Origin of the sequence: Nonomuraea sp. ATR24, from assembly GCF_041950485.1 — a bacterium.
Taxonomy (GTDB): domain Bacteria; phylum Actinomycetota; class Actinomycetes; order Streptosporangiales; family Streptosporangiaceae; genus Nonomuraea; species Nonomuraea ceibae.
Map to the genome: position 1 here is coordinate 167,783 of NZ_JBGNUU010000003.1, position 230,686 is coordinate 398,468.

The window sequence follows — 230,686 nt, forward strand, 5'->3', positions numbered from 1 at the left end:
CATCGTCCTGATCACCCACGACCTCGGCGTGGTCGCCGGCTTCGCCGACCGCGTCCTGGTCATGTACGCGGGCCGCCCGGTCGAGGTCGGCGACGTGGACGACGTCTACTACCGCACGCGGATGCCGTACACCGCGGGCCTGCTCGGCTCGGTGCCGCGCGTCGACGGCGGCGGGAGGCGGCCGCTGGTGCCGATCGAGGGCGGCCCGCCCGAGCCCGGCAGGCTGCCGCCGGGCTGCCCGTTCGCGCCGCGCTGCCCGATGCGGGTGGAGGCGTGCGACGACCGGGAGCCGCCGCTGTTCGAGGTCGGGGCCGGGCACCGGGCGGCCTGCATCCGCTGGGCCGACGTGCACAGGGCCGACGTCCGCCGGGACGGCGCCGAGCGGCCCGCGCCGCCGCGCGAGCCGGTGACCCGCCGCCCGCGCACGGTGCTGGAGGTCGAGGGCCTGGTCAAGCGCTACCCGCTGACGCGCGGCACGCTGTTCAGGCGGCGGACCGGCACCGTGCACGCCGTGGCCGGGATCAGCTTCGACATCCGCGAGGGCGAGACGCTCGGCCTCGTCGGCGAGTCGGGGTCGGGCAAGACCACGGCGCTGACGCAGATCCTGGAGCTGGCCAGGCCCGAGGAGGGCCGCATCGTCGTCCTCGGCCGCGACACCGCCCGGCTCACGCCCGCGCAGCGCGCCGCGATCCGGCGCGACATGCAGGTGGTCTTCCAGGACCCGGCGGCCTCGCTCGACCCGCGCATGACCGTCCACGACATCCTCGCCGAGCCGCTGCGCGCCCACCGCCGGGGCGCGCCCGAGGGCCGGGTGGCCGAGCTGCTCGCCCTGGCTGGGCTCGACCCCGCCTGCGCCGCCCGCCACCCGCGCGAGCTGTCCGGAGGCCAGTGCCAGCGCGTCGCCATCGCCCGCGCGCTCGCCCTCGAACCCCGGCTGCTCGTCCTGGACGAGCCCGTCTCCGCGCTCGACACGTCGATCCGCGCGGGCGTGCTCAACCTGCTCGGCGCGCTGAAGGACCGGCTGGGCCTGTCCTACCTGTTCGTCGCGCACGACCTGGCCGTGGTCCGCCACCTGGCCGACCGGGTCGCCGTCATGCAGCTCGGCAGGATCGCCGAGATCGGGCGCGCCGAGGCCGTCTACGCCAGCCCGGCGCACCCGTACACGCAGGCGCTGCTGTCGGCGGTCCCGCTGCCCGACCCGGTGCGCGAACGCTCGCGCGAGCGCATCCTGCTCGACGGCGAGCCGCCCAGCCCGGCCGACCCGCCGTCGGGATGCCGGTTCCGTACCCGATGCCCGACCTTCCGGGGCGTGCTGACGGCCGAGGAGCGCAGCCTGTGCGTCGAGACCGAGCCCGAGGTGCGGCCGCTCGGCGAGGACCAGGCCGCCGCCTGCCACTACGCCGAGAAGCTCGCCGTCGTCTGACAGGAGTACCGTTGAAAGCAACTCATTTCGTGGCCGCCGCGACCGCGGCGCTGGCGCTGGCGGCGTGCGGCGGGGGCGGCGCCGTGGTCGTCCGGCCCACCGGAGACGCGGTGATCAAGGCGTCCGACCTCAACCCCGTGCCGCGCGAGCGGGTCAAGGACGGCGGCACGCTGCGCTGGGGCGTCAACGAGTTCCCCGCCCAGTGGAACAGGCACCACGTCGACGGCCACCTCGCCGTGGCGGCGGCCATCACCGACGCGCTGCTGCCGCGCCCGTTCGTGTCGGACGACAGGGCGCGCATCTCCGTCAACCACGCCTACCTGATCGACGCCCGGGTCACCGCCACCACGCCCAAGCAGGTCGTCACCTACGAGCTGAACCCGCGCGCCCGATGGTCCGACGGCAGGCCCATCACCTGGGCCGACTTCCGCGCCCAGTGGCAGGCGCTGGACGGCGGCGACCCGGCCTTTCACATCGCCTCCTCCACCGGCTACCAGGACATCGAGAGCGTCGAGCGGGGCCGCGGCGACCACGAGGTCGTGGTGACGTTCGCGCGGCCGTTCGGCGACTGGCGGGCGCTGTTCGGGCCGCTGCTGCCCGCCTCCGCCAACGCCACGCCCGAGGCGTTCAACACCGCCTGGCTCAACCGCATCCCCGTCACCGCCGGGCCGTTCAAGGTCCAGGGCATCGACCAGACCGCCAAGACCGTCACGCTCGTGCGCGACGACGCCTGGTGGGGCGACCGGGCCAAACTGGACAGGATCGTCTTCCGGGCGGCCGAGCAGGACTCGCTCATCGGCATGTTCGGCAACGGCGAGCTCGACCTGGCCGACATCGGCCCGTCCGCCCCCGACCACGCCCGCGCCGCCGCCACGCCAGGCGCCGAGGTCCGCCGGGCCGCCGCGCCCGACTTCCGCCACTTCACGCTCAACGGCTCGCGCGGGCCGCTCCGCGACCTGCGCGTCCGCCAGGCCGTCCAGCTCGGCCTCGACCGGGAGGCCATCGCCCGCTCCGACCTGCGCGGCCTCGACTGGCCGAGCACCCCGCTCAACAGCCACTTCTTCATGACCACCCAGCAGGGCTACCGCGACAACGCCGGCGACCTCGGCGCCCACGACCCGGCACGCGCCGCCCGGCTGCTCGACGAGGCGGGCTGGCGGCTCGACCGCCGCACCGGCCCGGTCCGGCACAAGGACGGCCGTCCGCTGGAGCTCACCTTCGTGGTGCCGTCCGGCGTGCAGATCAGCAAGTCCGAGGGCGAGCTGGCGCAGAACATGCTCGCCGCGATCGGGGTGAAGCTCGCCATCCGGGCCGTGCCCAGCGACGACTTCTTCGCCAAGTACGTGATCCCCGGCGACTTCGACATCGCGCCGTTCGCCTACATCGGCACCCCGTACCCGGTGTCGAGCAGCTACGGCGTCTACGCCCACGCCGCCGACGGCAAGACGTGGAACGCCAACTTCGGGCGCACCGGCTCGGCCGACATCGACGCCGCCATGGCCCGCGCCGCCCGCAGCCTCGACCCGGACGAGGCCCGCGCCGAGGCCAACACCGCCGACCGGCTCATCTGGCAGCAGGTCAACGTGCTGCCCCTCTACCAGCGGCCGCAGCTCGTCGCCGCCCGGCAGAACCTGGCCAACGCGGGCGCCCGGGGGTTCCAGACGCTGCGCTACCAGGACATCGGCTACACCCGCTGACGCGGACTGTCGGCCCGGCCGTGTACAACTGGCCGGGTGACGATCCACCTGAGCTGGCCGCAGATCCTCGCCTGGCGGCTGCGCCGGCAGTTCGTGAGCGGCCCCGGCGGGCCGGGCGCCGTGGAGATCGCCCGCCGGCTGTGCGGGGTGCAGGCCCAGGTGGCCTCCTCCGCCCAGCACGCGGTCGCCGTCCGCGCCGCCTCACCCGACCCCGGCGAGGTCGAGCGGGCGCTCTGGGACGAGCGCACCCTGGTCAAGACCTGGGTCATGCGCGGCACCCTGCACCTGCTGCCCGCCGACGAGCTGCCCGGCTACTGCGCGGCGCTGAGCACGCTGCGGTTCTGGGAGAAGGGCTCCTGGCAGCGCGGCCACGGCGTCACCGCCGCCGAGATCGCCGCCATCGTCGAGGCCGTCCCGCAGGCGCTCGGCGACACGCCCAAGACCAGGGAGGAGCTGGTCGACGCCGTCGTCGAGGTGACCGGTGACGCCCACCTGCGGGAGGCGCTCACCTCCGGCTGGGGGGCGCTGCTCAAGCCGCTCAGCCGCCTCGGCGAGCTGTGCTACGGCCCGCCGCGCGACGGCCGTGTCACCTTCACCGCGCCCCGCGCCTGGTTGCCCGGCTGGCCCGCCGAGCTGCCGCCGCAGGAGGAGGCGGGCGTGCGGATCGCCCGCGCCTTCCTGGCCGCCCACGGCCCCGCCACGCCGGAGATGCTCGACGGCTGGCTGTTCGGCGGCGTCGCCAGGAAGGCCGTGCTCAAGGGCTGGTTCCGCGACCTGGCCGGCGAGCTGACCGAGGTCGAGGCCGGTGGCCACACCCTGCTGGCGCTCACCGAGCACCTCGACGACCTGGCCGCCGCCCGGCCGGCGGACGAGGTCCACCTGCTGCCCGGCTTCGACCCCTACATCCTCGGCGCGCCCCGCTCCCTGGAGCCGCTCGTCCCGGCCGCCGTCAAGGCCAGAGTGAGCCGCCAGGCCGGCTGGATCTCCCCGGTCGTCCTCCACCAGGGGCACGTCGCCGGCGTCTGGGAGGCCAAGGGCGGCCGGGTCACCACCGACCTGTTCGAGCCCGTCCCCGATGATCCGCTCGCCGCCGCCGTCTCCCGCGCCGAGAAGCTGATTGCCGGGGCCGCCGCCGGGTAGCCGGGCGGGGTGCGGCTCGACGAGTGGTTCCTCACCCGCGAGGAGCGGGGCAACCCGGCCACCAGGCTCGGCGCCTGGACGACCGGCAACCTCGTGCGCCCGCTCGTCCACGGCGCCGCCTACTTCGCCGACCTGCGGGCCGCGCTCGACCGGCTCGGCAAGGGCGACCTGCTGCTGTTCGCCGACTGGCGCGGCGACCCCGACGAGCGGCTGACCGGCGACGGCCCCGGCGTGGCGAGCGCCATGGCCGCGGCGGCGCACCGGGGAGCGCTCGTCCGGGGCCTGATCTGGCGCTCCCACCTCGACCGGCTGCGCTTCAGCGCCGCGGAGAACCGCCACCTCGGCGAGGACATCGAGGCCGCCGGCGGCCAGTGCCTGCTCGACACCCGGGTCCGCCCAGGCGGCTCGCACCACCAGAAGTTCGTCGTCCTGCGCCACGACGGCGACGCCGCCGCCGACGTCGCCTACGTCGGCGGCATCGACCTGTGCCACAGCCGCCGCGACGACGCCGCCCACCGCGGCGACCCGCAGGCCGCGCCCATGCCGGACGTCTACGGCGACACCCCGCCCTGGCACGACGCCCAGGTGGCCGTGCACGGCCCCGCCGTGGCCGACGTGGAGACCGTCTTCTGCGAGCGCTGGGACGACCCCGCCCCCGAGACCCGCCAGCCGCTGCGCCGCCTGCGCGACCACGTCGAGCGGATGGACGACGTGCCCGCCCTGCCCGACCCGGGTCCGCCGCCCGCCCCGGCCGGCACCCACGCCGTGCAGCTCCTGCGCACCTACCCCTACCGGCGGTCCGCCTACCCCTTCGCGCCCCTGGGCGAGCGCAGCGTCGCCAGGGCCTACCACAAGGTGCTGGCCAGGGCCCGGTCCCTGGTCTACCTGGAGGACCAGTACCTGTGGTCCACCGAGGTGATCGAGCCGTTCGCCGCCGCGCTCGAACGGGAGCCCGGGCTCCGCATGATCATCGTGGTGCCGCGCCACCCCGACCAGGACGGCTGGCTCGCCGCCCCGGCCAGCCTCATAGGCCGCGCCGACGCGCTGGCCAGGCTCCGGCGCGCCGGCGGCGACCGGCTCGGCGTGTACGACCTGGAGAACCACGCCGGCACCCCCGTCTACGTGCACGCCAAGGTGTGCGTGGTCGACGACGTGTGGGCCTCGATCGGCTCCGACAACGTCAACCTGCGCTCGTGGACGTACGACTCGGAGCTGAGCTGCGCCGTCGTCGACGAGGAGCCCGACCCGCGCCCGCCCGCCGGGGCCCGCAAATTCGCCCGCGACCTGCGGCTGCTCCTGGCGGGCGAGCACCTCGACCGCGACCCGTCCGGCCTGTGCGACCCCCGCGACGCGTTCGAGGCGTTCGCCGCCTCGGCCCGCGCGCTCGACGCCTGGCACCGCGGCGGCCGTCGCGGGCCCAGGCCGCCCGGCCGGCTGCGCCCGCATCCCGGGCCCAGCCTCGGCCGCGTGCGCAGGATGCTGGCCCAGCCGCTCTACCGGCTCGCCGTCGACCCCGACGGGCGGCCCCCGGCGCTGCGCCGCTCCCGGCGGTTCTGACAGACTCGCGAGCATGCAGCGCCCCTTCCGCCAGGTCGACGTGTTCACCTCGACGCCCTACGGCGGCAACCCGCTCGCCGTCGTGCTCGATGCCGACGGGCTGACCGACGAGGAGATGCAGCGCTTCGCCCACTGGACGAACCTGTCGGAGACCACGTTCCTGCTGCCGCCCGCCGACCCCCGCGCCGACTACCGGGTACGGATCTTCACCACCACGTCCGAGCTGCCGTTCGCCGGGCATCCGACGCTCGGCACCTGCCACGCCTGGCTGGAGGCGGGCGGCGTCCCGCGCGACTCGCGGACCGTCGTCCAGGAATGCGGCGCCGGGCTGATCCGCGTGCGCGGCGACGACCGCGGCGACCTCGCCTTCGCCGCGCCGCCGCTGCTGCGCTCCGGCCCCGTGGACGAGACGCTGCTGACCGGCCTCGCCGCCGCGCTCGGCATCGCCAGGGACGACGTCGTCGACGCCGAATGGGCCGACAACGGCCCCGGCTGGGTCGCGCTCCTGCTCCGCGACGCCGACGCCGTCCTCGCGCTGCGGCCCGGCCGGGTGCCCGTCGACGTCGGCGTGGCGGGCCCGCACCCCGCCGGGTCGCCGTACGCGTACGAGCTGCGGGCCTTCTGCCCCCACGACGGCGGCACGACCGAGGACCCGGTGACCGGCAGCCTCAACGCCTCGGTCGCCCAGTGGCTCCTGCGCACCGGCCGCGTCACCGCCCCCTACACGGTCAGCCAGGGCACCGCGCTCGGCCGCGCCGGCCGCGTCCGCATCACGGCCGAGGGCGACGACGTCTGGGTGGGCGGCTCGGTCGTCACCCGCGTCAGCGGCCACGTCAGCCTGTGACGCGGAAGCGCACCTCGTCCCCGGGCCGCAGCTGCGCCGCCACCCCCAGATCCGCCTCACGCACCACCGCGATCACCGGGTAGCCGCCCGTCGGCGGATGGTCGGCCAGGAAGACGATCGGCTGCCCGCTCGGCGGCACCTGCACCGCGCCCGCCACCATGCCCTCGCTCGGCAGCTCCCCCTCCCGGCCGCGCGCCAGCTCCGCGCCGCGCAGCCGCACCCCCACCCGGTTGCTGTCCTGGCTCACCTCGTACGGGGCCGCGCACAGCGCCGCCAGCGCCCCTTCGGCGAACCAGTCGTCACGCGGGCCCCTCAGCACCCGCAGCACCGCCGGCCCCGGCCCCGGAAGCGGCGCCAGATCCACCCCGATCCCGCCCCGATCCGCCGCGTCGCCGATCGGCAGCCTCGTCCCCGGCGCGAGCGGAGGCGGCCCCAGGCCCGACAGCGAATCGGTCGACCGGCTGCCCAGCACCGGCTCCACCGCCACCCCGCCGCGCACCGCCAGGTACGTCCGCAGCCCCCACGCCGGCGCCCCCAGCGCCAGCTCGCCGCCCCCGGGCACCCAGAACGGAACCCCCATGCCCGCCCGCGCGGGACCCCGCACCGGGCACGGCGCGCCCGCCAGCGCCACCCACGCGCCCCGCCCGAACCGCAGCCGCAGCCCGCCGAACGTCGCCTCGATCCCCGCCAGCACCTCCGGGTTGCCGACGAGCCGGTTCGCCAGCCGCAGGCTCGCCTCGTCGGCCGCCCCCGAACGCGGCACCCCCAGATGCGCCAGCCCCCGGCGCCCCAGATCCTGCACGGTCGCGTACGGACCGGACCCGAGCACCTCGATCATGCGGCCTCGATCATGGGACCTCGATCATGCGGCCTCGAAGCGCACGCGGGTCCCCGGGCGGAACGCCGACGGCGGGCGCGCCGTCACGTCCCACACCCGCAGCCCCGTCCTGCCCAGCAGCCGCCACCCGCCCGGCGACGCCGCCGGATACACGGCCGAGTACGGCCCCGCCACGGCCACCGACCCCGCGGGCACCGACGTCCGCGGCGTCGCCAGCCGGGGCACGTGCAGCACCGGGTCCAGCCCCGTCAGATACGCGAACCCCGGCGCGAACCCCAGCCAGCCCACCACCAGCTCCCGCCCCGTGTGCCGGGCCACCACCTCGTCCACCGGCACCCCGGCCAGCTCGGCCACCGACTCCAGATCCGCCCCGTCGTAGACGACGGGCACCCGGACCACGTCCTTCTCCTCGGGCGCCTCCGTCACCCCGGCCGCCGCGCACCGCCGCAGCAGCTCGCTCAGCCGCGCCCGCAACCCGCCCTGCTCGGCCCCCGGAGCCACCACCAGGACCGTCTCAGGCCCCGGCACCACCTCCACGACCCCGGGCGGCCGTTCGGCCCTCAGCGCGGCGTCCAGCCGGTGCGACACGTCCAGCGCGCCCGTCTCCACGAGCAGCCCGTGCTCCCCGACCCGCCGAATCACCCGCCCGCCTCCCGGCGACCGCGCCCGCCCCTCCGCACCGCCGCCCCCACGAGGCCGCCCGGCCAGACCTGGCCACGGTCCTCTTGGGCAGACCCCCACTCTCTCGCCGAAGGCCAAGCGCCCTCCAGCGGGGGCGCGCTCTTGGCAGCGCGGTGCCCCACCTCCGGGAGGTGGGGCCCTTGCCGGAAGGGGGCGCCGTTCCGGTGGTCCGGCAGGGGCGTGGCCTTTGCGTGTCCACCAGAGGTGTGGGCCTGGCGGGAGGGGAGACGACGGGGTGGGAGGCGGCGGGAGGGAGTCTCGCGGGCCGGGCGGAGGGGGGAGGGCGTCTCGCGGGGAGGGAGCTCGCGCGAAGGGAGGCGGCGGGGCGGCAGGGGCCGCGTGGGGGCGGTCATGCGAAGGCCTGGAGGACGACGCCGGCGGCCAGGAGGTCGTCGCGGACGGTGCGGGCGAGGTGGACGGCGTCGGGCGTGTCGCCGTGGACGCAGAGGGAGCGGGCCTTGACCGGGACCTCGGCCCCGTCGGCGGAGATGACCGACCCGGACAGGGCCATGCGGACGGCGCGGGCCGAGACGTCGGCGGCGTCGTGCAGCACGGCGCCGGGCAGGCGGCGGGGGAGCAGGGCGCCGTCGGCGGTGTAGGCGCGGTCGGCGAACGCCTCGGCGACGGTGGGGACGCCCGCGGCGGCGGCGACGGTGTGGACCACGGAGCCGGGCAGCGTGAGCACCGGCAGCGCCGGGTCGTAGTCGGCGATGGCGTCGACGACGGCCTCGGCCTGCTCCCGGTCGCGGCAGATGCGGTTGTAGAGGGCGCCGTGCGGCTTCACGTACGAGACGCGGCCGCCCATGGCGCGGGCGATGCCGTCGACGGCGGCGAGCTGGTAGAGCACCTCGGCGCAGAGCTCCTCAGGCTCGACCTCCATCTCCCGGCGCCCGAAGTGGGCCAGGTCGCGGTAGGACACCTGCGCCCCGATGGACACCCCCCGGTCGACGGCGGCGGCGCAGGTGCGCCGGATGGTCACCGGGTCGCCGGCGTGGAAGCCGCACGCGACGTTGGCGCTGGTGACGATGTCGAGCAGCGCCAGGTCGTCGCCGAGCCGCCAGATGCCGAAGCCTTCGCCGAGGTCCGCGTTCAGGTCCATCACCATGACCCCATCATGGCGTGAGCGGCTACCTCGGCGCGACGAACAAGGTCTGAGTCGCGCTGCCGACTTCGCCGTCGAGGTCGTACAGGGTGGAGCGGGTGAGGCCGCGCCCGGACGGGCCGATGGCGGTGGCGGCGTCGAGGCAGATCCACTCGCCGGCGGGCGCGCGGAACAGGGAGATGGTCAGGTCGACGTTCACGAACAGGTGGGTGTCGAAGCCGAGGGCGAGGCTGATGCCGTTGCCGCTGTCGGCGAACAGCGCCAGCCGCTCCATCGGCGTGATCTCCTCGCCGTCGACCAGCGGCACCCGGCAGCGGCCCCACGCGGTGGCGGGGCCGGGCTCGTCGGGGCCGCCGCGGGCGAAGCGCCATTCGGTGGCGCGCCCGTAGCCGAAGCCGGTCGAGATCCACGACTCGCCCTGCGGGCCGGGCAGGGGCGGCGGGTCGGCGGCGTGGGTGGCGGGCGTGGGGGCCTCGCGGATGCGCCACGCGGTGGCCCGTACGTGCTCGCGGCCGCCGCCGCTCACCGACGCCGACAGGCACTGCACGCGCTTGCCGTCGCGCACGACGTCGGTGCGTACGTCGAGGTCGCCGACGGGGACGGGACCGAGCACGTCGACGGCCAGCCGCGCCAGGTCGAGGCCGGGACGGGGCGCGGTGAGCGCCAGCTCGTGCACGAGCAGCGCCGTCACCGGCCCGAGGTGCTGCGTGGCCGGGTCCCACGGGCCCTGGGTGTGCTCGGAGGCGCGGTAGCGGCCTGGCGCGAGCCGCGTGTACATGGCCATCAGATCTCGTCGGGGATGTCGGCGATGTCGTCGAGCGCGGCGGCCAGCTCCTCGGGGTCGCCGCCGATGCGCTCGGCGATCTCGATGAGCACGTGGAGCACGTCGTGGCGGTCGTGGCCGAGGTCGAGCAGCCGCTGGGCGGCCTCCCACAGCTGCGGCGGGTCGCCGTCCCACAGGCGGGTGGCGATCTCCTCGTGCCACGCCAGGTGCTCCTCGTCGATCGCGCCGACGTGGTCGATCTCCAGGAGGGTACGGCGGTCGGCCGCGTCGGCGGGGTTGAGCCGGTCGAGGTCGACGCCGTTGTGCACGCCCTGCAGGAACGGGAACGCGAACGCCCGCCTGGCCAGCGCCGACAGGTCGCCGTCGGGCAGCAGGCGCTCCAGCAGCGGCCGGTCGATGCCGAACGACGTCGGGTCGCGGTAGGCCTCGGGGAACTTGCCGATCGCCCCCCACACCGCGTCGAGCGTGGCCTTGAGCCCCTGCTCGGGCAGGCCGGTGCGGGCGGCGGCGAAGCGCACCCAGGCCGACAGCGCGTGCGGCATCGCCTCCTGCTCGGCCTGCGAGAGCATGACCTTGCGCGGCAGCCAGTCGAGCAGGAACGTCTCGCACTTGGTCGGGCTGACCCGCAGCGGCCGGCCGAAGTCCTGCTCGCAGCCGTAGTCGATGATGTGGTCGGCGCACCGGGAGGCGGCCGACGGGTCCGACAGGTGCTCGGCGGCGTCGGAGGCGAGGAACTCGGCGGCGAGCATCGCCCGCCGCTCGCGGCTGTAGGGGGCCTCGATGTGCAGCGGGGCTGGCCGCTTGCGGCCGGGCGGCAGCGCCTTGAGGCGGGCGCGGGCGAAGGCGTGGTAGGCGCTGTAGCTGTCGCTGACGGGCGGCGGCGTCTTGGGCTCGCCGGTGGCCTTCATCGCCGATTCGAGCAGCGCCCTGGCCTGCTGCGGCTCGATCTCCTCGAACAGCAGCATCGGGTTGCCCGCGGCCTCGGCCCTGGCCTGCTCCAGCAGCTTGTCGACGTGGGAGGACACCCAGGCGTCGCGCGCCATGCCGGACATGTTGTGGTCGACGACCATGACCAGCGCGTGCCGGTCCTGGTTGTGGCGGGGGGTGGAGTCCTCGTTCCAGCGGTAGGCGAAGGTGCAGATGACGGTGTCCTGGTCGCCGTAGGCGTCGCGGGAGACGTAGCAGCCGGTGGGCTTGACCGCGCCCACCCGGTCGGCCCAGCCGGGCCTGGCCACGCCGGACTCCATCATGGCCAGCGCCGCGCCCTCGGCCTTGGCGCCCTGGCGGGCGGTGCCGAGGTAGGCCAGGCAGATGAGCAGCGTCAGCGAGGCGGGGGTGCCGGCCTTGGCCGCGTAGTCGACCAGCCCCTCACCGAGCACCTGCTCGACGTCGCCGCCCCGCACCTTCCTGCCCCACCAGGCCCCGACCATGTCGGAGACCATCAGCTCCGCGTCGAGCGGGCTGCGCACGGCCAGCAGCTCGCGGGCCGCCTGCACCATCTCCTTGAACACGTCGTCGGGCGGGGGGCTCTCCCGGGGGTCTCGTCGGTGTCGGCGCACGCCCTCACTCTCTCGCATTCCAGGCGGAAACGGTGCGCAGAACGCGGCCCGGTGACTCCGATGTTATCGAGGGGCGCGCGGCGGCGGCGCGGAGTTGACGATCGCGAGCAGGTGCTCGCGGGCGATCCGCTCCACGATCTCGGGTGTCGCGGTGATGCCGAGGTGCTGCGCGCACACGCACACGTCCTCGACGCACCGGTCGATGGTGTCCACGGGCACGGTCAGGAACTCCTCGGCCAGCCTGAGACTGACCGGCTCCTTGAGGAAGCGTGTGGCCAGAGCGAGCATAGGTGTGAGATTCCTCTGGATGCCCCAGGGCAAACCCCCAGGAATGGACGCAGGTGACTTGCGCTCTCATTTCATCTTTTCTCGGGCTGGTGTCAAGCCTCCACGACGGCTGTCTTCGCTTCTCGGGAGCGGCTTTCGTGCGAAGCTGTTCCCATGCGCATCCAGCTCACCCAGCGCGCGGAGGCCGACGAACTGCTCGGCCGCAGTCCGCTCGCCCTGCTCGTCGGCATGCTGCTCGATCAGCAGGTGCCGATGGAGTGGGCGTTCACGGGCCCTTACACCATCTCCGAACGGCTCGGGCACGAGCTCACCGCCGAGGAGATCGCGGCCTGCGACCCCGAGGCGTTCACCGCGCTCCTGGCCGCCAAACCGGCGGTCCACCGCTACCCCAAGTCGATGGCGGCCCGCGTCCAGCAGCTCGCCGCCTACCTCGTCGAGCACTACGACGGCAAGCCCGAGCGCATCTGGACCGAGGCAGCCGACGGCAAGCAGTTGCTCAAACGACTGATGGACCTTCCGGGATACGGCAAGCAGAAGGCCCAGATATTTTTGGCATTGCTGGGCAAGCAGCTCGGGGTCCAGCCGCAAGGATGGCGCGAGGCGGCCGGCCCCTATGGCGAGCAGGGGTCCTACCGTTCGGTCGCGGACGTGGTCGACGCCGACAGCCTGGGCAGAGTGCGCGCCACCAAGCAGGCGGCCAAGCGGGCGGCGAAGGCCGAGTAGCCTGATCTTGCTGCGCAACGTGGAGCGATTTTGACAGGATGCGTTGACCGTATGGCGGCCGGGGCTTCCGTCCGCGCCCGCCCATCGCAGATGATGTACTGCAGAATCCGGTCGCCCGGAGCTGCGCTACGCCGATACACGATTATGGAGATGTGCCGCGTGGGAGACCCTGGCACGCGACGGAGGTGCCGACCATGAGCGCCGAGACCTCCGTTCCCCGTCCCCGGGAGTCGGATGTGGACGTCTCAGACTCCGCCCTCTTCGAGGGCCTGCTGTCCGAGGCAGAGTTCGCCTTTGCCTTCTTCGACACCCAGACCCGCGTCCTGCGGGTCAACGACGTGTTCGCCGAGGTCGTCGGCGTGCCCGCCGAGCGGCTGCTGGGACGCGCGCCGTCCGAGACGCTCGCGGCCGACCTCAGCCAGCTCATCACGCACGGCGTCCAGGCCGTCATCGGCAGCGACGCGCCGGTCTCCGAGCGGCCCGTGCGGGTGCGCGCGACCGGCGGCGAGGCCCGCTACTGGTCGGTCTCGTTCTCGCCGGTCCACGACGCCGACGGCGCGCTGCAGGCCGTCGCCCTGGCCGGGCTCGACGTGACCGAGAGCCGCCTGGTCGAGGAGGACCTGCGCCGCAGCGAGGAGCGCTACCGCTCGCTGGTCGAGGCGCAGTCGCAGCTCGTCTGGATCACCTCGCCGACCGGCACGGTGGTCGAGGACGCCCCGCAGTGGCGCGCCATCACCGGCCAGGGTCTGGAGGAATACCTGGCGGCCGGCTGGCTGGACGTGGTCCACCCGGAGGAGCGCCAGCAGACCGAGGAGGCCTGGAAGGAGGCGCTGCGCGGCCGCACCATGTTCGAGTGGAACTACCGCGTGCGCACCCGGGCCAGCGGCTACCGCCACTTCGAGGTCCGCGCGGTGCCGATCATCCGGCACGGCAGGGTCGTGGAGTGGGTGGGCGCCAACACCGACGTCACGCCGCAGCGCGAGGCCGAGGAGATGCGCGGCAGGCTGACCGACCAGCTCGGCGCCGCCGCGCTGCGCACCGCCCGGCTCCAGGGCGCCACCGCCATACTGGCCGAGGCGCTCACCGTCGAGCAGGTGGTGCAGGTCATCATCGACGTCGGCCGCACGGCGCTGGCCGCCGACCGGTCGGCCGTGGCGCTGCTCGACACCGACCGGGCGGCGCTCAAGCTGATCAACGGCGAGGGCGTCCCCGAGGCGTCCGGCGCCGCCGGCGAGGAGATCCCGCTGTCGAGCTCCAGCGTGATGACGATGGCGGTCAACAGCCGGCGGCCGGTGTTCGCCGAGTCTCCCGAGAGCCTGAAGGCCCAGCTGCTGGAGGCGGGCGGCGACGAGCAGGTGCTGACCAACTACCTGGCCAGCAGCGACGAGCGCGCCTGGGTCGGGCTGCCGCTGCTGGCGGCGGGCCGGGCGCTGGGCGCGCTGCGGTTCTCCTTCACCCGGCCGCAGAAGATCTCCCAGGAGGACGGCGTCTTCCTGGAGGCGCTGGCCGGGCAGTGCGCGCTGGCCGTGGAGCGCGCCACGCTGTTCGAGCGCGAGCACCGCACCGCCGAGACGCTGCAGCGCAGCCTGCTGCCCGACCGCCTGCCGGTGGTCAGGGGCCTGGAGCTGGCCCAGCGCTTCCGCTCGGGCAGCCGCCACGTGCAGGTCGGCGGCGACTGGTACGACGCGTTCGTGCTGCAGGACGGCCGCGTGGCCGCGGTCGTCGGCGACGTCATGGGCAAGGGCGTCAAGGCGGCGGCCGGGATGGGCCGCATCCGCAACGCCATGCGGGCGCTGGCGCTGACCAACCCGCCGCCCGCCGCCGTTCTCACCGGCCTGGACCGGGTCTTCGACGCGACCGAGGAGGAAGAGCAGGTCACCACCCTGGCCTACATGGTCGTCGAGCCGTCGACGGGCGAGGGCACGCTGGCGCTGGCCGGTCACCCGCCGCCCGTGCTGGTTTCTCCGCAGGGCACGGCGATCCTCTGCGACGCGGAGCCGGGCACCCCGCTAGGCTGGCCGACCAGCCGTAGGCAGTTCCGGTTCGTGGTGCCGCCCGGCCATACCGCCGTGCTCTACTCCGACGGCCTCGTCGAGAACCGGAAGCGCGGGCTGGATGCCGGTCTCGCAGAGATTTGCAGTGTTGTGACCGAAGCGCCGCCTGAGGTCGTGAGAAGTCCACACATGTTGCTGGACTTCCTGGTCGACCGGATGTTGTCGGGATATGAGCAAGATGATGACGTTACCGCCCTGGCCATTCACGTGCCGCCCGCCACGAAGAGTGACTGAATGAAACAGTCATAAGGGTTGCTTTCGGATATCAGTGGCGCGCTTACGTACGCACTACTCTCTTGGTCGGCCTAGGGTGGAGGTCAACCGCCGGGAGGTGGCCGTATGGAGTGCGTGGTCGTGCCAGAATGCTGGACAGGTCCGTCGCGATCCGCACGGCCTCACCGATCTCCGAGAGAGGCATCAGCCCCCCAGCGGGCATCTGGGTCCATTGTCGCCACGCGTTCGTTCGAGAGGTGTTCGTGTCGCCTGCAAGTTCGACTCGCTCGAAGCCACAAGAGCTGAACGAGCCCGTCATTCAGCGACTGCTCGAGCGTGGGCGCTCGCAGGGTTTCCTCGAGTCTGAGGACGTCCGTCAGGCCTTCGAGGAGGCGGACATCCCCATGTCGCACGCCGCCGCGTTCTTGCGGAACCTCAGCAAAGAGGGCGTGACCGTGGTGGTGACCGCCGCGGATTCGGCTGCGCCGAAGAAGAAGTCTCGAGGCTCAGCAAAGCGCCAGACCGCCGCGCCCGTCAAGACCAAGACGGCGGCGGCCGCCAAAGAGCAGCAACCCGAGACCGTGACCGCGGTCGTGGGCACCGCCGAAGCAGAGCCGGCGGCCAAGAAGCCGGCTCCCGCCAAGAAGGCCGCTCCGGCGGCCAAGAAGGCCGCCGCGCCCGCCAAGGCCGCGCCTGCCAAGAAGGCCAAGCCGGACAGCGCTGGGCCTGCCGACAACAAGCCGAAGGGCCCCGAGGGTCCCAAGGCCGACGCCGACGACGACGAGGACATCGAGCTCGACGGCGACGTGGAGCTGGACGACCTCGAGGACATCGACGTCGAGGAGATCGCCGACGACGCCGACTCCACCGACGAGGCCGACTCCGACGACGACGACTCCGACGACGAGCCCAAGGTCGTCGCCGAGGCCGCCGCCGTGACCGCCGAGAAGAGCGAGGACGAGGTCCTCATCCTGTCCGACGACGACGATGACGCCCCGGTCGCGCAGGTCGCCGCCGCCGGCGCCACCGCCGACCCGGTCAAGGACTACCTCAAGCAGATCGGCAAGGTCCCCCTGCTCAACGCCGAGCAGGAGGTCGAGCTGGCCAAGCGCATCGAGGCCGGCCTGTTCGCCGAGGAGCAGCTGGGCGGCGAGAGCGACGGCCTTCCGGTCGACGTGCGCGCCGAGCTGGAGTGGATCGCCGAGGACGGCCGCCGGGCCAAGAACCACCTGCTGGAGGCCAACCTCCGCCTGGTGGTCTCGCTGGCCAAGCGCTACACCGGCCGAGGCATGCTGTTCCTGGACCTGATCCAGGAGGGCAACCTGGGCCTGATCCGCGCGGTGGAGAAGTTCGACTACACCAAGGGCTACAAGTTCTCCACCTACGCCACGTGGTGGATCCGGCAGGCGATCACCAGGGCCATGGCCGACCAGGCGCGGACCATCCGCATCCCGGTCCACATGGTCGAAGTGATCAACAAGCTGGCCCGCGTCCAGCGGCAGATGCTGCAGGACCTGGGCCGCGAGCCCACGCCGGAAGAGCTCGCCCGCGAGCTGGACATGACCCCCGAGAAGGTGGTCGAGGTCCAGAAGTACGGCCGCGAGCCGATCTCCCTGCACACCCCGCTGGGTGAGGAGGGCGACAGCGAGTTCGGTGACCTCATCGAGGACTCCGAGGCCATCGTGCCGGCCGACGCCGTCAGCTTCACGCTGCTGCAGGAGCAGCTCCACTCCGTTCTCGACACGCTGTCGGAGCGCGAGGCGGGCGTCGTGTCGATGCGGTTCGGCCTCACCGACGGCCAGCCCAAGACGCTGGACGAGATCGGCAAGGTCTACGGGGTGACGCGCGAGCGCATCCGGCAGATCGAGTCCAAGACCATGTCCAAGCTGCGTCACCCGTCGCGCTCGCAGGTCCTGCGCGACTACCTGGACTAGGTCCCAGCACGGAGAAAAGGGGGGTGGGGGCCCCCCCGCCCGCCCCCCCCCCATTTGGGGGGGGCGGCCCGCGGGGCCCCCACCCCCCTTTTTTCGTCGTTCAGAGGTCGACGTCGAGCTTGCCGGGGGCGAGCCGTACGGAGTAGCCGAGGTCGTCGAGGGCCTTGGCCAGCTCGTCGGGGGTGGTGGGCGTCAGGCCGCTCTCCAGCAGCTTCCTGGCGATCTCGCCCCGGGTGGCCTTGGCCATGTGGCTGACGACCTTGCCGTCCTTGAAGACCCGTACGGACACGCCGCGGTCGCCGGGGCGCCAGGCGCCCGCGTAGGTGGCCGAGCGCAGGTCGACGACCAGGCCGGGCAGCCGGTCCAGCTCGGCGGTGATCAGCGGGCGCCAGAAGGCCGCCAGCCCGCCCAGGGGCTTCAGCGACACGCCCATCGACAGCCGGTAGGGCGGGATGCGGTCGGACAGCCGCACGACCCCCCACAGCCCCGAGAAGATCAGCACGCTCTCCTCGGCCCTGGCCCGTGCGTCGGCGTCGAGGCCGGACAGCGCCAGGTTGTCGTAGAGCACGCCCGTGTAGAGCTCGGCGGCGGGCAGCGTGGCCGCCTCCTTGAGCGCGAGGTTCTTGGCCAGCTCGGGGGCCTGACCGGGCGACAGGCCGAGCACGCTCAGAGCGTCGCGGCGGCGCGAGGCCTTGATCAGGGCGCTCATGACCCGCCCGCGCGGGCGGCCGAGCTTGGGGAACGACAGCTCTCCGACGGGCGGGCCGTCTCCCGTGGACGCCTTGCCCTCGGACGGCGGCAGCAGAATCAGCACAGCCGAACCCTATACGCCCTGGTCATCACCGGTGCCCGGTGGTGGCGACGCCCTGCACGAAGTAGCGCTGCCCGGCGAAGAAGACGACGACGAGCGGCAGCGTGGTGATCACGCTCGCGGCCAGGACGAGCTCCCACTTGGGGTCGCCGCCCTGGTAGAACTGGTCGACGACGGCCTTCAGCCCCCGGGGCAACGTGAACAGGCTCGGGTCCTGCAGATAGACCAGCGGCTTCATCAGGTCGAACCAGCTCGCCTTCAGCTCGAACACGAACGCGATGATCAGCGCCGGTTTCGCCAGCGGCACCGCGATCCGCCAGAACAGGTCCAGGTACGTGGCGCCGTCCACCCGGGCGGCCTCGAACACGTACCGGGGCACGCCGAGCAGGAACTGGCGCAGCAGGAAGATGTAGAACGCCGAGCCGAAGAGGTTGCCCGCCCACAGTGGCACCTGGGTCCCGGTCAGCCCGGCGGCGTGCCAGATCAGGTACGTCGGCACGAGCGTCACCGCGGCCGGCAGCATCATCGTGCCCAGCACGCTCGCGAAGATCACGTTGCGCCCGGGGAAGCGGAAGTAGGCGAACCCGAACGCCACGAAGGCGCTCGACAGCGTCACCGCGAGCGCCGCCGCCAGCCCCACGAGCACGGTGTTCACCAGCCACGCCAGCATCGGCACGGCCTCCCAGACCACCGCGTAGTTCTCCGGCGCGAACGGGTCGGGCCACGGGACGAACGGGTCGGCGAAGGTGTGGGAGCGCGGCTTGAGCGAGGCGACGACCAGCCACACGAACGGGTACAGGAAGATCACCGACGCCGCCGCGAGCATCATCCAGAAGAACGGCCGCCGCCTCACGCCCGCTCTCCCGCCTCGTAGTGCACCAGCCGCCCGCCGAGCTTCCACTGCACGAGCGTGATCAGCGCGATCACCAGGAAGAGCACCCAGGCCAGCGCCGAGGCGTAGCCCATGTGCAGGAACTGGAACGCCTGCTGGAACAGGTAGACGACGTAGAACAGCGCCGAGTCGCCCGACGCCTGCTGCGTCACCTGGTTGCCGAAGAACATCGCGTACACCTGGTCGAACATCTGCAGCGACGCGATCGTGTTGATGATCACGACGAAGAACAGCGCCGGGCTGATCATCGGCAGCGTGATCCGCCGGAACCGCGCCCACGCCCCGGCCCCGTCGATCATCGCGGCCTCGGCCAGCTCGGCGGGCACGTTCCGCAGCGCCGCGAACAGGATGATCGTCGTCGAGCCCAGGTTCCACAGCGACATGAGCACGATGCCCGGCAGGATCCAGTCCGGATCGGTCGTCCACTGCGGCCCCTCGACGCCGAACAGGCCGAGGAACTGGTTGACCATGCCCGCCTGCCCGTTCAGCAGGAACAGGAACAGCACCCCCACCGCCACGTACGGGGTCATCGACGGCAGGTAGAAGATCGTCCGGAAGACTCCGGCGCCCCGGCCGCCGATCCGGTTCAGCATCAGCGCCAGGCCGAGCGCCAGCGTGATGGCCAGCGGCACGTGCAGGGCGGTGTAGAGCACGGTGTTGCCGATCGCCACCGCGACCTTGGGATCCTGCGCCATCCGCGCGTAGTTGGCGGTCCCGGCGAACTCCGGGCTGGAGATCAGGTCGTACTCGGTGAACGACAGGGCGAGGCTGGCGAGCATCGGGCCGAGCTGGAACAGCACCAGCCCGATGAGCCAGGGGAGCACGAAGACGTACGCCCAGCGGGTCTCCGGTCTCACGAGGCCGCCCCGTCGATGGCCTTCTGGGCCTCGGTCTGGGCGCGCCCCAGCGCGTCGGCCGGCTCCTGGCCGCCGAGCAGCACGCGGGTGCCCGCGTCCTCCCACGCCTTCCTGAACTCGGCCGCGGCGGGCGACTGCGGCACCACGAACCCGGCCGGCTGCACCGCGCGGATCGTCCTGACCGCCGCGTCGAACGGCGCCTTCCCGCTCGGCCTGACGATCTCGCCGAAGATCGTCTCGTCGGCCCTGGCGTTGCCGGTGAAGGTGCCGATGTTGACCTTGCCCTCGCGGGTGCGCTTGTCCTGGCGGGCCCGCGCGGCGGCGATCCAGGTCTCGGCGGCGGTCATCGTCTTCATCCAGCGGCAGGCGGCCTCCGGGTTGCGCGCGCCCTTCGGCACGGCCCAGGCGTTGCCGCCCACCAGGTTGACCGGCTGACCGTCGCGGCCCCGGAACGGCAGCACGGTGATCGCGACGTCCGGCGTGGTGCCGGCCATCGAGGAGACCAGGAACTGCTCGCCCAGCATCATGCCGACCTGGTCCTCGGCGAACGGGTTGCGGGCGCCGAAGAAGTCCCACGTGTCCACGAACGCCTTGAGCCGCTTCCAGCCGCCCTGCGACTCGACCAGGCGGTTCGCGTACGTCATGGCCTCGACTACGGCGGGACCGTCGAGCCCGGCGGTGCGGCCGTCGGCGGACAGCAGGTCGGCGCCGTTGGCCTTGGCCCACAGCGGCAGGAACTCGGGCAGCTTCGGGTTGAAGCCGAACCGCTCGACCTTGCCGCCGTCCGTCCTGGTCATCTTCCTGGCCAGCTCGGCGAGGCGGTCCCAGTCGGAGGTGTCGACGCTCGCCGGGTCGATCCCGGCGTCGCGGGCCGCCCGGTCGTTGACGATGAGCACGATCGAGTTGGAGAACTCGGGGATGCCGTACCAGTGGCCGTCGTAGCGCACCTGCTGCCGCGCGGCCGGGTAGAAGTCGCCGGTCGGGATGGACTCGCGGCTGATGCAGTCGTCCAGCGGCTGGATGGCGCCGCGCGCGGCGTAGCTGCCCAGCCGCTCGCGGGCCAGGTAGACCACGTCCGGCGGGTTGCCCGAGGCGACCGCCGACAGGAACGCCTGCTCGTCGAACGCGCCCTCGTTGATCCGGACCGTCACCCCCGGGTACGCCTTCTTGAAGGCGTCCACCCGGACCGTGGCGATCTCGTCGGGCAGCCCGAAGCCCATCGTGGTCAGCGACTCGCCCGCCGGGCGGCTCGGGCCGCCCACGCCGCCGCACGCGGTCAGGAGGAGCATCGCGGCGACCGCGGCAGTTGACCTGGACATGGCGACCCCTTTCACGGCCCATGTGATGGGGGAGGCACTTACCTGGAGTGATGCCGTCAAACCCGGTCGGCTAGGCTCGCGGGCCATGAACGTCGACGCTCTCGTGCACCAGGCGTGGCCCGCCTACGAGCAGGTGCGCCACGACGGCTGGATCCTGCGCCACGCGGGCGGCGTGACCAAGCGCGCGAACTCGGTACTGCCGCTCGGCGTCCCGGCCGACCTGGGCGCGGCCATTGAGGCGGCCGAGGCGTTCTACGCGGCGCGCGGGCAGGCGTGCGCGTTCTCCATCGGGCCGGGCGCCACGCCCGGCCTCGACGCCGAGCTGGACCGGCGCGGCTACGCGCGGGCCGACCCGACCGTGGTGATGTCCGGGTCCGTCCCCGGCGAGCCCGGCCATCCCGTACGGGTCGAGGACCGGCCCTGGGACGCCTGGACGCGGACCTGGTGGCAGGTCGACGGCCGCTACGGCGACGGGCTGCGCGAGGCGGGGCGCATCCTCACGGGCGTGCCCGCGCGCTACGCGGCGGTGGAGGAGGACGGCGTGCCCGTGGCGGTCGGCAGGGGAGTGCCGCAGGGGAGCACGGAAGACGCCACGGTCGGCGTGTACTGCATGGCGACGCTGCCGTCTGCCCGCAGGCGCGGGCTGGCGCGCAGCGTGCTGCGGGCGCTGGCCGGGGGCGGGCGGGCCTACCTGGTGGTCACGGCCGGCAACGCCGCCGCCCAGGCGCTCTACCGGAGCGAGGGGCTGGAGCCGGTGGCCGCGTATCACTACCGGGTGCGCTGACCGGGCGCGCTGATCTGGCGTGTGAACGCAGAACGGCGATCCCGGGCAGGCCCGGGATCGCCGTTCTGTCATGCAATATGTGGTTATCTCAAGGCCAGCGCGGTCAGCGCTCGCCGTCGGGGGCGTGGGATCGGGTTTCGCTGAGTCGTGCCGACTCGTCCAGGATGTCGGCGCCCTTTTCGCGCAGCGCCGCGATGTGCTGACGCCCGTGGTGGGCGCAGAACAGCAGCTCCCCGCCCACGGGCAGGGTCGCGCGAATGTATGCCTGGGCACCGCAACGGTCGCAGCGGTCGAGGGCCGTCAGCGGCTTAACGGGGGCAAGAGCTCCAGTCACGTATCGCCTTTCGGGTCACCCCCGCCGAAGCGAGGATCTGGCGTCAGTCACTTGGAACAACATCTAACCGGACGTGGACGTTCCCAACCTCCCCCTCGCTACGCCCAGAGCAGAATGTGTCCGAAAGTAATGCCCAGCAGCCCGGCGGTAACGGCAAACGTGACCGCATGGCAAGCTTGTACGCGTGCGCAGGGGAAGAACGGTAGGCTACGCACACGTGTTCGATGACAAGTGACCAGAGGAGCTGGAGTGACGCTAGTGGAGGCGGGTTACACAGCTCGTCACCTGTCGGTGCTTGAGGGCCTCGAAGCCGTCCGCAAGCGACCTGGCATGTACATCGGGTCCACCGACAGCCGCGGGCTCATGCACTGTCTCTGGGAGATCGTCGACAACGGCGTCGACGAGGCGCTCGGCGGCCACTGCGACCGCATCGAGGTCGAGCTCCACGCCGACGGCTCCATCGAGGTCCGCGACAACGGCCGCGGCATCCCGGTCGACGTCGAGCCCAAGAGCGGCCTGGCCGGCGTCGAGCTCGTCTACACCAAGCTGCACGCCGGCGGGAAGTTCGGCGGCGGCTCCTACGCGGCCTCCGGCGGCCTGCACGGCGTGGGCGCCTCCGTGGTCAACGCGCTGTCGTCCCGCCTCGACGTCGAGGTCGACCGTGACGGCCGGGTCCACGAGATCAGCTTCCGGCGCGGCGTGCCGGGCGTGTTCGACGGCGACGGGCCCACCGCCAAGTTCCGCAAGAAGTCCGGCCTGCGCGACGGCGGCCCGCTGCCCAAGCGCGTCACCGGCACCCGGGTGCGGTTCTGGGCCGACAAGCAGATCTTCCTGCCCGACGCCGAGGTCTCCCTCGACGAGATTCACGTCCGGCTGCGCCAGACCGCCTTCCTGGTTCCCGGCCTCACCCTGGTCGTCATCGACAGCCGCCATGAGGAGCGCGTCGAGGAGGAGTTCCGCTTCGACGGCGGCATCTCCGAGTTCACCGAGTTCCTGGCCCGCGACGAGGCCGTCTGCGACGTGCTGCGGCTGCAGGGCGTCGGCCACTTCCACGAGACCGTCCCGGTCCTCGACGACCAGGGCCACATGACGCCCACCGAGGTGCAGCGCGAGCTGACCGTCGACGTGGCCGTGCGCTGGGGCAAGGGCTACGAGTCGACCGTGCGCTCGTTCGTCAACGTGATCGCCACCCCCAAGGGCGGCACCCACGTCACCGGCTTCGAGCGGGCGCTCGTGCGCACGATCAACGAGCAGTTGCGCGAGACCCGCCTGCTGAAGAACGGCGACGACCCGGTCAACAAGGAGGACATCTCCGAGGGCCTGACCGCCGTCGTCACCATCCGGGTGCCCGAGCCGCAGTTCGAGGGGCAGACCAAGGAGGTGCTGGGCACCTCCGCGGCCACCCGCATCGTCTCCCACGTGGTCAGCCGCGAGCTCAAGGAGCTGTTCGCCAACCCGCCGCGCGGCACGAAGCAGGCACTGCGCGCCGTGCTGGAGAAGATCGTCGCCGCCGCCAAGGCCCGCATCGCCGCCCGCGAGCACCGGGAGAACCAGCGCCGCAAGAGCGCCCTGGAGAACTCCGCGCTCCCGGCCAAGCTCGTCGACTGCCGCAACGACGACGTCGACCGCAGCGAGCTGTTCATCGTCGAGGGCGACTCGGCGCTCGGCACCGCCAAGCTGGCCCGCGACTCCGAGTTCCAGGCCCTGCTGCCGATCCGCGGCAAGATCCTCAACGTGCAGAAGGCGTCCGTGAGCGACATGCTCAAGAACGCCGAGTGCGCCGCGATCATCCAGGTGGTCGGCGCCGGCTCGGGCCGCTCGTTCGACATCGAGGCGGCCCGCTACGGCAAGATCATCCTGATGGCCGACGCCGACGTCGACGGCGCCCACATCCGCTGCCTGCTGCTCACGCTCTTCCACCGCTACATGAAGCCGATGGTCGAGGCCGGGCGGGTCTTCGCCGCGGTCCCGCCGCTGCACCGCATCGAGCTGACCAACCCGGGCCGGGGCAAGGACAAGTACATCTACTGCTACTCCGACGGCGAGCTGCAGAAGGTGCTGCGCGACCTGGAGCGGCGCGGCAAGCGCTGGAAGGACCCGGTGCAGCGCTACAAGGGTCTGGGGGAGATGGACGCCGACCAGCTCGCCGAGACCACCATGGACCCCCGCCACCGCATCCTGCGCCGGGTCCGCATCGAGGACGTCGAAGAGGCCGAGAGCATCTTCAGCCTGCTCATGGGCAGCGACGTGGCGCCCCGGCGGGAGTTCATCGTCAAGAGCGCCGCCGAGGTCGACCGCGACCACATCGACGCCTGACCACCCCCGCCCTGCGGCCCGCCACTTTGCGGGCCGCCACCCAGCGGCCCGCTATCCTGCGGCCCGCCATCCTGCGGCCCGCCATCCTGCGGGCGCCATCCTGCCGGGGCGCTAACCCCGCGAGCCGGCGCTTCGCGGGGCGCTACCCCACGGGCCGCAACACGCCCGAGCGCACGTCGTAGATCGCTCCCTGCACCGGCATGTCCGCCGGCAGGAAGGGCGAGGACGTGATGCGGGTCAGGTCGTGCAGCAGCGCGGCGTGCTGGTCAGGCACCGTGTGAAACTCCAGGCTGCGCGTGTCGACGCCGTTGCTCTGCGTCAGGTCGTGCACGTCGGCGTCCGTCACCTTCGTCATGCCGCAGTCGGTGTGCGGCATGACGAGCACCCGGCGCACGCCGAGCAGGTAGACGCCCAGCACCAGCGTGCGCAGCACGTCGTCGGTGACGCGGGCGCCCGCGTTGCGCAGGATCTTGGCGTCGCCGGGCTTGAGCCCCAGCAGTCCGAGCGGGTCGATCCGTGAGTCCATGCAGGTGACCACCGCGAGCCCGCGTGCGGCGGTGCCGGTGAGCCCAGACTCCTTGAACTTCTCAGCAAACTTCGCGTTACCGGCGAAAACGTCGTCGAAGGCATCCATGTCCTTGATGATCCCATGCTCGTCCCCCGCGAAAACGTGGGGTGGCGGACTGTCGTACTTCGCGAACGACCCCCGATCACTGCTAGCTTTGCGTGATGATGTGCTAGCCCAACGTGACGTAGAAGAGGGTCGTCTTGAGCAGGTCCGAGTCGCTCGCCGCGTATTTCCGAGCCCAGGCCAGGCGCCGCCTGGACCGTGTGGAGTCCAACGACGGCGGCCGCAACGCCAGATGCGCCCTGGCCCTGCTCGACGCCGCCGCCTACGCCGCGGCGCTGCCCGACGACGACCCGCTCATCCTCATGCTCGACCAGGCCGGCTGCTACGGGCCGCTCGGGTGCGAGGACTTCAACCCCGGCCCGGCCGGCGACCGGCTGGTGCGCGGCTGGCAGGGCGGCGAGCCGCACGAGCTGCTGCTGTCGCTGCCCGCCACGATCACCGCCGCCACCGAATGGGAGTCACACTAGGCCGGCGCGTTGCCGGGCTTCCACTTGATGCCGCAGCCGATCGCCGGCACCTGATCCGCGCTGACCGGCACGCCCTCCAGCAGCGCGTCGATCGCGGCCCGCACCGACGAGCCCGTCACCGGCACCCCGTTGCCGGGCCGCGAGCCGTCGAACTCACCCCGGTAGGCCAGCCGGAAGTCGGCGTCGTAGAGGAACAGATCGGGCGTGCACGCGGCCCGGTAGGCCTTGGCGACCTCCTGCGTGTCGTCCAGCAGATACGGGAAGCCGAACCCGGCCCGGGCCGCCTGCTCGGCCAGGTGTGTCGGATCGTCGTCCGGGTAGTTCACGCTGTCGTTGCTGCAGATGGCGACGACCGACAGGCGTGACCCGTAGTCGGCGGCCAACGCGCCCAGGCCGTGCTCGATGTGGCGGACGTACGGGCAGTGGTTGGACAGGAAGACCACGAGCGTGGCCGGCGAGCCGCGCAGATCGCCGAGCGAGACGCTGCCGCCGCTGACGGCGGTGAGGTCGAACGGGGGCGCGGGCGTGCCGAGAGGAACCATGAACGAGTTCGCAGCCATGCGGACCATCATCCCGGAGGTGAGCCATGAAGGGCATCGCGGAGTACCACTCCACGGTGATCGACTGCCCCGACCCGAAGAAGCTGGCGGACTTCTACTCCCGGCTGTTCGGCTGGCCGGTGATCTATGACGAGGACGACTGGGTCGTGCTGAAGGACACCGGCTCGTCGATGCGCCTGGCCTTCCAGCGGGTCGGCGACTTCCGGCCGCCCGTCTGGCCCGAGGGGGAGCGGCCCCAGCAGCTCCACATCGACACCGTCGTCGACGACCTGGACGCGGCCGAGGAGCAGGTGCTCAAGTTCGGCGCCACCAAGCACGAGGTCCAGCCGAGCGAGAGCGACAACTTCCGCGTCTACCTCGACCCGGCCGGCCACCCGTTCTGTCTCACGATCGCCGACTGACCCAGGTACCGGCCCACACGCCCGCCCCGCGCCCGGCCGTCCGGGCCCCCTGGCGACACGCCCGCCGTAGCCTCCAAGGCGCACGGCGGGCGCCAGACCCCAACCAGAGGGACCAGACCCGCGCCCTGCGCCTGCCCGCCCAGGCCCCGCACCGGCCCGCGTTGGCGGCCATCCGCCTGTGTCCAGCGCCCGTTCAGGGTCCGCGGCACCACGACTGTCCGCGCGCGTCCGGGCCCGCCCACGGGCCGTTCAGGGCGTCCGCCTCAAATGGCGGGCGTCCGTACGGCCCGTCCGTGAAGGGCCCCGGCGCCGGCAGCGTGCCGGGGCTCAGGCGGCGGTTACTCGGTGTCCTGGGAAGTTTCTCCCTCGGGGGCGTCGGGGGAGGAGGCGAGGGGGCCGCCGATGGCGCCGATGGTGTGGGTGAGGCGCACGCCCGAGCCGTCACGGCGGCCGATCTCGTCGGGGAGCGGTACGGGCTTGCCGACCGAGGAGACCGCCTTGGCCGGGGCGGGCCCGGCCCAGGCGAGCAGCAGGACGTCCTCGCCCTTGAGGAAGCGCTGGGCGCGTACGCCGCCCGTGGCGCGCCCCTTGGCGGGGAACTCGGCGTAGTCGGACACCTTGCCGCCACCGACCTGGGTGCCGGGCAGCGCGGTGGAGGAGCCGGCGACCGTCACGACCTGGCCGGGCCGGGCCGGGTCGACGACGCCGAACCAGATGACCCGCGCCCCGCCGTCGAGCCGGATGCCGGCCATGCCGCCCGCGGGCCGCCCCTGGGGGCGCACCTGGGCCGCCTGGTAGCGCAGGAGCTGCGCGTCGGAGCTGATGAACACCAGGTCGTGCTCTTCGGAGTCGAGCTCGACGGCGCCGACGACGGTGTCGCCGTCCTTGAGGGTGATGACCTCGAAGTCGTCACGGTTGGCCGGATAGTCGGGCACCACCCGTTTCACCACGCCCTGCGCGGTGCCGAGGGCCAGGCCGGGGCTCTCGGGATCGAGGGAGCCGAGGCCGACCACGGTCTCGTCGGGCTGGAGCGACACGTACTCGGAGACGGGATGCCCGCCCGACAGGGAGGGCGGGCCGGCGGACGGCGGCAGCGTGGGCAGGTCGACCACCTGGACGCGGATGAGCCGGCCGAGTGACGTGACCACGCCAACCTCGCCTCTGACGGTGGTGCGCACGGCGGAGACGAGCACGTCGTGGGCGGTGCGGTCACCGGTGGCGGCCAGCGGGTCGGCGTTGGAGGTGCGGGCCAGCAGGCCGGTGGACGACAGCAGCGCCAGGCAGGGGTCGTCGGCCACCTGGAGCTCGACCGTCGCGGTGCGGGAGACGCCGGACGCCTCCAGCAGCACGGTGCGGCGCGGCGTGGCGTACTTCTTGGCCACCTCGGCGAGCTCGCCGGAGACGACCTGGCGCAGCCGCGTCTCGGACGACAGGATGCCCGTCAGCTCGGCGATCTCGTCGGTCAGCGTCTCCTTCTCGCGGTCGAGCTCCAGCTTGTCGTAGCGGGTCAGGCGGCGCAGCGGGGTGTCGAGGATGTAGGCGGCCTGGATGTCGGTCAGGTCGAAGACGTCCATCAGCCGCTCGCGGGCCTGCCCGGAGTCGTCGGAGGAGCGGATGACCTGGATGACCTCGTCGATGTTGAGCAGCGCGACGATGAGGCCGTCGACCAGGTGGAGGCGGTCCTCGCGCTTGCGCCTGCGGTGCTCGGAGCGGCGGCGGACGACCTCGATGCGGTGGTCGACGTAGACCTGGAGGAGCTCGCGCAGGCCCAGCGTGCGCGGCTCGCCGTCGACCAGCGCGACGTTGTTGATGCCGAACGTCTCCTCCATCGGCGTGAGCCGGTAGAGCTCGTCGAGCACCGCCTCGGGGATGAAGCCGTTCTTGATCTCGATGACCAGGCGCAGGCCCTTGTGCCGGTCGGTGAGGTCCTTCAGGTCGGCGATGCCCTGCAGCTTCTTGCTGGTCACGAGCTCTTTGATCTTGGTGACCACGCGCTCGGGGCCGACGTTGTAGGGCAGCTCGGTGACGACGATGCCCTTGCGGCGCGGCGTGATCTGCTCGACCGCGCACTTGGCGCGCATGCGGAACGTGCCGCGGCCGGTCTCGTACGCGTCACGCACCCCCTGCAGGCCGGTGATCGTGCCGCCGGTCGGCAGGTCGGGGCCGGGGATGAACTTCATCAGCTCGTCGAGCGTGGCCGTGGGCTTCTTGATCAGGTGGCGGGCGGCGGCCACGACCTCGGCCAGGTTGTGCGGCGCCATGTTGGTCGCCATGCCGACCGCGATGCCGGTCGTGCCGTTGACCAGCAGGTTGGGGAACGCCGACGGCATGACCGTGGGCTCGGTCTCCTGGCCGTCGTAGTTGGGCTTGAAGTCGACGGTGTCCTCGTCGAGCGACTCCACCATGAGCATCGCGGCCGGGGCCAGCCGGGCCTCGGTGTAACGCATGGCGGCGGGCAGGTCGTCGGGCGAGCCGAAGTTGCCGTGCCCGTCGACCAGCGGCAGCCGCATCGAGAACGGCTGCGCCAGGCGCACCACCGCGTCGTAGATGGCGGTGTCGCCGTGGGGATGGAGCTTGCCCATCACGTCGCCGACGACGCGGGAGGACTTGACATGCCCCCGGTCGGGGCGCAGGCCCATCTCGCTCATCGAGTAGAGGATGCGCCGCTGCACCGGCTTGAGTCCGTCACGGGCGTCGGGCAGCGCACGCTGGTAGATCACCGAATACGCGTACTCGAGGAAGCTCGTGCGCATCTCCGAGGAGACGTCGATGTCGACGATCCGCTCTTCGAAGTCCTCAGTCGGGGGTGCAGGGGTACGTCGGGCCATGTCGAACATTGTGCCGAAGAAACGCGGGTGCCCGCGACACCGACGTGCTTCGCCGTGCGCCTGGACGCCCACATGATCACTTTTGTGCCGATCTTGCCCCGAAATCGCTAGGCCAGCGACCGCGCCCCGAACACGAGGACGAGGAACAACAGGACCTCGACGCCGTACACGATGTTGCGCCCGGTCGGACCGGCGACCACGAAGGCGACGGCGGCCAGGAAGCACCCGGCGGTCAGCAGCAGGTCGGCCACCCCGAGGACGAGCGCCAGGGCCAGCCGGACCAGGAACAGCACGAACCCCAGGCCGAACCACTGGTCGATGGTCGAGTCGTCGTAGGCCCACCGCGACAGCGACATCGGCGTGTAGAGGCAGCCGTCCCAGAACTCCTGCCACCGCTGGGCCAGGCCGCTGGGCCGCTCCTGCATGATCGCCTGGGCGCCCTGGAACTCGATGACCTTGAGCGTGCCGTCCGTGACGTCGATGAGCACTTCCTGGTTGGCGACCTGGATGACGGCCGTGCCGTTGACCACGGCGGTGAACCGGCCGCCCCCGCTCAGCACCTCGTACACCAGGTCGGTGCCCGCCACGGGCGAGCCGGGCAGGACCCCGTCGTGGTCGCGGAAGATGACGTAGAGGGCGTTCTGCTTCTTGGCCACGAGGCTGTGCTCGGCGCCCACGGAGAACACGCCGATCGGCGTGGCGATCGAGGCGTCGCCGGTGACCTTCACCCCGCCGGGCCCCCACTCGAGCTTGACCGGCAGGAACATCGGCCGGTAGGACGCCTTCACGTCCGTCCCCGCGCAGCCCGCCGCGCCCATCCCCACCACCAGCAGCATCACCGTGACGACCCGCGCGAAAGCTAGACGCGGAACCGCCGGCCGCCGGGCACGTCGCGCGAGTGACAACTCCGCCATGAACCCTCCTGAGGGCCGTGCTCTCCAGGGGTGACGTACGCTCAACGCTTCGCGCCGATGGCGGGTTCCGCCGCTCGCGGGCGCGAATCGTCGGGGAAACCTGGTAACAAGGGACACATGATTGACGCCCCCGACGCCGGGATGCTGCGCGAAGAGGCCGAGGAGAAGCTGCGCGCGCTGGCCGGCGAGCACGCCAGGCTCCGCGACGACCAGTGGAAGGCCATCGAGGCGCTGGTCGTCGACCGCCGGCGGGTGCTCGTCGTGCAGCGCACCGGCTGGGGCAAGTCGGCCGTCTACTTCGTGGCCACCGCCCTGCTGCGCGAGCTCGGCGAGGGGCCGACCGTCATCGTGTCGCCGCTGCTGGCCCTCATGCGCAACCAGATCGCCGCCGCCGAGCGCGCCGGCATCCGCGCCGTCACCATCAACTCGGCCAACCCCGAGGCGTGGGAGGAGGTCTACGGCCAGGTCGCCGACGGCCTCGTGGACGTGCTGCTGGTCAGCCCCGAGCGGCTCAACAACCCCGACTTCCGCGACAACGTGCTGCCCGAGCTGGCCGAGAGCGCCGGGCTGGTCGTCGTCGACGAGGCCCACTGCATCTCCGACTGGGGTCACGACTTCCGGCCCGACTACCGCAGGCTCGCCACCCTCTTCGAGGAGCTGCCGCCCGGCATCCCGGTGCTGGCCACCACCGCCACCGCCAACGCCCGCGTCACCCGCGACGTGGCCGAGCAGATGGGCGAGGACACCCTCGTGCTGCGCGGCCCGCTGGAGCGCGAGAGCCTCCACCTGAGCGTCGTACGCCTCCCGTCGGCCGAGCAGCGGCTGGCCTGGCTGGCCCAGACGCTGCACGAGCTGCCCGGCTCCGGCATCGTCTACACGCTGACCGTGGCCGCCGCCCACGAGATCGCCTCCTACCTGCGCGAGCAGGGCCACGAGGTGGCCGCCTATTCCGGCCAGACCGACCCGGCCGAGCGGCTGGCGGCCGAGGAGGCGCTGCTCAACAACAAGATCAAGGCGCTGGTCGCCACCAGCGCGCTCGGCATGGGCTTCGACAAGCCCGACCTGGGCTTCGTCGTCCACGTCGGCGCGCCGCAGTCACCCGTCGCCTACTACCAGCAGGTCGGCCGCGCGGGCCGCGGGGTCGAGCGGGCCGAGGTGATCCTGCTGCCCGGCACCGAGGACCGCGACATCTGGGCCTATTTCACCTCGCTGGCGTTCCCGCCGGAGCCGGTCGTGCGCACCGTGCTGGAGACGCTGGCCGAGCGCGGCGTCATGTCCACGCAGGCCCTGGAGACCGCCGTCGACCTCAGCCGCAGCCGGCTGGAGATGATGCTCAAGGTCCTCGACGTCGACGGCGCCGTGCGCAGGGTCAAGGGCGGCTGGGAGTCGACCGGCGAGGAATGGTCCTACGACGCCGAGCGCTACTCCCGCATCGCCGCCGAGCGCAAGGCCGAGCAGGACGCCATGCTCGGCTACCTGACCACCACCGACTGCCGTGAGGAATACCTGCGCCGCCGCCTCGACGACGAGGCAGCCCGGCCGTGCGGCCGCTGCGACAACTGCACCGGACGCCACCGCTCACCCGAGATCGCCGCCGGGGCCGTCGAGACCGCCCGCGAGCGGCTGAGCAGGCCCGGCGTCGACATCGAGGCGCGCAAGCAGTGGCCGACCGGGCTGGCCGACCTGTCCGGGCGGATCAAGCCCGAGCTGGGCGCCGAGCCGGGCCGCGCGCTCGGCAGGCTCACCGACATCGGCTGGGGCAACCGGCTGCGCGAGCTGTTCGCCGGGGCCGACGGGCCGATGGCCGACGACATGTTCGCCGCCGTGGTCAAGGTGCTGTCGGCGTGGGAGTGGCGCGAGCGGCCGGTGGCCGTGGTCAACGTGCCGTCGGCGTCGCGCCCGCTGCTCGTGCGCGGGTTCGCCGAACGGCTGGCGCAGGTGGGCCGGCTGTCCTACCTCGGCGAGCTCGGCTACCGGTCGGGGCCGCCCGGACAGCAGTTCAACAGCGCCAAGCGGGTGCAGGCCGTGCGGGCGACGCTGGCGATGCCGCGCGAGGTGGGCGCTGCCGTGGCCGCCTGCGGCGGGCCCGTGCTGCTGATCGACGACCGGGTCGACACCGGCTGGACGATGACGCTCGCCGCCGCCCTGGTGCGCCACGCGGGCGCCCCGGCCGTCCTCCCGCTCGTCCTGGCCACCACGTCCTGAGCGCCGTACGCCCCTGAGCCCCGCACGTCCTGAGTGGCGTACGTTCAGCAGCCCGGGACGTTCGGCAGCCCGGGACGTTCGGCAGCTCGTACGGTGGCTCGGAGGGAGAGGCCCCGCCGGAAGGTCAGAGGCGGGGCCGCGCGCCCAGGTGCACGATCGCCTTGGCGGCCAGGGCGCACCCGGCGCCCAGCGACTCCGCCGGAGGCTTGCCCGCCAGCCACGCCGGCAGGAACCCGGCGCAGAACGCGTCACCCGCGCCCGTGCCGTCGACGATCCGGTCGACCGGCTCGGCCGGCACCCGGACCGGCTCCGGCCGCCCGTTGCCGAACCACAGCGCGCCCTCGGCGGTCATCTTGATGACGACCTGCGGGAACCACGCCGTCAGCACCTTGGCCGCCGCCTCCGGGTCGTCCCGCCCGGTCAGAACCTTGGCCTGGTCGATGTTGGCGAACAGCAGCTTGGCGCCGTTGGTCCACTCCAGGAACGGCTCGGCGCCCGTACGCTCGAGAGGCGCCGACGAGGCGCAGTCGACGGAGATCGACATCCCCGAGCGGCGCGCCATGTCGAGCGCGGCCAGCCCCGCGTCGCGCGAGCCCTCGTTGATCAGCGTGTAGCCCGACAGGTGCAGGTGGCCGCCGCCGTTGAACAGGTCACGCGGCAGGTCCTCCGGCGACAGCGCCGCGTTGGCGCCCGGGTCGGACAGCATGGTGCGCTCGCCCTTGTGCGTGACGAGCACCACGCAGGTGCCGGTGGGACGCTCGGGGTCCATGACGAGCCGGGCGTCGACGCCGTAGCCCATCAGCTCCATGTCGCGGTTGCGCCCCGTGATGTCGGCGCCCCGGCGGCCGATGAAGGCCACCTCCGCGCCCTCGACGGCTAGCCACGAGGCGATGTTGGCCCCGGACCCGCCACCGTGCATCGTGACGATCGCCGGGGTGTCGCTCGCCCTGGCGAGCGCATAACGGGCGCGCGCCACCGCGTCGGTCATGAGATCGCCCACCACGACGACCCGCGTCATGATGCCACCACCTTGCTGCCTACAGATCGAGCCTGGCCACGGCAAAACTAACAGCTTCCAGCCGGTTCGTGTGGCGGACCCCCGACACCCGGCCTGAGTCGATGCACAAGCGTTGCCCAACTTCTTGACATGTGGGACGCGGGTTTACGCTCGTGACTGTGGAGGCACAATATCCCGCTCACTGGGAAGCCGACGTCGTCCTGGCCGACGGCGGCACCGCGCACGTGCGCCCGATCAGGCCCGCAGACGCCGATCGGCTGCGCGCCTTCTACTCGCGGCTGTCCCCTGAATCCATCTATTTCCGGTTCTTCGGGCCCCGGCCGCGCCTGTCCGACCGCGAGGTCACCCGGTTCACCACCGTCGACTACGAGAGCCGCGTCGCCCTGATCGCCACCATCGGGGCGGAGATGGTGGCCGTCATCCGCTACGACCGCACCGGGCCGGGCGAGGCCGAGGTCGCCTTCCTCGTCGAGGACGCCCACCAGGGCAGGGGAGTGGCCTCCGTGCTGCTCGAACACCTGGCCGCCACCGCCCGCGAACGCGGCATCGAGCGCTTCGTCGCCGACGTGCTGCCCGCCAACATGAAGATGATGGGCGTGCTGCGCCAGGCCGGCTACACGGCGGAGAGCAGCTTCGCCGACGGCGTCGTCCGCATGACGCTCGACCTCACCCCGACCGAGACCGCCGCCGAGGTCACCACCGCCCGCGAGCACCGCGCCGAGGCCCGTTCGATCGCCCGGCTGCTCACCCCCGGCTCCGTCGCCGTCATCGGCGCCTCCCGCGAGCCCGGCGGCGTCGGCCAGACCGTGCTGCGCAACCTGCTGGCCGCCGACTTCACCGGCCCCGTCTACCCGGTGCACCGCGAGGTTCGCGCCGTCGCGGGCGTGCGCGCCTACCCGAGCGTGACCGCCATCGACGGCGAGGTCGACCTCGCCGTCGTCGCCGTGCCCGCCGAGAGCGTGCTCGACGTGGTCAAGGAGTGCGCCGAGAAGGGCGTGCACGGCCTCGTCGTCGTGTCGTCGGGGTTCGGCGAGACGGGCAGCCGCGGCCGCGCCCGCCAGGACGAGCTCGCCCGCATCGCCCGCTCCTACGGGCTGCGCGTGGTCGGCCCGAACTGCCTGGGCATCGCCAACACCGACCCCGCCGTCAAGCTCAACGCCACCCTCGCCGCCACCGTCCCCGGCCGTGGCCGCGTGGGCTTCTTCAGCCAGTCCGGTGCCCTCGGCACCGCCCTCCTCCAGCGCGTCAAGCAGCGCGGCATGGGCATCTCGTCGTTCGTCTCCGCGGGCAACCGGGCCGACGTGTCGGGCAACGACCTGCTCCAGTACTGGGAGGAGGACGACGCCACCGAGGTGATCCTGCTCTACCTGGAGTCGCTGGGAAACCCGCGCAAGTTCACCCGCCTGGCCCGGCGCATCGCCCGCACCAAGCCCATCGTCGTCGTCAAGAGCGGCGGCACCCCGTCCGGCCACTCCGCCGAGGAGCTCGGCCTGCCCGACTCCGCCGTCAGCTCCCTGTTCGAGCAGGCCGGGCTGATCCGGGTGGCCGACCTCATCGAGCTCTTCGACGTCGGCCAGCTCCTGGCCTACCAGCCGCTGCCCGCCGGGCCGCGCGTCGCCCTGGTCACCAACTCCGACGCGCTCGGCCTGCTGGCCGCCGACGCCTGCGTCGCCGCCGGGCTCGCCCCCCGGCCCCCGGCCAACCTCGGCCCCGCCGCCGGGCCCGACGAGTTCGGCACGGCCCTCGCCGCCGAGCTGGCCTCACCCGAGGTCGACGCGGCGGTCGTCATCTACATGCCGCCCATCCCGGGTGACGCCGCGGGCATCGCCGACCGGCTCATGGAGGTGTCGCGGGGCTCGGCCAAGCCCGTCCTCGCCACCTTCCAGGGGCATCTGGGCATGCACCCCTGCCTCCAGACGGGCACCGCCCCGGCGCGCGGCTCCATCCCCTCCTACGCGGCCCCCGAGGAGGCGGTGCGCGCCCTGTCCCACGCCGTCCGCTACGCCGCCTGGCGCGCCCGCCCCGCCGTCCCCCCGGCGGACCTGGAGGACATCGACACCCCGCGCGCCCGCGCCCTCGTCCACCGCACCCTCACCCCGCCGCCCCAGGAAGCACCCGGCACCCCTGCGGACGAAGCCGCCGCCGCCCCCGCCGTGCCGGACGCCGGGGCGTTCGCCGAGGCGGGGCCGCCGGTCCTGGCCGACGCGGCCAAGCTGCTCGCCTGCTACGGGCTGAGCGTGTGGCCGGCCGAGGTGGCCGGGTCGCCGGACGAGGCGGTGGCCGCCGCCGAACGGCTCGGGTGGCCGGTGGTGCTCAAGCTCGCCGACCCCCGCGCCGCCCGCCGCGCCGGGACCGTACGCCTGGGCCTGTCCACCGCCGAGAGCGTCCGCCACGCGTACGCCGAGCTCGCCCGCCAGTTCGGCGACGCCACGGAGCTGGCCGTGCAGCGCATGGCCCCGCAGCCCGCCGTCCCCACGGTCGTGACCGTCGTCGAGGACCCGGCGTTCGGGCCGGTGGTGTCGTTCGGGCTGGGCGAGGTGACCGCGCGCCTGCTGCTCGACCAGGGGTTCCGTCTCGCGCCGCTGACCCGTGACGACGCCGCCGGCCTGGTGAGGTCCGTACGGGCCGCGCCGCTGCTGTTCGGCGAGTACGGCTACCCGCCGGTGGCCGTCGACGCCCTGGAGGACCTCCTGGTCAGGGTGGGCCGTCTGGCCCACGACCTGCCGGAGCTGGCCCGTCTCGACCTGGACCAGGTCCTGGTCGGCGAGAGCGGCGTGATCGTCCTCGGCGCCCGCGTGACCCTCCGCACCCCGCCCGGGCCCCGGCTGGACGGCGGCCCCCGCCGCCTGGGCTGACCGGCACGGGCGGCGGGTTCCGCCCCGGCGGGGAAGCTGGGGGCGAAAGGGAAAATTTCGGTGTTGAAGACGTTATAGAGCGTTATATCCGGCGGGTGAGTGCACTGCGACGCCCTGGCAAACTGGATCCATGAGGGAAACCCGAGTCTCAGCCGCGGGCCTGCGTGAAGCGATCGAGCGCAGCGGCTACTATCCCGACCTCGTCACCGATGCGGTCGAATCCGCGCTGGGCAAGGAGGCCGTGACCGCGTTCGTGGTCCATCACGAGGCCACCTTCGATCCCGCGATGGAGGTGCGCCGGCACGTCACCGTGCTGGTGCTGTCCGGCACGAGGCTGCTGGTGTGCCACACCGACGAGCACCCGGCGGTGGAGGGGGTCTCGACGGCGCACGCGTCCACGACCACGGAGGCGGTGCGGCTGAGCCGCGTCCAGTCGGTCGCGGTGACCCGGGTGGTTCCCGACCCCGCCTCCTACGTCCCGGGCGTGCCGCCCACCGAGGTGACGCTCACCATCGGCTGGGGCGCCATCTCCCACGTGGACCTCGAACCGGCCACCTGCGGCGACGAGAACTGCGAGGCCGACCACGGCTACACCGGCGCCATCACCGCCGACGACCTGTCCCTGCGCGTCAGCGAGGCCGCCGACGGGCCCGAGGCGGTCACCCACGTGCTGGCCTTCGCCAAGGCCCTGTCGGAGGCCACGGCCCGCGCCGCCGCCTGAGCGATCATCCCCCGTACGGCCTCGCCGACGCTGTAGGTGGGCGCCGCCGCGGCGTCTAAGATCGAGGGCATGGACAGCGTGCCGCTGGTGCCGGCCTACGGCGGGGCCTCGTTGCCCGACCTCGCCCGTTCCCTGCTCGCGGCCCTCGGCCTCGACGAGCCCAACCCGCTGGCGATCGCGCCCGCCACCCGCACCTGCCTGTTCCTGGTCGACGGCCTCGGCGCGGAGCTCCTGCGCGCCCACCCTGACACCGCTCCCTTCCTCACGGCCGCCGCTGCGACCACCGCCACCGGCGGGACGATCGCCCCTCCGGCCCACGCGGCGCCGCCCGCCACCCTCACCGCCGGGTTCCCCGCGACGACCGTGACGAGCCTGTGCTCGCTCGGCACCGGGCTGCCGCCGGGCGAGCACGGCATGCTCGGCATGACGCTGGCCGTGCCCGGCGCCGGCCTGCTGTTCAACTGCCTGCGCTGGACCGGGACGCCGATGGACCCGGCCGAATGGCAGCCGAGCACGACTGTTTACCAGCGGGCCGCCGCGGCCGGGATCGACGCCGTCTACGTGGCCCCGGCCGAGTTCGAGGGCACCGGCCTGACCGACGCCGTCTACCGGGGCGTCCGCTACGCCGCCGCCGAGACGCCGGACGAGCGCGTCACCAGGGCGCTGGCCGAGCTGGCCGGGCCGCGCGCCCACGTCACCGTCTACTACGGCGACCTCGACGCGGCCGGGCACATGACCGGCTGGGGCGGCGACGAGTGGCTGCGGCAGCTGGCGATCGTCGACCGCATGGCCGAGCGCCTGGCCGAGGGACTGCCCGACGGCGCCGCCCTGTACGTGACCGCCGACCACGGCATGGTCAACGCCGCCGACAAGCTCGACGCCGAGAAGACGCCCGAGCTGACGCGCGGCGTGGCGATGCTCGGCGGCGAGGCCCGCGCCCGCCACGTCTACGCCGAGCCCGGCGCGGCCGGCGACGTGCTCGACGCCTGGGCGGCGACGCTCAACGGGCGCGCCTGGGTGGTGCCGCGCGAGGAGGCCGTCGAGGCCGGCTGGTTCGGGCCGGACGTGCGCGGCGCGTGGCTGCGGCGCATCGGTGACGTGCTCGCCGTCCCCTACACTGACCTGGCGATCATCGCCCCGTCCGCGCATCGGATCGAGGCGCTCTTCACCGGCTACCACGGCTCCATGACCGCCGCCGAGCAGCTCGTACCACTTGTGGAGGTATCCCGCAGATGAGCCCGCTGATCACTCCGGACGAGCTGGCCGCGCTGGGCGACACGGCGAGCGTGCTCGACGTGCGCTGGCGGCTGGGCGGCCCGCCCGGGATCGGCCTCTACCGCGAGGGTCACGTGCCGGGCGCCGTCTTCTGCGACCTCGACGCCGACCTGGCGGCGCCGCCCGGCGACGCCGGCCGGCACCCGCTGCCCGGCGCGGACGCGTTCGAGCGGGCGATGCGGCGGCTCGGCGTGTCGGACGGCAGGCCCGTCGTGGTGTACGACGACGCGGGCTCGACGGTGGCCGCCCGCGCCTGGTGGACGCTGCGCTACTTCGGCCACCAGGACGTACGGGTGCTCGACGGCGGCCTGCCCGCCTGGATCGCGGCCGGGCTGCCGGTCACCAAGGACGAGCCCCGGCCCGACCCCGGCGACTTCACGGCCACGCCTGGCGGGATGCCGGTCCTCGACGCCGGGCAGGCCGCGGCGCTGGCCGGCTCCGGCGTGCTGCTCGACGCCAGGGCGGAGGAGCGTTACCGGGGCGAGGTGGAGCCGGTCGACCCGGTGGCCGGGCACATCCCCGGCGCGGTCAGCGCCCCGACCACCGCGAACGTGGGCGCCGACGGCCGCTTCCCGGCCCCGGACGTGCTGCGGGTCCGCTTCGCCGGGCTGGGCGTGACGGGCGGCGTGCCGGTCGGCGCCTACTGCGGGTCGGGCGTGACGGCCGCGCACGAAGTGCTCGCGCTCGCGGTCGCCGGCATCGACGCCGCCCTCTACGTGGGCTCGTGGTCCAACTGGGTGGCCGACCCGGCGAGGCCCGTCGCCACCGGCTGAACGCCCGCCCGCGCGTCCGCCGTCGCGGGCCGGACGAGCGGCCGGTGACCGGCCCCGAAGCACACGAAGCCCGGCACCCCCGTCGCGGCCGACGAGACGGCCAGCGCGGCGTCGGGCGGCCGGCCGGCGGCCAGCAGCTCGTGGAAGGCCGTCATGAGCGCCAGCGCGTCCTCGTCGCCCACCGGCACCATCCCCGCCACCACGCAGGCGGCGCCGCGTGACAGGAACGTGCCGGCCAGCCCGAGCGGCGCCCCGTCGGCGGGCGTGCGCGCCATCCCCGAGTCGCAGGACGACAGCACCACCAGCCTCGGCGCCCGCTCCACCCGCAGCAGGTCGTACGCCATGAGCGGGCCGTCCTCCAGCGTGATGCCGGACAGCAGCGGGCTGCGCGCGTGGAACACCCCGTGGGCGGCCAGGTGCAGCACGTCCGCGCCCGCCAGCGCGTCGAGCACCGCCTGCCTGCGGCCGGGGACCGGGCGGGCGCCGGGGTGGCGGGCGAGCACCCGGCCCACCTCCTCCTCGGCGTGCGCGAGGCCGGGCCCGGCGGCGGCGACCACGGACGGCGGCCCGTCCCCGGCGCCGCGTCCGCTCGCCGCCAGCCATCCGGCCGCGCTCGCCGCCACGCTCACCGGACGGCCGCGCAGGCAGGGCAGCGCGCCCCACGGCATCGTGTGCAGCGGCCCGGTCGGCACCAGGACGAGCGGCCGGTCGCCGAGCTCGTCGGCGAGCTCGTCAGCGAAGGGCTCCAGCAGCAGCCGCCCGAGCTCGGCCCCGACGGCGTCGATCGGCTGCGGAGGCGCGGCGCCCCCCTCGCGCAGCCCGGCCCGGCGCAGCGAGTAGCGCAGCCGGATCAGCGTCTCGGCCACCGCCCGCAGCCCGCCGAGCCGCCGCAGCGTCACGCGCTCGCCGGTGACGACCACGCCCAGCAGCGACTCCTCGTCGGTGACGTACTCGACCAGCGCGGCCCGCCCCAGCTCCTCGCGCAGCCGCCCGGAGCCGGTCAGCGGGCGGGCGTGCGCGGGCGCGGCCACCGCCCGCCACCGCTCCGCCCACTCGAACACCTCGCCGGCGTCTCCGTCGCGGATCGCCAGCCGCAGCCCGAACGCCGCCAGCCGCTCACCCGCGCGGGCCGCGTGGGCGCGCAACGCCGGGTCGTCGAGCGTGTCCATGCGCCCGCCCATCTCGGCCAGGCCCTCCCGCACGGCGCGGAAGGCGCCCGGGACGTCCTCCTGCAGCGCCGCCTCCAGCGCGAGCGCGTGCTGGCGCACCACCGGCGGCACCTGGGCGGCCTGGGCCAGCCGCCGCTGCTGCGTCTCGCACGACAGCGGCGTCAGCCGGGTGCCGGCCGGCATCCACCGCTCCTGCGGCCTGGCGTGCAGGGTGAGCCGGGCGAGCTGGGCCGAGGCCGTCGGATGGTCGTCGACGGCCAGCGCGGTCTCGGCCGCCACCAGCCGCAGCGCCGCCGCCCCGGCCAGGTGGGCGGCGTCGCGTTCGAGCTCGCCCGCACACGCGATCAGCTCGGCGAGCAGCGCGGGCGTCGGCGGCTCCAGCGCCAGCCTGGCCCGCAGCACGACCTCCCTGGCCAGCGGCAGCCACGAGTGCCGCTCCTGCTCCGCCAACTCGCGCCCGGCCCGCTCGGCCACCGTGATCGCCTCGCGGGCGTCGCCCGTCAGCAGCTCGACCTGGGCGAGCTTGAGCCGCGCCTCGGCCAGCGCCGCCCGGCCGCCGGACTGCTCCAGGTCGGGCACGGCCAGGCTGAGCAGGGCCCGCGCCTCGCCGGGCAGGTGGGCGGCCAGCAGGGCGCCCGCGAAGTCGGCGCGCATCGTGGCCAGCCGCTCGGTGAAGCCGAACAGCGTGTCCTGGGCGGCGCGGTAGTGGGCGAACGCCTCGCCGACGTCGCCGCGTCGTACGGCGAGAAAGGGCAGGTTGGCGGCGGCGAGCCGGGCCAGGTGGTGGAGCCCGGCGTGGCGGGAGATCTCCAGGCAGGCGCTGATGTCGCGCATGGCGTCGTCCCAGTCGCCCCGGTAGGCGTGCACCAGGCCCCGGTTGAGCAGCCCGCCCGCCAGGAACCTGCGGTCGTCGAGCGTGCCCGGCGCGGCCACGAGCGCCCGCAGCGCCCGGTCGCAGGAGGCGACGGCCTCCTGGTAGCGGCCCAGGCAGGCCAGCGCGACGGCCCGCTGCGTGTCGAGCTTGGCGCGGTCGAGCGGCGACAGGTGGGCCCACGCCAGCGCGGCGACGCGCAGCGCCTGCAGCGGGTGGCCGCGCTCGGTGCGCACCGTCACCAGCGACAGCCGCGCCTGCGCCAGCCGCTCGCCGGGCGCCCCCACGGTGCCGATCGCCTGCCTGAGGTGCTGCTCGGCCGCCTCCAGATCGCCCAGCTCACGCTCGGCCAGGCCCATCGCCCGCAACGCCACCGCCGTCGCCTCCGCGCCCCCGGGGACGGCCGCCGCCTTCGCCAGGATCGTCCGGCCCGCCCGCAACGCCTGCGGCGGGTCGACCACGGAACGCTGCACCGCCATCTCCGCCGCGCGCACGAGCATGGCGACGACCGGGGACGCGTCCCGCTGATGCTCCGGTGTCGTCAGGTTCGGCTCGGTGTTCAAGGGCGGATGCGCACCCACCGGGTCTGGACGGGGGCGTTGCCGGGGCGGTGGCAGACCACGCTGAGCCAGCCCGGCGGCAGCCCGGTCACCGCGAAGTGGCCAGTGGGCGCCAGCCGCCTGCTCAACGTCAGGTGCGGGGTGCGTACGTCGACGAGCGCCCCGTCGCCCGGAGTCGGGCACACCTGCCCCGCCACGTCGATCAGCCCGTCGCCGAAGGTCACCTCCAGGTCGAAGGTGAGCCCGGCCGCCACGAAGCGGACCATGTGCGGGCCCTCCGGCCCGCGCACGCCGCGCGTGGCGGTGCACTCGGCGGGGACGGCGGTGATCGCGCTGGGGACCCGGAGCCGGAAGACGTCGCGGGCGGCCGCGCTCACGTGTCCCGGGATGGGATCGCTCCCGGCGGCAAGTCTGAGGGCCGCCAGGAAATATTCGTCGTTGATCATTGCACCGTCTCCTGTAGTGAGATCAGGGTGCGCAGTTTTTCCAGGCAGCGCGCCCTGGTAGGGCCGACGCTGCCGATCGGGACGCCCAGGCGCTGGGCCATCTGCCGGCTGCCGAGATCCGTCGCCACCAGCCGGAGCATGGTGCGGCAGGGCTCGTGCAGGGTGGAGACCGTCTGCCAGAGCAGGCGGTTGCCGTCGGCCTCCAGCACGGCGGAGGCCGGGTCGGGCGCGGCCGGGGGCTCCGCGGCCACGCTGTGCGGAGTCTTCCGCAGCAGCTGGAGCGCTTCGCGGCGGGTCGTGGTGGCCAGCCACGCCCCCACGGCCGCGGGCTCCCTGATCGCGTGCAGCCGCTCCAGCAGGCGCAGCCACGCGCCCTGGACGACGTCCGCCGCGTCGCTCTCGCCGAGACCGCAGGAGCGGGCCACCGCCCACATCCGCGGCCCGAAGCGGGACACGAGCTGGTCCCAGGCGTCCTGGTCGCCACCGGCCGCCGCCGCGAGCAGCTCCGCTGGGTCGCGCGTGTCGTGCATACGGCCTCCTTCCCGACCCTGCCGGGAGGCTGTCCTGCCTCCACGTGATCGCCTGGGGACTGAGCGTAAACTCTACAGACTCGACGGGACGAGAACTCCCAGATCGGGAATTTGCCGGGTGGCCTGCGGATCCAGCACCGCCTTGGCCGCCTGGGCCGCCGGCAGATCGCGCGCGGCGTCCGCGATGGCCCCCGCCACCAGGGCCGCGGCGAACGACGTGCCGCTCCACGAGGCGTAGCCGGCGAACTCGCCCCGCTCCGGGAACGTGCTGGTCAGCCACTCGCCGCGGGCGCAGGCGTCCACCCACGGCCCGTACGCCGAGAACGGGGCGCGGCGCTGCTGGGTGTCGTCGACCGCGCCCACCGCCACCACCGGCCCCAGCGCGGCCGGGTAGAAGGGCACGTCCGAGGCGGAGTTGCCGGCGCACGCGACCACGACCGTGCCGGGCAACTCGGCCAGCGCGTCGGCCAGCAGCGGCGGCGGCCTGCCGTCGAAGGTGTGGCAGCCGAACGACAGGTTCAGCACGTCGGGCGGCCGCTCGCGCATCCGGTGCAGCGCCCGCACCACGGTCGCCTCGTCGCCCAGCCCCTCGCCGTCGAGCACCCGGGTCACCCGCAGCGACACGCCCGGCGCCCGCATCGTCAGCAATCCGGCCAGGAACGTTCCATGCCCGGCCTGGCGGCCCTCGGCGGCGTCGTCGTCCTCGGCCCGGCGCTCGGCGAACCAGTCGCTCCCGGCCCACCAGCGGTGCTCCGCCACGCCGGTGTCGAGCAGCCCGACCACCACCGGCGAGCGGGTGCGGCTGTGGCGGTGGGCGATGGGCGGGGCAGGGAAAGGGCGCGACGCCGGCCCGCCGAAGAACAGCGGCTGCCCGGCCAGCACGTGGTTGGGGGAGGCGCGGAAGCCGTGCTCGCGCAGGTCGGCGGTCAGCTCGCACGGGTCGACGCCGTCGGACAGGTGGATCACGCAGACGCCGTCGGCCTCCGAGACGGCCTGCGTCCAGCGCGAGGCGGCGGACAGCGCGCTGCGGTCGGTCAGCACCTGACCTGGGCGGATGAGCGCGTCGCCGACTTGTTGGATGTTCATGAGCGGGTATCTTTCCCCGCCGGCCGTCCTGTCACGTGTCACACGCGCACCAACTTGGTATGGCCCCCCTCTGGTGTCGGATTGCGACCGACGGTAGTCTCTCCCTAGTCACTTGTGATCATCCCGGGGCGAGGCCGTTGGGGAAGGCGCACCTCGTACCGAAACGGGAGGTCCGGTGTCTGCTCGTGGCGTGCTGTACGTCCACTCGGCTCAGCCCGCGCTGTGCCCTCATATCGAATGGGCAGTCGCGGGTGTCCTTGGCGTGCCCGTTGATCTTACCTGGACGCCGCAACCCGCCGCGCCCAACGTGGTGCGCGCGCAGGCCGAATGGGAAGGCCGGCCCGGCATCGCCGCCGCCATCGCCTCCTCACTCATGGGCTGGCAGCGCCTCAGGTTCGAGATCACCGAGGACGCCTCGCCGGGCGTCGACGGCTCCCGGCACGCCTACACCCCGACGCTCGGCGCGTTCAGCGCGGTCATCGGCGCCGCGGGCGACATCATGATCCCCGAGGACCGGCTGCGCGCCGTGATGCTGACCGCCGGTCAGGGCCGCTGCGTGCTGGAGGAGGAGCTCGACAAGCTGCTCGGCCGGCCCTGGGACGAGGAGCTGGAGCCGTTCCGCTACGCGGGCGACGGCGCGCCCGTCCGCTGGCTGCACGCCGCCGTCTGACGCGCGGCGCCGCCCCCGGTCCCACGCCCGCCGCCCCCCGGTTCCACGCCCGTCACCCCCCGGCACGAGAGCAGACGCGAAAGGGGCCCCGCACCGAATCGGTGCGGGGCCCCTCGACGTCGTCCGGACTACAGCGGGATGTTGCCGTGCGCGCCCCTGGCCGGGGTCGCCTGGGCCAGGACCTTGGCGATCGCGCCGCGGGTCTCCTCCGGCTTGATCACCTCGTCGATCACGCCCAGCTCCTGCGCGCGGCTGAGCCCGCCCGCGAGCTTCTCGTGCTCCTCGGCCAGCCGCTGCTCCAGCTCCGCGCGCTCGTCCTCGGAGGCGGCGGCGAGCTGGCGGCGCTTGAGGATGCGGACCGCGGCGACCGCGCCCATGACCGCGACCTCGGTCGTCGGCCACGCGAACACCTTGGTCGCGCCGAGGGCGCGGGAGTTCATCGCGATGTAGGCGCCGCCGTAAGCCTTGCGGGTGACGAGCGTGATGCGCGGCACCGACGCCTCGGCGAAGGCGTGCAGCAGCTTGGCGCCGCGGCGCACCACGCCGTCGTGCTCCTGGCCGACGCCCGGCAGGTAGCCCGGCACGTCCACCAGCACGACCAGCGGCACCCCGAAGGCGTCACACATGCGCACGAAACGCGCGGCCTTCTCGGCGGAGGTGGCGTCGAGGCAGCCGCCCAGCCGCATCGGGTTGTTGGCGATCACGCCGACGGTCCGGCCGCCGAGCCGCCCCAGCGACGTGACGATGTTGGGCGCCCACTTGGGGTGCAGCTCCACGCCGGGCTCGTCGAGCAGGCCGTTGACCAGCGGCTTGACGTCGTAGGCGCGGCGCGGCGAGTCGGGCAGCAGCGAGGAGAAGTCGACCTCGCCGATCTCCGACGAGCGGACCCGGCCCTGGTGGCCGAGCAGCACGGCGAGCTGGCGGGCCTTGAGCAGCGCGTCGGTCTCGGTCTTGGTGACGACGTGCACGACACCGCTGCGCTTGCTGTGCGGCTCGGGGCCGCCCAGGGCGGCGCTGGTGACGTCCTCGCCGGTGACGCTGCGGACCACGTCGGGGCCGGTGACGAAGATGCGGCCCGAGTCGGCCAGGATCACCAGGTCGGTCAGCGCCGGGCCGTAGGCGGCGCCGCCGGCGGCCGGGCCGACGACCACGGAGATCTGCGGCACGACGCCCGACGCCTTGGTCATGGCGGCGAACACCCGGCCGACGGCGTGCAGCGACTCGACGCCTTCGGCGAGTCGCGCACCGCCGGAGTGCCAGATCCCGAGGACCGGCACCCGTTCGCGGACGGCCACGTCATAGGCGTGGACGATGTGCTCGCAACCCTCGCTGCCCATCGCGCCGCCCTGATAACGCGCGTCGCTGCAGAACGCGACGACGGGGACTCCCTCGACGCGGCCCATGGCGGCCAGCACGCCGCTCTTGTCCTCGGGGGTGATCAGCCGCACCGACCCCTCGTCGAGGAGGGCGGCCAGGCGGACGGCGGGATCGCGGGGATCGGCAGGCTCCTGTTCGGGACCCTCGGTCGCCACGCGGTTGTCGAGCACGGTCATTTAAGCCCCCTTGAACACGACGGTCACGTTGTGGCCGCCGAAGCCGAACGAGTTGTTGACCGCGGCGATGTCACCCGCGGGCAGGGCGCGGTGGGCGCCGTGCACGAGATCGACCTCGATGCCGTCGTCGACGTTGTCGAGGTTGATGGTGGCGGGGACGATGCGCTCCTGCAGCGCCTTGACGGTGAAGACGGACTCGATGCCGCCGGCGCCGCCCAGGAGGTGGCCGGTCATGGACTTGGTCGAGGTGACCAGCGGGTGGGTGCCGATGGCCTTGGCCACCGCCTGCACCTCGATGACGTCGCCTGCCGGGGTGGAGGTGGCGTGCGCGTTGACGTGCTTGACGTCCTGGCCGGTGATGCCGGCGTCGGTGAGCGCCTGCGTCATCGCCATGATGATGCCCCGGCCCTCGGGCTCGGGCTGGGTGATGTGGTGGGAGTCGGCCGAGTAGCCGACGCCCGAGGCGTAGGCGTAGATCCGCGCGTCGCGGGCGCGGGCGTGCTCCTCCGACTCCAGGACGAGGATGCCGGCGCCCTCACCCAGGACGAAGCCGTCGCGGTCGCGGTCCCACGGCCGGGAGGCGCGCTGCGGCTCGTCGTTGCGGGTGGACATGGCGCGGGCGGCGGCGAAGGCCGCCACGTTGAGGCCGTGGATGGCGGCCTCGGTGCCGCCGGCGATCACCACGTCGGCCCGGCCCGCCCTGATCATGTCCATCGCGTAGCCGATGGCCTCCGCGCCGGAGGCGCAGGCGGACACCGTGGCGTGCACCCCGGCCTGGGCGCCCCGGTCGAGGCCGATCCAGGCGGCGGGGCCGTTGGGCATGAGCATCGGCACCGTGAAGGGCGACAGCCGGTTCCAGCCGCGCTCCTTGTAGGTGTCGTAGGCGGACAGGGTGGTGTTGATGCCGCCGATGCCGCTGGACACGACGACGCCCAGCCGCTCGGGCGCCACCTCCGGCGCTCCCGCGTCCTGCCACGCCTCACGCGCGGCGACCATCGCGAACTGCTCGCTGCGGTCGAGACGGCGGGACTCGGGCCGGGGCAGCACCTCGGTCGGGTCGACCGCGGCCGTCCCCGCGAACGTCACGGGGACGGTGTCGATCCAGTCCTCGGTGAGGGTCCTGACACCCGACTGACCGGCGAGGAGCGCCGACCAGGACGAGGCGACGTCTCCACCGACGGGCGTCGTCGCGCCGAGCCCGGTGACGACGACACGTACCCGGTTTGCACTCACGTTTCGCACTCCTTGTCGATCAGGGGTAAGGACGTTCTAGTTCTGGATGAAGGTGAGGACGTCCTTGACCGTCTTCAGGTTCTTGAGCTGGTCGTCGGGGATCTCGACGCCGAACTCGTCCTGGGCGGCCACGGCGATCTCGACCATGGACAGGGAGTCGATGTCGAGGTCGTCCACGAAGCTCTTCTCCGGAGTGACCTCGGCGGCCGGGATGCCGGTGATCTCGTTGATGATCTTGCCGAGGCCCTGGAGGATGTCCTGCTCGGTGGCCATGTCGCTGGTTCTCCTTAGTTTTCCTGGTTCTGCACGGCTTCGCCGTACAAGCTTTTCTTAGGGGATCTCGATGACCTGACCCGCGTAGGTCAGGCCGGCGCCGAAGCCGAGGATGAGCGCGAGCTCACCCGAGCGGACCTCGCCGCGCTCCAGCATGCGCGAGAGCGCGAGCGGGATGGAGGCTGCGGAGGTGTTGCCGGCGGTGACGATGTCGCGGGCGATGACCGCGCGCTCGGCGCGCAGCCGACGGGCGATCGACTCGATGATACGCAGGTTGGCCTGATGCGGGATGAACGCGGCCAGCTCCGACGGGTCGACGCCGGCGCGCTCGCACGCCTGCTTGGCGACCGGGTGGAGCGCGGTGGTGGCCCAGCGGAAGACCGTCTGGCCCTCCTGCTGCAGCGAGCTGTGGCGGTCGTCGATGCGGATGGCCTCGGACTTGTCGCCGGAGCTGCCCCACACGACCGGGCCGATGCCGGGGGTGTCGGAGGGGCCGACGACCGCGGCGCCCGCGCCGTCGGCGAAGATCACCGCGGTGGAGCGGTCGGTCCAGTCGATCCACTGCGACAGCTTCTCCGCGCCGATGACCAGCACGTTGCGGGCCGAGCCGGCGCGGATGGCGGCGTCGGCGGTGCCGAGCGCGTAGCAGAAGCCGGCGCAGGCGGCGTTGACGTCGAAGGCGCCGGGGGCGTCGATGCCGAGCCGGTGCGCGACGACCGCGGCGGCGTTGGGGATCTGCGACTCCAGTGTGCAGGTCGCGACGATGACCAGGTCGATGTCATCGGCGGCCAGACCGCTGGCGGCCAGCGCCTTGCCGCCCGCCTGGGCCGCCATGTCCTCCAGCGTCTCGCTGTCGGCGGCGACCCGGCGCTCCTTGATGCCGACGCGGGACTGGATCCACTCGTCGTTGGTCTCCATGGTCCTGGCCAGCTCGTCGTTGGTGACGACGCGGGCGGGCTGGTAGTGGCCGAGGGCCAGCAGCCTGGCGCCGGGCGCGGTGTCGGCGATCCTCACTTGATCAGCTCCCTGGCGGCGTCGAGATGTTCGGGGGTCTTGACGGCCACGGTCTTCACGCCGCGCAGCCCGCGCCTGGCGAGGCCGGTCAGCGTGCCGCCGGGCAGCAGCTCGATCATCGCGGTGACGCCCAGCTCGGCCATCGTCGCCATGCAGGAGTCCCAGCGCACGGGGTTGCTCACCTGGTTGACCAGGCGGCTCATGACCTCGTCGCCGCCGGTCACGACCTGGCCGTCGGCGTTGGACAGCAGCCGCACGGTGGGGTCGGCCGGGGTGACGGAGGCGGCGGCCTCGCGCAGCCGCGCGACCGCGGGGGCCATGTGCGCGGTGTGGAAGGCGCCGGCCACGGCCAGCGGGCGGAGCCGGGCGCCGGCCGGGGCGTCGTCGGCGAAGGCGGCGAGCTGCTCCAGCGTGCCGCCCGCGACGATCTGGCCGGAGCCGTTGATGTTGGCGGGGGTCAGGCCGTGCTTGTCGATGGCCGCCAGCACGTCGGGCTCCTCACCGCCGAGCACGGCGGTCATGCCGGTCTCGGTGACGGAGGCGGCCTCGGCCATCGCCCGGCCGCGCTCGCGGACCAGCGTCAGCGCCTGCTCGGGGGTGATCACCCCGGCCAGCGCGGCGGTCGCGAACTCGCCGACGCTGTGGCCGGCCAGCAGGTCGGGGTTCACGCCGAGCGCCTCGGCGCTGGCCAGCGCGGCCGCCACGAGCAGGGGCTGGGCGACGGCGGTGTCGCGGATCTCGTCGGCGTCCGCGGTGGTGCCGAACGCGATCAGGTCGAGCCCGGCGACCTCCGACCACGCGGCGAGCCGGTCTGCCACACCGGGCAGCTCCAGCCACGGGGTGAGGAAACCTGGGGTTTGGGCGCCTTGGCCCGGCGCGACGACTACAAGCACGAAATCCACCATGCCCTGTAGAACTTCGACACGCCGATGAAGATCTGAACGAACTTTGTCCGGGCTGTTTTGTAGGAACCCCACAGTAGGGGTTTCGGGAAGATTACGTTAGGGCCCGCCACATCGCGGCGCTGTCGGCGAGGCGCCCCAGGATGAGCCCCACCTGCAGGGTGAAGGCCGAACGGCCCTCGGTCGGCTGGTAGCCGGTCAGCTCGGTGATCTTCTTGAGCCGGTAGCGGACCGTGTTGGGGTGGACGAACAGCAGTCGCGCGGTCGCCTCCAGCGACGTGCCCTGCTCCAGGTACGTGGCCAGCGTATCGAGCAGCGGGGTGCCCGCGAGGGGCAGATAGACGTTCTCGACGAGCTGCTCCCTGGCGTCCTCGTCGCCGTCGAGCGCCCGCTCGGCCAGCAGGTCCTCGGCGTGCACCGGCCGGGGCGCGTCGGGCCAGCCGGAGGAGGCCTTCAGCCCGGCCAGCGCGGCCCGGGCCGACCGCGCGGCGGCGTGCAGGTCGGGCACCTCGGGGCCGATCACGATCGGGCCCTCGCCGAACCGGGCGACGACCTGCCGGGCCGCGTCGTTCACGCTCTCGGCGCCGCCCACGATCACGATGAGCCGGTCGGCCTGGACACCGGCGAGCAGGTCCATGCCGATGCGGCGGCCCCGCTCGCGCAGCCCGTCGATGACGGCGCGCGGGTCGCCCTCGGGGGCGTGCCCGGCGATCACGACCACCGGCGAGGACGTCCAGCCGAGCGCGGCGGCCCAGGAGTGCAGCCCGTCGTCCACCTCGCCGCGCACCAGCGCGTCGACGATCAGCGCCTCCAGCCGCGCGTCCCAGGAGCCCCGGGCCTCGGCCTCGCGGGCGTAGACGTGCGCGGCGGCGAACGCCACGTCCCGGGTGTAGCGGAGCATCGCCTGCTGGAGCTGGTCCTCGCCGCCGGGCGCGGCCAGCTCGTCGGTCTGCGCCTCGACCACCTGGACGACGACGCGGACGATGTCGACCGTCTGCTGCAGCGAGATCGACCGCTTCAGCTCACGCGGCGCGGTGCCGAAGAACTCGATGCTGGGCGTGGGCCGGTCCTCGCCCGCGTGCTGGAACCACTCGACGAACGCGGCGATGCCCGCCTGCGCCACCAGCCCCACCCAGGAGCGGTCCTCGGCGCTGAGTGCGCGGAACCACGGCAACTGGTCGTCCATCCGCGCCATCGCCGCCGTGCCGAGCGAGCCCATCGCGCGCTCGAGCCTGCGAGTGGTGTCCTCCCGGGTCCGGTCTGTCACGTCTCCTAGAGTGCCAGGTGATTTCAGATGACCGCGACGGCGGTTATCAGGCCGATCGCAATGTGGGTCACCGCGAGGAGCCGGGCGCCCGGCTGCAGCTGAGGCTCCTTGACCAGTTCGCGCACGGAGATGCCGACCACCCGGTCGAACAGCAGCATCGCCAGCGTCTGCACGGCGATGCCGACCAGGCCGAACACCGCGGTGCTCACCAGCCCCTCGGCCAGCCGCCCGCCGGAGCCCCAGATGGAGGCGGCCACGATCAGGCCGACCGCGGCCAGCGCGGAGGTGGCCAGCAGGGTCGCGTTCGGGTTGCGCTCGGTGCGGATGATCTGGCTGAGCTTGCCCGGGGTCGCCAGGTCGATCACGTAGAAGCCGACGATCATCAGGATCACGCCGACGGCGGCGTAGGAGGCGATGGAGCCCGCGCCGCGGGCGAGATGTTCCAGGAACACGGTGGTCACGGTCACTCGATTCGGTGAGGTACGAAGGAAGAGGTGTCGTCGGTGATCAGGCCGGTCGTCTCCCGGATGCCCAGGCCGGCCGCCTCGTCGGCGACCACCCAGGCGCCCAGGACCGGCCGCTGGCCGCCGAACTCCGGCAACGCCTCGAAGCCCTGGTAGACATACCCCTCCTGGCCATAGGAACCGGGCGTCTCCAGGCCGCCGGACGGCGTGACGATCCGCATCGACGCGCCCTCCCGGCCGAGCAGCGGCTTGGCGATGTACGAGCCGAGGTCGCGGGGGCCGTCGAGGTAGGCGGGCAGCAGGTTGGGATGGCCGGGGAACAGCTCCCACAGCACGGCCAGCAGCGCCTTGTTGGACAGCAGAGCCTTCCACAGCGGCTCGATCCACGTCGCGTGGCGCACCGCGTGGCGGCCGAACGGCTCGGCGAGCATCCACTCCCACGGGTAGAGCTTGAAGGCCGAGCGGATCCTGCGCTCCTCGACGTCGACGAAGCACCGGTTGAGCGAGTCCCAGCCGATGTCCTCCATGGCGACGGCCACGGTCTCCAGCCCGGCCTGCTCGGCGGTCTCCTGGAGGTAGGCCAGCGTCATGGCCTCCTCGCCCGTCTCGTCGCCGTTGGTCCAGGCGAAGTGGGTGGGGCCGGGCGGCAGCGGCATCGCGCGCCAGCGGTCGATGAGCCGCTCGTGCACGGAGTTCCACTGGTCGCCGCCGGGGTGGGTGTCCTGCAGCCAGAACCACTGGATCACCGATGACTCCAGCAGCGAGGTCGGCGTGTCGGCGTTGTACTCCAGCAGCTTGGCCGGCCCGGTGCCGTCGTAGCGCAGGTCGAAGCGGCCGTAGAGGTGGGCGTCGCGCCGCTCCCACGAGCGCGCCACGTCGTCGGCCGCCCACTCCGGGATGGCCAGGTCGGCCAGGCGGCCGGTGGAGACCACGTGCTCGGCGGCCTGGAGGCACATCCCGTGCAGCTCCTCGACCTGCTCCTCCAGCGACTCGACCTCGTCCATGGAGAACACGTAGTGGACCGACTCGTCCCAGTAGGGCCTGCTCAGCCCCTCGGGGTGGGCCGCGCGGTGGTAGGCCAGGCCCTGGCTCTCGATCGTCTTGTCCCAGCCGTCGCGGGGAGCGCCCTGCTCGCGTCGCACCGGTCAGCTCCCGCTGCTGCGGCCGCTGCCGAAGCCGCCGCGCTGGATCTCGCGCCCGGTGCGGGTGGAGATGGTGACGTCGGAGGGGCGCAGCGTGGTGCCGCCGCGCACGCGGGTGCCGTTGCGGACGCCGCCGTAGTACCAGTGGTAGGCGCCCCGCGGCCCGGCGTAGTAGTGGGAGTGGTGGTCGTCGTCGCAGTAGTCCTCGTCCACGACCGGGTAGGAGCCGTCGGGGAGCTGCTGGCTGGTGTCGACGCAGTCGGCGGTGACCTCGTCGTCGTCCTGCGTCGCCGCGCAGTAGCCGACCACCATGACGGACACGACGCCGATGACGGTCAGGGTGATCGCTTTCGACGAGCGCTGTTTCGGTGGGGGCGGCTTGGGGGGCAATCGGGCTCCTTCGTGGGTCGCACAGCCTAGCGGGGGTTCCGGCCGGCCTTCAATCGCCCGTGATCCGACGGTGACCTGGCCCGTTGCCGCTTTTGATATGGATGAACGTATGGAACCGGTCGAAGCGTTCCGGGAAATCGCCTTCCTGCTGGAGCGGGCGGGCGAGCCCGCCTACCGCGTGCGCGCCTTCCGCCGCGCCGCCTCCGTCGTCGCCGACCTGCCCCGCGAAGAGCTCGTACGGCGCGCGGAGTCGGGCGGTCTGGCCGAGCTGCCCGGCATCGGCAAGGTGACCGCGCTGGTCGTCACCGAGGCGCTGGCCGGTCAGGTCCCGACCTATCTGCGCCGGTTGCGCGCCACGGAGGGGGCCGACCTCGACGACGAGACGGCGGCGTTGCGCGCGGCGCTCAAGGGCGACCTGCACAGCCATTCCGACTGGTCCGACGGCGGATCGCCGATCGAGGAGATGGCCGAGGCGGCCGAATCGCTGGGCCACGCCTACCTGGCGCTGACCGACCACTCGCCGCGGCTGACCGTCGCCCGCGGGCTGCCGGCGGCGCGGCTGCGCGAGCAGCTCGACGTGGTGGAGGCGCTCAACGAGCGGCTGGCGCCGTTCCGCATCCTGACGGGCATCGAGGTCGACATCAACCTCGACGGCAGCCTCGACCAGGAGCCGGAGCTGCTGGAACGGCTCGACGTGGTGGTCGCCAGCGTGCACTCCAAGCTGCGCCTGCCCAGCTCCGAGATGACCCGCCGGATGGTGACGGCCGTCGCCAACCCGCTCGTGGACGTGCTCGGCCACTGCACCGGCCGGGTCGTGCAGGCCGGGGGAGCGCGCGGCTCGCGCAGGCCGGAGTCGGAGTTCGAGGCCGACCTGGTCTTCGAGGCGTGCCGGCGGTTCGGGGTCGCCGTCGAGATCAACTCGCGGCCCGACCGGCTCGACCCGCCCAAGCGGCTGCTGCGCCAGGCGTACGAGCAGGGGTGCGTGTTCGCGATCAACTCCGACGCGCACGCGCCCGGCCAGCTCGACTGGCAGCGCTTCGGCTGCGAGCGGGCGGCCAGGTGCGGGATCGAGGCCGGCCGGATCGTCAACACCTGGCCGGTGGACGAACTGCTCGACTGGGCCCGCTGACCCCCTTCCGGACACCCGAAACCCCGGTGCGCTCGGGATTGTCGGTGTCCGCGCGTAGCGTCGCGGGTGTGAACCGTACCGACCGGCTCTACGCGCTCGTCGAGGACCTGCGCGCCATCTCGCCCCGCTGCCGCTCGGCCCGCGAGCTGGCCGGCAGGTTCGAGGTGAGCGTGCGCACGATCGAGCGCGACATCACCGCCCTGCAGGAGTCCGGGGTGCCGATCTACGCCGAGACGGGGCGCAAGGGCGGCTACGCGATCGACAGGAAGATGTCCCTGCCACCGCTCAACTTCACCCCGGCCGAGGCGGTGGCCATCGCGGTGGCGCTCAGCCGGGCCGGCGACCAGCCGTTCGGCCGGCAGGCCCGCAGCGCGTTACGCAAGGTCGTCGCCGCCATGCCCGGCCGCGAGGGCGAGCTGGCCAGGGAGCTGGCGCGACGGGTGGTGCACGTCACCGAGCCCGCCGAGCCGGGCGGCGCCCGGCCGATGGGCGGCGAGGGCATCTCCCGCGCCATCGAGGAGGCGCTGCTGCGCCGCCGGGTGCTCCGGCTCGACTACGCCGACGCCAAGGGCGCGCTGACCTCGCGCGACGTCGAGCCCGGCGTGTTTCTGGGCGGCCGAGGCGGGTTCTGGTATCTGGTGGCGTGGTGCCGGCTCCGTGACGACGTGCGCGTCTTCCGGCTCGACCGCATCGCCGCCGCCTCCGTCACCGCCGAGCGCTGCCCCGACCGGCCGCTGGAGGGCTATGCCACCGACGTCCCCGACATGCTCGTGCACGGCACCGTACTCGATTGAATGCTCGAAAAGTCAAGAGGAAACACCGACATAGGGTTGTCGCCATCGCGTTAGATCGTTGTCTTGTTCGAAAGTGATGGAGGAGACGGCGATGGCTGACAACACGGTCAACTGGTTCGAGGTGGCCACCGACGACCCGGAGGGCGCCGAGCGCTTCTACGGCGAGCTGTTCGGCTGGACCTTCGCCCGGGAGGGCGACGGCTCGATGGACTACCGGTTGATCCGCTACCCGGGCGGTGAGCCCGTCGGCGGCCTGTTCGGCACCAAGGGCGAGTTCCCGGCGCACGCGGTCTTCCACGTGCAGGTGGCCGACGTGGCGGAGACCTGCCGGCGCGGCGAGGAGCTGGGCGGCAAGGTGCTGACGAAGGTGGTCGGCGACGCCCCGGGCACCGACTTCGCCTACGTGCGCGACCGGTCGGGCAGCGTCTTCGGCGTCTACCGGCCCCGCGCGTGAGCCGCCCCTGATCGTCGCGGGCCGGGTGCCGCCTTCCCCGCGTCCCGGTCCCGCGCGGGCCGCTCCCGCGAGCGGCCACCCCTGCCCTGGACACGCCGCCGACCGCCGAGTGGCGGCGCGTCCAGGGCCCGAAGCGTCAGGCCGCCGGGCAGGAGGCGCCACGCTCGGGCACCTTGCCCTTGAGCAGGTAGCCGTTCACCAGCTCGGCGACGCACTTGCTGCCCGACAGGTAGGCGCCGTGCCCCTCGCCCTCGTAGGTGACCAGCGTGGCGGTCCTGAGCTGCCTGGTCAGCTTGGGCGCCCACTCGTACGGGGTGGCGGGGTCGTTCTTGCCGCCGACCACGAGGATCGGCGCCGAGCCGGTGGCGTCGACCTTCCTGGCTTCGTCGCTGCCCTTGACCGGCCACACGTCGCACAGCGCGCCCGAGCCCGCGCCGCCGAACAGCGGCGAGATCTTCAGCGAGGCCGTCTCGGTGCGCCGCAGCGTGGCCGCGTCGGGGCGTTCGGCCGTGTCGACGCAGGTGATCGCCGGGAAGCTGGTCGTCTGCGTGGTGTAGGAGCCGTCCTCGCCGCGGCCGGTGTAGGTGTCGGCCAGGTAGAGCAGCGCCGCCCCGTTGCCCTTGAGCGCCTGGCCCAGCGCGCTCTCCAGGAACGGCCACGTCAGCTCCGAGTAGAGGGCGGCGGCGACGCCGGTGGCGGCCAGCCCCTGCGTGAGCTGGCGGTGGTAGACCTTCATCGGCTTGGCGGCCAGGTCGTTCATCAGCTTCTCGACGTTCGCGCCCGCGGTGGCGACGTCGGCGCCGACCTCGCAGGTGTCCTTCACGCAGTCCTTCAGGAAGGCCTCGTACGACTTCTGGAAGCCCTTGGTCTGGGCCAGCGTGCGCTCCTCGAAGGTGACCGTCGGGTCCAGCGGCGCGTCGAGCACCATCCGGCCCACGTTCTCCGGGAACTGCGTGGCGTACACGGCGCCGAGCTGGGTGCCGTAGGACATGCCGACGTAGTTGAGCTTCTCGTCGCCGAGGGCGGTGCGGATGCGGTCCATGTCGCGGGCGGCGTTGGCGGTGCCGACGTACGGCAGGATCTTGCCGGAGTCGCGCGCGCAGAGCTCGGCGAAGCGCCGGTTGGCCGCGTCGATCTCGGCGCGGGTCTGCGCGTTGGCGGGCAGCGTGTCGAGCGAGGTGAAGCGGTCGAGGTCGGCGGTGCCGCCGCAGCGCACGCCCGAGCTGCGCTCGACGCCGCGCGGGTCGAAGCTGATCAGGTCGTAGCGGGCGCGCAGCGCGCCGAGCGCCTTGCCCGCCTGGTCGAGCGTGTCGACGCCGGAGGCGCCGGGGCCGCCGAAGTTGAACAGCAGCGACCCGATCCGCTTCTTCTGGTCGGTCGCCGCGAGCTTGATCAGCGCCAGGTCGATCTTCTCCCCGCCGGGGTCGGAGTAGTTCAGCGGGACGCTCAGCTTGCCGCACCGGACCGTCGCGTCCTTCTCGACGGGCGGTTCGCCGTCGGGGCGGGCCACGTCCGTGCACGGGCCCCACGCGATCTTGTCAGTCTCCGGAATCACATCGGTGGCGGGCTTGGCCGTGCTCACACAACCCGTGGTTGCGGCGGCCAGGACTGCGGCGGCCAGTACGCGGCGCATGCGACATTTCCCCTCGTCAGCTCAGGGGGAAGTAGTGCCCACAATACGTGACGGCCCACCGGAACGGGCGGGACGGCACGGTCGTGCCGTCCCGCCCGTCCGGGTCGTCTCAGACGCCCATCGACTGGGTGTCGTTGCTCTCGGCGCCACCGGCCTCGGTCACGCCGTTCTTCAGGTGGTAGCGGGCGATCGCCTCGCGCAGCACCTCGCCGTCGAGCTCACCCCGCTTGACCAGGCTGGTCAGCACGGCCAGCGTGATCGAGGCGGCGTCGACGTGGAAGTGGCGGCGCAGCGCCGAGCGCGTGTCGGACAGGCCGAACCCGTCGGTGCCCAGCGAGGACCAGTCACCCGGCACCCACTGCGCGATCTGGTCCTGGACGGCCTTCATGTAGTCGCTGACGCCCACGAACGGGCCCTGCGCCTGCGACAGCACCTGCGTCACGTACGGGACGCGCTGCTCGGCGTCGGGGTTGAGCAGGTTGTGCTCCTCGCACGCGAGCGCGTCGCGGCGCAGCTCGGTCCAGGACGTCGCCGACCACACGTCGGCCGACACGCCCCACTCCTCGGCCAGCAGCCGCTGGGCCTCCATCGCCCACGGGCCCGCCACGCCGGAGGACAGGATGTTGGCCTTCGGCCCCTGCGTCTGCGGCCCCTCGGCGAACTTGTAGAGGCCCTTGAGCAGGCCTTCCACGTCGATGCCTTCGGGCTGGGCAGGCTGCAGGTAGGGCTCGTTGTAGACGGTCAGGTAGTAGAACACGTCCTCCGGCTGCTCGCCGTACATGCGCCGCAGGCCGTCCTTGACGATGTGCGCGACCTCGAACGCCCACGACGGGTCGTAGGAGATCGCCGCCGGGTTGGTCGAGGCGATGAGCGGCGTGTGGCCGTCCTCGTGCTGCAGGCCCTCGCCGTTGAGCGTGGTGCGGCCGGCGGTGGCGCCCAGCAGGAAGCCTCGCGTCATCTGGTCGGCCATCTGCCACATCTGGTCGCCGGTGCGCTGCCAGCCGAACATCGAGTAGAAGATGTAGATCGGGATCATGTGCTCGCCGTGCGTGGCGTACGAGGTGCCGACGGCGATCGCCGAGGCCATCGAGCCCGACTCGCTGATGCCCTCGTGCAGGATCTGGCCCTGCACCGACTCCTTGTACGACAGCAGCAGCTCCCTGTCGACGGCCTCGTACGTCTGGCCGTGCGGCGAGTAGATCTTCGCCGTGGGGAACATCGCGTCGAGGCCGAACGTACGGGCCTCGTCGGGGATGATCGGCACGAACCGGTGGCCGATCTCCTTGTCGCGCATGAGGTCCTTGAGCAGCCGCACGAACGCCATCGTGGTGGCGACCTGCTGCTTGCCCGAGCCCTTGGCGAACGTCTGGTAGGCGGCGTCGCCGGGCAGCTTGACCGGCTTGGCGCGCACGACGCGCTTGGGCAGCACGCCGCCGAGCGCGGCGCGGCGCTCCTTCATGTACGCGATCTCGGGGTCGTCCTCGCCCGGGTGGAAGTACGGCGGCAGGTCGCCTTCCAGCGCCGAGTCCGGGATCGGCAGGTAGAGCCGGTCGCGGAACTCCTTGAGCTCGGCCTTGGTGAGCTTCTTCATCTGGTGGGTGGCGTTGCGCGCCTCGAAGTCCTTGCCGAGCGTCCAGCCCTTGATGGTCTGGGCCAGGATGACCGTCGGCTGGCCGACGTGCTCGCGCGCGGCCTTGAACGCCGCGTAGACCTTGTGGTAGTCGTGCCCGCCGCGCGACAGCTTGCGGATGTCGTCGTCGGTCAGGTGCTCGACCATCTTGCGCAGGCGCGGGTCGCCGCCGAAGAAGTTCTCCCGGATGTAGCCGCCCGACTCGACCGAGTAGGTCTGGAACTGGCCGTCGGGGGTGGTGTTCATCTGGTTGACGAGCACGCCGTCGACGTCGGCCGCGAGCAGCGGGTCCCAGTCGCGGCCCCAGACGACCTTGATGACATTCCAGCCGGCGCCGCGGAAGTAGGACTCCAGCTCCTGGATGATCTTGCCGTTGCCGCGCACCGGGCCGTCGAGCCGCTGCAGGTTGCAGTTGATGACGAAGGTGAGGTTGTCGAGCTCCTCGCGCGCGGCCACGCCGATGGCGCCGAGCGACTCGGGCTCGTCCATCTCGCCGTCGCCCAGGAACGCCCATACGTGGCTGCGGCTGGTGTCCTTGATCTGGCGGTTGAGCAGGTAGCGGTTGAACCGCGCCTGGTAGATCGCCCCGATCGGCCCCAGACCCATCGAGACCGTGGGGAACTCCCAGAAGTCAGGCATGAGCCGCGGATGCGGGTAGGAGGGCAGGCCGTGGAAGCCGTGCGACAGCTCCTGGCGGAAGGCGTCGAGCTGGGCCTCGTTGAGGCGGCCCTCCAGGAAGGCGCGGGCGTAGATGCCCGGCGCGGCGTGACCCTGGAAGAAGACCTGGTCGCCCGACTCGCCGTGGTCCTTGCCGCGGAAGAAGTGGTTGAAGCCGACCTCGTACAGGGAGGCGGCCGAGGCGTAGGTGGCGATGTGGCCGCCCACGTTGGTGCGGGCGTTGGCGCGCGAGACCATGACCGCCGCGTTCCAGCGGATGTAGGCCCGGATGCGCCGCTCGACGTGCTCGTCGCCGGGGAACCAGGGCTCGCGCTCCGGCGGGATCGTGTTGATGTAGTCGGTGCTGCGCAGGCCCGGCACGCCGACCTGGTGCTCGCGCGCCCGCTCCAGCATGCGGAGCATCAGGTAGCGGGCTCTGGTGCGGCCCTCCGTCTTGACGACGTTGTCGAGGGACTCGAGCCACTCGTTGGTCTCACTGGGATCGACATCAGGCAGCTGGCTGGGTAGGCCGTCGCTGATGATCGAGAAACGCTGGCGTCCGGAAGCCACTGGGTCTCGCCTTCCGAGGATGACTGATGTCTGGTCTGGGTCGCTTTCCATCCTGGTCGCTCGGCGTAGAAAGTGCATCTCTACTCACCGGTAACCAGGGTGTCGCGGCTGGCAGGGGTACTACTGGTGGCCTAGACCACCGATGGTAGGACGAATCAACCGCATAGGTTACATCCGTCCCGCATTTTAACAAGACGGGAAAAGCTACAAATTTTTGCCTTGCGCCCCTGAGTATCCCCCGGCGGGGTGGCCGCGTCACTCCCGGGGAGGGGGCAAGCGCCGCGCGGAGTCTAACGGCAGGCATCCGGGACCCTCCGGCGCCTCTCTTCCGGGCGTTCTCAGCGAACTCTCAGGTAACGGTTCGGTCATGATTGCGGCCGTTGTCGCGCCGCTCCGGCCGCCGCCCTCTTTTCGTACGGCCGCGTCCGTACGAGGCTGTAGCTATGAATGCGACGGTAGGAGACCGGCTCCTCGTGCACGGGAACACCGTTGGCGAAAGGGACCGGAGCGGAGTGATCATCGAGGTCCAGGGCGCCGACGGCGGCCCTCCGTACATCGTGCGCTTCGACGACGGGCACACCGGGCTGGTGTTTCCCGGCCCTGATGCCGTCATTGTGCCTCAGTAGAATTTCCCTGTGAGATCAGAACTCATCTCCGTGGCCACGGGTTCACGCGAGACGGTGCACGACATCACCGGGGAATGCGCCGAATTCGTCCGCGCGCGGGGTGACGACGGGCTGCTGCACGTCTTCGTCCCGCACGCGACGGCCGGCGTGGCGCTGCTGGAGCTCGGCTCCGGCAGCGACGACGACCTGCTGTCCGCGCTGCGTGACCTGCTGCCGGCCGACGACCGGTGGCGCCACGCCCACGGCTCGCGCGGTCACGGCAGGTCACACGTGATGCCCGCGTTCATTCCGCCGTACGTCACGGTCCCCGTGCTGGGCGGCAGATTGGCGCTGGGCACCTGGCAGTCCATCGCGCTGGTGGACCTGAATGTCGACAACCCGCAACGCCAGGTTCGGCTGTCGTTTTTGTCTGATTGATTCTGGCCGAGTAGGGCCGTACCCGTGGCGACCGTTGACGACTGAGGGTCACAGCGTGTGGACTGTCCCGAAGCGATAAACCGCATATGCGGGGCCACTCAAGCAGGAGGGATAAACGTGAGCGCGACCGCGGGTCAGGCGCAGGGCGAGCGCGGCCTGGCCGAACGACTCGGCCTCAAGCCGGGTCAGGTGGTGCAGGAGATCGGCTGGGATGAGGACGTCGATGACGAGCTTCGCGATTCCATCGAGGACCTGACCGGCAACGAACTGCTGGACGAAGACACCGACGACGTCGTCGACGTGGTGCTGCTGTGGTGGCGCGACGGCGACGGGGACCTGTTCGACGTCCTGAGCGGCGATGCCATGCGAGCACTCGCCGACGGTGGCCAGATCTGGTTGCTGACTCCGAAGGCCGGGCGCGAGGGCCACGTGGAGCCGAGCGACATCGGGGAGGATGCCACTACGGCCGGTCTATCGCAGACCAGCAGCATCTCCGCGGCCCCCGACTGGTCGGGGACCAGGCTCGTCGCCCCGAAGGGCCGGCGGTAGGAGCCTGACGACAGGAGCGCGGACGCCAGCCGTACGGCAGGATGGAACCGTGAACGGGCATCCTGCCGGGGTCGGCGCCCCGGCTCCCGAATTCGAGCTGCGGGACCAGCACGGCACTCCGGTGAGGCTTTCTCAGTTCCGGGGCAGGAAGGTCGTGCTGGTCTTCTACCCGCTGGCGTTCAGCGGCGTGTGCCACCGCGAGCTGTCCGATCTGCGTGACTTCGCCGCGGGTGACGCGCAGATCCTCACCGTCTCGGTCGACTCGATGTTCACGCATCGTGCCTGGGCGGACCAGGAGGGTTACGTTTTTCCCCTGCTCTCCGATTTCTGGCCACATGGACAGGTGGCGCGGGCGTACGGTGTGTTCGACGAGACGAAGGGCGTCGCGCGGCGGGGCACCTTCGTCATCGACGGCGAGGGCGTGATCCGCTGGTCGGTGGTCAATCCGGCCGGTGAGGCGCGTGACGTCGCCGACTACGCCAAGGCGCTCGCCGACATCTCGTAACGGAGGAAACGATGCCCTGCTACCGCTGCGGGGCCCGGCAGACCGACCCCGTCCGCGGGGCCAGCCCCTGGAAGCGCGCGGTGCGCCGGGAACGGCAGGTGCTCATCTGCCCGGACTGTCAACGCCTGCACGACCTCGACCTGGAATCGTGCGGCTCCTGCGGGTCCACGTCGATGATCTGCCGGCTCGGCGAGGTCGAGTGCCGTTCCTGCGGCGCCGTCCGCACCGCCCGCGCCCTGGTCGACCCCGAGGCGCTGATCGGCTCCGGCGCTCCGCCCGGGCTCTCCGCCGAGGTCGAGGCGGCGCTCAACCGGGTGCTCGGACGCGCCTGATCTTGCAGGACTTTTCCAGACATTTGCTGAGCTGCGCTATCGTTCCGTTTCGTGTCCTCAACTAGTTCGTTCGTCGTCGCGCTGGACGTCGGTGGCACGTCCATGAAGGGCGGCCTGGTCAGCGAGACCGGCACCGTGCTGCTGAGCGAGCGCCGCTCCACCCCGCGCGCCGAAGGGCCCGAGGCGGTCGTCGCCGCCATCCGCGCCTTCATCAGCCACCTCGCCGCCTCCGGCGACGGCACGCCCGCGGGCGTCGGCCTGGCCGTCCCCGGCCTGGTCTCCGAGGACACGGCCCTCTACGCCGCCAACCTTGGCTGGAGCGAGGTCCCCGCCACCGACTTCACCGAACTCGACGTGCCCGTCATCCTCGGCCACGACGTCCGCACCGGCGGCCTCGCCGAAAGCGTCCTCGGCGCCGGGCGCGGCGTGCCCGACTTCCTCTTCCTCCCCATCGGCACCGGCATCGCCGGCGCCATGATCATCCACGGCGAGCCGTACGGCGGCGCGTCCGGCTGGGGCGGCGAGATCGGCCACATCCCCGTCTTCCCCGACGGCGAACAGTGCGCCTGCGGCCAGCTCGGCTGCCTGGAGACCTACGCCTCCGCCGCCTCCGTCGGCCGCCGCTACAGCCAGCGCGCCGGCGTCGAAGGCGTACGCGCCGAACAGGTCGTCGCCTCCGACGACCCCGTCGCCATCGAGGTCTGGGACGACGCCGTCGAAGCCCTCTCCCTGGCGCTGGCCACGTACACGCTCCTGCTGGACCCCTCGATGATCGTCCTCGGCGGCGGCCTGGCCGAGGCGGGACCCGCCCTGTTCGATCCGGTTCGTACGCGTCTCGTCAAGCGCCTCACGTTCCGCGACGCCCCGCCGCTGCTGCCGGCCGCCCTGGGTGTCGACGCCGGCATGCTCGGCGCCGCCCTCCTCGGCTGGCGCGCCGCCGGCCGCCCGGACCTGGGCGCCGGATGGGACGTGGAGGTGCGATCGGCTCCGTTGGTGTCGTAAGGTGTAGTGCCGATCAGGGGGCGGTTAGCTCAGCGGTAGAGCACTCGCCTTACAAGCGAGGGGTCACTGGTTCGAACCCAGTACCGCCCACCAGCAGAAGGAGCCCCGTTTCCGATCATGGAAACGGGGCTTCGTGCCATGAGCGTGCCATCAAATCGGGTTGATCTTGGCGTCATCGTGTTTCCGGTGTGCCGGAGATCGTGGAAGTGCAGCCCTGGGAAGCCGATCTTCCTGGTGCTCTTGCAGTGTTGTCGCGGTCCGTGCCCGAGCCGAGGCAGTCGGAGGCACAGGCGCCAACTCAGGAAGGGGCGGCGCGCCCGGCTGCCCCTGTCGAGGTGACGGCTGTCGCCCATAGCCTGTCCCCGAAAAGGATCATTGTCGAGGCTGGGGCGAAGGGGGAAAAGTAATGGGCGGCGCATCGCCAATGGCTTACGCCTGGTTCATCGAGGAGTGTCAAAAGGACAGCGACCTGATCGGCGTGACGTTCGTGCGGGGCCTGTCTCCTGAGGAGGCATTGCACCGGGTCGGCGCCACTCCCGGTGACATTTCCCGCGAGGTGGGCGTCGCCGCCTACGCGGGAGACGGAGGAGCGGTCCTGATTGACTACCATTGCCAGCCGCTCCCAGAGACCCTCTCCCACGGTACGGAGATAGCACGGGTCGTTACAGGCATCACCATGGACGAGCACTTCGGCTACTCCGTCGATGGAGTGATGGTCACGGCATTCGAGCCGTTCTTCCCCGGCGATCGGCACGGCAGCGATCCTGACCGCTTGCTGGCTCATATGCGAGAGCTTGGCATGCCGCTGGACGGAGAGGCCGACTCGCGGACTTCCACCGCTCTAGCCATTGCGCTGGCTGCACGGGCCACGGGAGTCACCCTGACACCGGCTCACTATGGGGCGGAGCCCGTCGTGGGGTCGATCGACTGAAGGTCCCGATCCAGCGACCTGCCGTGCAATGTATGTAATGATCACGCAGCTCATCGTGGCGAGAGATCGGTCTGTCGTATGTAGAAGGCCCTTTCTTGAGAGCAACGGCCATGCGCTGAGAAACCATCGAAGGAGGGTTACGGTGGCCGATCCGCTTGCCCCGTTCCGTTGGTTGGAAGCCCTTCCAGGGGAACATGACGATCTGCTTGGCGAGATCTTCTGCGTATCCTTCTTTCGCAGGCTCGAACCTGCTGAGGTGCTGCGCCGCTTCGGGGTCGGACGCCCAGGGCGAGAGATGACCTTCCATGAACTCGCTGGGGAGGTCTGGGAGGCCATAGGAATGACTGACGACGACTATGTCGGGGTCGTCCAGGCCGGTGAGTGGGGCGTGGCCGTCGAACTGCGGGGTTTCCAGGCGGTGCTGGCCGATCGGCTGACCGGGCTGTCTCGGGGATGTGAGGTGGTGGCGGTGGCACGGCACGATCATGCGGAGGACAGCTTCGTGTACGCGGCGGATGGCGAGGTCGTCACCACCTTCACGCCGCACTCGCCAGGCACCCGGTGGGGCGGAGACCCGGACCGGATCAACGAGCTCATGCGTGAAACCGGCTTGCCTCCGGAGAAGCTGGATGAGGAGGCATGGGAGGCGACGTGGGATGACATGTACACGAACAGGATTTCGCGCGCGTTCTTGCTGGCAGCCAAGATCACGGGCGTGGTGTTCACCCCCAGCGTCCTCGACGAGCCCCTGCTTGCCGGCGCCATCAGTCAATGATCACGAGGGGTGTGCACTGGCGCTGCGGGTGGCTACCGGGTTTGGCCCACCGTCAAGGCGGTGAGTCCGCAATGATCAGCTCGCATCGGGTTGGAAGTCCTTGAATCTGTCCATGTCACTGGCCACAAGGTCGAAGAAGCTGCGATGGCGCTCGACTCCCGGCAGCCACGCGGCCGCGAAGCATGCTTCCCATTCTCCCGCCGGGCTGATGACGTGCGGGTTGAGGAAGAAGTCGCCCTCGTCGAACTGTCCGATCAGGATGGAGTCGGGGAGATATTCGGGGCGGTAGAACACGGAATCCTGGTCGTCGCCGTAGACGAAGTAGTCCTCATCCGATGCGCTGTCGATCGGGTAGGGAGGATTGGGGTCCGCCAGTTCGGCCAGCCATGGGGCGAGGGTTCGCACCCGCCCGATTTCGTGGACAGGCCGGAAGATTCCCTCGCCCCACCCGTTCGCGATGCGGAGGAACGCGCGATAAGTCGGCGGGAGGCGTATACCAAGACGTTCCTCCCGCTCGGCGATTTCGGCCTCGCTTGCGCCTATCGCCGGGAACCCCGGTGCCTGCCCAAGGAGTTCACGCCATGCGTTGTCGGTGTCGCTCATGGCGGAGACCATAGCGATCAGATCTGACATGTCATCCGATGCCGCAGGTGATGCCTCACTGGCCGGGGTCGGCATCCATCCCTCTGGCGAGCTCGCCTACCGTGACAGGGCCAATCCGGAAGAGCCTTATCCGAAACCCGCTGGCCAAGACCTTGAGCACATTCAGGTCATCGATCTGTTGTGCCCGCCAGCTTGATTGAATGGCAGGTGATCGGCATGATCACCGTGCCATTAGCCAGGCTCTGAAGCGGTAGGGGGCGGTCAGCGGTGTGAGGGTGGCCGCAACCTGGGATCGGGGATCAAGGCCGCTTACAAGCGAGGCGCCCACGGGATGCGGCCTGGGGGTCGGTCTCGTCGCCGAAGAGCGGCGGTCGGGCGGGCATCTCGCGGACTCGGTGGATCGCCAAGTCCCTGCGTCTAGCGGAAACCGTCCGTGAGGGCCAGGTAGGCGAGGAGAAACGCGCCGACGACAAGCCCCGCGTAGGCCATCGAGCCGAGAGCGCTGCCCGGTTTCGATGCCCGGGGCTTCTTGCCGGAGTTCTGGATCAAGGCCGCGAGTACAACCCAGGCGATGGCGATGAAGACGGCGGCGAACGTGTCAGTCATGGTGAGCCGATCATGCCTGAGGCTCAGGGAGCGAACAACATCGAGTCCGACATGCTGTTGCCGACCCCAGGGGACTCCGCTCCCGCAGGATCGCGAACACGACCTAAGCGGACTGTCGTGTTCGGCGAGGACTCTGATCTTCCCGCCTCGTCCAGGATGCCGCCAGAGCCCGGAGGCCGGGCGTCATGCCAGGCAGGAAAGCGGAGCCGTACACGGGCGGCGTGGCGCGGACCCGCCCATGATGTGGCCCCGGCGCTGCGCGAGATCTGCGCGGCTCGCGCCGGGGCGACGGTGAAACTGGTGCCGGCGTGTAGAGGGCTATGGATGCGCGGAGTGGGAGCTTGAGCCTTCTGGTGCTTTCTCGAGGCCCTTCGTGGCGGTCATGAGCCCGCCAGGGACACTTTCACTCCGTCTGAGAAGATCGAATCGTGAAGCTCGATCGAGACAGGTTTCACATTTTTCGGGATGTCGAACAGCACCACGCCGTCCACCGAGTTGCCAGGGTTGATCTTTTCGTAGAGCGACTTCGAGTCATCCAGGTAAAAGGCTGCCTCTGAGGACGCTTCGAATTCGCGGCCCTTTGCGTCGAACAGCTTCTGCTCGGCGCCCATGAACGACTCCGACTCATCGCCGATGTTCGTCACCTTGACGTGGACGAGCAGGAACACGCCTTGTGCGTCCTTGCTGAGGAATTCGCCGCCGACCCGGTCCCGCTTCTCCAGCCTGGTGACGGTGAACTCGAACTTCCCGTCTCGTACCCGTGAGCCGATCCCTGCGATCTTCGGCTTGGCTTCCGGCTTCGCTTCCGCTTGTGCGGCATCGGATTCCGGTTCCGGTGCTTGGTCTTCGTCGGCGGGTTCGCGGTCGGCCACCACCGTCGTCGGGGCGCTGCTGCCCCCACCGGTAGCCGCGGCGATGAGCACCGCACAGCCGCCGAACACGAACACCAGCACCACGCCGATGATCAGCAGGATCAGCGGGGCGCTGCTCTTCTTCCTCGGAGGCGGGCCGGGTGGGTAGCCGTAACCCTGCTGTGGAGGGTACGTCGGCTGCTGCGGCCTGTATCCGTAAGGGTCTTGCCCGTATGGCTGCGACATCGCAGGGGCTCCGAATCACGAAAGAAGAGAACGGGGGGTAGGGATTGGGACGTTCCAGCCTCCTGCTTGGTTGCCGTGGCTGAGGGGATGTGCGTGTCCTGATGTGGACACGCAGCTCGGCGGCGGCAGGGCGCCCCGGTGGGCGAAAGCGGCCAGGAACGGTAGTGGGTCCGCTTCCCGCCGATGGAGAATGCCGGTATCTAGGTGCGGCCGTAGAACTCGCGGATGAAACGGTAACTTCGCGGTACCCTTCGGGCGGCCTCTTCCTTGTCTTGAGGGTCCCACTCCTCGTCCGTTGAATGAAACACTCCCTCGAACGTCTCACCGCGAGCTTCAAGAACGTCGTACAGGGCTTGGGTATCCGTGCCCGTCACCTCCTCCCAGGCGATCGGAGCCACATAGGCGAGTTCTTCCAGTTGCGGCCAGTCGTCATCGGTGCGGGGGATCCGGTCTCGCTGCATGGTGAGAAAGTGCTGGACCTCGGGCACGTCCGAAAGCGTGTCCGGGTCGGCGGTGACCTTTTCGAAGGTTTCACGGCCGAGGCCGACCAGCCACATCTGGAAATACTCGAAGCTGTCGCTACTGCCTGTCAGATATAAGATGTTGGACGCGCCTCCCAGCAGGTTGGTGTTGGCCTTGCGCCGAGCTTCGAGAATCCATGACTCAAAGTCGATGATGTCCTCGACGGGCCGTCGCATGAGCTCCTATTGCAGCCATTGCAGACGCGCTTCGTTCGGACGATGTTGTGCGGATCGCTCGATCAGGTGCCAGAACTCGTCGATGTCCATAGTGATGATCGTGGCACATGCCGATGACAGAACTGGTGGGTCCGAAAAGGGGTGCCGCCTCATCGTCCGCCGGATGACGATGCGCTGGATCGATGAGACAAGCGGGACTCTGTGGGCAGCCAGGCTTAAGGCGTGGGAGGTCGTCGCCCTGAGCGGCAGCCACGAACCTGCCACGGCGCATCCTGCCGACAGGAAGATAGGCGCTAGGAACAATACGAGTGACCATCTCCGTCACTGTATGGACAGTGGCCGGTGCGCTTTTCGTCGACGGCGTAGACCGCGATGGGATTGGCGTGGAGAAGTGGCGAATGAGAACGGGTCCTGGGGGACGGCTGATGTGGGTCTCACCTGCTCCGTCGGGTGCCGTCCATGACGTGACCGCCACCCGGATGATTGGCCTGATCGATGCCCTGAGCAGCGTCGCGTACGAGTTGGTGGGGTTGCGAGACACTGGGGTGGAGGAGGGGGCGTGAACAGCCTCTGGCTTGTGGACATCGACGGCACACTCGCGTTACGCGGCGATCGCGGACCGTACGAGTGGGATCGGGTGGGTGAGGACCAGCCGAACCCGCCCGTCGTCGCGATCGTTCAAGCGCTGCTGCGTGACGAACACCGCATCGCCTACGTGTCCGGTAGGAAGGAGAGGTGCCGGCGCCAGACGGAGAAGTGGCTGTGCGCCCATGTCGGCTACTGGGACGACACGGAAGGGCTGTGGATGCGAGGCAACGGAGACAACCGGGCTGACACGGTCGTGAAGCGGGAGATCTACGAGCGGCATTTCGCTCACCTCCGGATCGCCGGGGTGATCGACGACCGGGCGTCCGTGGTCGTGATGTGGCGGCGGCTCGGGTTGACCGTGCTGCAGGTGGCTGGGGGCCGGTTCTGATGAACCTTCTCGATCTCACCGAGCCTGCCGCCCTCGATCACGTGGCCAAATGTGCGGCCTGCAAGCACACCCTCAGGACCCCGGAGTCCCGCGCGTTGGGGTTGGGGCCGGGCTGTGCTTCCAAGCTGGGGCTGGCTCCCCGGAAGCCGTTGCGGATCACCGGAGTGCCGCGAGGATGGGCTGTCGAAGGGCAGATCGACCTGTTGGAGGAAGGGTGATCCTGGAACGGCATCCCGGAGAGTGGACGCCGCCCCAGAAGAGTGGCTGTGGCCAGGAGCCGATCGAGTCCGGAGAACTGAGCGAGGCCGTGGCGGAGGGCTGGCGGCCGTGCGGCACCTGCGGAGGGACGACGCCGTGACCGACCACCAGTGCACCTGCTCCGGTTCGGCCATTGGCGAGCGGTGGCGCTGCCCTGACTGCGGCACGCTGTGGGAGCCCCTGCCGCAACAGGCAGCAGAGCACATCGGCCATCAGGCGGACATGCGGCAGGCGGACACACCGCCGTGGGCCGAAGAGCCGATGAGCACGAAAGGCGTCGTCATCGGTGTCGCCATGGGGTGCGCCGTGGGCCTCCCGATGCTTCTCCAGTACGAGATGCCGATTCTCGCCGGCGTGCTGGCCGTCGTGGGGATCGGGGTTCTCGCCTGGTGGTTCTGGCAGGTCGTCCGCGGGTGAGACGAATACGGTCCATCCCGCTGCCCGCCCGCCGACCATGATGCTGCCGCCGTTCTTCTGCCGGGCGTGTCTGGCGATTCGGGTGTCCGGTCAGCGCAGCTCGCCCTCCAGCAGGCCCATGATGACCATGTCGTGCCACGTGCCGTTCCGGCGGAAGGCTTCTCGTTCGCGGCCCTCCACGATGAAGCCGGCCTTTTCGTAGACGCGGATGGCGGCGGTGTTCTCCGCGACCACGGTGAGCCGGATCCTGTGGAGGCGCATTTCCGCGAAGCCGTATCGGCAGATCACTCTCGCGGTGTCGGTGGCGTAGCCGCGGCCCCAATACTCTTTGTCGCCGATCCGAAGGTCGAGTTCGGCAGCGCCGGTCTCGGGTTCGGCGTCGCGGAGGCGTACTGAGCCGATCAACTGGCTTTTGTCGAGCGGTTCGACGCCGAAGAAGACACTGGCATAGGAGTTGCGGGGGAGTTCCTCGAAGCGTTTGGTGATCTGTGCGAGCGACTCCGGATAGCTGCCGAACATCCAGCGCCCGACCTCGGGGTCATGATTCCAACGCCACATCACCTCGGCGTCGGAGGGTTCAAGGGGGCGTAGCCGTACAAGGTCGCCGGTCAGCACGAGCCGCTCCATTCACCATGGATCATTTGGGGCACAGGCCCACGAGATCGAGAGAGTACATGGTTATCGAGCGGGATTCCTGGTGACCGCTTGTGTGAGCCCGCGGGTCGGGATCTCCTGGCTGTAGCCGGCCGCCGTCTGTGGCTGGGGGCGATCGCTGCTGCTCCCTGATTGGGCCGTGAATCTTGCTTGGCTGACATTTGGTGACTCGTCCGAAAATCAGGTGTGACTCATCATGCCTCCCGCTACGGTGGAGGCAGTTCATGAGGCCCGAAAGCGCAGGATCGAATGCGGCGCCTTTTCCGGGGCTCATGAGCTGGTCAGGTCTGGTGCTGGTACGGGTCGAAGCTTGTCGGTTATCCACTTCTCATGGGGTTGTCGCAGGTTCGAGTCCTGCCCGAGGCTCCGGTCTCGGTAGCTCAGTCGGCAGAGCGCCAATACCGGCGGGCACGCCCATATCCGTGCCGGTTCCAGACCTGATCGCTCGTCAGTCCCGTCGGTGGCGCGGGTCGAATCTGATCGGTTATCGCTCTTCAAAGCGGAGACCCGGGTTCGAATCCCGGCGCCGCCCCTCGGGCGGTGTGGTGCAGCGGCCTAGCACGTCTTAAGCCGGTCAGTCCCTCCACATCCGCGCCACCGACGGGGCTGACGAGCGAGGGGAGCGGGTCGAAGGTCGTCGGTTATCGGGAACAGAGGGTCGCAGGTTCGAATCCTGCCCTCCCGGCTCGTCGGGAGGTGGCGCAGCCTGGACAGCGCATCTGTCTAACCCGGCGGTCACCACCACATCCGCTCCCTTTTCTCATGTCCGCCCCCGGGCGGGTCGAATCGAAGGAGCGCACGATGGCACGTGACCCTCTCGCGAACGTCTCGACGATCGCCACTCCGCAGACCCTGCCGATGCCGGGCCGCGCCGACCAGGTGCGCAACGCCGCCGGCGGCTACGTGTTCGCCAAGGACCTGTGGACGCGCGTGGAGGACTTCCTGATCCTCGGCACCACGGGCGGCACGTACTACGTGGGCGAGGACCAGCTGACCGCCGAGAACGCGGGCGTGCTGTTCCAGGCGATCGCCGAGGACGGGCCGCGCGTCGTCGCCCTGCTCACCGAGATCTCGACGGCGCGGCCGCCGCGGGCGCCGAAGCAGGGCCCGGCGCTGTTCGCTCTCGCCGCGGCGTACGCGAAGGGGGACGCGGACACGCGCCAGGCGGCGAAGGCGGCGTTGGCGAAGGTCGCGCGCACCACGGATCATCTGGCGAAGTTCTTCGGCTACTACAAGAACCTCGGCGGCAAGCCGACCGCCCGCGGCACCGCCCCCAGGGTGGGGCGTTCGCTGCGGACGGCGCTCGGCTCCTGGTTCCTGGCCGGGTCGCCGGACGACGTGGCGTTCCGGGCGTGCAAGGCCCGGCAGCGCAGGACGCCGCAGGGCGAGAGCCTGGACCTGCGCGACGTCCTCCGGATCGCGCACCCGGTGGCCGACGACGAGCAGCGTAAGACGTTGTTCGGGTGGATCGCCGGGAACGTGTCCGACGACGAGGCGCGTGACGAGCTGCCCGCCGTCGACCGGTTCTTGACCGCGAAGGCCGTCACCACGCCGGCCGAGGCGGTCCGGGTGGTGACGGCGGCGCGGGCGCCGTGGGAGTTCCTGCCGGACGCGATGCTGCGTGAGCCCTCGGTGTGGGAGGCGCTGATCGACACGGTCGGCCTGACCGCGCTGATCCGGAACCTGGCCCGCATGACGCGGATCGGCGCGCTGGAGCCGCTCGGCGACGGCACCGCCCGCGCCGTGGCGCGGCTGACGGACCGGGAGGCGATCACGCGTGCCCGCATCCACCCGATGGACGCCTGGCTGGCATTGCGCGTCTACGCCTCCGGCCAGGCGCAGCCGAACCCGCGCGCCGTCCGGCACACGTGGAAGCCGGTCCCGGCGATCCTGGACGCGCTGGAGCAGACGTACGAGCTCGCCTTCGGCACGGTCGAGCCGTCCGGGAAGCGGCTGCTGGTCGCGGTGGACTCGTCCGGGTCGATGGCCTGGGGCGACGGCGTCCGCGTCGGAGGCTCGCCGGTCGGCTCGCCGTACGAGGTCGGCTGCGCGATGGCCGTCATGCTGTCCCGCGTCGAGAAGGGCAACGTCCACGTCATCGACGTCGACACGAGGGTGCGCGGGTCCAAGGTGACGCCGCGCACCAACCTGCGCGAGATCGCCCGCTGGCAGCCGTCCGGCGGCGGCACGGACCTGTCGCTGCCGTTCACGTGGGCGGCCCGCAAGGGGTTCCACGCCGACGGGATCGTCGTGTTCACGGACAACGAGACGTGGGCGGGGCGGTCCCACCCGGCGCAGGCGCTGGCCGCCTACCGGCGTACGGTCAACCCGGACGCGCGGGTCGTCGTCGCGGCGATGACCTCCACCGGGCACTCGATCGGCGACCCGGGCGACGACGGCGTGCTGAACGTGGCCGGGCTGGACGCGTCGCTGCCGCTGATCGTGAACGGGTTCGTCCGCACGCGGTAGCCGGGCCAGGAGTCAGGCCGGGCCTGCCCGGCCTGAAGGGGCGCGTCGGCCGGGCGGGCGGCGATATAGGGGAAGTATAGCGGCCCCGACAATTCTTCCTTCATCGAAGTTTATGGAGGAGAAGAATGACGGAGCTAAGTGCGGCCGCCGGTCTTGATTCGGAGCAGCGCAGCCTCATCAAGGAAATAGTCTGCGAGATTCTCGAGATCGACCCCGCGGAAATCACGGACGACAGCCTCTTCAAGGAGGACCACGACGCCGACTCGCTGCGCGCCATCGAAATTCTCGCCGCGATAGAGCGAGCCTGCAAGGTCACCATCGACCAGGCCGAACTGTCCAGGATGACCAGCCTGAACGGCGTCTACGCCGTCGTCGCAGAGGCCTAGGGCAGACAACCGCGGAGGCGTTGTGATGCGCAGGGTGGTCATCACCGGCATCGGAGTGGTAACCAGTATCGGGATCGGCGTCGGAGAATTCCTCTCCGGCATCAGGTCCGGGCGCAGCGGGGTCAAGCCGATCGGCGCGTTCGACACGACCGGGTTCGAATACGGCAACGCCTGCGAGGTCGCGGGTTTCGATCCGGAAGCGTATATCGAGAGGCTCGACCCGGCCGAGCTCGGGCGGGCGAGCCAGTTGTCGGTGGCGGCGGCCGGGATGGCCGTCAAGGATGCCGGGATGTCGCTCGCCGAGCTGCGGTCGCGGCGTTCCCTGGTGTCGGTGGGGACGACCAACGGCGAGGGGCGGGACTTCGACGTCCTGACCGGCCAGGGGGTCGACTCCGGGATGGAAGGGCTGGACCCGGCCCTCGCAGGCAGGATCGGCGCGGGGCGGCTGTCGTCCAGCATCGCGCGGGAGATGGGGCTGACGGACACCGAGGCCGTCACGCTGCCGACCGCGTGCGCGGCCGGCAACTACGCGATCGGCTACGGCTTCGACGCCGTACGCAGCGGTGACGTGGAGGTGGCGCTGTGCGGCGGCGCCGACGCGCTGTGCCGTAAGACGTTCGCCGGCTTCTACCGGCTCGGCACGATCGCGCCCGAGGTGTGCCAGCCGTTCGACCGGGATCGCAAGGGCATCCTGACCGGTGAGGGCGCGGGGATCCTCCTCATGGAGAGCCTCGACACGGCGCTGGCCCGGGGCGCGAAGATCTACGCCGAGGTGCTGGGGTTCGGGCTCAACTGCGACGCCCACCACCCGGTGGCCCCGGAGCGCGACAGCATCGCCTCCTGCATCCGGCTGGCGCACGAGGACGCGGGCATCAAGCCGTCGGAGGTGGACTTCATCTCCGCGCACGGCACCGGCACCAAGGCGAACGACGTCACCGAGGCGCAGGCCATCCACCAGGTGTTCGGCGGCAGCCCGCCGCCCACGGTGTCGATCAAGTCGATGCTCGGGCACTCGATGGGCGCGGCCAGCGCGCTCGCCGCGGCGGCCTGCGCGCTGGCGCTCACCGAGGGCTTCATCCCGCCGACGATCAACCACGTCGAGACGGACCCGGAGTGCGCCGTCGACTGCGTGCCGAACCAGGAGCGGGTCGCCGACCTGCGGGTGGTGCAGAACAACGCGCTGGCCTTCGGTGGCAACAACGCGGTGCTCATCCTCGGCAAGCACGAGGAGAGCTGATGTCGGGTGTGGCCATCTGCGGCGCGGGCGCCGTGGCGAGCGTCGGCTCCAGCCTGGGGGAGATCTTCCAGGCGCTGTGCGCGGGCCGCAGCGGGCTGGGCACGCCGAACGGGTTCGACCTCGGCAAGTACCGTACGCGGCTCTCGTTCGAGATCGACGACCGGCCCGAGCGCGGCCGGGACGTGCCGCTGCGCTCGACGCGCTGGCTGGAGCACGTGATCGAGGCCGCGGCGGCCGAGGCGGAGCTGCCGGACCTGCGCGGCGTGCCGATCCTGATCGGCACGACGCTGCGCGAGCTGCGCTCGGTGGAGCTGCGCTGGCGTGACGGCGTCGACTTCGACCTGGAGGAGCTGCACTTCGGGCCCGCGCTGCGCCGGCGTTTCGGCGCGGTGCAGGTCTCCACGGTCGCGAACGCCTGCGCCGCCTCCCTGTACGCGCTCGCGCTCGGGTGCGACCTCATCGAGACCGGGGCGGCGGACACGGTGATCGTGGCCGGGGTCGACAACATCTCCGAGAGCACCTACGGCCTGCTGGACCGCTGCTACCCGGAGGCCCCGGACGCGCTGCGGCCCTTCGACAAGGCGCGCCGGGGCATGCTGCAGGGCGAAGGGGCAGCGGCGATCGTGCTGCGCCGGGCGGAGAGCGCGCGGCACGGCTGGGTGCGCTCGGTCGCGGTCAACTGCGACGCGCACCACCCGTCCGCGCCGGACGCCAAGAGCATCACGATCGCGATGCGGCAGGCGCACACGCGGGCCGGGCTGACCCCGGCCGACATCGACCTGCTGATGCTGCACGGCACCGGCACGCCGCTCAACGACGAGGCCGAGGCCAGGAGCGTCGGCGAGGTGTTCGGCCAGAGCGCCCCGCCGCCGTGGATGACCGCGATCAAGTCGATGACCGGTCACACCGCCGGCGCGTCCGGGCTGCACAGCCTGCTCGTGGCGGTGGAGTCGATGCGCACCGGCACGATCCCGCCGGTGGTGGGCGTGCGGGAGGTCATGGACGAGATGGCCGGCCTGCGGCTGGTACGCGACGAGGCCGTGGGCGACGAGCTGCGGCTGGCGCAGGTCAACGCGTTCGGGTTCGGCGGGCTGAACGCCGTCGCGGTGGTGGAGCGCCCATGACGACCCCGGAAGCGGAGCGCCCATGACGACCCCGGACGAGGACATGCTGATCACAGGAGCGGGCACGGCGATCAGAGGCGTGGCGAGCCCGGCCGGCCTGCTGCGGCCCGCCGTGCCGGAGGCGTCCGCCGACCCGACGGCGAGCCTGACCGGGCGCGGCCTGCGCTACAAGGACCGGGCCACCAAGCTCGCGCTGTGCGCCGGGCGCGACGCGCTGGCCGACGCCGGGCTGCTGCTCGACCCCGGCCTCGCGGTGCCCGGCGAGAGCGTCGGCGTGGTCGTCAGCTCCAACTACGGCAACCTCGACACCGTCTGCGACACGGTGTCGGCCATCGCCGCGCACGACTACACCGCGACCAGCCCGATGGCGCTGCCGGGTACGGCCAGCAACGTCACCGCCTCCTGGGTGGCGATCACGTACGGGCTGCGCGGGGTCAACCTGACCCTGTGCAACGGGGCGACCTCGGGGCTGGACGCGGTCTCCTGGGCCCGCGTCATGGTCCGGGCGGGACGGGTGCGGCACATGCTGGTGATCGGCGTCGAGCCGGCCAACCCGGTGGTCGCCGAGCTGGTGGGGCCGACCTTCGACGGGGCGGCGGCCCTGGTGCTGGAGTCGGCGGAGACCGCGCGTGAGCGCGGCGCCACGGCGATGGCCCGGCTGGGACGCCACGCCAGGCGGGAGACGCACGCCCGGGCCGTCGGCGACGTGCTCGGCGGCCTGCTCGACGACCGGGTGGACTTGTGGTGCCGTCCGGAGACGGCCCCCGGCGACCGGGTGGAGAGCGCCGAGGAGCAGGATCTCACCGCCCTGCTCGGGCCGGCCTCGGGCGCGCTCGGCGTCGTGCAGTGCGTGACGGGCGCCGCCTGGCTGAGGGAGAGGGCGGGCGGCACCGTCCTGGCCACCACCCAGGGCGCGGACGCCGCCGCGGCGACCGTCCTCACGGGAGCGGGAGCCGCGTTATGACCAGCACCCATCCCGCGCTCGCGCCCCGGCCCGCCACCGGCGGCCGGGCGGCGGGCCAGGGGCGGGCCCTGAGGCTGCGGAGGGCGGGACCGGCGGAGCCCGGGGTGCGGACGGTGCTGCTGCACGGGCTCGGCGGCGGCCCCGCCACCTGGAACGCGTTCGCCGCGCTCGCCCCGCCCCGCCTGGAGCTGTGGGAGGCCGACCTGCCGTGGTCGGCGGTGGGGACGCGGGAGTGGACCCTCCAGCCGGACCCCGGCCGGTGGGTGGCGGACGCGGCCGAGGGGGCCGAGGTCGTCATCGCCCACTCCTTCGCCGCCAACCTGCTCCTGGAGTCGCTGGCCCGCGGGCTGAAGGTCGGCGCCGCCGTCCTGGTCGCGCCGTTCTACCGGGCCAGCCCGGCCGAGTTCGACTGGGCGACCATCGAGAGCTACCTGGCCGGTTTCCACACGATCCTCGATCACGGCCTGCGCGTCACCTCCGGCGACCGGCTGCCCCCGGACACGCGCCACGACATGGCGGTGAAGCTCCGCGAGCGGCTCGGCCCCTACAGCTGGATGCGCTTCTTCGAGGCGTACCTGCGCTCGCCCCTGGTGGACACGGCGGCGGTCACCACGCCGTGCCTGGTGGTCAGCGGGCGCGACGACCGGGCGGCGCCGCCGCGTGACGGGCGGGCGCTGGCCGGGGCGCTGCCCCGGGCGCGCTTCGAGACCCTGGCGGCCGGCCACCTGCCGATGATCGAGCAAGCACAGGCCTTCGCCGAGCTCGTCGGCGACTTCGTTTCCGCGCACACCTTGGAGATCACGTGAACACCACCCGGCTCAGGCCCCGGTACGAAGGCGCCAACGTCGGCACCTGGATCGGCTTCAAACACCTGAACTACCTGGTGGAGGAGGCCGTCCTGGAGCACCTGCGCGGCGCCGGGCTCCGGGTCACCGACCTCTATCACGACCACGGCCTGTGCGTGGACCTCGTGGACATCGACACGCGGATCCTGCGCGCGCTGCGGGTGGACGACGTGGCGGTGGCCGAGGTGGCGGCCGACGGCATGTCGTACACCGTGAAGATCACCGCCGAGGGCGACGCGCGCAAGGCGATCCACGCGCGGGCCACCGTGGCGCTGCGGCTCGACCCGTGGGGCGAGGACGTCAAGGACGCCCCCGCCGAGCTGGCGCCGTACGTGGTGAAGCGGCTGGGGGAGGGCGGGGCGGGCGAGCGGCTGCCCGAGGGCGTGACGGTGGAGGACCACCTGACCGCGGGCCGCAACGCGTTCGCCTGGAAGTGGCGCATCCCGTACTTCTACTGCCATTTCACCGAGCGGCTGCAGATGTCCGGCTACCTGCGGCTGATGGAGGAGGTCGTGGACCGCTTCCTCGCCGACCGGGGAGTGTCGGTCAAGCGGCTGCTGGACGAGCAGCGGCTCATCCCCGCCGTGCCGCACTCGCGCATCACCATCCTCGACGAGGCCCTCATGGAGGAGGAGCTGTACGTCGTCTACACCGTCGAAGAGGTGTTCAAGCGCCTGACGTACACCAGCCGGATGGACTGCTACGTGCTGCGGGACGGCGTGCTCGTCCGGACGGCGACGGGCCGGATCACCCACGGCTACGCGCGGCTGACCGGCAGGTCCGAATGGAGCCTGGTCGACCTCGACGACCGGCTCCACGACGCGCTGACCAACCGCCCGTCATGACGGACGTCCTGGTCACCGGGGTGGGCGCGGTGACGTGCCAGGGGTACGGCGCCGCCGCCCTGAGCGCCGCGATGACCGCCGCGGCGCCGCCGGTGCCGCAGCGGCTGACCGATACCCCGGCCGTCATGCGCCACCCGCTGATCCACCGGGTCCCGGGCGTGGCGTCCGGCGCGGTGGCGCTGGCGGCCTCGGCCGTGGGGGAGGCGCTCGACGACGCCGGCCTGGAGCTGCGGCCCGACCTGCGCGCCGGCGTGGTCCTCGGCTCCTGCCTGGGCGAGGCGGGCCCCGACGGGAGCCCGGACTTCCAGGTGGCCTCGGCGGTGGGAAGGCTGCTGGGCGCGTTCGGCGCCAACATCAGCGTCAGCAACGCCTGCGCGGCGGGCGGGTTCGCGCTGTGCCTGGCCGCCGACCTCATCCGCACCGGCGACGCCGACGTGGTGATCACCGGCGGCGCCGACGCCTACTCGCGGGTCGGCTGGGCCTCGTTCGACCGGCTGGGCGCGGTGGATCCCGTACGGTGCCGCCCGTTCGACCGGGACCGCCAGGGCACGATCCTCGCCGAGGGCACCGGCATCCTGGTCCTGGAGAGCGCCGAGCACGCGCACCGGCGCGGGGCGGAGGCGTACGCGAAGCTGACCGGGAGCGGGTGGAGCTGCGACGCGCACCACCTCACCGCGCCCGAGCCGAGCGGCGAGCAGATCATCCGCGGCATGCGCGAGGCGCTGGCCGGCGACGAGCCCGGCTGCGTCATCCCGCACGGCACCGGCACGGTGCTCAACGACCTGGTCGAGAGCCAGGCCCTGCGCGCCGTCCTCGGGACGGCCGCCGACCGGGTGCCTCTCTACAGCGCCAAGGCCCTGCTCGGGCACACCGGCGGCGCGTCGGCGGCGATCGGCGCGGTGATGGCCTGCCTGATCCTGCGGGACGGCGCCGTGCCGGCCAACGTCCCGCTCGACGAGCAGGACCCGCGCTGCGAGGTCTACCTGCCCGTGGACGCGCCGGTGCCGCTGCCGGTCCCCCGCGTCCTGGTCAACGCCTACGCCTTCGGCGGCGCCAACGCCTCGTTCGTCCTGGAGGCCGCATGATCGCGGTCACCGGGGCGGGCGAGGTCCACGCCCCGTCCGACGTCTCGCAGGAGCTGGGCCGGCGCGGCTACAAGTACCTGCTGCCCGCCTCCCGCTACCTGCTGGCCGCCACGCGGCGCGCGGTGGCCGGGGGCGGCCGGCTCGACCACGCGCCGGCCGAGCGCCGGGGCGTGGCGGTCGGCTCCAACACCGCCGTCCGCGAGTACTTTTCCCAGGCCATGACGGCCACCGGCCAGGAGGACCTGAGCCCGGCCATGGCGCCCTACTTCGCGATCAACGCGCTGGCCGCCCGCGTGACCGGCGAGCACGAGCTCAAGGCGTTCAGCCTGACCTGCACGTCGCCGCACGTCGCCGGGTTCGAGGCGATCGAGCTGGGCGGGCGCGCGCTGGCGGCCGGGCGGGCCGACGTGATGGTCGTGGCCGCGATGGAGGGCACGGGCGCGGTGGCGCTCGTCGTCGAGCCGGGCGCCGCCCACCTGCCCCGCGTGCTGGCGCGCACCGCGTTCGCGCCGCCGGACCTCGTCGCCTCCGACCAGGGACGCCGCAGGCTGCTCGCCGACGCCGAAGCGGTCATCGAACGGGTCCGGCCGACGCGTGTCCACGCGGTCGTCGACGGCTCGCCCGTGGCCGAGGCGGTCATCCGGGCCGTCGCCATCGCCGGCGACGGCGTGGTGCCGCTCGTCTCCGAGCCCGCGGCCGGCGGCTGCCTGGGGCCCATGACGCTGCTGTCCGACCTCCTGCGCACCGCGCGGGAGAACACCTTAGTGATCACCGCGACGGCCGAGGGCCACTACGCCTTCGGCGCCTTCCTCCCGGGGGTACCGGCATGCTGACCTCACTCGACAAGACCTGGGGCCTGGTGCTGGGCGCATCCAGCGGGATCGGCCGCGCGTGCGCCCTCGCCATGGCCCAGCAGGGCATGAACGTGGTGGGCGTCCACTTCGACACCGCGGCCGCGGCCCGATCCGTGGCGGAGCTGGCCGACGAGATCACCGCCTGCGGCGTCCAGGCCCGCTTCCACAACCTCAACGCCGCGCGCAAGTCCACCAGGGACGAGCTCGTCGGCACGCTCGGCGAGCTGACGGACGGGGCGGGGCTGAAGATCCTCCTGCACTCGCTCGCCTTCGGCACGCTGGTCAGATACCTGCCCGAGCAGGCCGGCGGCCCCGTGCTCACGCAGCGCCAGCTGGAGATGACCATGGACGTCATGGCGCACAGCCTCCTGTACTGGGTGCAGGACCTGTGCGCGGCCGACCTGCTCCGGCCCGGGGCCAAGGTCTACGCGATGACCAGCGCCGGAGCCGTGCAGCACCTGCCCAGCTACGGGGCCGTCTCGGCGGCGAAGGTGGCGCTGGAGGCGCACGTGCGGCAGCTCGCCTGCGAGTTGGCCCCGCGCGGGGTCGCGGTGAACGCGCTGCGCGCCGGCGTCACCCTCACCCCGGCGCTGCGCCGCATCCCGGAGCACGAGGAGTTCAGCCGCGACAGCGCGCGCAACAACCCGCACCACCGGCTCACCACCCCGCAGGACGTGGCCGAGGCCGTGGTCCTGCTGTCCGCGACCACCTCCTCGTGGATCACCGGCAACACGATCGGAGTCGACGGCGGCGAACTGCTGGCCGCGGGCGGCTCCTGGGCATCTCAGGAAGGGATTCGGCAGGATGGATGAGCTGGTCATCTCGGGATGCTCCGTGATATCCCCGTTCGGGCTCGGCGTCGACGCCTTCGCCGCGGGCCTCGCCTCCGGCGACCGGCGGACGACCGCCACCTCCGGCGGGCCGTACGCCGACGCCTGCCTCATCCCGGACTTCGACGTCCGCGCCGTCCTCGGCGCGAAGGGGACGCGGGCGATGGACCGGGCCACCGCGATCGCCGTGGCGGGCGTCGGCATGCTGCTCGACACCCCCGTGGCCGAGCACCCGCACCAGGTCGGCCTGGTCCTCGGGACGAGCTCGGGCAGCATCAAGAGCATCATGGACTTCACCGAGGAGTCGCTGACCGGGGACAAGCCCTACCACGTCGACCCGGCCCGCTTCCCCAACACGGTGATGAACCGGGCGGCCGGGCAGAGCGCGATCTGGCACGGGCTGAAGGGCCCCAACGCCACCGTGGCCGGGGGCGCCGCCACCGGCCTGCTGGCGCTCAACTACGCCACCCGTCTGCTGCGCCGCGACCGCTGCCGGGCCGTGCTGTGCGGCGCGGTCGAGGAGTACTCCGAGCAGCGCGGCTGGCTCGCCTGGCACGTCGGCCAGCGGGACGTCCCGCCGGGCGAAGGTTGCGCGATCTTCCTGCTGGAGTCGCGGGAGGCCGCGCTCGCCGCCTCCCGCGAGCCGCTGGCGGCCGTGCTCGGCTCCCGCTTCATGGCCTACGAGCGCGCGGTGGAGGTCCGCGCGATCCTGGCCGCGTGCGTGCGGGGGCTGCTGGACGACCTCGGCCTGCGCGCCGAGGACGTCGGCCTGGTCGTGTCCTCGGGCGCCGAGTCGGAGGACGCCGCCCTCGACGGCGTCGTCGGCCCGCAGGCCGAGCGGCGGAGCTGCCGGGACGCGCTCGGCGACACCGCCTCCGCCGCGTCCGCGTTCCAGCTCGCCGCCGCCCTCACCGGCGGGCCGTCCGGAGCCGTGACGCTGGTGACCTCGGTCGACCGCGACGGCGTCGTCGGATGCACGGCCGTGCGGCTGGAGCGCGCCGCATGACCGTGCTGGAGCAGATCAACGCGCTGCCCGAGGGCACCTGGCTGCGCTGCCAGGGCTGCGCCGTCCTCCTGCACCACGAGGCGCTGGCCAGGCACGAGCACACCTGCCCGAACTGCGGCAGGCACTTCCCGGTGCGCGCGCTCGACCGCGTCGCCATGCTGGCCGACCCGGGCAGCTTCACCGAACGCCACGCGAACCTGGCCCCGCTCGACCCGCTCGGCTTCACCGACCGGCTCGCCTACCCCGACCGGCTGGCCCGCGCCCAGGCCAGGACCGGGCTCAACGACGCCGTCGTCACCGGCCTGGCCACGCTCGGCGGGCGGCCGGTCGCGCTGGCCGTCATGGAGTTCGCCTTCTTCGGCGGCAGCATGGGCTCGGTCGTCGGCGAGAAGGTGGCCAGGATCGCCGGTGACGCCCTGCGCGGCCGGGTCCCGCTGGTCGTGGTCTCCGCCTCGGGCGGCGCCCGCATGCAGGAAGGCGTGCTGGCGCTGCTGCAGATGGCCAAGACGGCCGAGGCGGTGCGATCGCTCAGGCAGGCCGGGGTGCCGTTCGTCAGCGTGCTGGCCGACCCCGTCTACGGCGGGGTGGCCGCCTCCTTCGCCGGCCTCGGCGACGTGATCGTCGCCGAGGAGGGGGCCAGGGCGGGGTTCGCCGGCCCCCGGGTGATCGAGCAGACGATCAGGCAGGAGCTGCCGCCGGGCTTCCAGACCGCCGAGTTCCTGCTCGAACACGGCCACGTGGACCGCGTCGAACGGCGTCAGGAGCTGCGCGGCCTGCTGGACCGCGTCCTCGGCATCCTGTCGGGGGAGCGCGACGCGGCCGCGCCCGCCGAGCCGCCCGCCGAGCCGCCCGCCGAGCCGCCCGCCGAGCAGCCGCCCGGGGACCTCGACGCCTGGGAGACGGTCCGGCTGGCCCGCGACCCGGGGCGGCCGAACGCCCGCCGCCGGGTGGAGGAGCTGTTCACCGGCTTCGTCGAGCTGCACGGCGACCGCCAGGGCGGCGACGACCCGGCGATCCTCGGCGGCCTGGCGCGGCTCGACGGCCTGCCCGTCGTGGTCGTCGCCCACCACAAGGGCGCCGACACCGCCGAGAACGTCGCGCGCAACTTCGGCATGCCGCATCCGGCCGGCTACCGCAAGGCCATGCGCCTGTTCCGGCTCGCCGAGCGCCACCGGCTGCCCGTGGTGACGCTGGTCGACACCCCGGGCGCGTACCCGGGGGTGGCGGCGGAGGAGGGCAACCAGAGCGGCGCCATCGCCGAGTGCCTGCTGCTCGCCGCCGGGCTGCGCACCCCCGTCCTGTCGGTGATCACCGGCGAGGGCGGCAGCGGCGGGGCGCTCGCGCTGGCCGTCGGCGACCGCCTGCTCATCCAGGAGCACGCCGTCTTCTCGGTGATCAGCCCCGAGGGCGCGGCGTCGATCCTGTACGGGACGGCCGCCCGGGCCCCCGAGACGGCCAGGGCATTGAAGCTGCGCGGCGCGGACCTGCGGGCGCTGGGGGTCGTCGACGCCGTGGTGCCCGAGCGGAACCTCGGGCCCACCCTGGCCCGGCACCTGCGCGACCTGCTCGGCGTGCCGATCGACGACCTGCTGGCCGCGCGCCGCGGCCGATTGCGCTCCTACGGGGTGTGGAGCACGGAGGGAGAAGACCATGACTGATCTCCGCGCGACCGTCGAGGCCACGGGCCGGATCCTGGATCTGGTCCGCGGCAGCGACGTGCGCCGCCTGGTGGTCAGGGGCGAGGACGTCACGATCGAGATCGAACGCTCCGCCCCGGCCGCCGCCGCGGAAGCGCTGCCGGCGGCGGCGCGGCAGGAGGAGGAGCCCCGCGAGGAGCCCGCCGCGGCGGTGACCGCCCCGCTGATGGGCGTCTTCTACCAGCGGCCGGCCCCCGACCAGCCGCCGTTCGTCACCGTCGGCCAGCACGTCGAGGCCGGGGAGCAGGTGGCGATCGTCGAGGCGATGAAGATGATGAACCCGGTCGTGGCCGGGCGCGCCGGCGTGGTGCTGCGCGTCAACGTCGCCGACGGCGACGTCGTGGAGTTCGAGCAGCCGCTCATGGAGCTGGGGGCGGTGGGCTGAGGTGGAGCGTCTGCTGGTCGCCAACCGCGGCGAGATCGCGGTCCGCATCGTCCGCGCCTGCCGCGACCTCGGCATCGGCAGCGTCGTCGCGTACTCGTCCGCCGACCGTGACAGCCTGGCCGTGCGGATCGCCGACCGGAGCGTGCACATCGGCCCCGCGCCCGCGCGGCGCAGCTACAACGACATCCCGTCGCTGCTGTACGCGTGCGCGCTGACCGAGGCCGACGCCGTGCACCCCGGCTACGGTTTCCTGTCCGAGGAGCCGCTGTTCGCGACGGCCTGCGCCGAGGTGGGCGTCACGTTCGTCGGGCCGTCGGCCAAGCACATCGCGCTCATGGGCAACAAGCTCGACGCCAGGGCGGCGATGCGGGCATGCGGCGTGCCGGTGCTGCCCGGCTCCGACGGGCCGGTGGAGAGCGCGCACGAGGCCGCCGAGGAGGCCGCCCGGATCGGCTACCCGCTGATCCTCAAGGCGGTCGCGGGCGGCGGCGGCCGGGGCATGCGCGTCGTCCGCGACCCCGGCGAGCTCGCCAGGACGTGGGAGGAGACGCGGGCGGTCGCCCGGACGCTGTTCCGCGACGACCGCATCTACCTCGAACGGTACGTGCCGCGCGGCCGGCACATCGAGGTCCAGATCCTCGCCGACTCCTTCGGCAACGTCGTCGACCTCGGCGAGCGCGACTGCACCGTGCAGCGCAGGCACCAGAAGCTCGCCGAGGAGTCCCCCGCCCCGTCGCTGCCCGGCGACCTGCGCGAGCGGCTGCGCGACGCCGCCGTGCTGGGCGCCACGTCGGTGGAGTACGTCAGCGCGGGCACCATGGAGTTCCTGGTGTCCGACGAGGGCGAGCCGTACTTCCTGGAGATGAACACCCGCCTCCAGGTGGAGCACCCGGTCACCGAGGAGTGCACCGGGATCGACCTGGTCGAGTGGATGATCAGGATTGCCCGCGGCGAGGCGCTCCCCTTCGGGCAGCGCGGCCCCGACCTCGGCCGGCACGCCGTCGAGGTGCGGATCAACGCCGAGGACGTGGCGCGCGACTGGGCGGGCAGCACCGGGCGCGTCGAACGACTGCGGCTGCCCGGCGGCCCCGGCATCCGCGTCGACACCCACCTGTACGAGGGCTACGTGGTGCCGCCGTTCTACGACTCGCTGCTCGCCAAGATCATCGCGACCGGTCCCACCCGCGAGGTCGCGCTGCGGCGGATGGACCGGGCGCTGCGCGAGTTCAGCTGCGAGGGCGTGGTGACCAACGCCGACTTCCATCGAACCCTGCTGTCCGACGAGGGCTTCCGGGCCGGTGACTACCGGCTGGACCTGGTCGAGGACATCGTCGACAGGCTGTGCACGACCGAGAGGAGCACGACATGACCGCCTCCCTGGTGGACAAGGACGAACTGCGGAAGGTGATCGCGACGACGCTCGACATCGACGTCGACGAGGTCACCGACGACGCGCACTTCGTCCAGGACCTGGAAGTGGACTCGCTGATGGCGCTGGAGATCGCGGTGACGCTGGAGAAGCGGTTCCAGGTCAAGATCGACGAGACCGAGATGGCCGGGATCACCTCGTTGTCCAGCACGTACGAGCTGCTGTGCGGGTTGCTGGCGGAAGGGGCCGGACGGTGAGCGCGATCCTGCCGGCGGGCACGCCGCGTGACGGCGGCGTGCGCGTCGATCCGGGGCTGCCGGTGCTGGCCGGGCACTACCCGGGTTTCCCCGTCTTCCCCGGCGTGGGCGTGCTGGAGGTGGCCGACCAGGCGATCCGCGCGAAGTTCGGCGCGGACCTGGTGCTGAGCGAGATCGTCAGCGGGCGGTTCCTGCGGCCGGTCCTGCCGGGCGACACGATGACCGTGGAGGTGGCCGAGCAGGGCGAGGGGTTCGCCGCCGTGGTGAGCACCGAACGCGGCGAGACCGCCCGGCTTCAGGTGCGCTACCGGGAGACGGCATGAGCGGCCCCGAGGAGATCGGCGTCGACCGGATCAGGAAGGTCATCCCACACCGCTTCCCGATCCTCCTGCTGGACCGGGTCGTCGCCGTCACGCCGGGCGAGAGCCTGGTCGCGGTCAAGGCCGTCACCTGCACCGAGCCCTGCTACGAGGGCATCGGCGACGAGGCGGGGCCCGCCGCCTACGACTACCCGTGGCCGCTGCTGCTGGAGTCCTGGGCGCAGGCCGCGGCGCTGCTGGCGCTGTGGGAGTCGCCCAACCCCGACGTGCTGGCCGGGGACGTGGTGCTGGCCGGCGGCATGCGCAACGTGCGCTTCCACCGGCCCGTACGGCCCGGCCAGGTGATCGAGCACCGGGTGCGCATGGTCCGCAAGGTCGGCGAGAACGCCGTCATGGAAGGCGAGTCGCTGGTCGGCTCGGAGGTCGTGCAGGAGATGGGAACCATGATCGAGACGACTCGGCCGATCGGGGTGCTGGCATGACCGTCGCCCTGGTCACCGGAGGTTCGCGCGGCATCGGCCGGGCCGCCGCCGTCGCCCTGGCGGCGGACGGCCAGGACGTCGCGCTGTGCTACCAGTCCAACACCGAAGCGGCCGAGGAGGCCGCCAAGGAGATCGAGCGGCACGGCGTACGCGCCCTGATCAGGAAGGTCGACGTCACCGACCGGGCCGCGGTGCGCGCCTTCGCCGGCGACGTGGAGACCGAGCTCGGCCCGGTGCACACGGTCGTCACCTCCGCCGGGATCACCCGCGACCGGCCGCTGGCGCTGCTGCCCGACGACGACTGGGACCAGGTCCTCGACGTCAACCTGGGCGGCACCCACAACATCGTGCGCGCGGTCGTCCTCGGCATGATGAAGCGCGGCGGCGGGCGGATCATCACGATGTCGTCGGTCGCCGGGGTGGCGGGCAACGTCGGGCAGACGAACTACGCCGCGTCCAAGGCCGGGATCATCGGCTTCACCAAGGCGCTGGCCAAGGAGGTCGGCCGCTACCGCATCACCGCGAACGTGGTCGCGCCGGGCTTCATCGAGACCGACATGACCGCCGACCTGCCGGAGAAGGCCACCGCCCAGCTCCGCGACCGCATCTCGCTCGGGCGCTTCGGCGCCGCGGACGAGGTCGCCCAGCTCGTGTCGTTCCTCGCCTCCGAGCGGGCCGCCTACATCACCGGGCAGGTCATCCGCGTCGACGGGGGGATGGCGCTGTGAGGTTCTACTTCAACTTCCGCAGCCCCTACTCCTGGCTGACCCTCCACGACCTGCTCGCCGAGCGGCCCGGCCTGGCGCGGCGGCTGGACTGGATCCCGTACTGGGACCCGGAGGAGGCCACGCTGCGCGAGCTCGACGCGGCCGGCGGCCGGTTCGGCTACTCGGCCATGTCCCGCGAGAAGCACCTGTACATCCTCCAGGACGTGCGGCGGCTGGCCAGGGCGCGCGGCCTGGAGCCGAGCTGGCCGCTGGACCGCGGCCCCCGCTGGGAGGTGCCGCACCTGGCCTACCTGGTCGCGGCCGACCACGGCGTGGGGCAGGAGTTCGCGGCGGGCGTCACCGAGCTGCGCTGGCAGCGGGGGGCCGACGTGTGCGACCCGCGCGTGGTCGCCGAGCTCGGGCGCTCGCTCGGGCTCGACGAGGCCGCGCTGACCGGCGCGGCGGACGACCCCAAGCTGCGCGAACGGGGCATCGAGGCGCTGCGGACGGCCGACCGCGACGGCGTCTTCGGCGTGCCGTTCTTCGTCCACGGGCGGGAGAGGTTCTGGGGGCTGGACCGGCTGGCCGCCTTCGCCGAGTCGGCCGGCGAGCAGGAGGCGGACGCGTACCCGCCGGAGGACCACCCCGGTGGCTGTGGCTGAGAGGAGGAGGGGATGAGCTCCATGGACTTCATGAGCACGCTGAGCAGGCACGCCGCCGAGTTCGCCGGCAGGCGCGCCGTGCTCTTCCACGACCGGCGGGGTGAGAAGGCGCTCACCTACGGCGAGCTCGACCTCGCGGCCCGCCGGATCGGCGGCTGGCTGGCCGGGCGCGTCGAGCCGGGCGAGCGGGTGCTGCTGTGCTACCCCGCCGGCCTGGAGTTCGTCGAGGTCTTCCTCGGCTGCCTGGCCGCGGGCGTGGTGGCCGTCCCGGCGCCGTTCCCCGACGCCTCCTCCCTGCACCGCGAGCGGGTCCTCGCGGTGGCCGCCGACGCCGAGCCCGCCCTGGTGCTCACCTCGGCCCCGCTCACCGGGGCGCTGACGGCCGCGCTCGCGGACGGCGAGCCCGCCCTGGTGGCCGAGGCCGCCCAGTACGGCGAGCCGCTGCCCCGCCCGCACGCGACCGGGCCGGAGACGCTGGCGTTCCTGCAGTACACCTCCGGCTCGACCAGTGACGCCAAGGGCGTCATGGTCACCCACGGCAGCCTGGTCGACACCCTGCGGGTCGGCGCGGAGCTGCTGGACCTGCGGGAGGGCGCGCGGTTCTGCAGCTGGCTGCCCATGCACCACGACATGGGGCTGGTGGCCATGCTCCTGCTGCCGCTCCACCTGGGCGGGAGCACCGTGCTGATGTCGCCGACCGACTTCCTGCGCCACCCGTGGCAGTGGCTCGACCTCATCGGCCGGCACGGCGCGGAGGTCAGCGCGGCGCCGAACTTCGCCTACGACCTGTGTGTACGCCGCGTCACCGACCAGCAGTTGCGCGACCTGGACCTGTCCTCGTGGAAGCACGTGTGCAACGGCGCCGAGCCCATCGACGCGGGCACGCTCACGCGCTTCGCCGACCGGTTCGCCGCCGCCGGGCTCAAGCCGGAGTCGCTGACCGCGGGCTACGGCATGGCCGAGACCACGCTGTTCATCTCCGGCACCGCTCCCGGGCACGCCCCGGTCGTGACCACGGTCGACCCGTGGGCGCTGGAACGCGACACGCTGGACCCGGCCGCGACCGGCAGGGCGCTGGTGGGCTGCGGCCGGCCGAGGGCGCTGGAAGTCCTCATCGCCGACCCCGACACGGGCGCGGAGCTGCCGGAGGGCCGCGTCGGCGAGATCTGGGTGCGCGGCCCCGGCGTGGCCGCCGGATACTGGCGCAAGCCCGAGGAGACCCGGCGCACCTTCGGCGGCACCACCGCCACGGGCGAGGGCGGCTTCCTGCGCACCGGCGACCTGGGCGCGCTGCTGGAGGGCGAGCTCTACATCACCGGCCGGATCAAGGACCTGGTGATCGTCAACGGCCGCAACCTCTACCCGCACGACCTCGAACGCGCGCTGACCCGGGTGCACGCGGCGGTGGAGAACATGCCGTCGTGCGTCTTCTCCGTCGCCGTGCCGCGCGAGGAGATCGTCGTCGTCCAGGAGGTCAGGTCGCGGGCGCTCGCCTCGCCCGGCGAGCTGGTCGAGGAGATCAGGTCGGCGCTCAGCCGCAGGTTCGGCGTCGGGGCGGCCAACGTGTGCCTGGTGCGGCCGGGCGAGATCCGCAGGACGACCAGCGGCAAGATCCGGCGGCAGGTCACCAGGCAGCTCTTCGCCTCCGGCGGGCTGACCGCGCACCACGAGGCCCTGTCGCGCGCGGTGACCGCCCGCTACCGGAAGGGCGCCGATGGCTGAGCCGGTGCTGCCGTCGGTGCTGCCGTCGGTGCTGACCGTCGAGCGCTGCCTGGAGCTGGACGGTCGCGAGGAGTTCCCCGGCGAGATCTGCCGCGCCCTGACGGACCTCGGCGCGGAACGCCACTACCTGCCCGGCGTGCCCGCCGAACGCCTGCTCGCCCTGATCAGGAGCCTGGCCGGCCGCGACTTCACCGTGGCGCTCGCGCACTGCAAGACCTACCTGGGCTCGGTGGCCACCTGGGTCGGCGGCACCCCCGAGCAGGTGGCCGCGCTGTCGGCCCGCGTCTCGGGCGGCGCCGTGGTCTCCCTGGCGCTCACCGAACGCGACCACGGCAGCGACGTGCTGGCCGGGGAGGTCACCGCCACGCCCGTCCCCGGCGGCTACCGCCTCGACGGCGAGAAGTGGCTGATCAACAACGCCACCCGCGCCGACGTGGTGTGCGTGCTCGCCAGGACCGGCGACAGCGGCGACGCCCGGGGGTTCAGCCTCTTCCTGGTGGACAAGGACACGCTGCCCGCGCACGCCTACCGGTGCCTGCCGAAGGTGGCCACCCACGGCGTGCGCGGCGCCGACATCAGCGGCATCGCCTTCACCGGCGCCGTGGTGCCGCCGGAGGCGATGGTCGGGGAGCCGGGAACGGGCCTGGAGGTCCTGCTGAAGGGCCTGCAGCTCACCCGCACGCTGTGCGGCGGCATGTCGCTGGGCATGGGGGAGCACGCCCTGCGGATCGTGCTGGACTTCGCCGAGCGCCATCACATGTACGGGCGGCCGCTGGCCGACCTGCCCCTCACCACCCGCGCCCTGGCCGACTCGTACGTGGACCTGCTGGTCGCCGAGGCCGTCACCGTGGTCTCCACCCGGTCGATCCACTCGCTCACGGGCGAGCAGAGCCTCGTCTCGGCCGTCGTCAAGTACTACGTGCCCACGCTGATCGACCGGACCCTGCAGCGGCTGGCCAAGGTGCTGGGCGCCCGCGCGCTGCTGACGGACGGGCCCTTCCAGAAGATCTGGCGCGACCACGCCATCGTCGGCGTCTTCGACGGCAACACCTGGGTCAACCTCGGCACGCTGGTCAACCAGTTCCCGGCGCTGGTGCGCGGCTACCGGCGCGGGCGCGTGGACGCGGCCGGGCTGGCGGCGGCGACCGGGCTGAAGCAGCCGCTGCCGCCCCTCGACCCGGCCCGGCTGAGCCTGGCCGCGCGTGACGGCTGCAGCCTGGTGCAGAGCCTGGCCGGCGACCCGGACGCGCCGCTGGAGCTGCGCGAGCGGGCCGACCGGCTGCACGAGGCGATGGCCGGGTGGCGGCCACGCGGGCGGGAGGTCCCGCCCGAGCTGTTCGGCCTGGCGCGCGAGTACGCCCGGCTGTACGCGGCGGCGGCCTGCGTACGGCTGTGGGCGGACAACGCCCTGGACGACGTGTGGCTGCGCGCCTGCCTGGCCAGGGTCTTCGACCGCCCGGACGCGGCCACCGATCATCTGCTGGACCTGACGCGGCGCGGCCGCGCGTTTTCCTTCCTGCGAGGAGTCGACCATGACGCTTGACCACATCCGCAACTGGCTGCGCGCACGGGTCGCGTTCTACGTGGAGCGCGCGCCCGAGGAGATCGACCCGGACGTCAAGTTCGTCGAGGTGGGCCTGGACTCGGTGTTCGCGATGAGCCTGAGCGGCGACATCGAGGACGAGTTCGGGCTGGTCGTCGAGCCGACCGTGGCGTGGGACCACCCGACCGTCAACGCGCTGGCCGACTACCTTCACGCGGAAGCGGCCTGATGGAGCTGACGATCGGCCAGCAGGCCCTGTGGTTCCTGTACCGGCTGGCGCCGGAGAGCACGGCCTACCTGATCACCGTCGCGCTGCGCGTCCACGACGTGCTGGACCTCGACCGGCTGCGCCGGGCCACCTCGGCCGTCATGGCCAGGCACGAGGTGCTGCGCTCGGTGTTCGACGAGGTCGACGGGGCGCCGCGGCGGTCGGTGGCCGATCGGCCGCCGCCCTTCACGGTCACCGAGCTGGGGGCGGTGGGCGAGAGCGAGCTGCGGGCCGCGGCGGCGCGGGCGGCGGGGGAGCCGTTCGACCTGGGCGTGGGGGCGTTCCGGGTCACGCTGGTGCGCGGCGGCGGCGGGTCGGTGCTCCTGGTGACGGCGCACCACATCGTCAGTGACGCGATGTCGCAGTGGATGATCCTGCGCGACCTGCTGTGGGCGTACGAGCAGGACGAGCCCGGCTGGCCGGTGATCACGCGGACCTTCGGCGACTACGTCCGGCACGAGCGGGAGCTGCTGGGCTCGCCCCGGCGGGCGCGGCTGGAGCGCTACTGGCGCGGCGTCTGCGAGGGCGCCGAGCCCGGGAGGCTGCCGGCCGGCCGGGCGCGGCCGGCGGGGGCGTTCCGGGGGGCCTCGGTGACCGTCGTGTGGCCGGAGGAGACCGGGACGCGCCTGATCGAGCAGGCCAGGACGCTGGGGGTGACGCCCTTCGCGCTCGTGGTCGCCGGGGTCCAGGCGGCGCTGCACCGGCGGGGCACGGGCGGCGACTTCCTCATCGGCTGCCCGGTCAGCACCCGCTTCGCCGGGCGGGCGCGCGACGTCGTGGGCTGCTTCGCCAACACGGTGCCGCTGCGGGCGCGGCTGCGCCCGGGGACCACGCTGGGGGAGGCCGCCCTGGCCGCGCACCGCGAGCTGGTGGCGGCGACGGCGCACGGGGAGTTCCCGTCGGCGCTCATCCGGGAGCTGACGCCGGGCCGGGGCCTGCCCTACCAGCTCGTGGTGAACCTGCTGTCGATGGACGCGATGGACCCGCCGCTGCCGCTGGCGGCCGACGGCTCGATCGAGGGGCCGGTGACGACCTACCGGGGGCTGCGGTTCGCGGTTCTCGACCTCGCGCAGATGGAGGGCCAGTTCGAGCTGATGGTGGATGTGCGCAGGGCGGGCGCGCTGTTCACCGCCGTGGTCAAGTATGACGCCGCCCTGTTCGACCGGCTCACGATCGAGCGTTTCACCGGGCGGCTCCGTCAGGCGGTGGAGTCGGGTCCGGATTCGCCGATCGGCAGGCTGCCGGCGGTGGACGAGAGTGAGGTGGCGCGTTTACTGGCCTTCGGTGAAGCATGAGTCATGCTCATTGTTATTGGCTGACAAAGGCGCCCCGCAACCCCTAATAGAATATTGTTCCCCCCTTTTGGTTTCTGGGGTCTGTCCCGAATGATGGGTATAGTTGCGTTTGGCCCGATCGGGCGCAAGGTCCCATCCTTGTGAGCCTGCAAGGGGAGTTCGTATGGGGGATATTTCTGTTTTCGGGGCGATGCTTCGTCACGTCGAGGAAAGGCCGCAGGCTGACGCGGTCATATTCAAGGGGGACGGCGAAACTCGTATCGGCTACCTGGATCTCCACCTGGCCGCGAGGGAGGTGGCGTCGTGGCTGCAGACCGTGTGCAAACCGGGGGATCGGGTGCTGCTCTGCTACCCGACGGGCATCGAGTTCGTGCGGGCGCTGCTGGCCTGCCTCTACGCCGACGTCGTCCCGGTGCCGCTGCCGCTCCCCACGCACGCGGCTCACCATCTCAGCACGCAGACCGGCGTCGCGCTTGACGCGGACGCCCACCTCGTCCTCACCGACACGGCCCACGCCGACGCCATCCACGCCTGGCTGACCCACGACGACCTGGGCACCTACGCCTGCGTCGCCACCGACGGCGTCACGTACGAGGACCCGGCCGACTGGGTCGAGCCCATGCGGTCCGGCGACGACGCGGCCCTGCTCCACTACACCAGCGGCCTGGCCGGCGAGCCCGTCGGCATCCCGCTGTCGCACACCAACCTGCTGCACAACGTGGAGACCCTGGCCGAGGCCTGCGGCCTGCGCCCGGGGACGCGCACGGGCGGCTGGCTGCCGCTGCACCACGGGCTCGGGCTGTTCTCCATGCTGCTGGCGCCGCTCCTGTCGGGGGGCACGGCAGTGCTGCTGCCGCCTGAGACGTTCTGCGTCGACCCGCTCGCCTGGCTGCGCCTGCTCGACCGCCACCAGGTCGAGGTGAGCGCGGCCCCGAGCTTCGGCTACGACCAGTGCCTGCACGAGATGACCGACGAGGAGTGCTCGACGCTGGACCTGTCGCGATTACGTCACCTGCTCGTGCTGGAGATGACGGGGCTGCCCCCGATCGAGCCGGACATGCTGCACGACTTCGCCGGCCGCCTGCGCCCCGCCGGGCTGCGCGCCGACGCCCTGCGCACCGCCTACTGCCTGCCCGAGGCCACGATGATCGCCTCGATCGGCGCGGCCGGCCAGGCCCTGGCCGCGCCCGGCTTCGACACGCGGGCGCTGGACAAGGGCCTGCTGCTGCCCGGCGCCGACGGGCCCCGGCTCGCCGGTCTCGGCCGGCCCGCCGGGCACGAGCTCCTCATCGTCGACCCGTTCACCGGGGTCCCGGCGGCCGAGGGCGCCGTCGGCGAGATCTGGGTGCGCGGGCCGCACGTCGCCGCGGGCTACTGGCGCAGGGACCGGCTCAGCGCCGAGCGCTTCGAGCAGAGCACCGCGACCGGGGAGAAGGGGTTCGTGCGCAGCGGCACCCTCGGCGCCACCGTCGACGGCCGCCTCCACGTGACCGGCACCTCCCGCGACCTGGTCCTCTTCCAGGGCCGCCCGCTGCACCTGGGCCGGGTCGAACGCAGCCTCCTCGACCTCGGCACCCTCGTGGCCTGCACCGCCTTCCCCGCGCCCGACTCCGCCGAGAAGATCGTCGTGGTCGCCCAGCCGGGCGGCGGCCGGGCCGGCGACGGCCTGGTTCGCGCCGTCCGCGACCGGCTCGCCCTGCGGTTCGGGCTGCAACGGGTCGGCGTGGTCCTGGTCAGGCCCGGCCAGTTCCCGGTCACGCCTGACGGCGGCGTCAACCGCCAGCTCGTCCGGGAGCTGCTCCGGGCCAACGCCCTGGACGTGCTCGACCCCACCGTCGCGGAGAACCGCTGACGGCGTCGCCCGGCTTGACCGGCTCCATTTCTCCGCACGCGGAATATAGGCGAGATATAGCGGCGTGCCCGGATAGTGAGCTGGCTGGTTCTGGTTGCGGAACCGGCGCAATTTCATGGACGGAGCCAGCGCTGTGCCAATATCCACCACGACTGGAATTATTTCGGCTATTGGTGGGACGCCGCTTGTCGAACTCGAACGGCTGGTCCCCGGACTGTTGGTGTATGCGAAGCTGGAGCGGTTCAATCCCGGCGGAAGCCTCAAGGACCGCAGCGCGCTCAGCATGCTGAGCGCGGCCATCGACGCAGGTGATCTCGTTCCAGGGATCTCCGTCGTGGTGGAGTCCAGTTCGGGAAACCTGGCGATCGGCATGGCGCAGATCTGCCGCTACCTCGGCCTCAGATTCATCTGTGTCGTCGATGCCAGGACCACGGAGCAGAACCTCGCGATTTTGCGGGCATTCGGCGCCGAGGTCGAGGTCGTGGAGTTCCCCGACCCCGACACCGGCGAGTACCTGCCGCGCCGGATCCAGCGGGTGCGCGAGCTCCTTGACAGCGTTCCGAACTCCTTCCACCCCAACCAGTACGGGAACCGGCTGAACGCGCGGGCGCACGTCCAGACGATGCGCGAGATCGCCGAGGCGCTCAACGGGGAGATCGACCACCTGTTCGTCCCCGTGAGCTCGTGCGGCACGCTGGTCGGCTGCGCCGACTACGTCGCCGAGCACGGCCTGTCCGTCCAGATCACCGCCGTGGACGCGATCGGCAGCATGATCTTCGAGGGGCAGACGCCGGGTCCCCGCCTGCTGCCGGGCCACGGCGCGGCGATCCGCCCGGCCCTCTTCCGCGAGGGCGCCGCCGACCGCGTGGTCCACGTGTCGGACCTGGACTGCGTGGTGGGGTGCCGGAGGCTGACCGAACGCGAGGCCATCCTGGCCGGCGCGTCGTCCGGCGCGATCGTCTCCGCGCTCACCGCGACCCAGCGGGACATCGCGCCCGGGTCGACGTGCGTGCTGCTGCTCCCGGACGGCGGAGATCGTTACCTCGACACTATCTACTCCGACGAGTGGGTGCGCCGCACCTTCGGCGAGGTCTCGCACCTGTGGAAGGAAGGGATCTGACCCATGCTGGTCATCCGACACGACGAGGTGCGCGACATCCTCCACGGCGCCGAGGACGCCGTGCTGGACCTGGTACGCGACACCTACCGCGAGCACGACGCCGGTGAGACGGTCGTGCCCCACTCCACGTTCCTGCGCTTCCCCGGGGAGAGCGCCAACCGCATCATCGGCCTGCCCGCGTTCGTGGGCGGCGACCAGCCCGTCGCGGGCATCAAGTGGGTGGCGTCCTTCCCCGGCAACCTCGGCAAGGGGCTGCCCCGGGCCAGCGCCACCATCGTGCTCAACTCCATGGACACCGGCCGGCCGGTGGCCTTCATGGAGGGCGCGCAGATCTCCGCCGCGCGCACCGCCGCCTCCGCGGCGGTCGCCGCCCGCACCCTCACCGGCCCGGACCCCGTCCGGTCGATCGCCGTGATCGGCTGCGGCCTGATCAACCTCGAGGTCCTGCGGTTCCTGCCCGATGTCACGGAGCTGACCCTCTTCGACCTGTCGCGGGAGCGCGCCGAGGAGTTCGGCGAGCGCGCCCGCGCCCTGCTGCCCGGCCTCGGCGTACGCGTCGCCGCCACCGCCGCCGAGGCCGTCGCGGCGGCCGGGGTGGTGTCGCTGGCGACCACCGCCGTCGAGCCGCACCTGACCCTGGACGGGGCCCGGCCGGGAACGGTCGTGCTGCACCTGTCGCTGCGCGACCTCACGCCGGAGACCGTCCTGGCCGCGCGCAACGTCGTCGACGACGTCGACCACGTGCTGCGCGAGCGCACCTCGCCGCACCTGGCCGAGCAGGCCACGGGCGACCGCGCGTTCGTCCACGCCACGCTCGGCGGGCTGCTGCGCGGAACCGCCACGCTGCCCGGCGGCGACTCACCGATCATCTTCTCCCCGTTCGGCCTCGGCGCGCTGGACCTGGCGCTGGCCCGGTACGTGTTCCAGCAGGCCGTCGCCCGGGGCTCCGGGCTGGCCGTCGAGGCCTTTCAGCAACCCGCGTGAAGGAGCAGTCCGCCATGAGCGACAAGTACCTGGTAGTGCTCAACGACGAAGAGCAGTACTCCATCTGGTGGGCGGACCGGGACCTGCCCTCCGGCTGGCAGGCCGAGGGGACCCAGGGCACCAAGGACGAGTGCCTGCGCCACATCGAGCAGGTCTGGACCGACATGCGCCCGCGGAGCCTGCGGTGAGCGACGGTCTCCTCGGCGACCTGGTGTGGCGGCAGGCGGCGGCCACACCGGACGCGGTCGCCGTCGTGGACGGGGACCGCACCCTGACCTACGCCCAGCTGGCCCGCCGGGCCGCCCGCCTGGCCCACCTGCTGGGCGGGTGGGGCATCGGCCGGGGCGACGTCGTCTGCCTCAACCTGCCGCGCGGCGCCGACTTCATCGTCGCCGTCCTCGGGGTGTGGCGCAGCGGCGCCGCCTACCTGCCGACCGACCCCGAGCACCCGCGCGAGCGCCGCGACCGCATCCTGCGGGACGCCCGGCCCGCCATCGTGCTCACCCCGGAGCTGCTGCGCTCGCTGCCCACCCCGGAGGCCGCGCCCGTCCCGGTCTCCGGCGCGGACGCCGCGTACGTGATCTACACCTCCGGCTCGACCGGGCGGCCCAAGGGCGTCGTCGTGACGCACGGGGGCATCGCCAACCGGGTGCTGTGGACGACGCGGACGCACGAGCTGGGCCCGCGCGACAGGCTGCTGCACAAGACGTCCGTCACCTTCGACGCGGCCGGCTGGGAGATGGTCGGGCCGCTGGTGAGCGGCGGCACGGTGGTCGTCGCGCCGCCGGGCGCCGAGCGCGATCCGGCCACGCTCGTCGGGATGGCGCGCGAGCACGGCATCACCGTGCTCCAGGTCGTCCCGTCGCTGCTGCGCGAGCTGGTCCGCGAGCCCGGCTGGGCGGGCCTCGGATCGCTGCGGCTGCTGTTCAGCGCCGGCGAGCCGCTGCACGCCGGGCTGGCGCGGGCCGCCGCCCTGCCGGGGCTGGCGATGTGGAACACCTACGGGCCCACCGAGTGCGCCATCGACGTGACCGCGCACCTCGTCGACCCGGACCAGGACGGCGAGGCGGTGCCGATCGGCCGGCCGATCTCCGGCATGCGGGTGCGTGTCCTGGACGAGGAGGGCGGCCTGGCGCCCATCGGCGTGCCCGGCGAGCTGTGCGCGGGCGGGCCCGGCGTCGGCCGCGGCTACCTGGGCATGCCCGCCCTGACGGCCGAGCGTTTCGTGCCCGACCCCTTCGGCGACGGCGAACGGCTCTACCGCACCGGCGACCTCGTGCGCTGGTCCGAGGACGGCGTGCTGCACTTCATGGGCCGCCTCGACGACCAGCTCAAGGTCAACGGCGTCCGGGTCGAGCCCGGCGAGATCGAGGCCGTCCTCCAGGGCCATCCGGCCGTGGCGGCCGTGGCCGTCGTCGCTTCGGAGGGACGCCTGGTCGCGCACGTCGCCGGCGGCGTCGCCCCGGCCGAGCTGCGGCTGTTCGCCCGCGACGTGCTCCCCGACACCCACGTGCCGACCCGCTACGTCCTGCACGACAGGCTGCCCGTGCTGCCCAGCGGGAAGATCGACCGCGCGGCGCTGAAGGCTCCCGCCGAGGAGGCGGCCCACACGCCGCCGCGCACCCCCGCCGAGCGGCGGGTCGCCGCCGTCTGGTCCGAGCTGCTGGGCGTCGGGCGGATCGGCGCCGAGGACGACTTCTTTCAGCGGGGCGGCACCTCGCTGCTCCTGACCAAGCTCGCCAACCGGCTCGGCGTGCCCGTCCCCGACCTGTACGCGATCTCCACGGTGTCCGGCCAGGCCGAGCTCCTGGACCGGCAGGCCCCCGGTGTCGAGCGCGTCGGCCCGGCCCGGCGCGGGGCCGCCGCCGAGGTCTCCTACGGCCAGCGCCGCCTGTGGTTCCTCGACCGGATCCAGCCCGGCAGCCCCGAGTGGGTCGCGCCGCTGTTCGTCAGGCTGGAGCACGCCGACCCGGACACCGTCCGGGCCGCCCTGTACCGGCTGGCCGAGCGGCACGAGATCCTGCGCACCCGCTACGTCCCGGCCGACGGCGAGCCCCGGCCGGTCGTCGACGCCCCAGCGCCGGTCGAGCTGCGGGTCGCCGCCCCCGGCGAGGACCCCGCGACGCTGGTCGCCGAACAGCTCGCCCGGGGCTTCGACCTGGAACGCGGGCCCGTCTGGCGGGCGCTGCTGGCGGGCGACCTGCTGCTGATCACCGTCCACCACATCGCCAGCGACGGCTGGTCGACCGTGGTGATCGACCGGGAGCTGCGCGCGCTCTGCGCCGGCCAGGACCTGCCGCCCGCGCCCCTGCAGTACGCCGACTACGCGGCCTGGCAGCGCCGCACGCTCACCGAGGACAGCCTCGCCGGCGACCTCGCCTACTGGCGCGACCACCTGGCCGGCGTGCCCGCGCTCGACCTGCCCACCGACCGGCCCCGGCCCGCCCAGCGCGACCCGCGCGGCGCCATGGTCACCTTCGACATCCCGGCGGACCTGGCCAACACCCTGGCCGCGTGGGGGCGCGAGCGCGGCGCCACGCTGGTCGCCGTGCTGCTGACCGCCTGGGCGATGCTGATCTCCCGGCACAGCGGGCAGCGGGACTTCGCCGTCGGCACCCCGGTCGCCGGGCGCGATCGCGCCGAGTTCGCCGACGTCGTGGGGTTCTTCCTCAACGCCCTCGCCCTGCGCATGGACCTGACCGGCAACCCCTCCTTCGAGGAGGCCGTGGCCCGCGTCAACGAGGTCTGCCGCGCCGGCTTCGCCCGCCAGCGCCTGCCCTTCGACCGGCTCGTGGAGGAGCTCCAGCCGGAGCGCGACCTGACCCGGACGCCGATCTACCAGGTCACCTTCGACCTGCACGAGGTCGGCCACACGGACACGGCGCTGGAGGCGGCGGACGCCGAGGTGATGGCCGGGTCGTGGCTGATCGCCAAGACCGACCTCAGCCTGCTCGCGCAGCGGCGGCCGGACGGCTCGGTGCTCGCCTCGATCGAGTACGCCACCGCGCTGTTCGACCGGGACACCGCCACGCGGATGGCCGGGCGCCTGCTCAAGCTCCTGCGCGAGGTCGCCGCCCGGCCGCGCACCCGGCTGTCGGCCGTCGACCTGGCGGACTTCGAGCAGCCCGCGCGCCGCGCCGCCCCGCCCTCCCGCTGCGTGCACGAGGCGTTCCAGGAGCAGGCGGCGCGCACCCCCGGCGCCCCGGCCGTGGACGGCATGACGTACGCGGAGCTGAACGGCCGGGCCAACCACCTGGCCCGCCACCTGCGCGCCCGCGGGGCCGGGCCGGGCGGCCTGGTCGGCGTCTGCCTGGAACGCGGCCCCGAGCTGATCGTCACGCTGCTGGCCGTGCTGAAGTCGGGCGCCGGATACCTGCCCCTGGACCCCGGCCAGCCCGCCGAGCGGCTCACGTACATGATCGAGGACGCCGCCGCCGCGCTCGTGGTCACCACGCGGGATCTCGCGGACCGGGTCACCGGGCCGGTGGTGCTGCTCGACGCGTTCCCGGCCGGCTCCTCGCCCGACGACCCGCGGACGCCGGTCGCGCCCGACGACGTCATGTACGTGATCTACACCTCGGGCTCCACCGGGCGGCCCAAGGGCGTCGAGGTGACGCACGCCAACGTGCTGCGCCTGTTCAACGCGACCGAGGCGGCCTTCGCCTTCGGCCCCGAGGACGTGTGGACGCTCTTCCACTCCTACGCCTTCGACTTCTCGGTGTGGGAGATGTGGGGCGCGCTGCTGTACGGCGGCCGGCTCGTCGTCGTCCCCCGCGACGTGGTGCGCGACCCGGACCGGTTCCTGGACCTGCTGCGCGAGGAGCGGGTCACGGTGCTGAACCAGACGCCGTCCGCCTTCCGGCAGCTCGTCGCGTTCGCCGCCGAGGACGACCCCCGGGTGGGGGAGCTCGCGCTGCGCGCCGTGGTGTTCGGCGGCGAGAAGCTGGAGGTGGGCGAGCTGATGCCGTGGATCCGCCGGTTCGGCGCCGAACGCCCACGGCTGATCAACATGTACGGGATCACCGAGACCACCGTCCACACCACGCTCCACGAGATCCTCCCGGACGACCACGGCAGCCCGATCGGCGTCCCGCTCGCCGACCTCACCGTGCACCTGCTGGACGAGCACGGGGGCGTCGCGCCCGTCGGCGTGCCCGGCGAGATCCACGTCGAGGGCCCGGGCGTGGCGCGCGGCTACCTGAACCGGCCGGCGCTGACCGCCGAGCGGTTCCTGCCCGCCCCCGGCGGCGGACGGCTCTACCGCAGCGGCGACCTGGCCAGGCGCAACCCCGACGGCAGCCTGGAGTTCCTGGGCCGCGCCGACGACCAGGTGAAGATCCGCGGCTACCGCATCGAGCTGGGCGAGATCCAGGCGGCGCTGCTCGGCCAGCGGAGCGTCCGCGACGCGGTCGTCGTCGTGCGCGACCAGGCGCTGGTCGGCTACGTCGAACCGGCCGGCGACAGCATCGACGTGGGCGAGCTGAAGGAGGCGCTGGGCCGGAGCCTGCCCGACTACATGGTGCCCGCCGCCGTCATCGCGCTGGACCGCATCCCCCTGACCGTCAACGGCAAGCTCGACCGGGCCGCCCTGCCGCTGCCCGGACGCGAGGAGACCGGCGCGGCGAGGTTCGTCGCGCCGCGCACCACGGTGGAGACGCTGCTGGCCGAGATCTGGCAGGACGTGCTCGGCGTCGACAAGGTGGGCGCGCGCGACGACTTCTTCGCCCTGGGCGGCAACTCGCTCCAGGTGCTCAAGATGATCTCCCGGGTCCGGGAGGAGCTCGACGTGGAGCTCGGCGCCCGCGAGGTCTTCGAGCAATCCGAACTCGCCCTGCTGGCCGGCCGCGTCGAGGCCGTCCTGCTGGGCGAGGACTTCCGAGTGGAGGAAACGGCATGACGCCCCAGCACCTTATCTCGATCGACGACCTCTCGGACGAGGCCCTGCGCCACCTGGCCCGCCGCGGCCTGGACTTCCGCAACGGCGGCGTCACCACGCACCCGCTCGCCGACCAGATCGTCGGAATCTACTTCAGCAAGACCTCCACCAGGACGCGCACCGCCTTCACCTCGGGCGCGCTGCGCCTGGGCGCGCGCACGATCGCCTTCGGCCCGAACGACCTGCAGACCAACACCGGCGAGTCCGTCGAGGACACCGCCAAGGTGCTGAACCGGATGCTGGACGTCTTCGTCATGCGCACCGCGGGCGACCCGGCCGAGATGCGCATGTACGCCGCGGACAACCGCATGTCGGTGATCAACGCGATGAGCGCCACCGAGCACCCCACCCAGGCGCTGACCGACCTCACCACGCTGCTGTGGCGCTTCGGCGCGATCGAGGGCCTGCGCATCCTGTACGTGGGCGAGGGCAACAACACCGCCGCCGCCCTCGCCCTCGCCCTGAGCAGGTACGACGCGGTCGAGCTCGAACTGCGCACCCCGCCGGGCTACGGCCTGGCCGACGACGTGCTCGCCCGCGTGAACCCGAAGGTGGTCACCGAACGGCACGACATGCGGGACCTGCCGGAGGCCGTGGACGTCGTCTACACCACCCGCTGGCAGACCACGGGCACCGCCAAGCCCGATCCCGGCTGGCGTGACACGTTCGCGCCCTTCCAGGTGACCGGCGAGCTGTGGCGGGCCAGCCCCGGCGCGGCGTTCATGCACGACCTGCCCGCCCACCGGGGTGAGGAGGTCACCGCCGAGGTCATCGACGGCCCGCACAGCATCGTCTTCGACCAGGCGGAGAACAAGCTGCACAGCGCCATGGCCGTGCTCGAGTGGTGCCGATGACGACGCTGGACGAGCTTTTCGGGGACCCCTGGAACGCGGCGAACCCCACCGGGGTCCCCGCGGTCCTGGCCGCCGACGAGCGGGGCGAGCTGCTGGCCGCCGGGGAGGCCGTCCTCGACGGGGCGCGGCTGGCCGACCGGTTCGTCCCGGCCTCGCTCGGCGGCGCCTTCGTCGACGTGAACGGCCTCGTCCAGGAGATGCGGGCGGTCTTCAGGCGCGATCCCACGCTGGGCATCGGCTACGGGGTGACGAGCTTCATCGCCGCGGTCCCGGTGTGGACGGCGGGCGACGCCGCCCAGCGCGCGTGGCTGGCCGGGCGGCTGCTCGGCGGCGACCGGGCGGCGGCGGCGTTCACCGAGCTGGCCCACGGCGCCGACTTCTCGCGCATGTCGATGCGCGCCGAGGCGCACGGCGACAGCCTGGTGATGACCGGGACCAAGCAGCTCATCAACAACATCGGCCGGGCCCGCGCCGTCACCGTGTTCGCCCGCACCCGCGACGATCCCGGCAGCCGCAGCCACTCCATGCTGCTGGTCGACCTGGCCGGCACCCGCGACTACCGCATCCTGCCCCGCCACCACACGTCCGGGCTGCGCGCCACCCCGCTGGCCGGGGTGGCGTTCGACGGCAGCCGGGTGCCCGCGGACGCGCTGCTCGGCGAGCCCGGCACCGGCCTGGAGACCGCGCTGCGCGCCTTCCAGGTGACGCGGATCGCGCTGCCCGCCATCGCGCTCGGCGCCCTGGACACCCAGCTCCGGCTGGCGTTGAGCTTCGCGGGGGAGCGGGTGCTCTACGGCCGGCCGGTGGCCGACATCCCGGTCACCCGCGACTGCCTGGTGGGCGTCTTCGCCGACCTCCTGGTGTGCGACGCGTTCGGCGCGGTGGCCGGGCGCGCCCTGCACCTGCTGCCCGAGCAGACCAGCGTGCTCGCGGCGGCCTGCAAGTACGTGGTGTGCGCCCTGCTCGACTCGGCCTCCTACGACCTCTTCACGATCCTCGGCGCGCGCTCGTACCTGCGGGAGGGCCCCTACGGGATCTTCCAGAAGTATCACCGGGATCTCGCCGTGGCCGCGCTGGCCCATTCGAGCAGCGCCGCCTGCCTGGCGACGATCATCCCGCAGCTGCCCCGGCTGGCGCGGCGGAGCTGGCTGCGCGCCGACGCCGGGCCGGACGAGCTGTTCGACCTCGGCTCCGCGCTGCCCGAGCTCGACTTCGACAGGCTGGCTCCGGACGCGCGGGGCCGCGACAGCCTGACCGCCGCGCTGTCGCGGATCGAGGACGCCGAGCTGCGGGCGTTCTTCCTCGACCGGCTGGCCGAGCTGCGCACGCGCTGCGAGGAGCTGCCGCCGGGCGAGCGGACCGTGACGGCCTCGGCGGACACGTTCGCGCTGGCCGAGCAGTACGCGTTCACGCTGGCCGCCGCCGCGTGCGCGGGCGTGACGGCGGCGCGGGCCGGCGACTTCGGCGCCGCCTGGCAGCGGGTCGCCCTGCGCCGGATCGCCGCCCGCCTCGGGGCGCCCGCCCGGCCGGCGGGCGAGGCGGGCGAGGTGATGTTCGCCGAGCTGCTGGCCCGGCACGAGGACTCGCGCACCTTCGACGTGATCCCCCGGCGGCTGGCCAGGCACGGACGCCGGTGACGACCCGAGACGAGCTTCGTGATGAAAGGTGATGGGGTGCTGCACTTTCGCATACTCGGCCCGATAACGGTGAGCGGGGCGTCGGGGCCGGTCGAACTCAGCGCCACCAAGATCCGTACGCTGCTGGCGATCCTCCTGCTGTCGCGCTCGCGCATCGTGTCGGACTCCTGGATCGCGGAGATGCTGTGGGGGGAGGAGCTGCCCACCACCTCCGAGGCGCAGATCCAGATCTACGTCTCGCGGCTGCGGCAGAAGCTCGGCGTCTCCATCACCCGGCAGCGGCCGGGCTACCTCATGGAGGCCGACCCGGACGCGGTGGACCTGCTCGTCTTCGAGAAGCTCACCCGGCAGGGCAGGCACCTGCTGGAGAAGGGAGCGGCGGGCGAGGCGGCGCGCGTGCTGGGCGAGGCGCTGGCACTCTGGCGCGGCCCTGCGCTGTCCGGCGCCACCGACCTGCTCACCGCCGTGGAGCGGCCCCGCCTGGAGGAGGCCAAGCTCGCCACCCTGGAGGACCGCGTCGACGCCGACCTGCTCCTGGGCCGGCACAGCGGCCTGGTGTCGGAGCTGACCGGGCTGGTGTCCAGGCACCCGTGGCGCGAGCGCCTGCGCGGCCAGCTCATGCTGGCCCTGCACCGCTCGGGCCGGCAGGCCGACGCGATCAACGTCTACGAGGACCTGCGCGGCCTGCTCGCCGACGACCTGTCCACCGAGCCCGGCCAGGAGCTGCGCGAGCTGTACGGCAAGGTGCTCGTCGGCGACCCGGCACTCGACGCGGCCGGGGAGCGCGCTACGGTCACCACGCGCCTGCGCCCCGGCCAGCTCCCGCCCGACGTGGGCGACTTCACCGGCAGGTCCGCGGAGTCCGCCGAGCTCAGCGCCTCGCTCGGCGGCAAGGGCGGCCAGGGCGTCACGGTGGGCTCGGTCGTCGGCGGCATGGCCGGGGTGGGCAAGACCGCGCTGGCCGTCCACGTCGCCTACCAGGTCCTCGACCGCTACCCGGACGGGCAGCTCTTCGTCGACCTCGGCGGGCTGCGGGCCCGCCCGGTGTCGCCGTTCGACGCGCTCGGCGAGATGCTGCTGTCGCTCGGCGTGGACGCCTCGGCGGTGCCGGCCTCGTTCGAGGAGCGCGTCCGCCTCTACCGGAGCCGGATGATCCACCAGCGGATCATGGTGGTGCTCGACGACGCGGCCGGTGAGCAGCAGGTCCGCCCGCTGCTGCCGCCGGGCCCGAGGAGCGCCGTCCTGGTGACCGGCCGGGCGCGGCTGGTGCTCGCCGGGATGCCGGCACTGGACCTGGACGTGCCGGCCGAGCGGCACGCCGTCGACCTGCTCGGCCGGATCATCGGCGCCGGCCGCGTCCAGGCGGAGCCGGAGGAGGCCGCGCGCATCGCCGCGTTCTGCGGCCGGCTGCCGCTGGGCGTCCGCCTGGCCGGCATGCGCCTGGTGGCCAAGCCGCACTGGTCGCTGGGCCAGCTCGCCCAGCGGCTGGCCGACCCCCGGCAGCGGCTGGCGGAGCTGGGCGCCGCCGACGTCACGCTCCGGGACCGGCTGGGCCGCAGCTACCTGGCGCTGGCGCCGGACACCCAGCGGGCCCTGCGGCTGCTCGTGCTGCTCGACGTGCCCGCCTTCACGCTGTGGATGGCGGCCGTCGTCCTCGACACCAAGGTCACCCGGGCCCGCGACCTGGTCGAGCAGCTGCTGGACGCCCGGCTGCTGGAGAGCGTGCCCGGCACGCACGGGATGTCCGCGCAGTACCGCTTCCACCCGCTGGTCCGCGCGCTCGCGCTGGACTTCGCCGTGCGGGAGGACTCCTCACTGGACCGCCAGGCGGCCCTGGCCCGGATGACGGCCGCCTCCATCCAGATGGACGGCATCGGCTTCCGCGAGATCGCCCCGGCCCAGTGATCAAGAAAGACCAGTGAATCAGGAGACATCCGTATAGGGCGGATATGGCGGAGGCGTCGAGACTCCTCGCGACGACCACGCCGGCGCACCGGCGCCGCGCAGCGAGGAGTTCCCCATGACCGAGCAGCCAACCGCCGCCCCGTTCCTCGTCGTGCTCAACGACGAGGAACAGCATTCGATCTGGTGGGCCGACCGGGCTCTCCCGGCCGGCTGGAGACCCGAAGGGTTCACCGGGACCCGCGAGGAATGCCTCGCCCACATCGGGCGCGTGTGGACCGACATGCGCCCCGCGAGCCTGCGCCGCGAGACGGGCGCCCCCGTATAGGGCCCGTATAGGCGCTGATCCAAGGCTCGTTCTCTGATGGCCGACCACCTGTCTAGGGAGCAACGGGGATGAGCAACGAGCCAGTCTCGAATTCCGCTCGTGAGGAGCTGATCCGCCGGAGCCTTGAAGCCCGGCGAGCGCGCCGGGGATCACCCGCCGCGGGCATACCCCTGACCGATCGCAACGCGCGCCTTCCGCTGTCGTTCGGCCAGCAGCAGCTCTGGTTCCTCAACCGGCTGGAGACCAGCAACCCGGAGTACCTCGTCCCCGTCGCGTGGCGGCTGCGCGGGCCGCTCGACGTGGCCGCCCTGGTGGAGGCGTGGCGGGAGGTGCTCGCCCGGCACGAGATCCTGCGCACCCGCTACCGCATGGCCGGGACCGAGCCCGTCCAGGTCGTCGACGCCCCCGGCGACCTGCGGCTGACGTCGCTGGACCTGTCCGCCCGCGAGGACCGGGACGCCGCCGTCGCGGAGCTCAGCGAGCGGGAGGCGCTGGTCCCGTTCGACCTGGAGCACGAGTGGCCGGTCCGGGCCACGCTGGCCCGGCTGGCCGACGACGACCACGCGCTGATCGTCGTCCTGCACCACATCGCCTGCGACGCCTGGTCGCTGGCCGTCCTGACCGCCGAGCTCGGCGAGCTGTACGCGGCCCGCCACGAGGGACGCCCGCCGACGCTGGCCCCGCTGGCCGTCCAGTACGCCGACTACGCGGCCTGGGAACGCGCCCAGGACGCCGAGCACCAGCGGCACCTCCGCTACTGGCGGCAGCGCCTGGACGGCATGGAGCCGCTCGACCTGCCCGCCGACCGGCCCCGGCCGAGTCACCGCGACCCCGCCGGGGACGTCCTCGGCTTCGAGATCCCCGGCGACCTGGCCGCCCGGCTCCGCGACCTGGCCCGCGACCGCGGCACCACGCTGTTCACCGTCCTGCTGACCGCCTTCCACGTGCTGCTCTCGCGCTACACCGGCAAGACCGACATTCCCGTGGGCACGATGGTCTCCGGCCGCTCCCGCCCCGAGCTGCGCGAGCTGATCGGCTACGGCATCAACAGCCTCGTCCTGCGCGCCCGCTGGGACGACGACGCCGCCTTCCAGGACCTGCTCGCCGACGCCCACGGCATGGTCGCCGACGCCTTCGACCACCAGGGCATCCCGTTCGCCCTCCTGGTGGACGAGCTGCAGCCGCAGCGCGACATGTCCAGGACCCCGCTGTTCCAGGTCGCCTTCACCCTGCAGCAGGGCGAGCGGGCCGGGCTGCGGCTGCCCGGCCTCACGGTCGCGCCGATCCCCGGCTCCTCCCGCTTCTCCCGCTTCGACCTGACCCTCCTGGTGGACGAGAGCGAGCACGACAGGCTGCCGGCCAAGCTGGAGTACGCGACCGCCCTGTTCGACCGGGACACCATGACGCGCATGGCCGGCAACTACGTCCGGCTCCTCCGGGCGGTCGCCGCCGACCCCGCCGCGCGGGCGGCCACGCTCGACTTCATCGGCGCCGAGGAGCGCGCGTTGCAGATCGGCGCCGCCGAGCAGCCGGTCATCGACGGCCGCGTCCACGAGCTGTTCGAACGGCAGGCCGCCCGCACCCCCGGCGCGACCGCCGTGGTGTTCGGGCAGACCCGGCTCACCTACGCCCAGCTCAACGCCGAGGCCAACCGGCTGGCCCGCCACCTGCGCGCCCTGGGCGCCGGGCCCGGCTCGCTGGTCGGCGTGTGCCTGGACAACGACCTCGCCCTCGTCCCCGCCCTGCTCGCGGTCCTCAAGTGCGGCGCCGCCTACCTGCCGCTGGACCCCGCCCAGCCGGCCGACCGGCTCGGCTTCATGGTCACCGACGCGGCGGCCCCCGTGCTCGTCACCTCGACCGCCCGCGCCCGTACCGTCGCCGGGTTCTACGAGGGCACGATCGTGGACGTCGACCGGGACCGCGAGCTCATCGCCGGCCACTCCGGCGACGACCTCGCCGTCCCCGGCACGGCCGACGACCTGATCTACGTCATCTACACCTCCGGCTCGACCGGGCGGCCCAAGGGCGTGTGCCTGTCCCACGCCAACGTGGTCCGGCTGCTGCGGAGCGCCGAGCGGCACTACCGCTTCTCCGCGGCCGACGTGTGGCCCCTGTGCCACTCCTACGCCTTCGACGTGTCCGTGTGGGAGCTGTGGGGCTCCCTGCTGTACGGCGGCACCCTCGTCGTGCCGCCCCGCGAGGTGACCCGTTCCCCCGAGGACCTGCTCGCCCTGCTGGCCGAGCACGGGGTGACGGTGCTGAACCAGACGCCGTCGGCCTTCCGCGGCCTGGTCGGCCTCGCCCGGCAGGGCCACCCGGGCCTCGACCGGCTGAGGCTGCGCGCGGTCGTGTTCGCCGGGGAGAAGCTGGAGATCTCCGAGCTGGAGCCGTGGGTCGCCAGGTTCGGCCTGCGCTGCCCCGTCCTGGTCAACATGTACGGCATCACCGAGACGACCGTGCACACCACCTACCACGAGGTGAACGAGGCCGACCTGCGGCCGGGCGCCGGCAACGCCGTGGGCCGCCCGCTCGCCGACCTGCGCGTCCACCTGCTGGACCAGTGGGGGAACCTGGTGCCGATCGGCGTCCCCGGCGAGATCCACGTCGGCGGGCCCGGCGTCGCCCGCGCCTACCTCAACCGGCCGGCGCTCACCGCCGAAAAGTTCGTCCCCGACCCCTTCGGCGCGCACCCGGGCGCCCGCATGTACCGCAGCGGCGACCTGGCCCGCAGGCTCCCCGACGGCAGCCTCGAATTCCTCGGCCGCATCGACCACCAGGTCAAGCTGCGCGGCTACCGCATCGAGCTGGGCGAGATCGAGACCGTGCTCACCCGGCACCCCGGCATCAGCGAGGCCGTCGTCCTGCTCAGGGAGAGCGGCTCCGCCGGGGACAAGCAGCTCGTCGGCTACCTGATCAGCGACGGCGGCGACGTCCCGCCCCCGGCGGAGCTGCGCGAGTTCCTCGCCCGCGACCTGCCCGAGTACATGGTCCCCTCGGCCTTCGTCGTGCTGGACCGCTTCCCGCTGACCAACAACGGCAAGCTCGACCGCGCCGCCCTGCCCGCGCCCGGCCGCGCCGAGCTGGGCACCCGGGGCGACTACCTGGCCCCGCGCGACAGCGTGGAGGAGCGGATCGCCGCCATCTGGAGCGACGTGCTCGGCGTGGACAAGGTCGGCGTGCACGACGGGTTCTTCGACATCGGCGGCGACTCGATCCGCGCGGTGGCGCTCGCGGGCGCGCTGCGCGAGGCCGGGTTCGACGTCGGCGTCAGCGACCTGTTCGAGCACCGCAGCGTCGCCGCGCTGGCCGCCGCCGTCGGCGCGCCCCAGGACGACGCGCCCGAACAGGGGTACGTGCGGCCGTTCGAGCTGATCTCGCCGGCGGACCGGGCCAAGGTCCCCGCCGGGGTCGCCGACGCGTACCCGCTCTCCCGGGTGCAGGCCGGGATGGTCGCCGAGATGATGGCCGACCAGGAGCTGCGCGTCTACCACAACGCCACGTCGTTCCGGATCCGCGACGGGGCGCCGTTCTCCCCCGAGGCGTTCCGTGAGGCGGCCGCGATCCTCGTCGCCCGCCACGAGGCGCTGCGCACGGCCATCGACATGACCACGTACAGCGTGCCGATGCAGCTCGTCCACCGGGAGGCGGAGATGTCCGTCACCACGGCGGACCTCGGCGACCTCGACGACGCCGGCATCGAGCGGGCGATGCGCGCCTACGTCGAGGCCGAGCGCGCCCGCCCGTTCGAGGACCTGGGCCGGCCGTGCCTGATCCGGCTGGCCGCCCACACCTGCGCGGACGGCTCGTGGTGGCTGTCGGTCACCGAGCACCACGCGGTGATGGAGGGCTGGAGCCACCACTCGATGCTGATGGACCTGCTGGGCTGCTACCGGCGGCTGCGCGACGGCGCCGAGCCGGAGCCGTGGGAGGCCCCCCGGCTGCGTTACGCCGACTTCATCGCCGCCGAGCTGCGCTCGCTGGAGTCGGAGGAGAGCCGGGGCTACTGGCGCGACATCGTCCGCGGCCACCCGAAGTTCGCCGTGACGCCCGGAACGGGCGAGGCCGAGCGGAGCAGCCACACGGCCGTCGTCTCCTTCCTCGACCTGGAGCCCGGGCTGCGCGCGCTGGCCGACGCCGCCGGCGCCCCGATGAAGAGCGTGCTGCTGGCCGCGCACCTCAAGGTGCTCAGCCAGCTCACCGAGGAGGAGTCGTTCCTGGCGGGCGTGGTGTTCCACGGCAGGCCCGAGGTGACCGGCGCGGAGCACGTGTACGGCATGTACCTCAACACGCTGCCGTTCGCCCACGAGACCGGCGCCCGGACCTGGCGGGACCTCGTCGAGCGGACCTTCGCCGGCGAGCGCACGATGTGGCGGCACCGCCAGTTCCCGATGCCCGCGATCCAGGAGCTGGCCGGTGGCGGGCGGCTGCTGGACACCATGTTCGTCTACCTGGACTTCCACCAGGTCGACACCGGGCTGGTGGACTACCTGGCCAGCATCGACGACAGCCCGACGGAGTTCCCGCTCGGCGTGGCGGTGCGCGTCGGGCACATCGGGATCAGCGTCGACACCAGCGTCATCAGCAGGGCCGACGCCGACCGGCTGACCCAGATGTACCGCAAGGTGCTCGCCGCGATGGCGGCGGACCCCGGCGGCGACGCCGTCGCCACGTTCCTGCCCGACGGCGACGAGGCGCTGATGGCCGCCTTCAGCGGCGACGAGCAGATCACCGCGCCGGCCGCGCGGGTGCACGAGCTGTTCGAGCGGCAGGCCGCGCGCACCCCGGACGCCGTCGCCGTCGTGTCCGGCGGCACCGAGCTGACCTACGCCGAGCTCGACCGGCGCGCCAACCGCTGCGCCCACCGCCTCATCGAGCTGGGAGCCGGGCCGGAGACGCTGGTCGGCGTGTGCCTCGACCGGGGCGCCGACCTCGTGCCCACCCTGCTCGGCGTGCTCAAGTCCGGCGCCGCGTACCTGCCGCTGGACCCGCAGCAGCCGCACGAGCGGGTGAACTACATCCTGGCCGACTCCGGCGCGCCGATCGTGGTCACCGACGAGGGCCGCGCCGCGGACCTGCGCGGCGCGCTCGTCCTCGGCGACGTGTCGGGCTACCCCGGCACCGCCCCGGCCGCGCCGGGATCGGCCGGCGACCTGTGCTACGTCATCTACACCTCGGGCTCGACCGGACGGCCGAAGGGCACCGGCGTCACCCACGCCAACGTCACGAGCCTGTTCGAGGCCACCGCTCGGCACTTCGACTTCGGGCTCGGCGACGTGTGGACCCTGTTCCACTCCTACGCCTTCGACTTCTCCGTCTGGGAGCTGTGGGGCGCGCTCTTCCACGGCGGCACGGTCGTCGTGCCGTCCCTCGAACAGGTGCGCTCCCCGGACGACTTCGTCGACCTGCTGGTCCGCCACCGGGTGAGCGTGCTGAACCAGACGCCGTCGGCGTTCCGCTCGCTCGTCGCCCTGGCCAGGGACGGCGACCCCCGGCTGGACCGGCTGGCCCTGCGCTACGTGGTGTTCGGCGGCGAGAAGCTGGAGATCGCCGAGCTGCGGCCGTGGACGTCCCGGTTCGGGCTGTCCCGTCCGGCCCTGGTGAACATGTACGGCATCACCGAGACGACCGTGCACACCACGTTCCACCGGATCACCGAGGCCGACCTGGAGCCGGGCGCGGGCAACCCGATCGGCAGGCCGCTGGCCGACGGCCGGGTCCACCTGCTCGACCGGCACGGCGCCCCGGTCCCGGTCGGCACGCCCGGCGAGATCCACATCAGCGGCCTGGGCGTGGCGCGCGGCTACCTCGGCAACCCCGCGCTGACCGCGCAGCGGTTCGTGCCGGACCCGTTCGGCGACGGCGGCGTGCTCTACCGCAGCGGCGACCTGGGCCGGTGGCGCCCCGACGGCACCCTGGAGTTCCTCGGCCGCGCCGACGACCAGGTCAAGCTGCGCGGCTACCGGATCGAGCTGGGCGAGATCTCCTCGGCCCTGGCCGCGCACCCGGCGGTCGCGGAGGCGGCGACCGTCCTGGAGGGCGGCGCCGACCCGAGGCTCGTGTCGTACGTGGTGGCCGCCCCGGAGACGGACGTCGCCGAGCTGCGCGGGTTCGTGTCCGGGCGGCTGCCCGGCTACATGGTCCCGTCGGTGATCATGGTGATCGACCGGCTGCCCGTGACGGCCAACGGGAAGCTGGACCGCCGGGCGCTGCCCGCGCCGGAGGCGGCCGCCCCGGTCGTCAGCCGCGCGCCGCGCACGCCCCGCGAACAGGTGCTGTGCGACCTGTTCGCCGAGGTCCTGGGCGTCGAGCGGGTGGGCGTCGACGACGGCTTCTTCGACGCGGGCGGCAACTCGCTGTCGGCCGTCCGCCTGGTGTCCAGGGTGCGCGCCGTGCTCGGCGTGGAGCTGCCCATCCGGCTGGTCTTCGAGGCGCCGACGGTCGCCGCGCTGGCCGGGCACCTGGCCGAGGCGTCCGGGCGCGTCCAGCCGCCGCTGCGGCCCGTGGCCAGGCCCGACGTGCTGCCGCTGTCGTTCGCGCAGCGCAGGCTGTGGTTCCTCAACCGCATGGAGGGCCCGAACGCGACCTACAACATCCCCGCCGCGCTGCGGCTGACCGGGCCGCTGGACGCCGGCGCGCTGCGGCAGGCGTTCGCGGACGTGCTGGCCAGGCAGGAGAGCCTGCGCACGGTGTTCCCGGAGGTGGACGGGGTGCCGCGCCAGGAGATCGTGCCGGACGCCGCGATCGACCTGCCGTGCGCCGACGTCGAACCCGGGCGGCTCCGCGCGGTGCTGACCGAGGCGGCCGCCGAGGGCTTCGACCTGGCCACCGAGCTGCCCGTCCGCGCGCGGCTGTTCCGGCTGTCGGCCGAGGAGAACGTGCTGCTCATCGTCGTGCACCACATCGCGGGCGACGCCCTGTCGATGGGCCCGCTCGCCCGCGACCTGGCGGCGGCCTACTCCGCCCGCGTGCGCGGCACGGCCCCCGGATGGGAGCCGCTGCCCGTCCAGTACGCCGACTACGCCCTGTGGCAGCGGGAGGTGCTCGACTCGGCCGACGAGCTGGTCGCGTACTGGTCGAAGACGCTGGCCGGGCTGCCCGACGAGATCGCGCTGCCCGCCGACCGGCAGCGCCCCGCCGTGTCGTCGCACCGGGGCGCGTCCGCCGAGCTGCGCGTCGACGCCGACACCCACCGGGCGCTGGCCGCCGTCGCGGCCGAGCACCGGGTCACCCTCTTCATGGCGCTGCAGGCAGGGCTGGCCGCGCTGCTCACCCGCCTGGGCGCCGGCACCGACATCCCGATCGGCTCCCCGGTCGCCGGCCGCACCGACCAGGCGCTCTCCGACCTGGTGGGGTTCTTCGTGAACACGCTGGTGCTGCGCAACGACACCTCGGGCAACCCGTCGTTCCGCGAGCTGCTGGCGCGGGTCAGGGAGACCGACCTCGGCGCCTTCGCCCACCAGGACCTGCCCTTCGAGCGGCTGGTCGACCTGGTCGCGCCGGAGCGGTCGGCGGGCCGCCACCCGCTGTTCCAGGTGATGCTCAGCCTCGCGCCGGACGAGCACGCCACACTCGACCTGCCCGGCCTCGACGTCGCCGCGGTGCCGTTCGAGGAGGGCGTGGCCAAGTTCGACCTGCTCGTCCAGCTCACCGAGCACCGCACCGCCACCGGCGACCCGGCCGGCCTGAGCGGCGAGCTGAACTACGCCACCGACCTGTTCGACGCGGCCACCGCGCGGCGGCTGGCCACGCTGCTGGGCCGGCTGCTCACCGCCGTCGCCGCCGATCCCGACCGGCCGCTCGGCCACACCGCGCTGCTCACGGACGGCGAGCTGGATCAGGTCCTGGTCCGCTGGAACGACACCGCCCGGCCCGGGATCGCGCGGACGCTGCCCGAGCTGTTCGAGGCCGCCGCCGCCCGCACCCCCGGCGCGCCGGCGCTGGTCCTCGGCGACACCGAGCTGACCTACGCGCAGCTCGACGCCCGCGCCAACGGGCTGGCCAAGGCGCTGATCGAGCGCGGCGCGGGCGCCGAACGGCTGATCGCCGTGCTCGCCCCCGCCTCCGTCGAACTGGTGGTGGCGCTCCTCGCCGTCGCCAAGTCCGGATCCGCGTACGTCCCGATCGACCCGGACCACCCGGACGCGCGGATCGCCCAGGTGCTGGCCGCCGCCGAGCCCGCGTTCGTGCTGGCCGCGCCCGGCCTGGCCGCCCGCGTCCCGGACGGCCACGCCGTCGTGCCGATCGAGGACGTCCCCGCCACGGCGGACAGCCCGCGCCCGCCGATCGCGCTGGACCAGCCCGCCTACGTCATCTACACCTCGGGCTCCACCGGCACGCCCAAGGGCGTCGTGGTCACCCACCGCGGGCTGGCGTCCCTGGCCGCCGACAACATCGAGCGGTACGGGATCACCGGCACGTCGCGGGTGCTGCAGTTCGCCTCCTTCGGGTTCGACGCCTCCGTCGCCAACATGCTGATGGCGTGGGCGGCGGGCGCCGCGCTCGTCCTGCGCCCGCTGGACTGCCTGGGCGGCGACCGGCTCGCCGAGCTGATCGACGGCGCCGGCGTGACCCACGCGGTGCTGCCGCCCCAGGTCCTGGCGACCCTGCCCGAGCGCCCGTACCCGAGCTGGGAGACCGTGGTCACGGCGGGGGAGGCGTGCTCCGCCGAGGTGGTCGCCCGCTGGGCCCCCGGGCGCCGCATGTTCAACGCCTACGGCCCCACCGAGTTCACTGTGGCCGCGCTGGTCGCCGCCGCGCCGCCCGGCGCCGCCCCGCCGATCGGCACGCCGCTGCTCAACGCGCACGTGTACGTGCTGGACGAGCACTTCCAGCCGATGCCCGTGGGCGTGCCCGGCGAGCTGTACCTGGCGGGCGACGGGCTGGCGCGCGGCTACCTGCACCGGCCGGACCTGACCGCCGACCGGTTCGTGCCCTGCCCGTTCGGCGCGCCCGGCGAGCGGATGTACCGCACCGGCGACGTCGTCCGGTGGCGCGAGGACGGGCAGGTGGAGTTCCTCGGCCGCGCCGACGAGCAGGTCAAGATCCGCGGCTTCCGGATCGAGCCCGGCGAGGTCGAGGCGGTGCTGAACGAGCGCGCCGACGTCACCACCAGCGTCGTCGTGGCGCGCGAGGACCAGCCGGGCGTCAAGCGCCTGGTCGCCTACGTCGTCCCGGCGGGGGAGGCGGCGAGCCCGGACGAACTGCGCGCTCACCTGGCCGCCCTGCTGCCGGACTACCTCGTCCCGTCGGCGGTCATGCACCTCGACGCGATCCCGCTGACCCCCAACGGCAAGCTCGACCGCCGGGCGCTGCCCGAGCCGTGGTCGCGGAACCTGGCCGCGCACCGCGCCCCCCGCACCCCGCAGGAGGAGCTGCTGTGCGGCCTGGTCGCCGACGTGCTCGGCCTGGAGCGGGTCGGCCTCGACGACGGGTTCTTCGAGCTCGGCGGCGACAGCATCATGACGATCCAGCTCGCGGCGCGGGCGCACCGGGCGGGCTGGCAGCTGACGCCCCGGGACGTCTTCACCCACCGGACGATGGAGGCGCTGGCCGCAGCCATGCGCCCCGCTCCGGCCGGGGTCACCGAGGACCCCGCGGAGGCCGTCGGCGACGTGCCGCTCACGCCCATCATCGCCTGGCTGGCCGAGCGGCACGGCTCGATCGACGCCCACCACCAGTCGGCGTTCCTGCCCACGCCCCCGGGCGTCCGCCTGGACCTGGTCACCCAGGGGCTCCAGGCGCTGCTCGACCACCACGACGCCCTGCGGATGCGGCTGTCGCGGACAGACGGGCAGTGGCGGCTCACGGTGCCGGAGAAGGGCACGCTCGACGCCGCGACCTGCGTACGCCGGGTGGACGCGACCGGCCTCGACGCGACCGGCCTCGACGGCGGCGGGCTGGACGGGGGCGGGCTCGACGAGGCCGCGCTCGCCCGGCACGGGCACGCGGCCGTGGCCGGCCTGGACGTGGACGCGGGCGTGATGGTGCGCGCCGTCTGGTTCGACCACGGCCCGGACCGCGAGGGCCGGCTGCTGCTGGTGCTGCACCACCTGGTCGTCGACGGCGTCTCCTGGCGGATCCTGCTGCCCGACCTGCACGCCGCCTGGACGGCGCTGGCCGCCGGCGAGCCGGTCGAGCTGGACCCGGTGCCGTCCTCGTTCCGCCGGTGGGCGCGTCGCCTGCGCGAGCTGGCCGGCGACCCGGCCAGGGAGGCGCAGCTCCCGTTCTGGACCGACGTGCTCGCCACGCCGGACCCCCTCCTCGGCAGCCGCCCGCTCGACCCGGTGCGCGACACCTCCGACCGGACGGCCGACGTGCGCGTGACCCTGCCCGCCGAGGTGACGGAACCGCTGCTGACCAGCGTGCCCGCGGCCTTCCACGGGCGCGTCAACGACGTCCTGCTCACCGGGCTCGGGCTCGCCGTCTCGCAGTGGCGGTCCCGGCGCGCGGCGGCCCTGGCGGCACCGACCGCCGTCCTGCTGGACCTGGAAGGGCACGGCCGCGAGGACATCGCCGGCGACGTCGACCTGTCGCGCACGGTCGGCTGGTTCACCAGCCTCTTCCCCGTGGCCGTCGACCCGGGCCCGGCCGACTGGGCGGCCGTCCGCGCCGGCGAGCCGGCCGTCGGCCTGGCCATGAAGCGGGTCAAGGAGCAGCTCCGCGCCGTCCCCGAGAACGGCATCGGCTTCGGGATGCTGCGCCACCTCAACCCCGGCACCGCGCCCCGGCTGGCCGGGCTGCCCGCCCCGCAGATCGGCTTCAACTACCTCGGCCGGATCCAGCGCGCCGGCGAGGAGGCGCCGCCCGCGGCCCCCCGCCCGCGACTGGCCGTGGGGCACCCGCTGGAGATCAACGCCGTCACGTACGACCTGCCCGCCGGCCCGCGGCTGGAGGCCACGTGGACCTTCCCGGCGGACTGGATCGACAGGAAGGACGTGGAAGAACTCGCCGAGCTGTGGACCGAGGCCCTGCGGGGCCTGGTCACGCACGTGCGGCGGGGTGACGCGGGCGGCCACACCCCGTCCGACCTGCCGCTGCTCGAACTGAGCCAGGAAGAAATTGACGATCTTGCCACCGAATGGGACAACGAATGAGAGTCCGCTCATGAAGCGCCGAGGTCTGGCCGATTACCTGCCCCTGTCGCCGCTCCAGGAGGGAATGCTGTTCCATTCCCTCTACGACCACGACGCCGTCGACGTCTACATGCCGCAGACGGTCCTGGAGTTCCACGGCGAGCTCGACATCGAGGCGCTGCGCGTCGCCGTCCGCGCCCTGCTGGAACGCCACGTCAACCTGAAGGCCTGCTTCCGCACCCGCAAGAACCGGGGCGCGCCGGTGCAGTTGATCCCCGTCGACGTGGAGGTGCCGCTGCGCCGGATCGAGCTGGCCGACCTGCCCGAGGCCGACCGGGACGCCGAGCTGGAACGGCTGCTCCTGGCCGACCAGGCCGAGCGGTTCGACCTGGCGAAGCCGCCGCTGCTGCGGATCATGGTGATCCGCTGCGCCGAGGGCAGGACGCTGCTGGTGCTCACGCACCACCACATCCTGATGGACGGCTGGTCGGCGCCGCCGCTGTTCAGGGACCTGCTCACCCTCTACCGGCAGCACGGCGACCCGGCCGGGCTGCCGCCGGTGACCCCGTACAAGACCTACCTGGAGTGGCTGGCGCGGCAGGACGCCGACGCGGGGCGGCAGGCGTGGACGCGGGAGCTCCAGGGCCTGGACGAGCCGACGCTCGTCGCGCCCGAGCTCGGCGATCACATCCCGGGGCTGCCCGGCACGGTCACGGCCACGCTGAGCGCCGAGCTCACCGACGGCCTCACCCGGCAGGCGCGCCGGGCCGGGCTCACGGTCAACACCGTGGTCCAGGGCATCTGGGGGCTGGCCCTGGCCCGGCTGCTCGGCCGCGACGACGTGGTGTTCGGCGCGACCGTCTCCGGCAGGCCGCCGGAGATCGCGGGCGTCGAGGACATGGTGGGCCTGTTCATCAACACGGTGCCCGTCCGGCTGCGGATCACGCCGGGCGACTCGCTCGCCGACGTGTGCGGCCGGCTCCAGCGCACCCAGGCCGAGCTGCTGCCCCACCACCATCTCGGCCTGGTCGAGATCCAGAGGCTGGCCGGCGGCGGGACGCTGTTCGACACGCTGATGGTGTTCGAGAACTACCCGCCGGCGACCGACGCCGACCGCGACATGGGCGCGATGGTGAGCGTCGTGGGCACGGCGGGCACCGACGCCACCCACTACCCGCTGTCGCTCGCCGTGGCCCCCGGCACCGGCCTGGAGCTGCGGCTGGACTACCAGACCGACCTGTTCGAGCGGGAGTTCGCCGAGCGGGTCCTCGGCTGGCTGGTGCGGCTGGCGGAGTCGTTCGCCGACGACCCGGCCCGCCCGGTGTCCGGCGTGGACGTCCTGCACCCCGCCGAGCGCGAGCGGGTGCTGGTCACCAACAATGCCACCGCGCAGGAGGTGCCGCGCGCCACCCTGCCCGAGCTGTTCGAGGCCCAGGCCGCCCGCACTCCCGACGCGGTCGCGGTCGTGGCCGGCGGCGCCGCGCTCACGTACGCGGAGCTCGACGAGCGCGCCGGCCGTCTCGCGGCCGAGCTCGCCGCGCGGGGGGCCGGGCCGGAGCGCCTGGTCGGCGTGGCGCTGCCGCGCTCGCCGGACCTGATCGTGGCGATCCTGGCGGTCCTCAAGTCGGGCGCCGCCTACGTGCCCGTCGACCCCGACTACCCGGCCGCCCGCATCGCCTACCTCGTGCGGGACGCCGCGCCCGCCGTCGTCGTCTCGCGCTCGGACGTGCTCGGCGGCGGCGACCTGCCCGACGGGGTCGACACCCTGCTGATCGACGGCGACCGCGCCGCCGACCCGCCCGCCGTCCGGCTGCCCGCGCCGGACCCGGCGAACCCCGCGTACGTGATCTACACCTCCGGGTCCACCGGGACGCCCAAGGGCGTCGTGGTCACCCACGCGAACGTGGCGAACCTGTTCCACGACCACCTGGCCGGCCTGTACCGCCCGCTCGCGGGCGACGGGCGGTTCCGGGTGGCGCTGGCCGCGTCGATCTCCTTCGACGCCTCGGTCGCCGGGCTGCTGTGGATGCTGGCCGGGCACGAGCTGCACGTCCTGGACGACGACTGCCGCTACGACCCCGCCGCGTTCGTCGCCTACGCGCGGGCCAACCGGCTCGACCTGGTCGACGTGACGCCGTCGTTCGCCGAGCAGCTCGTCGCCGCCGGCCTGCTGGCCGAGGCGCCCCCGAAGGTGCTGGTCGTGGGCGGCGAGCCGATGAGCGAGCCGCTGCTCGACGCCCTCGCGGGCGCCACCGGGACCGCCGTCTACAACTGTTACGGGCCGACGGAGGCCACGGTCGACGCGCTCTACCACCGGATGGCCGGCGAGCGCGAGCAGGTCATCGGCAGGCCGCTGTGGAACGTGCGCGCCTACGTGCTCGACGCCCACGGCCTGCCCGTGCCGATCGGGGTCACCGGCGAGCTGCACCTCGCGGGCGCCGGGGTGGCCAGGGGCTACCTCAACCGTCCCGGGCTCACGGCCGAGCGCTTCGTGCCCTGCCCGTTCGGCGCGCCGGGGGAGCGGATGTACCGCACCGGCGACCTGGTCCGCTGGCGCGACGACGGCACCGTGGAGTACCTGGGCCGCGCCGACGAGCAGGTCAAGATCCGCGGCTTCCGCGTCGAGCTCGGCGAGGTCGAGAACGCCCTGGTCCAGCACCCCGGCGTGGCGCAGGCCGTCGCCGTCGCGCGGGCGGACCAGCTCGTCGCCTACGTCGTCCCCTCGGGCGGCGACGACGACGCGGCCGGCCGCCAGGTCGAGGAGTGGCTGAAGCTCCACGAGTCCATCGAGCACACCGACCTGGAGGAGACCCCGTTCGGCACCGACTTCGGCGGCTGGGACTCCAGCTACACGGGGGAGCCGATCCCGCTCGACCAGATGGAGAGCTGGCGCGCCGCCGTGATCGCGCGCATCGCCGAGTACCGGCCCCGGCGCGTCCTGGAGATCGGCGTCGGCACCGGCCTGCTGCTGGCCAAGCTCGTGGACGACGTGGAGACCTACTGGGGCACCGACCTGTCGCCCTCCGCGATCGCGCTGCTCGGCGAGCACGTCAAGGCCCAGGGCCTGACCAACAAGGTACGGCTGCGCTCCCAGCCCGCCGACGTGACCGACGGGCTGCCTGCCGGGTTCTTCGACACCGTGATCCTCAACTCGGTCGTCCAGTACTTCCCCAACGGCGCCTACCTGCGGCAGGTGCTCAACCAGGCGATCGACCTGCTCGCCCCGGGCGGCAGGCTGTTCGTCGGCGACGTCCGCCGCGGCGAGACCCTCCGCGCGCTGCACACCGCGATCCAGTTCGGCAGGGAGAACAAGGCCGCCGACCAGGCCATGCTCGCCGGCGTCGAGCGGGCGATGCGGCTGGAGCGGGAGCTGGTGATCGACCCCGAGTTCTTCACCACCCTGGCCGAGGAGAACGGCAGCGTCGGCGCCGTCGACATCCGGCTCAAGCGCGGCGCCGACCACAACGAGCTGACCCGGCACCGCTACGAGGTCGTGCTGCACAAGACGCCCGTCCCCGGCCGGTCCGTGGAGGCGGTGCCCGAGCTCGTCTGGGGCAGGGACGTGCACGGCCTCGGCGACCTGGACGGGCGCCTCGGCCGGCCGGTCCGCGTGACCGGCATCCCGAACGCGCGCCTGGTCAACGAGGTCGCCGCGGCGCAGGCGCTCACGCAGGGCGTGTCGCCGGAGCTGGTGCGGGCGCAGCTGACCGCCCCCATTCCGGCCGCCGACCCCGAGGCGCTGCACGCCTGGGCGGCGAGGACCGGCCACTCCGTCTACCTGACCTGGTCGCGCGGCCGGGCCGACGCCTTCGACGCGGTCTTCCTGCCGCACGCGGCGGCGCCCGCCGCGCTCGACGGCCTCTACCTGGCCCGGGCGGACAGGCGGTGGCCGGACACGGTCAACGACCCCGCAGGCGCGCGCCGCACCGGCGAGCTCGCCGTGTCGCTGCGGCGCTTCGCCGGCGAATGGCTGCCCGGCCACATGGTGCCCGCCGCGATCGTCGTGCTGGACGCCTTCCCGCTCACCGCCAACGGCAAGCTCGACCGGGCCGCGCTGCCCGCGCCCGACCTGTCCGGCCTGGTGTCGAGCGGCGAGCCGCGCAACGCCAGGGAGGAGACCCTCTGCCGGCTGTTCGCCGAGGTGCTGGGGCTGGACCGGGTCGGCGTCGACGACGGGTTCTTCGAGCTGGGCGGCAACTCGCTGCTCGCGATCCGGCTCGCCGCGCGGATCCGCTCGGTGCTGGGCCACGAGCTGCCGGTGCGCGTCGTGTTCGAGGCCCCGACCGCCGCTGCGCTCGCCCGGCGGCTGGGCTCCGACGCCAAGGACGCCGGGCTGGGGGTGCTGCTCCCGCTGCAGACCGGCGGGAGCCGGCCGCCGCTGTTCTGCGTGCACCCGGCGGGCGGCCTGGCCTGGCCCTACGCGCGGCTCATCGGGATGCTCGACGCGGACCAGCCCATCTACGGCATCCAGGCGCGCGGCATCGCCCAGCCGGACCTGAGCCCGCGCTCGATCGGCGAGATGGCCGCCGACTACGCCGAGCAGATGCGCACCGTCGCCCCCGAAGGCCCCTACCGCCTGCTGGGCTGGTCGTGGGGCGGCCGGATCGCCCACGAGGTCGCCGTGCACCTGCGCAGGTTCGGCCACCAGGTCGACCTGCTGGCGATGCTCGACGCCTACCCCGACGAGGAGCCGGGCGAGGTGCCGACCGAGGCCGAGTTCATCGGCAACATCCTGCGCGAGACCGGCGTCGACACCAGCGCCCTGGACGGCCGCCCGCTGTCGTTCGCCCTGCTGCGCGAGGTCCTCAGCGACATCGAGTCCCCGCTTCAGGCGATCAAGGACAACGGCGCGCCGCTGACGGACCTCGACGAGCCGACGCTGCGCTCGCTCTACCGCGTCTACCGCAACGAGGAGGGCATCGGATCTCAGCCGCCGGACGCCGCCTTCGACGGCGACCTGCTGTTCTTCACGGCGGCTGAGGGCAAGCCGGTGGCATCGCCGGGCGAGCTGTGGCGGCTGTACGTCGCCGGGAGCATCAAGGAGTACGAGATTTCCTGCGCACACCACCAGATGGCCGATCCGGGCCCGCTGTCCGAGATCGCCGCCCTGCTGAAGGCCCACCTCGGGCAGGTGAACCGATGAGCGCCACCCAGTCCTCCGAGCCGGTCAAGGACCCGGTCGAGAGCCCCGTCGAGAACATCGTCCCGCTGGGCCGCAACCGGGACTTCATGCTCCTGTGGACCGGCGCCGGGTTCACCTCGCTCGGCGCCATGCTCACCATGACGGTCTACCCGCTGCTGGTGCTCTGGCAGACCGGGTCCACCGTGGCCACCGGCCTCATCGCGGCGGCGACCTCGCTGCCGCACCTGCTGGTCCAGGTGCCCGCGGGCGCGTTCGTCGACCGGTTCGACCGGCGGCGCCTGATGATCCTCTCGGACCTCGGGTGCGTGGTCACGGCCGCCAGCGTGCTCGTCGCCGTCCTCGCCGACGCGATCTGGCTGCCCCACCTGATCATCGCCGCGTTCGTCCAGGGCAGCCTCAGCATCTTCTACGAGCTGGCCGAGCGCTCCGCCGTGCGCAACCTGGTGCACGAGAGCCAGGTGCCGGTGGCGCTGAGCCGCAACGAGGCCCGGATGCAGGGCGTGAACATGCTGGCCAACCCGCTGGGCAGCTTCCTGTTCAGCCTGGTGCGCTGGACGCCGTTCCTGCTCACCGTGGTCATGCACGTGATCTCGCTGGTGCAGCTGCTGTTCATCCGCAAGAGCTTCCAGGCCGAGGGCGCGCCGCCGCCGCGCGGCAGGCTGTACGCGGAGATCCGCGAGGGCGTCCAATGGGTGTGGGGGCAGCCGTTCCTGCGGGCTGCGATGACGCTCATCTCCGCCAGCAACATGATCTTCATGGGGATGACGCTGACGCTGTTCGCCGTCATCCATGACGGCGGCCACTCGCCCGCCATCGTCGGCCTCGTCGTCACCGCGGGCGGCATCGGCGGCGTGGCCGGCGCGATGACCGCCACCATGTGGCGCCAGCGGGTGACCATGCGCACGCTCGTCTGCGGCGGGCTGCTCGTCTGGGCGATCTGCATCGCGCCGCTCGCGGTGGTCACCGACCCGTGGCCGCTGGCCGCGGTGTTCGCGCTCAACGGGTACGTGTCCGGCGTGTTCAACGTCGCCGGCTCCGTCTACACCATGCAGGTGACGCCCGACCACCTGTTCGGCCGCGTGCTGAGCGTGATGATGACGCTCGGCTCCGGCGCGAACTTCCTCGGCAGCCTGATCGCGGGCGCCGCGCTGAGCTGGTGGGGCGTGACGAACTCGGTGTTCGGCATGACCGCGATGATGGGCCTGCTCGTCGTCGCCGCCGTGCTCAACCCGTCGGTCCGCGACGTCGTCAACACACCGCACGGAGGGCGGCTGCCGAGCGGCGGCGCGTGACCGCGCCCGTGCGTGAAGTCCCTGGCCGGGCCCCCGGTCAGGGACTTCGTCACGTCCGGGCGGGGGCTGTACCTAGTACCACCCGGAAACGGCAACAGGCACTCCCGACAGCCGCTCTCCCCGCTGCCACAGTGAAGAGCATGCTTAGTCGGATCGGCAGTTTCTGTTACCGCCGCCGAGGATGGGTTCTCGCGGCCTGGATCCTGATCGTCGTCGTGGGAGGGACGTCCGTCGGCCCCCTGCTCCACACCGTCAGCTCGGCCAACTACATCAGGGGCCTGGAGGCCGACGAGGGCCAGCGCGCCCTCGTGGAGGGCCGTACGCACGGCCGCGAGTTCACCACCGTGGTCGCCGGGATGGACCGGGCGGCCCCCGAGCTCGCCCGCGCGCTCGCCGACGTGCGGGCCATCCCCGGCGTGCACGCGGTCGGCGAGCCGTACGCCGGCGACCGCGGGACCGGCGCGGCCGTGCAGGTCCGGCTCGTGAAGGCCGGCGACCAGGGCGTGCCGCTGCGGCAGGCGCAGGAGCGCCTCGGCGACCTGGCCGAGGAGCGGCCCGGGGTGAGCGTCCGCTTCGGCGGGATCGACCTGATCTCCGACGACACGAACGCGATGGCGCAGCAGGACATGGCCAACGCGACCATGTACTCGCTGCCGATCACGCTGGTGGTGCTGGTCTTCGTGTTCGGCGGCCTGCTCGCCGCGAGCATCCCGGTGATCACGGCGGTGGCGACCATCGCCTCGTCGTTCGGGCTGATGCTGCTGGCGACCCGCGTCCTGCAGATCGACAACACCGTGCTCAGCGTCGTCGACCTGCTGGGGCTCGGCCTCTCGATCGACTACGGCCTGCTGCTGGTGGCCCGCTACCGGGAGGAGCTGGCGGCCGGACACGACCGGCCGGAGGCCGTCCGCCGGGCGTGGGCGACCGCCGGGCGCACGGTGCTGTTCAGCGCCCTCACCGTCGCCGCCGCACTGTCCAGCCTGCTGGTGATCCAGCAGCCCCGACTGCAGACGATGGGCGCCGCCGGCATCGCCTCGGCCCTGCTCGGCATGCTGGCCGCGGTCACCCTCGTCCCGGCGCTGCTCGGGCTGTTCGGCAAGCGGGTCAAGCCCGCACGGGTGCGGACCCGGCCGGACAACGGGGTGTTCGCCGGGATCGCCCGGGTCACCCAGCGCGTGCCGGTGCTCGTCCTGGCCGGCGTGCTGCTCGTGCTGGCCGTCGCCGGGAGCACGCTGACCGGGCTCCAGATCAGGATGGCCGGCGCGGAGAGCGTCCCGCCCGGCACGCAGTCGCTCCAGGTCGAACGCGAGGTCTCCGCCCACTACGGCTTCACCAGCAACCCGCCGCTGCGCGTCGTCGCCGAGACCGGCCCCGCCGAGCTGGCCGCCTGGAGCGCCGCCTTCCGCGACGACCCCGGCATCGCCAGGATCGAGCCGCCCCGCGCCGAGGGCCCCGGCCTGTCGTCCGTCGGCATCCTCGTCCACGGGGACCCGCAGGGACCCGCCGCCGAACAGGTGCTGGACCGGCTGCGCGCCGACCGGCCGGACGGCGTCCGCTCGTGGGTGACCGGCGAGACCGCCGGCATGTTCGACCTGCTCGACCGGACCTCCCGCGACCTGCCGCTCGCCGTCGCCGTCGCCCTGCTCGCGATGCTCGTGCTGCTGTTCCTCATGACCGGCTCGGTCGTCGCCCCGCTGGTCGCGGTCGTGCTCAACATCGTGTCGCTCGCGGCCACGTACGGCATGCTCGTCCTGCTCTTCCAGCACGGCCTGCTGTCCGGCCCGCTCGACACCCTGCCCGTCTCCGGGCTGAGCGTCTACCTGCTGGTCACCGTGTTCGCGTTCGGGTTCGCGTTCGCCATGGACTACCACGTGTTCCTGCTGGCCCGGATCAAGGAGTACGCCGACCGCGGGCACGACACCAACACGTCCGTACGCCACGGCCTGCAGCACAGCGGACGGCTGATCACCCTGGCCGCCGCCGTCATGGGCATCGTCTTCGCCTGCTTCGGCGCCTCGAAGATCGGCGACATGGAACAGCTCGGCGTGGCCCTGCTCGTCGCGGTGATCGTCGACGCCACGCTCGTGCGCTGCCTCCTGCTGCCCGCCACCATGACCCTGCTGGGCCGCTGGAACTGGTGGGCGCCGGGCCGGATGCGCCGCGCGCACGAGCGCGTCGGGCTGCGCGAGCACGAGCGCGACCCCCTGGCCAGGGTGTGATCACCGCGGGCTTGTCCCGGGGGCGGGCGCATGATTGCCTACCAACGGATTCGGCCGCAACGGGTGGAGAACGGGGAGGGCTCGTGACCGTCGGGGGACGGGTGTTACGCGCGCCGTGGCAGGCCCGCACCTGGCTGGCCACGTTCCAGATCGCCGCGGGCAGCGCCGTCGGGATGCTGGCGTTCACCGTGCTCAGCGTCGTCGGCTCCGCCGTGGTCATGCTCACCCTCGTCGGCGTCCGCTGGCTCCCCCTGTCGGCCCTGCTGTGGTGCGGGCGGACGTGCACGCGCATGCACCGCTCCCGCTTCGCCGCCCTGCGCGGCGCACCCATCCCGGCCGCCGTCCACCCGCCCCCCGAAGGCCAGGGCCTGCGCTCGGGCGTACGGGCCGAGCTCCAGCAGCCGGTGGTCCGCTCGCGCCTGGCCTACAGCCTGCTCAGCGGCCTGGTGCTCACACTGGGCGCGGCCGTCTCGGTGACGCTCTGGACGGCCGGCCTGCTCGGCGCCACGATCATCGGCTACGCGTGGGCGCTGCCGGCCCGCAACGGCTTCGGCTGGGGCCTGCACGAGCCCGCCACGCTGCTGGCGCTCACGGCGGCCGGGCTGCTGTGCCTGTTCGGCGCCCCGTGGGTGGTGCGCGGCCTGGCCGCCTGGGACGCCGCCGTCGCCACCCGCCTGCTCACCTCCACCCACGTCGACCAGCTCGCCCGCCGCGTCGAGGTGCTGTCGGAGAACCAGATCCGCCTCCTCGACGCCGCCGACGCCGAACGCCGGCGCATCGAACGCGACCTGCACGACGGCACCCAGCAACGCCTGACCTCCCTGGCCATGAACCTGGGCATCGCCAGGGAACTGCTCTCCGACCTCCCGCCGGACGCCCGCAAGCTGATCGCCGACGCGCACGAGGAGGCCAAGCAGGCCCTCACCGAGCTGCGCGGATTCGTCCGGGGGCTGCACCCTGCCGTCCTCGACGACCGCGGCCTCGACGCCGCGCTGTCCGGGATCGCGGCCAGGCTGCCGCTTCCCGTCCACCTCACCGTGGACGTGCGGCCACGACCCTCACGGACGATCGAGGCGGCGGCCTACTTCGTCGTCTCGGAGGCACTCACCAACGTCGCCAAGCACACGGAGGCCGACAACGTGCACATCGAGGTCAACCGGCGCGACGACCGGTTGCGCATCCGGATCGCCGACGACGGCGGCGGCGGCGCCAGCCTGGACAAGGGCTCCGGCCTGCGCGGGCTGCGCGACCGCGTCAGATCCGTCGGCGGCGAGCTGCGCATCGACAGCCCGGCCGGCGGGCCGACCGTGATCGACGTGGAGATGCCGTGCGTGTCGTGATCGCCGAGGACTCCGCGCTGCTGCGCGAGGGGCTGGTCCGGATGCTGGAGCTGGCCGGTATCCAGGTCGTCGCCACCGCCTCCGACTCCGACGGGCTGCTGGCCGCCGTCGAGGAACACCAGCCGGACCTGGCGCTGGTCGACGTGCGCATGCCGCCCACCCAGACCGACGAGGGCATGCGCGCCGCGCTGGTCGTCCGCGAGCGGTGGCCGCACGTCGCCGTGCTGGTGCTCTCGCAGTACGTGGAGGAGCAGTACGCCACCGAACTGCTCGTCGGGGAGTCCAGCGGCCTCGGCTACCTGCTCAAGGACCGCGTGGCGAACTTCCGCGAGTTCCTGGAAGCCGTGCGCCGGGTCGCCGCCGGCGGCACCGCGCTCGACCCCGAGGTGGTGTCGCAACTGCTCGTCCGCCGCAGGCCCGACAGCCTCTCCCGGCTGTCGGCCCGCGAGCGCGAGGTGCTGACCCTCATGGCCGAGGGCAAGTCGAACGCGGGCATCGCGATGGGCCTGGCGATCAGCGAGAGCGCCGTCGCCAAGCACATCAACGGCATCTTCACCAAGCTCGACCTGCCCACGACGGACACCGACCACCGAAGGGTGCTCGCCGTGCTGAAATACCTGAAGGCATGACCGCCTCACGCCGGGCCCGGGCGGGCTGGATCACGCTCGGCGCGGGGGCGGCGCTGCTCATCGCCGTGCTGATCGGCCTGACGCTGTGGTCCTGGCTGGCCAGGCAGAGCGAGACGCAGCGCCAGACCCACCAGCGCCCGGCCGCCCGCGTCACGGTGGACCTCAGGATCGGCGAGGTGCGCCTGCTCCCCGGCGAGGCCGGGCGGGTCGACGTCGAACGGCGGCTGACCTGGTCGGGCCCCCGGCCGGCGCTGACGGAGCGGTGGTCCGGCGACACGCTCGGCATCCAGGCGCGCTGCGACGAGGACCTGCTGATCGGGGCCTGCTGGGTCAGCTACACGATCCGGGTCCCGGCGGGGACCGCCGTGGAGGCGCGGACCGCCGAGGGCGACATCACGCTGCGCGACCTGACCGGGGAGCTGCGGCTGGCCACGGAGACCGGCGCGATCACGGGCACGGGGCTGCGGGCGGCCGACGTCGAGGTCAGCGCCCAGCTGGGCGACATCGCGCTGAGATTCGTCCGGCCGCCGGGCTCGGTGCGGGCGGATTCGCAGGCCGGGAACATCGACGTGGAGGTGCCCGAAAGTGACGGTTACGCGCTCGACATTCGCAGCGGCATCGGCGAGCCGGACGTCGGAGTACGCGCCACCGAAGGCGCGAAGAACAATATTTCGGTGCACAACAGTACGGGCGGGATACGGGTCGCGTATTTGGGGTCCTGACCAGCCGGGAGGCTCACGCCGGTCAGTCGCGGTCGCCGTCGGCCGGTCGCCCGGACGGGTCGTCAGCCGCCGGCTCCGCCCGCGCCCGGTTGGGGCACCCGGCGCATTCGCCGGGCTGCGTGCGGCGCAGCAGGACCGGGCACCATTCCCGCGAGTCCGTATCCGTCATGCACACATCGTGTCAGGTTTCCTGGCAGGTGTCGGTAAAGGGGGTGCTACTTCCCACCGGTAGCTAACTCCACCTCGGTCGTGGAGCAGGCACCCGGAGGGCCTCATTGAAATGCTGAAACGGCACCCTTTCATGAAATGCTATAGTCTCACTATATTTGGCGGGAGTATTGGAATTCTGTCCATTGACGGGCAGGATTAGCCTGCGTATCGAGCCATCCGGGGGATTTCGGCACGCGGCCCGTCCGGCCGCCGCACGGCTCGTCGACCCTGACTGTCAACACGATCGTCAGCGCGGCCGTCAAGACGGTCGCCGACGTCGTCCCCTCTGTCGCTGAAGGTGTGGAGGTTCGCCTGTGCTGAGCATCGCGATGAGCACGCTCCGGGAGCGGTGGGTGGCCTTCGTCGTGTCCCTCGTCGCCCTCGCCCTGGGCGTCGGCATCATCGCCACCATCGCGCTGGTGATGAACTCGGCCCTCACGGGCTTCCCCGGCCAGCGCGCCGCGCTGACCGGGACCGTGGTGCTGCTCAGCGTGTCGGCAGGGGTGACCGGGTTCGCCACCGTCTTCATCGTGGCCTCCACCTTCGCCCTGACGGTGATCCAGCGCACCCGTGAGCTGGCGCTGTTCCGGCTGATCGGCGCCACCCCGCAGCAGGTGCGGCGGATGATCGTGATCGAGGCGCTGCTCCTGGCCGCGATCGGCTGCGTGGCCGGGGTCGTGATCAGCCTCGTGGGCGCGCCGGTGCTGGCCTCGGTGCTGGCGTCGAGCGGCCTGGCGCCGTCCTGGTTCGAGGTGTCGATCTCGCCCGTGCCGCTCGTGCTGGTCTGCCTCGGCGGCATGGGGCTGACGGCGCTGAGCGTGTCGGTGGCCTCGCGGCGGGCGGCGACGATCCGGCCGACGCAGTCGCTGCGCGAGTCGGCCGGCGACCCGCCCGGGGCGCGGCCCGGCAGGTCCGCGCGCACCGGTTGGGGCGTCGCGCTCCTGCTGATCTCGCTCATGGGGATGGGCGTGGTCGCGGCCGTGCTGCCGGAGCTCGCCACGGTCCCCGTGGTCTACCTGTGGGTGCTGCTCACTCTGGTCGCGGCCGTGGCGCTGCTGGCCCCGGCCCTCGTCCTGCCCGTCCTGAGGCTGCTGACGCTGCCGTGGGCGCGCGGCGGCAGCGCGATCGGCACCCTGGTCCGGGAGAACACCCTCACGATGGCCCGGCGCACCGCCGCGACGACGCTACCCATCCTCATCACCGCCGGCATGTCGATCAGCCTGCTCGGCGCGCTGGAGACGATCGGCCACGCCCAGTCGGTCGAGGCGGGCGAGCGGTTACGCGCCGACTACGTGCTGGTGCCCGAGGGCGGCCCCGCCATCAGCGCCGAGGCGCTCGATCGGGCACGGAAGATCCCCGGCGTCCGGATCGCCCCGCTCGCGCCGACGACCGTCCAGGTCACCGGCGAGGCCGGGCTGGCCGACGGGTTCTGGGGCTACGCCACCGACGCCCAGCGGTTCGCCGCGATGACGTCGCTGCCGCTGATCGACGGCACGCTGGAGGACTTCGGGCCCGGCGGCATCGTGGTGTCCGACATCTGGGAGCTCGGCGCCGGGCAGCGCGTCACGGTCACGCCGGACGGCGGCAAGCCGGTCCAGCTCACCGTGGCCGCGGTCGTCGGCGACAGCGCCGGAGGCGGCGACTTCTACCTGGACGTCTCCGACACCGGCCCGCGCCCGGCCGAGGCCGCGTACGTGCAGGCCGGGGGCGAGGCCGCGGCGGCGCTGCGGGAGCGGAGCGGCGAGCTGGGGGCCTCGCTGCTGACCAAGGCCGAATGGGCGGCCACGGTGGGCAACAGCGACCAGGGCACCGGCGTGATCGGCATGCTGGTGACGCTCGGCATCGCGATCGTCTACAGCTGCATCGCCATCGTCAACACGATGGTCATGGCCGCCACCGCCAGGCGGCGCGACCTGACCCTGCTGCGGCTGCTCGGAGCCACGTCACGGCAGGCGGTGGCGGCGCTGCTCGCCGAGTCGGTCGTGATCGCGGCGGCCGCGATGGTGCTGGCCACCGCCGCGTCCGCGATCAACTTCGCCGGGCTGCTGGCCGCGCTGACCCAGGTCGTGCCCGGGGCCACGCTGGCCGTCCCGTGGGCGCCCGTCCTCGCGTTCGCCGCCACGAGCGCCCTGCTCGCCATCCTCGCCACGACGCTGACCGCCACGGCGGCCGTGCGCACGCCCGCCCCGTTGTCAGAGTGACGCGCCAGAGTGACGACAGAGTGACGACAGAGAAGGTGACTGCCATGGACTTCGCCGTCGAGCTGCGCTCGGTGCGCAAGACGTACGGGACCGGGAGCGCCGCGGTGACCGCGCTGGCCGATCTGAGCATCGGCTTCGCCACGGGCAGCTTCACCGCCGTGATGGGGCCCTCCGGGTCCGGCAAGTCCACGCTGCTCCAGTGCGCGGCCGGGCTCGACCGGCCCGACTCCGGCCAGGTGATCCTCACCGGCGTCGAGCTGGGCGGGCTGGACGAGCAGCGGCTGACCACGCTGCGCCGGGAGAGGATCAGCTTCGTCTTCCAGGCGTTCAACCTGATCACCGCGCTGACGGCCGCGCAGAACGTGGGGTTGCCGCTGCTGCTGGCGGGCCGCAAACCGGCCGCCGACCAGGTGCAGCGCGCCCTGGCCGAGGTCGGACTCGCCGAGCGGAGCTCCCACCGCCCGGCCGAGCTGTCCGGCGGGCAGCAGCAGCGGGTCGCGATCGCCCGCGCCCTCATCACGCAGCCGGCGGTGCTGTTCGCCGACGAGCCGACCGGCGCGCTCGACACCCGCAGCGCCAAGGAGGTGCTGGAGCTCATCCGCGCGATGGTCGACCGGCACCGCCGCACCGTGATCATGGTGACGCACGACCCCGTCGCCGCCTCCTACGCCGACTCGGTGGTCTTCCTCACCGACGGGCGCGTGGTCGACACCCTGCACCGCCCCACCGCCGACCGCGTCGCCGGCCACATGACGAACCTGGAACGCCGATGAGCCCCTACCACGGCGACCTGTGGGTCCGCCGCTTCCACGAGCCCCGGCCCGGCGCGCCGCGCCTGGTGTGCTTCCCGCACGCGGGCGGCTCCGCGAGCTTCTTCGTGCCCCTGTCGCAGGCGCTCAGCCCCGGCCTGGAGGTCCTGGTCATCCAGTATCCGGGCCGTCAGGACCGGGTCGCCGAGCCGTGCGTCGAGGACCTGAACGCGCTCGCCGACGAGATCTTCCTGCGGGTGCGCAAGCTCGCCGGCCCGCCCCCGGCGCTGTTCGGGCACAGCATGGGCGCCACGCTCGCCTTCGAGGTGGCGCAGCGGCTCGAAGGCGACGGGATCGCGGTGCCGCACCTGTTCGTGTCGGCCGCGCGCAGCCCCTCCTCCGAGCGGTCGGAGGAGGTCCACCTGCGTGACGACGACGGCATCATCGCCGAGATGCGCCGCCTCGACGGCACGGATGACGTGCTGCTCCTGGACCCCGAGCTGATGCGGCTCGTGCTGGGCCCGATCCGCAGCGACTACAAGGCGCTGGAGCGCTACCGCTACGCCGGTGGGGTGCTCGCCTGCCCGGTGACCGCGCTGGCCGGTGACGCCGACCCGGGCACCAGCCTGAGCGCGGCCCGCTCCTGGCGCGACCACACGGGCGGCGCGTTCACCTTCAGGCGGTTCCCCGGCGGGCACTTCTACCTGACCGACGAGCTGGCCGGGGTCGCCGAGGAGATCAGGCGGACCCTGCTGCCGCCCGATCCCGGGTCAGTCGTCTAGCGTCTCCGCGCCCAGGAACGGCTGGGCCAGCAGGCCGGCGGAGAAGGGCAGACCGGTGATGCGCTCGGCCAGGGCGAAGGCCCGCTCGATCGGACGGTCGATCTCACCGCCGGGGACCAGGCCGGTCGCGCGCATCTCCGCGGCGAACCGGTCCGCGTCGGCGCCCGAGGGGAGTTCCGGGTGGCGCGGGTCGAAGGCGACGACCGGCGTGCCGTCGACGATGTAGGCGAAGCTGTCGGAGGCGTAGTCGTGGCGGCAGATCGAGACCACCTCCGTCCCCTGGGACACGGGCCCGTACACGTCGGGGTCGACGGCGAGCTGCCAGCCGCCCGGCTCGACGACCACGGTCCAGTCGCCGGCCTTCGTGGCGCCGATGAAGCCGGCAGCGTCCTCGCGCATGGTGTCGATCGAGCGTTCGCCGAGGTCGTCGAACGCCACCTCCTCCAGGGTGTCCTCGTCCACGCCGAAGCGGCGCAGGACCTCGTCGGGGGTGAGGTTGCGTACGAAGGACACGCAGTAGACGTCGTCCAGCGTGTCGGCGCCGGGGAGAGGGACGAGGTGTCCGGGGATCTCGGTCATGGTCGCTCCTGTGTCGATGTGAGCGGAATGATCGCAGACGTGGCCGACAGATCGGTGCGCAATGGTGGGCGCACGAGCTGGCCAAAAACCTATACAAACCGGACAGAAGGCCATAATCTCTACTTGTCCCAGTCGGGGGACGACTGGGACGCCAAAACTTTACGGCTCGGCCTGCTTGCGCTGCATGACCGCCGAGATCACCAGCAGCGCGACGGGGACGAGCAGACCCAGCGCCAGGTCCTTGGGCTCGATGAGCCCGGCCAGCAGGCCGGCGGTGCCGCCCAGGCCGAAGGTGGCGAACACCACCCAGGCCCAGTGGCGGCGCGCCCAGCGCAGCGGACGCGGCCTCGGCCGGGCGGGCAGCAGCGGCTTCAGGGCCGCCGCCAGCGGCCGGTCACGGTCTCCGTGCCGGAGCACGACGACGCCCTCGGCCCAGACGACCCGGTCCGCGGCACGCGCCAGCGGCAGCGCGCGGATCCCGGCCAGCGTCTCCACGCACGGCCACACGCCCCACAGCGTGACGTTCATGTCGTGGTTGTTGGGCCACGAGCCGTCGTCGCACTGGTCGGTGACGATGCGGTGCACGGCCTCGGCCAGCCGGGCCGTCACGTCCGGCTCGGGCACGCGCGGGTGGCGCATGAGCGCCGTGGCGGCGACCGGCAGCGCGTAGTGCATGAGCGGCGGGGGCCGCCAGATCTCGCTGCCGGTGGCGCTCGGCAGCCGCACCGCCGTGCTCTCCACCCGGTTGTGCTTCTCGTCCAGCGAGCCGGTGTCGACGTGTTCGAGCAGCCAGTCGAACCGGCCCCGCAGCCGCTCGTCGGCCGGGTCGGCCCCGGCCGCCAGCAGCGTCGTCAGTGCCATCGCCGTGTGCGCCACCCTCGGCGTCGCGCCCGGCTCCGCGCCCCACGCCCGGGGGAACAGGCGCTGGTCGAGGAGCCAGGCCACGCCGGACTCGACGGCCGGATCGTACGGGGCCGCCGCCACGAGCGCGCGCAGCGCCAGGCAGGTGAGCCAGGTGCGCGGCGGGCAGTCGGCGAACGATCCCCAGCCGCCCGAGGGGTGGCGGTTGCGGCGCAGCCACTCCACCGCGCGGTCCAGGTCGGGGGAGTCGGGCCGGGAGTCGCAGCGGAGCGTCGCCAGGCACCGGATCACCCAGGCCGTCGCCTCGACGACCGGGCGCTCGCCGCTCGTGTTGGTCCACCAGCCGCCGTCGACGCGGGGATCGGCGTCGCGGAGCTGCCGGGCCCGCAGGAAGGCGAGGGCGTCGGTGAGCTGGTGCGGCTTCTCTCCGGCGGCGTGGAAGGCCAGAAGCGCCACCGCGGTGGCGGTGGCGCCCGGGGGAGGGGTTTCGAGCATGTGGTACCAGCCGCCACCGCCCGCGGGGCTTTCGGTGTAGGTCCGGCGCAACAGGCTCGTCGACCGGCGCAGCGCGCCCTCCACCTGGGTCAGGTCTATCTCGTACATCGAGCCCTTTCGTGCCGGGCCGCCTGAGATCTCGCACGCATCGTACCTATTGATGGTGTTGCCGGGGATGGTGCCGTTGAATATGTTTGGGGAGCCTTTCGTGATTGATCTGGATAAATCCTGTATTTCGGCGTCCCTTATGGAGCAGGAGCGCATGAACGAAGGCGACACGGCGGTCATCGGCGGAACACCGGAGTGGGCCGCCTCCCTCCGCGACGGGGCCGGGCTCGTCCATCTCGGACCGTCCCCGGACGGCTACGCGGTGGAGGGAGCCGTGGTCAGCAGGCCCGCGGGCGGGGCCCTGCCGTACCCTCCGGGGTTCTTCCGGCGCGTCCACTGCGACCTGACGGCCGCCGCCGGCCTCGCGGCGGAGGCGCTGACGCTCCCCGCGCCCGGCGGGACCGTGACCTTGAGCCGGGTGCCGGAGGCCGAGCGGGAATCATGGCGCGAACGGCTCACCGCCGCCGGGCTCACCGCCACGGAAAAGAACGGCGCGGTAATAGGGCGGAACAATGCAACCGCACGGGCGGAAGAAACGGACTGCGTTTTCTGTGCCCGTTATCGATTCCGGATGAACGCCGACGCCGGAGTGCCGGGAGCGGCCGGTGTGCTGTGGGGTGACGACGACCTGTGGTGCGCCCCCGACCTCGCCCCGCTGCGGCCCGGCCACCTGCTGATCGTGTCCACCGCGCACCGCCCGTGCTTCGGCGCGTGCCCGCCCGCCCTGCTGGACAAGCTCGCCGCCTGGCGCGCCCTGGTGACCGCCATGCTGGCCGGCGCGTACGGCCTGCCCGTCACCTTCTTCGAGCACGGCCCGGCGACCTCGCAGGGCGGCGGCGCCTGCATCGACCACGCGCACCTGCACTGCGTCCCCGGCCTGCCGTCCCTGCGCGAGCGCGTCGAGGCCGAGGGACTGCGGGCCGGCCCGTACGGGATGACGGGCCTCTACCGCCGCCGGACCTCCTACCTGTACGTGGAGGACGCCTCGGGCCCGGCCGTCTACCCGTGCCGCGCGGCGCTGCCCACCCAGTTCCTGCGCAAGGCCGCGACCGCCGAGGGACGGCCGTGGCGCTGGCAGGAGACCTACGGCACGTTGGCGACGCGCGAGCTCTTCCTGGCGACGTTGCGCGCGCTGCTGCCGTGGGCCGACCGGCTGCTCAGCGGCCAGGCCGACAGCAGCCAGCGCAGCTCGGCCGCCGTCACCGCGTCACCGAACCCCATGGGCTCGCGGGCCAGCTCGTAGCCGGTCTCGTAGTCGCGGTGGACGAGGCCGTGATGGTAGACCGTGGACCGGCCCATGTTGCCCGCCCCCGACCTGATCAGCCACACCGGTCCGCCCGGCAGCGCCGCGTCGAGATGCGGGAAGAGCTGCGCCGGCGTCGCGCACGGCGTGCCCAGCAGGCCGTTGAGCGTCTGCAGCTCGGCCACGACGACGTCGGCTGCGTGCAGCGCCGGCAGCCACCGGCGGGAGTCCACGCGCCGGTGGAGGTCATGGGGCACCATGTCGACGCAGACCAGGGTGCCGCCGGCGTGCGCGATGCCCGCCGCCTCCAGCACGGCGCGGGCCGAGCGCGGGTGGAGGAGCTCGTAGCCGGTCAGGAACAGCACGTCCGCCTCGGCGATCGCCCGCCCGGCCGCCCGCACGTCGGCGGGGGCGAGCAGCTGCCCCTCCGGCAGCGGCTCGGCGACCATGAGCCGCACCCCGTCACCCGGCCCGGCGTCGCGCACCACCACGACGCGGCCGGTGCAGACCCCCTCCACCACGGTCAGGCGCGGCTCGACGCCCAGGGCGGCGAGCTCGGCCAGGATCGTCTCGGTGAACGCGTCACGGCCGATCCTGGCGACCAGCTCGACCCGGTCGAACCGGCCGACCGCCTGCCGGGCCAGGCCGAGCGCCACCCCGGCGGGCGTGACGTCCACCGCGCCGTAGTGCAGGCGGTTGGCGTCCAGTTCGGCGAAACGCAGCGAGTCGAGCCGGACGCGCACGTCCACCCGGATCTCCCCGATCACGACCAGGCGGCCCGCACGCCCGCCCGGCGGCCGGGCCGCCGTCATGCCGAGAGGGAGTCGGTGAGCCCCCGCCGGAGCAGGCGGACGAAATGCTCGACGGCCTGGTCCATGCCGGGAATGAGCGGATATTCGGCAAGCTCGTCGAGCGCCACCCAGCGGACGTCGCTGATGTGGTCGCCGGGCACCTGGTGCGCGCGGGACAGGCGGCGCGACAGCGGCCGGCAGATCCGGCCCACCGCGATCGCGCGGACCCGGGAGCGGCCCTCACCGCGCATGAGCCAGTCCCACATGTGAAACGGCGGCCCCGGCTCGATGTCGATGCCCGACTCCTCGCGCACCTCGCGGACGATGTGCTCGTCCAGCCCCTCGGCGGGCTGCATGCGCCCGCCGGGCACTTCCCACAGCCCCGGATGGTAGGGGTCGGCGGCCGATTTGCGCACCAGGAGCAGCCGCCCGTCGTCGGCCAGGAACGCCTTCTGCACGAAGGTGACGTGCACGTGCTGACGGCCGGCGCGATCCGCCTCGGTCAGGCCGCCCAGGAGCTGCTTCGCCACGGATTCCACCCCTGCCGAATAGGGAACGTCCTTGCGTGAGCCGGCGCCCAACCATAGCGCCCTTTCATTCTTCGCAAGACTCGAATGCCCGGCTGCTTGCGATTCTCCCGGCTGGAAATGAGCGGATCTTGCATTCCCAGTATCGAGGTAAAGGCGCGGGAATGCCAGCACGAGTCGCCGGACGGCGGTTATTCCATTATCGAATCGGTGAATTTCGGGCGGCTTAATGCGGCGTCGCGTTGATCAACCCGTGGCCCGCGTGCTCTTGATCTTCGGGGCGTTCGCTGGGAACTTGTCGGGGTGTCCAAGTGGAGTCGCGTTCTCTGGAAAGGGCTGGCCGTCGTGCTGCCGGCCGCCGCGCTGGCCGGGCTCGGCGGCTACGCCATGTCGCTGGGCGGGTCCGGCCTGAGCGAAGCGCTGGCCTTGGCGCCGCCGGAGGCCACCTCCGTCACGGTCACCGGGCTGATCACGGCCGAGACGTACGCCCGCATCGACGGCGTCGTCCGCGAACGGACCGGGGCGGCGCTCGGCGGGGCCGGGGGCGAGCCGGCCACCCGGTTCCGCTCCGACGCCTACGCGATGCCCGGCCAGGAGAACCTGCGCCGGCCCGAGCGGCTCAGGTTCGACAGCGTGAGCGACCTGCGCGAGCACGCCAAGCTCGTCGAAGGCGCCTGGCCCGGTCACGGCGGCGCCGACGGCACCGTGCAGGCCGCCGTCTCCCAGCCCGCCGCCACGCTCGCCAGGCTCCGCGCCGGACAGGAGATCACCGTCCAGGGGCGCATCGACGGCAAGCCGGTCAAGGTCCGGATCACCGGCGTCTACCTGCTCGACGACCCGTATGGGCCGCGCTGGGCCGACGACCCGATGCTCGCCAGGGGCGTCGACGAGCGCGACTACTACACCACGTACGGCCCGCTGATGGTCGACCAGCGGACCTTCCTCGACAGATTCGCCACCAACGTCAAGGCGTCCTGGACGTTCGTCCCCGACCTGACCGGCGCCGACGCGCACGCGACGGCCGCCAGGGTCGAGCGCCTGCGCGAGAGCCTGCTGAGCGCCGGGTGCGCCGACTGCACGCCCGTCAGCGCGCTGCCCGCGACCGTGGCCCGGCTCGACGCCGTCACCGCCGCCTCCCGGGCCGCCGTGCTCGGGCTCGCCGGCGGGCTGGGCGCGGCCCTGCTCCTGCTGCTCGTACGGCGGCCGGGCGTGCGCGGGATCTCCGTCGCCCTGGCCGCCGCCCTCGTCGTCACCACCGTGTCCATCGCCGCCACCTGGCGCACCTCCCAGGCCGACCAGGCGACCCACCAGGCAGGCGCCGACCTGCGCGTGCACGGCCCCGCCGAAGGCGGCACCCCGCACGCGCTCGGCCGCGGCAGCGCCTTCGCCGCGCTGCCCGGCGTCACCGCCGCCGTGCCCGCCCACCGGGTGACGGTCGTGGTCGACCTGCACGACGCCACCCTCGTCGGCCTCGACGCCGACCGCCTCGGCCAGGCGTACCGGATCCGCCCCGACCTGTCCGACCGCACCGTCGCCGAACTGGCCGCCGGCCTCGCCGCCGGACGCCCGGCCATCGGCGGGCTGCCCGTCCCCGGCACGCCGCGCACGCTCACCGTCGAGGCCGAGACGCCCGACGGGCCGCTGCCGCTCGTCCTGGTGGTCTCCGACGCCCTCGGCGCCTGGCACGGCGTGCCCGTGCCGCCGCTGCGCACCGGCGCCACCGACGTCGACCTGTCCGCGCTGGCCGGCCCCGGCGAGGAGATCGCCTACCCGCTCACCGTCCGCGGGTTCCTCGGCCGCGTCGTCGACGGCGTCCCCCGCACCGCGACCGTGACCGCCCTGCGCGCCGGCGGCCAGACGCTCACGCTGCCCACCGGCCAGCAGTGGACCGGCGGCGAGCAGGCCGACAGCGGGCTGTTCACCGTGCGCGTCGCCGACAGCGCCGTCACCGTCCGGCCCGTGCCCACCGCCGCGCCCGTGGACGGGCCGCTGCCCGTCGTCGTCACCGCCGACCTCGCCGCCGCGCACAACCTCGAGACCGGCCGCGAATCGGTCATCCTTCTCGAACGCAAACCCGTACGCGTCAAGGTCGCCGGCATCGTCGACCGGCTGCCCGCGACCACGCCCGCGCTCCCCGGCATCCTCGCCGACTGGCCCACCCTCCAGGTCCGCGAGCTGGCCGCCGGGCGGCTCCCCGCGCCCGCCACCGACTGGTGGCTCGCCACCGGCGACCCCCAGCGCACCCGCGCCGCGCTCGCCGCCCACCCCGGCTGGGACGTCCACCTCGCCCGCTCGCGCGACCTGGCCGCACCCCTCCTCGGCGACCAGCGGGCCGCCCTCCTGCTCGGGCTGGCCGCCGCGCTCGCCGTCCTCGTCCTGGCCGCGCTGCTCGCCGGGGCCCGCGCCCTCTTCTACGCGGCCGGGGGAGTGGCGGCCGGGCTCGGGCTCGCGTACGCGCTCGCCCCCGGGCTCGTCCGCGCCGCCCAGGCCGCCCCCGTCGTCCCGGAACCGGTGCCCGACCTGGCCTGGCCCGTGGCCGTGGCCATCCTGGTGCTGCTCGCCGGGCTGTCGGGCCTCGTCCACGTCCGGCGCGGCCGGGCCCGGCCGGAGGCGGTCCCCGTGCCGGTACGCGTCTGAGACCCTTTCGCCGGACAGCCGCGGGCGGGCCCGTATAGCCTCGCCGATGGTTCCCCCGCTGTCCCCCCGCTTTCTCCCCCCGACGAGGACTGGCCTGTGGTGCGCTCATGGTCGCGATCACCGGCCGGCCGGGTGGTGTGGGCCGGGGCCGACCCCGACGCGATCGAGCTCGCCGCCGATCCGCTGCCCGAGGACGGCCCCGCGATCGTCACCTACACCGCCCGCCCGGCCCGCACCGCCGCCGACCTCGTCGCGGCGGTCCTGGACGAGCTCGACGCCGCCGCGCTCGCCCTCTTCCCCGCCTGGCTGCCGGCCGCCGCGACGCTCGACGGCCCCGGCGGCGCCGCCCCGGCCGCGGTCCGCGCCCTGGCCCTGCGCGAAGCCGCGACCAGCCCTCACTTCGGCCCCTTCCTCGCCGCCCTGGCCACCCGCGCCCTGGCCACCCGCGCCCTCGCCACCCACACCCCCGTTTCCGCGCCCGGCCTCGTCCCGGGCTCCGCGCCCGGCTTCGGCCCTCTCCCGGGTACGGGTCCCACCCCTACCTTCGACCAGGACCAGGACCAGGACCAGGGCGAGGGCCGGGGCCAGGGCGCGGCCCGGGATCAGGCCGGGGCTCGGGGCCAGGGCGGGGGCGGGAGCCGAGACCAGGGTTGGGGCCAGAACCGGGGTCGGGGCCGGGGGCGGGGGCGGTTCGGGCCGGAGGCGCGGGCGGCGGGGCTGGCGCGGGTGCTGGCCGCGAGCTTCCGGCGGGAGTGGACGGCCATCCTGGTGCGCGTCCCCGGTGAGCTGCCGCCCGCCGAGCAGGAGGTGCTCGTCGCCGGCTGCGAATGGCTCGCCCACCGGGGTGGGTTCGGCGTGTGGCTGGCCGGGGCGCCGCTGCCCGCCGTGGACCGGGTGCCCGCCGTCCCGCTCCCGCTCCGGCCGCTCCGCCTTCCCGCCGTCCACACACTCCCCGGCGAGCGCGTACGCATCCCCACCGACCAGGCGGAGAGCGTACGGCCGGCCGGTTGGACGCCGGATGACCCGCGCCCGCCGCACGGGGAGGCGGAGGGCGGAGGGCTGGGGTATCCGCCGGTGGCGGGGCGGCCGCATCCGGCGAGCCGCAGCGAGCAGGCGCTGGAGGACGCACTCGCGCCCCGGCCCTGGGCCGCCGGGCGGGCGTGGAACCGGACGTACCAGCCCCACCCGCTGGCCCCGCCCATCCGGGTGGACCTGCTGTGGCAGGCGGAGCGGTGCGTCGTCGAGATCGACGGCCCCGACCACCGGCGGCCGGCCAAGTTCGCCGACGACCGGAGGCGGGACGTGCTGCTCCAGCTCGCCGGTTACGCGGTGCTGCGCTTCACCGATTCCCATGTGTTGACCGATCCCGGATCGGTGGCCCGGCAGATCGAGCTGTTTCTGCGGAGCCGCCGCGGGACTACCGAAGGATGAGCCATGTCAGACAAGGCCCTGTCGCTGCCCGAGTTCTCGGCGCTGGTGGCGCTGGCGGTCGAGGCCCGGGAGATCTCCAACACGGAGCTCAAGGCGCGGCGCGGGCTGTCGATCGACGGGAAGAAGCGGGTCAAGCTCAATGAGCTGAAGCTGGTCGACAGCTGGAAGCAGGGGCGCGGGTTCGCGCACGTGCTCACCGACGCGGGCTGGGCGCGGCTGGGGGAGGACCTGCGCGCGGGGCGGCTGCCGGTGTTCGGCGGCTCGTCGGGGGTGATCGCGCGGGCGCTGCTCGGCTGGCTGCCGGAGTTCCTGGAGCGTACCGACCAGCGGCTCGCCGACGTCTTCCAGCCGCTGGAGCCGCAGCCGCCGGGGGAGAGCGCGGACGTGGAGGGGCGGGTCCGGGACGCCTACACCCGGCTCGCGGCCTCGCCCGGCGCGTGGGTGAGCCTGACGCGGCTGCGGGCGCTGCTCGGCGACGTGCCGAGGGAGGCGCTCGACGGGACGCTGACCCGCATGGAACGCCTCGCCGACGTCAACCTCGTCCCCGAGTCCAACCAGAAGACGCTCAGCCCGCAGGACCGCGAGGCCGCCGTCCGCATCGGCGAGCAGGACAAGCACCTGCTGTGGATCGGGCAGTGACGGCCGGGGCCGCGGCCCTGGCGGCGCTCCGCTTCAACTACGCCGAGGGCGCCGACGACGTCTGGCGGCACTCCGACCACCACGTGGACGGGCTGCACGGGCCGTCCGCCGGGATCGTGCTCACCGGCCTGACCGAGGCCGCCGAGGGGCGCGACACCAGCCCGATCGGCGTCGTCGTCCAGGGGCAGCGCGGCACCGGCAAGACCCACCTGCTCGGCTGGGTACGCGAACAGGCGCAACGCCGCGGCGGCTACTTCGTCCTCGTCGGCCTGCTCGACGCCAAGGGCTTCTGGGAGAGCACCGTCGTGTCCGTCCTGGACAGCCTGTCCCGCGACGCCGCCGAAGGGCAGAGCCAGCTCGGCCTGTTCCTGACGCGGCTGGCCTCGGCGGCCGACCTGTCCCGGATGGAACGGCGCGCCGTCAGCGGCAGGAAGGCCGTCACCCGGGAGGTGCTGGACCGGTTCGTCACGGCGCTGCGCCGGCTCGACCGGCAGGTCGGCAGCCAGGCGCAGGACACGGCGCGGGCCCTGGTGCTGTACGCGTCCGACGACCTCGCGCTGCAGGACCTCGGCGAGGCGTTCCTGTCGTCGGCCCCCGAGGGGGAACCCGGCGAGCGGGCCCGCTGGGGCATCCGGCAGGTCGACCGCACGCCGCAGGAGATCGTCAGGGACGTCTCGCGGCTGCTGGCCCTCACCGGGCCCGCCATCGTCGCCGTCGACCAGATCGACGCGCTCGTCGCCCAGTCGCCCATCGCCACCGATCCGCTCGCCCGCGAGCCGGGCGAATCGGCCATGATCGAACGGATCGCCGGCGGGCTCATGGATCTGCGCGAGGTCACCCGGCGCACGCTCACCGTCGTCACCTGCCTGCCCGCGACCTGGACGCTGATCGAGAAGGTGGCCGTCGACACCGTACGGGACCGGTTCCGGCAGGCCGTGCAGCTCAAGACCCTGCCCGACGCGCAGACGGCGGCGCGGCTCGTGGCGCGGCGGTTCGAGGTGCAGTACGCCGCCGCCGGGTTCGAGCCGCCGTACCCGACCTGGCCCGTCCGGCCGGAGGCGTTCGAGCAGGCGCCCGGGTTCACGCCCCGGCAACTGCTCATCACGATCGACGACCACGTCCAGGGCTGCGTACAGGACGGGCAGGTCCGCGAGCTGACCCGGCTCACCGGATCCGGCACCGGCACGACGCGTCAGAGTCCCGTCCCCGACGCGGGCCTGCTCGCGGCGATCGACACGCGGTTCGCCCGGCTGCGCGACGCCGCCGAGCCGCCGGAGCTCGACGCCGCGACCGAGGACGTCATCGTCCCCGCGCTCCTCGCGGCGGGGCTGGCCGCCTGGGTCGGCGAACGCGGCGAAGCGGGCAAGGCGTTCAGCGTCGACCCGCCGCCCAGCGCCAAGCCGCCGCTGCACGCCCGGCTGCGGCACACGCTCGACGAGGAGACCGAGGACGAGGCGCACTGGGCGTTCCGCGCGGTCAGCGCCGCCCACGGGAACGCGGCGCTCAACCGGGTGCGCAAGGCGTCCGTCGCCGCCGGGCTGGATCCGCGCGTGCCCAAGCGGCGGCTCTTCCTGCTGCGCAACGCGCCCTGGTCTCCCGGGGTGCGCACCAAGGAGGCGATCGCGGCCTTCGAGCACGCCGGAGGGCGCACCCTGCCCGTGACGCGCGGCGACCTCAAGGTCCTGGCGGCGCTCAAGGCGCTGCTGGCCGAGAACCCGCCGGGGCTCGCTTCCTGGCTCACCACCCGCCGTCCCACGTCCGCCATCGCCTTCCTCACCCAAGCCCTCACCGGCCCCTGGACCGTTCCCCCCGAACCGCCCCAGTCCGATGCGTCCACACCCGGGGTGGCGCCGTCCGGTCCGGGCGGTGGCACGCCGGAGGCGCCCGCCCCCGCTCCTGGAGCGGCTGCGTCCGGTTCGGGTGGGGGCGCGCTGGGGGCGCCCGCTGCGGGAGGGGCGGGGCCGCAGACGGCCGCGCCCGCTCCCGTCGTGTCGGGTGTGCCCGTTTCCGGGGACTTCGGCGGTGGGGAGTACGTGGACGTCGGGGTGCGGGTGCAGTTGGAGGGGCTCAGGAAGCATGTGGCGATCTTCGCCGGCACCGGGTCCGGCAAGACGGTGCTGATCCGGCGGCTGGTGGAGGAGTGCGCGCTGCGGGGTGTGTCGGCCATCGTGCTCGACCCGAACAACGACCTGGCGAGGCTGGGGGACCGGTGGCCGGAGCGGCCGGAGGGCTGGGCGGAGGGCGACGAGCGCAAGGCGGAGGCGTATCTGGCGGGCACCGATGTGGTGGTGTGGACGCCGAGGCGGGCGGCGGGCCGGCCGTTGAGTTTCCAGCCGCTGCCCGACCTGGCCGGGGTGGCCGCCGATCCGGACGAGTTCGGCGAGGCGGTGGAGGCCGCGATGGCGGCCGTGGCCCCGAGGCTGAAGCTGACCGCGCAGACCGTGAAGGCGCAGCGCGGCCAGGCGGTGCTGCGCAAGGCGCTCGAATGGTACGGGCGGCGGGGCGGGACGACGTTGCGCGGCCTGGCCGGGATGCTGGCGGCGCTGCCGGAGGGCGTGAGCGAGCTGGCGGACGCGGAGCGCATCGCCGCGGATCTGGCCCAGTCGCTGCGGGCGGCGATGGACAACGATCCGCTGTTCGGCGGCGAGGGGACGCCGGTGGACCCTGGCCTGCTGCTGACGCCGCCGCCGGGCAGGCGGGCCCGCGTGTCGGTGGTGAGCCTGGCGGGCCTGCCGGGGGACGAGCAGCGGCAGAGCTTCGTCAGCCAGTTGCAGCTTGCGCTGTTCGCCTGGGTCAAGAAGAACCCGGCGGGTGACCGGCCGCTGGGCGGCCTGTTCGTGATGGACGAGGCGCAGACGTTCGCCCCGGCGGCCGGTGGTGTTACCGCGTGCCTGCGCAGCACGCTGGCGCTGGCGTCGCAGGCCCGCAAGTACGGGCTCGGCCTGGTCTTCGCCACGCAGGCGCCGAAGGGGCTGCACAACCAGATCCCTGGCAACGCCGCCACCCAGTTCTTCGGCCTGCTGAACGCGCCCATCCAGATCGGCGCGGCCCGCGAGATGGCGCGGGCGAAGGGCGGCGACGTGCCCGACGTGTCGCGGTTGCGGTCCGGGGAGTTCTACGTGGCGCTGGAGGGGCGGGGCCCGGTCAGGACGCGGGTGCCGATGTGCCTGAGCCACCACCCCAGGGCGCCGCTCACGACGGAGGAGGTCATCGCGCGGGCGGCACGGCCATCTCCCCCAGCTCCGACCAGCCGTCCTGCGCGATCGTCGTGTTGACGATCCGCGGGGTCTCCGCGAGGTGCGGCGGCAGCGTCCGCTGCGCCTCGCGGAAGTGGTCCGACCGGACGTGCGCGGCGCCGGCCTCGTCGTCGCGGAACGCCTCGACGAGCACGTACTCGTTCGGGTCGTCGAGGCTGCGCGACCAGTCGAACCACAGGCAGCCGGGCTCGGCCCGGGTGGCGGCGGTGAACTCGGCGGTGATCTCCGCCCACCTGGCGGCGGACTCGGGCAGTACGCGGAACTTCGCGGTGATGAAAATCATCGGGCCTCCTCAGGTCTCGGGGACGATCGTATGGCGGGTGGCCTGACCTGCCGTGACGCGCCCGGCGGAAAACTTCTCCGGTCGCGTGTCGATCCGGCGGCCGGTCGTTCGACGCGCTGGTGAGGGGGAGGTTCCCCCGCACGAGAGGACGACGTCATGCAGAAGGTCACGACATTCCTGTGGTTCGACGACCAGGCCGAGGAGGCGGCCACGTTCTACACCTCGCTCCTGCCGGACTCGCGGATCGTGGACGTCCAGCGGGTGCCGGGGGGCGCGGCGATGACGGTGACGTTCGAGCTGGCCGGGCAGCGTCACATCGCGCTGAACGGGGGACCGGGCAAGGAGTTCAGCGAGGCGACCTCCCTGTACGTGGACTGCGCGTCGCAGGAGGAGGTCGACGAGCTGTGGGCCCGGCTGACGGAGGGCGGCGAGGAGGGCCGGTGCGGCTGGCTCAAGGACCGCTACGGCCTGTCCTGGCAGATCATCCCGCGCGCCCTGCCGGACCTGATGGGCGGCCCGGACCCGGCGGTCGCGGCCAGGGTCGCGCAGGCCATGCTCGGCATGAACAAGATCGAGGTGAAGGGTCTGCTCGAAGCCGCCGCGGGCTGAGGTAAAACCTGTTGTCCCGGCGGCCGCCGATCTGGTGTGCTGCCGGGACACCGACGAGCGGAGGAGCTTCACGATGCGAGCCACAACCATGTCCCCCCAGCTGAGCACTTCCATCCACTCAGAGGACATGGCGGTTCGTGAAATTTCTGAATTTGGGCGTCCTTGCGCATGTAGACGCCGGTAAGACCAGCCTGACCGAGCGGCTGCTGCACGCCGCCGGAGTCATCGACGAGCTCGGCAGCGTCGACGACGGCAACACCCAGACCGACTCCCTCGCCCTCGAACGCCGGCGCGGCATCACCATCAAGTCCGCCGTCGTCTCCTTCCCGCTGGGCGACGTGACGGTCAACCTCATCGACACGCCCGGCCACCCCGACTTCATCGCCGAGGTCGAACGGGTGCTCGGCGTGCTCGACGGCGCGGTGCTCGTCGTGTCCGCCGTCGAGGGCGTCCAGGCGCAGACCCGCGTGCTGATGCGGACGCTGCGGCGGCTCGGCATCCCCGTGCTGATCTTCGTCAACAAGATCGACCGGGGCGGGGCGCGCTGCGCGGGCGTGCTGCGCGACATCGCGGCCAAGCTCGCCCCGGCGAGCGTCGCGATGGGCGCCGTCACGGGCGAGGGCCGGCGCGACGCCCGGTTCGTCCCGTACGGGCCGGGCGACGCGGACGACGCCCTGGCCGAGACGCTCGCCGAGCACGACGACGCGCTGCTGGCCGCGTACGTGGAGGGCACGCCCGTCCCGTACCGGCGGCTGCGCCGGGCGCTGGCCGGGCAGACGCGGCGGGCGCTCGCGCACCCGGTGTTCCTCGGCTCGGCCATCACCGGCGCGGGCGTCCCCGAGCTGATCGGCGGCATCCGCGACCTGCTCCCGGCCGCGCGCGGCGACGCCGGCGGGCCGCTCTCCGGCACCGTGTTCAAGGTCGAGCGCGGGCCGGCCGGGGAGAAGGCCGCCTACGTGCGGCTGTTCTCCGGCACGGTCCGCGTACGGGACGTCGTGCCGTTCGGCGACGGCCGGGAGGGCAAGGTGACGTCGATCGCGCTGTTCGACCGGGGCTCGGCCGTCCGCGCCCCGGCCGTCGAGGCGGGGCGCATCGCCCGGCTGCACGGGCTCACCGAGGTGCGGATCGGCGACGCCGTCGGACGGCCCCCGCGGCTCGCCCGGCAGCACTTCGCGCCGCCCACGCTGGAGACCGTCGTCGTGCCGGGCGACCCGTCCGGCCGGGCCGCCCTGCACGCCGCGCTCTCCCAGCTCGCCGAGCAGGACCCGCTGATCAACCTGCGCCAGGACGACGTGCGCCAGGAGATCTCCGTCTCCCTGTACGGCGAGGTGCAGAAGGAGGTCATCCAGGAGACGCTGGCCGCCGAGTACGGGCTCGGCGTCACCTTCCGCGAGACCACCACGATCTGCGTCGAGCGCCCCGCGGGCACCGGCGCGGCCGTGGAGCTGATCGGCAAGGGCGGCAATCCGTTCCTCGGCACCGTCGGGCTGCGCGTCGAGCCCGCGCCGATCGGGTCAGGCGTGGACTTCAGGCTGGAGGTGGAGCTGGGCTCGATGCCGTACACGTTCATGCGGGCCGTCGAGGACACCGTCCGCGAGACCCTGGGCCAGGGGCTGTACGGCTGGCAGGTGCTCGACTGCGTGGTCACGCTCACGCACTCCGGCTACTGGGCCAGGCAGAGCAGCGCGCACGGCGGGTTCGACAAGAGCATGTCGAGCACCGCCGGAGACTTCCGCCACCTGACGCCGCTGGTGCTCATGGACGCGCTGAAGCGGGCCGGCACCCGCGTGTACGAGCCGATGCACCGCTTCGCGCTGGAGCTGCCGGCCGACGCCTCCGCCGCCGTGCTGGCCGAGCTGGCCCGCCTCGGCGGCGTGCCGGGCGCCGCCGGGCCCGCCGGGAGCGCGTACCGGGTGGACGGGGTGATCCCGGCGGCCCGGGTGCACGAGCTGGAGCAGCGGCTGCCGGGGCTCACCCGGGGGGAGGGGATGCTGGAGAGCGCGTTCGACTCCTACCAGGAGGTGCGCGGCCCCGCGCCCGCCCGGCCGCGCACCGACCACAACCCGCTCAACCGGAAGGAGTATCTGCTTCACGTGATCCGGCTCGTGTAGGTCCGGAAGTGCGATACAGTTGAGGAGTCGACGCGGGGTAGAGCAGTTCGGTAGCTCGTCGGGCTCATAACCCGAAGGTCGTAGGTTCAAATCCTTCCCCCGCTACTCTTCACGAGATCCCGTCCGGTTGGGCGGGATCTCGTCGTTTCCCGGCAGATACGCGCAGCGGGCCCCCGTCCGCACGGCGGCCCGCAGCTCCACGCCGATGACCGGGTCCGCCTCCGCGATCCGCGCCAGCGCCCGCCTGACCGCCTTGCCGACGGCGATCCTGGCCCGCTCCCCGCCGCCCGCCCGGTCCTCCTCGACCAGGTCGGCCGCCGGGACCTCCCGGCCCGGCCGCGCCACCAGGACGGCCAGGTGACGCATGCCGACGCTGTCGGCGACGAGCGTGCGCCGCCCGCCCAGCGTCACCCGCCACTGCCTGCCGTGCGGCTCGATCCGGCACGCGCCCGGCCCGGCGGGCAGCATCATGCCCAGCTCCCTGGCCTCCTCGGCGGCGGCCGACCGCTCCCGGCGGGCCGCCTCGTCGTCGAGGCCGTGGCGCAGCGCCAGCGCCTGCGCCAGCCGGTGCCGCGACAGCGCCGCGGCGGGCCGGTGGCCCAGCGCCACGTTGTCGCGCACCGCCGCGCGGAGCTCCGCCACCGCGCCGTCCACGTCGCCGGTCGTCAGCGCCGCCATCCCCAGCGAGTGCCGCACCGAGCCGAGACACGTCACGCCCGGCCCGGCCACAGCCGGCAGCCCCGCGTAGGGCGCCAGCAGCTCGCGGGCCCGCGCCGCCGTGCCCGTGTCACGCAGCAGGTACGCGGCCTCGGTCAGGAAGTAGAGCGTCGCCAGCCAGCTTCCCGAACGCGGCAGGTTCTGGCCGCGCAACCGGGCCAGCACCCCCGCCGCCGTCCGGTGATCGCCGGCCGTCGCGGCGGACACGGCCAGGCTCGCCGCCACCGCGTGGTCCACCGGGCTGAGCGTCGGCGACCCGGCCAGCTCGCGCAGCGACGGCACCAGCTCGCCCGCCCGCCCCTGGAACCAGCGGATCGCGCCGAGCTGCTCGCCGTACCAGCCGGGCGCGTCCACGTGCCCCGCCTCCGCGCCCCGCTGCGCGCACGCGCCCGCCAGCGCCTCCGCCTCCTCGAACCGGCCCGCCCGCGTCGCCAGCATCACCTCCGCCGCCCGCGCCACGAACCCGACCGCCAGATGGTCGCCCGCCGCCAGCGCCGCCCGCAGCTCCCGCAGCGACGGCTCCGCCTGCGGATCGGCCGCCTTGAACAGGTCGACCGTCCGCCACATCAGCCCCATGAGCAGGTCGCCGCGCCGCCCGGTGCGCGCCGCCACGCCCGTCAGCTCCGACGCCAGCGCCAGCCGCGTGCCCGCGTGGGCCGGGCCCAGCAGGCAGTGGTGCGCCAGGCTCAGCGCCTCCGCGAGCGCCACCGGGTCACCCGCCGCCCTCGCCTCCTCCAGCAGGCGCAGGGTCCCGGCGTGCTCGCCCGCCCGGTAGTCGTCCTCGCCGCGCATCCTGATCCGCAGCCGCAGCGCCAGCGGGGAGCGCGGGCCGACCAGCGCCAGCGCCCGCCGCTGCCGCGCCCGTACCGTCTCCTGACGCGGGCCCGGCCGGTGCTCCTGCACCCAGATCCCGCCCAGCCCGAGCGCCGCCCGCGCCAGCGCGGCACGGTCGCCGCTCGCCTCGGCCCGGCCGTGCGCCGCCTCGAAGCAGCGCCGCGCGGCCCGTAAGTCGCCCTCCTCGTACAGCGCCCGCTCGCCCGCGGTGATCGCGAACGCACCGTCGTCACAGCGGGCCAGATCCACGCCCCCCACCGAACAGCCACCTCCCGGGAACGCGCGCGCACGCCATCCCAACAGGCCCCCGCCCCCCGGCGCACACCACGCCTGCGCATCGTCGCACGGGGACGGGCGAAAAGGGTAGGCGCGCAGGTGTCATACGCTTGCGCACATGATTCGCCCCGCCACTCCCGACGACGTGCCCGTGATCAACCAGCTGGTCCGCGACCTGGCCGAGTACGAGAAATCCCTGCACGAGGTCAAGCTCACCGACGAGCGGCTGAAGGACGCGCTGTTCGGCGACTCCGCGGCGGCGTACGCCCACGTCGCCGAGAGCGACGGGCAGGTCGTCGGCTTCGCGCTGTGGTTCCTCAGCTTCTCCACCTGGACCGGGACGTACGGGATCTATCTGGAGGATCTGTACGTTCGGCCGGAGAGCCGGGGCGGCGGGCACGGCAAGGCGCTCATGACGGAGCTGGCCCGCATCGGCGTCGAGCGCGGCTACGAGCGGTTCGAATGGTCGGTGCTCGACTGGAACCAGCCGTCGATCGACTTCTACCGGTCGATCGGCGCCGAGCCGTGCGACGAGTGGATCCGCTACCGGCTCTCGGGCGACGCCCTGACGACCTTCGCCGGTCAGTCCCGGTAGCCGGTCAGTCCCGGTAGATCGTCAGCTCGTAGGAGTAGCGGTCGGCCCGATAGAGCGACAGCGCGCGCTCGACCGCCCGGCCGCGCGCGTCGTAGGCCGTCCGCTGCACCAGGAACGCCGGCGAGAACGCCGCCACCCGCAATTCCCGCGCGTCGGCCGGGTCCAGCACCGTCGCCCTGATCGTCTGCTCGGCCCGGCGCGGGGCCAGCCCGTGCCCGGCCAGCTCCTCGTACAGCGAGCCGCGCAACGCCTCGCCCAGCGCGCCCGGCACCAGCGCCGACGGCAGGTAGGAGTGCTCCAGGCAGATCGGCTCGCCGTCGGCCGTACGCACCCGCCGCACGTGCAGCACCTCGGCCGACGGGCTGATGCCCAGCGCGTAGCCGACCTCCGCCCCGGCCGGGATGCGTTCCTCCGTCACCGCCAGCGACCCCGGCCGCAGCCCCCGCGCCCGCATGTCCTCGCTGAACGAGGTCAGCTCCACCGACTTGGCGATGCGCGGCTCGCTCGCGAACGTCCCCGAGCCCTGCACCCGGTAGACGCGGCCCTCCCGCTCAAGCTGGTCGAGCACCAGCCGCACCGTCAACCGGCTCGCCCCGAACTCCTCCGCCAGACTGCGCTCGGTCGGCAGCCGGTCGTGCGGGGCCAGCTCGTCGCCCAGCAGCGAGAGCAGATGCCGGCGCAGCCGTGCCGACTTGCCCTCCGCCTCCTCGTTCACAGCGGGCAGTCTAGCCCTCCCCAGAATTGGGCTATACCATTTCGCCGAGCGAATTCCCCTTGTCGTGGGGGATCAGGTGGATTGGGCTATACAACCATGCTGGAACAGATCCGGGGCGGCCTCGTCGTCTCCTGCCAGGCGTCCGACGGGCACCCGCTGCGCGACCCCGAGACCATCGCCCGGCTCGCCCGCTGCGCCGAACTCGGCGGCGCAGCCGGGCTCCGGATCAACTCCGCCGCCGACATCCGCGCCGTCCGGCGCCACACCGCGCTCCCGGTCATCGGCCTGCACAAGATCCCGTACGCGCACCGCCACCTCATCACCCCCACCCTCGGCCTCGCCCGCGACCTGGCGGCGGCCGGGGCCGCGATGGTCGCCGTCGACCTGACCCGCGAATCGCCCGCCGACGCCGAGCTGCTCGCGGCCGTGCGCGCGTTCGTGCCCGTGATGGCCGACGTCTCCACCCTCGACGAGGGCCTCGCCGCCTGGGACGCGGGCGCCGCCGTGGTCGGCACCACCCTGTCCGGCTACACCGCCGCCCAGCTCCCCACGCCCGACGACCCCGACCTCGCCCTCGTCGCCGCCCTCGCCGGGCACGGCGTGCGGGTCGTCGCCGAGGGGCGCTACCGGACCGAGGACCAGGTACGGCGCGCGTTCGAGGCCGGGGCGTGGGCCGTCGTGGCCGGCGGCGCGATCACCGACCCGGTGTCCCTCACCGCCCGCCTCACCCACGCCACCCCGGCAGCCTCCCGATGACGGCGAACCGGCCAGGCGACCTGTCCTGGGACCGCGGTGGGGAGCCGGGCACCCGTTCCGAGGCGCCCGGCGTCGACTCCCGGGCTTCCAGCGGTGGTGGCGGGGCGCTGGCCGTGGCGGTGGACATCGGCGGCACCAAGATCGCGGCCGGGCTGGTGGGCGCCGCCGGGCGGCTGACCGGCGCGCGGCGCACGCCCACCCCGGCGGCCGACGGCGGCGAGGCCATCATGGCAGCCGTCCTGGACTGCGCCCGCCCCCTGCTGGCCCTCGGCGGTGACCGGGTGGTGGCGTGCGGCATCGCGACGGCCGGCGTGGTCGACGCTGGCGGACGCATCTCCAGCGCCACCGACCTGCTCACCGGCTGGGCCGGCACCGACGTCAGGTCCATCGCCGGGCACGCCCTCGGCCTTCCGGTGGCCGTGGTGAACGACTGCCATGCCGCCGGAACCGCCGAAGCCCGCCTCGGCGCCGCCCGGGGCGCCCGCACTGCCCTGGTCGTCGCCGTCGGCACCGGCATCGGCGGCGCCCTGGTGACCGGCGGCACCACGTACCCCGGCCCCACGGGCACCGCGGGCGCCCTCGGCCACCTCCCCGCCCCGGCCTCCGCCCTGGTCGCCGGTCGCAAGTGCTCGTGCGGCGCGACGGACCACATCGAAGCCCACGCCTCAGGCCCCGCGATCGAGCGCACGTACCACGAACTGACAGGCCGCGAGCTGACAGGCGACCGCCTCGATTTGGCCGCCATCGCCGCCCTGGCCCGATCCGGCGACCCGCGCGCCACCCAGGTGATCACCACCGCCGCGACCCTCCTGGGCCGTACGCTCGCGGGCGCCGCCAACCTCCTGGACCCCGACGTGATCGTGATCGCGGGCGGTGTCTCGCGACTCGGCCCCCTCCTGCTGGACCCGCTCCGCCTGGCCTACCGCGCCGACGCCCTGCCCGGCCCCCGCCGCGCCCCGATCCACCCGGCGGCCCTCACCGACCAGGCGGGCCTCATCGGCGCCGGCCTGACCGCCCTCCCCCCACCCTCCTGACCAGCCCGTCCTGGCCGCAGCAGGCCGAGATCCGGGCAACCACCCGCCCGTCCGGACCGCGCCCGTACGGACCGCCCCGCGCCTCGTGGGCCGCCCCCGCGCCGAGCTCGCCCGAACGGTCGTCTCCCAGGGGCGGCTCCCGTAACTGCGGACGGGCCTCGGCGGGGCGTGGTGGCGGCCCGGGGCCGGTTAGGATGCCGCGCATGCCGCGTCCCCCCGCTCTTCGGCTGGCTGCCGGGCTGCTCGCCGTGTTCTGGCTAGGTCTCGTCGGCGGCGCCGTGCTCGTGTGGGGGACCGCCGCCGCGCCGTTCGAGATCTTCGCCGGGGTGTTCTGGAGCTCGGTCTGGTGCTTCTGGCTCGCCCGGGTGTGGCTGGGCGGGCCGATGGCGATCGGGTTGATGCGCGTGGCGGTGCTCGGGATCGGCTCGGTCCTGCTCGTGGGCGCGGTGCTCGCCGCAGGGGTCTCCGGTGGCGGGGTGTATCCGTCGCAGGGGATCGGGGCCGGGGCGGCGCTGTGCGGTGTCGCGGGCGGGCTGCTGCTGGGGCGCGAGGACGTCAAGCGGTGGAGCCGTTCCACGGCCAGGGTGCGGGTGGTGCGGCAGCCGCCTGACGGGACCGCGTTCGACCTGCGGGGCGCCGCGCTCAGGCAGGGCCGGGGGATGTTCGGCTGCCTGATGGTCGTCATCTCCGTCGCCGTGCTGGTCGTCGTCGGGGTGATCGGCGCGACGCTGCCCGAGGACCGGGGGGTGGACGCGCCGGACTACCTCGCGTTCATGGCCGGCGTGGTGCTCGTCGTGATCATCGGCATCGCCGGATATATCCGGATCAATCTGCGCGCCAAGGCCCTGGGCGTCCTGACCGTCACCGAACGCGGCATCAACGAGCACCCCTGGCCCAGAATCCGTTCGGCCGCCCTCTCGTACACCGGCGAAGCGAAGACCGTCGACGGCGTCCGCCGCTACCCGGGGGCCCGGCTCGACCTGTCGTTCCACGACGAGCCCGGCGAGCGCCACCTCGCCCTGCCCGGCGACGCCCACCTGCACGGCTCGATCGCGGCGGCCCTGGCCACGCACTGCCCCGAGGGCACGTTCCTGGGCTGGGTGCCACGTACCACCCGATGACCGTCCGCGCCGGGCCGGTGACCGTGCCGCCGCGTCGCCCCCGCCCGCCACCTCGGCAGACGCGGAACCGACCGGCTCCGCCACGCCCTGACCCGCCTCCGCGAGATCACCGACCCCTACCGCTGACCTTCCTCCAGAGCCGCCTCGATGCCCGCGACGAGCGTGCGCAGGCCGTGCTCGAACGCCTCTTCACCCAGCGGGCTGTCCCCTTCGCGCAGCGCCGCCGCCAGCGTCTCGCCGGGCGGCCCGGCCGGCTGTCCGCTCTCGGGACGTTCCGCCTGCTCCTGCAGCACGAACCCGTTGACGTAGTGGGTGACGTGGGTGATCGCCCGCAACGCGAGCACCGGCCCGAACCCGCGCCTGACCAGCTCCGCCAGCTCCTCGTCGAACCTCGCGACCGTCTCCGCGCCGAGCCGCGTGGCCCCGGCGACGATGCGGGCGCTGTCGCGGTGCGCGAGCAGGCAGCGCCGGTACGCGCGGGCGCGCCGGGCCAGCCACTCCTGCCACGTCTCGTCCGCGCCCGGCGGCCCCATGCCCGCCGCCAGCACGATCGCGTCGGCCATCCCGTCCAGAAGCTCCTGCTTGGTGCGGATGTGCCAGTAGAGCGCCGGTGACCGCACGCCCAGCTCGGCGGCCAGCCTGCGCACGGTCAGCCCGTCGAGCCCGACCTCGTCCAGCAGCCGCAACGCGGTCTCGACCAGCACCTGTGGGGACAGCGCGCCCCGCCTGTTCTCGCCCATCGACGCCCTACCTTAGCAATGCTAAAGTCGCCCTTAGCGTTGCTAAGGAGGCACCGTGCTCACCATCCCCACCCCCGACGGCGCCGGCATACACGCCACCGACGAGGGCCGTGGCCCCGCCGTCCTCGTGGTGCACGCGGGCCTGGACGACGGTTCGCAATGGCACAAGGTCGCCCGCCTGCTCAGCCCCCGCCACCGGGTCGTCCGGATCCACCGCCGCCAGTACCGCCTCGACCTGCGCCCCCGCTGCACCATGGCCCAGGAGGCCGACGACGTCCGCGTGGCGGCGGCGGCGCTCGGCGGCCCGGTGCTGCTCGCCGGCCACTCCTCTGGCGGCGTCGCCGTCCTGGAGGCGCTCGCCGCCGCCCCCGGCGCGTTCGCGGGCGCGGTCCTCTACGAACCCCCCGTCGTCACCGGCCCCCCGCTCGGCGGCGAGGCCACCGCCCGCACCCGCGCCCTCGCCGACGCCGGCCGCCCCGGCAAGGCCATCGAGATCTTCGTCCGCGACGTCGTCGGCATCCCGCCGTTCGCCTCCCGCCTCGTCGGCCTGTACGTGGCGGCCGCGCCCAGGATGCGGGCCCTGGCGCCCCGGCAGATCGACGACCTCGAGGCGATCGACGAACTCGGCGACCGCCTCGACGCGTACGCCGCCATCGACGCCCCCGTCGTCCTGCTCGGCGGCGACCGCAGCCCCGCCCACCTGGCCGCCCGCCTCGACGCCCTCGAACGCCGCCTCCCGAACGCCCGCCGCGTCACCCTGCGCGGCCAGGGACACAGCGCCCACCTCCGCGCCCCGGCCGAGGTCGCCCACGTCATCGAAACCCTCGCCACGGAAGTCCTCACCACCCCCGGAAATGCGTAGGCCCCAGGAGCCCGCTCCGCAGCGCAGGATGCCGAGCCGATCGCGACGGTTCGCCTACACTGTGAGATGTGAGTGCCGCGCCGGAAGAGTATGAGGACATGCATCGGCTGGTCGACCGGCTGACGGCGGATCAGCTGCGCGAAGTCCGCGCCCACACGCTGAGGCTCGTGCACGGCGCCGGCTCCGACGGCGACACCCACTGGCCCCCGGCCTGGTTCGCCTCCATCACCACCGACCGTGACGACAATGCCGAACGCGCTGAGCGTCGTTACTCCTGACACGGCACCGATGACCCTCGCGTGACAGCCCGGACAAGCCATCGAGCGGGTGTCACTCCGCATCTCCGGCGCTTCTTGGACCGGTATGCCGGGCCGATCACATCGGTCAGGGGCGGGTGAAGAAGGCTCGGAGGTCGGCGGCCAGGGAGGTCAGGTGTTGCCCGGCTTCGATCCAGGTGGTGACGGACGCCTCCCACTCCGGGAGTGTGAACCCTTGGGGGCGGAGTGTCCAGGTCAGCGCGATGTGCCCGCCGGAGTGGAAGGCGGCTGTGAGGGTGAGCTGGTTGGTGTGCCAGGTGCGCTCCCCGGTCCAGCCGCGGAAGTCGTCCACGAGTGCCTGCAGGAAGCCGGGGATGTCGCCGTCCCTGTCCCAGACGGAGACGATCGCGTCGGGGACTCTGGCCAGCAGGCCGTCAGCCTGGGCCTCGATGGTGAAGCTGGTTTCGTAGGCATCGGTGAACTGCCTGCCGGTGAGGTGAACGGTGAGGCTCGGATCCTGCGAGCACCGGACAGTCACGCAGGGCGGCTCGGGGGGTTGGTGATCTCCAGTGTTCACCTGGGCAGGGTAGCCCCCGTCCCGGGTATGCGGGTTCGACGCCTGCCGTGCCGAAACGGCCAAGGGTGCGGCGAAAAGCCGGGAAGACGTCCGAACGAAGTGAGGCCCATCGATCCCGAGCGGGCGGAGGGGCGCAAGCACGGAATCGGTCAGCGAGTGGGGGAGAGAGGCGTCCGAACGAAGTGAGGTCCTTGGGGGTTGGCGACCACGGAATCGGTCAGCGGGTGGGGGAGCAGGCCATGTCCGGTGAAGGACATGGCCTGCCTGGTGTTCACACGCCGGCGCCTGCCCGGATCCTCTCCGACTGGCGGCCGGTGTGGCCGTACATCTCCTCCTCCGTCTGCGCGTCCGGCCCGTGGGTCTCCTCGATGCGGAGCGCCACGCCCATGCAGAACAGCGTCGGTGCCCACTGGCCGATGAAGATCCCCCACCGGTCGGCGCGGTCCATGCCCGCGTTCTCGACGTTCTTGGACGTCATCCAGGTGGCGAAGGCCAGCCCAATGGAAGCGATACCGGCCAGATAGCAGTGGTTTGACTTAATGCCCATCTTGTGGAGCGTTTTGATCATGATTCCCCCCTTGCTGTGATGCTGTTACCCCGCGTGACCTTCCGTAATCGTTCCTGGTGGCTGGGGGAGGGAGGCTCGGCCGGCGCGTTCCGACAGGGTGCGGAAGGCGGCCAGGAGCTCGGGCGGGCCGTCGACGTGGAAGTCGGCGTCGAGCATGAGGATGTGCAGCGCGAGCCGCATCGGCGTGTCGCCGCCCGCGTGGACCGCGCAGGCGTGGTCGCCGCGCGGCTCGACGGCGACGGACGGGGGCAGCAGGGCGCGGACGACGGCGACGGGCGCGTGCACGGTGACGGTCGCGCGGTGCCGCATGAGCGCCGTGTCGACGCCCTGCGGCACCACGTCCGCCGGCGGCGCGGCGCGCGGGGTGAAGCGGGGGCCGTGCGGGGTGCGTACCGTCATCCGGTCGACCCGGAAGGTGCGCCAGCCGGCGCGGTGCACGTCCCAGGCGATCAGGTACCAGCGCCGTCCGGTGTGGACGAGCTTGTACGGTTCGACGTCGCGGACGCGTCCGTCACCGGTGTGGGTGCGGTAGTCGAACCGGAGCCGGTGCCGGTCGCGGCAGGCGGCGGCGACGGCCGTCAGCGTGCCGGTGGCGACGGGCGTGCCGGGCGGCCGGAGCGACACGGTGTGCCGGTGCAGCGCCTGGACGCGGTGGCGCAGGCGGGCGGGGAGTACCTGTTCGAGCTTGACCAGGGCGCGCAGCGCGGTCTCCTCGAACGCCCCGGCGGTGCGCAGCGCGACGGCGACGGCGACGGCCTCCTCGTCGTCGAGCAGCAGCGGCGGCAGCTTGGCGCCCGCGCCGAGCCGGTAGCCGCCGGCGACGCCGGGCGCGGCGTGCACCGGGTAGCCGAGGCTGCGCAGTTTGCCGATGTCGTAGCGGACGGTGCGCGGGCTGACCTCCAGCCGTTCGGCCAGCTCGGCGCCGGTCCAGTCGGCCCTGGCCTGGAGCAGTGAGAGCAGGCGCAGCAGCCGCGCGGAGGTTCCCAGCATGCCCGCATTCAATCCAGGCAAGGACTTTGCCACAAGGGCTGCGACGGTGGGGTCATGAGCGAAGAGATCAGGGACTTCCGCATCGACATCCCCCAGGCGGACCTGGACGACCTGCGCGAGCGGCTGGGCCGGGCCCGGCTGCCGGTGCAGACGCCGGGGGCGGGGCCGGAGCGCGGCCTGCCGGTCGCCGCGCTGGCGGAGCTGGCCGAGCACTGGGCCACGGCCTACGACTGGCGCCTGCACGAGAAGCGGCTCAACGCCCTTCCGCAGTACGTCACCACGATCGACGGCCAGGTCATCCACTTCCTGCACGTCCGCTCGCCGGAGCCGGACGCCACGCCGCTGGTCCTGACGCACGGCTGGCCGGGCTCGGTGGTGGAGTTCCTGGACGTGATCGGCCCGCTGACCGACCCGAGGGCGCACGGCGGCGACCCGGCCGACGCCTTCCACCTGGTCGTCCCGTCGCTGCCGGGGTTCGGCTTCTCCGCGCCGCTGGCCGGCCCGGGCTGGACGCTGGAGCGGATCGCCCGCGCCTGGGCCACGCTGATGGCCAGGCTCGGCTACGACCGCTACGGCGCGCAGGGCGGCGACTGGGGGTCGGGCGTGTCGCGGGAGCTGGGCCGGGTCGACGCCGGGCGCGTGATCGGCGTGCACGTGAACTACCTCATGACCTTCCCCCACGGCGACCCGGCGGAGCAGGCCGAGCTCGGCGAGGAGGACCAAGCCAGGCTGGCCGGGCTGGAGCGCTTCACGGGCGAGCTGGGCGGCTACCTGGCGATCCAGTCGACCCGGCCGCAGACGCTCGCGTTCGGGCTGGCCGACTCGCCGGTGGGGCAGCTCGCCTGGATCGCGGAGAAGTTCGCCGAGTGGACCGAGAACGGCGTGGACCGCGACCGGCTGCTCACGAACGTGTCGCTCTACTGGCTGACGAACACGGCCGACTCGGCGGCGCAGATCTACTGGGAGTTCGCGCACGCGTGGAGCATGCCGGAGCGCTCGCCGACGCCGACGGGCGTGGCGGTGTTCGCCCACGACTACGTCAAGCCGGTCCGCGCGCTGGCCGAGCGGACCGACACGATCGTGCACTGGTCGGAGTTCGCGCACGGCGGGCACTTCGCCGCGCTGGAGCAGCCGCAGGCGCTCACCGAGGACGTGCGGGCCTTCTTCCGGGCCCTGCGGGGCTGATTACCAGCATGTTTCCGGCGTGACGCATATGTATTGCGTGTTGCCCGGGTGAGTCACATGTAACCGGCGCACAGCCACGGACCGTCCATGTGCGTAACGCCGGGTTCCTACGTTCGACCTCACCAGAACGTAGGAGGAACGATGACGCGCTGGATCGCCGAGTGGCATCCCGACGACGCGGCCTTCTGGCAGCACACGGGCCGGAAGGTCGCCCGCCGGAACCTCGTCTTCTCGATCCTGGCCGAGCATCTCGGCTTCACCGTCTGGACGCTCTGGAGCATCGTGGCCGCCCGGATGGGCGCCTACGACTTCTCGACCGACCAGCTCTTCTGGCTCGTGGCGGTGCCGAACCTGGTCGGCTCGGCGCTGCGGGTGCCGTACACGTTCGGACCGGCCAGGTTCGGCGGGCGCAACTTCACGGTGGCGAGCGCGCTGCTGCTGATCGTCCCGGCGGTGCTGCTCGGCGTGGCGGTGAGCAGCCCGGACACCCCGTACTGGGCGTTCCTGGCCATCGCGGCCGTCGCCGGCGTCGGCGGCGGGAACTTCGCCTCCAGCATGGCCAACATCACCTACTTCTACCCGCGCGCCCGCCAGGGCGTGGCGCTCGGGCTGAACGCGGCGGGCGGCAACATCGGCGTCAGCTCGGTGCAGCTCGTGATGCCGCTGGTGATCGGGGCGTTCGGGCTGGCGGCGGCGGGCTGGTTCTGGGTGCCGTTCATCGTGGTGGCCGCCGGCTGCGCCTACTTCTTCATGGACAACCTGTCCAGCGCCAAGGCGAGCCCGCGCGAGCAGCTCGCGGTGGCGGGCCGCGCCCAGACGTGGATCCTGTCGTTCCTGTACGTGGGCACGTTCGGCTCGTTCATCGGCTACGCGACGGCGTTCCCGCTGCTGAGCATGAGCCTGTTCCCGGACGCGCCGTGGGCGGCGGTGGCGTTCGCCGGGCCGCTGGCCGGGTCGCTGATCAGGCCGGTGGGCGGCTGGCTGGCCGACCGGCTCGGCGGCGCGCCGGTCACCCTGTGGAACTTCGCCGCCATGGGCGCGGGCGTCGTGCTCGTCTGGCTCGCCTCGGCGTCCGGCGGCTTCTGGCCGTTCTTCCTCGCCTTCCAGGTTCTCTTCCTGACGGCCGGGATCGGGAACGGGTCCACGTACCGGATGATCCCGGCCATCTTCCAGGCCAAGGCGGTCGCCGAGCGCGGCACCGGCGAGGAGGCGCTGCTGCACGGCAGACGGCAGGCGTCGGCGGCCATCGGGATCATCTCCGCGGTCGGCGCGCTCGGCGGGTTCCTCATCAACCGGGCGTTCGGCATGTCGTTCGCCGCGACGGGCAGCCCGGCGGTGGCGTTCGCCGCGTTCGGCGCCTTCTACGCCGCCTGCTTCGCGCTGACCTGGTGGTGCTACACGCGCACCGTCGGCGTGACCCGGATCGCCTCCCTCGCCCATGCGCGGGTGTGAGCGATGACCACCGTCGACACCCACTGCCCGTACTGCGCCCTGCAGTGCGGGATGGCGATCGGCGCCGAGGGGACCGAGATCACGATCACCCCCCGGGCCGACGTCCCGGCCAACGCCGGCGGCGCGCTCTGCCAGAAGGGCTGGACCGCCGCCGAGCTCCTCACCAACGGTGAGCGGCTGACCGGCCCGCTCCTGCACGGGAACCCGGTGTCCTGGGAGGAGGCGCTCGACCACGTGGCGGCGCGCCTCATCGCTCTCAGGGACGAGCACGGCCCCGACGCCGTGGCCGTGTTCGGCGGGGGCGGGCTCACCAACGAGAAGGCGTACCTGCTCGGCAAGCTCGCCCGGGTCGCGCTCGGCACCAGCCAGATCGACTACAACGGCCGCTTCTGCATGTCGTCGGCCGCCGCCGCGTCGATCCGCGCGTTCGGCATGGACCGGGGGATGCCGTTCCCCGTCACCGACCTGGCCGGGGCCGACGTGGTGCTGCTGGCGGGCGCGAACCCGGCCGAGACGATGCCGCCGTTCGTGCGCCACCTGGAGGGCGCGCGGCTCGTGGTGATCGACCCGCGCCGCACCGCGACCGCCCGGCTGGCCTGGCTGCACCTGCGGCCCGCGCCCGGCACCGACCTGGCGCTCGCGCTCGGCCTGCTGCACCTGGCCGTGGCCGAGGACCTGGTCGACGCCTCGTACGTGGCCGGGCGCACGACCGGGTTCGAGGCCGTGCGCACCTCGCTGGCCTCCTGGTGGCCCGAGCGGGTCGAGCGCGTCACCGGCGTGCCGGTCCAGCGCATGCGCGAGGCCGTGCGCGCGCTGGCGTTCGCGAGGAACGCGTACGTGCTCACCGGGCGCGGCGCCGAGCAGCACGCCAAGGGCACCGACACCGTGAGCGCGTTCGTCAACCTGGCGCTCGCGCTCGGCCTGCCCGGCAGGCCCGGCTCCGGGTACGGGTGCCTCACCGGGCAGGGCAACGGCCAGGGCGGCCGCGAGCACGGGCAGAAGGCCGACCAGCTCCCCGGCTACCGCAGGATCGACGACCCGGCGGCGCGCGAGCACGTCGCGGGCGTGTGGGGGGTGCGGCCGGAGGACCTGCCGGGGCCGGGACGGTCGGCGTACGAGCTGCTGGACGCGCTGGGGACGCCCGGCGGGCCGCGCGCGATGCTGCTGTTCGGCTCCAACCCCGTCGTGTCCGCGCCGGATTCGTCCAGGATCGCCGCCCGGCTGCGGGCGCTGGACCTGCTCGTCGTCTGCGACGTGGTGATGTCGGAGACGGCGGCGCTGGCCGACGTGGTGCTCCCGGTCACCCAGTGGGCCGAGGAGACCGGCACGATGACGAACCTCGAAGGCCGCGTCCTGCTGCGCCGCCGGGCGCTCGCGCCGCCGCCCGGCGTCCGCGGCGACCTGGAGGTGATCGCCGGGCTGGCCCGCCGGCTCGGCCACGACTTCGCCGACGACCCCGCCGAGGTGTTCGAGGAGCTGCGCCGCGCCAGCGCCGGCGGCACGGCCGACTACGCGGGCATCACCTACGAGCGGATCGCCGGCGAGACCGGCGTGTTCTGGCCCTGCCCGGAGCCGGGGCACGCCGGAACGCCCCGGCCGTTCCTGGACTCCTTCCCCACGCCCGACGGCCGGGCCAGGTTCGTGCCCGTCGAGCACCGGCCCCCGGCCGAGGAGGTCGACGACGACTACCCCGTCCATCTGACGACGGGCCGCGTGCTCGCCCACTACCAGAGCGGCGCGCAGACCCGCAGGATCGCCTCCCTGACCGCCGCCTCGCCGCACCCGTACGTGGAGCTCCACCCCGACCTGGCCGAACGGCTGGCGATCGAGGCGGGCGACCTGGTGCGGGTGACCAGCAGGCGCGGCACGGACGAGGCGGTGGCCAGGATCAGCGACGCGATCAGGAGCGACACCGTGTTCATGCCCTTTCACTGGGAGGGGGCGAACCGGTTGACCAACCCCGCGCTCGACCCCGCGTCCCGGATGCCGGAGTTCAAGGTCTGCGCCGTACGGGTGGAGCGGGTCTCATGAGGCTCGTCGTGGTCGGCAACGGCATGGCCGGCTCCCGGCTGGTCGGCGAGGTCCGGGCGCGCGACCCGCGGATGACGATCACCGTGTTCGGCGCCGAGCCCGGCCGCCCCTACAACCGCGTGCTGCTGTCGAACGTGCTCGCCGGCAAGGCCAGGCCCGAACAGCTCGGCCTGCACGACCTGTCCTGGTACGCCGCCAACCGGGTCGAGGCCGTGCTCGGCGGCGAGGTCGCCTGGATCGACCGGGAGGCCCGCGCCGTGCACACCACCGACGGCCGCCGCGAGCCGTACGACCTGCTCGTGCTCGCCACCGGCAGCGAGGCGATCGTGCCGCCGATCCCCGGCGTGGCGCGGGCCGTCCCGTTCCGCACGCTCGACGACTGCGAGCGCATCCTCAAGGCCGCCGAGCACAGCCGCCGCGCCGTCGTCGTCGGCGGCGGGCTGCTCGGCGTCGAGGCCGCCCGCGGGCTGGCCGGGCGCGGCCTGCCCGTGACGCTGCTGCACCTGGCCGGCCATCTGATGGAACGCCAGCTCGACGCCGAGGCCGGGCTGCTGCTCGGCGAGACGCTGGCCGGGCTCGGCGTCGAGACCCGCACCGGCGTGTCCGCCGCGTCCGTCGAGGAGACGGGCGTCCGGCTGGCCGGCGGCGAGCTCGTCGAGGGCGACCTGGTCGTGCTCGCCTGCGGCGTCCGCCCGCTGACCGCGCTCGCCGCCGAGGCCGGGCTGGAGGTGCGGCGCGGCGTCGTCGTGGACGACGAGCTGCGCACCGACGACCCGTCGATCTTCGCGATCGGCGAGTGCGCCGAGCACGACGGCACCGTGTACGGGCTGGTCGCGCCCGCCTGGGAGCAGGCGTCCGTGGCCGCCGACGTGATCACCGGGGGCAAGGCGCGCTACCGGGGCTCGCGCCTGGTCACCCGGCTCAAGGCGAGCAGCGTTGAGCTGGCCGCCATGGGCGAGACCCAGCTCACCGACGAGCACGCCGAGGTGGTCCGCTTCAGCCACCGCGCCAGGGGCACCTACCGCAAGCTCGTCATCCGCGACGACCGCCTGGTCGGGGCGATCCTGCTGGGCGACAGCGACGCCGTCGGCACGCTCACCCAGCTCTTCGACCGCGGCGGGCCGGTGCCCGGTGACCGGGCCGGCCTGCTGTTCCCCGGGCTGTCGGCCGCGCCGGTCGCCGACAGCCCGGTGCTCATGCCCGACGCGGCCAAGGTGTGCCAGTGCAACAACGTGACCAAGGGCCAGATCAGGGCCTGCTGGGAGGCGGGCGCCAGGGACGTGGCCGGGGTGGCCGCCGCCACCCGCGCCACGACCGGCTGCGGCACCTGCCGTGACGCCGTCGCGGGCATCGTCGGCTGGCTGTGCGAACAGGAAGGGGTCTCCGCATGAAGAAGATCGTCGTGGCCGGGTTCGGCCCGGCAGCACACCGGCTCGTGGAGGCGCTGCTCCAGCGCGGCTTCGACGGGCGCGTCACGGTCATCGGGGAGGAGCCCCGCCCGGCCTACGACCGGGTGGCGCTGACCTCGTACCTGTCGGGCGTGAGCGCCGAGGACCTCGCCTACCCGGTGCCGTCCGGGGCGGTGACCAGGCTGAACAGCCGCGTCACCGGCATCGACCGGCAGGCCCGCGTGGTCACGGTCGAGGGCGGCGAGCCGGAGCCGTACGACGTGCTCGTGCTCGCCACCGGGTCGGCGCCGTTCGTGCCGCCGGTGCCGGGGGCCGGGCACGCCTTCGTCTACCGCACGATCGACGACCTGGACGCGATCCGGCTGGCCGCCAAGGAGGCCGCTGACGGCGTCGTCGTCGGCGGCGGGCTGCTCGGCCTGGAGGCGGCCGACGCGCTGCGCTCCCTCGGCCTGCGCACCCACATCGTCGAGATGAGCCCGTGGCTCATGCCCCGCCAGGTCGACGAGGGCGGCGGCTCGGTGCTCAGGTCGCACATCGAACGGCTCGGGCTGAGCGTGCACGCCGGCTCGGGCGTCCAGGAGATCGTCACCGACGACCGGGGCCGGGTGGCCGGCCTGCGCACGCCCGGCGGCACGCTGATCGAGGCCCAGGTCGTCGTCTTCTCCGCCGGCATCAGGCCGCGCGACGAGCTGGCCAGGGCCTGCGGGCTGGAGGTGGGGGAGCGCGGCGGCGTCGTCGTCGACCCCGGCATGCGCACCTCCGACCCGTCGATCTACGCCATCGGCGAGTGCGCGCTGGCCGGCGGCATGGTGTACGGGCTCGTCGGGCCGTGCTTCACCATGGCCGAGGTCGCCGCCGACCGGATCATGGGCGGCGACGGCACGTTCGACGGCGCCGACCTGTCCACCAAGCTCAAGCTGCTCGGCGTCGAGGTCGCCCAGTTCGGCGCCATGACCGGGGCGCTCGACGTCACCTACATGGACCCGGTCGCCGGCGTCTACAAGAAGCTGTTCATCAGCGACGACGCCCGGACCCTGCTCGGCGGCATCTGCGTCGGCGACGCCGCCCCGTACACCTCGCTGCGCTCGTTCGTCGGCAAGCCGCTGCCCGCGCCGCCGTCCGACCTGCTGTTCACCGGCGGCGGCGCGAACCTCGACCTGCCCGACGACGCCCAGGTGTGCTCGTGCAACAACGTCAGCGCGGGCGAGGTGCGCGCCGCCGTCACCGACCGGGGCTGCGCCGACGTGCCCGCGCTCAAGGCGTGCACCCGCGCCGGCACCACCTGCGGAAGCTGCGTGCCCATGCTCAAGCAGCTCCTGGAGAAGTCCGGCGTCGAGGTCAGCAAGAACCTGTGCGAGCACTTCGCCCACTCCCGCGCCGAGCTGTTCGACATCGTCCGGGTGCGCGGCATCACCACGTTCTCCGAGCTCATCGCCCAGCACGGGCAGGGCCGGGGCTGCGACATCTGCAAGCCGGCCGTCGCCTCCATCCTCGCCTCCCTGCACAACGGGCACGTCCTCGACGGCGAGCGCGCCGCGCTCCAGGACACCAACGACCACTTCCTCGCCAACATCCAGAAGAACGGCACGTACTCGGTCGTCCCGCGCATCCCCGGCGGCGAGATCACCCCGGACAAGCTCATCGTCATCGGCGAGGTCGCCCGCGACTTCGGCCTCTACACGAAGATCACCGGCGGGCAGCGGATCGACCTGCTCGGCGCCCGCGTCGAACAGCTTCCGGAGATCTGGCGGCGGCTCGTCGAGGCCGGGTTCGAGTCCGGCCACGCCTACGGCAAGGCGCTGCGCACGGTCAAGTCGTGCGTCGGCTCCACCTGGTGCCGCTACGGCGTGCAGGACTCCGTCGGCCTGGCCATCGCGCTGGAGCTGCGCTACCGGGGCCTGCGCTCGCCGCACAAGCTGAAGTCGGCGGTCTCCGGCTGCGCCCGCGAGTGCGCCGAGGCCCGCTCCAAGGACTTCGGGATCATCGCCACCGAACAGGGCTGGAACCTGTACGTCGGCGGCAACGGCGGCTTCAAGCCCCGCCACGCCGACCTGCTCGCCGGCGACCTCACCACCGACGAGCTCATCAGGACCATCGACCGGTTCCTCATGTTCTACATCCGCACCGCCGACCGGCTGCAACGCACCTCCGCCTGGCTGGAGTCGCTCGACGGCGGCCTCGGCTACCTGCGCTCGGTGATCGTCGATGACGCGCTCGGCATCTGCGCCGACCTCGACGCCCACATGGAGCGGCACGTCGCCACCTACGTCGACGAATGGCGGGCGACCCTGGACGATCCGGACAAGCTCTCCCGGTTCGTCAGCTTCGTCAACGCGCCGGGCGTGCCCGACCCGTCCATCGTGTTCGCCGCCGAGCGCGGCCAGATCAAGCCGGTGGTGACCCGATGACCTGGGTGGACGTCTGCGGCTACCAGAACCTGCTGCCCGAGCGCGGCGTGTGCGCGCTCGTCGGCGACCGCCAGGTGGCGCTCTTCCGCACCCACGACGGCTCCGTGCACGCGCTCGGCAACCTCGACCCGTTCAGCGGCGCGTACGTGCTCTCGCGCGGCATCGTCGGCACCAGGAAGGGCGAGCCGACCGTCGCCTCGCCGCTGCACAAACAGGTGTTCTCGCTGGTCACCGGACACTGCCTGGACGAGCCCGACATCGCCGTGCCCGTCTACCACGTCCGGCTCGACGGCGACCTCGTGCAGGTGGCCGTGAGCGTTTAACGGGTGGAGCCCCGGGCATTCAGCTGGCATTCACGTGCTGGAACTCGGGGGAGGTGCGGATGCCGGCGTTCGACGCCTCCGCTTACGGCCGCGGCATCGCCGACATCTACGACGCCACCGTACGCGGCCTGCCCACGGACCAAGCTGTCGACCTGCTTCACGAGCTCGCCGACGGCGGGCCGGTGCTGGAGTTCGGCATCGGCACCGGCCGGCTGGCCCTGCCGCTGGCCGCCCGCGGCCTGGAGGTCGCGGGCATCGACGGCTCGGCGGAGATGGTCGAGGTGCTGCGCGGCAAGCCCGGCGGCGACCGCGTGCCCGTCACGATCGGCGACTTCTCCACGGCCACCGCCGACGGCTCCTACGCGCTCGTCGTGCTCGCCGCCAACACCGTCTACGCGCTGCCGTCGCAGGACGCCCAGGTCGCCTGCTTCCGCAACGCCGCCGCCCACCTGCGGCCCGGCGGCAGGTTCGTAATCGAGGCGTGGGTGCCCGATCCGGCCGCCTTCCGCGACGGCAGCGCGCTGCGGCTGCTGTTGATGACCGAGGACGCCGTCGTCGCCGAGGCGGCCGTGCTCTCCCCGGCCGGGCAGCACATGCACACCACCCGCATCCGGCTGACCGCCGAAGGGGTGCGCCTGCTGCCCGCCAACCACCGCTACGCCTGGCCCGCCGAGCTCGACCTGATGGCCCGGCTGGCCTCGATGGAGCGCGAGCATCGCTGGTCGGACTGGGCGCGCACCCCGTTCGGCGACGACAGCCGCGCGCACGTGTCCGTCTACCGCCGGAGTGCCTGATGCGCCTGCCTGCCGCCCGGGGCCCGATCAGCGACCAGCTCTTCTCCTGCCTCACCGGGCCGCCCGGGGAGCTCGGGGAGCTCGGCCCGCTGGAGCCGGGCGCGCTGCCGCTCGGCGACGACGACCTGCAGCTCGCCCTGTTCGCCTGCTACGAGCTGCACTACCAGGGCTTCGACGACGTGGACGAGCGCTGGGAGTGGGAGCCGTCGCTGCTGCGGGCCCGCGCCGCCCTGGAGCGCGGCTTCGAGGACGCGCTCGCCCGCGCCGTGCCGCGCCCCGCCCCGGTCGAGCCGCGCCACGTGCGGCGGGCGCTCACCGCGCTGGCCGTCGCCGACGAGGGCCCGCCGCTGTCGCAGCACCTGCAGCGCACGGCCGACCTCGCCCAGTTCCGCGAGTTCGCCGTCCACCGCTCGATCTACCACCTGAAGGAGGCCGACCCGCACACCTGGGCCATCCCGCGCCTCCAGGGCGGGGCCAAGGCGGCGCTGGTCGAGATCCAGGCCGACGAGTACGGCGGCGGACGCCGCGAGCGCATGCACTCCGAGCTGTTCCGCGCCACCCTGCGCGGCCTCGGCCTCGACGACTCCTACCTCGCGCACCTCGGCCGCGTCCCCGGCATCACGCTGGCGATCTCCAACGCGATGTCGCTGTTCGGCCTGCACCGGCGGCTGCGCGGCGCGCTCGCCGGCCACCTGGCAGCCCTGGAGATGACCTCCTCGCTGCCCAACCGCCGCTACGCCACCGGCCTGCGCCGCCTCGGCGGCGACGCCACCGCCACCCGCTTCTACGAGGAGCACGTCCAGGCCGACGCGGTGCACGAGCAGATCGCCGCCAACGACCTGTGCGGCGGGCTCGCCGCCGCACAGCCGTCGCTCACCGGCGACATCCTGTACGGGGCCGCATGCGCGCTCACCCTCGAACGCCTGTGGGCCGAGCACGTCATGGACTGCTGGGAGCGCGGCGTCTCGTCACTGGCCGAGCTGGAGACGGCCGTCGCGAGCCCGTGATGGACCTCGACTACGTGCTGCCGCTGCGGTGGGAGGACGACGCCGGGCTGGACGAGCTCACCGCCTACCTGACCGGCCTGGCCCGGCACGCCCGCGTGATCGTCGTCGACGGCAGCCCGGCCGCCCTGTTCGACCGGCACGCCCGCCGCTGGCGCGGCCTCGTCACCCACGTGCCTCCCGACCCCGAGCTCGGCTACGCCAACGGCAAGGTCACCGGCGTCACCACCGGCGTGCGCCTGGCCCGCGCCGCGCACGTGGTCATCGCCGACGACGACGTACGCTACGACCCGGCGGGGCTCGCCAGGATGCGGGAGCTGCTCGCCGGGGCCGACCTGGTGCGCCCGCAGAACTACTTCTCCCCGCTGCCCTGGCACGCCCGCTGGGACACCGCCCGCAGCCTGCTCAACCGGGCGTTCGGCGCCGACTACCCGGGCACCCTCGGCGTCCGGCGCGACTTCTTCCTGGGCATGGGCGGCTACGACGGCGACGTGCTGTTCGAGAACCTGGAGCTGATCCGGACCGTCCGGGCGCGCGGCGGGCGGGTGGTCTCCGCCCCCGGCCTCTACGTGCGCCGCCTGCCCTGCCAGGCGCGGCGCTTCTGGTCGCAGCGGGTCCGGCAGGCCTACGACGACCTCGCGCAGCCGTGGCGGATGGCGGCGTTCCTGGCGGTGGCGCCGGGCGTGGCCGTCGCGATCGCCCGCCGCCGTCCCGCCGCGCTGGCCGGGGCCGCCGCCGTCACCGTGGCGGTCGCCGAGCTGGGCCGCCGCCGCTGCGGCGGCCACCGGGTCTTCCCGGCGACGTCGTCGCTGTTCGCGCCCGTGTGGGTGGCCGAGCGGGGCGTCTGCAGCTGGCTCGCCCTGGCCGCCGCGCTCACCGGCGGCGTCCCGTACGCGGGGCGGCGGCTGCGCCGGTCAGCCAGCTCCGTCCGCAGGCTCCGCCTCCTGGCCGCTGGGGGCGCGGAAGCCGGCCGTCTTGTGTGAGCCGTCGCAGAACGGCTTGGCCGCCGAGCGGCCGCACCGGCACAGCGCGACGGTGGCCCGGCCGGGCGGGATGCGCTCGCCGTCCTGGGTCACCAGCGCGAACTCGCCACGAATGAGCAGCGGGCCGTCTTCACAGGGGGTCACCGTGACCGGTTCATCCGACATTCGCGTCAATTGCCCGAAATGGCACTTTTGAAACGATGTCAGAGGCGGAGGTCCGTCTCCGCGGGTGGGAAAACATGCGCGCCATGATGGGCGGGCGGGAGGACGCATCGCCGCCCCGAATCGGCGGAGGCGCAACGCTCGGCGTCGTCGCGCTGCGGCAGAGGATCGGCGGGCGGAGCGGGGTTCGCCTTGATATGCGGCACTAGAGGGACGGTATCGGCGGCGCGCCGGGCAACGGGTCTCAGTGGGGCAACGATCAGACCTCTGAACGATCTCGCCGAATTCTGTGAAGCCGAGGGTGAGAAAATACCGCGTACGTTAAAAGGGTCGTGCGAACTGGATAAAGAGCGCATTCGCCCTTGATCGGGGCGGGAATCAAAGCGGCCATGAGCATGAATTCTCTGCGCAGGGGCCTCCTGCTGGCCGCGATCGTACCGGCCCTGTTCACCGCCGGCTGCGCCGCGGGCGGCACCGGGCAAGCGATGAAGGGCGCCGCGAGCCCGGCGTCCCCCACAGCCACCGACACGGGCATGACACCCGGCGACTCCGCCTCGCCGACCGACACCACGACCGGCACCGGCAGCCCGTCGCCCACCGACACCGGCGCCGGCCAGGGCTCGCCCCGCGGCGTCGTCGAGGGCTTCTACAAGGCGCTCGAATCGGGCGACGCCGCCCAGGTCGTGAAGCTGTTCACCTCCGACGCCGTGGCCGCCGTGGCCGGCGAGCAGACCGCCGAGGGCACGCAGGCGCTCACCACGCTGTTCGAGGGCATGGGCGAGGGCCAGGGCGGCACGCCGACGATCGAGGAGTCCCAGGTCGCCGGCAAGCAGGCGTTCGTCCGCGCCACCAGCGGCGAGGGTTCCGAGGAGACCCGCGCGTTCTTCCTGCTCACGCAGGACAACGGCGACTGGAAGATCGACCGCTACATGAGCAACAGCCCGTCCTAGCCCTCCGGCCCACGCCCGGACCTAGGCTGGGGTGATGCAGGACCTCTCGAAGTACCAGCACCCGCGCTTCGCCCGCGCCTACGAGAGGATGACCGAGCGCGCCGATCCCGCCACCGCCGCACTGCGCGAGCGTCTGCTCGCCGGGCTGACCGGGCGGGTGATCGAGATCGGCGCGGGCAACGGGCTCAACTTCCCGCACTACCCGGCGGGAGTGCGCGAGGTCGTCGCCGTCGAGCCCGACCACCTGCTGCGCGCCGCGGCCGAGCGGGCCGCGGCCCGCGCCCCGGTGACCGTCCGGGTGGTGCCCGGCCACGCGGGGGCGCTGCCGGGCGGGCCCGGCGCGTACGACGCCGCCGTGCTGTCGCTCGTGCTCTGCACCGTGCCCGACCCGGCGGCCACCCTCGCCGAGGTGCGACGGCTGCTCGCGCCCGGCGGCGAGCTGCGCTACTTCGAGCACGTCCGCTCGCCCCGGCCGGTCCGCGGCGCCCTCCAGGACCTCATCACCCCGCTCTGGCGGCGCGTCGGCGGCGGCTGCCACCCCAACCGCGACACCGCCGCCGCCATCCGCGCCGCCGGGCTGCTCGTCGAGGAGCAGCGGAGCTTCGCCCACCGGCCCGTCCCCGGCAGCCCTGCGCTCACCCACATCCTCGGGCGGGCCCGCAACCCCTGACCGGTCAGCCCCGCCGCTGATCCACCAGCGCGGAATGGACGGCGACCGCGCGAAGCCTCCCCGAGTCCCCCATTCTGGGCCCCGGCCGGAACTCCGGGCGCGCCGCCGGTGTATGCACGCCGGAGGTGTCCCATGAGAAGACTCGCCACCGTCGTGGCCGCCCTGCTGCTGGCCGCCGGGCCGCTCGCCACCCCCGGGACGGCCGCCGGCGGATTCGCCGTCACCTACCTCGACCCGCTCCCGGGCAACCTGCAGGCCGGCACGTCCTACACGGCCGGCTACTGGGTGCTCCAGCACGGCAACCACCCCTACCAGGGCGACCTCGGGCCCACCGGGCTCCGGCTCACGGACGCCCGGGGCGAGGCCACGCTGTTCGCCGGCACGCCGCTGCCCGAGCCCGGACACTACGCCGCCGCCCTCACCGTCCCCGCCGCCGGGACGTACCGGGTCGAAGGCATCCAGGGCATCTTCGCCCCGTACGCCGTGGGCACCCTCACCGTGCCGGGCGGCCTTGCCCTCAACCCCTTGCAACCCGGCCTCGCCCGCGCCCTCAAAGAGCCGCAGAACCACTGGGGCGCCATCCGCCCCCCAGGCTTCCCTCCAGGCCGCCCCACCCCGGACCCCGAGCACCCCGCACCGGTCACCCCCGACCGAGGTGACGCCGAGCTGGGCGCGGCCGAGGAGGGGCGCGCCGAGCCGGGCGCGGCCGTGGCGAGCCCGCTCGCGGCGGGGCCGTCGCCGGGCACGCGGCCTTCCGGCACCCCGGACCCGGACGAGGCGGCCACCGGCGACGGCGCGGTCACCCAGGGCGGGGCGGCCACGCGGGGTGGGGCGGGCTCCGGTGGGGTTCCGGTCTATGGGCTGGTGGTCGCCGCCGTGGGCGGGGCGGTGCTCGCCCTGGTCGCCGTGCGGGGGCCGTGGGGGAGGCGGGAGCCGGAGCCGCCCGTGGACGACGAGGCGGACACGATCACGATCGGCGGGTGAGCGCTCGGGTCACAGGTCGCGTTCCTGGCGGTCGAGGATGCCGACCGAGACCGCCACGGCCGCCGCCGCGTCACCGGCCTCGATGGCCGCCAGCAGCTCGTGGTGGGAGCTGTCGGGCCGCAGCGCCGCCTCCTCCAGGTCGCGGACGCTCTCGCGCACCGACTCGCTCATGCTCCGGTAGAGGTCGCCGAGCAGCGGGTTGTGGGCCGCGTCGGCGACGCACAGGTGGAAGGCCACGTCGGCGTCGGCGAAGGCGTCGAGGTCACCGGCGCCGGCGGCGGCGTCGCGGCGGGCCAGGGCCTCGCGCATCCCGGCGAGGTCCTCGTCGGTGCGCTGGGCGGCGGCCAGCCGGGCGGCCACCAGGTCGAGCCCGCGCCGCACGTCGATGATGTCCATGGCCGCCGCCCGGTCCAGCCGCCGCCGCAGCGCCACCTGCGACTCGTCGGTGGCCGTCACGTACGTGCCGTCGCCCTGCCGGGTGGCCAGCAGCCCGGCGTGCGCCAGCACCCGCAGCGCCTCGCGCACCGACAGGCGGCTCATGCCGAGCGTCTCGGCGAGCCGGCTCTCGGACGGCAGCTTGGTGCCGACCGGCCACGCGCCGCTGGTGATCTGGTCGCGCAGCTGTTCGATGGCGGCGTCCACCAACGAGGTCCGTGCCACGTTCCGCATGCCCATCCTCTCGACCCGCATGGTCAGATCTTGTCAGGCTTCCGGGCGTCTGAGAGATTGCTCGTACTTTTGGTACAGCCACGGAGGTCACGCGTGCCACAATTACGCCCGGCCCTCATCGCCGCAGTCCTCGTCCTGGGCACGGCGACCCCCGTCCACGCCGCGGCCCCAGCACCCGCGGTCACCGTCGAGAACGGCCGCACGCAGCCGGTCTTCTCCTACGCGGACGCGGTCCGCGAGCACGTCTACGTCGAGTCGCCGGTCGACAGCGACGCCGACGGCCGGCTCGACCGGGTGCGCGTCGACATCATCCGTCCCAAGGAGTCCGGTCCCGGGCTCCGCGTCCCGGTCATCATCGACGAGAGCCCGTACTACGACAACTCCGGGCGCGGCAACGAGGGGGAGCGCAAGGAGTACGGCGCCGACGGGAACGTCACGAAGTTCCCCCTGTTCTACGACAATTACTTCGTGCCGCGCGGCTACGCCGTGCTGAACGTCGACATGATCGGCACCACCCGCTCCGACGGGTGTCCCGACGTCGGCGGGAAGGCCGACGTGCTGGGCGGCAAGGCGGTCATCGACTGGCTGAACGGCCGGGCCAAGGCGTACCGGGCCGACGGCAGTCCCGCCGTGGCCGACTGGACGACCGGCAAGTCCGCGATGATCGGCAAGTCGTACGACGGCACGCTCGCCAACGCCGTGGCCGCGACCGGCGTGCGCGGCCTGGAGACGATCGTGCCGATCTCCGCGATCAGCTCCTGGTACCGGTACCAGCGCTCGAACGGCGTGATCTACAACTACGACTACGCCTCCTGGCTGGCCAACTACGTCGACACCGACCCCGAGGCCAAGTGTCAGGCGGTGCGCGACCGGATGGACGCCGGGGACGGTGACGACACCGGCGACCACAACCCGTTCTGGGCCGAGCGCGACTACCTCGGCGGGCTGCTCGGCGACGTCTCCAAGGTGCGGGCCAGCGTCTTCGTCGTCCACACGTCCAACGACCTGAACGTCAAGCCGGACAACTTCTCCACCTGGTGGCAGGCGCTGGCCGAGCGCCGGGTGCCGCGCAAGATCTGGGTCGGCCAGTACAACCACGTCGACCCGTTCGACTTCGAGGGCCGGCGGGACGTGTGGGTCGACACGCTGCACCGCTGGTTCGACCACTGGCTGCACGGCGTGCGCAACGACATCATGCGCGAGCCGCGCGCCGACGTGCAGGTCGGGCCGACGGAGTGGATCACGCAGCGCGACTGGCCGGCGCCGCACGCCACCCGGCTGACGCTCCGGCCCGCCGCCGACGGCACGCTCGGGCTGCGGCCCGACCGGCGCGCCACGGCGACGTTCACGGACGTGGCCATGACCGAGTCCGCGATGGTCGCCGACGTCGGCGCCGCGAACCCGGGACGGCTGGCGTTCACCACGGGCGCGCTGCCGGTCGACCTGCGCCTGTCCGGCACGCCCACCGCCGACCTGCGGGTCAAGCTCGACCGGCCCGCCTCGAACCTGACCGCCCTGCTCGTCGACTTCGGCGACGACACCCGCCTGGACTGGCGGCGCGGCCAGGGTGTCACCACGATCGCCGAGGAGGACTGCCACGGCGAGAGCACCGCTGCCGACGACGGCTGCTACAAGAAGGTCGTCACGAACGTGGCGAACCGGCCGGTGGAGGTCGTCGCCCGGGGCTGGATCGACACCCGCAACCGCCATTCGCTGACCCGGCCGTCGCCCATGCCGGTCGGGAAGTACGCCAAGGTCAGGTGGGAGACGCTGCCGCACGACTACACCTTCAAGAAGGGGCACCGGATCGGCCTGATCATCGCGGGCACCGACGCCTCCTACAGCTCCGAGACGGGCACCGGGGCCGCGGTGACCGTCGACCTGTCGAGGACCGGCGTGACCGTCCCGGTCGTGCCCGGCGCCCCGCTGGCCGACGTGCCGAAGGACACCGCCAGGTTCCTCGGGCCGCGTGAACTGACGCTGCCGGAGCCGGAGCCGGGCTTCTCGTTCTTCTGACGGGAGACGGGCTTCTGACAGCTGACGGCCCCGGGCGCGATGCCCGGGGCCGTCACGTGCGTGGCTGGTGCATGGTGCTTGCCTGTTTCACTCGCCCTTAGGGCAATTGCTCCAATAACCGCCTCCGTTCGTGTCGGGGATGAACGCTCCTCGGTTCGTGGTCACGGTCCACGAAACGATCATGGTGAGGGTGCCGTCGCCGGCCGTGGCGCCCTCCGTGGTCCTGCCGTCGCCCGTGGTGGTGCCCGACCAGCCGACGGTGATCACGCCCGACTCGGTCACGGGCGGCCCGGCGCAACCCGGCCGCTCGGCGGGCGCCCGTACGGTGAAGGTGTTGCCGTCGACGGTGATGCCGTTCGTCCCGGAGAACGAGGTGACCCGGCAGTCGCCGGTGCAGGTGAGCCTGAACCGGCCGCTGCGCTTCTCGCCCAGCCGCACGGACGCGGGCGTCAGCTTGGCCACCGGAGGCTCGGGCGCGGGCAGCGCCGTGCCGGGCTCCTCTGCCGCGCCGGTGGGCTCCCGCGCGGGAGGGTCCTGGAGCGTGGGCTCCTGGACGAGCGGCTCCTGTGCGGTCGGTTGCGGGGCGGTGGGGGGCTGGGCCGCCGCGGCGGGGGCGGCGGTCGTCGCCGCCTGACGGGACTGGGGCTTGAGCACCGACCACGTCAGGCCCCCGGCCAGCAGCACCAGGCCGAAGATCAGCGCCGTCCGGACCAGCCAGCGCAGGGAGATGCGCGCCTCCGGGTCGTCCTCGTCGGGGCGCTCCCGCCAGAAGTCCTCCCACCGGGCGTCACCCCCGTCGTCGCGCGGCGGCGGCCGGTCACCGGCGTGGACGAGCTTGTCGCCGGGCTCGGCCCTGCGCCGCTCGCCCGGCCGCGCCGCCGGCCGGGCGCGCTCCCTGGCCCGCAGCGGGTCGTGCGGGGGGACGGGGTCGGGCGGCAGGTAGTACTCGCGCCGCTGCCCCGACCCCGGATGCGCGGCGTGCACGAGCGCCTGCCCGGAGCCGGCGCCGTTGCCGCCCCGCCGGACCCGGGCCTCCTCCACGACCCTGACCCCACGCCCCTCCCCTTCCTCCGCCACCGGGGCGCGCGGCACCGGGCGAGGGGGCGCCCAGTCGTCCTCCGGAGGCTCGGGCGGGGTGGGGGCGGGGAGGGGTTCCTGGCCGGCGACGGCCGCGCCCGTCGCCGGCCAGGGGTTGTCCCTGGTCTCCGTCGTGGGGCCGGGGACCAGGGAGATCATGGCCGGAGGCGGCTCCGCCAGGCCGCGCGCCTGGACGGGGAAGCCGTCCGGGCGCCACGCGGTGTCGTCGTCCGGCAGCGGCTGCCCCCAGGCGGGCTGCTCGCGCAGGGTGCCGGGGGTGTCTGCCAGGGGGAGGCGGCGCAGCAGCGTGGCCGCGCGGAGCGTCCGGGGCGCCGCCTGACATTCCGGGCAGGTCAGGATGTGGCGGGCGATCCGCGTGCGGTTGCGGCGTCCGGGGGTCCTGGCCCAGTCGGTCAGCCGGGAGGCCAGCCGGGCGCAGCCGTCACGGGTCCTGGCCGCCCGCACCGCCGCGAACCACTGCTCCAGCGTGTCGGCCGCCTCCGTGACGATGGCGGTCACGTCACCGGTGTCCGCGTCGAAGATCAGCGCGATCTCGTCGTCGGACAGCTCGTGCCGTACCGAGAGGTCGAGCAGTTCGCGGTGCGGGCCGTCGAGGGCCGTCAGACCCTCGGGCACCAGGTCGGGCGCGGGGCCGGGACGGGACCAGGAGCCGATGCTGGCCGGTCTGGTGGCGGCGACGGCGGCGCGGTGGGCGCGGGCCAGGGCGTACAGCCACGGCCGCAGCGCGTCCGGCGACGGGAGCCGGCCGGCGTGCGCGTGCGCCGACAGCAGCGCGCCCGCGACCGCCAGCTCGGCGTCGGAGCCCGCCAGCGCCGTGCGGCAGTAGTCGTACAGGTGCCGCCCGTGCTCGTCGCAGAGCGCGCCGATCGCCTCGCGCGCCTCGTCCGTCAGCGTCCGCCACATCTGATCGAGCACTCCTCACGTCACCGCGCCGACCCTCGCCCGGTCCTCGCAGGGGATGGGCCCGTCAGGCGGCCTCCGCGGCGGCGCCGGGATCGCCGGCGCCGGACCGCGTGCCGCCCGGACCGGCCGCAGGCCCGGCACGGCCGCGAGCCGGAGCGCCGGCGACCCTCGTCAGGGGGCAGGGGAGGGCGAGCGCGCCCGGTGCGGCGCTCACGAGGCCCTCCGGTGCGGGGAGCGGTTGAGCGTGACGGGCTTGCCGGTCGCCCGCGACAGCGCCCACCAGGCGGTGCACAGGTTGGACGTGAGCAGCACCCGGTCGTTGCCGGCGCCCAGCGTGCCCAGCGCCGGCAGCGTCGCCATGCCGCTGCCGACGAACAGCAGCACGCCGTCCCGGGGCAGCCGCGCCTGCTTCACCTGCTCCACCAGCTCGGCGGGAGTGATCGTGTACGGGGACCAGCCGCCCTGGGCGCGGACCGGGAGCACCCCGGCGATGCGCAGCCCGGCGGCCTTCCAGAAGCGCTCGGCCAGCTCCGTCAGCCACGGCTGGAACGGCGAGACGATGTGGACCTCCTCCAGCCCGAGATGCCCGATCGCCTCCAGGATGGCCACGGTCGCCGAGGCGAACGGCACCCCGCACCGCTCGGTCAGCCGCAGGCAGCCCTCGCGGTCCTCGTCCGGGTCGAGCAGGTAGCGGGGGGCGTCGCAGGCCATGACGAGCGCGTCGAGCGGCAGGTCGCCGAAGGCGTGCGTCATGGCGGGCAGCGCCGCGTTGTAGCTCTCCAGCCGCTCGGCCGGGGCCAGCCCGGGGCGTACCGGGAAGCGGGCGGCGTGCATGTCGGCACGTGAGCCGAGCAGGCGGGTCAGCTCCGGCTCCGCCGACGGGTTCGCGGGCGGCACCAGCACGCCCACCCTGCCGCGGCTCATGTCCGCCTCCCGCCGTGCCGCCGCGCGGGCCGCAGCCGCCGCACCGGGTGCGTGATCGGCGTGACGTCCGCCCGTGGCCCCGCCGCCTGGTCGAGGGGCGGCCGGTCGGGGGGTGGCGGCGGGCGGGTGCCGCGTACCGGGACCTCGCAGGGCCGGTGGCGCGGCCCGCGGACCTCGTCGGTGAGCATGATCACTCCTGTCAGGTCAGGGCGCCTGCGTCCGATGGGGACAGCAGGGCGTGGGGCGGCGCGGTCGCCTGGTTGGGCACGCTGGCCGCGACCAGCCGCTCGGACAGGCCCGTGGCCAGGCCCGCCGTCAGGCGCGGGAAGCCGATGCGCGGGGGCGGCTTGCCGCCGGTGACCGAGGTGGCCACCCGGCCGGCCAGCGACAGGTGCTCGGCGCAGCGGTCGCGCACCCTGGCCTCCAGGCCGGCGATCTGGGCGAGCCGGTGGCGCAGCGGCTCCAGCGTGGCGGTGCGTTCGAGCCCGGCGAGGTCGGCCAGCCGTCCCGGCCAGCGCAGCTCCTCGCGCAGGCGCGCCTCCACCTCCGGGACGACGCGTTCGGCGGCCAGCCCCTCCTGGAGCAGCCGGGTGGCGACGGTCACCGCCATGAACGACGTCAGGTCGTAGTCGGCCAGCCGCCCGGCCAGCGCGGCGTCGAGCACGAGCACCCGGTACGACAGGGCTTCGGCGCTCCAGCCCAGCACCATGAGGCGGTCGGTGCCCGCCTCGGCGTGCCAGCCGGCGAGCCGCAGCTCGCGCGCCATCCGCTGGTACAGGCTCCACGTGCCGGCGTCGCCGTCTGTCCAGATCTGGACCCCGCCGAGAGGCAGGTCCGATACGTTGACCGTTGTCCCGGCCGGAGCGATCCGGGAGCAGATGCGCTGGATCACCCGCTCCTGCGCCGGTGAGGCCGTGCTCTTGGTGAACCAGGGGCTTATCTGGTGATCGATGGTCACGTTCGGCCACCTCCCTGCCGGGGGCCTCCGAAGGGGCCGGCTGTCAGGTAACAGTTTCCACGTGTCGTACGATACTGGCCAAATGCGGGTTATGGTGTCAACTCTCAGTTTTCGACAATACGTGAGCGGCTCCGGTACGGGAAGAGCGCCCTGCGCGGACGCGCCGGGCGGCGTCTAGGCTGGAAGAGCGTTCACGGGTAGCAGGAGGTCCGCGTGGCGAAGTTCGCCGAGCGACTCGATCTCGCGCTCAACAAGCGAGGTTTCACAGGCGCTCAAGTCGCCGCCGCGCTCACCGAGGCCGGCATCCCGATCACACGCGCCTACGTCAGCCAGTTGCGCACCGGCAAGCAGACCAACCCGACGCTCCAGGTGCTGCGCGCCCTCGCGGCGTGCCTCCAGGTGAGCGTTGGCTGGCTCGTAGGTGAGGATTACCTGGAGTCCGGGGCGGTGGAGGACCTCCAGCTCCGCGCCGCCGCCATCGGCGTGTCCGCCTCCGGGCTGTCCGACGCCTCGCTGACCGTGCTGCGGGGGGTGATCGAGCTGGCCCGCAAGGCCGAGGGCCTGCCCGAGGAGCCCGAGCCGGCCATGGAGATCCCCGACGCGGCGGCGCCGCTGGAGGAGCCGATGCGGGTGGCGCTCGGCGAGCGGCTCCGATCACTGCGCCTGGCCGCGCAGATCAGCCCGGAGAAGGTGGAGACCGCGCTCGGCAAGGGCGCCGTCGCGGTCGAGGCGATCGAGGCCGGCCGCATCACGCCCGCGCCGGCCACCGTCGAGCGCCTGCTGACGCTCTACGGGGTGACCGCCGTGCCCGCCCGCGAGTACGTGCTCTCGCTGGCGCGCGGCGAGCGTGAGCTGGCCTGGTACGACGCCAGCTCGTTCCCGGTGTGGCTGGCGACGACCTGCGCCATCGACAGCCGGGCCTCGGTGATCCGCACCTATCACACCCACTTCGTGCCGCCGCTGCTGCAGACCGAGTCCTACGCGCTGGCCGCGATCGCCACGGCCGACCAGGGCTCGTTCCGCCACACCACGGCCGACGCGGCGGTCGACATCCTGGCCGCCCGGCAGCGGCTGATCTTCGGGCCCAACGGCCCGGTCGTGTGGGCGGTCATGGACGAGGGTGTCCTGCTGCGCTCGATCGCCGACCCGGAAGTCATGCTCGACCAGCTCGACCGGCTGATCGCCTACGCCAAGCGGCCCAACATCTCGCTGCACATCGTGCCGATGGAGGACCCGGCGTACGTGCCGCGCACCGGGCCGTTCACGCTGTGGCGCTTCGCGGAGGCGTTCGAGCCCGACATCGCGTGCTCCCACGCGCTGGAGGCCGACGAGCTGATCACCGACGGGGTAGTGGTGGAGGCGTACCACCAGGCGTTCACCAAGCTGTCGGTCACCACGACCACCCGCGACGAGACGATCGACATGCTCTGCGCGCATCGCGAAAGACTTTCACGTACGCCCGCGAATTGATCTCCGGGAATGCGAAAAGTCATATTTCCTCAAAATACACTGCCCCATGTAGTTGAATAAGAGAATTTATGGATCATTATTAACATTGGTCATCCGAGTGGGGTCAGAGACCGGAACTTTCCCGAATGGACGCGGCGAGGGGAAAGGGGCGACACGCAATGCGGCAACGTGCCATCCGAAACCTGGCCAATCTCGACACCGCACACGCGAGGATCACGCGCATCCTTGATGCCGCCACCGGAGGCAAGAACAACTTCCGGGCCGACCGTGAAGCGGTGAACCGGTACGACGTGGCAGCCGCGGTGACGACCGCCGCGGCTCGGGCCGTCCAGGGGTATCTGTGCCGGGCCGTACGGCACCTGGCCGGTGAAGGCGTTGACCAGTTCATGATCGTGGGAAGTGGTGTCCCCAGCGGCCTGCCACCCGGCGGGCAGCTGCATGACATCGCCCGCGACACGCTCCGTACCTCTTGTGCGCGTGTCGTCTATATAGAGAATGACCCGATGGTGCTGGCCAACGCGCAGGCCACCATCGAACCGATCACCGACTCGGTCCGCGTGGTCGAGGGCGACATCCGCCAGATCGACGAGATCCTCGACGACCGGGTCGTGCGCACGTTCGCCGACTGGAACCGGCCGATGGCCTGGGTGGTGGTGTCCACCCACAGCCTCAGCGACGACGAGCAGGCGCGCTACGTCGTCAAACGCCTGCGCCAGTCGGTGCCGGAAAGGAGTTACCTGGCGATCCTGCAGACGACGTTCGACGGCATACCGCCGGAGTTGCTGCCCGCCATCAACGACCTGCTGGCCATGACGCTGCCTGGGCACGCGGTGCGCTCCCGCGACCGGGTGGAGGCGTTGCTCGACGGTCTGGACCTGCTGGAACCGGGATTGGTGTGGGTCCCGGAGTGGCGGCCTGACGAGGGCGACCCGCACTGCGCCGACCAGCCGGGGACGTCGGGCAACTACGGGGCGGTGGCCCGCCTGCCGTGATCGGGACCCGCCGCCCGCCGCCGGGCGGGCGGCGCCAGTCCCGGCGCGAGTCCTGGCAGCGGCGGGGCGTCAGTCCCACCAGAACGACCAGGCGTGCTCGCCGATGATCTGCTGCGCGTAGCCCCGCAGGTCGCCCGGCCCCTGGACGACGTTGTCCGGGCAGAACGTCCAGTGCTCGGCCGCGACGCGCATGGCGTGCTCCGGCTCCACGGGCGGCGCCGCCACGCTCAGCTCCAGCGTGTTGAAGCCGACGCCCACCACCCGCGCGCCGAAGCGCTCCTCCCAGCTGCGCACCACGGCGGCCAGCGGCACCATCCACTCGTTGTGGTGCAGCGCGCCCTGCCAGCCCATCACGGCCAGCGCGTCGGCGCCCCGGGGCGCGGCCACCAGCCCCAGCGGCATCCCCCGCTCGGCCAGCACCCCGGCGTACCAGGCGGCGACCTCGTCCGGGTGGGCCACCGGCGTCCCCGGCGGGGCCAGACCCGGACAGATCGCCCCGTAGGGGTCGAGCTCGTCCAGGGCGTCCTGGGCGGGCATCTGCGACACCCACTCCTGCCACACCTCGGCCATGAACCCCTCGGCGGTGAAATGGTCGATCTGCACCGGCTCGTCGGGCACCACCTGCCCCACCGACCACGGCTGCGCGCTCTCGTCCAGCAGCACCGGCCACAGCCCGCTGCGCGGGTGCTCGGCGTGGAAGCGCCGCCAGTCGGCCCCGGAGACGGGCTCGTCGCTCATCCAGAACGCCGGCCGCGCCGCCGGCCCCTGCCCGGTGTAGCCCGGATCGGGCCAGACCATGCCGCCCTCGGGCACAGCGATCCCCAGAGCCCGTCCCCTGCCGCCGTCGGCGAACAGCGGGCACAGCTCCGGCGGCAGCTGATGATCGTTCATGCCCTACCGTTCCGATACCGAATCCCGTCTCGCAGATGGTAATGCCGGGGACATTTGTCCTGGGCGATCCCGGATGCATGAACCTTCCGGCGCCCCGGGCGCTTCCGCGACCGTTGAGGCATGAGAACACTTCTCGCACTGGCCGTCCTGCTCACCGCCTGCGGGACCGCGACGAGCACCCAGGCCGCCCCGGACCCCGCGGTCGTCCGGACCGACGCCGGGACGGTGCGCGGCAGCGTGTCCGGCGAGCACCGGATCTTCCAGGGCATCCGCTACGCGACCGCCGGCCGCTGGGAGCCGCCCCGCCCGGCCCCGGTCTGGCAGGGCGTCCGCGACGCCACCGCGCCCGGCGCGATGTGCCCGCAGGTCGGCTCGCCGTACGCGCCCGTCCGCAGCGAGGACGAGGACTGCCTGTTCCTGAACGTGACCACCCCCGCCGAGCCCGCCAAGCCGGGCACGCGGCGGCCGGTGATGGTGTGGCTGCACGGCGACGGCGCGCTCGGCGCCGGGCACTACTCCGACGCCCGCCGGCTGGCCGCCCAGGGCACGGTGGTCGTGACGATCAACTACCGGCTCGGCGTGTTCGGCGGCTTCGGGCATCCGGGCCTGGCCGACGGCGGCACGTACGGGCTCCAGGACCAGATCGAGGCGCTGCGCTGGGTGCGGCGCAACGCGGCGGCCTTCGGCGGCGACCCGGGCAACGTGACCGTGTTCGGCATCTCCTACGGGGCCTCGTCCATCGGCGCGCTGCTCACCTCGCCGGGCGCCAAGGGCCTGTTCCACCGGGCGATCATGCAGAGCGGCGAGGCCATGATGGACATGCCCGCCGGCAGCATGGTGCCGGGCCTGGAGGCGCTGCCGTCGTTCATGTGGCGGCCGAAGGCCGAGATCGCGGCCCTGGGCGAGGCGTACGCCCGGCAGCTCGGCTGCGACAGCCTGGCGTGCCTGCGCGCGCTCCCGGTCAAGAAGATCCTCGACGTGCCGCAGATCATGAACGTGTTCCAGGTGTACGCGTACGGCAACCGGGTGCTGCCGCAGTCGCCGGACGAGGCCCTGCGCAAGGGCCGCTTCCACCGGGTGCCGGTGCTGGCCGGGGCGACCCGGGATGAGCATCGCCTCTTTGTCGCGATGAATTACGACATTCAGGGTAAAACGCCGAATTATCCCAAACTTGTACGGGAAGCGTTCGGCAGGAAGGCACCTGACATTCTTCGTAAGTACCCGGTAAATCGGTATAAGTCTCCTAGTATTGCGTGGGCCACCGTCCTCACCGACCGCATGTGGGCCCGCGCCACCCACGAACAGAACACGCTCCTGGCCCGGCACGTCCCCGTGTACGGCTACGAGTTCGCCGACCGCGACGCGCCGATGTTCCTGCCGCTGGAGACCGGCTTCGACTGGGGCGCCTACCACGCGGGCGACTTGCCGTACCTCTTCGAGGAGAAGGACACCCCGCTCCCGCCCGCCCAGCGCGCGCTGTCGGACCAGATGATCGGCTACTGGACCAACTTCGCCCGCGCCGGCGACCCCAACGGCGACGGCCTGCCCACCTGGCCCCGCGCCTCCTCCGGCACGCTCGCGCTGGAACCCGGCAAGATCCGCGTCATCGACTACGCTGCCAGGCACCGGCTCGGTTTCTGGAAGTAGGACGGCGTTGATCAAGCTCCTGATCGCCGAGGACCAGGGCATGATGCGCGACGCGCTGGCCCTGCTCCTCGGGCTGGAGGACGACCTGGAGATCGTCGCCCAGGTGTCGTCCGGCGACGCGATCATGGCGGCCGCCGAGACCCACCGGCCCGACGTGGCGCTGCTCGACATCGAGCTGCCCGGCCGCTCCGGCCTCGACGTGCTGCCGGAGCTGCGGGCCGCGCGGCCGGACTGCGCGGTGCTGATCCTCACCACCTTCGCCCGGCCGGGCTACCTGCGCCGCGCGATGGAGGCCGGGGCCGCCGGGTTCCTGGTCAAGGACGGGCCCGTCGAGGAACTGGCCGCCGCCGTCCGCCGGATCGCGGCGGGGGAGCGGATCGTCGACCCCGCCCTGGCCGCCGCCGCGCTGCGCGCCGGGCCCAGCCCGCTCACCGACCGCGAGCGCGACGTGCTCGCCGCCGCGCTCGACGGCGCCACCATCGCCGACGTGGCCGCCCGGCTGCACCTGTCGGAGAGCACGGTGCGCAACCACCTGTCGTCGGCCATCGGCAAGACCCACACCCGCAACCGCATCGAGGCCGCCAGGCTCGCACGGCACAATGGATGGCTGTGACCTCCACCGAAGCGACGCCCGCCGGCCAGACCCCCGCCGGCGCGTTCCCGTACGACGCCGTGCTGTGTGACCTCGACGGCGTCCTGCGCCTGTTCGACCTCGACGTCCAGGACGCCATCGAGGCCCGCTACGGCCTCCCCGTGCGGCGCACCGCCTTCGCCCCCGAGATTCTCTCCCCGGCCACGCTCGGCCGCATCACCGAGGCGCAGTGGGTCGACTCCGTCGCCGCCGCGCTGGGCGGCGACGAGCGCGCCAGGCAGGCCGCCGCCGAGTTCGCCGCCGTGCCGTTCCGGGTCGACGAGGAGGTCAGGGCCCTGCTCGCCAAGGCCCAGGAGCACGCCCCGGTGATCATCGTCACCAACGCCATGGACAGCCTGGACGAGCACCTCGACCGGCTCGGCCTCACCTACTTCGCCGACGCCGTCGTCAGCAGCGCCCGCGTCGGCGTCGCCAAGCCCGACCGGCGCATCTACGAGATCGCCGCCGAGCTCGCCGGGGCCGCGCCCGAGCGCTGCCTGTTCGTCGACGACCGCGCCGAGAACGTCGCCGCCGCCGTCGCCCTCGGCATGACCGGAGTCCACTACCGGCAGGCCGCCGACCTGGCCGCAGCCCTCGGCTGACTGAGGGCCGTGCCTGCCGCCCTCGGTCAGCCGAGGGCCATGTCTGACGCCCCCGGCTAGCCGAGGGCCATGTCTGACGCCCCCGGCTAGCCGAGGGCCATGTCGAAGAAGCGGCGCTCCAGTTCGACCGCCCGGCCGAACACCTCCAGCACGCGCCGCCTGCCCGCCTCGCCGAGCCCCGGCCCGAGCCGGTCCAGCTCGCCGCGCAGGAAGTCCACCCACGCGCGGAACTCGGGGCCCTCGTGCAGCCCGATCCACTCCCGGTGCACGAAGCCCTCCGGCAGCGGCTCGACCGCCCTGGACGCCCAGCCGAGGTAGGACCACTCGGCCACGCACAGCACCGCCGCGATCGACGGGTAGTCCTGAGAGGCGCGCGCCTCGTCCATGAGCTGCCGGAACTCCGCCGTCACCGGCTCCGTCGCCGCCTGCGTGCTGCCGCCGAGCGCCGCCAGCGCCCGGTGGAAGTACGTCTTCTCCTCCGTCGTCGCCACCTGGCCGAGGAACTGCCCGTACGGGACGCGCGCCTCGAAGGTGTCGGCACAGGCGACGGCCGCGCCGAGGAGCGCGGTGAAGGAGTCGACGAACTGGAAGTCCTGCTCCAGGTAGCGCCGCATGTCGGCCTCACCCGTCGTGATCGCCGTGGCGAACGGGTGGGTCACCACCGCCGTCCACTCGGGCTCGCACTGCTCGCGCAGCCATGCGCTGAAGGTCTCGGTCACGTACCCGACTCTAGGCCCTGGCCCCCGGCTCCCGGCGCGGGCCGGGGGCCGCGCGCCGGGAACGCCGGAGGGTCAGTAGCCGCCGTACGGCTGGCTGGGGGCCTTCGTCGGGGCCTTCGTCGGGGCCTTGGTGGCCGGGGTGGCCGGGGCGGCGGGACGGGAGCCCGCCGGGCGGATCACGCCGAGCAGGCCGTGCGTGCCGCCCTCCAGACCCGCCGAGAACCACAGCGCGTTCTCGCCGCCGTTCGCCGCCGTGCCGGGCTCCAGGTCCCACAGCCCCGGCAGCGTGATCGCCTTGCCGCCGGCGGTGCGCAGCGCGCCCAGGTGGCGGTTGCCGCGGTAGGCGTGGATGGTGCCGTCGCCGAAGTTGCCGACCAGCAGCGCGCCCGCGTACTGGCCGAGGCGGCGCGGCGCCTTGGTGATCGCCCACGGCGCGTTCAGGCCGGTCCGCGCGATGCGCCCGGTCAGCCGGCCGTCGAGGTCGAAGCGGCTGACGAAGCCCTTGCCCGCCCCGGCGACCGACTTGCCGGTCCTCGGGTCGCGCAGCGCGTACGCCACCCACACGTTGCCGTTGACCACGGCCACGTTGAACGGCGAGTAGTTCGCCGGCACCGCCGCGTCCCTGAACTGCGAGCGCGACAGCCGCACCCGCCGGAAGTCGGCGTCGAAGGCGTGGATCCGGCCGCCCGCGAAGTCGGCCGCCAGCAGGAAGTCGCCGTCGTCCGTCTCGGCCAGCGCCAGGCCCTTGTAGTCGGCGCCGCGCGTGAACGCGCCGATGATCGCGTTCTTCGGGTCGGCCTCGGCGTTCCAGCCGCTGATCGCGCCGCTCGGGCTGGAGAAGACGAACGTGGCGGGTTTGCCCTTGACGGTGAAGCCGTCGCCGGGGTTGAACACCTGGCCGGTCGGGGCGCCGCCCGGCACGACCACCTCCGTCGCCTCCTTCTTGCCCTGGCCGGAGTAGACGGTGGCGCTGCCGGTGCCCGTGTTGGACACCCACAGCGTCTTGCCCATGGCCAGCCCCCAGGGGTTGACCAGCTTGGGATCGGTGAGCGCCGCCTTGCCCTTGACGTCCGACACCAGGTTGACGACGTCGAACCGGGTGCGGTGGCTCGTGGCCTGTGCGGGGGTGTTGAGAGTGCTGCCCATGACGACCGCGACAGCGCCCAGGGCGATGATGCGTGACCGCATCCGTACCTCCTTGATAGCGCTTGTGACGCGAGATACGCGAGAGCCGCCTCCCGGGTTCAGTTAGGGTCCCTGGAGGCGTTTCGCGGCCGTGTACGGGGGAGTGGAAGACGCATGGACGTGCTGGGCATCGACATCGGCGGATCGGGCATCAAGGGCGCGCCCGTCGACCTGGAGACCGGCGAGCTCACCCGGGAGCGGCTGCGCGTGCCGACGCCGCGCCCCGCCGTGCCCGGGGCGGTCGCCGCCGAGGTGGGGCGGATCGTCGAGCACTTCGCCTGGACGGGCCCCGTCGGGGTGGCCGTGCCCGGCGTGGTGCACGGCGGCGTGATGCGCGACGCCGTCAACCTGCACGAGTCGTGGGCCGGGGCCGACGCCGCCGAGCTGTTCGGCGGGGCGGCCGTGGTCAACGACGCCGACGCGGCCGGGCTGGCGGAGATGACCTACGGCAAGGGGCGCGGGGAGCGCGGCACCGTGCTCATGCTCACGTTCGGCACCGGGATCGGCAGCGCGCTGTTCGTCGACGGCGTGCTCGTGCCCAACACCGAGCTGGGCCACCTGGAGCTGCACGGCCACGACGCCGAGCACCGCGCCTCCGACCGGGCCCGCGAGGAGCACGACCTCGGCTGGCGGGAGTGGGCCGGGCGCGTCCAGGACTACCTGGAGCACGTGGTGATGCTGCTGTCGCCGTCGCTGATCATCATCGGCGGCGGGGTCAGCAAGAAGGCCGACAAGTTCCTGCCGTACGTCCAGGTGGGCGTGCCCGTCATCCCCGCCGCGCTGCGCAACGAGGCGGGCATCGTCGGGGCCGCCGCGACAGCCGGTAATCGGCGCAGCACAGCGCTGCCGTAAACGTGATCAAACAGAGGCAACCCGGAGGCTGTTCCAGGAGTCTCATAGACGTGACCGTGGCCCGCCACGACTCAACTCTGGGGAGAGTGGGCCGGTCGTGGCGGGCCACGGTCACCCAGCGGCACGACGGGGGCCCCGATATTGGGATGCGCCGCGCCGCGCGGTGGGGCACGATGGGCCGTTGGCTCCCGGCGAGCGGGGCCCGAATATCCTTGAAGCAGTATGGGAACTCCTGCGTTGTCCTCTCCACTCACCGAGCTCCAGTCCCGCCTGCCCGGTCTGATGCCGCGCGACCAGCGGCGGCTGCGGCGCAGGCTCGACGGCGTGCGCCGGGTGCGCTCCCGCGAGGCGCGCGAGAAGATCGCCGCGGAGATCCTCGCCGACGTCGAACGCGCCGAGCAGCGGCTCGCGCGACGCCGCGAGGCCCTGCCGGTCGTCACCTACCCGGACAACCTGCCGGTCTCGCAGCGCAAGGACGACATCCTGGCGGCCATCCGCGACCACCAGGTCGTGATCATCGCCGGTGAGACCGGGTCCGGCAAGACCACCCAGATCCCCAAGATCTGCCTGGAGCTGGGCCGGGGCGTGCGCGGGCTGATCGGCCACACCCAGCCGCGCCGCATCGCCGCCCGCACCGTGGCCGAGCGCATCGCCGAGGAGCTCGGCACCGAGCTCGGCCAGGCCGTCGGCTACAAGGTCCGCTTCACCGACCAGGCGAGCGACCGCACCCTGGTCAAGCTGATGACCGACGGCATCCTGCTCGCCGAGCTGCAGCACGACCGGCTGCTGGAGCAGTACGACACGCTGATCATCGACGAGGCGCACGAGCGCAGCCTCAACATCGACTTCATCCTCGGCTACCTCAAGCAGCTCCTGCCGCAGCGGCCCGACCTCAAGGTCGTCATCACCAGCGCCACCATCGACCCCGAGCGGTTCTCCCGCCACTTCGACGACGCGCCGATCATTGAGGTGTCCGGCCGCACCTACCCCGTCGAGGTCCGCTACCGGCCGCTCGACGACGAGGACGACCAGACGCAGGGCATCGTGCACGCCTGCCGCGAGCTGATCGGCGAAGGCCCCGGCGACATCCTCGTCTTCCTCAGCGGCGAGCGGGAGATCCGCGACGCCGCCGACGCGCTGGCCAAGGCCGAGTTCCGCAACACCGAGATCCTGCCGCTCTACTCCCGGCTGAGCGCCGCCGAGCAGCACCGCGTCTTCCAGCGCCACACCGGCCGCCGCATCGTGCTCGCCACCAACGTGGCCGAGACGTCGCTGACCGTCCCCGGCATCAAGTACGTCGTCGACCCCGGCTACGCCCGCATCTCCCGCTACAGCCACCGCACCAAGGTGCAGCGCCTGCCCATCGAGGCCATCTCGCAGGCCAGCGCCAACCAGCGCAAGGGCCGCTCCGGCCGCACCTCCGACGGCATCGCCATCCGGCTGTACGAGGAGGAGGACTTCCTGGCGCGGCCGGAGTTCACCGACCCGGAGATCCTGCGCACCAACCTGGCCTCGGTCATCCTGCAGATGACCTCCATCGGGCTGGGCGACATCGAGGCGTTCCCGTTCGTCGAGCCGCCCGACCGCCGCCAGGTCAAGGACGGCGTCAACCTGCTGCACGAGCTGGGCGCGTTCGACGCCCACGGCAAGCTCACGCCCATCGGCCGCAAGCTCGCCGCGCTGCCCGTCGACCCGCGCCTGGGCCGCATGGTGCTGGAGGCCGAGCACAACGGCTGCCTGCGCGAGGTCATGGTCATCGCCGCCGCCCTGTCGATCCAGGACCCGCGCGAGCGGCCCTCCGACAAGCAGCAGCAGGCCGACGAGAAGCACCGTCGCTTCGCCGACCCCGAGTCGGACTTCCTGTCCTACGTCAACCTGTGGAACCACCTGCGCGAGAAGCAGCAGGAGCTGTCGTCCAGCGCGTTCCGCCGCATGTGCAAGGCCGAGTTCCTCAACTACCTGCGCGTGCGCGAATGGCAGGACATCTACAGCCAGATCCGCCAGTCGCTCGGCGCCCACCCCGGCACCGAGACGGCCGACCCGCGCCAGGTGCACGCCTCGCTCCTGGTCGGGCTGCTGTCGCACATCGGCGTCAAGGACGTCATGGACAAGCGCGGCGACGGCGGCCGCCGCCCCGTCCAGGAGTACATCGGCGCGCGCAACGCCCGCTTCGCCATCTTCCCCGGCTCCGCGCTGGCCAAGAAGCAGCCGCAGTGGGTGATGTCGGCCGAGCTGGTCGAGACGTCCCGGCTGTGGGCGCGGGTCAACGCCAAGATCGAGCCCGACTGGGTCGAGCCGCTGGCCCAGCACCTGGTCAAGCGCTCCTACTCCGAGCCCCACTGGGAGAAGAACCAGGGCGCGGTGATCGCGCTGGAGAAGGTCACCCTGTACGGGCTGCCGCTCGTGGTCGGCCGCAAGGTCAACTACGGCCGGATCGACCCCGACCTGTCGCGCGAGCTGTTCATCCGGCACGCCCTCGTCGAAGGCGACTGGGACAGCCACCACAGCTTCCTCAAGGCCAACCGCAAGCTGCTCGAAGAGGTCGAGGAGCTGGAGAACCGGGCCCGCCGCCGCGACATCATGGTCGACGACGAGGCGCTGTTCGACTTCTACGACCAGCGGGTGCCCGCCGACGTCGTCTCCGCCCGGCACTTCGACGCCTGGTGGAAGAAGGCCCGCAACGAGCAGCCGGAGCTGCTCACGTTCTCGCCCGACATGCTCGTCAACGAGGGCGCCGACGTCAGCGCCCGCGACTACCCCGACACCTGGCGGCAGCTCGGCCAGCGGATGAAGCTGACCTACCAGTTCGAGCCCGGCGCCGACGCCGACGGCGTCACCGTGCACGTGCCGCTGCAGGTGCTCAACCAGATCAACTCCGACGGGTTCGACTGGCAGATCCCCGGCCTGCGCGAGGAGCTCATCACCGCGCTCATCCGCTCGCTGCCCAAACATTTGCGCCGCAACTTCGTGCCCGCCCCCAACTACGCCAAGCAGGTGCTGGCCGCCGTCAAGCAGGGCGGCGAGCCGCTGCTGGAGGCCGTCGAGCGCGAGCTGCTGCGGCTGACCGGCGTCCGCGTGCCGCACGACGCCTGGCAGCTCGACCAGATCCCCGACCACCTGCGGATCACGTACCGGGTGATCGACGAGCGCAAGCGCACGATCGCCGAGGACAAGGACCTCGACGCGCTCAAGCGGCGCCTGGCGCCGCGCCTGCGCAAGTCGCTCTCGCAGGCGGGCGACGACCTGGAGCGCACCGGCCTGACCACGTGGAGCTTCGGCACCCTGCCCAAGGTGTTCGAGCAGGGCCGCATGAAGGGCTACCCGGCGCTCGTCGACGCCGGCGACTCCGTCTCCATCAAGATCTTCGAGACGGAGGCCGAACAGCGCCGCTCCCACTGGACCGGCACCCGCCGCCTGCTGCTGCTCAACGTCACCAACCCGGCCAGGTCGCTGCTCGGCGGCCTGTCCAACCAGGCCAAGCTCGCGCTGTCACGCAGCCCCCACGGCGGCGCGGTCGCGCTGTTCGACGACATCGTCAACGCCTCCGTCGACAAGCTGACGAGCGACGTCGGCGGCCCCGCCTGGGACCCGGTCGCCTTCGACCGCCTCTACCAGCACGTACGGGCCCACCTGTGGGACACCTCCGCCGATGTGCTGTCGCGGGTGGAGCAGATCCTCACCGTCTGGCACGCCATCGGCACCCGCCTGGACGGCCTGCGCGCCGGCGCCTCCACCCAGGACGTACGCGACCAGCTCGGCAGGCTCGTCTTCCCGGGGTTCGTCACCGCGACCGGCCACCGCCGCCTCCCCGACATCCTGCGCTATCTGCGTGCCGTCGAGCGCCGCCTCACCAAGCTGCCCGAGGAGCCGTGGCGCGACGAGGAGTGGATGGACCGGGTGCACCGGGTGGAGGACGACTACCAGGACCTTCTCGACCGCCTGCACCCGGCCAGGCGCTCCGACCCGGACGTGGTGGAGATCCGGTGGATGATCGAGGAACTGCGGGTCAGCTTCTTCGCCCAGACGCTCGGCACCCCGACCCCGGTGTCGGAGAAGCGCATCGCCAAGGCGATGGACAGGCTCAGCCCTTGAAGATCGACGTGTCCAGCTCGAACCCGACGGGCTCGGGCAGGGTGATCGGCGAGCCGACCGTCACCTTGGTCATCGAGGTGTAGGCGCCGTCGACCGGCTTGCTGTAGACGGTCACGCCCGGCTCGTCGCCGATCGGGTCGATGAGCAGGTAGATCGGCACCTTGCCGACCGCGTAGCCCTTGGGCTTCTCCTGGCGGTCGTCGTGGGCGCTGCTCGGCGAGACCACCTCGGCGGCCACGAAAATGCCGGAGGACAGCAGCTCGAGATGCCCCCAGCGGGGGCAGTCGGCGGGTGCGAGCAGGTAGTCGGGCTGATAGGAGTCGCGGGGGCCTTCGATGCAGAGGCTCACGCCGCCTGCGGACTGCCACCATCCGCGCTCCCTGCTGAGCGGAAGGAGCTCGTAGGCCAGTTCCATGGCCATGCGGTGGTGCTCGGGGGTGCCTAGTGGGCTCAAGATGACCTTCCCTTCGATGACCTCTGCCCGGACGCCGGGCAGGGGGGGTAGGGCGTCGAAGACGTCTCGGAGATGATGCGGTGCGGTGTCGCTCACGGCGGGCTCCGGCTTGCTGATCGTCATGGTCGTCATGAACATGTCCCTTCGTGTTCGAGCAGGCACGCTCAGTATTTCACGCGGGAAGGCTGGACACGTCCCGGTCGTAGAAGCGGTGGGCGGCGACGGCCTCGGCGAACGGCTGGGCGATGTCGTCGCCGGCGACGACGCCGGTGCTGCCGGGCAGGCGGGCGGCCTCCACGAGCTGCGCGCCGGAGCCGACGGCGCCGATGGGCTTGCCGTGCTTGTACGCCTCCATGATCCAGAACTGGGCGCGGCCCATGGCGGCCAGGGCCTGGCCGTCGGCGGCCACGACCGCGTCGTACAGGACCGAGTTGGCGGCGCTGAGCTGGCGGTCGACCGGGATGCCGCCGATCGAGCCCTCGTGCGGCGCGATGATCTCGCAGATCGCGCCCTGCCCCTCCAGCGCCTGCTTGAGCGCGGTGACGGCGGCGGCGTCGGTGCCGTCGGCCATGAGGATGGCGATCTTGCGGGTGGCGACGCCGCCGGGCTGGTTCGTCATGCTGAGCGCGGGCGAGGCGTCGGAGTGCACCGGGCCGCCCTGCGGCACCGGCAGGCCGAGGCCGTGGGCGACCTGCTCGGCCAGGTCGGGATGGACGGAGCCGAGCTGCTTGAGCACGCCCTCCTTGATGTGCTTGCGCTCGACGTGTCCCAGCTCGAACAGGAACGCCGAGACGATGTGCCGCTTCTCCCAGTCGGCCATGCTGTTCCAGAAGAGCGTGGCCTGGGTGTAGTGGTCCTCGAAGCTGGGGCTGCGCTTGCGGATCTTGGTTCCGTCGATCTTCTCCTGGTAGTGCTTGTAGCCGTCGATGGCGGCGGGGCAGCCGCCGCTGATGGAGTTGATCGCGTAGCTGGTGCGCGACTCGTGGATGAGGTGCTGGTGGAAGCCGTCACGCTGGTCGTTGCGCACCGGGCTGACGGGCTGGTTGACGGGGATCTGCGGGAAGTTCGGCCCGCCCAGGCGCAGCAGCTGGGTGTCCAGGTAGGAGAAGAGCCTGCCCTGGAGCAGCGGGTCGTTGGTGAAGTCGATGCCGGGCACCACGTTGCCGAGGTGGAAGGCGACCTGCTCGGTCTCGGCGAAGAAGTTCTGCGGGTTGCGGTTGAGCACCATCCTGCCGATGGGCTTCAGCGGCACCTGCTCCTCGGGGATGATCTTCGTGGCGTCGAGCAGGTCGAAGTCGAAGTCGTGCTCGGCCGACTCGGGCACGAGCTGCACGCACAGCTCGTACTCCGGGTAGGCGCCCCGCTCGATGGCCTCCCACAGGTCGCGCCGGTTGAAGTCGGGGTCGTTGCCCTGGATGCGCAGCACCTCGTCCCACACCAGCGAGTGGGTGCCGAGCACGGGCCGCCAGTGGAACTTGACGAACGTGGCCCGCCCCACGTTGCTGACGAACCGGAACGTGTGCACGCCGAAGCCCTGCATCATCCGGTACGAGCGCGGGATGGCCCGGTCCGACATCAGCCACATGACCATGTGCATCGTCTCGGGCTGCATCTGGACGAAGTCCCAGAACGTGTCGTGCGCCGACTGCGCCTGCGGGATCTCGTTGTGCGGCTCCGGCTTGACGGCGTGCACGAAGTCGGGGAACTTGATGCCGTCCTGGATGAAGAAGACGGGGAAGTTGTTGCCGACCAGGTCGAAGTTGCCCTGGCTGGTGTAGAACTTGGTGGCGAAGCCGCGCACGTCGCGCACGGTGTCGGCCGACCCGCGCGAGCCCGCCACGGTGGAGAAGCGCACGAACACGGGGGTCCGCGCCGTCGTGTCGTTCAGGAACTCGGCGCACGTCACGTCGGCCATCGACTCGTAGACCTGGAAGTAGCCGTACGCGCCCGAGCCCCGGGCGTGCACGACCCGCTCGGGGATGCGCTCGTGGTCGAAGCGGGTGACCTTCTCGCGGAAGTGGAAGTCCTCCATGATGGTCGGACCCCGGGTGCCGGCCTTCAACGAGTTGTCGGTGTCGTCGACCGGGCAGCCCTGGTCCGTGGTCATGGGCGCGTCGTCCAGCGGCACCCGGTACTGGCGGAGCTGGGTGTCCTTGGCGTCGGTCTCAGGCTTCATGAGGTCCCCCCTGGCTGTCGAACCACACCTACCCCGGGGGCATCACTGGCCACTCCGGCGGATCCGTACAGTGGAGGGAAAATTCCAGATAACGGATGGGTTTTGATGATCAAGGCAGTGGTGCTGGACGTCGGTGAGACGCTCATCGACGAGACGCGCATCTGGTCGCGGTGGGCCGACCGGCTCGGGGTGCCCAGGTTCGTACTGATGGGCGCGCTCGGCGGGATGGCCGCGCTCGACCGGTCCCACAGCGAGGCGTTCGAGCTCGTCCGGCCCGGCTTCGACTTCGAGGCGGAGAACGCGGCGTGGGAGCGGGACGAGCCCGGCAGCCTGCGCAACCATTTCGACGCCGACGACCTCTACCCGGACGTGCGGGAGGCGCTCGCCGCGCTGCGGGCGGCCGGCTACCAGGTGATCATCGCGGGCAACCAGCCGGAGCGGGCCTACGACGCGCTGGTGGCGATGGAGCTGCCGGTCGACTCGGTGCACACCTCCGACGGGTGGGGGGTGGCCAAGCCCGCGCCGGAGTTCTTCGCCAAGGTCGCGGCGGTCGCCGGGCGGCAGCCGGGGGAGATCCTGTACGTGGGGGACCGGCTGGACAACGACGTGCTGCCGGCCTCGGCGGCGGGCATGCGCACGGCGCTGCTGCGCCGGGGGCCGTGGGGCTACCTGCACGCCGAGCGGGCACAGGCCGCCCAGGTCGCCGACGTCATCGTCGACGACCTGCACGCCCTGCTCCCCGCCCTGCGCGGCATGGCCTGACGGCGGGGAGTCACTCGTCGTCGCGCTCGATGTGCACGGCGCGTTCCTCGGCCGACAGGTCGCCGCCGTCCTCGCCCCAGTCGGAGCCGATCTCGCGGTCCTCCGCGTCGGCCTCCAGGCCCTCGTCCGGCTGGGTCAGCCGGTGCTCGGGCCGGGGCGCGTGGCGCAGCCTGTCGGGCAGCTCGCGTCTGAGCCGTTCGTCGAGTGAGTCGCGATGCCGGGGATCGTCCTCGGTGATCTCGTAGTTGAGACCCCGGTCGTCGGTCCATTCCTCGACCGTGATCCCCTGCTCGTCGCTGTATCCGTATCGGTCCGGAGGCTGTTCGGTCATACGCGTCCCCTACCCCGTGGACGGGCCGGAATCCTAGGTTCCGGCCTGCCGCAGGGCGTCACGCAGTTCCTGCTTGTCCATCCGCGACCTGCCGGGGATGTCGGCGCGCTGCGCCTGCTCGTACAGTTCGGCCTTGGTCTCGCCGGTGACGGTCAGTGCGCGCAGCTCCTCGTCGCGGCGCTGCTTGAACGCCTGGCCGAGCTCGCGCAGCCGTTCGGGGGTCGCGGACTCGGTCAGCTGGGGGAGGAGTTCGTCCTCTTCCTCCTTGACGTGGTGGGTGACCGCGTCCTCAAGCTGCTGGAGGGTCTGGCGGAACTCCGCGGTGCCGGGCTCGGCGCGTACCAGGGAGTCGAGCAGGACCTCGGCCTCCTTGTGCTCCTCCACGCCGTGGTGGGCGTCGAGCTGGGGGTAGACGCGGTCCTCCTCGGCGCGGGAGTGGGCGGTGAGCAGGGCGTGCAGCTCGGCCGCGGTGGCGGCCTGGTCGCCCTGGCCGCTCCTGAGCCGTTCGAAGAGGGCTTCGACCTCGCGGTGGTCCTGGGTGATGAGGGAGATGACGTCGCTTGTCATGAGCACCGGGGCTACCCCGCCGGCGGCGGTCCAATCACGGTGGCGGGCATTGGTCAGGCGTTCTCCAGAACCGGGTTCAGCGTGCGGGCGGGCGCGGGCCGTACGGGCTGCAGGGCGGGCTGCAGGGCCGGGGCGGGGGCGGGGCGGCGGGCGAGCCTGGCGAACGCCACGGCGGCCAGCAGCGTCGCCGCCACGCAGGCCACGCCGCCCGCCTCCAGGGCCGCGCGCGGGCCGAAGGTGTCGCTCAGCCAGCCGAGCACCGGGCCGCCGAGCGCCCCCGAGGCCGCGCCGACCATGCCGACCGCGGCGATGACCCGGCCGCGCATGGCGTCGGGGCTGTCGAGCTGTGCCCGCGCCGAGACCGTGGTGTCCACCAGGATGGCCCCGGCCGCGATCGGCAGCATGGCGACGGCGAACGCGGGCAGGGTCGGCAGCAGCCCGCTCAGCGCCTGCAGGACGCTGATGGCGAGGGCGGAGCCGAGCAGCAGCCGCAGCGTCAGCCGCGCGCGGGAGGCGGTGATGACGCCGCCCACCACGGTGCCCACGGCGAAGACCGTGGAGAGCAGGCCGTAGCCGCCCGCGCCGCCCTCCAGCGGGCCCGCGCTCATCGCGGCCATGGTGACCTGGTAGTTGCGCCCCAGGCTGCCCAGCACCAGCGACAGCGCCAGCATCACCAGCAGCCACGGGGTCCGCAGCACGTAGCGGAGCCCGGCGGCGATGGCGCCGGGCTCGCGCTCGGCGCTCTCCAGCTCGTGGAACTCCGACGCCCGCATGGCGGCGACCGCCGCGATCACCGCGAAGAACGTGACCGCGTTGATCACGAACAGCCCGCCCTGACCGGTGACGGGCAGCATCACGCCCGCGATCGACATGCCCAGGATGCGTCCGGCGGAGTTGATGACGGAGCCGAGCGCCATCGCGTTCGGCAGGTCCTCGCGCGGCACCACCTCCGCGCCGAACCGGCCGAGCGCGGGCCCGCCGAGCGCCGAGACGACGCCGCCCGCCAGCGCCACCGCGTAGATGGGCAGCACGGAGTCCACGCCCGTCAGCGCGATCACGGCCAGCACGGCGGCCAGCGCGGCCTGGGCGAGCTGGGCCGCGATCACCACCGGCCGGCTCGGCAGCCGGTCGGCCAGCGCGCCGCCCCACATGCCCAGCAGCAGCGTCGGCAGCGCCTGCATGACCAGGCTGAGACCCATGCTGGTGGCCGACCCCGTCATGGACAGCACGAGCCAGTTGACCCCGAGGACCTGCATCCAGGTGCCGGTGATGGAGACCAGGTCCGCGCCTGCCCAGAGCCGGTAGTTGTGATGACGGAGGGCGCGGAACGTGGAGGAGGTGAGGGACAAGACTTTTCCTGTGCTTGACGGGGGCGACAGGTGGTGAACACCCTCTTTACGGACACGGATTCCGGTATGTCCCAAAAGTGAGGTAAGTCACGTTTAAAACGCGCGGAAGTCGGCCAGGGTCGCCAGCGCCGTCACGTCCAGGATCTCGATCCGCCCGTCGACCGGCCGGATCAGCCGGCGTCGCCGCAGGTCGCGCAGGGCTTTGGCGGTCAGGTCCGGGTCGGCGCCCGCCAGCGCCGCCAGCTCCGGCCCCGACAGCGGCACGCCGACGTCCAGGCCCCGGGTCCCGTGCCTGCCGTGCCGCCCGGCCAGCGACAGCAGCAGCCGTGCCAGGCACGCCCCCGTGTCGTAGCCGGCCAGGTCGAGCCTGCTCTGCTCGGCCCAGCGCAGCCGGTCCACGATGAACCGGCTCATCGCCAGTCCTGCGGGCGCCGAGCCCCTGACGAAGTCCAGGAACGCCGGCCCGCTGACGACCGAGGCGCGCACGGCGCCGCAGGTGGTCACGGTGGCCGCGTGCAGGCTGTGCGTGAGCGGCACCATGTCGCCCACCACGTCACCCGCCACCCGGACGGCCAGCAGCGATTCGTGGCCGCCGCCGGGCCTGGCCGACACCTTGGCCACGCCCTCCAACAGCACGAAGATCGGCGTGCTGGCCTCGCCCTGGCGCATCAGCACCTGCCCGGCCGCGTAGCGGGCCTCGGCGCCCAGGGCCAGCAGCCGCTCGCGCACGGCGGGCGGCAGGTAATGGAGGAAGGTGCCCTCGGGAAAGCTGCGCAGACCGGTCATGTCCCCCTCCGGCATCCCTCGCCTGTCGCGAATATGGCACCGGATCGGGGATCAGACCAGTTCGAGTGGGCTATCCCGGTTGGCCAGAGCCGCGTAGTGCCCGCCGGCGGCCATGAGCGCATCGTGGGTGCCGCGCTCGACCACCCGGCCGCCGTCCAGCACGACGATCTCATCGGCGTCGCGGATCGTCGACAGGCGGTGCGCGATCGTGATCGTGGTGCGGCCCCTGGCCAGCGCGTCGAGGGCCTCCTGGACGGCCCGCTCGGTCTGGGTGTCGAGCGCGCTGGTGGCCTCGTCCAGGATCAGCACCGGCGGGTCGCGCAGCAGCGTGCGGGCGATGGCCAGGCGCTGCTTCTCGCCGCCGGAGAAGCGGTGGCCGCGCTCGCCCACGAGCGTGTCGTAGCCGTCGGGCAGCGCGGCGATGTGGTCGTGGATGCGGGCCGCCCGCGCCGCCGCCTCGACCTCCTCGTCGGTGGCCGACGGGGCGCCGAAGCGCAGGTTGTCCGCGATCGAGGCGTGGAAGAGGTACGTCTCCTGCGACACCACGCCGACCGTCTCGGCCAGCGACTCGAAGGTCAGCTCGCGCACGTCCACGCCGTCGATCGTGACCCGCCCCTCGGCCACGTCGTACAGCCGGGGCGGCAGGTAGCCGAGCGTCGTCTTGCCGGAGCCCGTCTCGCCCACCACGGCCAGGCTGCCGCCCGCCGGGACGGTGATGTCGATCCCGCTGAGCGTGGGCGCGTCGCCGTAGGAGAAGCCGACGCCCTCGAAGCGGACCTCGCCGCGCACCTCGCGCAGCGTGCGGGTGCCGGGGCGGATGTCGACGGGCAGGTCCAGGTACTCGAAGATGCGCCCGAACAGCGCCAGCGAGCTCTGCACCTCCACGCCCAGCCGCAGCAGCGACACCGTGGGCCTGAACAGCGCGGCCTGCAACGTGGTGAAGGCCACCAGGGTGCCGACCGAGATCGCGCCGGTGTGGCCGACCGCCCAGTAGACGGCCGCGGGCATCGCCGCCATGATCACCTGGATGGTCGACTGCCGCCACCGCCCGGCCATGCTCGCCTTGACGCCCAGCGCGGCAAGCTCGTCGGAGGAGCGGGCGAAGCGCCCGGCCAGATCCTCGGCGCGGCCCATCGTCCGGCCGAGCAGGATGCCGCTGATCGACAGCGACTCCTGCACCATGGCGGAGATCGCCGCCAGCTTGCGCTGCCGCTCGGCGGTGATGCGCTTGCGCTCGCGGCCCACCTTGCGGCTGATCCACACGAACAGCGGCAGCAGCAGGAGCGAGACCGCCGTCAGCCGCCAGTCGAGCGCGAGCATCGCGACGATCGTGGCGATCACCGTGGTCAGGTTGGACACCAGGGAGGTGGCGGTCGAGGTGACGACCGCCTGCATGCCGCCGATGTCGTTGGCGATGCGCGACTGGATCTCGCCCGTCCTCGTGCGCGTGAAGAAGGCCAGGGACATGCGCTGGAGGTGGCCGTAGACGACGGTGCGCAGGTCGTGCATGACGTGCTGGCCGACGGTGGTGGACACCAGCGTCTGCACCACGTCGAACACGCTGGTGGTGACGGCGACGGCGATCATGCCGAGCGCGAGCAGCGTGAGCAGGCCGGTGTCGCGGTTCGGGATCGCCACGTCCAGCACCTCGCGCAGCAGGAACGGCGAGGCGAGCGAGACCAGGGAGGCCAGCAGGATCAGCGCGCCGACCAGGGCCAGGCGGCCGCGGTAGGGGCGGAAGAGGGTGATGATGCGCCGCAGGGGCGCCCGTGGCTCATCGGCCAAATCGGTACCTCGTTTCTGATGTTGTCTCAAACTGAGGTTACCTCAGTAAGCTGGCGTCATGGAGGACACGGAGCTCGCCGAGCTGTTCCATCAGGTCGGGCGGCGGCTGCGGCACCGCTACGCGCACCTGCTGGAGCCGCACGGCCTCAACCCGGGCCAGGCGCGGGCGCTGCGCGCGCTCGCCGACGCGGGGCGCCCGCTCAGGATGGTCCAGCTCGCCGAGGCGCTGCGCATCGTGCCGCGGTCGGTCACGCCCGTCGCCGACGCGCTGGAGGAGGCGGGGCTGGTGCGCCGGGAGGTCGACCCGGCCAACCGCCGCTCGACGCTGGTCGTCCTCACCGGCGCGGGCCGCGCCGCCGTCGAGCGCGCCCGCGAGGCGCGCCGCCGGGCCGGGCAGGAGCTGTTCGCGGTCCTGTCCGAGGACGAGCGCGACCGGCTCAAGGAGCTGCTGCGGGCGGTGGACGGCCAGTTCTCCTGAAGGGCTCAGGTGACCGTCCGGCCGCCGACGACGGTGCCCAGGCAGCCGGGCCCGCCCAGCAGGGCCGCGTACGGGTGGCGTCCCCGGGCGTCGAAGACCGCGAAGTCGGCCCGGCCCCCGGCGTGCAGCGAGCCCGCGCCGCCCGGCCCGCCCGCCATCCCGAGCGCCCGCGCCCCGCCCAGCGTCGCCGCCCGCACCAGCCGCTCGTCCAGGTCCCGCACCCGGCCGCCGAGCCCGCGCACGCCCTCGCGTACGGCCGCCGCCCGGGCGAGCGGGCCGGCCGCGGGCGCGTCCCCGGGGCCGGTGCCGAACGCCAGGACGTTGCCCTCGTCCAGCAGCGCCAGCCACTCCTCCGGGTACGGCGGCGACGGGCACAGGGCGACGGCGGCGCCGCGCAGGCGCAGGAGCTTGCGCTCGCCGGGGTCCAGGGCCCGGGCGCAGGCGACGTGGCAGTGCGGGCCGAGCAGGCCCGCCTCGTCGAGGGTGGCGGGCGCGTGCCGGTCGAGACGCACCAGCAGCCGCAGGCCGAACGTCCTGGCCAGCACCGCCACGTCCTCCAGCACGTGCGGGTCGCGGGTGACCGGCGCGACGCCGACGCCGCACGGCCGGTCCACCTCGCGGATCGCGGTGATGAGGGCGTCGCGCCCGCGTTCCTCCCACTCCCGCTCCGAGGCGCAGCGCACCTCGGCGTAGCAGACGCCGGGGAGCGCGCCGGGGTCGGCGGCCACGACGGCCCGCGCGGTGACCCCGGGGGCGGGCGGGCCCGGCGCGGCGCAGGCGTCGACCAGCCCCGCGACGATCGTCCCCGGCCAGCGCCGCTCGCTCGCGACGGGGCAGGAGGCCAGCAGCTCCGCCCGGGGGCCCACCGCCAGCACCCGCTCGCCCCGCACGGCGACGGCGCCGTCGCGGACCGGTCCGGCGGTGATGGGCAGGACGAGCGGGGCGGAGTGCAGGACGACGGGCGCGGGCGCGCGGGCGTTCAGCGTGGTTCCGGAACGCCGCGCGGACCTCATCGGAGCTCCCGTCTCGACTGGCGGATTGTCCCCTTTATGGCATTAAACGGGGTCTTGTCCTACCTGCGCAATCACCTGGTGAACGCCACGCGGGCGGTAGCGGCCCGACAGCCGGGCCAGCTTGAGGCTCAGGTGGAGCGCCAGCCGCTCGCCGCCGTCCTTGAGGTCCGTGCGGGCCAGCTCCTCCACCCGTTGCAGCCGGTAGTAGAGCGAGGTCCGGTGCAGCCGCAGCGCCCGCGAGGTCGCCACCGCGCTGCCCGCCAGGTCCAGGTACGTCTCCAGCGTCTCCAGCAGCGGCAGGTGCTGATCCTCGGCGAGCAGCAGCTCCAGCCCGGGGTGCAGCTCGTGGTCGGGGAGCCCGGTGAGCATCCGGTAGACGCCGAGCCGGTCCCAGCGGGCCGTGTGCCCGAGCCCGGGCACCCGCGCCGCCACCTCGGCCGCGTGCCGGGCCTCGGCGTACGAGCCCGCCGCCTCGGCCAGCGACGGCCTGGGCCGCCCGACGCCGACGACGACCCGGACCGACAGGGCGGCGTGCAGCTCGTCCGGCGCGAACGGGGCGCCGGACACGAGCAGCACGGCGTGGTCGTAGCGGACCAGGTGCAGCGGATGGTGGCCGCTCAGCCGCCGCCGCACCGCCAGCAGGCCCTGCTCCAGCGCCAGCCGCACCGCCTCGTCCGGCTCGCCCGACGGCTGCCTGGCGACCAGCGCGGTCACCGGCTGGCCCTGCGGGAACGCGCCGGCCTCGATGAGCTGCCTGGCCGCGTCGCGCTCGCCGCGCAGCAGCCCGGTCACCGCCTCCAGCTCCCGGTGCGAGGCCAGGCCGGTGGCCAGGCTCTCGTGGTAGAGCGCCAGGGCCAGCCCGGGTGCCGCCGCCGCGGCCTCCTCGACCTGGTCGGCGGTCATGGGCGGCGGGGCGTCGATGAACCACAGGAAGCCCAGCAGCCCGGCCTCGTGCCGTACCGGGACGCACACGCGCGGCAGCAGGCCGAGGTGGGGCGCGCCCGGGGTGCGCAGCGGGCCGGGGGAGTCGTGCGCCCCGGCGTCGCGCAGCCACTGGCGGACCTCCGGCGTGGTGTGGCGGCGCAGGATGGAGTCGCGGCGGATGTCGTCCATGACGCCGTTCTGCTCGCTGTAGGCGACGACCCGTTGCAGGCGGTCCTCCAGCAGCAGCGGACGCTCGAGCCGAGCGGCGAGCTCGTCGACGATCCGCTGAAGATCCGCCACAGACGCCCCTTGATGTGGGTATTTCAACAAATGTCGGAACGGCCACTACAGCTCTTCCCTACAACTGAACGGTGATCTCGGTCAATAGGGTCTATACCGTCAACTCGTGAACGCCCCGAAGAAGCTGCTCAAAGGCTTGCTAGCGGTCATCGTGACGATCCCGCTGAGCCTGATGGCGACCCCCGCTTCCGCAGCACCCCCCGCAGACGACCCCGAGCACCCCTGGCGGCTGGAGCACTGGCCGCAGACCCAGCCGTGGCAGCGCGACGCGCCTGAGGAGGCCCCGTCGCTGCGCCGCGACCGCCCGTCCACCGGCGTCAAGCCGATCGACCCGCAGAACTGGGTCAACCCCGATCACATGACGTGGGCGGACTACAAGCAGATCCCCGGCACCAAGTGGAACGACCCCGCGGTCAAGGGCTCCAAGCGCACCTTCAAGGGCGCCCTCGTCCTGCTGGACTACCCCAACCAGCCGTTCGTGGTGACCCAGCCCCGGGGCTCGACCATCTTCGCCAACCCCAGCGCCCAGGCCCACGACGTGCCGCGCGACCAGGTGGCCAAGTTCTACCAGGACTTCCTCAACACCCCGAACGACCTCAACCGGGGTCACACCATCCACGAATACTGGATGGAGGACTCCGGCGGACGCTACGGCGTCGAGCTGACCGGGTTCGGCCCGTACACGATGCCCGGCAAGGACCACGAGTACGCCATGGAGATGCAGGGCGGCGAGGGCTGCCCCTCCGGCGACTCCTGCAACAAGAACCTGCGCGCCGACGGCAACGCCGCCTGGCTGGCCGACGTCGGCAAGGAGACCGCCGACCAGTTCGACTTCGTCTTCTACCTGAGCGCCGGCCAGGACGAGTCGTCGACCTGGCAGGAGTTCGGCATGATGAAGTTCCCCACCAAGGAGGACGTGCCCGACGAGTGGGGCCCCGAGGGCGACCCCGCGCTGCCCAACTGGTCCAGGACCCGCTACGTCGAGTGGACCTCCTGGCAGTCCGGCTCCACCTTCTGGCCCAACGCCCGCTTCGGCGTCGACTCCGTGCAGGCCGAGAGCTCCGGCATGGGCGTCTACGCCCACGAGCTGAGCCACATCATGGGCATCGCCGACAACTACAACAACCCGTACGGGAAGCCGCCCCGGCGCGCCTACACCGGCATCTGGGAGATGCTCAGCCGCGGCAGCTTCAACGGGCCGGGCGGCCCGCACTCCCGCTGGCTGATCCCGCCCACCTCCGGCGGCTCGATGGGCGCCCAGCACATGCTCCGCAACAAGATCAAGCTGGAGATGGTCGACGAGGCCAACGTGCTGCGCCTGTCACGCGAGGCGCTCGACGAGTCCGGCCTGGTCACCGCCCGGATCACCGCCCGCGCCGCGCAGCCCGGCCCGAAGGGGCTGGCCGGCGTGAACATCCAGTTCGACACCCGCGACGAGAGCACCGGCTCCTGTGACGAGAAGGTCGACCCGCTCTGCGACGGCGGCGGCTACGACAACTACACCGTCGAGGTCGTGGACCGGATGGGCACCGACTCCTTCACCCCCGACTCCGGCGTCCTGCTGGCCAAGACCAAGAACATCGACGACGCCCCGTTCGAGTGGGTGATCGACGCCAACCCGCAGGACATCGGCATGACCGACTACGTGATGCCCGACGGGACCAAGGTGCCGATCACGATCGGCGACTACCGGCAGCTGTCCGACGCCCTCTTCCACGCCGGCACCGACTCCGGCAGCGAGTACGAGTACGTCGACGAGGCCAACCGGCTGCACTTCTACATCACCGACGTGCACCGCGACCGCCAGGGCGTGCTGTCCTACACCGTCGCCGTCCGCTCCCTCGACGGCTCGGGCCCGCAGCGGCGCGGCGTCCGGCTGCTGCCCGCCGCCGGCGTCCCGACCGGCAAGAACCTGTCCACCTGCACGTTCCCGCTGTTCAACACCGGCCGCTCCGGCCCGGTGCGCGGGCAGCACCCCGAGGACGTCAGCGCCTACCTCGGCTCCGACGTCTACCGTCTCAAGGCCGAGGTGTCGGGCAAGGGCTGGACCGCCCAGCTGCCCAACGCGCTGGCCTCCGTCGCCGCCGGCGAGCACGCCAAGGTGACGGTCAACGCGCTCCGCGGCGACGGCGGCTCCCGCCTCGCCCGGGTCAAGCTGACCGCCACCTCGGAGAGCGACCCGGCCAAGTCGATGACGGCCACCTGTCACGTGATCGGCCTGTAGCTGAACGACGGGGCACGGGCTGGCGTGGCCCGTGCCCCGTCGGTTTGAATCACCCCCGGAAGGGGGGTCACGTACGTGACAGCTGAGTTGGACAAGCCGCAGCGCCGGCGCAGGCTCGGGGTGGCCGCGCCCGTCGCCGCCGGCGTCGCGGCCGCCGCGGCCAGCATCCTCGCGGCGGCCCTCGAATGGGAGATCCCGCCCCTGGCCAAGGTCGGGGTCACCGCCGCCGCCGCGCTCCTGGTCGGCCTGGCCACCTGGGCCACCACCGAGAGCCGGCCCCGGCGCGGCGTCCCCGCCGAGCCGTCCTCACGCCCGCCCGACCAGTGGCCGCCCGTCCCCGAGCACTTCACCGGCCGCGCCGAGAGCCTCGCCGAGCTGCGCGAGGTCTTCGCCGCCCGCCGCCGGTCCGCCGCCGGCTCCCCGCCGCTCGTGGTCTCCCTGTACGGGCGCGGCGGCGTCGGCAAGTCGGCCCTCATGACCCGCTTCGGGGACGAGGTCGCCGCCTGGTTCCCCGACGGCCGCCTCTACGCCGACCTGCGCGGCGGCGTCGACGCCCCGGTACGGCCCGAGGAGGTGCTGACCGGGTTCCTGCGCGCGCTCGGCGTCCGGCTCACCATCGACCCCGGCGGCCTGGAGGAGCTGCGCAAGCTCTGGCTGACCTGGACCAAGGGCCGCCGCATCCTCATCGGCCTGGACAACGCGCACGACGCCGAGCAGGTCAAGGCGCTGATCCCGGCCGAGCGCGGCTGCGCGGTGCTGGTCACCTCCCGCCAGCCGCTGTTCCTGAACGGCACCCACGACACGCGGCTCGGCGTGTTCAGCGAGGCGCAGGGCGTGGAGCTGCTGGCCCGGCTGGCCGGCGGCGCCCGGGTGAGCGACGACCTGGAGTCGGCCCGGCGCATCGTCCGCCAGTGCGACCACCTGCCGCTGGCCGTCACCATCTGCGGCGGCCGGCTCGCCACCCGCGAGCAGTGGACGCTGCGCCAGATGGCCGACCGGCTGCACGACGAGCGCCGCCGCCTCGACCAGCTCGAACTCGCGCCCACCGTGGACAAGAGCGTGCGCGCCTCAGTCCAGCTCAGCTACGACGACTGCACGGGCGTGCAGCGCCGGCTGCTGCGGCTGCTCAGCGCGCTGCCCGCGCCCGACGTGCCCGCCTGGGTCGCGGGGGAGCTGCTCGACGTCTCCGGGCTCGACGGCGCCGACCAGCTCGAGGCGCTCATCGACGCCCAGCTCGCCGAGTGCTCCGGCACCGACGCCACCGGCGCGCTGCGCTACCGGCTGCACGACCTCGTCGCGCTGTTCGCCGCCGAGCTGGCCGGCGAGGACGACCCCGAGCGGCGCGGCGACGCCATCGAGCGGGTGCTGCACGGCTACCGCCGCCGTGCCGAGGAGGCCGCGCAGGACCGGTGGCCGCAGGACTGGAGCAAGGGCGGCCGCCGCTCCAGCACGGAGGGGCAGATCCACGCCGGCGACTGGCTCAACGCCGAGCGGCTCACGCTCATGTCGATGATCACGCTGGCCAGGCAGCTGGAGATGTGGGAGCTCACCTGGGGGCTGGCCAGGGCGTTCTGCTCGCTGTGTCACTCGCTGCGCGCCTACTGGGCCGACTGGCACACGGTGGCCGACCTCGGCTGCGAGGCCGCCGGGCGGGCCGGCGACCGGCGCGCCCAGGCGATCTCCATGCTCGACCGCGCCGCCGTACAGGGTGGTCAGGGCGGGCAGGAGCGGGGCCGCGCGGACGCCGAGTGGGCGCTGGAGGTCTTCACCGAGCTCGGCGAGCCGTGGTGGGCGGCCAGGGCGATGCGGGCCATCGGCATGACGCTGTTCAGCGACGGCCACCTCGACCGGGCGCAGGAGCATCTCATCGGCGCGATCACCGCGTTCAGGGGCGAGGAGGACTTCTGGTGGATGGCGCGCACCCAGCGCAACCTGGCCGAGCTGCGGCTGGCCGAACGGCGGCCGGAGGAGGCCAGGCGGCTGCTGGAGGACTCGCTGGAGGTCTTCGAGCGGGCGGGCAACCGCTACTCGGAGGCGCAGACGCTGCGCGTCTACGGCGAGGTGCTGGCCGCCCAGGCGCGCGGCCTGCGCCGGGCCGGTGAGCACCGGGCCGCGCAGGACAGCTTCGCCCGGGCAGGCCACAGCCTGGACCGGGCGGCCGAGATGTTCCGGCAGCGCGGCGAGCTGTGGGAGGAGGCCCGCTGCCTGCGCGCCGCGGGCGAGGTCGGCGACCCGGCCAACGGCCCGCGCGAGCTGGAGCTGGCCCGGCGGGCCGAGGAGATGCTGGCGGTGCTCGGCGACTCCTGGGGGGTGGCCCGCACCGCCGCCTCCATTGGCCGGGCGCTCGGCCGGCTGGGCCGGATGGCGGAGGCCGAGCACGAGCTGCGCCGGGCCGTGGGCGCGTTCGAGGAGCTGGGCGACCGCTGGTGGATGGCGCTCAGCCTGCGCTACCTGGGCGAGGCGCACCTGGACAACGGCGGGCGCGCCCCGGCGGTGCCGCCGTTGCGCCAGGCCAGGGACCTCTACCGCAGCCTGGGCAACGAGGCGGGCATGAGCAGGACGCTGGAGCTGCTCAGACGAGCGGAGACCTGAGCAGCTCGCCGGCCGCCTGCCTGGCCTCGTGGATGCTCTGCTCGAACAGCCTGCGCACCTGCGTGGCCTGGTCGGACAGCTCCTTGATGTGCGCGCGGGCCAGGTCGTCGCGCACGGTCTCGGCCACGAGCTGCTGGTACTCCGGGGTGCGCGCGGCCAGCGCCTCCAGCCGCTGGTGCGCGTGGAAGACCCGGTCGGCCTTGACCACCTGCTTGGCGTACTTCTCCAGGTTGCGCACCCGTCTGCACAGGGACGTCCAGGCGGCGTCGAGCGCCGAGCTGTAGGGCTTGAACGCGTCCTCCAGACCGGAGGGCAGGTCGCGGGGGACCAGCCGGCCGTGCTCGGCGTGCATGGCCGACAGCTTGGCCAGCCGCCGGCTGATCTGCCACAGCTCCTCCGGGAGCGTGACGCGGTTGTCGGTCGTGTCGATCAGTCCGGCCCGGTGCACCTGTGAGCCGAGGATCGCGTCGGCCGCCGCCTGCGCCCGGCGCAGCAGCACCTGGCAGGGGTGGTCGAGGTCCTCGGGCAGCACGTAGTGGCCGGCGTACTCGTAGGCGAGCCGGAGACGCCGCCTGGCGGCGCGGTTGGTGGCGTCGACCGCCATCCACCGCAGCATCGCGATCAGGCTCAGGCCCACCGCCGTCATCGCCACGCCGGCCACGCTGCCGGTCGCCAGCCAGATGAACAGCAGTGCGCCCGGCACGACGAACAGCCAGGTCGAAGAGTGGGAGGGCTCCATCCGCCGGCCGGTCCTGGCCATGCGGAGCACCTGAGGGCTGGAGCGCAGTTCGGCCGAGATGTCCGGGGGCAGCGATGGATCGATCACCATCCGTGGGGGCAGGGAGCGCGGATCCATACGTTCATGCTGCGTTATGGAGACCGAATCCGCTCAGTTTTGCCGGACATATAGGGTCAACGTGATGAACGCGATGACGAGATGGATCGATCTGGAAGGCGCGGTCAACGTCCGGGACCTGGGCGGGCTGCCCACCCGGGACGGCGGCGTCACCCGCTACGGCCGGATCCTGCGCTCCGACAACCTTCAGGCGCTCACCCCCGCCGACGTCTCCCGCCTGGTCGGCGACCTGAAGCTCCGGCACGTCGTGGACCTGCGCTCCACGGCCGAGGTCGCCCTTGAGGGCCCCGGCCCGCTCACCGCGGTGCCCGAGGTGACCCACCACCACCTGACGCTGTTCGCCGAGGGCGGGCGGCACACCGACGTCGAGGCCGACACCATCGACGCCGAGCGCGTGCTGCCCTGGCACGAGCGGCAGATCGACGAGGAGCTGCGCGTCACCGGCTTCTACTACGGCTACCTGCGCGACCGGCCCGACGCCGTCGTGGCGGCGCTGCGCGCGATGGCGCTGGCCGACGGCGCGGCCGTGGTGCACTGCGCGGCCGGAAAGGATCGCACCGGCGTGCTGTCGGCGCTGGCGCTGGAGATCGCGGGCGTGACCCGCGAGGCCATCGTGGCGGACTACGCGGCCACCGGCGAGCGGCTGGAGGCCGTCCTGCGGCGGCTGCGCGGCAGCTCCACCTACCGCGACGACCTCGACTCGCGCCCGGCCGACGACCACATGCCGCGTCCGCGCTACATCCAGCAGTTCCTCGCGGTGCTCGACGACCGCTTCGGCGGGCCGCAGGGCTGGCTGGCCCGGCACGGCTGGACGCCGGACGACACCGCCACGATGCGGGCCCGCCTGCGCGAGTGATCGGCCGAGGCCACGGGCGAGCGGTCAGCCGAGGCTGATGACGGCCGACTCCTCGGCCGACCGGCGGGCGGCCTCGATCACGGTCAGCGCCTCGACCGCGCTCTCGGGGCGCACCGGCACGGGCGCGCCCGTGCGCAGCGCCCGCTCGACGCCGCGGTAGAAGCCGAGGTAGTCGCCGGCCTCGGTCGGCACCGCGCGCAGCTCGTCGCCGGCCCCGAGGACTCCCCACCGGTCCTCGGGCTCGTCGCCGAACCCCGCCTCGCCGGGCGAGCGCCCCGCCCGCAGCCGCTCCTCCTGGACGTCCAGGCCGTGCTTGACGTAGGCGGCCTTGGAGCCCAGCACCCGGAAGCGCGGCCCGAGCTGGGCGGCCAGCGAGCTCGCCCACAGGTGGGAGCGGGCGCCGCCCGCGTGCGTCAGCGCCACGAACGTGTCGTCGTCCGCGCCGACGCCCTCGCGCCGCACGTCGCTCTCGCAGTAAACCGACCGGACCGGGCCGAGCAGCTGGATCGCCTGGTCGACCAGGTGGCTGCCCAGGTCGTACAGCAGGCCGCCGGCCTCGCCGGGGCCGCCCGACTCGCGCCAGCCGCCCTTGGGCGCCGGCCGCCAGCGCTCGAAGCGCGACTCCAGCCGCAGCACCTCGCCCAGCTCCCCGTCACCGGCCAGCCGGCGCACGGTCAGGAAGTCGCCGTCCCACCGACGGTTCTGGAACACGGTCAGCGGCAGCCCGCGCTCGGCGGCCAGCCGCACGACCGGCTCCGCCTCCTCGGCGGTGCGGGCGAACGGCTTGTCGACGACCACCGCCCTGCCGTGGCGCAGCGCCTCGGTGGCCAGGCTCGCGTGGGTGCGGTTGGGGGAGGCCACCACGACCAGGTCGCAGCGATCCCACAGCAGGTCCACGTCGCCGACTCCCTCGGCGCCGTAGCGCGCGGCCACCTCGGCCTGCCGCTCCGGGTCGCGCGTCACCACGGCGGCCAGCCGCAGCCCGCCGGTCGCGTGGATCAGCGGCGCGTGGAAGAACGCCCCCGCGGTCCCGTAGCCGACGAGGCCCACCCGGACCGGCTGCTCACTCATCGTCGCGCTCCGCCAGGAACCGCTCGAACTGGGCGGCGAGCTCGTCGCCCGTGGGCATCGGGGTGGCGTCGGCGATCAGGTTCTCCCGCTCGGAGCCGGCCGCGAACGCGTCGTACTGCTGCTCCAGCCCGGTGATCGCGCTGGACAGCTCGGCCGACGCGCCGATCTGCTCCTCGATCTCCGACGTCGTGCGCTGGGCCGCCTCGCGCAGGCCGTCCATCGGGAAGACCAGCCCGGTGTTGCGGGTGACCGCCTCCAGCCCGGTGACGGCGGCGGTCGGGTATTCGGCCTGCGACAGGTAGTGCGGCACGTGCACGGCGTAGCCGACCGCGTCGCGGCCCTCGGCGCCGAGGCGGAACTCCAGCAGCGCCGCCACGCTGCCCGGCACCTGCACCCGGCCGAACGCGCTGGTCTGCGGGCCGATCAGCTCGGGGCGGCTGGCGTGCATGGTGATGCCGAGCGGCCGGGTGTGCGGCACCGCCATCGGGATGCCGTGCAGCGTGACCATCCGGCTCACGCCCAGGCGCTCGACCAGGGTGGCGACCGCGCGGGTGAACAGCTCCCACTCCCGGTCCGGCTCCGGGCCGCTCATCAGCAGGAACGGGGTGCCGGTGGTGTCCTCGGCCGCGTACAGGGCCAGCTCGGGGCTCTCCACCTCCACCCATCTGTCGGTGTCGAACGTCATGATCGGCCGGCGCGAGCGGTAGTCGAGCAACCGGTCCACGTCGAACGTCGCCACGACCCGGTGCTCCAGCTCGGCCAGCAGGTGGCCCAACGCCAGGCGCCCGGCGGCGCCGGCGTCGACGAAACCGTCGAAGTGGTACAGCAACACCGGATCGGTCAGCTCGGGGACATCGTCTGCGAGCTTGTAGAGATCCGTCGGGTCGAACACGTCTGGTCAGCCTTTCCTTAGGTACTCATCTCCAGAACCCACGGCGAGCCGGAACGATTCCGTGATCGGAACCCTATCGAGGCACAATGGGCTCATGGACGGGGACCCGGAGCTCGAAGAGTTCGCCACCAGGATGTTCGGCCTGGCCAGGAGCGGTGACACCGACGCGCTGCGCGCGTACGTGGAGGCCGGAGTCCCGGCCGATCTCACCAATGGCAAAGGTGACAGTTTGCTGATGCTCGCGGCCTATCACGGGCACGCGGCCACCGTGAGCATGCTCATCGAGCAGGGAGCCGATCCGGGGCGGGCCAACGACCGCGGCCAGACGCCGCTCGCGGGCGCGGTGTTCAAGAAGGAGCCGGCCGTGGTCAGGGCGCTGCTCGACGGCGGGGCCGACCCGGCCGCCGGGAACCCGTCGGCCGTCGACACGGCCAGGATGTTCGCACACGACGAGTTTTTGGAATGGTTTGGGGCAAAGTAGTTCATAATATGAAATATGTACGAATCAGGAGAGTATGGCCTTTCGAACGGTCCATCGTCATGCTGGATGAGTGGCTAATTCTGCGCATTCCTTCAGTAGGCGACCACTCCAGATCCCTCCGCTGCCCTGCCCGTTCCCCAATGAGATAAACGAGCACGCCGCCGAGGTCGACGCCGAGAGCCATAGCTGGCTGGCCGCCTCACACCTGCTGCCCGGAGCCGAGACCCTCGAGCACTTCCGGCGCTCCAAGATCGGCATGCTCGCCGCGCGGACCAACCCCTTAGTGCCCCGCGACGCGCTCCGACTGATCAACGACTGGTACAACTGGCTGTTCGCCTTCGACGACGCGTTCTGCGAAGGCGAACTGATGGGGCACCGCGCCTCCGCGCTCGCCCGCGCCCTCCCGCCCCTCCTGGAGATCCTCGACCGGCGCCGCGAACCCGACGGCGGCGACCCGTTCGGCGTCACCCTGCGCGAACTCCTCGACCGCATCGCCGAGTCCGGCACCCCCGCCCAGGTCGACCGGTGGCGCACCACCGTGAAGGAATACCTGTTCGCCCAGATCTGGGAGGCCGCCAACCGGGAGGTCGACCTCATCCCCACCCCCGAGGACTACGTGCTCATGCGCCGCATCACCGGGGCCACCTTCACCTGCTTCGCGCTCATCGACGTCGGCGGCGGCTACAGGCTCGAAGCCGAAGAATGGCACCACCCCGACGTGCGCATGCTCTCCGACCTGGCCTGCGACCTCATCGGCTGGGACAACGACCTGCTCTCGTACGCCAAGGAACGGGGCAACGACAAGGCCCGGCACAACCTCGTCACGGTGCTGGCCACGCACCGGACGTTCAACCTCCAGGAGGCGCTCGAAGAGGTGTCGAAGATGCACAACACGGCCATCGCCGCCTTCGTCGAGCGGCGCACGGCGCTCGACAAGTGGGCCTCGCTGCCCGTCCGCCGATACGTGCGCGGACTCGAACACTGGGTGCGCGGGCACATCGAGTTCTCCCTCGGCAGCGCCCGCTACGTGCACGCCTGGCCCACCGACACCCGCTGGCCGCAAGCCGTCTAGGTGAGCGCGGGCTCCATCGTCACACCCCGCGGTCCAGGTCCCGGACCCCCTCAGACAACGCCGTCCTCCGAGGCGTCCAGGTCGCCGAGCGCGAGCGCGGACGCCTCGTCGAGGTCCAGCCGCCCGCCCTCCTCGAACGCCGCCTGATAGTCCCGCTCGCCCATCGCCTTCTGGCACTCCTTGACGCACTGATCGTGGTCACCGGTCAGGAACGGCGCGCCCAGCATCGGCAGGCCCGCCGTCTTCCAGTTCTGCTGCAACGCGCCCAGCAGCCGGGCCGCCAGCGGCTCCTGCCCCATCGCGGCGAAGATCCGCGCCGTCGTCTCCAGCACCAGCAGCGTGCCCAGCGTGTCGTGGAAGTGACGCTTGATCCGCAGCCCCTCGCGGGCCGCGTCCAGCGCCTCACCCGGCCGGTTGCTGCCCAGCTTGGTCAGCGACATCGCCCACTGCGCGTAGGAGCTCACCCACAGCTCGCCGCGCTCCTTGCACACCTGGAGGCAGTCGTTCAGCAGCGACTCGGCCTCGTACAGCTCGCCCTGCGCCGACAGCACCAGCGACAGCTCCACGATCGCCGGCAGCAGGCCCGGGTTGAGCTCCTTGTTGTCGGTGTTGAACTCGATCGCCACGCCCAGCAGCGCGCTCGCCTTCTGCAGGTCGTCCTGCAGCAGCGCGGCGGTGCCCTGCATCTTCGAGGCCAGGATCACCGCCCTGGAGTCGCCGACCCGCACCGCCTCGGTGCTGCACCGCTCGGCCGCCTCCAGCGCGCCCACGCTGTCACCCTGGGCGCTGCGCACGTACGACAGCACCCACAGCGCCTTGCAGCGCTCCTTGCTGAAGCCCTTGTTGGCCTCCAGCGCCCGCTCCAGATAAAGGCGGCCCTCGCGGACGAAACCGCAGCACACCCACATGAACCACAGCGACGACAGCAGCGTCAGCGCCAGAATCGTCTCCCCCGGCGTGCGCAGCGCGTGCTCCAGCGCGAGGCGGACGTTGTCGTGCTCCTGCCGCATGCGCACGAACCAGTAGATCTGCCTCGGCCCCGACCAGGCGTCCTCGCTGCGCTGCGCCAGGCTCAGGTAGTAGGCCAGGTGCTTGTGGCGCAGGTTCTGCTTCTGGCCGAGCTTCTCCAGCCACTCCTCGCCATACTCCGCCAGCGTGTCGATCAGCTTGTAGCGGACGCCGGCGTGGTTGCTGCTGATCATCAGGATCGACTTCTCCACCAGCCCCGTGACCAGGTCGGTGATGTCGCCTTCCGGCAGCCGCTCGTCGGAGCAGACGGCACGCGCCGCCTCCAGCTCGAAGTCACCGGCGAACACCGACAGCCGCGCCCACAGCAGCCGCTCGGCCGGCTCGCACAGCTCGTGACTCCACCCGATCGCCGCGCGCAGCGTCTGATGCCGCGGCAGCGCCGTCCGGCTCGCGCCCGCCAGCAGGCTGAACCGGTCGGCCAGCAGCGCCAGGATCTGCTCCACCGACAGCGCCCGCAGCCGCACCGCCGCCAGCTCGATCGCCAGCGGGATGCCGTCGAGACGACGGCACAGCTCCGCCACCGCGTTGATGTTGTACTCGTCGAGCGCGAAATCGGGCACCACCGCCCCGGCCCGCGCCGCGAACAGCTGCACCGACTCGTTGGTGAACAGGTTCTCCACCGGGTCGTCGCCCGGCACCTGCAGCGGCGGCACCGGCACCACGTGCTCGTACGGCAGGTGCAGCGACTGGCGGCTGGTGGCCAGCACCTTCAGGTTGGGCGCCGCCTCCAGCAGCTCGTGCACCAGCTCCGCGCAGCCCTGCACCAGATGCTCGCACGTGTCGATGATGAGCAGCATGTCGCGCGTGCCCACCCACTCCGACAGCGTCTCCGACTCCGCCCGCGACGACTGGTCGGCGATGCCGAGCGCGGACGCGATCGTGTGCCGGACCATGCCCGCGTCCTGCAACCGGGCCAGATCGGCGAACCAGACACCGTCGGGATAATGGTTGCGCACCTGGTGCGCCAGCCGCAGCACCGTGCGCGACTTGCCCACGCCGCCGATGCCCGTGACCGTCACCAGGCGGGACTCGCCCAGGTGCCGCTTGAGGTTGGCGAGCAGGCGCGTCCGGCCGACGAAGCTGGTGAGCTCCGCCGGCAGATTGCCTTCTCGCCGCCATCCTGTCGGGGTGGCCATGGGCAGCCTCTCGGGGGGATAGGCGACAACCTGCTTAGGCATCGTACCGCCGAGATCGCCGGGTGTCCCGGCGCCTGGAACGCCCGCGGGGTCGGCTTTGTATCACTCGGTAGCATGTATTCCGTGCAGAATTCTCTCCCGGAGCAGACCTCCGACGACACCGACCTCGGCTGGGGCGACTGGCCCGAGACCGACCCCGACGCCTTCTACCTCGACAACAAGCCGCCGCACTGGGCATAGTCCTTCAGCTCGATGCCGGTGGCGAACCAGTCCGTGGCCTTGAGCATCGCCCGCATCATCACCCTGCGGCGGAGCATCCAGTTGCGCATCCTGATCCGCGCCGGCGTCGCCGGCGCCAGGAACGGCCCGGCGTTCCCCTGCCGCGCCACCTTGGCGTAGCCGCGGAACGCCTCCTGATAGGCCGCGAACCCGGCCCGGTGATCACCGTCCGCCGCCGCCAGCTCACCCGCCAGCACGTACGCGCCCACGAGCGCCAGACCGCTGCCGAAACCGCCCAGTGTGTTCCCGTACGCCGCGTCGCCCAGCAGCACCACGCGGCCCCTGGCGTACTCGTCCGTCTCGACCCGGCTGATCGAGTCCAGGTAGATGTCCTCGACCCCCGCCAGCCTGTCCAGCACCTCCGGGATCCGCCACCCGGCGCCCCGGTAGGCGTCCATCAGGATGCGGCGCTGCTGCTCCACGTCATGACGGTCGTAGTCCAGCGGCTCGGAGGCGAAGACGAAGAAGCTCGGCGCCTTCCGCCCGCCCAGCGCCGCCATCCTGCCCGGCTCGTTGTACATCTGGCTGCCCGACTCCAGGTCGAGCTGCACCAGCGCGTAGTAGTGGCCCAGGAAGCGGACGAACTCCTCCTCCGGGCCGAACGCCAGCCGCCGCACGTTCGAGTGGATCCCGTCCGCCCCCACCACCAGGTCGAACGTCCGCGGCGCCGCCCGCTCGAACGTCACGTCCACGCCCCCGGCCGACTGCGTCAGCGACGTGATCGAGTCGCCGAAGACGTACTCGCAGCCCTCCCGCGTCCGCTCGTACAGCAGCTCCGCCAGGTCGCCCCGCAGGATCTCCACGTCGCCGCCGGTGAACTCGCCCGGCATCACGGCCAGCCGCCTGCCCCGCGCGTCGACGATCTCCTGGTCCGACCCGCCGGTCCGGCGGCGGTACACCTCCTCCAGGATGCCCATGCGCTCCAGCACGGTACGGTGCACGGCGCCCTTGAAGTCGACCGCCTGCCCGCCCAGCCGCAGCGCGGGCGCCTTCTCCACCACGGTGACGCGGCACCCGTACCGGTGCAGCCAGTAGGCGATCGAGGGGCCGGCGACGCTCGCGCCGGAGACGAGGACCGAGGTGTTCTTCATAGCGGTGTCCATGAGACCGAGCATGGGCGCCCCCGCTGACAACCCACCGCGCCCCCGCTGACAGTCCCCGCCGGCCGCACTCCCGCACTGTCAGCGGACCGCACCGGGCGCCGGCGGCCCGGGCGCCAGTGGCCCGGGCGCCAAGCGGACCGGGCGCCGACGGGCCTGGGGCCACGCGGCCCAGGCGCTAGCCGGTCCGGTGCGCCGGGGGGTCGCCCTCGCCGGTCAGGCGCACCACTTCGGCGGTCAGGGCCGTCAGCAGGTCCGCCCGCGTCAGGGCCCTGCCACGGGCGTGCGCGCGGTCGAACGCCTCGACCCCCAGCACCTCGCGTGCCGCCTCGGCGGTCGCGGCAACCTGCCGATCACCGGCCACCGCCGCCCCCCGCACCGCCACCCCCGCCCCCAGCAACACCGCCGCCCTCTCCGCCACCCCCGCAGAAACCGCGCCCTGCCCCGCCACCCCCGCGGCCCACCCGGCCACGCTCTCCAGGACCAGCGCCCCGGCCAGCCCCTCGGCGACGTCCGCCAGGTCGGCGGCCAGGCCGACGTCGAGCACCGCCGTCACCGCCTGCCCGTACAGCCGCCGCGCCTCCCCGCCGCCCCCGGACCCCCGTACACCGGACCCCCGTACACCGGCCCGCCGCTCGGCCCGCCGCTCGGCCCGCCGCTCGGCCGCCGTGAGGCGGGCCAGCGCGACGAGCACGCGCCCCCGCGCCTGCCGCGCCCCGAACCCGCCGCTCTCCGACGCGGCCAGCGCCCGCTCGAACCGCCGCCGCGCCTCACCCGTGTCACCCGCCGCCTGGGCCAGCTCGCCCAGCCCCACCTCCACCATCACCGGCGCCCCGCCCCGCCCGGCACGCAGCGCGGCCTCCTCGGCCTGCCGGTAGGCGGCGGCCCCGCCCGCCAGGTCGCCTTCGCGCACCAGCGCCTCGGCCTGCCGCCCGAGCACGTCCGCCATCTCCTCCAGCGCCCCCAGCTCGCCGAGCAGGTCCAGCGCCTCCCGCCACATCTCCCCGGCCCGCCGCCAGTCGCCACGCCACCCGGCGAGCATGGCCAGCCAGTCGAGCCCCTGCGCGATGCCCCACCGCTCGCCCACCGCGCGGAACCGCCCGAGCACGTCCTCCAGATCCCGCTCACCCCCGGCAGGATCGCCGTCGATCACCCGCAGCAGCGCCCGCCCGAGCCGCCCCAGCGCCTCGCTCCACGGGTCGGAGCCGAGCACCCAGTCGGTCTCCGGCCCGACCGGCCGCGCCGGCGGCCCCACCGTCATCCCCCACAGCGCGGCGGTGATCGGATGCCGCAACGGCCGGTCCAGCCCGGCGACGAACGCCGCCGCCCGCTCCCAGTGCTCCGCCGCGGCCGGGGGAGAGGCGTGCACCACGCACATCACGTACCCCTCCTCCAGCCCTTCGACGGGCCGCCCGACGGCCTCCAGCAGCTCGGCGGCGGGCTCCCCGGCCTGGCTCTGCCGCCCGCTCAGCCACCAGTAGGACGCCAGCACCGCCACCATGCGCAGCGCCCTGTCGCGGTCGTGGCGCACGGCCCAGCGCAGCGCCCCCATGAGGTTGCCGTGGTCGGCGGACAGCCGCCGCAGCCACTCCAGCTGTTCGCCGCGCCGCAGGTGCGGGTCGGCCCGCTGCGCCAGCGCCTCGAAGCAGCGCCCGTGCCGCTCCCGCGTCGGTTCGAGCTCGCCGGACTCGGCCAGCCGTTCCGCGCAGAACAGCCGGATCGTCTCCAGCATCCGGTACCGGCCGCCGGCGTGCTCGACGAGCGACTTGTCCACCAGGTCGCCCAGCAGCCCCGCCGCGTCGTCCAGCCCGCACACCTCCTCCACCGCCGCCACCGTCGCGCCGCCCGCGAACACCGAGAACCGCCGCGCCAGCGCCTGCTCACCGGCCGTCAGCAGGTCCCAGCTCCACTCGACGGCCGCGCGCAACGTCCGGTGCCGCGCCGCCGCCGTACGATCCCCGCGCGACAGCAGCCGGAACCGGCCGTCCGCCGCCAGCCGCGCCGCGATCTCCTCGACCTCGAACGACCGCAGCCGCGCCGCCGCCAGCTCGATCGCCAGCGGCACCCCCTCCAGCGCCGCGCAGATCCGCACGACCGCCTCCACGTTGCGGGGCCCCACCTCGAACCCCTGCCGCACGGCCCCCGCCCGGTCCGCGAACAGCCGCACGGCCGGGTACGCCATCGCCTCACCCACTGCCGTCCGTCCGGCGGGCGGCGTCGCCAGCGGCGTCAGCGTCACCAGCGCCTCGCCGGTGATCCCGAGCGGTTCGCGGCTCGTGGCCAGCACCCGCAACCCCGGGCACTCCCCGAGCAGCTCCCGCACCAGCCCGGCCGCGGCGCCCACCACGTGCTCGCAGTTGTCGAGGACGAGCAGCGTCTCCCGCCCGCCGCCCAGCGCCGCCGCCAGCCGCCGCACCGGGTCCACCGGGTACGGCGCCCGCAGCCCGCCCTCCCGCACGCCGAGCGCCCCCAGCACCACGCGAGCGACCTCCTCGCCCCCCACCCCCTCGCCGGTCAGCTCGGCCAGCGGAGTGAGATCCACGAAACACACCCCATCCGCCCCGGCCCCGCCCCCCGCAACAGGCCCGGCCGTCTCCCGCGCGGCCACCTTCTGGACGGCTGACTCGCGGGCGGCCGTCTCCCGCGCGGCCGCTTCGACCGCCAGCCGGGTCTTGCCGGTGCCGCCAGGCCCCACGACGGTGACCAACCGGGCATCCCGCAGCCGCCCGATCAGCGCCAGCTCCTCCTCCCGGCCCACGAAGCTGGTCAGCTGCGCGGGCAGACCCCGTCGCGCCACGGGCACCGGCTCGGCCCCCCGCAGCACGTCCAGGTGAGCGCCCGCCAGCTCGGCGCCGGGATCGACCCCCAGCTCGTCCGCCAGCAGCCGCCGCCCCTCCTCGAACACCTCCAGCGCCTCGGCCTGCCGCCCCGCCGCGTGCAGCGCCCGCATCAGCTGCGCCCGCAGCCGCTCCCGCAACGGATGCGCGTCCACCAGCCCCCGCAGCTCCGCCACCGAAGCCCCCTCGGGCAACCCCAGCTCGGCCTCCGCCAGATCCTCCAGCGCCCCGAGCCGCAGCTCCTCCAGCCGAGCCGCCTGCGCCCCGCCCGACGGCAGGTCGCTCAGCGCCGGCCCGCGCCACAACGCCAGGCCCTCCCGCAGCAGCGCCGCCCCCCGCGCGTGGTGCCCGGCCGCCACCAGCCGCCGCCCCTCCCGGGCCAGCCGCTCGAACCTGTGCGCGTCCACGTCGTCCGGATCGACCGCCAGCCGGTATCCGTTCCCGTGGAACTCGACCAGCCCGGCCCCGAGCCCCCGCCGCAACCGCGACACCTGCGCCTGCACCGCGTTGGCCGCCCCGGCCGGCGGCTCCTCCCCGTACTGGCCGTCGATCAGCTCCTCGACGGTCACCACCCGGCCGGCGTTCAGCAGCAGCATCACCAGCAGCGCCCGCGGCCGGGGCCCGCCGACGGACACCGCCTCACCGGAGGCCCCGCGCACCTCCAAGCCCCCCAGGACACCGAACCGCATGCGCCGATTCTGCCCGATCCCGGCAACACGCCCGCCGCGTCCCGATCACCGCACCCCCGTGGACCAGGGCGCGGCTCACTCCGCGAGGCCGTAGTCGGGAAGGGCGAGGCTGAGGCTGGCGGCGGACACCTGCTTCCCGGGCAGCAGCTCCGGGTCGCGCAGCGCCGCGTTGCGCGCGTCGAGCTCCTCCCGCGTACGGGGCAGGAGGGCGGAGCCGCCTCCCATGACCAGGGCCTGGTTCGTCTCGACGAACTCCCGCGCCGTATTCTCGTAGGCGTCGAACGCGGCCGCGTGCCCGTCCCGCACGGCCAGCTCGCCCGCCAGGATGTACGCGCCGACGAGGGCGATGCTCGACCCCTGCCCCGACATGAACGAGGGCGCGTACGCGGCGTCGCCGACCAGCGCGACACGGCCCCGCGACCAGGCGGGCAGATGGATCTGGCTGACGAGGTCGAAGAACAGGTCGTCGGCCTCGCGCATGGCGGCCACCAGCCGGGGCACCTCCCAACCGGCGCCCGCGAACTCGGCGGCGACCAGGTCACGCAGGGCGGCGGGGTCGCGCAGGATGTCGAAGGGCGGTTCGTCCCGGACGAACACCAGGAAACCGTGCACCGGAGTGCCGGGCTCGTGCGCGTTGAGGACGGCGGCCTTGCCCGGGACGTTCCAGATGAACGCTTCGTGCGCCAGGCCGAGGTCGCCGGGCAGCGTGAACCCGGCGAAGCAGCAGCCCAGATAGCGGTGGAACGGCCCCTCGGGGCCGAAGACGTGGGCGCGGGTGCCGGAGTGCAGGCCGTCGGCACCGATCACCAGGTCGTACGTCCGCGTCCGGCCGCTGTCGAACGCGACCTCCACCCGGTCGCCGTCGTCGTGCAGGACGGCGACGGAGTCGCCGAACAGGAACTCGACCCGGTCACGGATCACGTCGACGAGCGCGTCGGCCAGGTCGCCGCGCCGCACCTCCAGGTCGACGCCCTCCGTGCCGCCCACCACGTCCTGGGCCGGGATGGCGGCGATCACCTCGCCCCCCGGATCGACGAACGAGACCTTCTGCGAGTCGACGTGGGCGTCCCGGAGCCGGGGAAGCAGCCCCATCCGCTCGACCACGCCGAGCGCGGTGCCACGGATGTCGATGGCGTAACCACCGCCCCGGACCGCGGGAGCCCGCTCCACGACCGTGACGTCGAAGCCGTAGCGGTCGAGCCAGTAGGCCACGGCAGGACCGGCGATGCTGGCACCGGACACGAGTACGCGACGAGTCATGAGACCTCCTTACCCGCCCCAGCCCCCACCGCCGCCCACCCGTCCCGCACCCGCCACGTCCAACGGACCAGCGGGCTGCTGTGTCCCGTGTCGCGCGGATCAGCGGGCGTGGTCCGGTGGCGCATGACGGCGCGCCTCCGGACCACCACCGTCACCCCCGCCAGGGCGCGGTCAGCTCACCACGTCCTTGCTGCGGAAGCGGCGGAAGGCGATGGCGATGAGGATGGCCGCGTACGTGATCGACACCGAGGCGCCCTTGGCCATGCCGCTCCAGTCCAGCTCCGGGGCGAGCGCGTCGATCCAGGCGTTGTTCCAGAACGTGGGCAGGAACTCGCGCAGCGCCCCCAGCGCCTCCACCGCCTGCAGGATGGTGCAGACGATCCACAGGCCGACCGCCCCGCCCACGGCGCCCAGCGGCGAATCGGTCATCGTGGAGATCAGGAACGCCAGAGCCGCCACGACGAGCTGGCTGACCATGGCGTAACCGATCACGATGCCGAAGCGCGGGAGCACGTCGAGCGCCGGGATGGTCTCGCCGGTGCCGGGGACCTGGATGTCGGCCCAGCCGAACGCCAGGGTCCCCGCCAGGAGCGCCATCAGCGGCAGGCTGATCACGGCGGCGGCCGAGTAGCCGAGCGCCACGACGAGCTTCTGCCGCAGCAGCCGGTCACGCGGCACCGGCGCCGCCAGCAGGTAGCGCAGCGACGACCAGTTGGCCTCGCTGGCCACCGTGTCGCCGCAGAACAGCGCCACCGCGACCACCAGCAGGAAGCTCGCCGACACCGACAGCGCGAACGCCGCGAAGTTGAGCCCGCTGGCCGTGGCCAGGTCGGAGATGCGCAGCGACGACTGGTCGCCGAACCCGTCGGGGCCGAGCTGGAACGCGATCACCAAGATCCACGGCAGCGCCAGCAGCAGCCCGAACATGCCCAGCGTGCGCCGCCGCTTGAACTGCCTGACGATCTCGACCCTCAGCGGGAGGGTCCGGCGGGGCGAATAGCCCGTGGCGGCGGTCATGCCTTCTCCCCGATGAGGTCCAGGAACACGTCTTCCAGGCGCGGCCCGTGCCCGTTGCCGGTCGCGGCCGAGCTGAGCAGCGCCGACACCGGCCCGGCCGACACGAGCCTGCCGCGCTGCATGACGACCACGTGGGTGCAGGTCTGCTCCACCTCGGCCAGCAGGTGACTGGAGACGATCACCGTACGGCCGTCGCGCGCGTAGCGCTTGAGCACCTCGCGCATCTCCCGGATCTGGGGCGGGTCGAGGCCGTTGGTGGGCTCGTCGAGCACGAGCAGGTCCGGCAGGCCGAGCATGGCCTGGGCGATGGCCAGGCGCTGGCGCATGCCCTGCGAGTAGGTGCGTACGGCCCGCTCCAGCGCGGTGCCGAGACCGGCGATCTCCAGCGCCTCGTCGAACCGGGCGTCGGCGGCGGGGCGGCCGGTGGCGGCCCAGTAGAGCTCCAGGTTGTCGCGCCCGGACAGGTGCGGCAGGAACCCGGGGCCCTCGACGAACGAGCCCAATCGGGACAGGACCGGCGCCCCGGGGGTGACGGGCTCGCCGAAGATCCGGATCTCGCCGCCGTCGGGGTGGATGAGGCCCATCATCATGCGCATCGTGGTCGTCTTGCCGGCGCCGTTGGGGCCGAGCAGGCCCAGCACCTGGCCCTGCTCCACCCGGAACGACAGGCCGTCCACGGCGGGCTCCCCGTTGCGGTAGGCCTTGCTCAGCCCCCGGATGTCCAGCGGCACCTCGGCCGTCCCGGCGGGCACCGGCGCCCCCGCTTCGGCGGCGGAGGAAGCCACGGCGTCCGGTGACGTGCCGGCTCCGACGGAGGCCGGGGCCGGGGCCGGGCGGCGGCGGCCGGTGGCGAGGATGGCGGCGGCGACGAGGATCGCCGTCAGCGGCATCGCCCACACCCACCAGGCGATCCCGGCGGGCGGGGCGGCGAGGGTGGCGACCGTCGGGACGGACACCGAAGGGGAGGCGAGGGCGACGCGGTAGGAGGCCGGCTCGGCTGGGGTCGCGTAGCCCATGTCGGTCGTGGCGACGACCAGCCGCAGCCGGTGGCCGATCTCGAAGCGGTGGTCGACGGCCGGGAGCGTGACGGTGACCTCGGCGCTGCCCGCGTCCTCGGGGATCGTCACGCGCAGGGGCGCGACCAGACCGGCGGGCAGGGTCGGCGGCTGCATCGAGTCGGGGACGTCGAACAGCTTGGCGAACAGGGTCACCTCGCCCGAGCCCGACACCTTGATCCTGGCCGTGGGCGAGCCCGTGAGCTGGAGCGGCTCGGTGAGCGGCGCGGACTCGAACGCGGCGCTCTGGCCGGGCATGTCGAGCGAGACGCTCATGCCGCTCTGACCGCTGCCGCCGCCGAGCAGGCTGCCGACGCCCGGGACCGTGGAGATCGAGGCGGGTGAGCCGCCGGGCGGGTTGACGACGTGCTGCTCGGGTCCGGCGAGCGGGACGTCGGTGACGTCGGTGCCGCCCAGGCCGGGATAGGCGGTGGCCTCGGGGTGCAGGCGGATGCGCTGCCGGGTGCCCGGGTCGCGGCCGCCGTCGCGGGTCACGGTGAAGGCGCTGACAGGCGTCCCGGCGGCGGTTTCGGCGGTGGTGCCGGTGCCGGCGGGAGTGGTGGCGGCCTGCGGGGCGGTGGCGCCGGCGTTCTTCAGGTAGTGGTCGAACCAGGCCGCCGTCTGCTCGTACAGCCATTCGGCCTCGCCGTCGCCGCCGTCGTGGCCGCCGTCGAACCAGGCCAGGCTGACCGGGGTGCCCGCGGCGGCGATCGCCTTGGCGTTGGCGTCGGCGTGGTCGAGCGGGAACAGCGAGTCGCGCTGCCCCTGGATGAGCAGCGTCGGCGCCTTGATCCGGCCCGCGACGGAGACGGGGCTCGACTTGCGCAGCAGCTCGATCGCCTCCGGCGTGGCCTTGCCGGTCTTGGCGACCTCCTGGTAGATCTCGCAGATCGCGGGCAGGAACCGGCCGCAGCGCGCCTGCTCGGCGGTGAGCGGCTCGGGCCGCTCGGTGAGCGCCTCCAGGCCCTGCGGCACGCCCGCGCCGCCCCGGCCGAAGAAGATGCCCGCCCACATGCGCTTGAACACGCCGTTCGCGGGCCCCTGGCCGGTGGCGTCGGGGAAGAGCGCGTCGGCCAGGTCGGACCAGGTGATCTGGGGCACGATCGCGTCGACGCGGGCGTCATGGGCGGCCGTCATGAGCGCGATCGCGCCGCCGTAGGAGCCGCCCGCGATGCCGACGCGTGGGTCGCCCGACCCGTCGAGCGCGACCTCCGGCCGCTTGGCCAGCCAGTCGATGAGCTGCTTGACGTCCTTAACCTCGTAGTCGGCGGAGTTGAGCGCGATCTCGCCGCCGGAGCGGCCGAAGCCGCGCGCCGACCAGGTCAGCACCGCGTAGCCCGACCCGGCCAGGCGCTCGGCCTGCTCGCTCACGCTGCGCTTGCTGCCGCCGAACCCGTGCGCGAGCAGCACCGCGGGCGCCTTGTCAGCACCGGCCGGCGGGTAGAACGTGGTGTCGATCTGGACCCGCTGGTCGTCGGCGGGGCCGTCGACGACGGTGATCATCTGGTCCTGGCCGCGCGCGTCGGGCGCTGACGGCCACACCAGCCACGTCGTCACCCCCAGCAGGGCGAGCACCGCGACCAGCGCGGCCGTACGTTTCATGAGGTGGAATCCTACTTTCCCCACCTGAGAGATTTCTGAGACGCGATCATGCGAGGAGGGCGTAGACCGTCGAGGCGCGGGCGGCCGGGTCGCTCTCGCCCGCGGCGGTGAGCGTGACCTCGCTGAAGGCCAGCGTGCGCCCCAGCTTGGAGATGCGGACCTCGACCAGCACGTCCTTGTCCACGACCGGCCGCTGGAACGTCGTGGACTGCTGCACGGTCGTCATCGGCACGAACCCGCCCCGGGCGGCGGAGATCGCGACGACGGTGGCGGTGTCGGCGGCGGCCATCATCGCCTGGCCGCTCAGCCCGCCGCCCTCCCGGGCCAGCTCGGCCGACCACGGCAGGCGCAGCACGGCGTGCCGGTCGCCCACCTCCTCGACCAGCAGGCCGAGCCGCCGCACCCAGGGCGCGAAGTATTCGGCGAGGATCGCCTGTCCCTCTTCTGGAGTCACGCGCCCATCCTGCACCCTGGACGTCATGAGCGAGGAGACGCCGCGACCTCCTGTGGACGACACGCCCGGAACGGCCTCCCCTGTGGACGACACCGGCCACACCCAAGGTGACCTGCGGGAAGACGTCTTCCTGCCGTCCACGTACGAGCGGGCCGTCCCGTACGAGCTGTTCGCCCGGCTGCGCAGGGAAGCGCCCGTCTGCCGGATCCCCGAACCGGCGGTCGGCCCGTGGAAGGAGGGGCCCGGCTACTGGGCGGTGTTCCGGCACGCCGACGTCAAGCACGTCCTGCGCACCCCTGAGGACTTCTCCTCCCATCTCGGCGCCACCCAGATCCGCGACCCCGACACCCCGGCCGACCTGGAGTTCGTCCGGGCGATGATGCTCAACACCGACCCGCCCGCGCACTCCAGGCTGCGCCGGATCGTCGCCGCCGCGTTCACCCCGCGCGCCGTGCGGGCCCTGGAGCGGGAGATCGCCGAGCGTGCGCGCGGCCTGTTCGCCGAGGGCGAGTGCGACTTCGTCGAGGTGGCCGCCGACCTGCCCGTGTGGACGCTCGCGCACGTCATGGGCGTGCCGGACCGCGACCGGAGGCTGCTGTACGACTGGGCGTCGCGGGTGATCGGCTACCAGGACGCCGACTACGCGGGCCTGTCCACGGCCGAGACGGACGCGCTCACCCCGATGGGCCGCCAGGCGGTCGCCCGGCGCCCGGAGCCGCGTCCCGGCGTGAACCCGCGCTCCCGGGCGGCGCTCGCCGACATGTTCGCCTACGCGCACGCGCTGGCCGTGAGCCCGCCGGGCGACTCGGTGATGTCCGCCATGCTGCGCGGCGGCCTGACGGAGGCCGAGTTCGAGAACATGTTCTTCCTGTTCGCCGTCGCCGGGAACGAGACCCTGCGCAACGGCATCCCCGGCGGCCTGCTCACGCTCCTCGGCCACCCGGGGGAGCTGGCCCGGCTGCGCGAGGACCCGTCGCTGCTCGGCCCGGCCGTGGAGGAGATGCTGCGCTTCTGGCCGCCGGTGATGGACTTCCGGCGCACCGCCACCCGCGACCTCACGCTCGGCGGGCAGTGGATCCGCAGGGGGGACAAGGTCGTCGTCTACCACGCCTCCGCCAACCGCGACCCGTCGGTCTTCCCCGACCCCGACCGCTTCGACGTCGGCCGCGCCCCGAACGACCACGTCAGCTTCGGCGCCGGCCCGCACCTCTGCCTGGGCGCGCACCTCGCCCGCGCCCAGATGCGCGCCGTCTTCGGCGAACTGCTCTCCTGGGACGTCACGCTGACGGGCGCCCCGCGCCGCCTCACCTCCAACTTCCAGAACGGTCTCAAACACCTACCGGTACGGCTGCGCCGCCGCCGGGCCGTGAGCCGCCCACCGGCATGACCGTAAGATTTGCGCCGTGATGTCACCAGCGACGCTTAAGAACTGGGCCCTGCCCTACTGGACGAGGGGCCCCGCGGGACGCGAGACGCCGCATGATCTGTTCCGTGTGCTGTATTTCGGGTGGCTGGTGGCGTTTGCCCTGAAGGTCCTCGGCTCGGCGTGGGACGTCTCGTGGCACTTCATGTGGCTGCGCGACGACCTGGCCCCGCCGCACCTGCTCAACTCGGCCGGCACCGCCATCGTGGTCGCCCTGACGATCATCCACGGCTACACCGGCTACGGCGTCGACCGGGCCGCGCTCCGGCTGATCCAGTGGGGCACCGGCGTGTTCCTCGTCGCGGTGCCGCTCGACCTGATCAACCACCGCATCAACGGCCTCGACATCACGTCGTGGAGCCCGTCCCACATCATGCTGTACGTCGGCACGTTCTTCATGATCGCCGGCGTGGTCCGGGGCTGGTTCATGGGCGCGCCGCCCGGCCGCGAGCGCACGGTGGTGCTGGGCGCGTTCCTGGCGTTCTTCCTGGAGAACGTGCACTTCCCCGAGCAGCACCAGGAGTACGGCATCCTGTCGCTCGGCGCCTGGGACAACAAGGTGGTCTACGCCGAGAAGATCCTGCTCGACTTCGCCGCCGAGCAGATGGGCCGCCCGGTCGACCGCATCATGATCACCAACTTCACGCTGCCCGTCCCCGACACGCTCTATCCCGTGTACGCGGTCGTCGCCGGGCTGGGCGTGCTGGTCGCGGCCCGGATGATGATCGGCAGGTTCGGCGCGGCGACGCTGGTGGCCGCCGCGTACGTGGTGTTCCGGGTGGCGATCTGGCCCCTGCTCACCGTGGCCGGCTTCCCGCCGTCGGCGGTGCCGTTCTTCCTGGTGGTCGGCGGCCTGCTGGTCGACCTGGCGTTCGCGCTGCGCCATCCGGCCGTGCGCGCCGTCGTCGGCGCCGCCGGCGCGACCGCCGGCGTCTACGGCGCGCTCATCGCGCAGGACGCGGTCATGGGCCCGGTGTACGGGTTCCTCAAGGGGCAGGAGGGGCTGCACGGTTCGCCGCCCCTGGCCACGGCGTCGGCCGTGTGGGCGGGGCTCGGCCTGCTGGTCGTCTGGCTGGCCTGCGAATGGTGGGCCGGCCGCCGTCAGCCGATCGAGGCCCGGGTGATCGCCACCGCCACCCCGTAGGCCAGGCCCATCACCGCGACCTCGGCCGTCGCCCAGCCGGCGACGGCCGTGGCCCGGCCCGCGCGGATGGCCGGCAGCAGCCGGAACCTGATGTGCGCGGCCAGCGGCACCAGCAGCGCCGTCAGGGTCACCTTGACCACGACGAGCAGCCCGTACTGGCTGGTCACGATCGCCCCGGGCAGCTCCACGCCGGGCGTCAGCGCCATCGTGCCGAGGCCGCTGACCAGGCCCGACAGGCCCACCATGAGCAGGCACACGGTCGCCAGCCTGGAGAAGCGCGGCAGCGCCACGGCCAGCAGCTCCGCGCGCGGCGCCACGAACACCGCCAGCGCGATCAGCCCGCCCGTCCACGCGGCGGCGCCGATCACGTGCACCTCCATCATGATCATGATGGGGTCGTGCCACACCGAGTCCACCGCGTGACCGGTCACGGGGATCGGCAGCAGCCCGAACAGCGCGACCACGATGCGCAGCTCGGCCGGAACCTTCTCGCCGAACCGCACCGCCATCAGGCCGATCCCCGCCGCCGCCAGCGCGCACGCCGCGCTGAACAGCAGGCCCTGGCCGGTGCCGACGGTGTCGACGTACGAGGCGATCATGCCGAGCGTGGGGACGCGGCCGGGGTTCAGCTCGGCGGTCTGGAACACGATCGTCAGCAGCGCGCACACCGCCCACGCCCAGGCGGCGGTGACGGCGAGCGGCCGGACCCGGCGCAGCACCGGCTCGCTGCGCTCGGGGGCGTCGAATCCGAGCAGCTTCGGCACCAGGCTCAGCCCGACGACGGCCACGGCGGCCACGTCGAGCAGCACCCGCACCACCGGCAGGCCCACGGTGACCAGCGGCCCCGGCATCGGGATGCCGGGCACGGCCTCCTGCGCGGTCAGCGTGCTCGCGACGACGGCGGCGACCACCGCGCTCACGGCGAACACGCCGCCCGCGAGCTGCCCCCGGACCGCCCTCCCGGCGGCGACCTGCGTGGCCGTCACGCCCGCGCCCCCTTCCCGTCACGCCCGCCGGAACCACCGGACCCTACGCCCTCCGAAGCTCCGCCCTCGGCGGTGCTGGAAGGGCCGGTGGGAGGCGGGGCGGCGCGGCGGAGGGCCAGGGCGGTGCCGGCGGCCAGGATGAAGAGGGCGGCGACGATCCACACCACGGCCATCCCCGCGCCCCCGTTGGCCGCGGCCTCGGCGGCGGCGGCGCCCGCGTCGGGGGCGGCGGCGGGGGCGGTGGCGGCGTCACCGGACGGGGCGGCGGCGCCGGTCCCGGCGACGGTGAAGGTGAGCTTGCCGGTCACCGGGTGCCCGTCGGACGACAGGATGCGGTAGCCGACCACGTAGCTCCCGGCCGGCATCGGCCTGACCGCGACGGATACCTTCTCGGCCGACACCACGGCGGCCCCGTCGGCCCACGCGGAGCCGTCGCCGCCGGTGACGCCGATCTGGGCGTAGCCCTGGCGCGCGGGCTGGTCGAAGGTCAGCGTGATCCGCGACGGCGGCGCGGCCAGCGTCGCCCCGTCGGCCGGGTCGCTGCCGACCAGCACGTTGTGCGCCCACGCGGGGGACGCCAGGCCCGCCGCCGCGCAGGCCGCCAGCAGCAGGACCGTGAGTAGCCGCCTCAACGAACAACCTTCCATCGAGCGTGTTCAAATCCCGTCTATGGTGCCATCCATGAGTGACCTGTTCGGCGGTGCGGCTCCCTACTACGCCCGTTATCGGGCCCCGCACGGCGACGAGGCGATCGCCTACCTGGCGCGGGTGGCCGGCTCGGGCGCGTGCGTGCTGGACCTGGGCTGCGGGCCGGGCACGGTGGCGATCCCGCTGGCGGCGCGGGTGCGCGAGGTGATCGCGGTGGACCCGGACCCGGCGATGCTGGCGGCGGGCGAGCAGCTGGCGGAGGGGGCGGGCAACGTCCGCTGGCTGCGCGGCGACTCCACGACGCTGGCGGCGCTGCCCCCGTTCGACCACGTGGTGATGGGCCGCTCGTTCCACTGGATGGACCGGCGGGCGGTGCTGGCGGAGCTGGACGTGCTGCTGCCGCCGGGCGGCACGGTGATGCTGGTGGGCCCGTCGAGGGATCATCCGGACGAGCCGTGGGAGCCGGTGGTGCGGGCGGTGCGGGAGAGGTTCGGGCTGGGGGAGATGACGGCCCGCGACTCGTTCCAGGCGACCGGCGAGCACCACGATGACGTGCTGAAGCGCTCGCCGTTCTGCCGGCTGGAGGAGGCGCAGTTCGCCTGGACGCTGCCCCGGGACGTGGACGCCGTGGTCGGCCTGCAGCTGTCCTACTCCTACAGCTCGCCGGCGCGGCTCGGCGACCGGGTGACGCGGTTCGCCGCCGCCGTGCGTGAGGCGCTGCTGGAGGCGCGCCCGTCGGGGGTGTGGGAGCAGCGGGTCGTCACGTCGGTGCTGGTCGCCAGGCGGTACTGACAGGTCACAGGTCCTCGGCGGTCAGCCCCAGCTCGCGGGCGGCGGCGGTGCGGACGAGCCGGCTGGCGCGGCGGCGCGACAGGACCCTGCCGTGCACGTTCAGCTGGATGGCCAGCCCGTCGCTCAGCGCGAAGATGCGCCAGGTGGCGTCGTCGGGGTCGTCGCAGGTGAAGTCGCCGGAGGCGACGCCGGCCTCGATGATGCCGCGCATCACGAGCCTGCCCTGCACGTCGAGGCGCCGGGAGGTCTCCTCCAGGTCCTTGCTCCGCATGGACTCGGCCCAGGCGTCGATCCACAGCCGCCAGCCTTCGGGGGAGCCGCCGGGGGAGCAGAGCCGCAGCAGGGCGCGCAGCCGGTCGAGCGGCGGCCGGGGGGAGCGTTCCACTCCGGCCAGGGCGTCCAGGTGCCGCCGGGCGGCGTAGGCGAAGGCCTGGGCGAACAGCCCGTCCTTCGTCTCGAAGTGGTAGAAGAGCAGCGCCTGGCTGACCCCCGCGGCCCGGGCGATGTCGACTGTCCTCGTATGCCCGAATCCTTGTGCGGCGATCACTTCGCAGGCGGTCTTCAGCAAATCTTCGCGCCGTAACCGGCTAAAACCTGGAGTCACAGCCGGCTACTTTAATCAACGCTCAGAGGTATTCGTAGGG

At 73.0% G+C, this 230,686-nt stretch carries 195 protein-coding genes, 3 tRNA genes and 2 pseudogenes (1 of these 200 only partly in view); 121 read left to right on the forward strand and 79 right to left on the reverse strand.

All coding sequences use genetic code 11. The annotated features are described in order from the left end of the window. The 5 genes in view from ACBI99_RS08455 to ACBI99_RS08475 are tightly spaced (at most 36 nt apart) and all read left to right on the forward strand, a layout consistent with a single transcriptional unit that may run on beyond the window. Nucleotides 1-1,423 carry the 3' portion of an ABC transporter ATP-binding protein gene (locus ACBI99_RS08455; RefSeq protein ID WP_219510294.1) on the forward strand. The gene continues 605 nt to the left of window position 1, outside the view, so the window shows 1,423 of its 2,028 coding nt (coding positions 606-2,028); its start codon lies beyond the left edge, outside the window; the stop codon is at nt 1,421-1,423. 11 nt (nt 1,424-1,434) lie between these two features. Continuing rightward, nucleotides 1,435-3,120 (forward strand): ABC transporter family substrate-binding protein, encoded by a 1,686-nt coding sequence (locus tag ACBI99_RS08460; protein ID WP_375072031.1) that lies wholly within the window; start codon nt 1,435-1,437, stop codon nt 3,118-3,120. Between the two features lie 36 nt (nt 3,121-3,156). Continuing rightward, nucleotides 3,157-4,260 carry a winged helix DNA-binding domain-containing protein gene (locus ACBI99_RS08465; protein ID WP_375072032.1) on the forward strand — a complete coding sequence of 368 codons (1,104 nt, stop codon included), beginning with the start codon at nt 3,157-3,159 and terminating at the stop codon, nt 4,258-4,260. A gap of 9 nt (nt 4,261-4,269) precedes the next feature. After that, nucleotides 4,270-5,817, forward strand: a complete 1,548-nt coding sequence (locus ACBI99_RS08470; protein WP_219510293.1) for a phospholipase D-like domain-containing protein — start codon at nt 4,270-4,272, stop codon at nt 5,815-5,817. 13 nt (nt 5,818-5,830) lie between these two features. Then, nucleotides 5,831-6,661 (forward strand): PhzF family phenazine biosynthesis protein, encoded by an 831-nt coding sequence (locus ACBI99_RS08475; protein WP_219510292.1) that lies wholly within the window; start codon nt 5,831-5,833, stop codon nt 6,659-6,661. Here ACBI99_RS08475 and ACBI99_RS08480 read toward each other — a convergent pair. From ACBI99_RS08480 to ACBI99_RS08505, 6 genes are all read right to left on the reverse strand, one after another. Further along, complete coding sequence (locus ACBI99_RS08480) at nt 6,651-7,499, reverse strand: biotin-dependent carboxyltransferase family protein (RefSeq protein WP_375072033.1); 849 nt, start codon at nt 7,497-7,499, stop codon at nt 6,651-6,653. The two genes, ACBI99_RS08475 and ACBI99_RS08480, sit on opposite strands and share 11 nt — an antisense overlap. A 24-nt stretch (nt 7,500-7,523) precedes the next feature. Continuing rightward, nucleotides 7,524-8,141: an allophanate hydrolase subunit 1 gene (locus ACBI99_RS08485; protein ID WP_375072034.1), complete on the reverse strand. Its 618-nt coding sequence runs from the start codon at nt 8,139-8,141 to the stop codon at nt 7,524-7,526. Between the two features lie 388 nt (nt 8,142-8,529). Further along, entirely contained in the window at nt 8,530-9,285 is a 756-nt protein-coding gene (locus ACBI99_RS08490; protein WP_219510288.1) for a LamB/YcsF family protein, read from the reverse strand. Nucleotides 9,286-9,307: 22 nt separating this feature from the next. After that, nucleotides 9,308-10,066, reverse strand: a complete 759-nt coding sequence (locus ACBI99_RS08495; protein WP_357588528.1) for a thioesterase family protein — start codon at nt 10,064-10,066, stop codon at nt 9,308-9,310. Beyond that, nucleotides 10,066-11,565 carry a hypothetical protein gene (locus ACBI99_RS08500; RefSeq protein ID WP_219510304.1) on the reverse strand — a complete coding sequence of 500 codons (1,500 nt, stop codon included), beginning with the start codon at nt 11,563-11,565 and terminating at the stop codon, nt 10,066-10,068. Before ACBI99_RS08500 ends, ACBI99_RS08495 begins: the two co-directional genes overlap by 1 nt. Nucleotides 11,566-11,688: 123 nt before the next feature. Continuing rightward, nucleotides 11,689-11,913 carry a hypothetical protein gene (locus ACBI99_RS08505; protein WP_219510286.1) on the reverse strand — a complete coding sequence of 75 codons (225 nt, stop codon included), beginning with the start codon at nt 11,911-11,913 and terminating at the stop codon, nt 11,689-11,691. Nucleotides 11,914-12,066: 153 nt separating this feature from the next. Here ACBI99_RS08505 and ACBI99_RS08510 point away from each other — a divergent pair, with 153 nt between their 5' ends. The 3 genes from ACBI99_RS08510 (at nt 12,067) to ACBI99_RS08520 (ending at nt 16,837) form a co-directional block, all read left to right on the forward strand. Beyond that, nucleotides 12,067-12,636 carry an HhH-GPD-type base excision DNA repair protein gene (locus ACBI99_RS08510; protein ID WP_219510285.1) on the forward strand — a complete coding sequence of 190 codons (570 nt, stop codon included), beginning with the start codon at nt 12,067-12,069 and terminating at the stop codon, nt 12,634-12,636. A gap of 194 nt (nt 12,637-12,830) precedes the next feature. Next, complete coding sequence (locus ACBI99_RS08515) at nt 12,831-14,924, forward strand: SpoIIE family protein phosphatase (RefSeq protein ID WP_219510284.1); 2,094 nt, start codon at nt 12,831-12,833, stop codon at nt 14,922-14,924. A 242-nt stretch (nt 14,925-15,166) separates the two neighbouring features. Continuing rightward, the gene (locus tag ACBI99_RS08520; RefSeq protein WP_219510283.1) at nt 15,167-16,837 is read left to right on the forward strand and encodes an RNA polymerase sigma factor; all 1,671 of its coding nucleotides are present in this window, start codon (nt 15,167-15,169) and stop codon (nt 16,835-16,837) included. A gap of 100 nt (nt 16,838-16,937) precedes the next feature. Here the strand turns inward: ACBI99_RS08520 and ACBI99_RS08525 are convergent, their stop codons facing one another. The 4 genes from ACBI99_RS08525 to ACBI99_RS08540 are packed head-to-tail and all read right to left on the reverse strand — an operon-like array spanning nt 16,938 to nt 20,716. Beyond that, nucleotides 16,938-17,651 carry a peroxide stress protein YaaA gene (locus tag ACBI99_RS08525; RefSeq protein WP_357587428.1) on the reverse strand — a complete coding sequence of 238 codons (714 nt, stop codon included), beginning with the start codon at nt 17,649-17,651 and terminating at the stop codon, nt 16,938-16,940. A 25-nt stretch (nt 17,652-17,676) separates the two neighbouring features. Then, the gene (locus ACBI99_RS08530; protein WP_219510281.1) at nt 17,677-18,501 is read right to left on the reverse strand and encodes a carbohydrate ABC transporter permease; all 825 of its coding nucleotides are present in this window, start codon (nt 18,499-18,501) and stop codon (nt 17,677-17,679) included. Then, nucleotides 18,498-19,397, reverse strand: coding sequence for a carbohydrate ABC transporter permease (locus ACBI99_RS08535; RefSeq protein ID WP_219510280.1), 900 nt, complete (start codon nt 19,395-19,397; stop codon nt 18,498-18,500). The genes ACBI99_RS08530 and ACBI99_RS08535 overlap by 4 nt, the downstream gene beginning before the upstream one ends. After that, nucleotides 19,394-20,716, reverse strand: coding sequence for an extracellular solute-binding protein (locus ACBI99_RS08540; RefSeq protein WP_357587426.1), 1,323 nt, complete (start codon nt 20,714-20,716; stop codon nt 19,394-19,396). Before ACBI99_RS08540 ends, ACBI99_RS08535 begins: the two co-directional genes overlap by 4 nt. 85 nt (nt 20,717-20,801) lie before the next feature. Here ACBI99_RS08540 and ACBI99_RS08545 point away from each other — a divergent pair, with 85 nt between their 5' ends. Beyond that, nucleotides 20,802-21,500, forward strand: coding sequence for a GNAT family N-acetyltransferase (locus ACBI99_RS08545; protein ID WP_219510278.1), 699 nt, complete (start codon nt 20,802-20,804; stop codon nt 21,498-21,500). Between the two features lie 103 nt (nt 21,501-21,603). Here ACBI99_RS08545 and ACBI99_RS08550 read toward each other — a convergent pair whose 3' ends face one another. Next, nucleotides 21,604-21,834 carry a hypothetical protein gene (locus ACBI99_RS08550; protein ID WP_219510277.1) on the reverse strand — a complete coding sequence of 77 codons (231 nt, stop codon included), beginning with the start codon at nt 21,832-21,834 and terminating at the stop codon, nt 21,604-21,606. Nucleotides 21,835-22,083: 249 nt separating this feature from the next. Here ACBI99_RS08550 and ACBI99_RS08555 point away from each other — a divergent pair, with 249 nt between their 5' ends. Further along, nucleotides 22,084-24,150, forward strand: coding sequence for a DNA topoisomerase IV subunit B (locus tag ACBI99_RS08555; protein ID WP_357587425.1), 2,067 nt, complete (start codon nt 22,084-22,086; stop codon nt 24,148-24,150). 142 nt (nt 24,151-24,292) lie between these two features. On the opposite strand, the gene ACBI99_RS08560 is transcribed toward ACBI99_RS08555, so the two are convergent. Beyond that, nucleotides 24,293-24,784, reverse strand: coding sequence for a carbonic anhydrase (locus ACBI99_RS08560; RefSeq protein WP_219510275.1), 492 nt, complete (start codon nt 24,782-24,784; stop codon nt 24,293-24,295). A gap of 134 nt (nt 24,785-24,918) precedes the next feature. Here ACBI99_RS08560 and ACBI99_RS08565 point away from each other — a divergent pair, with 134 nt between their 5' ends. Further along, nucleotides 24,919-25,248: a hypothetical protein gene (locus ACBI99_RS08565; protein ID WP_219510274.1), complete on the forward strand. Its 330-nt coding sequence runs from the start codon at nt 24,919-24,921 to the stop codon at nt 25,246-25,248. Here the strand turns inward: ACBI99_RS08565 and ACBI99_RS08570 are convergent. Beyond that, nucleotides 25,245-25,808 (reverse strand): thioredoxin family protein, encoded by a 564-nt coding sequence (locus ACBI99_RS08570; protein ID WP_219510273.1) that lies wholly within the window; start codon nt 25,806-25,808, stop codon nt 25,245-25,247. The two genes, ACBI99_RS08565 and ACBI99_RS08570, sit on opposite strands and share 4 nt — an antisense overlap. Nucleotides 25,809-25,834: 26 nt before the next feature. On the opposite strand from ACBI99_RS08570, the gene ACBI99_RS08575 reads away from it, so the two are divergent. Beyond that, complete coding sequence (locus ACBI99_RS08575) at nt 25,835-26,209, forward strand: VOC family protein (protein ID WP_219510272.1); 375 nt, start codon at nt 25,835-25,837, stop codon at nt 26,207-26,209. 338 nt (nt 26,210-26,547) lie between these two features. On the opposite strand, the gene ACBI99_RS08580 is transcribed toward ACBI99_RS08575, so the two are convergent. Both ACBI99_RS08580 and ACBI99_RS08585 read right to left on the reverse strand, forming a co-directional pair. Continuing rightward, nucleotides 26,548-29,037, reverse strand: a complete 2,490-nt coding sequence (locus ACBI99_RS08580; RefSeq protein WP_375072035.1) for a DNA topoisomerase (ATP-hydrolyzing) subunit A — start codon at nt 29,035-29,037, stop codon at nt 26,548-26,550. A 107-nt stretch (nt 29,038-29,144) separates the two neighbouring features. Continuing rightward, entirely contained in the window at nt 29,145-29,951 is an 807-nt protein-coding gene (locus tag ACBI99_RS08585; RefSeq protein ID WP_219510270.1) for a hypothetical protein, read from the reverse strand. Nucleotides 29,952-30,068: 117 nt separating this feature from the next. On the opposite strand from ACBI99_RS08585, the gene ACBI99_RS08590 reads away from it, so the two are divergent. Further along, complete coding sequence (locus ACBI99_RS08590) at nt 30,069-32,156, forward strand: RecQ family ATP-dependent DNA helicase (protein ID WP_357587422.1); 2,088 nt, start codon at nt 30,069-30,071, stop codon at nt 32,154-32,156. Nucleotides 32,157-32,280: 124 nt separating this feature from the next. On the opposite strand, the gene ACBI99_RS08595 is transcribed toward ACBI99_RS08590, so the two are convergent. Then, complete coding sequence (locus ACBI99_RS08595; protein ID WP_219510269.1) at nt 32,281-33,174, reverse strand: carbohydrate kinase family protein; 894 nt, start codon at nt 33,172-33,174, stop codon at nt 32,281-32,283. Between the two features lie 158 nt (nt 33,175-33,332). Between ACBI99_RS08595 and ACBI99_RS08600 the strand changes: the two genes are divergently transcribed. The 4 genes from ACBI99_RS08600 to ACBI99_RS08615 all read left to right on the forward strand — a co-directional run bounded on the left by ACBI99_RS08600 (nt 33,333) and on the right by ACBI99_RS08615 (nt 38,798). Continuing rightward, complete coding sequence (locus ACBI99_RS08600; protein WP_375072036.1) at nt 33,333-36,029, forward strand: GNAT family N-acetyltransferase; 2,697 nt, start codon at nt 33,333-33,335, stop codon at nt 36,027-36,029. A 130-nt stretch (nt 36,030-36,159) separates the two neighbouring features. Next, a complete protein-coding gene (locus ACBI99_RS08605) occupies nt 36,160-36,750 on the forward strand; it encodes a DUF5998 family protein (RefSeq protein WP_219510267.1) in 591 nt (196 codons plus the stop codon). A 69-nt stretch (nt 36,751-36,819) separates the two neighbouring features. Then, on the forward strand, nt 36,820-37,986 hold the full coding sequence (locus tag ACBI99_RS08610; protein ID WP_375072037.1) for an alkaline phosphatase family protein: 1,167 nt from the start codon (nt 36,820-36,822) through the stop codon (nt 37,984-37,986). Beyond that, complete coding sequence (locus tag ACBI99_RS08615) at nt 37,983-38,798, forward strand: sulfurtransferase (protein WP_375072038.1); 816 nt, start codon at nt 37,983-37,985, stop codon at nt 38,796-38,798. Before ACBI99_RS08610 ends, ACBI99_RS08615 begins: the two co-directional genes overlap by 4 nt. Here ACBI99_RS08615 and ACBI99_RS08620 read toward each other — a convergent pair. The 4 genes from ACBI99_RS08620 to ACBI99_RS08635 all read right to left on the reverse strand — a co-directional run bounded on the left by ACBI99_RS08620 (nt 38,738) and on the right by ACBI99_RS08635 (nt 43,460). After that, a complete protein-coding gene (locus tag ACBI99_RS08620; RefSeq protein ID WP_375072039.1) occupies nt 38,738-41,401 on the reverse strand; it encodes a CHAT domain-containing protein in 2,664 nt (887 codons plus the stop codon). The genes ACBI99_RS08615 and ACBI99_RS08620 overlap by 61 nt on opposite strands. Next, nucleotides 41,398-41,844, reverse strand: a complete 447-nt coding sequence (locus ACBI99_RS08625) for a hypothetical protein (protein ID WP_375072040.1) — start codon at nt 41,842-41,844, stop codon at nt 41,398-41,400. Before ACBI99_RS08625 ends, ACBI99_RS08620 begins: the two co-directional genes overlap by 4 nt. Beyond that, the gene (locus tag ACBI99_RS08630) at nt 41,841-42,374 is read right to left on the reverse strand and encodes an RNA polymerase sigma factor (protein WP_219510262.1); all 534 of its coding nucleotides are present in this window, start codon (nt 42,372-42,374) and stop codon (nt 41,841-41,843) included. The genes ACBI99_RS08625 and ACBI99_RS08630 overlap by 4 nt, the downstream gene beginning before the upstream one ends. Nucleotides 42,375-42,446: 72 nt before the next feature. After that, nucleotides 42,447-43,460: a S8/S53 family peptidase gene (locus tag ACBI99_RS08635; RefSeq protein WP_219510261.1), complete on the reverse strand. Its 1,014-nt coding sequence runs from the start codon at nt 43,458-43,460 to the stop codon at nt 42,447-42,449. Nucleotides 43,461-43,635: 175 nt separating this feature from the next. On the opposite strand from ACBI99_RS08635, the gene ACBI99_RS08640 reads away from it, so the two are divergent. After that, entirely contained in the window at nt 43,636-44,130 is a 495-nt protein-coding gene (locus ACBI99_RS08640) for a DUF3145 domain-containing protein (RefSeq protein ID WP_219510259.1), read from the forward strand. Between the two features lie 128 nt (nt 44,131-44,258). Here the strand turns inward: ACBI99_RS08640 and ACBI99_RS08645 are convergent, their stop codons facing one another. From ACBI99_RS08645 to ACBI99_RS08685, 9 genes are all read right to left on the reverse strand, one after another. Beyond that, a complete protein-coding gene (locus tag ACBI99_RS08645; protein WP_375072236.1) occupies nt 44,259-45,662 on the reverse strand; it encodes an acyl-CoA carboxylase subunit beta in 1,404 nt (467 codons plus the stop codon). A gap of 21 nt (nt 45,663-45,683) precedes the next feature. Next, entirely contained in the window at nt 45,684-46,916 is a 1,233-nt protein-coding gene (fabF, locus tag ACBI99_RS08650) for a beta-ketoacyl-ACP synthase II (protein WP_219517481.1), read from the reverse strand. Between the two features lie 36 nt (nt 46,917-46,952). Further along, nucleotides 46,953-47,189, reverse strand: a complete 237-nt coding sequence (locus tag ACBI99_RS08655; RefSeq protein ID WP_219517480.1) for an acyl carrier protein — start codon at nt 47,187-47,189, stop codon at nt 46,953-46,955. Nucleotides 47,190-47,246: 57 nt separating this feature from the next. After that, a complete protein-coding gene (locus ACBI99_RS08660) occupies nt 47,247-48,203 on the reverse strand; it encodes a beta-ketoacyl-ACP synthase III (RefSeq protein WP_375072041.1) in 957 nt (318 codons plus the stop codon). Then, nucleotides 48,200-49,096, reverse strand: a complete 897-nt coding sequence (locus tag ACBI99_RS08665; RefSeq protein WP_219517475.1) for an ACP S-malonyltransferase — start codon at nt 49,094-49,096, stop codon at nt 48,200-48,202. Before ACBI99_RS08665 ends, ACBI99_RS08660 begins: the two co-directional genes overlap by 4 nt. Nucleotides 49,097-49,199: 103 nt before the next feature. Then, complete coding sequence (locus ACBI99_RS08670) at nt 49,200-50,324, reverse strand: CdaR family transcriptional regulator (RefSeq protein WP_219517489.1); 1,125 nt, start codon at nt 50,322-50,324, stop codon at nt 49,200-49,202. A 71-nt stretch (nt 50,325-50,395) separates the two neighbouring features. Then, nucleotides 50,396-50,833 carry a DUF350 domain-containing protein gene (locus ACBI99_RS08675; protein ID WP_375072042.1) on the reverse strand — a complete coding sequence of 146 codons (438 nt, stop codon included), beginning with the start codon at nt 50,831-50,833 and terminating at the stop codon, nt 50,396-50,398. A gap of 2 nt (nt 50,834-50,835) precedes the next feature. Continuing rightward, nucleotides 50,836-51,978 (reverse strand): glutathionylspermidine synthase family protein, encoded by a 1,143-nt coding sequence (locus ACBI99_RS08680; RefSeq protein ID WP_357587416.1) that lies wholly within the window; start codon nt 51,976-51,978, stop codon nt 50,836-50,838. A 3-nt stretch (nt 51,979-51,981) separates the two neighbouring features. Further along, on the reverse strand, nt 51,982-52,368 hold the full coding sequence (locus ACBI99_RS08685) for a hypothetical protein (protein WP_219517471.1): 387 nt from the start codon (nt 52,366-52,368) through the stop codon (nt 51,982-51,984). 109 nt (nt 52,369-52,477) lie between these two features. On the opposite strand from ACBI99_RS08685, the gene ACBI99_RS08690 reads away from it, so the two are divergent. The 3 genes from ACBI99_RS08690 (at nt 52,478) to ACBI99_RS08700 (ending at nt 54,745) form a co-directional block, all read left to right on the forward strand. Beyond that, on the forward strand, nt 52,478-53,497 hold the full coding sequence (locus ACBI99_RS08690) for a PHP domain-containing protein (protein WP_357587414.1): 1,020 nt from the start codon (nt 52,478-52,480) through the stop codon (nt 53,495-53,497). A gap of 68 nt (nt 53,498-53,565) precedes the next feature. Continuing rightward, nucleotides 53,566-54,291 (forward strand): YafY family protein, encoded by a 726-nt coding sequence (locus tag ACBI99_RS08695; protein WP_357587412.1) that lies wholly within the window; start codon nt 53,566-53,568, stop codon nt 54,289-54,291. Between the two features lie 91 nt (nt 54,292-54,382). Further along, complete coding sequence (locus tag ACBI99_RS08700) at nt 54,383-54,745, forward strand: VOC family protein (protein ID WP_219517465.1); 363 nt, start codon at nt 54,383-54,385, stop codon at nt 54,743-54,745. Nucleotides 54,746-54,881: 136 nt separating this feature from the next. Here ACBI99_RS08700 and ACBI99_RS08705 read toward each other — a convergent pair whose 3' ends face one another. Beyond that, nucleotides 54,882-56,378 (reverse strand): alpha/beta hydrolase, encoded by a 1,497-nt coding sequence (locus tag ACBI99_RS08705; protein ID WP_357587410.1) that lies wholly within the window; start codon nt 56,376-56,378, stop codon nt 54,882-54,884. Nucleotides 56,379-56,487: 109 nt separating this feature from the next. Continuing rightward, nucleotides 56,488-59,235, reverse strand: coding sequence for a pyruvate dehydrogenase (acetyl-transferring), homodimeric type (gene aceE / locus ACBI99_RS08710; protein ID WP_375072043.1), 2,748 nt, complete (start codon nt 59,233-59,235; stop codon nt 56,488-56,490). A 443-nt stretch (nt 59,236-59,678) separates the two neighbouring features. Here aceE and ACBI99_RS08715 point away from each other — a divergent pair, with 443 nt between their 5' ends. The 9 genes from ACBI99_RS08715 to ACBI99_RS08755 all read left to right on the forward strand — a co-directional run bounded on the left by ACBI99_RS08715 (nt 59,679) and on the right by ACBI99_RS08755 (nt 64,372). After that, the gene (locus ACBI99_RS08715) at nt 59,679-59,861 is read left to right on the forward strand and encodes a DUF1918 domain-containing protein (protein ID WP_219517460.1); all 183 of its coding nucleotides are present in this window, start codon (nt 59,679-59,681) and stop codon (nt 59,859-59,861) included. A gap of 9 nt (nt 59,862-59,870) precedes the next feature. Next, complete coding sequence (locus tag ACBI99_RS08720; protein ID WP_219517458.1) at nt 59,871-60,278, forward strand: secondary thiamine-phosphate synthase enzyme YjbQ; 408 nt, start codon at nt 59,871-59,873, stop codon at nt 60,276-60,278. A gap of 117 nt (nt 60,279-60,395) precedes the next feature. Continuing rightward, a complete protein-coding gene (locus ACBI99_RS08725; RefSeq protein ID WP_219517457.1) occupies nt 60,396-60,827 on the forward strand; it encodes a DUF3052 domain-containing protein in 432 nt (143 codons plus the stop codon). Nucleotides 60,828-60,876: 49 nt separating this feature from the next. After that, complete coding sequence (locus tag ACBI99_RS08730; RefSeq protein ID WP_357587406.1) at nt 60,877-61,332, forward strand: peroxiredoxin; 456 nt, start codon at nt 60,877-60,879, stop codon at nt 61,330-61,332. 11 nt (nt 61,333-61,343) lie between these two features. Beyond that, nucleotides 61,344-61,664: a hypothetical protein gene (locus ACBI99_RS08735; RefSeq protein WP_219517455.1), complete on the forward strand. Its 321-nt coding sequence runs from the start codon at nt 61,344-61,346 to the stop codon at nt 61,662-61,664. A gap of 51 nt (nt 61,665-61,715) precedes the next feature. Next, a complete protein-coding gene (locus ACBI99_RS08740) occupies nt 61,716-62,666 on the forward strand; it encodes an ROK family protein (protein ID WP_308126175.1) in 951 nt (316 codons plus the stop codon). A gap of 18 nt (nt 62,667-62,684) precedes the next feature. Next, nucleotides 62,685-62,759: transfer RNA gene (locus ACBI99_RS08745), tRNA-Val, on the forward strand. A 313-nt stretch (nt 62,760-63,072) separates the two neighbouring features. Next, nucleotides 63,073-63,597 (forward strand): DUF6461 domain-containing protein, encoded by a 525-nt coding sequence (locus tag ACBI99_RS08750; RefSeq protein WP_375072044.1) that lies wholly within the window; start codon nt 63,073-63,075, stop codon nt 63,595-63,597. A 142-nt stretch (nt 63,598-63,739) separates the two neighbouring features. Beyond that, the gene (locus ACBI99_RS08755; protein ID WP_375072045.1) at nt 63,740-64,372 is read left to right on the forward strand and encodes a DUF6461 domain-containing protein; all 633 of its coding nucleotides are present in this window, start codon (nt 63,740-63,742) and stop codon (nt 64,370-64,372) included. Between the two features lie 75 nt (nt 64,373-64,447). Here ACBI99_RS08755 and ACBI99_RS08760 read toward each other — a convergent pair whose 3' ends face one another. The 4 genes from ACBI99_RS08760 to ACBI99_RS08775 form a co-directional block, all read right to left on the reverse strand. Beyond that, entirely contained in the window at nt 64,448-64,975 is a 528-nt protein-coding gene (locus ACBI99_RS08760; protein WP_375072046.1) for an SMI1/KNR4 family protein, read from the reverse strand. Nucleotides 64,976-65,392: 417 nt separating this feature from the next. After that, a complete protein-coding gene (locus tag ACBI99_RS08765; protein ID WP_375072047.1) occupies nt 65,393-65,581 on the reverse strand; it encodes a hypothetical protein in 189 nt (62 codons plus the stop codon). 380 nt (nt 65,582-65,961) lie between these two features. Continuing rightward, complete coding sequence (locus tag ACBI99_RS08770; RefSeq protein WP_375072048.1) at nt 65,962-66,534, reverse strand: DUF4352 domain-containing protein; 573 nt, start codon at nt 66,532-66,534, stop codon at nt 65,962-65,964. A gap of 344 nt (nt 66,535-66,878) precedes the next feature. Then, a complete protein-coding gene (locus tag ACBI99_RS08775) occupies nt 66,879-67,376 on the reverse strand; it encodes a DUF4240 domain-containing protein (RefSeq protein WP_375072049.1) in 498 nt (165 codons plus the stop codon). Between the two features lie 410 nt (nt 67,377-67,786). Between ACBI99_RS08775 and ACBI99_RS08780 the strand changes: the two are divergent. The 4 genes and pseudogenes from ACBI99_RS08780 to ACBI99_RS08795 form a co-directional block, all read left to right on the forward strand. Beyond that, nucleotides 67,787-67,885 (forward strand): annotated as a pseudogene (locus ACBI99_RS08780) (IS5/IS1182 family transposase); the annotation flags it as partial. A 50-nt stretch (nt 67,886-67,935) separates the two neighbouring features. Then, the gene (locus ACBI99_RS08785) at nt 67,936-68,352 is read left to right on the forward strand and encodes a hypothetical protein (protein ID WP_375072050.1); all 417 of its coding nucleotides are present in this window, start codon (nt 67,936-67,938) and stop codon (nt 68,350-68,352) included. Then, nucleotides 68,352-68,570 carry a DUF6011 domain-containing protein gene (locus tag ACBI99_RS08790; RefSeq protein ID WP_219511683.1) on the forward strand — a complete coding sequence of 73 codons (219 nt, stop codon included), beginning with the start codon at nt 68,352-68,354 and terminating at the stop codon, nt 68,568-68,570. The genes ACBI99_RS08785 and ACBI99_RS08790 overlap by 1 nt, the downstream gene beginning before the upstream one ends. A 136-nt stretch (nt 68,571-68,706) precedes the next feature. Beyond that, nucleotides 68,707-69,027 (forward strand): hypothetical protein, encoded by a 321-nt coding sequence (locus tag ACBI99_RS08795; RefSeq protein ID WP_375072051.1) that lies wholly within the window; start codon nt 68,707-68,709, stop codon nt 69,025-69,027. A gap of 90 nt (nt 69,028-69,117) precedes the next feature. On the opposite strand, the gene ACBI99_RS08800 is transcribed toward ACBI99_RS08795, so the two are convergent. Continuing rightward, nucleotides 69,118-69,642, reverse strand: a complete 525-nt coding sequence (locus ACBI99_RS08800) for a GNAT family N-acetyltransferase (protein WP_375072052.1) — start codon at nt 69,640-69,642, stop codon at nt 69,118-69,120. 498 nt (nt 69,643-70,140) lie between these two features. Between ACBI99_RS08800 and ACBI99_RS08805 the strand changes: the two genes are divergently transcribed. From ACBI99_RS08805 to ACBI99_RS09000, 40 genes are all read left to right on the forward strand, one after another. After that, nucleotides 70,141-70,213 (forward strand) — tRNA-OTHER (locus tag ACBI99_RS08805). Between the two features lie 269 nt (nt 70,214-70,482). Then, a complete protein-coding gene (locus tag ACBI99_RS08810) occupies nt 70,483-72,150 on the forward strand; it encodes a TROVE domain-containing protein (protein WP_375072053.1) in 1,668 nt (555 codons plus the stop codon). 125 nt (nt 72,151-72,275) lie between these two features. Then, nucleotides 72,276-72,536: an acyl carrier protein gene (locus tag ACBI99_RS08815; protein ID WP_219511677.1), complete on the forward strand. Its 261-nt coding sequence runs from the start codon at nt 72,276-72,278 to the stop codon at nt 72,534-72,536. A gap of 25 nt (nt 72,537-72,561) precedes the next feature. Then, a complete protein-coding gene (locus ACBI99_RS08820; protein ID WP_219511675.1) occupies nt 72,562-73,773 on the forward strand; it encodes a beta-ketoacyl synthase in 1,212 nt (403 codons plus the stop codon). Further along, complete coding sequence (locus tag ACBI99_RS08825) at nt 73,773-74,897, forward strand: beta-ketoacyl synthase N-terminal-like domain-containing protein (protein WP_219511674.1); 1,125 nt, start codon at nt 73,773-73,775, stop codon at nt 74,895-74,897. The genes ACBI99_RS08820 and ACBI99_RS08825 overlap by 1 nt, the downstream gene beginning before the upstream one ends. Nucleotides 74,898-74,919: 22 nt before the next feature. Next, nucleotides 74,920-75,861 (forward strand): beta-ketoacyl synthase N-terminal-like domain-containing protein, encoded by a 942-nt coding sequence (locus ACBI99_RS08830; protein WP_375072054.1) that lies wholly within the window; start codon nt 74,920-74,922, stop codon nt 75,859-75,861. Beyond that, nucleotides 75,858-76,667 (forward strand): alpha/beta fold hydrolase, encoded by an 810-nt coding sequence (locus ACBI99_RS08835; protein ID WP_219511670.1) that lies wholly within the window; start codon nt 75,858-75,860, stop codon nt 76,665-76,667. Before ACBI99_RS08830 ends, ACBI99_RS08835 begins: the two co-directional genes overlap by 4 nt. Next, nucleotides 76,664-77,551 (forward strand): hypothetical protein, encoded by an 888-nt coding sequence (locus ACBI99_RS08840; RefSeq protein ID WP_219511668.1) that lies wholly within the window; start codon nt 76,664-76,666, stop codon nt 77,549-77,551. The genes ACBI99_RS08835 and ACBI99_RS08840 overlap by 4 nt, the downstream gene beginning before the upstream one ends. After that, on the forward strand, nt 77,548-78,636 hold the full coding sequence (locus tag ACBI99_RS08845) for a beta-ketoacyl synthase (RefSeq protein ID WP_219511666.1): 1,089 nt from the start codon (nt 77,548-77,550) through the stop codon (nt 78,634-78,636). Before ACBI99_RS08840 ends, ACBI99_RS08845 begins: the two co-directional genes overlap by 4 nt. Then, nucleotides 78,633-79,469, forward strand: a complete 837-nt coding sequence (locus tag ACBI99_RS08850; RefSeq protein ID WP_375072055.1) for a beta-ketoacyl synthase N-terminal-like domain-containing protein — start codon at nt 78,633-78,635, stop codon at nt 79,467-79,469. The genes ACBI99_RS08845 and ACBI99_RS08850 overlap by 4 nt, the downstream gene beginning before the upstream one ends. Beyond that, nucleotides 79,463-80,302 carry an enoyl-ACP reductase gene (locus ACBI99_RS08855; RefSeq protein ID WP_219511663.1) on the forward strand — a complete coding sequence of 280 codons (840 nt, stop codon included), beginning with the start codon at nt 79,463-79,465 and terminating at the stop codon, nt 80,300-80,302. Before ACBI99_RS08850 ends, ACBI99_RS08855 begins: the two co-directional genes overlap by 7 nt. After that, nucleotides 80,295-81,326, forward strand: coding sequence for a beta-ketoacyl synthase N-terminal-like domain-containing protein (locus ACBI99_RS08860; protein WP_375072056.1), 1,032 nt, complete (start codon nt 80,295-80,297; stop codon nt 81,324-81,326). Before ACBI99_RS08855 ends, ACBI99_RS08860 begins: the two co-directional genes overlap by 8 nt. Beyond that, nucleotides 81,323-82,984 (forward strand): acetyl-CoA carboxylase, carboxyltransferase subunit beta, encoded by a 1,662-nt coding sequence (accD, locus tag ACBI99_RS08865; RefSeq protein ID WP_375072057.1) that lies wholly within the window; start codon nt 81,323-81,325, stop codon nt 82,982-82,984. The genes ACBI99_RS08860 and accD overlap by 4 nt, the downstream gene beginning before the upstream one ends. Then, the gene (locus ACBI99_RS08870; protein WP_357587355.1) at nt 82,977-83,408 is read left to right on the forward strand and encodes an acetyl-CoA carboxylase biotin carboxyl carrier protein subunit; all 432 of its coding nucleotides are present in this window, start codon (nt 82,977-82,979) and stop codon (nt 83,406-83,408) included. Before accD ends, ACBI99_RS08870 begins: the two co-directional genes overlap by 8 nt. Nucleotide 83,409: 1 nt before the next feature. After that, a complete protein-coding gene (locus ACBI99_RS08875; protein WP_219511655.1) occupies nt 83,410-84,777 on the forward strand; it encodes an acetyl/propionyl/methylcrotonyl-CoA carboxylase subunit alpha in 1,368 nt (455 codons plus the stop codon). Continuing rightward, nucleotides 84,774-85,034 (forward strand): acyl carrier protein, encoded by a 261-nt coding sequence (locus ACBI99_RS08880; protein ID WP_219511653.1) that lies wholly within the window; start codon nt 84,774-84,776, stop codon nt 85,032-85,034. The genes ACBI99_RS08875 and ACBI99_RS08880 overlap by 4 nt, the downstream gene beginning before the upstream one ends. Beyond that, the gene (locus tag ACBI99_RS08885) at nt 85,031-85,357 is read left to right on the forward strand and encodes a hypothetical protein (RefSeq protein WP_219511651.1); all 327 of its coding nucleotides are present in this window, start codon (nt 85,031-85,033) and stop codon (nt 85,355-85,357) included. The genes ACBI99_RS08880 and ACBI99_RS08885 overlap by 4 nt, the downstream gene beginning before the upstream one ends. Then, nucleotides 85,354-85,836, forward strand: coding sequence for a hypothetical protein (locus ACBI99_RS08890; RefSeq protein WP_357587353.1), 483 nt, complete (start codon nt 85,354-85,356; stop codon nt 85,834-85,836). Before ACBI99_RS08885 ends, ACBI99_RS08890 begins: the two co-directional genes overlap by 4 nt. Further along, the gene (fabG, locus tag ACBI99_RS08895) at nt 85,833-86,564 is read left to right on the forward strand and encodes a 3-oxoacyl-[acyl-carrier-protein] reductase (protein WP_219511648.1); all 732 of its coding nucleotides are present in this window, start codon (nt 85,833-85,835) and stop codon (nt 86,562-86,564) included. Before ACBI99_RS08890 ends, fabG begins: the two co-directional genes overlap by 4 nt. Then, the gene (locus ACBI99_RS08900) at nt 86,561-87,205 is read left to right on the forward strand and encodes a 2-hydroxychromene-2-carboxylate isomerase (RefSeq protein ID WP_219511646.1); all 645 of its coding nucleotides are present in this window, start codon (nt 86,561-86,563) and stop codon (nt 87,203-87,205) included. Before fabG ends, ACBI99_RS08900 begins: the two co-directional genes overlap by 4 nt. 12 nt (nt 87,206-87,217) lie before the next feature. Continuing rightward, nucleotides 87,218-88,927, forward strand: coding sequence for a fatty acyl-AMP ligase (locus tag ACBI99_RS08905; protein ID WP_375072058.1), 1,710 nt, complete (start codon nt 87,218-87,220; stop codon nt 88,925-88,927). After that, on the forward strand, nt 88,920-90,470 hold the full coding sequence (locus ACBI99_RS08910) for an acyl-CoA dehydrogenase (RefSeq protein WP_375072059.1): 1,551 nt from the start codon (nt 88,920-88,922) through the stop codon (nt 90,468-90,470). The genes ACBI99_RS08905 and ACBI99_RS08910 overlap by 8 nt, the downstream gene beginning before the upstream one ends. After that, entirely contained in the window at nt 90,460-90,699 is a 240-nt protein-coding gene (locus ACBI99_RS08915) for an acyl carrier protein (RefSeq protein WP_219511640.1), read from the forward strand. Before ACBI99_RS08910 ends, ACBI99_RS08915 begins: the two co-directional genes overlap by 11 nt. Continuing rightward, nucleotides 90,699-92,033, forward strand: coding sequence for a condensation domain-containing protein (locus tag ACBI99_RS08920; protein WP_375072060.1), 1,335 nt, complete (start codon nt 90,699-90,701; stop codon nt 92,031-92,033). Before ACBI99_RS08915 ends, ACBI99_RS08920 begins: the two co-directional genes overlap by 1 nt. Before the next feature lie 190 nt (nt 92,034-92,223). Next, the gene (locus ACBI99_RS08925) at nt 92,224-93,885 is read left to right on the forward strand and encodes an AMP-binding protein (RefSeq protein ID WP_219511634.1); all 1,662 of its coding nucleotides are present in this window, start codon (nt 92,224-92,226) and stop codon (nt 93,883-93,885) included. Between the two features lie 115 nt (nt 93,886-94,000). Next, a complete protein-coding gene (sbnA, locus tag ACBI99_RS08930; protein WP_219511630.1) occupies nt 94,001-95,005 on the forward strand; it encodes a 2,3-diaminopropionate biosynthesis protein SbnA in 1,005 nt (334 codons plus the stop codon). A 3-nt stretch (nt 95,006-95,008) separates the two neighbouring features. Then, nucleotides 95,009-95,989 carry a 2,3-diaminopropionate biosynthesis protein SbnB gene (gene sbnB / locus ACBI99_RS08935; RefSeq protein WP_375072061.1) on the forward strand — a complete coding sequence of 327 codons (981 nt, stop codon included), beginning with the start codon at nt 95,009-95,011 and terminating at the stop codon, nt 95,987-95,989. 14 nt (nt 95,990-96,003) lie between these two features. Beyond that, nucleotides 96,004-96,177 carry an MbtH family protein gene (locus tag ACBI99_RS08940; protein WP_219511627.1) on the forward strand — a complete coding sequence of 58 codons (174 nt, stop codon included), beginning with the start codon at nt 96,004-96,006 and terminating at the stop codon, nt 96,175-96,177. Continuing rightward, nucleotides 96,174-100,886, forward strand: coding sequence for an amino acid adenylation domain-containing protein (locus tag ACBI99_RS08945; protein ID WP_375072062.1), 4,713 nt, complete (start codon nt 96,174-96,176; stop codon nt 100,884-100,886). The genes ACBI99_RS08940 and ACBI99_RS08945 overlap by 4 nt, the downstream gene beginning before the upstream one ends. Then, nucleotides 100,883-101,779, forward strand: coding sequence for an ornithine carbamoyltransferase (locus tag ACBI99_RS08950; protein WP_357587341.1), 897 nt, complete (start codon nt 100,883-100,885; stop codon nt 101,777-101,779). Before ACBI99_RS08945 ends, ACBI99_RS08950 begins: the two co-directional genes overlap by 4 nt. Continuing rightward, a complete protein-coding gene (locus tag ACBI99_RS08955; protein WP_375072063.1) occupies nt 101,776-103,416 on the forward strand; it encodes an acyl-CoA dehydrogenase in 1,641 nt (546 codons plus the stop codon). Before ACBI99_RS08950 ends, ACBI99_RS08955 begins: the two co-directional genes overlap by 4 nt. 69 nt (nt 103,417-103,485) lie before the next feature. After that, on the forward strand, nt 103,486-105,321 hold the full coding sequence (locus ACBI99_RS08960; protein ID WP_375072064.1) for a BTAD domain-containing putative transcriptional regulator: 1,836 nt from the start codon (nt 103,486-103,488) through the stop codon (nt 105,319-105,321). Nucleotides 105,322-105,436: 115 nt separating this feature from the next. Continuing rightward, nucleotides 105,437-105,646 carry an MbtH family NRPS accessory protein gene (locus tag ACBI99_RS08965; RefSeq protein ID WP_357587335.1) on the forward strand — a complete coding sequence of 70 codons (210 nt, stop codon included), beginning with the start codon at nt 105,437-105,439 and terminating at the stop codon, nt 105,644-105,646. Nucleotides 105,647-105,714: 68 nt separating this feature from the next. Then, nucleotides 105,715-116,739, forward strand: coding sequence for an amino acid adenylation domain-containing protein (locus tag ACBI99_RS08970; protein ID WP_375072065.1), 11,025 nt, complete (start codon nt 105,715-105,717; stop codon nt 116,737-116,739). Between the two features lie 10 nt (nt 116,740-116,749). Beyond that, the gene (locus ACBI99_RS08975) at nt 116,750-121,861 is read left to right on the forward strand and encodes an amino acid adenylation domain-containing protein (RefSeq protein WP_375072066.1); all 5,112 of its coding nucleotides are present in this window, start codon (nt 116,750-116,752) and stop codon (nt 121,859-121,861) included. Beyond that, nucleotides 121,858-123,153, forward strand: coding sequence for an MFS transporter (locus ACBI99_RS08980; RefSeq protein WP_357587329.1), 1,296 nt, complete (start codon nt 121,858-121,860; stop codon nt 123,151-123,153). The genes ACBI99_RS08975 and ACBI99_RS08980 overlap by 4 nt, the downstream gene beginning before the upstream one ends. Nucleotides 123,154-123,293: 140 nt before the next feature. Further along, nucleotides 123,294-125,372: an MMPL family transporter gene (locus tag ACBI99_RS08985; protein WP_375072067.1), complete on the forward strand. Its 2,079-nt coding sequence runs from the start codon at nt 123,294-123,296 to the stop codon at nt 125,370-125,372. Nucleotides 125,373-125,455: 83 nt separating this feature from the next. Continuing rightward, nucleotides 125,456-126,712 (forward strand): sensor histidine kinase, encoded by a 1,257-nt coding sequence (locus tag ACBI99_RS08990; protein ID WP_375072068.1) that lies wholly within the window; start codon nt 125,456-125,458, stop codon nt 126,710-126,712. Then, complete coding sequence (locus ACBI99_RS08995) at nt 126,700-127,341, forward strand: response regulator transcription factor (protein ID WP_308125896.1); 642 nt, start codon at nt 126,700-126,702, stop codon at nt 127,339-127,341. The genes ACBI99_RS08990 and ACBI99_RS08995 overlap by 13 nt, the downstream gene beginning before the upstream one ends. Beyond that, nucleotides 127,338-128,063 (forward strand): DUF4097 family beta strand repeat-containing protein, encoded by a 726-nt coding sequence (locus tag ACBI99_RS09000; protein WP_219508240.1) that lies wholly within the window; start codon nt 127,338-127,340, stop codon nt 128,061-128,063. Before ACBI99_RS08995 ends, ACBI99_RS09000 begins: the two co-directional genes overlap by 4 nt. Before the next feature lie 22 nt (nt 128,064-128,085). Here the strand turns inward: ACBI99_RS09000 and ACBI99_RS09005 are convergent, their stop codons facing one another. Continuing rightward, complete coding sequence (locus tag ACBI99_RS09005; RefSeq protein WP_219508241.1) at nt 128,086-128,232, reverse strand: hypothetical protein; 147 nt, start codon at nt 128,230-128,232, stop codon at nt 128,086-128,088. Nucleotides 128,233-128,587: 355 nt separating this feature from the next. Here ACBI99_RS09005 and ACBI99_RS09010 point away from each other — a divergent pair, with 355 nt between their 5' ends. From ACBI99_RS09010 to ACBI99_RS09020, 3 genes are read left to right on the forward strand one after another with little or no spacing between them, the layout of a single operon-like run. Further along, the gene (locus ACBI99_RS09010) at nt 128,588-130,474 is read left to right on the forward strand and encodes an ABC transporter permease (protein WP_375072069.1); all 1,887 of its coding nucleotides are present in this window, start codon (nt 128,588-128,590) and stop codon (nt 130,472-130,474) included. Between the two features lie 44 nt (nt 130,475-130,518). Continuing rightward, nucleotides 130,519-131,247, forward strand: coding sequence for an ABC transporter ATP-binding protein (locus tag ACBI99_RS09015; protein WP_219508243.1), 729 nt, complete (start codon nt 130,519-130,521; stop codon nt 131,245-131,247). Continuing rightward, nucleotides 131,244-132,005, forward strand: a complete 762-nt coding sequence (locus ACBI99_RS09020; protein WP_219508244.1) for a thioesterase II family protein — start codon at nt 131,244-131,246, stop codon at nt 132,003-132,005. Before ACBI99_RS09015 ends, ACBI99_RS09020 begins: the two co-directional genes overlap by 4 nt. Here the strand turns inward: ACBI99_RS09020 and ACBI99_RS09025 are convergent. Then, nucleotides 131,994-132,584, reverse strand: a complete 591-nt coding sequence (locus ACBI99_RS09025) for a DUF6461 domain-containing protein (RefSeq protein WP_219508245.1) — start codon at nt 132,582-132,584, stop codon at nt 131,994-131,996. The genes ACBI99_RS09020 and ACBI99_RS09025 overlap by 12 nt on opposite strands. A 159-nt stretch (nt 132,585-132,743) precedes the next feature. Beyond that, nucleotides 132,744-134,048 (reverse strand): prenyltransferase/squalene oxidase repeat-containing protein, encoded by a 1,305-nt coding sequence (locus ACBI99_RS09030; RefSeq protein ID WP_219508246.1) that lies wholly within the window; start codon nt 134,046-134,048, stop codon nt 132,744-132,746. Between the two features lie 571 nt (nt 134,049-134,619). On the opposite strand from ACBI99_RS09030, the pseudogene ACBI99_RS09035 reads away from it, so the two are divergent. Next, nucleotides 134,620-134,910 (forward strand): annotated as a pseudogene (locus tag ACBI99_RS09035) (hypothetical protein); the annotation flags it as partial. A gap of 221 nt (nt 134,911-135,131) precedes the next feature. Here the strand turns inward: ACBI99_RS09035 and ACBI99_RS09040 are convergent. Both ACBI99_RS09040 and ACBI99_RS09045 read right to left on the reverse strand, forming a co-directional pair. Further along, nucleotides 135,132-136,103, reverse strand: a complete 972-nt coding sequence (locus ACBI99_RS09040) for a carbohydrate kinase family protein (protein WP_246645559.1) — start codon at nt 136,101-136,103, stop codon at nt 135,132-135,134. After that, on the reverse strand, nt 136,100-136,612 hold the full coding sequence (locus ACBI99_RS09045; RefSeq protein ID WP_219508248.1) for an NUDIX domain-containing protein: 513 nt from the start codon (nt 136,610-136,612) through the stop codon (nt 136,100-136,102). Before ACBI99_RS09045 ends, ACBI99_RS09040 begins: the two co-directional genes overlap by 4 nt. 300 nt (nt 136,613-136,912) lie before the next feature. On the opposite strand from ACBI99_RS09045, the gene ACBI99_RS09050 reads away from it, so the two are divergent. The 4 genes from ACBI99_RS09050 (at nt 136,913) to ACBI99_RS09065 (ending at nt 144,591) form a co-directional block, all read left to right on the forward strand. After that, a complete protein-coding gene (locus tag ACBI99_RS09050) occupies nt 136,913-139,246 on the forward strand; it encodes a hypothetical protein (protein ID WP_375072070.1) in 2,334 nt (777 codons plus the stop codon). A 96-nt stretch (nt 139,247-139,342) separates the two neighbouring features. Next, nucleotides 139,343-140,677, forward strand: a complete 1,335-nt coding sequence (locus ACBI99_RS09055) for an endonuclease domain-containing protein (RefSeq protein ID WP_375072071.1) — start codon at nt 139,343-139,345, stop codon at nt 140,675-140,677. A 3-nt stretch (nt 140,678-140,680) separates the two neighbouring features. After that, nucleotides 140,681-141,316, forward strand: coding sequence for a hypothetical protein (locus tag ACBI99_RS09060; RefSeq protein WP_219508252.1), 636 nt, complete (start codon nt 140,681-140,683; stop codon nt 141,314-141,316). Then, nucleotides 141,313-144,591 carry a helicase HerA domain-containing protein gene (locus ACBI99_RS09065; protein ID WP_357587317.1) on the forward strand — a complete coding sequence of 1,093 codons (3,279 nt, stop codon included), beginning with the start codon at nt 141,313-141,315 and terminating at the stop codon, nt 144,589-144,591. The genes ACBI99_RS09060 and ACBI99_RS09065 overlap by 4 nt, the downstream gene beginning before the upstream one ends. Here ACBI99_RS09065 and ACBI99_RS09070 read toward each other — a convergent pair. Beyond that, a complete protein-coding gene (locus ACBI99_RS09070; RefSeq protein ID WP_219508254.1) occupies nt 144,524-144,856 on the reverse strand; it encodes a putative quinol monooxygenase in 333 nt (110 codons plus the stop codon). The two genes, ACBI99_RS09065 and ACBI99_RS09070, sit on opposite strands and share 68 nt — an antisense overlap. A gap of 156 nt (nt 144,857-145,012) precedes the next feature. Here ACBI99_RS09070 and ACBI99_RS09075 point away from each other — a divergent pair, with 156 nt between their 5' ends. The 3 genes from ACBI99_RS09075 to ACBI99_RS09085 all read left to right on the forward strand — a co-directional run bounded on the left by ACBI99_RS09075 (nt 145,013) and on the right by ACBI99_RS09085 (nt 147,681). Continuing rightward, nucleotides 145,013-145,465, forward strand: coding sequence for a VOC family protein (locus ACBI99_RS09075; protein WP_219508255.1), 453 nt, complete (start codon nt 145,013-145,015; stop codon nt 145,463-145,465). Between the two features lie 152 nt (nt 145,466-145,617). Beyond that, entirely contained in the window at nt 145,618-147,576 is a 1,959-nt protein-coding gene (locus tag ACBI99_RS09080; protein WP_246645563.1) for a translation factor GTPase family protein, read from the forward strand. A 31-nt stretch (nt 147,577-147,607) separates the two neighbouring features. Beyond that, a tRNA-Met gene (locus ACBI99_RS09085) sits at nt 147,608-147,681 on the forward strand. Here ACBI99_RS09085 and ACBI99_RS09090 read toward each other — a convergent pair. Then, nucleotides 147,679-149,385 (reverse strand): hypothetical protein, encoded by a 1,707-nt coding sequence (locus ACBI99_RS09090; protein ID WP_219508257.1) that lies wholly within the window; start codon nt 149,383-149,385, stop codon nt 147,679-147,681. The genes ACBI99_RS09085 and ACBI99_RS09090 overlap by 3 nt on opposite strands. Before the next feature lie 136 nt (nt 149,386-149,521). On the opposite strand from ACBI99_RS09090, the gene ACBI99_RS09095 reads away from it, so the two are divergent. Beyond that, on the forward strand, nt 149,522-149,998 hold the full coding sequence (locus ACBI99_RS09095; RefSeq protein ID WP_375072072.1) for a GNAT family N-acetyltransferase: 477 nt from the start codon (nt 149,522-149,524) through the stop codon (nt 149,996-149,998). A gap of 4 nt (nt 149,999-150,002) precedes the next feature. Here the strand turns inward: ACBI99_RS09095 and ACBI99_RS09100 are convergent, their stop codons facing one another. Beyond that, the gene (locus tag ACBI99_RS09100) at nt 150,003-150,713 is read right to left on the reverse strand and encodes a GntR family transcriptional regulator (protein WP_357587313.1); all 711 of its coding nucleotides are present in this window, start codon (nt 150,711-150,713) and stop codon (nt 150,003-150,005) included. Nucleotides 150,714-150,809: 96 nt separating this feature from the next. On the opposite strand from ACBI99_RS09100, the gene ACBI99_RS09105 reads away from it, so the two are divergent. From ACBI99_RS09105 to ACBI99_RS09115, 3 genes are all read left to right on the forward strand, one after another. Further along, nucleotides 150,810-151,469: an N-acetylmannosamine-6-phosphate 2-epimerase gene (locus ACBI99_RS09105; RefSeq protein ID WP_375072073.1), complete on the forward strand. Its 660-nt coding sequence runs from the start codon at nt 150,810-150,812 to the stop codon at nt 151,467-151,469. Further along, entirely contained in the window at nt 151,466-152,503 is a 1,038-nt protein-coding gene (locus ACBI99_RS09110; RefSeq protein ID WP_375072074.1) for an ROK family protein, read from the forward strand. The genes ACBI99_RS09105 and ACBI99_RS09110 overlap by 4 nt, the downstream gene beginning before the upstream one ends. Before the next feature lie 203 nt (nt 152,504-152,706). Further along, on the forward strand, nt 152,707-153,624 hold the full coding sequence (locus ACBI99_RS09115) for a hypothetical protein (protein ID WP_375072075.1): 918 nt from the start codon (nt 152,707-152,709) through the stop codon (nt 153,622-153,624). 116 nt (nt 153,625-153,740) lie between these two features. Here ACBI99_RS09115 and ACBI99_RS09120 read toward each other — a convergent pair whose 3' ends face one another. Continuing rightward, on the reverse strand, nt 153,741-154,364 hold the full coding sequence (locus ACBI99_RS09120; RefSeq protein WP_219508263.1) for a TetR/AcrR family transcriptional regulator C-terminal domain-containing protein: 624 nt from the start codon (nt 154,362-154,364) through the stop codon (nt 153,741-153,743). Nucleotides 154,365-154,419: 55 nt separating this feature from the next. Here ACBI99_RS09120 and ACBI99_RS09125 point away from each other — a divergent pair, with 55 nt between their 5' ends. Both ACBI99_RS09125 and ACBI99_RS09130 read left to right on the forward strand, forming a co-directional pair. Continuing rightward, nucleotides 154,420-155,226, forward strand: coding sequence for an alpha/beta fold hydrolase (locus tag ACBI99_RS09125; protein ID WP_375072076.1), 807 nt, complete (start codon nt 154,420-154,422; stop codon nt 155,224-155,226). Nucleotides 155,227-155,324: 98 nt separating this feature from the next. Further along, complete coding sequence (locus tag ACBI99_RS09130) at nt 155,325-155,504, forward strand: hypothetical protein (protein WP_375072077.1); 180 nt, start codon at nt 155,325-155,327, stop codon at nt 155,502-155,504. Nucleotides 155,505-155,610: 106 nt separating this feature from the next. Here the strand turns inward: ACBI99_RS09130 and ACBI99_RS09135 are convergent, their stop codons facing one another. The 3 genes from ACBI99_RS09135 to ACBI99_RS09145 form a co-directional block, all read right to left on the reverse strand. Then, nucleotides 155,611-156,060 carry a DUF6228 family protein gene (locus ACBI99_RS09135; RefSeq protein ID WP_375072078.1) on the reverse strand — a complete coding sequence of 150 codons (450 nt, stop codon included), beginning with the start codon at nt 156,058-156,060 and terminating at the stop codon, nt 155,611-155,613. A gap of 271 nt (nt 156,061-156,331) precedes the next feature. Further along, nucleotides 156,332-156,628: a hypothetical protein gene (locus tag ACBI99_RS09140; protein ID WP_219508266.1), complete on the reverse strand. Its 297-nt coding sequence runs from the start codon at nt 156,626-156,628 to the stop codon at nt 156,332-156,334. Nucleotides 156,629-156,652: 24 nt separating this feature from the next. Continuing rightward, entirely contained in the window at nt 156,653-157,618 is a 966-nt protein-coding gene (locus ACBI99_RS09145) for a helix-turn-helix transcriptional regulator (RefSeq protein ID WP_375072079.1), read from the reverse strand. 54 nt (nt 157,619-157,672) lie between these two features. On the opposite strand from ACBI99_RS09145, the gene ACBI99_RS09150 reads away from it, so the two are divergent. The 9 genes from ACBI99_RS09150 to ACBI99_RS09190 all read left to right on the forward strand — a co-directional run bounded on the left by ACBI99_RS09150 (nt 157,673) and on the right by ACBI99_RS09190 (nt 169,207). After that, on the forward strand, nt 157,673-158,803 hold the full coding sequence (locus ACBI99_RS09150; RefSeq protein ID WP_375072080.1) for an epoxide hydrolase family protein: 1,131 nt from the start codon (nt 157,673-157,675) through the stop codon (nt 158,801-158,803). A 141-nt stretch (nt 158,804-158,944) separates the two neighbouring features. Continuing rightward, a complete protein-coding gene (locus ACBI99_RS09155; protein WP_219508269.1) occupies nt 158,945-160,255 on the forward strand; it encodes an MFS transporter in 1,311 nt (436 codons plus the stop codon). A gap of 3 nt (nt 160,256-160,258) precedes the next feature. Next, nucleotides 160,259-162,286, forward strand: coding sequence for a molybdopterin oxidoreductase family protein (locus ACBI99_RS09160; protein ID WP_375072081.1), 2,028 nt, complete (start codon nt 160,259-160,261; stop codon nt 162,284-162,286). Further along, nucleotides 162,283-163,677 carry an FAD-dependent oxidoreductase gene (locus tag ACBI99_RS09165; protein ID WP_375072082.1) on the forward strand — a complete coding sequence of 465 codons (1,395 nt, stop codon included), beginning with the start codon at nt 162,283-162,285 and terminating at the stop codon, nt 163,675-163,677. Before ACBI99_RS09160 ends, ACBI99_RS09165 begins: the two co-directional genes overlap by 4 nt. After that, complete coding sequence (gene nirB, locus ACBI99_RS09170; RefSeq protein ID WP_357587293.1) at nt 163,674-166,103, forward strand: nitrite reductase large subunit NirB; 2,430 nt, start codon at nt 163,674-163,676, stop codon at nt 166,101-166,103. The genes ACBI99_RS09165 and nirB overlap by 4 nt, the downstream gene beginning before the upstream one ends. Next, nucleotides 166,100-166,426, forward strand: a complete 327-nt coding sequence (gene nirD, locus ACBI99_RS09175; protein ID WP_219508273.1) for a nitrite reductase small subunit NirD — start codon at nt 166,100-166,102, stop codon at nt 166,424-166,426. The genes nirB and nirD overlap by 4 nt, the downstream gene beginning before the upstream one ends. A 59-nt stretch (nt 166,427-166,485) precedes the next feature. Then, nucleotides 166,486-167,220, forward strand: a complete 735-nt coding sequence (locus tag ACBI99_RS09180) for a class I SAM-dependent DNA methyltransferase (RefSeq protein WP_375072083.1) — start codon at nt 166,486-166,488, stop codon at nt 167,218-167,220. Further along, nucleotides 167,220-168,227 (forward strand): iron-containing redox enzyme family protein, encoded by a 1,008-nt coding sequence (locus ACBI99_RS09185; RefSeq protein ID WP_219508275.1) that lies wholly within the window; start codon nt 167,220-167,222, stop codon nt 168,225-168,227. The genes ACBI99_RS09180 and ACBI99_RS09185 overlap by 1 nt, the downstream gene beginning before the upstream one ends. Next, nucleotides 168,227-169,207, forward strand: coding sequence for a glycosyltransferase (locus ACBI99_RS09190; protein WP_375072084.1), 981 nt, complete (start codon nt 168,227-168,229; stop codon nt 169,205-169,207). The genes ACBI99_RS09185 and ACBI99_RS09190 overlap by 1 nt, the downstream gene beginning before the upstream one ends. On the opposite strand, the gene ACBI99_RS09195 is transcribed toward ACBI99_RS09190, so the two are convergent. Beyond that, nucleotides 169,139-169,480: a CDGSH iron-sulfur domain-containing protein gene (locus ACBI99_RS09195; RefSeq protein ID WP_372455381.1), complete on the reverse strand. Its 342-nt coding sequence runs from the start codon at nt 169,478-169,480 to the stop codon at nt 169,139-169,141. The two genes, ACBI99_RS09190 and ACBI99_RS09195, sit on opposite strands and share 69 nt — an antisense overlap. 278 nt (nt 169,481-169,758) lie before the next feature. On the opposite strand from ACBI99_RS09195, the gene ACBI99_RS09200 reads away from it, so the two are divergent. The 3 genes from ACBI99_RS09200 (at nt 169,759) to ACBI99_RS09210 (ending at nt 171,973) form a co-directional block, all read left to right on the forward strand. Further along, nucleotides 169,759-170,319 carry a nuclear transport factor 2 family protein gene (locus ACBI99_RS09200; protein WP_219508276.1) on the forward strand — a complete coding sequence of 187 codons (561 nt, stop codon included), beginning with the start codon at nt 169,759-169,761 and terminating at the stop codon, nt 170,317-170,319. A 34-nt stretch (nt 170,320-170,353) separates the two neighbouring features. Further along, nucleotides 170,354-170,989 (forward strand): class I SAM-dependent methyltransferase, encoded by a 636-nt coding sequence (locus tag ACBI99_RS09205; protein WP_375072085.1) that lies wholly within the window; start codon nt 170,354-170,356, stop codon nt 170,987-170,989. A 132-nt stretch (nt 170,990-171,121) separates the two neighbouring features. Beyond that, nucleotides 171,122-171,973: a hypothetical protein gene (locus ACBI99_RS09210; protein WP_375072086.1), complete on the forward strand. Its 852-nt coding sequence runs from the start codon at nt 171,122-171,124 to the stop codon at nt 171,971-171,973. A gap of 9 nt (nt 171,974-171,982) precedes the next feature. On the opposite strand, the gene ACBI99_RS09215 is transcribed toward ACBI99_RS09210, so the two are convergent. Then, a complete protein-coding gene (locus ACBI99_RS09215) occupies nt 171,983-172,663 on the reverse strand; it encodes a FadR/GntR family transcriptional regulator (RefSeq protein ID WP_246645569.1) in 681 nt (226 codons plus the stop codon). Between the two features lie 72 nt (nt 172,664-172,735). Between ACBI99_RS09215 and ACBI99_RS09220 the strand changes: the two genes are divergently transcribed. Beyond that, on the forward strand, nt 172,736-174,658 hold the full coding sequence (locus ACBI99_RS09220) for a Xaa-Pro dipeptidyl-peptidase (RefSeq protein ID WP_357587283.1): 1,923 nt from the start codon (nt 172,736-172,738) through the stop codon (nt 174,656-174,658). Between the two features lie 87 nt (nt 174,659-174,745). Here ACBI99_RS09220 and ACBI99_RS09225 read toward each other — a convergent pair whose 3' ends face one another. The 4 genes from ACBI99_RS09225 to ACBI99_RS09240 all read right to left on the reverse strand — a co-directional run bounded on the left by ACBI99_RS09225 (nt 174,746) and on the right by ACBI99_RS09240 (nt 178,541). Next, the gene (locus ACBI99_RS09225; protein WP_375072087.1) at nt 174,746-176,659 is read right to left on the reverse strand and encodes an RNA polymerase sigma factor; all 1,914 of its coding nucleotides are present in this window, start codon (nt 176,657-176,659) and stop codon (nt 174,746-174,748) included. A gap of 210 nt (nt 176,660-176,869) precedes the next feature. After that, nucleotides 176,870-177,583 (reverse strand): hypothetical protein, encoded by a 714-nt coding sequence (locus ACBI99_RS09230; protein ID WP_357587279.1) that lies wholly within the window; start codon nt 177,581-177,583, stop codon nt 176,870-176,872. Continuing rightward, entirely contained in the window at nt 177,580-177,771 is a 192-nt protein-coding gene (locus ACBI99_RS09235) for a hypothetical protein (protein WP_357587277.1), read from the reverse strand. The genes ACBI99_RS09230 and ACBI99_RS09235 overlap by 4 nt, the downstream gene beginning before the upstream one ends. An 11-nt stretch (nt 177,772-177,782) precedes the next feature. Further along, nucleotides 177,783-178,541, reverse strand: coding sequence for a hypothetical protein (locus tag ACBI99_RS09240; protein ID WP_357587275.1), 759 nt, complete (start codon nt 178,539-178,541; stop codon nt 177,783-177,785). 213 nt (nt 178,542-178,754) lie between these two features. On the opposite strand from ACBI99_RS09240, the gene ACBI99_RS09245 reads away from it, so the two are divergent. Both ACBI99_RS09245 and ACBI99_RS09250 read left to right on the forward strand, forming a co-directional pair. Next, a complete protein-coding gene (locus tag ACBI99_RS09245) occupies nt 178,755-180,011 on the forward strand; it encodes a helix-turn-helix transcriptional regulator (RefSeq protein ID WP_219511570.1) in 1,257 nt (418 codons plus the stop codon). 158 nt (nt 180,012-180,169) lie between these two features. Further along, complete coding sequence (locus tag ACBI99_RS09250) at nt 180,170-181,003, forward strand: SAM-dependent methyltransferase (RefSeq protein ID WP_219511617.1); 834 nt, start codon at nt 180,170-180,172, stop codon at nt 181,001-181,003. Between the two features lie 69 nt (nt 181,004-181,072). On the opposite strand, the gene ACBI99_RS09255 is transcribed toward ACBI99_RS09250, so the two are convergent. Continuing rightward, a complete protein-coding gene (locus ACBI99_RS09255; RefSeq protein WP_219511571.1) occupies nt 181,073-181,894 on the reverse strand; it encodes a DUF4253 domain-containing protein in 822 nt (273 codons plus the stop codon). Between the two features lie 120 nt (nt 181,895-182,014). Between ACBI99_RS09255 and ACBI99_RS09260 the strand changes: the two genes are divergently transcribed. From ACBI99_RS09260 to ACBI99_RS09270, 3 genes are read left to right on the forward strand one after another with little or no spacing between them, the layout of a single operon-like run. Beyond that, entirely contained in the window at nt 182,015-183,541 is a 1,527-nt protein-coding gene (locus ACBI99_RS09260; protein ID WP_375072088.1) for a carboxylesterase/lipase family protein, read from the forward strand. A gap of 7 nt (nt 183,542-183,548) precedes the next feature. Next, entirely contained in the window at nt 183,549-184,154 is a 606-nt protein-coding gene (locus ACBI99_RS09265) for a response regulator transcription factor (protein ID WP_219511574.1), read from the forward strand. Next, nucleotides 184,151-184,774, forward strand: a complete 624-nt coding sequence (locus ACBI99_RS09270; protein WP_375072089.1) for an HAD family hydrolase — start codon at nt 184,151-184,153, stop codon at nt 184,772-184,774. The genes ACBI99_RS09265 and ACBI99_RS09270 overlap by 4 nt, the downstream gene beginning before the upstream one ends. 86 nt (nt 184,775-184,860) lie before the next feature. On the opposite strand, the gene ACBI99_RS09275 is transcribed toward ACBI99_RS09270, so the two are convergent. Both ACBI99_RS09275 and ACBI99_RS09280 read right to left on the reverse strand, forming a co-directional pair. Continuing rightward, on the reverse strand, nt 184,861-185,493 hold the full coding sequence (locus ACBI99_RS09275; protein WP_375072090.1) for a TenA family protein: 633 nt from the start codon (nt 185,491-185,493) through the stop codon (nt 184,861-184,863). A 72-nt stretch (nt 185,494-185,565) separates the two neighbouring features. Continuing rightward, nucleotides 185,566-186,681: a TIGR03118 family protein gene (locus tag ACBI99_RS09280; protein WP_375072091.1), complete on the reverse strand. Its 1,116-nt coding sequence runs from the start codon at nt 186,679-186,681 to the stop codon at nt 185,566-185,568. Nucleotides 186,682-186,792: 111 nt separating this feature from the next. Between ACBI99_RS09280 and ppgK the strand changes: the two genes are divergently transcribed. Both ppgK and hrpA read left to right on the forward strand, forming a co-directional pair. Then, nucleotides 186,793-187,530: a polyphosphate--glucose phosphotransferase gene (gene ppgK / locus ACBI99_RS09285; RefSeq protein WP_219511580.1), complete on the forward strand. Its 738-nt coding sequence runs from the start codon at nt 186,793-186,795 to the stop codon at nt 187,528-187,530. 222 nt (nt 187,531-187,752) lie between these two features. Further along, entirely contained in the window at nt 187,753-191,622 is a 3,870-nt protein-coding gene (gene hrpA, locus ACBI99_RS09290) for an ATP-dependent RNA helicase HrpA (RefSeq protein ID WP_375072092.1), read from the forward strand. Here hrpA and ACBI99_RS09295 read toward each other — a convergent pair. Together ACBI99_RS09295 and ACBI99_RS09300 are read right to left on the reverse strand one after the other, a co-directional pair. After that, nucleotides 191,612-192,214, reverse strand: a complete 603-nt coding sequence (locus ACBI99_RS09295; RefSeq protein ID WP_375072093.1) for a Uma2 family endonuclease — start codon at nt 192,212-192,214, stop codon at nt 191,612-191,614. The two genes, hrpA and ACBI99_RS09295, sit on opposite strands and share 11 nt — an antisense overlap. A 34-nt stretch (nt 192,215-192,248) precedes the next feature. After that, nucleotides 192,249-194,252 carry a catalase gene (locus ACBI99_RS09300; protein WP_375072094.1) on the reverse strand — a complete coding sequence of 668 codons (2,004 nt, stop codon included), beginning with the start codon at nt 194,250-194,252 and terminating at the stop codon, nt 192,249-192,251. Nucleotides 194,253-194,357: 105 nt separating this feature from the next. Between ACBI99_RS09300 and ACBI99_RS09305 the strand changes: the two genes are divergently transcribed. Beyond that, the gene (locus ACBI99_RS09305; protein ID WP_219511584.1) at nt 194,358-195,014 is read left to right on the forward strand and encodes an HAD family hydrolase; all 657 of its coding nucleotides are present in this window, start codon (nt 194,358-194,360) and stop codon (nt 195,012-195,014) included. A gap of 10 nt (nt 195,015-195,024) precedes the next feature. Here ACBI99_RS09305 and ACBI99_RS09310 read toward each other — a convergent pair whose 3' ends face one another. From ACBI99_RS09310 to ACBI99_RS09330, 5 genes are all read right to left on the reverse strand, one after another. After that, a complete protein-coding gene (locus ACBI99_RS09310) occupies nt 195,025-195,345 on the reverse strand; it encodes a DUF5709 domain-containing protein (RefSeq protein WP_219511585.1) in 321 nt (106 codons plus the stop codon). 33 nt (nt 195,346-195,378) lie between these two features. Beyond that, a complete protein-coding gene (locus ACBI99_RS09315) occupies nt 195,379-195,912 on the reverse strand; it encodes a hemerythrin domain-containing protein (protein WP_357587262.1) in 534 nt (177 codons plus the stop codon). A 53-nt stretch (nt 195,913-195,965) separates the two neighbouring features. Next, nucleotides 195,966-197,261 (reverse strand): MFS transporter, encoded by a 1,296-nt coding sequence (locus ACBI99_RS09320; RefSeq protein ID WP_357587260.1) that lies wholly within the window; start codon nt 197,259-197,261, stop codon nt 195,966-195,968. A gap of 93 nt (nt 197,262-197,354) precedes the next feature. Beyond that, nucleotides 197,355-198,047 (reverse strand): Crp/Fnr family transcriptional regulator, encoded by a 693-nt coding sequence (locus ACBI99_RS09325; RefSeq protein WP_357587258.1) that lies wholly within the window; start codon nt 198,045-198,047, stop codon nt 197,355-197,357. A 51-nt stretch (nt 198,048-198,098) separates the two neighbouring features. Further along, nucleotides 198,099-199,832 (reverse strand): ABC transporter ATP-binding protein, encoded by a 1,734-nt coding sequence (locus ACBI99_RS09330; protein ID WP_375072095.1) that lies wholly within the window; start codon nt 199,830-199,832, stop codon nt 198,099-198,101. Between the two features lie 58 nt (nt 199,833-199,890). Here ACBI99_RS09330 and ACBI99_RS09335 point away from each other — a divergent pair, with 58 nt between their 5' ends. Continuing rightward, nucleotides 199,891-200,310 carry a MarR family transcriptional regulator gene (locus ACBI99_RS09335; protein WP_357587254.1) on the forward strand — a complete coding sequence of 140 codons (420 nt, stop codon included), beginning with the start codon at nt 199,891-199,893 and terminating at the stop codon, nt 200,308-200,310. A gap of 5 nt (nt 200,311-200,315) precedes the next feature. On the opposite strand, the gene ACBI99_RS09340 is transcribed toward ACBI99_RS09335, so the two are convergent. Both ACBI99_RS09340 and ACBI99_RS09345 read right to left on the reverse strand, forming a co-directional pair. Continuing rightward, nucleotides 200,316-201,323, reverse strand: coding sequence for a hypothetical protein (locus ACBI99_RS09340; RefSeq protein WP_375072096.1), 1,008 nt, complete (start codon nt 201,321-201,323; stop codon nt 200,316-200,318). Between the two features lie 42 nt (nt 201,324-201,365). After that, complete coding sequence (locus ACBI99_RS09345) at nt 201,366-202,547, reverse strand: helix-turn-helix domain-containing protein (protein WP_357587250.1); 1,182 nt, start codon at nt 202,545-202,547, stop codon at nt 201,366-201,368. Nucleotides 202,548-202,653: 106 nt separating this feature from the next. Here ACBI99_RS09345 and ACBI99_RS09350 point away from each other — a divergent pair, with 106 nt between their 5' ends. Together ACBI99_RS09350 and ACBI99_RS09355 are read left to right on the forward strand one after the other, a co-directional pair. Continuing rightward, nucleotides 202,654-204,771, forward strand: a complete 2,118-nt coding sequence (locus tag ACBI99_RS09350) for a M6 family metalloprotease domain-containing protein (RefSeq protein ID WP_308126075.1) — start codon at nt 202,654-202,656, stop codon at nt 204,769-204,771. 75 nt (nt 204,772-204,846) lie between these two features. Beyond that, entirely contained in the window at nt 204,847-207,363 is a 2,517-nt protein-coding gene (locus tag ACBI99_RS09355; protein ID WP_375072097.1) for a tetratricopeptide repeat protein, read from the forward strand. Here ACBI99_RS09355 and ACBI99_RS09360 read toward each other — a convergent pair. After that, a complete protein-coding gene (locus ACBI99_RS09360; RefSeq protein ID WP_375072098.1) occupies nt 207,344-208,219 on the reverse strand; it encodes a hypothetical protein in 876 nt (291 codons plus the stop codon). The two genes, ACBI99_RS09355 and ACBI99_RS09360, sit on opposite strands and share 20 nt — an antisense overlap. A 73-nt stretch (nt 208,220-208,292) precedes the next feature. Between ACBI99_RS09360 and ACBI99_RS09365 the strand changes: the two genes are divergently transcribed. Further along, nucleotides 208,293-209,075, forward strand: a complete 783-nt coding sequence (locus ACBI99_RS09365) for a tyrosine-protein phosphatase (protein ID WP_308126076.1) — start codon at nt 208,293-208,295, stop codon at nt 209,073-209,075. A gap of 24 nt (nt 209,076-209,099) precedes the next feature. Here ACBI99_RS09365 and ACBI99_RS09370 read toward each other — a convergent pair whose 3' ends face one another. Together ACBI99_RS09370 and ACBI99_RS09375 are read right to left on the reverse strand one after the other, a co-directional pair. Beyond that, on the reverse strand, nt 209,100-210,146 hold the full coding sequence (locus ACBI99_RS09370; protein ID WP_219511607.1) for a Gfo/Idh/MocA family oxidoreductase: 1,047 nt from the start codon (nt 210,144-210,146) through the stop codon (nt 209,100-209,102). Next, a complete protein-coding gene (locus ACBI99_RS09375) occupies nt 210,139-211,038 on the reverse strand; it encodes a proteasome assembly chaperone family protein (RefSeq protein WP_375072099.1) in 900 nt (299 codons plus the stop codon). The genes ACBI99_RS09370 and ACBI99_RS09375 overlap by 8 nt, the downstream gene beginning before the upstream one ends. A gap of 94 nt (nt 211,039-211,132) precedes the next feature. Here ACBI99_RS09375 and ACBI99_RS09380 point away from each other — a divergent pair, with 94 nt between their 5' ends. After that, complete coding sequence (locus ACBI99_RS09380) at nt 211,133-211,519, forward strand: ankyrin repeat domain-containing protein (RefSeq protein ID WP_219511611.1); 387 nt, start codon at nt 211,133-211,135, stop codon at nt 211,517-211,519. A gap of 70 nt (nt 211,520-211,589) precedes the next feature. Next, nucleotides 211,590-212,591 (forward strand): hypothetical protein, encoded by a 1,002-nt coding sequence (locus ACBI99_RS09385; RefSeq protein ID WP_357587244.1) that lies wholly within the window; start codon nt 211,590-211,592, stop codon nt 212,589-212,591. A gap of 50 nt (nt 212,592-212,641) precedes the next feature. Here the strand turns inward: ACBI99_RS09385 and ACBI99_RS09390 are convergent, their stop codons facing one another. From ACBI99_RS09390 to ACBI99_RS09420, 7 genes are all read right to left on the reverse strand, one after another. Next, a complete protein-coding gene (locus tag ACBI99_RS09390) occupies nt 212,642-214,756 on the reverse strand; it encodes an AAA family ATPase (protein ID WP_219511615.1) in 2,115 nt (704 codons plus the stop codon). A 206-nt stretch (nt 214,757-214,962) separates the two neighbouring features. Then, nucleotides 214,963-216,138 carry an FAD-dependent monooxygenase gene (locus ACBI99_RS09395; RefSeq protein ID WP_375072100.1) on the reverse strand — a complete coding sequence of 392 codons (1,176 nt, stop codon included), beginning with the start codon at nt 216,136-216,138 and terminating at the stop codon, nt 214,963-214,965. Nucleotides 216,139-216,313: 175 nt separating this feature from the next. Beyond that, a complete protein-coding gene (locus tag ACBI99_RS09400) occupies nt 216,314-219,661 on the reverse strand; it encodes a BTAD domain-containing putative transcriptional regulator (protein WP_375072101.1) in 3,348 nt (1,115 codons plus the stop codon). A gap of 75 nt (nt 219,662-219,736) precedes the next feature. Next, the gene (locus tag ACBI99_RS09405) at nt 219,737-220,921 is read right to left on the reverse strand and encodes an FAD-dependent monooxygenase (protein WP_375072102.1); all 1,185 of its coding nucleotides are present in this window, start codon (nt 220,919-220,921) and stop codon (nt 219,737-219,739) included. Nucleotides 220,922-221,092: 171 nt separating this feature from the next. Continuing rightward, nucleotides 221,093-221,938 (reverse strand): ABC transporter permease, encoded by an 846-nt coding sequence (locus ACBI99_RS09410; protein WP_219518229.1) that lies wholly within the window; start codon nt 221,936-221,938, stop codon nt 221,093-221,095. Beyond that, nucleotides 221,935-224,595: an alpha/beta fold hydrolase gene (locus ACBI99_RS09415; protein WP_375072103.1), complete on the reverse strand. Its 2,661-nt coding sequence runs from the start codon at nt 224,593-224,595 to the stop codon at nt 221,935-221,937. The genes ACBI99_RS09410 and ACBI99_RS09415 overlap by 4 nt, the downstream gene beginning before the upstream one ends. Nucleotides 224,596-224,641: 46 nt before the next feature. Then, nucleotides 224,642-225,049: a PaaI family thioesterase gene (locus ACBI99_RS09420; RefSeq protein ID WP_219518224.1), complete on the reverse strand. Its 408-nt coding sequence runs from the start codon at nt 225,047-225,049 to the stop codon at nt 224,642-224,644. Between the two features lie 25 nt (nt 225,050-225,074). Between ACBI99_RS09420 and ACBI99_RS09425 the strand changes: the two genes are divergently transcribed. After that, nucleotides 225,075-226,436, forward strand: a complete 1,362-nt coding sequence (locus ACBI99_RS09425) for a cytochrome P450 (protein WP_375072104.1) — start codon at nt 225,075-225,077, stop codon at nt 226,434-226,436. Between the two features lie 127 nt (nt 226,437-226,563). After that, entirely contained in the window at nt 226,564-227,616 is a 1,053-nt protein-coding gene (locus ACBI99_RS09430; RefSeq protein WP_357587232.1) for a hypothetical protein, read from the forward strand. Here the strand turns inward: ACBI99_RS09430 and ACBI99_RS09435 are convergent. Together ACBI99_RS09435 and ACBI99_RS09440 are read right to left on the reverse strand one after the other, a co-directional pair. Beyond that, complete coding sequence (locus ACBI99_RS09435; protein ID WP_219518220.1) at nt 227,574-228,602, reverse strand: copper resistance D family protein; 1,029 nt, start codon at nt 228,600-228,602, stop codon at nt 227,574-227,576. The genes ACBI99_RS09430 and ACBI99_RS09435 overlap by 43 nt on opposite strands. Continuing rightward, nucleotides 228,599-229,234 carry a copper resistance CopC family protein gene (locus tag ACBI99_RS09440; protein WP_357587229.1) on the reverse strand — a complete coding sequence of 212 codons (636 nt, stop codon included), beginning with the start codon at nt 229,232-229,234 and terminating at the stop codon, nt 228,599-228,601. Before ACBI99_RS09440 ends, ACBI99_RS09435 begins: the two co-directional genes overlap by 4 nt. A 49-nt stretch (nt 229,235-229,283) precedes the next feature. Here ACBI99_RS09440 and ACBI99_RS09445 point away from each other — a divergent pair, with 49 nt between their 5' ends. Then, a complete protein-coding gene (locus ACBI99_RS09445) occupies nt 229,284-230,042 on the forward strand; it encodes a class I SAM-dependent methyltransferase (RefSeq protein ID WP_375072105.1) in 759 nt (252 codons plus the stop codon). Between the two features lie 4 nt (nt 230,043-230,046). On the opposite strand, the gene ACBI99_RS09450 is transcribed toward ACBI99_RS09445, so the two are convergent. Beyond that, on the reverse strand, nt 230,047-230,646 hold the full coding sequence (locus ACBI99_RS09450) for a TetR/AcrR family transcriptional regulator (RefSeq protein WP_219518216.1): 600 nt from the start codon (nt 230,644-230,646) through the stop codon (nt 230,047-230,049). Between the last annotated feature and the right edge of the window lie 40 nt (nt 230,647-230,686).

Bases quoted from the DNA above. Each gene is read 5' to 3' on its own strand.
- ACBI99_RS08670 (WP_219517489.1), bottom strand. From the start codon at position 50,324: ATGGGCTCGCTCGGCACGGCGGCGATGGCGCGGATGGACGACCAGTTG.
- ACBI99_RS09250 (WP_219511617.1), top strand. From the start codon at position 180,170: ATGCGGCAACGTGCCATCCGAAACCTGGCCAATCTCGACACCGCACAC.
- ACBI99_RS08850 (WP_375072055.1), top strand. From the start codon at position 78,633: ATGATCGCGGTCACCGGGGCGGGCGAGGTCCACGCCCCGTCCGACGTC.
- ACBI99_RS09235 (WP_357587277.1), bottom strand. From the start codon at position 177,771: ATGCTCACCGACGAGGTCCGCGGGCCGCGCCACCGGCCCTGCGAGGTC.
- ACBI99_RS08835 (WP_219511670.1), top strand. From the start codon at position 75,858: ATGACCAGCACCCATCCCGCGCTCGCGCCCCGGCCCGCCACCGGCGGC.
- ACBI99_RS08610 (WP_375072037.1), top strand. From the start codon at position 36,820: ATGGACAGCGTGCCGCTGGTGCCGGCCTACGGCGGGGCCTCGTTGCCC.
- ACBI99_RS09015 (WP_219508243.1), top strand. From the start codon at position 130,519: ATGGACTTCGCCGTCGAGCTGCGCTCGGTGCGCAAGACGTACGGGACC.
- nirB (WP_357587293.1), top strand. From the start codon at position 163,674: ATGAAGAAGATCGTCGTGGCCGGGTTCGGCCCGGCAGCACACCGGCTC.
- ACBI99_RS09145 (WP_375072079.1), bottom strand. From the start codon at position 157,618: ATGCTGGGAACCTCCGCGCGGCTGCTGCGCCTGCTCTCACTGCTCCAG.
- ACBI99_RS09030 (WP_219508246.1), bottom strand. From the start codon at position 134,048: ATGTACGAGATAGACCTGACCCAGGTGGAGGGCGCGCTGCGCCGGTCG.
- ACBI99_RS09120 (WP_219508263.1), bottom strand. From the start codon at position 154,364: ATGGGCGAGAACAGGCGGGGCGCGCTGTCCCCACAGGTGCTGGTCGAG.
- ACBI99_RS08735 (WP_219517455.1), top strand. From the start codon at position 61,344: ATGCCCTGCTACCGCTGCGGGGCCCGGCAGACCGACCCCGTCCGCGGG.
- ACBI99_RS09190 (WP_375072084.1), top strand. From the start codon at position 168,227: ATGGACCTCGACTACGTGCTGCCGCTGCGGTGGGAGGACGACGCCGGG.
- ACBI99_RS08790 (WP_219511683.1), top strand. From the start codon at position 68,352: ATGAACCTTCTCGATCTCACCGAGCCTGCCGCCCTCGATCACGTGGCC.
- ACBI99_RS09310 (WP_219511585.1), bottom strand. From the start codon at position 195,345: ATGACCGAACAGCCTCCGGACCGATACGGATACAGCGACGAGCAGGGG.
- ACBI99_RS08560 (WP_219510275.1), bottom strand. From the start codon at position 24,784: ATGGATGCCTTCGACGACGTTTTCGCCGGTAACGCGAAGTTTGCTGAG.
- ACBI99_RS09365 (WP_308126076.1), top strand. From the start codon at position 208,293: ATGACGAGATGGATCGATCTGGAAGGCGCGGTCAACGTCCGGGACCTG.
- ACBI99_RS08775 (WP_375072049.1), bottom strand. From the start codon at position 67,376: ATGCGACGGCCCGTCGAGGACATCATCGACTTTGAGTCATGGATTCTC.
- ACBI99_RS08545 (WP_219510278.1), top strand. From the start codon at position 20,802: ATGAACGTCGACGCTCTCGTGCACCAGGCGTGGCCCGCCTACGAGCAG.
- ACBI99_RS08510 (WP_219510285.1), top strand. From the start codon at position 12,067: ATGCGCATCCAGCTCACCCAGCGCGCGGAGGCCGACGAACTGCTCGGC.
- ACBI99_RS08985 (WP_375072067.1), top strand. From the start codon at position 123,294: ATGCTTAGTCGGATCGGCAGTTTCTGTTACCGCCGCCGAGGATGGGTT.
- ACBI99_RS08940 (WP_219511627.1), top strand. From the start codon at position 96,004: ATGAGCGACAAGTACCTGGTAGTGCTCAACGACGAAGAGCAGTACTCC.
- ACBI99_RS08700 (WP_219517465.1), top strand. From the start codon at position 54,383: ATGGCTGACAACACGGTCAACTGGTTCGAGGTGGCCACCGACGACCCG.
- ACBI99_RS09105 (WP_375072073.1), top strand. From the start codon at position 150,810: ATGCTGGAACAGATCCGGGGCGGCCTCGTCGTCTCCTGCCAGGCGTCC.
- ACBI99_RS09280 (WP_375072091.1), bottom strand. From the start codon at position 186,681: ATGCGGTCACGCATCATCGCCCTGGGCGCTGTCGCGGTCGTCATGGGC.
- ACBI99_RS09305 (WP_219511584.1), top strand. From the start codon at position 194,358: ATGATCAAGGCAGTGGTGCTGGACGTCGGTGAGACGCTCATCGACGAG.
- ACBI99_RS09020 (WP_219508244.1), top strand. From the start codon at position 131,244: ATGAGCCCCTACCACGGCGACCTGTGGGTCCGCCGCTTCCACGAGCCC.
- ACBI99_RS09325 (WP_357587258.1), bottom strand. From the start codon at position 198,047: ATGACCGGTCTGCGCAGCTTTCCCGAGGGCACCTTCCTCCATTACCTG.
- ACBI99_RS08495 (WP_357588528.1), bottom strand. From the start codon at position 10,066: ATGGCCATGTACACGCGGCTCGCGCCAGGCCGCTACCGCGCCTCCGAG.
- ACBI99_RS09255 (WP_219511571.1), bottom strand. From the start codon at position 181,894: ATGAACGATCATCAGCTGCCGCCGGAGCTGTGCCCGCTGTTCGCCGAC.
- ACBI99_RS08980 (WP_357587329.1), top strand. From the start codon at position 121,858: ATGAGCGCCACCCAGTCCTCCGAGCCGGTCAAGGACCCGGTCGAGAGC.
- ACBI99_RS09390 (WP_219511615.1), bottom strand. From the start codon at position 214,756: ATGGCCACCCCGACAGGATGGCGGCGAGAAGGCAATCTGCCGGCGGAG.
- nirD (WP_219508273.1), top strand. From the start codon at position 166,100: ATGACCTGGGTGGACGTCTGCGGCTACCAGAACCTGCTGCCCGAGCGC.
- ACBI99_RS08820 (WP_219511675.1), top strand. From the start codon at position 72,562: ATGCGCAGGGTGGTCATCACCGGCATCGGAGTGGTAACCAGTATCGGG.
- ACBI99_RS08855 (WP_219511663.1), top strand. From the start codon at position 79,463: ATGCTGACCTCACTCGACAAGACCTGGGGCCTGGTGCTGGGCGCATCC.
- ACBI99_RS09025 (WP_219508245.1), bottom strand. From the start codon at position 132,584: ATGACCGAGATCCCCGGACACCTCGTCCCTCTCCCCGGCGCCGACACG.
- ACBI99_RS08500 (WP_219510304.1), bottom strand. From the start codon at position 11,565: ATGGTGCAGGCGGCCCGCGAGCTGCTGGCCGTGCGCAGCCCGCTCGAC.
- ACBI99_RS09230 (WP_357587279.1), bottom strand. From the start codon at position 177,583: ATGAGCCGCGGCAGGGTGGGCGTGCTGGTGCCGCCCGCGAACCCGTCG.
- ACBI99_RS08965 (WP_357587335.1), top strand. From the start codon at position 105,437: ATGACCGAGCAGCCAACCGCCGCCCCGTTCCTCGTCGTGCTCAACGAC.
- ACBI99_RS08890 (WP_357587353.1), top strand. From the start codon at position 85,354: ATGAGCGGCCCCGAGGAGATCGGCGTCGACCGGATCAGGAAGGTCATC.
- ACBI99_RS09295 (WP_375072093.1), bottom strand. From the start codon at position 192,214: ATGTTCATGACGACCATGACGATCAGCAAGCCGGAGCCCGCCGTGAGC.
- ACBI99_RS09195 (WP_372455381.1), bottom strand. From the start codon at position 169,480: ATGCGTCCTCCCGCCCGCCCATCATGGCGCGCATGTTTTCCCACCCGC.
- ACBI99_RS09405 (WP_375072102.1), bottom strand. From the start codon at position 220,921: ATGACTCGTCGCGTACTCGTGTCCGGTGCCAGCATCGCCGGTCCTGCC.
- ACBI99_RS09335 (WP_357587254.1), top strand. From the start codon at position 199,891: ATGGAGGACACGGAGCTCGCCGAGCTGTTCCATCAGGTCGGGCGGCGG.
- ACBI99_RS09360 (WP_375072098.1), bottom strand. From the start codon at position 208,219: ATGGATCCGCGCTCCCTGCCCCCACGGATGGTGATCGATCCATCGCTG.
- ACBI99_RS09215 (WP_246645569.1), bottom strand. From the start codon at position 172,663: ATGCGGGTCGAGAGGATGGGCATGCGGAACGTGGCACGGACCTCGTTG.
- ACBI99_RS08705 (WP_357587410.1), bottom strand. From the start codon at position 56,378: ATGCGCCGCGTACTGGCCGCCGCAGTCCTGGCCGCCGCAACCACGGGT.
- ACBI99_RS08615 (WP_375072038.1), top strand. From the start codon at position 37,983: ATGAGCCCGCTGATCACTCCGGACGAGCTGGCCGCGCTGGGCGACACG.
- hrpA (WP_375072092.1), top strand. From the start codon at position 187,753: ATGGGAACTCCTGCGTTGTCCTCTCCACTCACCGAGCTCCAGTCCCGC.
- ACBI99_RS09300 (WP_375072094.1), bottom strand. From the start codon at position 194,252: ATGAAGCCTGAGACCGACGCCAAGGACACCCAGCTCCGCCAGTACCGG.
- ACBI99_RS08870 (WP_357587355.1), top strand. From the start codon at position 82,977: ATGACTGATCTCCGCGCGACCGTCGAGGCCACGGGCCGGATCCTGGAT.
- ACBI99_RS08585 (WP_219510270.1), bottom strand. From the start codon at position 29,951: ATGGCGGAGTTGTCACTCGCGCGACGTGCCCGGCGGCCGGCGGTTCCG.
- fabG (WP_219511648.1), top strand. From the start codon at position 85,833: ATGACCGTCGCCCTGGTCACCGGAGGTTCGCGCGGCATCGGCCGGGCC.
- ACBI99_RS08970 (WP_375072065.1), top strand. From the start codon at position 105,715: ATGAGCAACGAGCCAGTCTCGAATTCCGCTCGTGAGGAGCTGATCCGC.
- ACBI99_RS08925 (WP_219511634.1), top strand. From the start codon at position 92,224: ATGCTTCGTCACGTCGAGGAAAGGCCGCAGGCTGACGCGGTCATATTC.
- ACBI99_RS09000 (WP_219508240.1), top strand. From the start codon at position 127,338: ATGACCGCCTCACGCCGGGCCCGGGCGGGCTGGATCACGCTCGGCGCG.
- ACBI99_RS09075 (WP_219508255.1), top strand. From the start codon at position 145,013: ATGCAGAAGGTCACGACATTCCTGTGGTTCGACGACCAGGCCGAGGAG.
- ACBI99_RS08655 (WP_219517480.1), bottom strand. From the start codon at position 47,189: ATGGCCACCGAGCAGGACATCCTCCAGGGCCTCGGCAAGATCATCAAC.
- ACBI99_RS08765 (WP_375072047.1), bottom strand. From the start codon at position 65,581: ATGACTGACACGTTCGCCGCCGTCTTCATCGCCATCGCCTGGGTTGTA.
- ACBI99_RS09155 (WP_219508269.1), top strand. From the start codon at position 158,945: ATGACGCGCTGGATCGCCGAGTGGCATCCCGACGACGCGGCCTTCTGG.
- ACBI99_RS08490 (WP_219510288.1), bottom strand. From the start codon at position 9,285: ATGGTGATGGACCTGAACGCGGACCTCGGCGAAGGCTTCGGCATCTGG.
- ACBI99_RS08920 (WP_375072060.1), top strand. From the start codon at position 90,699: ATGGAGCTGACGATCGGCCAGCAGGCCCTGTGGTTCCTGTACCGGCTG.
- ACBI99_RS08590 (WP_357587422.1), top strand. From the start codon at position 30,069: ATGATTGACGCCCCCGACGCCGGGATGCTGCGCGAAGAGGCCGAGGAG.
- ACBI99_RS09260 (WP_375072088.1), top strand. From the start codon at position 182,015: ATGAGAACACTTCTCGCACTGGCCGTCCTGCTCACCGCCTGCGGGACC.
- ACBI99_RS08505 (WP_219510286.1), bottom strand. From the start codon at position 11,913: ATGCTCGCTCTGGCCACACGCTTCCTCAAGGAGCCGGTCAGTCTCAGG.
- ACBI99_RS09380 (WP_219511611.1), top strand. From the start codon at position 211,133: ATGGACGGGGACCCGGAGCTCGAAGAGTTCGCCACCAGGATGTTCGGC.
- ACBI99_RS08715 (WP_219517460.1), top strand. From the start codon at position 59,679: ATGAATGCGACGGTAGGAGACCGGCTCCTCGTGCACGGGAACACCGTT.
- ACBI99_RS08880 (WP_219511653.1), top strand. From the start codon at position 84,774: ATGACCGCCTCCCTGGTGGACAAGGACGAACTGCGGAAGGTGATCGCG.
- ACBI99_RS08690 (WP_357587414.1), top strand. From the start codon at position 52,478: ATGGAACCGGTCGAAGCGTTCCGGGAAATCGCCTTCCTGCTGGAGCGG.
- ACBI99_RS08915 (WP_219511640.1), top strand. From the start codon at position 90,460: ATGACGCTTGACCACATCCGCAACTGGCTGCGCGCACGGGTCGCGTTC.
- sbnA (WP_219511630.1), top strand. From the start codon at position 94,001: ATGGACGGAGCCAGCGCTGTGCCAATATCCACCACGACTGGAATTATT.
- ACBI99_RS09210 (WP_375072086.1), top strand. From the start codon at position 171,122: ATGAGAAGACTCGCCACCGTCGTGGCCGCCCTGCTGCTGGCCGCCGGG.
- ACBI99_RS09370 (WP_219511607.1), bottom strand. From the start codon at position 210,146: ATGAGTGAGCAGCCGGTCCGGGTGGGCCTCGTCGGCTACGGGACCGCG.
- ACBI99_RS09150 (WP_375072080.1), top strand. From the start codon at position 157,673: ATGAGCGAAGAGATCAGGGACTTCCGCATCGACATCCCCCAGGCGGAC.
- ACBI99_RS08830 (WP_375072054.1), top strand. From the start codon at position 74,920: ATGACGACCCCGGACGAGGACATGCTGATCACAGGAGCGGGCACGGCG.
- ACBI99_RS08515 (WP_219510284.1), top strand. From the start codon at position 12,831: ATGAGCGCCGAGACCTCCGTTCCCCGTCCCCGGGAGTCGGATGTGGAC.
- ACBI99_RS08860 (WP_375072056.1), top strand. From the start codon at position 80,295: ATGGATGAGCTGGTCATCTCGGGATGCTCCGTGATATCCCCGTTCGGG.
- ACBI99_RS09445 (WP_375072105.1), top strand. From the start codon at position 229,284: ATGAGTGACCTGTTCGGCGGTGCGGCTCCCTACTACGCCCGTTATCGG.
- ACBI99_RS08815 (WP_219511677.1), top strand. From the start codon at position 72,276: ATGACGGAGCTAAGTGCGGCCGCCGGTCTTGATTCGGAGCAGCGCAGC.
- ACBI99_RS09095 (WP_375072072.1), top strand. From the start codon at position 149,522: ATGATTCGCCCCGCCACTCCCGACGACGTGCCCGTGATCAACCAGCTG.
- ACBI99_RS08630 (WP_219510262.1), bottom strand. From the start codon at position 42,374: ATGCACGACACGCGCGACCCAGCGGAGCTGCTCGCGGCGGCGGCCGGT.
- ACBI99_RS09160 (WP_375072081.1), top strand. From the start codon at position 160,259: ATGACCACCGTCGACACCCACTGCCCGTACTGCGCCCTGCAGTGCGGG.
- ACBI99_RS08905 (WP_375072058.1), top strand. From the start codon at position 87,218: ATGAGCTCCATGGACTTCATGAGCACGCTGAGCAGGCACGCCGCCGAG.
- ACBI99_RS09070 (WP_219508254.1), bottom strand. From the start codon at position 144,856: ATGATTTTCATCACCGCGAAGTTCCGCGTACTGCCCGAGTCCGCCGCC.
- ACBI99_RS09410 (WP_219518229.1), bottom strand. From the start codon at position 221,938: ATGACCGCCGCCACGGGCTATTCGCCCCGCCGGACCCTCCCGCTGAGG.
- ppgK (WP_219511580.1), top strand. From the start codon at position 186,793: ATGGACGTGCTGGGCATCGACATCGGCGGATCGGGCATCAAGGGCGCG.
- ACBI99_RS09185 (WP_219508275.1), top strand. From the start codon at position 167,220: ATGCGCCTGCCTGCCGCCCGGGGCCCGATCAGCGACCAGCTCTTCTCC.
- ACBI99_RS08635 (WP_219510261.1), bottom strand. From the start codon at position 43,460: ATGAACATCCAACAAGTCGGCGACGCGCTCATCCGCCCAGGTCAGGTG.
- ACBI99_RS09225 (WP_375072087.1), bottom strand. From the start codon at position 176,659: ATGTGGCGGACGCTGACGGACGAGGCGCGCGAGGCGATCGGCGCGCTC.
- ACBI99_RS08825 (WP_219511674.1), top strand. From the start codon at position 73,773: ATGTCGGGTGTGGCCATCTGCGGCGCGGGCGCCGTGGCGAGCGTCGGC.
- ACBI99_RS08605 (WP_219510267.1), top strand. From the start codon at position 36,160: ATGAGGGAAACCCGAGTCTCAGCCGCGGGCCTGCGTGAAGCGATCGAG.
- ACBI99_RS08975 (WP_375072066.1), top strand. From the start codon at position 116,750: ATGAAGCGCCGAGGTCTGGCCGATTACCTGCCCCTGTCGCCGCTCCAG.
- ACBI99_RS09340 (WP_375072096.1), bottom strand. From the start codon at position 201,323: ATGAGGTCCGCGCGGCGTTCCGGAACCACGCTGAACGCCCGCGCGCCC.
- ACBI99_RS08595 (WP_219510269.1), bottom strand. From the start codon at position 33,174: ATGACGCGGGTCGTCGTGGTGGGCGATCTCATGACCGACGCGGTGGCG.
- ACBI99_RS08570 (WP_219510273.1), bottom strand. From the start codon at position 25,808: ATGGCTGCGAACTCGTTCATGGTTCCTCTCGGCACGCCCGCGCCCCCG.
- ACBI99_RS08955 (WP_375072063.1), top strand. From the start codon at position 101,776: ATGACGACGCTGGACGAGCTTTTCGGGGACCCCTGGAACGCGGCGAAC.
- ACBI99_RS09165 (WP_375072082.1), top strand. From the start codon at position 162,283: ATGAGGCTCGTCGTGGTCGGCAACGGCATGGCCGGCTCCCGGCTGGTC.
- ACBI99_RS09110 (WP_375072074.1), top strand. From the start codon at position 151,466: ATGACGGCGAACCGGCCAGGCGACCTGTCCTGGGACCGCGGTGGGGAG.
- ACBI99_RS08625 (WP_375072040.1), bottom strand. From the start codon at position 41,844: ATGATCAACGACGAATATTTCCTGGCGGCCCTCAGACTTGCCGCCGGG.
- ACBI99_RS08575 (WP_219510272.1), top strand. From the start codon at position 25,835: ATGAAGGGCATCGCGGAGTACCACTCCACGGTGATCGACTGCCCCGAC.
- ACBI99_RS09415 (WP_375072103.1), bottom strand. From the start codon at position 224,595: ATGAAACGTACGGCCGCGCTGGTCGCGGTGCTCGCCCTGCTGGGGGTG.
- ACBI99_RS09315 (WP_357587262.1), bottom strand. From the start codon at position 195,912: ATGACAAGCGACGTCATCTCCCTCATCACCCAGGACCACCGCGAGGTC.
- ACBI99_RS09180 (WP_375072083.1), top strand. From the start codon at position 166,486: ATGCCGGCGTTCGACGCCTCCGCTTACGGCCGCGGCATCGCCGACATC.
- ACBI99_RS08480 (WP_375072033.1), bottom strand. From the start codon at position 7,499: ATGATCGAGGTGCTCGGGTCCGGTCCGTACGCGACCGTGCAGGATCTG.
- ACBI99_RS09040 (WP_246645559.1), bottom strand. From the start codon at position 136,103: ATGACGGCGGCCCGGCCGCCGGGCGGGCGTGCGGGCCGCCTGGTCGTG.
- ACBI99_RS09205 (WP_375072085.1), top strand. From the start codon at position 170,354: ATGCAGGACCTCTCGAAGTACCAGCACCCGCGCTTCGCCCGCGCCTAC.
- ACBI99_RS09200 (WP_219508276.1), top strand. From the start codon at position 169,759: ATGAGCATGAATTCTCTGCGCAGGGGCCTCCTGCTGGCCGCGATCGTA.
- ACBI99_RS08750 (WP_375072044.1), top strand. From the start codon at position 63,073: ATGGGCGGCGCATCGCCAATGGCTTACGCCTGGTTCATCGAGGAGTGT.
- ACBI99_RS08540 (WP_357587426.1), bottom strand. From the start codon at position 20,716: ATGTCCAGGTCAACTGCCGCGGTCGCCGCGATGCTCCTCCTGACCGCG.
- ACBI99_RS09060 (WP_219508252.1), top strand. From the start codon at position 140,681: ATGTCAGACAAGGCCCTGTCGCTGCCCGAGTTCTCGGCGCTGGTGGCG.
- sbnB (WP_375072061.1), top strand. From the start codon at position 95,009: ATGCTGGTCATCCGACACGACGAGGTGCGCGACATCCTCCACGGCGCC.
- ACBI99_RS09140 (WP_219508266.1), bottom strand. From the start codon at position 156,628: ATGATCAAAACGCTCCACAAGATGGGCATTAAGTCAAACCACTGCTAT.
- ACBI99_RS09130 (WP_375072077.1), top strand. From the start codon at position 155,325: ATGCATCGGCTGGTCGACCGGCTGACGGCGGATCAGCTGCGCGAAGTC.
- ACBI99_RS08475 (WP_219510292.1), top strand. From the start codon at position 5,831: ATGCAGCGCCCCTTCCGCCAGGTCGACGTGTTCACCTCGACGCCCTAC.
- ACBI99_RS08760 (WP_375072046.1), bottom strand. From the start codon at position 64,975: ATGAGCGACACCGACAACGCATGGCGTGAACTCCTTGGGCAGGCACCG.
- ACBI99_RS09005 (WP_219508241.1), bottom strand. From the start codon at position 128,232: ATGACGGATACGGACTCGCGGGAATGGTGCCCGGTCCTGCTGCGCCGC.
- ACBI99_RS09115 (WP_375072075.1), top strand. From the start codon at position 152,707: ATGCCGCGTCCCCCCGCTCTTCGGCTGGCTGCCGGGCTGCTCGCCGTG.
- ACBI99_RS09395 (WP_375072100.1), bottom strand. From the start codon at position 216,138: ATGGACACCGCTATGAAGAACACCTCGGTCCTCGTCTCCGGCGCGAGC.
- ACBI99_RS09425 (WP_375072104.1), top strand. From the start codon at position 225,075: ATGAGCGAGGAGACGCCGCGACCTCCTGTGGACGACACGCCCGGAACG.
- ACBI99_RS08845 (WP_219511666.1), top strand. From the start codon at position 77,548: ATGACGGACGTCCTGGTCACCGGGGTGGGCGCGGTGACGTGCCAGGGG.
- ACBI99_RS09400 (WP_375072101.1), bottom strand. From the start codon at position 219,661: ATGCGGTTCGGTGTCCTGGGGGGCTTGGAGGTGCGCGGGGCCTCCGGT.
- ACBI99_RS08810 (WP_375072053.1), top strand. From the start codon at position 70,483: ATGGCACGTGACCCTCTCGCGAACGTCTCGACGATCGCCACTCCGCAG.
- accD (WP_375072057.1), top strand. From the start codon at position 81,323: ATGACCGTGCTGGAGCAGATCAACGCGCTGCCCGAGGGCACCTGGCTG.
- ACBI99_RS08580 (WP_375072035.1), bottom strand. From the start codon at position 29,037: ATGGCCCGACGTACCCCTGCACCCCCGACTGAGGACTTCGAAGAGCGG.
- ACBI99_RS08910 (WP_375072059.1), top strand. From the start codon at position 88,920: ATGGCTGAGCCGGTGCTGCCGTCGGTGCTGCCGTCGGTGCTGACCGTC.
- ACBI99_RS08950 (WP_357587341.1), top strand. From the start codon at position 100,883: ATGACGCCCCAGCACCTTATCTCGATCGACGACCTCTCGGACGAGGCC.